This window comes from Pseudomonas sp. SW-3, from assembly GCF_016615645.1.
In the GTDB taxonomy this organism is placed as follows: Bacteria; Pseudomonadota; Gammaproteobacteria; order Pseudomonadales; family Pseudomonadaceae; genus Aquipseudomonas; species Aquipseudomonas mandelii.
The window spans coordinates 5580241-5809487 of sequence record NZ_CP067098.1; the positions used below are offsets into that span (position 1 = coordinate 5580241).

General features: G+C 59.7%; 218 protein-coding genes and 2 pseudogenes (2 of these 220 only partly in view). 92 read left to right on the forward strand and 128 right to left on the reverse strand.

The window, feature by feature from the left end:
• The 3 genes from JIO00_RS25260 to JIO00_RS25270 all read right to left on the reverse strand — a co-directional run.
• Positions 1-604, reverse strand: the 5' portion of a protein-coding gene (locus JIO00_RS25260) for an FKBP-type peptidyl-prolyl cis-trans isomerase (RefSeq protein ID WP_010467525.1). Its footprint begins 14 nt before the window's first position; the window shows 604 of its 618 coding nt (coding positions 1-604); its start codon is at positions 602-604; the stop codon falls past the left edge of the window.
• Between the two features lie 126 nt (positions 605-730).
• Positions 731-1036 carry a DUF6482 family protein gene (locus JIO00_RS25265; RefSeq protein WP_010467524.1) on the reverse strand — a complete coding sequence of 102 codons (306 nt, stop codon included), beginning with the start codon at positions 1034-1036 and terminating at the stop codon, positions 731-733.
• Positions 1037-1245: 209 nt separating this feature from the next.
• Entirely contained in the window at positions 1246-1734 is a 489-nt protein-coding gene (locus JIO00_RS25270) for a TIGR00645 family protein (RefSeq protein ID WP_007943976.1), read from the reverse strand.
• 171 nt (positions 1735-1905) lie between these two features.
• On the opposite strand from JIO00_RS25270, the gene JIO00_RS25275 reads away from it, so the two are divergent.
• Positions 1906-3735 carry a hypothetical protein gene (locus tag JIO00_RS25275; protein WP_200667049.1) on the forward strand — a complete coding sequence of 610 codons (1830 nt, stop codon included), beginning with the start codon at positions 1906-1908 and terminating at the stop codon, positions 3733-3735.
• Positions 3736-3759: 24 nt separating this feature from the next.
• Here the strand turns inward: JIO00_RS25275 and JIO00_RS25280 are convergent, their stop codons facing one another.
• Together JIO00_RS25280 and JIO00_RS25285 are read right to left on the reverse strand one after the other, a co-directional pair.
• Complete coding sequence (locus tag JIO00_RS25280) at positions 3760-4080, reverse strand: PA4575 family protein (RefSeq protein WP_010467520.1); 321 nt, start codon at positions 4078-4080, stop codon at positions 3760-3762.
• Positions 4081-4397: 317 nt separating this feature from the next.
• Positions 4398-6836, reverse strand: coding sequence for a Lon protease family protein (locus JIO00_RS25285; RefSeq protein ID WP_010467518.1), 2439 nt, complete (start codon positions 6834-6836; stop codon positions 4398-4400).
• 276 nt (positions 6837-7112) lie between these two features.
• On the opposite strand from JIO00_RS25285, the gene JIO00_RS25290 reads away from it, so the two are divergent.
• The 4 genes from JIO00_RS25290 (at position 7113) to JIO00_RS25305 (ending at position 10685) form a co-directional block, all read left to right on the forward strand.
• Entirely contained in the window at positions 7113-7601 is a 489-nt protein-coding gene (locus JIO00_RS25290) for a DUF3015 domain-containing protein (protein WP_010467516.1), read from the forward strand.
• A 93-nt stretch (positions 7602-7694) separates the two neighbouring features.
• Positions 7695-9548 (forward strand): Lnb N-terminal periplasmic domain-containing protein, encoded by a 1854-nt coding sequence (locus tag JIO00_RS25295; RefSeq protein ID WP_010467514.1) that lies wholly within the window; start codon positions 7695-7697, stop codon positions 9546-9548.
• Positions 9549-9763: 215 nt separating this feature from the next.
• A complete protein-coding gene (locus tag JIO00_RS25300; RefSeq protein ID WP_010467512.1) occupies positions 9764-10120 on the forward strand; it encodes a hypothetical protein in 357 nt (118 codons plus the stop codon).
• A 70-nt stretch (positions 10121-10190) separates the two neighbouring features.
• Positions 10191-10685, forward strand: coding sequence for a GreA/GreB family elongation factor (locus tag JIO00_RS25305; RefSeq protein WP_200667050.1), 495 nt, complete (start codon positions 10191-10193; stop codon positions 10683-10685).
• 167 nt (positions 10686-10852) lie between these two features.
• Here JIO00_RS25305 and ettA read toward each other — a convergent pair whose 3' ends face one another.
• Positions 10853-12517 (reverse strand): energy-dependent translational throttle protein EttA, encoded by a 1665-nt coding sequence (ettA, locus tag JIO00_RS25310; protein WP_077749399.1) that lies wholly within the window; start codon positions 12515-12517, stop codon positions 10853-10855.
• A gap of 286 nt (positions 12518-12803) precedes the next feature.
• Here ettA and JIO00_RS25315 point away from each other — a divergent pair, with 286 nt between their 5' ends.
• From JIO00_RS25315 to JIO00_RS25335, 5 genes are all read left to right on the forward strand, one after another.
• Positions 12804-16652, forward strand: coding sequence for a sensor domain-containing protein (locus tag JIO00_RS25315; RefSeq protein WP_200667051.1), 3849 nt, complete (start codon positions 12804-12806; stop codon positions 16650-16652).
• Between the two features lie 217 nt (positions 16653-16869).
• A complete protein-coding gene (glyA, locus tag JIO00_RS25320) occupies positions 16870-18123 on the forward strand; it encodes a serine hydroxymethyltransferase (RefSeq protein WP_102593912.1) in 1254 nt (417 codons plus the stop codon).
• Between the two features lie 254 nt (positions 18124-18377).
• Positions 18378-19691, forward strand: a complete 1314-nt coding sequence (locus tag JIO00_RS25325; protein WP_010467502.1) for a C4-dicarboxylate transporter DctA — start codon at positions 18378-18380, stop codon at positions 19689-19691.
• Positions 19692-19758: 67 nt separating this feature from the next.
• A complete protein-coding gene (locus JIO00_RS25330) occupies positions 19759-20463 on the forward strand; it encodes a FadR/GntR family transcriptional regulator (RefSeq protein ID WP_010467500.1) in 705 nt (234 codons plus the stop codon).
• A 25-nt stretch (positions 20464-20488) separates the two neighbouring features.
• Entirely contained in the window at positions 20489-21172 is a 684-nt protein-coding gene (locus tag JIO00_RS25335; protein WP_200667052.1) for a GntR family transcriptional regulator, read from the forward strand.
• A gap of 99 nt (positions 21173-21271) precedes the next feature.
• Here JIO00_RS25335 and yjiA read toward each other — a convergent pair whose 3' ends face one another.
• From yjiA to JIO00_RS25350, 3 genes are all read right to left on the reverse strand, one after another.
• On the reverse strand, positions 21272-22240 hold the full coding sequence (gene yjiA / locus JIO00_RS25340; RefSeq protein WP_083375716.1) for a GTPase: 969 nt from the start codon (positions 22238-22240) through the stop codon (positions 21272-21274).
• Positions 22241-22402: 162 nt separating this feature from the next.
• A complete protein-coding gene (locus JIO00_RS25345; RefSeq protein ID WP_010467494.1) occupies positions 22403-22600 on the reverse strand; it encodes a YbdD/YjiX family protein in 198 nt (65 codons plus the stop codon).
• Positions 22601-22614: 14 nt separating this feature from the next.
• On the reverse strand, positions 22615-24681 hold the full coding sequence (locus tag JIO00_RS25350; protein ID WP_145308794.1) for a carbon starvation CstA family protein: 2067 nt from the start codon (positions 24679-24681) through the stop codon (positions 22615-22617).
• 159 nt (positions 24682-24840) lie between these two features.
• Here JIO00_RS25350 and JIO00_RS25355 point away from each other — a divergent pair, with 159 nt between their 5' ends.
• Positions 24841-25209, forward strand: a complete 369-nt coding sequence (locus JIO00_RS25355) for a PilZ domain-containing protein (RefSeq protein ID WP_200667053.1) — start codon at positions 24841-24843, stop codon at positions 25207-25209.
• 128 nt (positions 25210-25337) lie between these two features.
• Here JIO00_RS25355 and radA read toward each other — a convergent pair whose 3' ends face one another.
• The 3 genes from radA to katB are packed head-to-tail and all read right to left on the reverse strand — an operon-like array spanning position 25338 to position 28895.
• Entirely contained in the window at positions 25338-26705 is a 1368-nt protein-coding gene (gene radA, locus JIO00_RS25360; RefSeq protein ID WP_010467488.1) for a DNA repair protein RadA, read from the reverse strand.
• Between the two features lie 45 nt (positions 26706-26750).
• Positions 26751-27293, reverse strand: a complete 543-nt coding sequence (locus tag JIO00_RS25365; RefSeq protein WP_200667054.1) for an ankyrin repeat domain-containing protein — start codon at positions 27291-27293, stop codon at positions 26751-26753.
• Between the two features lie 60 nt (positions 27294-27353).
• Positions 27354-28895 carry a catalase KatB gene (katB, locus tag JIO00_RS25370; RefSeq protein ID WP_200667055.1) on the reverse strand — a complete coding sequence of 514 codons (1542 nt, stop codon included), beginning with the start codon at positions 28893-28895 and terminating at the stop codon, positions 27354-27356.
• 285 nt (positions 28896-29180) lie between these two features.
• Here katB and mscL point away from each other — a divergent pair, with 285 nt between their 5' ends.
• Positions 29181-29594 (forward strand): large-conductance mechanosensitive channel protein MscL, encoded by a 414-nt coding sequence (mscL, locus tag JIO00_RS25375; protein ID WP_010467482.1) that lies wholly within the window; start codon positions 29181-29183, stop codon positions 29592-29594.
• A 47-nt stretch (positions 29595-29641) separates the two neighbouring features.
• Here the strand turns inward: mscL and JIO00_RS25380 are convergent, their stop codons facing one another.
• Positions 29642-30418 carry a ferredoxin--NADP reductase gene (locus JIO00_RS25380; RefSeq protein WP_010467481.1) on the reverse strand — a complete coding sequence of 259 codons (777 nt, stop codon included), beginning with the start codon at positions 30416-30418 and terminating at the stop codon, positions 29642-29644.
• 346 nt (positions 30419-30764) lie between these two features.
• Here JIO00_RS25380 and JIO00_RS25385 point away from each other — a divergent pair, with 346 nt between their 5' ends.
• Together JIO00_RS25385 and JIO00_RS25390 are read left to right on the forward strand one after the other, a co-directional pair.
• Positions 30765-31475: an autoinducer binding domain-containing protein gene (locus JIO00_RS25385; RefSeq protein ID WP_200667056.1), complete on the forward strand. Its 711-nt coding sequence runs from the start codon at positions 30765-30767 to the stop codon at positions 31473-31475.
• A 189-nt stretch (positions 31476-31664) separates the two neighbouring features.
• Positions 31665-32789 carry a methyltransferase gene (locus JIO00_RS25390; RefSeq protein ID WP_169858202.1) on the forward strand — a complete coding sequence of 375 codons (1125 nt, stop codon included), beginning with the start codon at positions 31665-31667 and terminating at the stop codon, positions 32787-32789.
• A gap of 80 nt (positions 32790-32869) precedes the next feature.
• Here JIO00_RS25390 and JIO00_RS25395 read toward each other — a convergent pair whose 3' ends face one another.
• From JIO00_RS25395 to JIO00_RS25405, 3 genes are read right to left on the reverse strand one after another with little or no spacing between them, the layout of a single operon-like run.
• On the reverse strand, positions 32870-33037 hold the full coding sequence (locus JIO00_RS25395) for a DUF2474 domain-containing protein (RefSeq protein WP_010467474.1): 168 nt from the start codon (positions 33035-33037) through the stop codon (positions 32870-32872).
• A 57-nt stretch (positions 33038-33094) separates the two neighbouring features.
• Positions 33095-34102, reverse strand: a complete 1008-nt coding sequence (cydB, locus tag JIO00_RS25400) for a cytochrome d ubiquinol oxidase subunit II (RefSeq protein WP_010467472.1) — start codon at positions 34100-34102, stop codon at positions 33095-33097.
• Positions 34103-34105: 3 nt separating this feature from the next.
• Positions 34106-35545 (reverse strand): cytochrome ubiquinol oxidase subunit I, encoded by a 1440-nt coding sequence (locus JIO00_RS25405; RefSeq protein ID WP_102599721.1) that lies wholly within the window; start codon positions 35543-35545, stop codon positions 34106-34108.
• A gap of 486 nt (positions 35546-36031) precedes the next feature.
• Here JIO00_RS25405 and JIO00_RS25410 point away from each other — a divergent pair, with 486 nt between their 5' ends.
• Positions 36032-37270, forward strand: coding sequence for an MFS transporter (locus tag JIO00_RS25410; protein ID WP_083375710.1), 1239 nt, complete (start codon positions 36032-36034; stop codon positions 37268-37270).
• On the opposite strand, the gene JIO00_RS25415 is transcribed toward JIO00_RS25410, so the two are convergent.
• The 5 genes from JIO00_RS25415 to JIO00_RS25435 all read right to left on the reverse strand — a co-directional run bounded on the left by JIO00_RS25415 (position 37267) and on the right by JIO00_RS25435 (position 42241).
• A complete protein-coding gene (locus tag JIO00_RS25415) occupies positions 37267-39468 on the reverse strand; it encodes a xanthine dehydrogenase family protein molybdopterin-binding subunit (RefSeq protein WP_200667057.1) in 2202 nt (733 codons plus the stop codon). The genes JIO00_RS25410 and JIO00_RS25415 overlap by 4 nt on opposite strands.
• The gene (locus JIO00_RS25420; protein WP_200667058.1) at positions 39465-40454 is read right to left on the reverse strand and encodes an FAD binding domain-containing protein; all 990 of its coding nucleotides are present in this window, start codon (positions 40452-40454) and stop codon (positions 39465-39467) included. Before JIO00_RS25420 ends, JIO00_RS25415 begins: the two co-directional genes overlap by 4 nt.
• Positions 40451-40981: a (2Fe-2S)-binding protein gene (locus JIO00_RS25425; protein WP_077749414.1), complete on the reverse strand. Its 531-nt coding sequence runs from the start codon at positions 40979-40981 to the stop codon at positions 40451-40453. The genes JIO00_RS25420 and JIO00_RS25425 overlap by 4 nt, the downstream gene beginning before the upstream one ends.
• 182 nt (positions 40982-41163) lie before the next feature.
• Complete coding sequence (locus JIO00_RS25430) at positions 41164-41715, reverse strand: DJ-1 family glyoxalase III (RefSeq protein WP_077749415.1); 552 nt, start codon at positions 41713-41715, stop codon at positions 41164-41166.
• A gap of 67 nt (positions 41716-41782) precedes the next feature.
• A complete protein-coding gene (locus JIO00_RS25435) occupies positions 41783-42241 on the reverse strand; it encodes a DUF4879 domain-containing protein (RefSeq protein ID WP_200667060.1) in 459 nt (152 codons plus the stop codon).
• Positions 42242-42456: 215 nt separating this feature from the next.
• On the opposite strand from JIO00_RS25435, the gene JIO00_RS25440 reads away from it, so the two are divergent.
• Positions 42457-43752 carry an NCS2 family permease gene (locus JIO00_RS25440; RefSeq protein ID WP_010467459.1) on the forward strand — a complete coding sequence of 432 codons (1296 nt, stop codon included), beginning with the start codon at positions 42457-42459 and terminating at the stop codon, positions 43750-43752.
• Entirely contained in the window at positions 43749-44828 is a 1080-nt protein-coding gene (trmA, locus tag JIO00_RS25445; protein ID WP_010467457.1) for a tRNA (uridine(54)-C5)-methyltransferase TrmA, read from the forward strand. The genes JIO00_RS25440 and trmA overlap by 4 nt, the downstream gene beginning before the upstream one ends.
• A 54-nt stretch (positions 44829-44882) precedes the next feature.
• On the opposite strand, the gene JIO00_RS25450 is transcribed toward trmA, so the two are convergent.
• The 3 genes from JIO00_RS25450 to JIO00_RS25460 form a co-directional block, all read right to left on the reverse strand.
• Positions 44883-45329, reverse strand: a complete 447-nt coding sequence (locus JIO00_RS25450; protein WP_200667062.1) for a DUF2442 domain-containing protein — start codon at positions 45327-45329, stop codon at positions 44883-44885.
• Positions 45326-45754, reverse strand: a complete 429-nt coding sequence (locus tag JIO00_RS25455; protein WP_154501805.1) for a DUF4160 domain-containing protein — start codon at positions 45752-45754, stop codon at positions 45326-45328. The genes JIO00_RS25450 and JIO00_RS25455 overlap by 4 nt, the downstream gene beginning before the upstream one ends.
• 211 nt (positions 45755-45965) lie before the next feature.
• Positions 45966-46172 carry a tautomerase family protein gene (locus JIO00_RS25460; RefSeq protein WP_010467451.1) on the reverse strand — a complete coding sequence of 69 codons (207 nt, stop codon included), beginning with the start codon at positions 46170-46172 and terminating at the stop codon, positions 45966-45968.
• A 115-nt stretch (positions 46173-46287) separates the two neighbouring features.
• On the opposite strand from JIO00_RS25460, the gene JIO00_RS25465 reads away from it, so the two are divergent.
• The 3 genes from JIO00_RS25465 (at position 46288) to JIO00_RS25475 (ending at position 48640) form a co-directional block, all read left to right on the forward strand.
• Positions 46288-47199, forward strand: coding sequence for a LysR family transcriptional regulator (locus JIO00_RS25465; RefSeq protein WP_010467449.1), 912 nt, complete (start codon positions 46288-46290; stop codon positions 47197-47199).
• Between the two features lie 140 nt (positions 47200-47339).
• The gene (aroQ, locus tag JIO00_RS25470; protein ID WP_200667064.1) at positions 47340-47780 is read left to right on the forward strand and encodes a type II 3-dehydroquinate dehydratase; all 441 of its coding nucleotides are present in this window, start codon (positions 47340-47342) and stop codon (positions 47778-47780) included.
• A 5-nt stretch (positions 47781-47785) separates the two neighbouring features.
• Positions 47786-48640, forward strand: coding sequence for a shikimate dehydrogenase (locus tag JIO00_RS25475; protein WP_200667066.1), 855 nt, complete (start codon positions 47786-47788; stop codon positions 48638-48640).
• 71 nt (positions 48641-48711) lie between these two features.
• On the opposite strand, the gene JIO00_RS25480 is transcribed toward JIO00_RS25475, so the two are convergent.
• Both JIO00_RS25480 and quiC read right to left on the reverse strand, forming a co-directional pair.
• Positions 48712-49389, reverse strand: a complete 678-nt coding sequence (locus JIO00_RS25480; protein ID WP_042932539.1) for a TetR/AcrR family transcriptional regulator — start codon at positions 49387-49389, stop codon at positions 48712-48714.
• A gap of 102 nt (positions 49390-49491) precedes the next feature.
• Positions 49492-51393: a 3-dehydroshikimate dehydratase QuiC gene (gene quiC / locus JIO00_RS25485; protein WP_200667068.1), complete on the reverse strand. Its 1902-nt coding sequence runs from the start codon at positions 51391-51393 to the stop codon at positions 49492-49494.
• A gap of 386 nt (positions 51394-51779) precedes the next feature.
• Here quiC and JIO00_RS25490 point away from each other — a divergent pair, with 386 nt between their 5' ends.
• Positions 51780-53081, forward strand: a complete 1302-nt coding sequence (locus tag JIO00_RS25490; RefSeq protein ID WP_010467439.1) for an MFS transporter — start codon at positions 51780-51782, stop codon at positions 53079-53081.
• A 49-nt stretch (positions 53082-53130) separates the two neighbouring features.
• Here the strand turns inward: JIO00_RS25490 and JIO00_RS25495 are convergent, their stop codons facing one another.
• Both JIO00_RS25495 and JIO00_RS25500 read right to left on the reverse strand, forming a co-directional pair.
• Positions 53131-54009: a DMT family transporter gene (locus tag JIO00_RS25495; protein ID WP_172791678.1), complete on the reverse strand. Its 879-nt coding sequence runs from the start codon at positions 54007-54009 to the stop codon at positions 53131-53133.
• 227 nt (positions 54010-54236) lie between these two features.
• Entirely contained in the window at positions 54237-55013 is a 777-nt protein-coding gene (locus tag JIO00_RS25500) for an IclR family transcriptional regulator (protein WP_200667070.1), read from the reverse strand.
• Positions 55014-55266: 253 nt separating this feature from the next.
• Between JIO00_RS25500 and ypfJ the strand changes: the two genes are divergently transcribed.
• Entirely contained in the window at positions 55267-56160 is an 894-nt protein-coding gene (ypfJ, locus tag JIO00_RS25505) for a KPN_02809 family neutral zinc metallopeptidase (protein ID WP_077749423.1), read from the forward strand.
• Complete coding sequence (locus tag JIO00_RS25510; protein ID WP_200667072.1) at positions 56161-57120, forward strand: alpha/beta fold hydrolase; 960 nt, start codon at positions 56161-56163, stop codon at positions 57118-57120. It begins immediately after the preceding gene.
• Positions 57121-57218: 98 nt separating this feature from the next.
• On the opposite strand, the gene JIO00_RS25515 is transcribed toward JIO00_RS25510, so the two are convergent.
• The 3 genes from JIO00_RS25515 to JIO00_RS25525 all read right to left on the reverse strand — a co-directional run bounded on the left by JIO00_RS25515 (position 57219) and on the right by JIO00_RS25525 (position 59351).
• A complete protein-coding gene (locus JIO00_RS25515; RefSeq protein WP_200667074.1) occupies positions 57219-57812 on the reverse strand; it encodes an HAD family hydrolase in 594 nt (197 codons plus the stop codon).
• Complete coding sequence (gene tesB, locus JIO00_RS25520) at positions 57809-58678, reverse strand: acyl-CoA thioesterase II (RefSeq protein WP_083375702.1); 870 nt, start codon at positions 58676-58678, stop codon at positions 57809-57811. Before tesB ends, JIO00_RS25515 begins: the two co-directional genes overlap by 4 nt.
• A gap of 103 nt (positions 58679-58781) precedes the next feature.
• Complete coding sequence (locus JIO00_RS25525) at positions 58782-59351, reverse strand: GNAT family N-acetyltransferase (RefSeq protein WP_200667076.1); 570 nt, start codon at positions 59349-59351, stop codon at positions 58782-58784.
• Between the two features lie 73 nt (positions 59352-59424).
• On the opposite strand from JIO00_RS25525, the gene JIO00_RS25530 reads away from it, so the two are divergent.
• Positions 59425-60345 carry a histone deacetylase family protein gene (locus tag JIO00_RS25530; RefSeq protein ID WP_200667078.1) on the forward strand — a complete coding sequence of 307 codons (921 nt, stop codon included), beginning with the start codon at positions 59425-59427 and terminating at the stop codon, positions 60343-60345.
• 282 nt (positions 60346-60627) lie between these two features.
• Positions 60628-61869, forward strand: a complete 1242-nt coding sequence (locus JIO00_RS25535; RefSeq protein ID WP_200667080.1) for a TIGR03862 family flavoprotein — start codon at positions 60628-60630, stop codon at positions 61867-61869.
• A 117-nt stretch (positions 61870-61986) separates the two neighbouring features.
• On the opposite strand, the gene JIO00_RS25540 is transcribed toward JIO00_RS25535, so the two are convergent.
• Positions 61987-63321: a DEAD/DEAH box helicase gene (locus JIO00_RS25540; protein WP_077749917.1), complete on the reverse strand. Its 1335-nt coding sequence runs from the start codon at positions 63319-63321 to the stop codon at positions 61987-61989.
• Positions 63322-63386: 65 nt separating this feature from the next.
• Entirely contained in the window at positions 63387-64313 is a 927-nt protein-coding gene (yedA, locus tag JIO00_RS25545) for a drug/metabolite exporter YedA (protein WP_077749916.1), read from the reverse strand.
• Positions 64314-64476: 163 nt separating this feature from the next.
• On the opposite strand from yedA, the gene JIO00_RS25550 reads away from it, so the two are divergent.
• On the forward strand, positions 64477-64932 hold the full coding sequence (locus JIO00_RS25550; RefSeq protein ID WP_010467415.1) for an Lrp/AsnC family transcriptional regulator: 456 nt from the start codon (positions 64477-64479) through the stop codon (positions 64930-64932).
• 288 nt (positions 64933-65220) lie between these two features.
• On the opposite strand, the gene JIO00_RS25555 is transcribed toward JIO00_RS25550, so the two are convergent.
• From JIO00_RS25555 to JIO00_RS25570, 4 genes are all read right to left on the reverse strand, one after another.
• Positions 65221-65751, reverse strand: coding sequence for a BRO-N domain-containing protein (locus tag JIO00_RS25555; protein WP_200667082.1), 531 nt, complete (start codon positions 65749-65751; stop codon positions 65221-65223).
• Positions 65752-66216: 465 nt separating this feature from the next.
• Complete coding sequence (locus JIO00_RS25560; RefSeq protein ID WP_077749914.1) at positions 66217-66828, reverse strand: 3'-5' exonuclease; 612 nt, start codon at positions 66826-66828, stop codon at positions 66217-66219.
• 22 nt (positions 66829-66850) lie between these two features.
• Positions 66851-67330: a LabA-like NYN domain-containing protein gene (locus JIO00_RS25565; RefSeq protein WP_010467410.1), complete on the reverse strand. Its 480-nt coding sequence runs from the start codon at positions 67328-67330 to the stop codon at positions 66851-66853.
• 257 nt (positions 67331-67587) lie between these two features.
• Positions 67588-68355, reverse strand: coding sequence for a DUF2076 domain-containing protein (locus JIO00_RS25570; RefSeq protein WP_083375696.1), 768 nt, complete (start codon positions 68353-68355; stop codon positions 67588-67590).
• Positions 68356-68533: 178 nt separating this feature from the next.
• Here JIO00_RS25570 and JIO00_RS25575 point away from each other — a divergent pair, with 178 nt between their 5' ends.
• On the forward strand, positions 68534-69208 hold the full coding sequence (locus JIO00_RS25575; RefSeq protein ID WP_042933001.1) for a YciC family protein: 675 nt from the start codon (positions 68534-68536) through the stop codon (positions 69206-69208).
• Between the two features lie 67 nt (positions 69209-69275).
• A complete protein-coding gene (locus JIO00_RS25580) occupies positions 69276-70355 on the forward strand; it encodes an endonuclease/exonuclease/phosphatase family protein (protein WP_200667084.1) in 1080 nt (359 codons plus the stop codon).
• A gap of 49 nt (positions 70356-70404) precedes the next feature.
• Here the strand turns inward: JIO00_RS25580 and JIO00_RS25585 are convergent, their stop codons facing one another.
• The 5 genes from JIO00_RS25585 to JIO00_RS25605 all read right to left on the reverse strand — a co-directional run bounded on the left by JIO00_RS25585 (position 70405) and on the right by JIO00_RS25605 (position 76317).
• Entirely contained in the window at positions 70405-71241 is an 837-nt protein-coding gene (locus JIO00_RS25585) for an ABC transporter ATP-binding protein (protein ID WP_077749911.1), read from the reverse strand.
• Complete coding sequence (locus JIO00_RS25590; RefSeq protein ID WP_010467403.1) at positions 71229-72032, reverse strand: ABC transporter permease; 804 nt, start codon at positions 72030-72032, stop codon at positions 71229-71231. The genes JIO00_RS25585 and JIO00_RS25590 overlap by 13 nt, the downstream gene beginning before the upstream one ends.
• 9 nt (positions 72033-72041) lie before the next feature.
• Entirely contained in the window at positions 72042-73028 is a 987-nt protein-coding gene (locus JIO00_RS25595) for an ABC transporter substrate-binding protein (RefSeq protein ID WP_010467401.1), read from the reverse strand.
• A gap of 393 nt (positions 73029-73421) precedes the next feature.
• A complete protein-coding gene (locus tag JIO00_RS25600; protein ID WP_200667086.1) occupies positions 73422-74792 on the reverse strand; it encodes an aspartate aminotransferase family protein in 1371 nt (456 codons plus the stop codon).
• A 31-nt stretch (positions 74793-74823) separates the two neighbouring features.
• The gene (locus JIO00_RS25605) at positions 74824-76317 is read right to left on the reverse strand and encodes an aldehyde dehydrogenase (protein WP_200668670.1); all 1494 of its coding nucleotides are present in this window, start codon (positions 76315-76317) and stop codon (positions 74824-74826) included.
• A 225-nt stretch (positions 76318-76542) separates the two neighbouring features.
• On the opposite strand from JIO00_RS25605, the gene JIO00_RS25610 reads away from it, so the two are divergent.
• Positions 76543-77463: a LysR substrate-binding domain-containing protein gene (locus tag JIO00_RS25610; protein ID WP_042932999.1), complete on the forward strand. Its 921-nt coding sequence runs from the start codon at positions 76543-76545 to the stop codon at positions 77461-77463.
• A gap of 170 nt (positions 77464-77633) precedes the next feature.
• Here the strand turns inward: JIO00_RS25610 and hrpB are convergent, their stop codons facing one another.
• Positions 77634-80150 (reverse strand): ATP-dependent helicase HrpB, encoded by a 2517-nt coding sequence (gene hrpB, locus JIO00_RS25615; protein WP_145308838.1) that lies wholly within the window; start codon positions 80148-80150, stop codon positions 77634-77636.
• Between the two features lie 109 nt (positions 80151-80259).
• Here hrpB and JIO00_RS25620 point away from each other — a divergent pair, with 109 nt between their 5' ends.
• Together JIO00_RS25620 and JIO00_RS25625 are read left to right on the forward strand one after the other, a co-directional pair.
• Complete coding sequence (locus tag JIO00_RS25620; protein ID WP_200667088.1) at positions 80260-80679, forward strand: polyribonucleotide nucleotidyltransferase; 420 nt, start codon at positions 80260-80262, stop codon at positions 80677-80679.
• Between the two features lie 29 nt (positions 80680-80708).
• Complete coding sequence (locus JIO00_RS25625; RefSeq protein WP_010467394.1) at positions 80709-81614, forward strand: cation diffusion facilitator family transporter; 906 nt, start codon at positions 80709-80711, stop codon at positions 81612-81614.
• Here the strand turns inward: JIO00_RS25625 and JIO00_RS25630 are convergent.
• Entirely contained in the window at positions 81599-82615 is a 1017-nt protein-coding gene (locus tag JIO00_RS25630) for a DUF6515 family protein (RefSeq protein WP_200667090.1), read from the reverse strand. The two genes, JIO00_RS25625 and JIO00_RS25630, sit on opposite strands and share 16 nt — an antisense overlap.
• Positions 82616-83050: 435 nt before the next feature.
• On the opposite strand from JIO00_RS25630, the gene JIO00_RS25635 reads away from it, so the two are divergent.
• Positions 83051-83530, forward strand: a complete 480-nt coding sequence (locus JIO00_RS25635) for an Lrp/AsnC family transcriptional regulator (protein WP_007894448.1) — start codon at positions 83051-83053, stop codon at positions 83528-83530.
• Between the two features lie 194 nt (positions 83531-83724).
• On the forward strand, positions 83725-83934 hold the full coding sequence (locus tag JIO00_RS25640) for a DUF2788 domain-containing protein (RefSeq protein ID WP_010467392.1): 210 nt from the start codon (positions 83725-83727) through the stop codon (positions 83932-83934).
• Here the strand turns inward: JIO00_RS25640 and JIO00_RS25645 are convergent.
• The 4 genes from JIO00_RS25645 to JIO00_RS25660 all read right to left on the reverse strand — a co-directional run bounded on the left by JIO00_RS25645 (position 83929) and on the right by JIO00_RS25660 (position 90428).
• Complete coding sequence (locus tag JIO00_RS25645) at positions 83929-84570, reverse strand: pseudouridine synthase (RefSeq protein ID WP_234452910.1); 642 nt, start codon at positions 84568-84570, stop codon at positions 83929-83931. The two genes, JIO00_RS25640 and JIO00_RS25645, sit on opposite strands and share 6 nt — an antisense overlap.
• 70 nt (positions 84571-84640) lie before the next feature.
• Positions 84641-86140 (reverse strand): AMP nucleosidase, encoded by a 1500-nt coding sequence (amn, locus tag JIO00_RS25650; RefSeq protein WP_169858286.1) that lies wholly within the window; start codon positions 86138-86140, stop codon positions 84641-84643.
• A gap of 180 nt (positions 86141-86320) precedes the next feature.
• The gene (locus JIO00_RS25655; RefSeq protein ID WP_200667092.1) at positions 86321-87970 is read right to left on the reverse strand and encodes an acyl-CoA dehydrogenase family protein; all 1650 of its coding nucleotides are present in this window, start codon (positions 87968-87970) and stop codon (positions 86321-86323) included.
• Between the two features lie 73 nt (positions 87971-88043).
• Positions 88044-90428: a hybrid sensor histidine kinase/response regulator gene (locus tag JIO00_RS25660; protein WP_200667094.1), complete on the reverse strand. Its 2385-nt coding sequence runs from the start codon at positions 90426-90428 to the stop codon at positions 88044-88046.
• Between the two features lie 417 nt (positions 90429-90845).
• On the opposite strand from JIO00_RS25660, the gene JIO00_RS25665 reads away from it, so the two are divergent.
• The 4 genes from JIO00_RS25665 to JIO00_RS25680 all read left to right on the forward strand — a co-directional run bounded on the left by JIO00_RS25665 (position 90846) and on the right by JIO00_RS25680 (position 94379).
• Positions 90846-91643 carry a hydroxymethylpyrimidine/phosphomethylpyrimidine kinase gene (locus JIO00_RS25665; protein WP_010467387.1) on the forward strand — a complete coding sequence of 266 codons (798 nt, stop codon included), beginning with the start codon at positions 90846-90848 and terminating at the stop codon, positions 91641-91643.
• Positions 91644-91675: 32 nt separating this feature from the next.
• Positions 91676-92299, forward strand: coding sequence for a thiamine phosphate synthase (gene thiE / locus JIO00_RS25670; RefSeq protein WP_010467386.1), 624 nt, complete (start codon positions 91676-91678; stop codon positions 92297-92299).
• A gap of 15 nt (positions 92300-92314) precedes the next feature.
• A complete protein-coding gene (hemL, locus tag JIO00_RS25675) occupies positions 92315-93598 on the forward strand; it encodes a glutamate-1-semialdehyde 2,1-aminomutase (protein ID WP_169858289.1) in 1284 nt (427 codons plus the stop codon).
• Positions 93599-93824: 226 nt separating this feature from the next.
• The gene (locus JIO00_RS25680) at positions 93825-94379 is read left to right on the forward strand and encodes a tetratricopeptide repeat protein (protein ID WP_010467384.1); all 555 of its coding nucleotides are present in this window, start codon (positions 93825-93827) and stop codon (positions 94377-94379) included.
• Between the two features lie 179 nt (positions 94380-94558).
• Here JIO00_RS25680 and JIO00_RS25685 read toward each other — a convergent pair whose 3' ends face one another.
• Positions 94559-94888 carry a DUF1820 family protein gene (locus JIO00_RS25685; protein ID WP_007894425.1) on the reverse strand — a complete coding sequence of 110 codons (330 nt, stop codon included), beginning with the start codon at positions 94886-94888 and terminating at the stop codon, positions 94559-94561.
• Between the two features lie 134 nt (positions 94889-95022).
• Here JIO00_RS25685 and miaB point away from each other — a divergent pair, with 134 nt between their 5' ends.
• The 5 genes from miaB (at position 95023) to lnt (ending at position 100432) form a co-directional block, all read left to right on the forward strand.
• On the forward strand, positions 95023-96351 hold the full coding sequence (gene miaB / locus JIO00_RS25690) for a tRNA (N6-isopentenyl adenosine(37)-C2)-methylthiotransferase MiaB (RefSeq protein WP_010467383.1): 1329 nt from the start codon (positions 95023-95025) through the stop codon (positions 96349-96351).
• 206 nt (positions 96352-96557) lie between these two features.
• Positions 96558-97562, forward strand: a complete 1005-nt coding sequence (locus JIO00_RS25695; protein ID WP_010467382.1) for a PhoH family protein — start codon at positions 96558-96560, stop codon at positions 97560-97562.
• The gene (gene ybeY / locus JIO00_RS25700; RefSeq protein WP_154913088.1) at positions 97555-98049 is read left to right on the forward strand and encodes an rRNA maturation RNase YbeY; all 495 of its coding nucleotides are present in this window, start codon (positions 97555-97557) and stop codon (positions 98047-98049) included. Before JIO00_RS25695 ends, ybeY begins: the two co-directional genes overlap by 8 nt.
• A 5-nt stretch (positions 98050-98054) precedes the next feature.
• Positions 98055-98894 (forward strand): HlyC/CorC family transporter, encoded by an 840-nt coding sequence (locus JIO00_RS25705; RefSeq protein ID WP_045062079.1) that lies wholly within the window; start codon positions 98055-98057, stop codon positions 98892-98894.
• Between the two features lie 14 nt (positions 98895-98908).
• Positions 98909-100432, forward strand: a complete 1524-nt coding sequence (lnt, locus tag JIO00_RS25710; RefSeq protein WP_010467379.1) for an apolipoprotein N-acyltransferase — start codon at positions 98909-98911, stop codon at positions 100430-100432.
• Between the two features lie 140 nt (positions 100433-100572).
• Here lnt and JIO00_RS25715 read toward each other — a convergent pair whose 3' ends face one another.
• Together JIO00_RS25715 and JIO00_RS25720 are read right to left on the reverse strand one after the other, a co-directional pair.
• Positions 100573-101331, reverse strand: coding sequence for a YdcF family protein (locus tag JIO00_RS25715; RefSeq protein WP_010467378.1), 759 nt, complete (start codon positions 101329-101331; stop codon positions 100573-100575).
• A 104-nt stretch (positions 101332-101435) separates the two neighbouring features.
• Positions 101436-101756: a hypothetical protein gene (locus JIO00_RS25720; RefSeq protein ID WP_010467377.1), complete on the reverse strand. Its 321-nt coding sequence runs from the start codon at positions 101754-101756 to the stop codon at positions 101436-101438.
• Between the two features lie 279 nt (positions 101757-102035).
• Between JIO00_RS25720 and leuS the strand changes: the two genes are divergently transcribed.
• The 5 genes from leuS to JIO00_RS25745 all read left to right on the forward strand — a co-directional run bounded on the left by leuS (position 102036) and on the right by JIO00_RS25745 (position 108174).
• On the forward strand, positions 102036-104642 hold the full coding sequence (gene leuS / locus JIO00_RS25725) for a leucine--tRNA ligase (RefSeq protein ID WP_010467376.1): 2607 nt from the start codon (positions 102036-102038) through the stop codon (positions 104640-104642).
• Positions 104643-104731: 89 nt separating this feature from the next.
• The gene (locus tag JIO00_RS25730; protein ID WP_077749947.1) at positions 104732-105337 is read left to right on the forward strand and encodes an LPS-assembly lipoprotein LptE; all 606 of its coding nucleotides are present in this window, start codon (positions 104732-104734) and stop codon (positions 105335-105337) included.
• A 39-nt stretch (positions 105338-105376) separates the two neighbouring features.
• Positions 105377-106414, forward strand: coding sequence for a DNA polymerase III subunit delta (holA, locus tag JIO00_RS25735; protein WP_010467374.1), 1038 nt, complete (start codon positions 105377-105379; stop codon positions 106412-106414).
• 210 nt (positions 106415-106624) lie between these two features.
• A complete protein-coding gene (gene arfA / locus JIO00_RS25740) occupies positions 106625-106789 on the forward strand; it encodes an alternative ribosome rescue factor ArfA (RefSeq protein ID WP_003176285.1) in 165 nt (54 codons plus the stop codon).
• Positions 106790-106851: 62 nt separating this feature from the next.
• Positions 106852-108174 (forward strand): lytic murein transglycosylase, encoded by a 1323-nt coding sequence (locus tag JIO00_RS25745; RefSeq protein ID WP_010467373.1) that lies wholly within the window; start codon positions 106852-106854, stop codon positions 108172-108174.
• A 93-nt stretch (positions 108175-108267) separates the two neighbouring features.
• On the opposite strand, the gene JIO00_RS25750 is transcribed toward JIO00_RS25745, so the two are convergent.
• The 13 genes from JIO00_RS25750 to JIO00_RS25810 form a co-directional block, all read right to left on the reverse strand.
• On the reverse strand, positions 108268-109218 hold the full coding sequence (locus tag JIO00_RS25750) for a S66 peptidase family protein (RefSeq protein WP_077749945.1): 951 nt from the start codon (positions 109216-109218) through the stop codon (positions 108268-108270).
• A 162-nt stretch (positions 109219-109380) separates the two neighbouring features.
• A complete protein-coding gene (lipA, locus tag JIO00_RS25755) occupies positions 109381-110406 on the reverse strand; it encodes a lipoyl synthase (RefSeq protein WP_010467371.1) in 1026 nt (341 codons plus the stop codon).
• Between the two features lies 1 nt (position 110407).
• Positions 110408-111055 (reverse strand): lipoyl(octanoyl) transferase LipB, encoded by a 648-nt coding sequence (lipB, locus tag JIO00_RS25760; protein ID WP_010467370.1) that lies wholly within the window; start codon positions 111053-111055, stop codon positions 110408-110410.
• Positions 111055-111330 carry a DUF493 domain-containing protein gene (locus JIO00_RS25765; RefSeq protein ID WP_010467369.1) on the reverse strand — a complete coding sequence of 92 codons (276 nt, stop codon included), beginning with the start codon at positions 111328-111330 and terminating at the stop codon, positions 111055-111057. The genes lipB and JIO00_RS25765 overlap by 1 nt, the downstream gene beginning before the upstream one ends.
• An 80-nt stretch (positions 111331-111410) precedes the next feature.
• Entirely contained in the window at positions 111411-112568 is a 1158-nt protein-coding gene (locus tag JIO00_RS25770; protein WP_010467368.1) for a D-alanyl-D-alanine carboxypeptidase family protein, read from the reverse strand.
• Positions 112569-112749: 181 nt separating this feature from the next.
• Positions 112750-113760, reverse strand: a complete 1011-nt coding sequence (locus JIO00_RS25775; RefSeq protein ID WP_077749943.1) for a septal ring lytic transglycosylase RlpA family protein — start codon at positions 113758-113760, stop codon at positions 112750-112752.
• Positions 113760-114770 carry a lytic murein transglycosylase B gene (gene mltB / locus JIO00_RS25780; RefSeq protein ID WP_010467366.1) on the reverse strand — a complete coding sequence of 337 codons (1011 nt, stop codon included), beginning with the start codon at positions 114768-114770 and terminating at the stop codon, positions 113760-113762. The genes JIO00_RS25775 and mltB overlap by 1 nt, the downstream gene beginning before the upstream one ends.
• A gap of 17 nt (positions 114771-114787) precedes the next feature.
• Positions 114788-115891, reverse strand: a complete 1104-nt coding sequence (rodA, locus tag JIO00_RS25785) for a rod shape-determining protein RodA (protein WP_049870746.1) — start codon at positions 115889-115891, stop codon at positions 114788-114790.
• 31 nt (positions 115892-115922) lie between these two features.
• Positions 115923-117818, reverse strand: a complete 1896-nt coding sequence (gene mrdA / locus JIO00_RS25790) for a penicillin-binding protein 2 (RefSeq protein ID WP_010467364.1) — start codon at positions 117816-117818, stop codon at positions 115923-115925.
• A 10-nt stretch (positions 117819-117828) separates the two neighbouring features.
• On the reverse strand, positions 117829-118296 hold the full coding sequence (gene rlmH / locus JIO00_RS25795; protein WP_007937439.1) for a 23S rRNA (pseudouridine(1915)-N(3))-methyltransferase RlmH: 468 nt from the start codon (positions 118294-118296) through the stop codon (positions 117829-117831).
• 9 nt (positions 118297-118305) lie between these two features.
• The gene (gene rsfS / locus JIO00_RS25800; RefSeq protein ID WP_010467363.1) at positions 118306-118800 is read right to left on the reverse strand and encodes a ribosome silencing factor; all 495 of its coding nucleotides are present in this window, start codon (positions 118798-118800) and stop codon (positions 118306-118308) included.
• Between the two features lie 73 nt (positions 118801-118873).
• Positions 118874-119563 (reverse strand): nicotinate-nucleotide adenylyltransferase, encoded by a 690-nt coding sequence (gene nadD / locus JIO00_RS25805; RefSeq protein WP_169858290.1) that lies wholly within the window; start codon positions 119561-119563, stop codon positions 118874-118876.
• A 1-nt stretch (position 119564) separates the two neighbouring features.
• Entirely contained in the window at positions 119565-120836 is a 1272-nt protein-coding gene (locus tag JIO00_RS25810) for a glutamate-5-semialdehyde dehydrogenase (protein ID WP_102594339.1), read from the reverse strand.
• Positions 120837-121025: 189 nt separating this feature from the next.
• Between JIO00_RS25810 and JIO00_RS25815 the strand changes: the two genes are divergently transcribed.
• Together JIO00_RS25815 and JIO00_RS25820 are read left to right on the forward strand one after the other, a co-directional pair.
• Positions 121026-121724 (forward strand): DNA-3-methyladenine glycosylase, encoded by a 699-nt coding sequence (locus tag JIO00_RS25815; RefSeq protein WP_083375682.1) that lies wholly within the window; start codon positions 121026-121028, stop codon positions 121722-121724.
• Between the two features lie 176 nt (positions 121725-121900).
• Positions 121901-123217, forward strand: coding sequence for a bifunctional DedA family/phosphatase PAP2 family protein (locus JIO00_RS25820; RefSeq protein ID WP_010467359.1), 1317 nt, complete (start codon positions 121901-121903; stop codon positions 123215-123217).
• 53 nt (positions 123218-123270) lie between these two features.
• Here the strand turns inward: JIO00_RS25820 and JIO00_RS25825 are convergent, their stop codons facing one another.
• The 5 genes from JIO00_RS25825 to JIO00_RS25845 form a co-directional block, all read right to left on the reverse strand.
• Entirely contained in the window at positions 123271-123849 is a 579-nt protein-coding gene (locus JIO00_RS25825) for a hypothetical protein (RefSeq protein ID WP_172791772.1), read from the reverse strand.
• An 87-nt stretch (positions 123850-123936) separates the two neighbouring features.
• The gene (locus tag JIO00_RS25830) at positions 123937-124152 is read right to left on the reverse strand and encodes a hypothetical protein (RefSeq protein ID WP_102594344.1); all 216 of its coding nucleotides are present in this window, start codon (positions 124150-124152) and stop codon (positions 123937-123939) included.
• Between the two features lie 112 nt (positions 124153-124264).
• Positions 124265-124855: an LON peptidase substrate-binding domain-containing protein gene (locus JIO00_RS25835; RefSeq protein ID WP_010467356.1), complete on the reverse strand. Its 591-nt coding sequence runs from the start codon at positions 124853-124855 to the stop codon at positions 124265-124267.
• A gap of 10 nt (positions 124856-124865) precedes the next feature.
• Complete coding sequence (locus tag JIO00_RS25840; protein ID WP_077749938.1) at positions 124866-125582, reverse strand: LrgB family protein; 717 nt, start codon at positions 125580-125582, stop codon at positions 124866-124868.
• Positions 125579-125941 (reverse strand): CidA/LrgA family protein, encoded by a 363-nt coding sequence (locus tag JIO00_RS25845; protein ID WP_010467354.1) that lies wholly within the window; start codon positions 125939-125941, stop codon positions 125579-125581. Before JIO00_RS25845 ends, JIO00_RS25840 begins: the two co-directional genes overlap by 4 nt.
• A gap of 197 nt (positions 125942-126138) precedes the next feature.
• On the opposite strand from JIO00_RS25845, the gene JIO00_RS25850 reads away from it, so the two are divergent.
• From JIO00_RS25850 to JIO00_RS25860, 3 genes are all read left to right on the forward strand, one after another.
• On the forward strand, positions 126139-126594 hold the full coding sequence (locus JIO00_RS25850) for a MaoC family dehydratase (protein ID WP_010467353.1): 456 nt from the start codon (positions 126139-126141) through the stop codon (positions 126592-126594).
• Between the two features lie 104 nt (positions 126595-126698).
• A complete protein-coding gene (locus JIO00_RS25855) occupies positions 126699-128417 on the forward strand; it encodes a C13 family peptidase (RefSeq protein ID WP_200667098.1) in 1719 nt (572 codons plus the stop codon).
• A gap of 27 nt (positions 128418-128444) precedes the next feature.
• Positions 128445-129086: an oxidoreductase gene (locus JIO00_RS25860; protein ID WP_010467351.1), complete on the forward strand. Its 642-nt coding sequence runs from the start codon at positions 128445-128447 to the stop codon at positions 129084-129086.
• A 116-nt stretch (positions 129087-129202) separates the two neighbouring features.
• On the opposite strand, the gene JIO00_RS25865 is transcribed toward JIO00_RS25860, so the two are convergent.
• From JIO00_RS25865 to JIO00_RS25880, 4 genes are all read right to left on the reverse strand, one after another.
• Complete coding sequence (locus JIO00_RS25865) at positions 129203-129487, reverse strand: YceK/YidQ family lipoprotein (RefSeq protein WP_083375680.1); 285 nt, start codon at positions 129485-129487, stop codon at positions 129203-129205.
• Complete coding sequence (gene ubiX, locus JIO00_RS25870) at positions 129480-130112, reverse strand: flavin prenyltransferase UbiX (protein WP_010467349.1); 633 nt, start codon at positions 130110-130112, stop codon at positions 129480-129482. Before ubiX ends, JIO00_RS25865 begins: the two co-directional genes overlap by 8 nt.
• Positions 130109-131458, reverse strand: coding sequence for a UDP-N-acetylmuramate:L-alanyl-gamma-D-glutamyl-meso-diaminopimelate ligase (gene mpl, locus JIO00_RS25875; RefSeq protein ID WP_083375679.1), 1350 nt, complete (start codon positions 131456-131458; stop codon positions 130109-130111). Before mpl ends, ubiX begins: the two co-directional genes overlap by 4 nt.
• 183 nt (positions 131459-131641) lie before the next feature.
• Positions 131642-133555, reverse strand: coding sequence for a sigma-54-dependent Fis family transcriptional regulator (locus JIO00_RS25880; protein ID WP_200667100.1), 1914 nt, complete (start codon positions 133553-133555; stop codon positions 131642-131644).
• Between the two features lie 316 nt (positions 133556-133871).
• Between JIO00_RS25880 and exaC the strand changes: the two genes are divergently transcribed.
• From exaC to JIO00_RS25935, 11 genes and pseudogenes are all read left to right on the forward strand, one after another.
• On the forward strand, positions 133872-135392 hold the full coding sequence (gene exaC / locus JIO00_RS25885) for an acetaldehyde dehydrogenase ExaC (protein ID WP_200667102.1): 1521 nt from the start codon (positions 133872-133874) through the stop codon (positions 135390-135392).
• A gap of 115 nt (positions 135393-135507) precedes the next feature.
• Entirely contained in the window at positions 135508-136956 is a 1449-nt protein-coding gene (gene eat, locus JIO00_RS25890) for an ethanolamine permease (protein WP_077749222.1), read from the forward strand.
• 51 nt (positions 136957-137007) lie between these two features.
• Complete coding sequence (locus JIO00_RS25895; RefSeq protein WP_083375677.1) at positions 137008-138402, forward strand: ethanolamine ammonia-lyase subunit EutB; 1395 nt, start codon at positions 137008-137010, stop codon at positions 138400-138402.
• 8 nt (positions 138403-138410) lie between these two features.
• A complete protein-coding gene (gene eutC, locus JIO00_RS25900) occupies positions 138411-139235 on the forward strand; it encodes an ethanolamine ammonia-lyase subunit EutC (RefSeq protein ID WP_177346247.1) in 825 nt (274 codons plus the stop codon).
• Between the two features lie 120 nt (positions 139236-139355).
• The gene (locus tag JIO00_RS25905) at positions 139356-139814 is read left to right on the forward strand and encodes a GNAT family N-acetyltransferase (RefSeq protein ID WP_010467342.1); all 459 of its coding nucleotides are present in this window, start codon (positions 139356-139358) and stop codon (positions 139812-139814) included.
• A 238-nt stretch (positions 139815-140052) separates the two neighbouring features.
• The gene (locus tag JIO00_RS25910) at positions 140053-140709 is read left to right on the forward strand and encodes a DedA family protein (RefSeq protein WP_010467341.1); all 657 of its coding nucleotides are present in this window, start codon (positions 140053-140055) and stop codon (positions 140707-140709) included.
• 6 nt (positions 140710-140715) lie between these two features.
• Positions 140716-141528 carry a zinc-dependent peptidase gene (locus JIO00_RS25915; protein WP_200667104.1) on the forward strand — a complete coding sequence of 271 codons (813 nt, stop codon included), beginning with the start codon at positions 140716-140718 and terminating at the stop codon, positions 141526-141528.
• A gap of 273 nt (positions 141529-141801) precedes the next feature.
• Entirely contained in the window at positions 141802-142329 is a 528-nt protein-coding gene (gene ppa / locus JIO00_RS25920; RefSeq protein ID WP_008052339.1) for an inorganic diphosphatase, read from the forward strand.
• Between the two features lie 230 nt (positions 142330-142559).
• Positions 142560-143306, forward strand: a complete 747-nt coding sequence (locus JIO00_RS25925) for a S24 family peptidase (protein ID WP_154914156.1) — start codon at positions 142560-142562, stop codon at positions 143304-143306.
• 468 nt (positions 143307-143774) lie between these two features.
• Positions 143775-144018: pseudogene (locus JIO00_RS25930) on the forward strand (IS3 family transposase); the annotation flags it as partial.
• Positions 143990-144145: pseudogene (locus tag JIO00_RS25935) on the forward strand (reverse transcriptase N-terminal domain-containing protein); the annotation flags it as partial. The pseudogenes JIO00_RS25930 and JIO00_RS25935, both read left to right, overlap by 29 nt.
• A gap of 593 nt (positions 144146-144738) precedes the next feature.
• On the opposite strand, the gene JIO00_RS25940 reads toward JIO00_RS25935, so the two are convergent.
• The 15 genes from JIO00_RS25940 to JIO00_RS26010 form a co-directional block, all read right to left on the reverse strand.
• Positions 144739-146382 carry a hypothetical protein gene (locus tag JIO00_RS25940; RefSeq protein WP_234452911.1) on the reverse strand — a complete coding sequence of 548 codons (1644 nt, stop codon included), beginning with the start codon at positions 146380-146382 and terminating at the stop codon, positions 144739-144741.
• A gap of 382 nt (positions 146383-146764) precedes the next feature.
• Entirely contained in the window at positions 146765-147904 is a 1140-nt protein-coding gene (gene rffA / locus JIO00_RS25945) for a dTDP-4-amino-4,6-dideoxygalactose transaminase (RefSeq protein WP_200667106.1), read from the reverse strand.
• A gap of 126 nt (positions 147905-148030) precedes the next feature.
• Positions 148031-148666, reverse strand: a complete 636-nt coding sequence (locus JIO00_RS25950) for a class I SAM-dependent methyltransferase (RefSeq protein WP_234452912.1) — start codon at positions 148664-148666, stop codon at positions 148031-148033.
• Between the two features lie 17 nt (positions 148667-148683).
• Positions 148684-149646, reverse strand: a complete 963-nt coding sequence (locus JIO00_RS25955; protein WP_200667108.1) for a lysylphosphatidylglycerol synthase transmembrane domain-containing protein — start codon at positions 149644-149646, stop codon at positions 148684-148686.
• A gap of 121 nt (positions 149647-149767) precedes the next feature.
• Positions 149768-150004 (reverse strand): acyl carrier protein, encoded by a 237-nt coding sequence (locus JIO00_RS25960; protein WP_200667110.1) that lies wholly within the window; start codon positions 150002-150004, stop codon positions 149768-149770.
• A gap of 295 nt (positions 150005-150299) precedes the next feature.
• Positions 150300-150929 (reverse strand): hypothetical protein, encoded by a 630-nt coding sequence (locus tag JIO00_RS25965; RefSeq protein ID WP_144443450.1) that lies wholly within the window; start codon positions 150927-150929, stop codon positions 150300-150302.
• Positions 150926-151822: a DapH/DapD/GlmU-related protein gene (locus JIO00_RS25970; RefSeq protein ID WP_159454570.1), complete on the reverse strand. Its 897-nt coding sequence runs from the start codon at positions 151820-151822 to the stop codon at positions 150926-150928. Before JIO00_RS25970 ends, JIO00_RS25965 begins: the two co-directional genes overlap by 4 nt.
• A gap of 2 nt (positions 151823-151824) precedes the next feature.
• Positions 151825-152775, reverse strand: a complete 951-nt coding sequence (locus tag JIO00_RS25975; RefSeq protein ID WP_200667112.1) for a glycosyltransferase family 2 protein — start codon at positions 152773-152775, stop codon at positions 151825-151827.
• A 1103-nt stretch (positions 152776-153878) separates the two neighbouring features.
• The gene (locus tag JIO00_RS25980) at positions 153879-154364 is read right to left on the reverse strand and encodes a hypothetical protein (protein ID WP_231990959.1); all 486 of its coding nucleotides are present in this window, start codon (positions 154362-154364) and stop codon (positions 153879-153881) included.
• Between the two features lie 343 nt (positions 154365-154707).
• Positions 154708-155523: a YfaP family protein gene (locus JIO00_RS25985; RefSeq protein WP_200667113.1), complete on the reverse strand. Its 816-nt coding sequence runs from the start codon at positions 155521-155523 to the stop codon at positions 154708-154710.
• A gap of 3 nt (positions 155524-155526) precedes the next feature.
• On the reverse strand, positions 155527-157146 hold the full coding sequence (locus JIO00_RS25990; protein WP_200667115.1) for a DUF2300 domain-containing protein: 1620 nt from the start codon (positions 157144-157146) through the stop codon (positions 155527-155529).
• A gap of 1 nt (position 157147) precedes the next feature.
• Positions 157148-161713, reverse strand: a complete 4566-nt coding sequence (locus JIO00_RS25995; RefSeq protein WP_200668672.1) for an alpha-2-macroglobulin family protein — start codon at positions 161711-161713, stop codon at positions 157148-157150.
• Positions 161710-162312: a DUF1175 domain-containing protein gene (locus tag JIO00_RS26000; protein WP_186353740.1), complete on the reverse strand. Its 603-nt coding sequence runs from the start codon at positions 162310-162312 to the stop codon at positions 161710-161712. Before JIO00_RS26000 ends, JIO00_RS25995 begins: the two co-directional genes overlap by 4 nt.
• Positions 162313-162344: 32 nt before the next feature.
• The gene (locus JIO00_RS26005; protein WP_010467334.1) at positions 162345-164057 is read right to left on the reverse strand and encodes a DUF2138 domain-containing protein; all 1713 of its coding nucleotides are present in this window, start codon (positions 164055-164057) and stop codon (positions 162345-162347) included.
• A gap of 37 nt (positions 164058-164094) precedes the next feature.
• Positions 164095-164886, reverse strand: coding sequence for a YfaP family protein (locus tag JIO00_RS26010; RefSeq protein WP_010467333.1), 792 nt, complete (start codon positions 164884-164886; stop codon positions 164095-164097).
• 506 nt (positions 164887-165392) lie between these two features.
• Here JIO00_RS26010 and JIO00_RS26015 point away from each other — a divergent pair.
• The 4 genes from JIO00_RS26015 (at position 165393) to JIO00_RS26030 (ending at position 170572) form a co-directional block, all read left to right on the forward strand.
• Positions 165393-165635 (forward strand): exodeoxyribonuclease VII small subunit, encoded by a 243-nt coding sequence (locus tag JIO00_RS26015; protein WP_007894317.1) that lies wholly within the window; start codon positions 165393-165395, stop codon positions 165633-165635.
• Entirely contained in the window at positions 165632-166534 is a 903-nt protein-coding gene (locus JIO00_RS26020) for a polyprenyl synthetase family protein (RefSeq protein WP_010467332.1), read from the forward strand. Before JIO00_RS26015 ends, JIO00_RS26020 begins: the two co-directional genes overlap by 4 nt.
• Before the next feature lie 92 nt (positions 166535-166626).
• Positions 166627-168525, forward strand: a complete 1899-nt coding sequence (gene dxs, locus JIO00_RS26025) for a 1-deoxy-D-xylulose-5-phosphate synthase (protein WP_010467331.1) — start codon at positions 166627-166629, stop codon at positions 168523-168525.
• 163 nt (positions 168526-168688) lie between these two features.
• On the forward strand, positions 168689-170572 hold the full coding sequence (locus tag JIO00_RS26030) for a TonB-dependent receptor domain-containing protein (protein ID WP_200667117.1): 1884 nt from the start codon (positions 168689-168691) through the stop codon (positions 170570-170572).
• Between the two features lie 105 nt (positions 170573-170677).
• Here JIO00_RS26030 and JIO00_RS26035 read toward each other — a convergent pair whose 3' ends face one another.
• From JIO00_RS26035 to nrdR, 12 genes are all read right to left on the reverse strand, one after another.
• Positions 170678-171478, reverse strand: a complete 801-nt coding sequence (locus JIO00_RS26035) for a cobalamin-binding protein (protein ID WP_145309999.1) — start codon at positions 171476-171478, stop codon at positions 170678-170680.
• A complete protein-coding gene (locus tag JIO00_RS26040) occupies positions 171478-171897 on the reverse strand; it encodes an MFS transporter (RefSeq protein ID WP_154913615.1) in 420 nt (139 codons plus the stop codon). Before JIO00_RS26040 ends, JIO00_RS26035 begins: the two co-directional genes overlap by 1 nt.
• Positions 171894-172511, reverse strand: a complete 618-nt coding sequence (gene ribA, locus JIO00_RS26045; protein ID WP_027924335.1) for a GTP cyclohydrolase II — start codon at positions 172509-172511, stop codon at positions 171894-171896. Before ribA ends, JIO00_RS26040 begins: the two co-directional genes overlap by 4 nt.
• Before the next feature lie 251 nt (positions 172512-172762).
• Positions 172763-173500, reverse strand: coding sequence for a substrate-binding periplasmic protein (locus JIO00_RS26050; protein ID WP_010467326.1), 738 nt, complete (start codon positions 173498-173500; stop codon positions 172763-172765).
• Between the two features lie 22 nt (positions 173501-173522).
• A complete protein-coding gene (locus tag JIO00_RS26055) occupies positions 173523-174026 on the reverse strand; it encodes a phosphatidylglycerophosphatase A family protein (RefSeq protein WP_008033735.1) in 504 nt (167 codons plus the stop codon).
• A complete protein-coding gene (gene thiL / locus JIO00_RS26060; protein WP_102593813.1) occupies positions 174023-174988 on the reverse strand; it encodes a thiamine-phosphate kinase in 966 nt (321 codons plus the stop codon). Before thiL ends, JIO00_RS26055 begins: the two co-directional genes overlap by 4 nt.
• Before the next feature lie 21 nt (positions 174989-175009).
• On the reverse strand, positions 175010-175510 hold the full coding sequence (nusB, locus tag JIO00_RS26065; RefSeq protein ID WP_154913617.1) for a transcription antitermination factor NusB: 501 nt from the start codon (positions 175508-175510) through the stop codon (positions 175010-175012).
• The gene (gene ribH / locus JIO00_RS26070) at positions 175507-175983 is read right to left on the reverse strand and encodes a 6,7-dimethyl-8-ribityllumazine synthase (RefSeq protein WP_003185938.1); all 477 of its coding nucleotides are present in this window, start codon (positions 175981-175983) and stop codon (positions 175507-175509) included. Before ribH ends, nusB begins: the two co-directional genes overlap by 4 nt.
• A 91-nt stretch (positions 175984-176074) precedes the next feature.
• Entirely contained in the window at positions 176075-177166 is a 1092-nt protein-coding gene (gene ribBA, locus JIO00_RS26075; protein WP_010467323.1) for a bifunctional 3,4-dihydroxy-2-butanone-4-phosphate synthase/GTP cyclohydrolase II, read from the reverse strand.
• A 16-nt stretch (positions 177167-177182) separates the two neighbouring features.
• Entirely contained in the window at positions 177183-177845 is a 663-nt protein-coding gene (locus JIO00_RS26080; RefSeq protein WP_010467322.1) for a riboflavin synthase, read from the reverse strand.
• Between the two features lie 46 nt (positions 177846-177891).
• Positions 177892-179025 (reverse strand): bifunctional diaminohydroxyphosphoribosylaminopyrimidine deaminase/5-amino-6-(5-phosphoribosylamino)uracil reductase RibD, encoded by a 1134-nt coding sequence (ribD, locus tag JIO00_RS26085; RefSeq protein WP_200667119.1) that lies wholly within the window; start codon positions 179023-179025, stop codon positions 177892-177894.
• Positions 179022-179486, reverse strand: a complete 465-nt coding sequence (gene nrdR, locus JIO00_RS26090) for a transcriptional regulator NrdR (protein WP_003228656.1) — start codon at positions 179484-179486, stop codon at positions 179022-179024. Before nrdR ends, ribD begins: the two co-directional genes overlap by 4 nt.
• A 128-nt stretch (positions 179487-179614) precedes the next feature.
• On the opposite strand from nrdR, the gene JIO00_RS26095 reads away from it, so the two are divergent.
• The 3 genes from JIO00_RS26095 (at position 179615) to trxA (ending at position 181791) form a co-directional block, all read left to right on the forward strand.
• Complete coding sequence (locus JIO00_RS26095; protein ID WP_042932997.1) at positions 179615-180079, forward strand: YbaY family lipoprotein; 465 nt, start codon at positions 179615-179617, stop codon at positions 180077-180079.
• Positions 180076-180732 (forward strand): class I SAM-dependent methyltransferase, encoded by a 657-nt coding sequence (locus JIO00_RS26100; protein ID WP_102593810.1) that lies wholly within the window; start codon positions 180076-180078, stop codon positions 180730-180732. Before JIO00_RS26095 ends, JIO00_RS26100 begins: the two co-directional genes overlap by 4 nt.
• 186 nt (positions 180733-180918) lie before the next feature.
• On the forward strand, positions 180919-181791 hold the full coding sequence (gene trxA, locus JIO00_RS26105; RefSeq protein WP_200667121.1) for a thioredoxin: 873 nt from the start codon (positions 180919-180921) through the stop codon (positions 181789-181791).
• Here trxA and JIO00_RS26110 read toward each other — a convergent pair.
• On the reverse strand, positions 181788-182135 hold the full coding sequence (locus JIO00_RS26110; protein WP_010467317.1) for a hypothetical protein: 348 nt from the start codon (positions 182133-182135) through the stop codon (positions 181788-181790). The two genes, trxA and JIO00_RS26110, sit on opposite strands and share 4 nt — an antisense overlap.
• A 134-nt stretch (positions 182136-182269) precedes the next feature.
• On the opposite strand from JIO00_RS26110, the gene JIO00_RS26115 reads away from it, so the two are divergent.
• The 5 genes from JIO00_RS26115 (at position 182270) to JIO00_RS26135 (ending at position 186433) form a co-directional block, all read left to right on the forward strand.
• Positions 182270-182848, forward strand: a complete 579-nt coding sequence (locus JIO00_RS26115; RefSeq protein ID WP_077749239.1) for a DUF2796 domain-containing protein — start codon at positions 182270-182272, stop codon at positions 182846-182848.
• A gap of 163 nt (positions 182849-183011) precedes the next feature.
• Complete coding sequence (locus JIO00_RS26120; protein ID WP_200667123.1) at positions 183012-183722, forward strand: ABC transporter ATP-binding protein; 711 nt, start codon at positions 183012-183014, stop codon at positions 183720-183722.
• A gap of 1 nt (position 183723) precedes the next feature.
• On the forward strand, positions 183724-184989 hold the full coding sequence (locus tag JIO00_RS26125) for an ABC transporter permease (protein ID WP_102593808.1): 1266 nt from the start codon (positions 183724-183726) through the stop codon (positions 184987-184989).
• A gap of 11 nt (positions 184990-185000) precedes the next feature.
• On the forward strand, positions 185001-185513 hold the full coding sequence (locus JIO00_RS26130) for a DUF3299 domain-containing protein (protein ID WP_042932995.1): 513 nt from the start codon (positions 185001-185003) through the stop codon (positions 185511-185513).
• A gap of 221 nt (positions 185514-185734) precedes the next feature.
• A complete protein-coding gene (locus tag JIO00_RS26135) occupies positions 185735-186433 on the forward strand; it encodes an OmpW/AlkL family protein (RefSeq protein ID WP_010467312.1) in 699 nt (232 codons plus the stop codon).
• A 75-nt stretch (positions 186434-186508) separates the two neighbouring features.
• Here JIO00_RS26135 and JIO00_RS26140 read toward each other — a convergent pair whose 3' ends face one another.
• The gene (locus JIO00_RS26140; RefSeq protein ID WP_010467311.1) at positions 186509-187438 is read right to left on the reverse strand and encodes an NAD-dependent epimerase/dehydratase family protein; all 930 of its coding nucleotides are present in this window, start codon (positions 187436-187438) and stop codon (positions 186509-186511) included.
• Positions 187431-188315 carry a sugar nucleotide-binding protein gene (locus JIO00_RS26145; protein ID WP_010467310.1) on the reverse strand — a complete coding sequence of 295 codons (885 nt, stop codon included), beginning with the start codon at positions 188313-188315 and terminating at the stop codon, positions 187431-187433. Before JIO00_RS26145 ends, JIO00_RS26140 begins: the two co-directional genes overlap by 8 nt.
• 308 nt (positions 188316-188623) lie before the next feature.
• Here JIO00_RS26145 and JIO00_RS26150 point away from each other — a divergent pair, with 308 nt between their 5' ends.
• Positions 188624-192949, forward strand: a complete 4326-nt coding sequence (locus JIO00_RS26150; RefSeq protein WP_200667125.1) for a DEAD/DEAH box helicase — start codon at positions 188624-188626, stop codon at positions 192947-192949.
• 97 nt (positions 192950-193046) lie between these two features.
• On the opposite strand, the gene JIO00_RS26155 is transcribed toward JIO00_RS26150, so the two are convergent.
• Complete coding sequence (locus JIO00_RS26155; RefSeq protein ID WP_200667127.1) at positions 193047-195164, reverse strand: mechanosensitive ion channel domain-containing protein; 2118 nt, start codon at positions 195162-195164, stop codon at positions 193047-193049.
• A gap of 357 nt (positions 195165-195521) precedes the next feature.
• On the opposite strand from JIO00_RS26155, the gene JIO00_RS26160 reads away from it, so the two are divergent.
• From JIO00_RS26160 to JIO00_RS26180, 5 genes are all read left to right on the forward strand, one after another.
• The gene (locus JIO00_RS26160) at positions 195522-196724 is read left to right on the forward strand and encodes an MFS transporter (RefSeq protein ID WP_010467307.1); all 1203 of its coding nucleotides are present in this window, start codon (positions 195522-195524) and stop codon (positions 196722-196724) included.
• A gap of 121 nt (positions 196725-196845) precedes the next feature.
• Positions 196846-197772 (forward strand): DUF72 domain-containing protein, encoded by a 927-nt coding sequence (locus JIO00_RS26165; RefSeq protein ID WP_010467306.1) that lies wholly within the window; start codon positions 196846-196848, stop codon positions 197770-197772.
• Positions 197769-198566, forward strand: a complete 798-nt coding sequence (locus JIO00_RS26170; RefSeq protein ID WP_200667129.1) for an endonuclease/exonuclease/phosphatase family protein — start codon at positions 197769-197771, stop codon at positions 198564-198566. The genes JIO00_RS26165 and JIO00_RS26170 overlap by 4 nt, the downstream gene beginning before the upstream one ends.
• A complete protein-coding gene (clsB, locus tag JIO00_RS26175; RefSeq protein ID WP_200667131.1) occupies positions 198563-199858 on the forward strand; it encodes a cardiolipin synthase ClsB in 1296 nt (431 codons plus the stop codon). The genes JIO00_RS26170 and clsB overlap by 4 nt, the downstream gene beginning before the upstream one ends.
• Positions 199845-200846 carry a lysylphosphatidylglycerol synthase domain-containing protein gene (locus JIO00_RS26180; protein ID WP_102593804.1) on the forward strand — a complete coding sequence of 334 codons (1002 nt, stop codon included), beginning with the start codon at positions 199845-199847 and terminating at the stop codon, positions 200844-200846. The genes clsB and JIO00_RS26180 overlap by 14 nt, the downstream gene beginning before the upstream one ends.
• 65 nt (positions 200847-200911) lie before the next feature.
• Here JIO00_RS26180 and JIO00_RS26185 read toward each other — a convergent pair whose 3' ends face one another.
• The 3 genes from JIO00_RS26185 to JIO00_RS26195 form a co-directional block, all read right to left on the reverse strand.
• On the reverse strand, positions 200912-201670 hold the full coding sequence (locus JIO00_RS26185) for an alpha/beta hydrolase family protein (RefSeq protein ID WP_200667133.1): 759 nt from the start codon (positions 201668-201670) through the stop codon (positions 200912-200914).
• Positions 201660-202769, reverse strand: coding sequence for a DUF3182 family protein (locus JIO00_RS26190; protein ID WP_200667135.1), 1110 nt, complete (start codon positions 202767-202769; stop codon positions 201660-201662). Before JIO00_RS26190 ends, JIO00_RS26185 begins: the two co-directional genes overlap by 11 nt.
• 305 nt (positions 202770-203074) lie before the next feature.
• Entirely contained in the window at positions 203075-204070 is a 996-nt protein-coding gene (locus JIO00_RS26195) for a GlxA family transcriptional regulator (protein ID WP_083375653.1), read from the reverse strand.
• 104 nt (positions 204071-204174) lie between these two features.
• Between JIO00_RS26195 and JIO00_RS26200 the strand changes: the two genes are divergently transcribed.
• The 10 genes from JIO00_RS26200 to JIO00_RS26245 all read left to right on the forward strand — a co-directional run bounded on the left by JIO00_RS26200 (position 204175) and on the right by JIO00_RS26245 (position 213483).
• Positions 204175-204729: a cysteine hydrolase family protein gene (locus JIO00_RS26200; protein WP_172791795.1), complete on the forward strand. Its 555-nt coding sequence runs from the start codon at positions 204175-204177 to the stop codon at positions 204727-204729.
• A 281-nt stretch (positions 204730-205010) separates the two neighbouring features.
• Positions 205011-205592 carry a YjfI family protein gene (locus JIO00_RS26205; RefSeq protein WP_010467297.1) on the forward strand — a complete coding sequence of 194 codons (582 nt, stop codon included), beginning with the start codon at positions 205011-205013 and terminating at the stop codon, positions 205590-205592.
• 24 nt (positions 205593-205616) lie between these two features.
• Positions 205617-206315, forward strand: coding sequence for a PspA/IM30 family protein (locus tag JIO00_RS26210; RefSeq protein WP_010467296.1), 699 nt, complete (start codon positions 205617-205619; stop codon positions 206313-206315).
• A 160-nt stretch (positions 206316-206475) separates the two neighbouring features.
• Positions 206476-207039, forward strand: coding sequence for a rhomboid family intramembrane serine protease (locus tag JIO00_RS26215; protein ID WP_077749252.1), 564 nt, complete (start codon positions 206476-206478; stop codon positions 207037-207039).
• A gap of 71 nt (positions 207040-207110) precedes the next feature.
• Positions 207111-208145, forward strand: a complete 1035-nt coding sequence (locus JIO00_RS26220) for an ion channel (protein WP_077749253.1) — start codon at positions 207111-207113, stop codon at positions 208143-208145.
• Positions 208132-208806, forward strand: a complete 675-nt coding sequence (locus JIO00_RS26225) for a DUF2491 family protein (protein ID WP_200667137.1) — start codon at positions 208132-208134, stop codon at positions 208804-208806. Before JIO00_RS26220 ends, JIO00_RS26225 begins: the two co-directional genes overlap by 14 nt.
• 15 nt (positions 208807-208821) lie before the next feature.
• Positions 208822-209250, forward strand: a complete 429-nt coding sequence (locus tag JIO00_RS26230) for a DUF350 domain-containing protein (protein ID WP_010467290.1) — start codon at positions 208822-208824, stop codon at positions 209248-209250.
• 18 nt (positions 209251-209268) lie between these two features.
• Positions 209269-209988 (forward strand): DUF1190 domain-containing protein, encoded by a 720-nt coding sequence (locus JIO00_RS26235; RefSeq protein ID WP_010467288.1) that lies wholly within the window; start codon positions 209269-209271, stop codon positions 209986-209988.
• Between the two features lie 12 nt (positions 209989-210000).
• Positions 210001-211158 carry a glutathionylspermidine synthase family protein gene (locus JIO00_RS26240; protein ID WP_200667139.1) on the forward strand — a complete coding sequence of 386 codons (1158 nt, stop codon included), beginning with the start codon at positions 210001-210003 and terminating at the stop codon, positions 211156-211158.
• 120 nt (positions 211159-211278) lie between these two features.
• Positions 211279-213483 (forward strand): OsmC domain/YcaO domain-containing protein, encoded by a 2205-nt coding sequence (locus JIO00_RS26245; RefSeq protein ID WP_200667141.1) that lies wholly within the window; start codon positions 211279-211281, stop codon positions 213481-213483.
• Positions 213484-213551: 68 nt separating this feature from the next.
• Here the strand turns inward: JIO00_RS26245 and JIO00_RS26250 are convergent, their stop codons facing one another.
• Both JIO00_RS26250 and JIO00_RS26255 read right to left on the reverse strand, forming a co-directional pair.
• Complete coding sequence (locus JIO00_RS26250; RefSeq protein ID WP_010467282.1) at positions 213552-214079, reverse strand: single-stranded DNA-binding protein; 528 nt, start codon at positions 214077-214079, stop codon at positions 213552-213554.
• Between the two features lie 9 nt (positions 214080-214088).
• Entirely contained in the window at positions 214089-215486 is a 1398-nt protein-coding gene (locus JIO00_RS26255) for an MFS transporter (protein WP_083375648.1), read from the reverse strand.
• A 191-nt stretch (positions 215487-215677) separates the two neighbouring features.
• Here JIO00_RS26255 and uvrA point away from each other — a divergent pair, with 191 nt between their 5' ends.
• Positions 215678-218512, forward strand: a complete 2835-nt coding sequence (uvrA, locus tag JIO00_RS26260) for an excinuclease ABC subunit UvrA (protein ID WP_010467278.1) — start codon at positions 215678-215680, stop codon at positions 218510-218512.
• Between the two features lie 65 nt (positions 218513-218577).
• On the opposite strand, the gene bfr is transcribed toward uvrA, so the two are convergent.
• From bfr to rplN, 19 genes are all read right to left on the reverse strand, one after another.
• Positions 218578-219042, reverse strand: coding sequence for a bacterioferritin (gene bfr, locus JIO00_RS26265; RefSeq protein ID WP_010467276.1), 465 nt, complete (start codon positions 219040-219042; stop codon positions 218578-218580).
• A gap of 149 nt (positions 219043-219191) precedes the next feature.
• Positions 219192-220646: a catalase gene (locus JIO00_RS26270; protein WP_010467275.1), complete on the reverse strand. Its 1455-nt coding sequence runs from the start codon at positions 220644-220646 to the stop codon at positions 219192-219194.
• Between the two features lie 208 nt (positions 220647-220854).
• Positions 220855-221241, reverse strand: coding sequence for a 50S ribosomal protein L17 (rplQ, locus tag JIO00_RS26275; protein ID WP_008145500.1), 387 nt, complete (start codon positions 221239-221241; stop codon positions 220855-220857).
• Between the two features lie 42 nt (positions 221242-221283).
• The gene (locus JIO00_RS26280) at positions 221284-222285 is read right to left on the reverse strand and encodes a DNA-directed RNA polymerase subunit alpha (protein WP_003176403.1); all 1002 of its coding nucleotides are present in this window, start codon (positions 222283-222285) and stop codon (positions 221284-221286) included.
• A gap of 22 nt (positions 222286-222307) precedes the next feature.
• On the reverse strand, positions 222308-222928 hold the full coding sequence (gene rpsD, locus JIO00_RS26285) for a 30S ribosomal protein S4 (RefSeq protein WP_003210056.1): 621 nt from the start codon (positions 222926-222928) through the stop codon (positions 222308-222310).
• Between the two features lie 18 nt (positions 222929-222946).
• Entirely contained in the window at positions 222947-223336 is a 390-nt protein-coding gene (rpsK, locus tag JIO00_RS26290; RefSeq protein WP_002555466.1) for a 30S ribosomal protein S11, read from the reverse strand.
• A gap of 30 nt (positions 223337-223366) precedes the next feature.
• Positions 223367-223723, reverse strand: a complete 357-nt coding sequence (gene rpsM / locus JIO00_RS26295) for a 30S ribosomal protein S13 (protein ID WP_003186020.1) — start codon at positions 223721-223723, stop codon at positions 223367-223369.
• Positions 223724-223853: 130 nt separating this feature from the next.
• A complete protein-coding gene (rpmJ, locus tag JIO00_RS26300) occupies positions 223854-223970 on the reverse strand; it encodes a 50S ribosomal protein L36 (RefSeq protein ID WP_002555468.1) in 117 nt (38 codons plus the stop codon).
• Positions 223971-223997: 27 nt separating this feature from the next.
• A complete protein-coding gene (secY, locus tag JIO00_RS26305) occupies positions 223998-225326 on the reverse strand; it encodes a preprotein translocase subunit SecY (protein ID WP_007896784.1) in 1329 nt (442 codons plus the stop codon).
• The gene (rplO, locus tag JIO00_RS26310; protein WP_010467269.1) at positions 225327-225764 is read right to left on the reverse strand and encodes a 50S ribosomal protein L15; all 438 of its coding nucleotides are present in this window, start codon (positions 225762-225764) and stop codon (positions 225327-225329) included. It lies immediately after the preceding gene.
• Between the two features lie 3 nt (positions 225765-225767).
• A complete protein-coding gene (gene rpmD / locus JIO00_RS26315; RefSeq protein WP_003186033.1) occupies positions 225768-225944 on the reverse strand; it encodes a 50S ribosomal protein L30 in 177 nt (58 codons plus the stop codon).
• Positions 225945-225946: 2 nt separating this feature from the next.
• Positions 225947-226447: a 30S ribosomal protein S5 gene (rpsE, locus tag JIO00_RS26320; RefSeq protein WP_007943782.1), complete on the reverse strand. Its 501-nt coding sequence runs from the start codon at positions 226445-226447 to the stop codon at positions 225947-225949.
• Positions 226448-226450: 3 nt separating this feature from the next.
• On the reverse strand, positions 226451-226801 hold the full coding sequence (gene rplR / locus JIO00_RS26325; RefSeq protein WP_003186037.1) for a 50S ribosomal protein L18: 351 nt from the start codon (positions 226799-226801) through the stop codon (positions 226451-226453).
• Positions 226802-226811: 10 nt separating this feature from the next.
• Complete coding sequence (rplF, locus tag JIO00_RS26330; RefSeq protein WP_003176412.1) at positions 226812-227345, reverse strand: 50S ribosomal protein L6; 534 nt, start codon at positions 227343-227345, stop codon at positions 226812-226814.
• A 12-nt stretch (positions 227346-227357) separates the two neighbouring features.
• The gene (gene rpsH, locus JIO00_RS26335) at positions 227358-227750 is read right to left on the reverse strand and encodes a 30S ribosomal protein S8 (protein WP_003186040.1); all 393 of its coding nucleotides are present in this window, start codon (positions 227748-227750) and stop codon (positions 227358-227360) included.
• Between the two features lie 209 nt (positions 227751-227959).
• Complete coding sequence (gene rpsN, locus JIO00_RS26340) at positions 227960-228265, reverse strand: 30S ribosomal protein S14 (protein ID WP_003176414.1); 306 nt, start codon at positions 228263-228265, stop codon at positions 227960-227962.
• Positions 228266-228278: 13 nt separating this feature from the next.
• Positions 228279-228818, reverse strand: coding sequence for a 50S ribosomal protein L5 (gene rplE / locus JIO00_RS26345; protein ID WP_003176415.1), 540 nt, complete (start codon positions 228816-228818; stop codon positions 228279-228281).
• Positions 228819-228838: 20 nt separating this feature from the next.
• Positions 228839-229153: a 50S ribosomal protein L24 gene (gene rplX / locus JIO00_RS26350; protein WP_003176416.1), complete on the reverse strand. Its 315-nt coding sequence runs from the start codon at positions 229151-229153 to the stop codon at positions 228839-228841.
• A gap of 11 nt (positions 229154-229164) precedes the next feature.
• Positions 229165-229247: the end of a 50S ribosomal protein L14 gene (gene rplN / locus JIO00_RS26355; protein ID WP_002555479.1), read on the reverse strand. The gene runs 286 nt beyond the window's last position; only the last 83 of its 369 coding nucleotides appear in the window; its start codon lies beyond the right edge, outside the window; the stop codon is at positions 229165-229167.

Genomic DNA, 229247 nt, shown 5'->3' on the forward strand with positions numbered 1-229247 from the left:
GCAGTTCGACGTCGAATACCAGAACGCTGTGCGGCGGAATGCTGCCAACGCCTTGAGCGCCGTAAGCCAGTTCGCTCGGCACGTACAGGCGCCATTTGCTACCGGCATTCATCAGTTGCAGGGCTTCGGTCCAGCCAGCGATCACGCCGCCAACCGGGAATTCTGCAGGCTGGCCACGATCGTAGGAGCTGTCGAACACAGTGCCGTCGATCAGGGTGCCGTGGTAGTGAGTGCGCACTTGATCTTCACGGGTTGGCTTGGCGCCTTCACCTTGAGTCAGCACTTCGAATTGCAGGCCCGAGGCCAGGGTGGTGATGCCGTCACGCTTGGCGTTTTCAGCCAGGAAAGCCAGGCCTTCGCCAGCGGCCGCTTCGGCTTTTGCAGCCGCTTCGGCCTGCATGATTTCGCGGATCACCTTGAAGCTGGCGGACATTTCTTCCTGACCGACACGGCTAGGCTTACCGGCGAACGCGTCGGTCAGGCCAGCCAGGATCGCGTCCAGGTTAACGCCCGGTGGCGGGTTGTCGCGCAGTTGGTCGCCCAGCTGACGGCCAATGCCGTAGCTGACGCGGGTTTCGTCGGTGGACAGATTTACTTCGGACATGACACTGCTCCGCTGTGCGGACGGCCCGGGAACTTGCCGTGCGTGCACAGCGCGTCCCGGAGCGCCCGGAACCAAAAGGGCCAGCAGACTAGCACAGATGCCGTTGCGCTGATCAGGGGGTCATTGCTACCAGCGAGAACTGAAGGCGATCGGCACCTTCAGGCCCTCTTCTGCATTGGCACCGAGTCCGCACATTTCATCATGGACCGACGTGTGCACAAGGTTGAAAGGCAAGGTGGGGAGGCGGTGCAGCACTTGACGCGCATGCTCCACCGAACGCAGGTGGAGCATATGGTCGTGGGCATCACTTAACGGATACGCCGCCCCATGCATGCGCGCCTCCAGCAGGTAGATCCCGCCTTCCATAGAAATCAGGTTCAGCTCATCGACTTTCCCTGCGATGGCATATGCACGTAATTCAACAAGGTTCATGAATGCACCTCATACGGTGTCAAGCCAATATCAATACATGCATAGGCTTCGGCACCTCAAAGTACAAGCCACAAACGACACCGCCCGTCTGTTTGCACCTGACTGTAGGAGCGAGGCTTGCCCGCGAAGGCGGTGTGACGGGCAACAACTGTATCGACTGACACGGCCCCTTCGCGGGCAAGCCTCGCTCCTACAGGGCTTTGTGAGCGTCAGTGCTTGGTCAGCTTATCCAGATAACCCATGGCAAACGCCGACACGACGAACGTCATGTGAATAATCACGTACCACTTCAAATGCTCGGGATCGACGTTCTTGGCGTCCATGAAAATCCGCAACAGGTGGATCGACGAAATCGCCACGATGGAGGCCGCCACTTTCATCTTCAGCGAAGACGAATCCATGGTGCCCAGCCAGTTGAGCTTTTCCTTGCTGTCGTCGATGTCCAGCTGGGAAACGAAGTTCTCGTAACCGGAGATCATCACCATCACCAGCAAGCCACCCACCAGTGCCATGTCGATCAGCGACAGCAGCACCAGGATCAGGTCCGACTCGGCCATCGAGAATACGTTGGGAATGACGTGGAAAACTTCCTGGAAGAATTTCAGCGCCAGCGCCAGTAGCCCAAGGGACAGACCGAAGTAGATCGGTGCCAGCAGCCAGCGGGAGGCATACATTGCATTTTCGATAAAGCGTTCCATTGAATCTCACACGTGATGTTGAAAATGGCCGCAAGTATACCAGCCCCCTGTCTATACCCTGAAGCAGCCAGAAACCTTCGGCAAATCCGCGACCTGCGCGTGTGCCACAAAGTTTTTCTGCTAGTGTCCAGACTATTGACAGCTCAGCGACATCGGACAGGAAGACTGGAAATGGATGTGCGATTGCCAATAACGAGTGCCGGCATTTGCCTGGCTCTGCTGCTGGGCGGCTGCTCACCCAGCGATGAGAAGCGCCAGACTAGCCTCGAGGAAAAGACCGCGCAGTTCGAGAAGTCTCTGGATGCGATTGAGGATCCAAAGCTCAGGGATGCCGTTGCCGAACTCGGCGGTTCACTGCTGTTGCTCGAGCGTGCGCAACTCAAGCTCGACAGCAAACCCGTGGAAACCGAATACGGCGAAGACGTTCTCGCCGTGCTCAAGCACTACCCCACGCCTCAGGCTTTGGTCGACACCTACATCAACGGCCTGTTCGTGCTGCACAAGGATTCCAGTTCCGACTACCTGACCGACCTGCAACCGGTGTTCCCTTTCAACTTCAACATTCCGGCAGCGTTTCTCTTTCCCCATGGCCTGGAATGGCAATCGGTGACCTTGAGCAACAAGCGCGTCATCGCGTTCCAGCCGGAATGGTCGGAAACCGATCCCGGCATTCAACTGAGCCCCTCGAGTTCCAACCTGACCAACCCGGATGATCTGACGGTGACCTATCCGTTCATCGACGGTCTGGACATGGACAACAAGAACCAGCCTCAACCGGTGAGCCTGCAAGGCAAGGTCGAGGTCATCGCCCCGCGCCGGCTCTACACCTTCGACCTGACGAAAAAAGACGTTGGCCAGACCCGCACCAACGACAACCTCAGCGTCACCTTGCTGAAACTGGGCAACAACTACGCCGAAATCGACTTCAACAACAGCGCACCACTGGCCCCTGAAGTCAGCGAAACACCGTTGAATCCGCTGATCGTCCAGGCCAGGGACACCACCGGGCAATTCCTCTCGCGATCGGGTTCGATCAACGAAACCGCTGCGCAAATTGCCTTCTATCAAAAACAACTGGCGAAAATTCAGCAGCAGAAAGCCTGGAGCGAGACTTTCGAAAAGCAGATCGACGAAGAACAGCGCACCTTCGAGGCGCAGCAGAAGAATCATTACACCAAAGTGTATTTCAACGGTCCGGTCGAAACCGTTGAAGTGAGCGTTCTGGATTTCTCGGCCGCCACGGTGACCCACAAGGACCTGAACCTGCCGGTGCGCCGCTTTGACTCACACACCACGGCAAAAACCATCCAGCCACTGACCCTACCGGTGGTGGTGTATGACGATCAGGCCCCGACCTGGCTCAAGGGCGCGACATTGAGTGAGGAACAGCTGAAGAAGGGCATCATCGTCAGTCAGTCGGTGGATGACCCCAGCGCCGCACGCATCGAGTTCGACCACCCCAGAAGCTTCAATGACGAGATGCTCGGTACATCGTTCAGCGCTGGCGATAGCCCGGTCACGTTCTTTACGGAGGATGGCAGTGGCAAGCGCGATGGGCCGATCGAGCTGCCGCTTGAGGCTTACGAGGTCGATCCGCTACGTGGCGCCATCACCTATGACTTGAACCTGTTTCCGGAAACACCGGCCTATGCAGTGGGCTCCATGCCGCTGTTTCTGGCGACGGTGGCCAAACAAACGCTCGACGCCCATAAGTTGCCCAAAGGCCTGGAACTCAAAGGCAATGCCTTGGTGGTTGATTTGAAGCTGTTTCCTGCCCAGGAGTGGCGTTTTTTCGCCAAGGACGACTCTGGAAACTATCTGAAAGAAATCCTTTCGGTCACTCACGACGCGAGCGCAGAAGGCCCGGCGCTATTTGCCGTGCATTACTTCTATGGCCAGCCAACACGTCTGGAAACCTATCAGCGAACCGACCTCACCACGGTGCAATATGGTTTCGAGGTCAAACTGGCCAAGGCGGATTTGAGCCACCTTGATCAATAACCGGTTTCAGTGGCCGCGCCGAACTCAGCCATTGAGGTTGCGGCAACGGCCCCCGTTGATTTCCCGCAGCTGGGCTTGCAGGTGCAGGCACCAGATTTGTGGGTCATCGGCCAGTTCGTAGCCATGCAGCGTCAGGCTTTCAACAATCGTGTCGAGGATGGACTCCGCCACGAAAGGCCCATGAAACGGTCCCTGCGCCTTGATGGCGGAAGGTTGTTCGCCGGCCATTCCGGCGGCGAAGAGCAAGGTCCACATGCCCGTATCCCCCGCCAACGGACGGATGGCACACTCGATACGGGTCACAAGGCCCAGGCATTGACGGGTGAGGCAGAGGTTGCGCGACATGGCGGCGACCCTCGGTAGATCCGGTGTTCAGCCCCCACGGGAAGGCTGTCTCGATCCAGTGATTACTGTCGATATCCTTGAGCTGAGAATAGAAGAAAAGTCTGACTAGCACGTCAAGTCAGACCAGAAGGCGCCGAATGGTCATTGTGTGAATATTGACGTCAGAGTGATGGCACTTTCTTGAAGTGGACACATCACAAATGTGGGAGTGAGCCTGCCCGCGATAGCGAACTTTCAGCCAACACATGTGTTGGATGAAAGTGCCACATCGCGAGCAGGCTCGCTCCCACTGTGGATCGGGGTGATCCTCAGATCGGTCAGGCCGGTTTGGCCTCCACCAGGGCCTCCAGCGCCGCTTCTTTCTCGGCTTCCTTGAGGTCTTCTTCGCTGATCATTTCCGCGATCACGCGCAAGCGTTCCACCACCCGTGCGTTAACGCTGCCTTCGGGGAACTGGCCATCGGCATCCGGCGCACCGGCCGGCTCTCCGACCAACAGGCTCAACGCCTCGTCAGCCTGGCGCACGGCGTAGACATGGAACTGCCCCGCACGCACCGCCGAGAGCACCTTCTCGTCGAGCATCAGCGTGGCGACGTTGGCGTGAGGAATGATCGCCCCCTGCTCACCGGTCAGCCCACGGGCTTCGCAGAGTCGGAAGAAGCCTTCGATCTTCTCGTTGACCCCGCCTACCGCCTGCACTTCACCGAACTGGTTGATCGAGCCGGTGATCGCAAAGCATTGCTTGAGCGGCGTTTTCGACAGGGCCGAAATCAGCGTGCACGCCTCGCCCAGCGACGCACTGTCGCCATCGACGTAACCGTAGGACTGCTCCAGCGCGATACTCGCGGAAATCGCCAGCGGGAATTCCTGAGCGTAACGACTGCCCAGATACCCGGTGAGGATCATCACACCCTTGGAGTGGATCGGCTGGCCGAGGTTGACCTCGCGCTCGATGTCGACGATGCCGCTGCCGCCCGGGTAGACCGTGGCGGAAATCCGCGCCGGCACACCGAACGCCGAGTCGCCGACTTCCAGCACGGTCAGCCCGTTGCACTTGCCGACGGCGGCGCCGTCCGTGTCGATCAGGATGATCCCGGCGAGCATGTCATCGAGAATCCGCGCAGAGACCCGCCCGGTACGGGTGGCCTTGGCCTTTAGCGCCCGTTCGATATGCCCGGCATCGGTCATCTCGTCCCCCGCCAGGTGACGAATGAAGTCCGCCTCGCTGACCAGCTGGAACAGATCACCGATGCGCGCCGACAAACGCCCCTGGTGTTCGGCCAGGCGCGCGCTGTAAGTCGCCAGGCGCGCCACGGCATCGGCCGTCAGCGGCGCCATGCCTTCTTCCGAGGTGCGGGTTTTGAGCAACTGGGCGAACTGCTCCAGGCTCTCGTCGACCATCGGGATGTCTTCGTCGAAATCCACCAGGACGCGGAACATCTCCTGGAAGTCCGGATCGAGGTCTTGCAGCGTGTAATACAGCTGACGCGCACCGATGATGACGACTTTGACCTGCAACGGGATGTGTTGCGGCGTCAGGGTCACGGTGGCCAGGCGGCCCAGCTCACCGAGCGGCGACTCCATTTTCAGCTTGCGCGATTGCAGAGCGCGCTTGAGCGCATCCCACACGAACGGCTCGCTGAGCATTTTTTCCGCTTCAAGGATCAGGAAACCGCCGTTGGCCCGGTGCAATGCGCCCGGCCGCAGTTGCCGATAGGTCGTGTACATCGCGCCCTGATCGGTGCTGTATTCAATGCGGCCAAACAGGTTTTCGTAAGTCGGGTGCGGCTCGAAGACCACCGGCGCACCGCCGCTGGACGAATGACCGACCACCAGGCTCGGGGCGTATTGCTCTTCCAGCAATTTGCGGGCGACGGCGTCGGTCTTGCTGTCGTCCACCAGTTGCTCGACCACGGTCTTGAGCAGGTAGACCTGCATGGCTTGCAGGTAACCGCAAACGGCGGCGTTCTCGGCGTATTTCTCCGACAACGGCGACAGCAACGGCTGCAAGGCCAACGTGATGGTTTCTTCGTTGAGGTGGCGCAGCTGATTGCTCGACTCGCGCTTCCATTGCGGCAGGCTGGCGAGCTCTTCGTTCAGTCGCTCCTCCAGACCGGAAATATCGTCGTGGAAACGCTCGCGATCGGCTTCCGGCAACTGGGCGAATTCCGCTTCGTCCAGGGCCTTGCCTTCGCTCATGGGCGTGAACGCGATGTTGCTGGCGTCGCGGTAAAGCGCGACCTCCTTCTCCAGCGCCAGGCGCTCGATCACGTCCAGTGCCTTGTCGTAGCGCTGGTTGAAGGCGCGGTCGATGGCGCTTTTTTTCTGCTGGTAGGACGGGTGCTCGAACACTGCCGGAAAAGTCGCCAGCAGGTTGTCGATCAAGCCGTTGATGTCACCGATGAAGGCGCCAGCAGTGCCCGATGGCAATTCCAGTGCACGAGGCTCGCGAGGCTCATCGAAATTATTGACGTAGACCCAGTCGGCCGGGGTCTGCAGGCGCTTGCCTTCGGCTTTCAGGTAGCGTTTGACGAACGAAAACCGGCCGGTGCCGGGCTCACCCATGACAAATACGTTGTAACCGGGGCGTGGCATGGCCACGCCGAACTGCAAGGCTTCGACCGCACGTTCCTGGCCAAGCACACCGCGAAAGGGCTCCAGATCATTGGTGGTAGAGAAGCTGAACTGTTCAGCGGAAAACGGACGGGTCAGCGCTTCAGGCGCTAGACGCAAGCTGGCAGCAACAGGATCAGGCATCGGGCTTCCTTACATCAGGCGGGGCAGATAGCGGCATTCTGGCGCTGCCCATACCTCACTTGCAAGGCGCGCCTCCAGCCAAAGCATAGACAAACCGTCATCTCCAAGCCGGCCGGGGACAAATCAATGATTTCAACGAATGTTTTGCAAAAAATCACGGAACCCCAGGAACGTGCCTAAACTCCAAACTGCGCGGCTGGATTAATAACTGGCCCACTGGCGCCGGATTGGGCCAGACCCCTTGTCCATTGGTATGCACATAAAGAGAACAAAGCTATGAAACGGATTCTTCTCGGTACTCTCTTCACCGCTGTATCCATCAACGCCATGGCCCAAGCGCCAGGCGGCCCGGATTGCGGTTGGGGCAACATGCTGTTCGAAGGTCAGCGTGGCACCCCGGCTCACTTCCTGGCATCCACCACCAACGGCACTTCCGGTAACGCAACGTTCGGTATGACTTCTGGTACCAACGGTTGCTCGACTAATGCGTCGCTGACTTATGGCGGCAAATCCTGGTTTGCCATGAATGGCATGATGAACGAGCTGTCCGAAGACATGGCCAAAGGTAACGGCGAAGCGCTGACGACCTATGCCGTGGTACTGGGCGTGGCGCCGGAAGACCGTGCGCACTTCGCCGCTGTGACTCACCAGCACTTCCAGCAGATCTTCAGCAAGGCTGACGTGACCGCTGACGACGTGCATACCAACACCCTGGCCGTTCTGAAGAACGATCCACGTCTGGCCAAGTACGCTACTCAAGCTTAAGCTCGACCCACCCGCTCCTTTCGGGGGGCGGGTTTTATTTTTTGGACCTGTCCCCCTTGGGTCTTTATTTTTTTTCGACTTAAGTTGCTCACTATGCTCAAACGCCTTGCCTGGCTGGCGCTCTGTGTCTGCGCCCCGCTGTCCGCCGCGCCACATGTCGACAATCAACGTTTGCAGCAACTGGCCAACGACCCTTTCTGGATTTCCCTGGGCCATTACGAAACCGCCAAGCTGGGCGGCTGGCGCAGCTATGTCAGCGACAAAAAGTTCTTTCTCGCACCCGACGGTAACGAACACCCCGACCGCGAACTGGCGGCCACCGTGCAGGCGCTGTACGCCCCGGCCAGTGCGGGCGAACAACATGCCCAATGTGTGTACCCGGCGCGCACCCGCTGGTTGAAAGCGCAGCTCAACCTGACTGATTTGCCGGCGCTCGATTGCACTGAGTTCAAGCAATGGTTCAAGGATGTCTCGCCCCATAGCGCGGTGATGATTTTCCCGGCGGCTTACCTGAACAGTCCGTCATCGATGTTCGGCCATACCTTGCTGCGCATCGACCAGGCCGATGTGCAGAGTGATCACACCGCGCTGCTCAGTTACGCGATCAACTTCGGCGCCTACATCGAAGGTTCGGATAACAGCATCCTCTACGCCTGGAAAGGCTTGATGGGCGGCTATCCGGGGCTGTTCGCGCTGGTGCCGTATCAGGAAAAACTCTCGGAATACCGCAGCCTCGAAAACCGGGACCTGTGGGAGTACCGGCTGAACCTGACGCAGGCAGAAACCGAGCGCATGGTCGAGCACGTCTGGGAGTTGAAGCAGATCCAGTTCGACTATTTCTTTTTCGACGAAAACTGCTCCTATCGCCTGCTTGAGCTGCTGCAGGTGGCGCGGCCAAGCCTGCGCCTGACCGAACAGTTCCCACTGACGGCCATTCCGACCGATACCGTCAAAGCGGTGAAAGAAGCCGGGCTGGTGGAATCCATTCAGTATCGTCCGTCCCGTGAACGGGAACTGCTGAGCCGCGCCGAGCCGTTGACTGACGAAGAACAGGAGTGGGTGCTGAAAGTCAGCGCCGACCAAAAGCAATTGCAGACACCGGCGTTCAAGGCTCAACCGCGCGACCGCCAGGCGCTGATCATCGATGCGTCTTACCGCCTCGAACGCTATCGCGCCAACGGTCAGGAGCGCGACCCTGAGAGGGCGCAACGCAGTTTCGAACTGCTGCGGGCGATCAACCAGAACCCCGCCCCTGAGCTGGACATCCCGAGGCCCGGCCTGCCCGAGGACGGTCATGAATCCCGCACCTGGCAAGCCGGCATCGGCACCCGGGGCGACAAGGCCTTTGGCGAATATGGCCTGCGCATGGCGTATCACGACCTCAACGATAACGCCGAGAGCTTCCCGCTCGGTGCGCAGATCGAAATCCTGCAGATGAAACTGCGCCAGTACGAAGGCAATGACTGGCAGTTCCAGCAACTGGACCTGGCGACCATTCGCTCCCTGACGCCGCGCAATGAGTTGTTGAAGCCATTATCGTGGCAAGTCACGGGCGGCCTGGAACGCGTGCCAGGCAAGCATGACGATGAAACGCTGGTCAGCCACGTCAACGGCGGTGGCGGCGGCACCTGGCAGTTGGGTGAAGACATGCTCGGCTTTGCACTGGGCACCGTGCGTGTCGAACACAACAACGACTTCGCGGGCTTTATCGCACCGGCGGCAGGTTTCAATAGCGGTCTGCTGTGGAAAAACCCACTGGGCAACTTCAGCCTGGAAACCAAGGGCGATTTCTTCACCAACGGCGAGGTGCGCCGCAGTGTGAGCCTCAACCAGCAGTGGGAACTGTCGCGCAACCTGGGCCTGCGCCTGAGTGCCCAGCGCGAATTCAGCCACCTCGCCTCGCCCGAGAACGAAGTGATGCTTGAGGTGAAGTGGTATCACTATTGACCTGACACCCCACCGTCCCCGTGGGATCGAGCCTGCTCGCGATGGCGGTGTATCAGTCGACATCAGTGTTGACTGATACACCGCCATCGCGAGCAGGCTCGATCCCACAGCGGATGTGTGGTGGCCAACAGATTAATCACACGCCTTTCACAACTGCCTCACGAATCCACTCCTAGACTTCACCCATAGGCCGTCCAACGGCACGGGAGTCGGAGATGTGGCGTTGCGCAGGTGTGCTGGGATTGTTGATGTTGATCGCGGGTTGCCAGACGACCCACGAGGATTTGATCGCCAAGGGTTATCCACCGGCGTTCGCCGATGGTTTCGATGACGGTTGCAGCAGTGGCCGGCAAGCTGCCGGGGCAATCACCGGGGAATTTCGCAAGAACGTTCCGCGTTATCTCAAGGACAAGCAGTACGCCGAAGGCTGGAGCGACGGTTTTCGCCAGTGCCAGGCCATGCGCGAAAGCGAGGATCGCGAGGACTATCGCAGCCACCACTGGGACGACCGCGACAAAGCCTGGCAGCAACAAAAGGACCAGGACGCCGCCCGTGCCTATCGCTCGCAATGAGTCGCGGACAGACATCCATCGAAACTAAAAGCCTGCAACCATGGCCCAAACCCTATAACGGGAGAAAACCATGAGTCGCGCTTTCGTCAATGAAGATAACGCCGCCGCGCAAGCCGATCAGCCGGTCGAACGGCAAGTCAGCACACAGCCCAATTACGTCACGCCCGCCGGGCTGGCGCAGCTTCAGGCGAAAGTCGCCGAAGTGCAAAACCTGCTCAATGGACAGAGTGCGAGAGGCGAACTCGCAGACAAACAGCGCCAGGCCGATCTGGAACGTGACTGGCGATATTTCAATCAACGCCTGCAAAGCGCTCAGTTAGTCGTACCGGCCTCCTCGACCGATAAAGTCCAGATTGGCGCGTGGGTAACGTTTGCCGATGAACAGGGCCACGAACAGCGTGTGCAGTTGGTGGGTGAGGATCAGGCGGATGCGGCGAGTGGGCTGATCAACTGGGGCTCGCCGCTGGGGCGGGCGTTGTTGGGCGCGCAGGTCGGGGATGAAGTGGTGTGGAAGCGGCCGGTGGGGGATTTGATCATTGAGGTATTGAGCATAGAGATCGAGTGATCGTCAGGCCGTCATCGCTAGCAGGCTAGCTCCCACAGTGGATTTGTGCCGCTCACATATCCCCTGTGGGAGCCAGCCTGCTGGCGATGGCCGCGCCGCGGTGTCACTGAAACCCATAAAAAAACGGAGCCCCGAAGGCTCCGTTTTTTCATGCAACCCGCCCGATATCAGGCCAGTTTCTTGTGCCGTACACGATGCGGCTGGGAAGCCGCTTCGCCGAGGCGTTTCTTGCGATCGGCTTCGTACTCGGTGTAGTTACCTTCGAAGAACACCGCTTGCGAGTCGTCTTCGTAAGCCAGGATGTGCGTCGCGACGCGGTCAAGGAACCACCGATCGTGAGAGATCACAATGGCGGCGCCCGGGAAGTCCAGCAGGGCTTCTTCCAGGGAACGCAAGGTTTCAACGTCGAGGTCGTTGGACGGTTCGTCGAGCAGCAGGACGTTGCCGCCCTCTTTCAAGGTCAGGGCCAGGTGCAAGCGACCGCGCTCACCACCGGACAGGTCCTTGACGAACTTCTGCTGGTCGCCGCCCTTGAAGTTGAAGCGACCGACGTAGGTGCGCGACGGGATCTCGTAGTTGCCGATGCGGATCTGATCGGAACCGTCGGAGATTTGCTGGAACACCGTCTTGCTGCCGTCCAGGTCTTCGCGGCTCTGATCGACGCACGCCAGTTGCACGGTTTCGCCGACTTCGATGCTGCCCGAATCCGGCGTTTCCTTGCCCATCAGCATGCGGAACAGGGTCGACTTACCGGCACCGTTACCGCCGATCACGCCAACGATGGCGCCTTTTGGCATGGAGAACGACAGGTTGTCGATCAACACGCGATCGCCGTAACCCTTGGAAACGTTCTTGAACTCGATGACCTTGTCACCCAGGCGTGGACCGGCCGGGATGTAGATCTCGTTGGTTTCGCTGCGCTTCTGGAATTCCTGCGACTGCATTTCTTCGAAGCGTTGCAGACGAGCCTTGGATTTGGACTGGCGGGCCTTGGCGCCTTTGCGCACCCACTCCAGTTCTTCCTTCATGGCTTTTTCGTGAGCCGACTGCTGCTTGGATTCGGCAGCCAGACGGTCGGACTTGGCTTCCAGCCAACCCGAATAGTTGCCCTCGTAAGGGATACCGGCGCCGCGGTCGAGCTCGAGGATCCAGCCGGCGACGTTGTCCAGGAAGTACCGGTCGTGCGTGATCGCGACTACGGTGCCCGGGAAGTCGTGCAGGAAGTGCTCCAGCCAGGCGACGGAATCGGCGTCCAGGTGGTTGGTCGGTTCGTCGAGCAGCAGCATGTCCGGAGCAGACAGCAGCAGGCGGCACAGGGCCACGCGACGCTTCTCACCACCGGAGAGGAATTCGATCTTGGCATCCCAGGCCGGCAGACGCAGCGCATCGGCGGCGACTTCCAGCTGGCGATCCAGGTTGTGACCGTCGCTGGCTTGCAGGATGGCTTCGAGCTTGGCCTGTTCGGCGGCCAGTTTGTCGAAGTCGGCATCTTCATCAGCGTAAGCGGCGTAGACCTCGTCCAGGCGAGCCTGGGCGTTCTTGATCACGCTGACCGCTTCCTCGACTACTTCACGCACGGTCTTGGTCGGGTCCAGGATCGGCTCTTGTGGCAGGTAGCCGATGTTCAGGTCCGGCATCGGACGCGCTTCGCCCTCGAACTCGGTGTCGACGCCCGCCATGATTTTCAACAGCGTGGACTTACCCGAACCGTTGAGGCCGAGCACGCCGATCTTGGCGCCGGGGAAGAAGGACAGCGAAATATTTTTCAGGATTTCCCGCTTCGGCGGAACAACTTTGCCCAGCCGATGCATGGTGAAGACGTATTGAGCCATGGAGAACCTTGGGTCAGTGACAGATGAATGATTGGAGCGCAGGCGATGCCTGGCCAGACTGTGCGCGTCGTCAGATTGATAATGTATCAATGCATGAGCGCTGAAAAAGTCTGAGTCTAGGAGCTGGAACGCTCCCGCGTAACCGGCAAAGCTACCTGAATGACAGATGGCAGTCCAGCCGGGAGGGGCTGGCACTTCGCCACAACACAAGGCATGCTAGCCGCCCTCCGGGCGTCCGGCTTATAGTGCACGTCGCGCCAGTCCAGCCAAACCGCAGGATTACAGTTTGTCCAATGTCTCTCCGCCTTCGTCCGTGAGCGCACCTCATCCTGCGACCGGCGCGCCCCTGCGCGGATCCTTGAAGGGTGCGCTGGCGACACTCGTGCTGTTGTTGCTCGCCTTGCTGTTCTGGCAGCTGCTGGATCAGCTGCGCGAAACACAGAAGCACCAGCGGCAATACACCATCGACTACACCGCCGATCTGGCCGCGCAAGTCAGCCTGAACATGGCGCTCAACGCCCAGATTGCACTGAACCTGCTACCGATCGTCGAACAACCGCAAAGTGCCGACGAACAGCAGGCGCTACTGCGCAAACTGCAACAATCGCTGCCTGACCTGCGCAGCCTGGCGCTACTCAGTCCTTCCGGCAAAGTCCTCAGTGACAGCGCCGCCGACGCCCAGGATGCCGATTACCTGGGTGAACTGGTCCGGCGCAGCCGCGCCCAGGCCCACTATTTCAGCAATGCCGACGACGGTTCAGTGGTGCATCTGCTGTTGCATCAAGCCAGCGGCAGCAGTCGTGGCTACTGGGCCCTGCGCCTGACACCGACGTTTTTCTCGTCACTGACCAAACAAAACGAAGCCGGCATCCGTCCGCTGTGGCTGGTGGAAAACCGGGTCAATCACCAGATCATCAGCCGCGATGAAGCGTCGCCTTCGGTCAAACCGAGCGCGTTATCCCCCGACGATCTGGCCAAAAGTGTGCTGACAGTGCCCCTGAGCAGCAGCGACTGGCAACTGCGCGGACTGTTCGATCGCCAGCAAGTGCTCGAACAACTGTTGCCGGCATTCATCGGAAAATGCCTGCTGGGCCTGGCCTTCTCCCTGCTGCCGTTCATCGTGTTACTGAACATTCGCCGCCGTCAGCGCCAGTTGCATGAAGGCCGCCGCCGCTATCACGATATTTTCGAAGGCACGGGCGTTGCTCTGTGCGTACTGGATGTCTCCGGGCTCAAGACCTTCCTCGACAAAGCCCAACTGCACAGCAGCGAGCAACTCAAGGCGTGGCTCGACATACCGGAGCAACGCCAGCAACTGCTCCAGGAACTGCGCATCACCGAGGTCAACCAGGTCGCCCTGCAACTGCTCAACGTCAACTCCTGCGCTCAGGCCTGGAAACTGTTGATTGACGGCTGCCCGCTGGACGGCACCGCCATCGGCCACCAAGTGATCGAAACGGTGTTCAACCAGCAGAGACAGCTCGAGCTGGAAATCAAACTCCAGGACCTCAATGGCCGCGACCAGCACCTGTGGCTGGTGCTGCGCCTGCCGGAAGATTACGCCGACTATAAAGCGGTGATCCTGAGCATCACCGACATTACCAGCCGTAAACTCATCGAGCTGTCGCTGCTGGAACGCGAAGGGTTCTGGTCCGATGTGGTGCGCACTGTGCCGGACCACCTGTACGTGCAGGACGTGATCAGCCAGCGGATGATTTTCAGTAACCACCACTTGGGCCAGACCCTCGGTTACAACCGTACCGAGTTGCACCAGATGGGCGAGTACTTCTGGGAAATCCTCCTGCACCCCGAAGATGCCGATGACTACCACCGCTCGCGCCAGGCCCAGCGCCACGGGGGTTACACCCAATTGCTGCAGTGCCAGTTGCGGTTCCGTCATCGCGACGGCAAGTGGCGGCGTTTCGACATTCGCGAACAGGCACTGGCGCGGGACAAACACGATCAAGTCACGCGGATCATCGGCGTGGCCAAGGACATCACCGAACAGATCGAAGCCAGTGAATCCCTGCGTGACAGCGAGCAGCGCTACCGGATGCTCGCCGAAAGCATCAGCGACGTGATTTTCTCCACCGACAGCAAAATGGCACTCAATTACGTCAGCCCGTCGGTGCATGCCGTGCTGGGCTACGACGCCGAGTGGATCTTCCAGAACGGCTGGCAATCGACCATCGCCAACCCGCAGCAACTGACCGGCATTTACGGCCTGATGGATCGGGTCAGCAAAGCGCTGGATAAACCCGAGCAACTGGCGCTGCTGCGCACTCAGGTGCAGACCCAACTGTTCCTGTTCGATTGCCTGCGGGCCGACGGGCGCAAGATTCCGATCGAACTACGGCTGGTGCTGGTCTGGGACGAACACGGGGCCTTCGAAGGCGTGCTCGGCGTCGGACGCGACATCAGCCAGCAACGCCGGGCCGAAAAAGACCTGCGCATGGCGGCCACGGTTTTCGAACATTCGACGTCGGCGATCCTGATCACCGACCCGGCCGGCTACATCGTCCAGGCCAACGAAGCGTTCAGTCGCGTCAGCGGTTATGCCGTGGAGCAGGTGCTGGACCAACTGCCAAACATGCTGACCGTCGACGAGCAGCAGGAAGCCCATCTGCGTTATGTGCTCAAACAACTGCATCAGAACAGCACCTGGGAAGGCGAAGTCTGGCTCAAGCGGCGCAACGGCGAGCATTACCCGGCCTGGGTCGGCATCACGGCGGTGCTCGACGATGAAGGTGACCTGGCCAGTTACGTGTGCTTCTTCAGCGACATCAGCGAGCGCAAGGCCAGCGAACAGCGGATTCACCGCCTCGCCTACTACGACGCCCTGACCCACCTGCCCAACCGCACGCTGTTCCAGGACCGCCTGCACACCGCGCTGCAATCGGCCGAGCGGCAGAAGTCCTGGGTCGTGCTGATGTTCCTCGACCTCGACCGTTTCAAGCCGATCAACGACTCCCTCGGTCACGCCGCCGGCGACCGCATGCTCAAGGAAATGGCCACGCGACTGCTCGGTTGCGTCGATGATGACGACACCGTGGCGCGCATGGGCGGCGATGAATTCACCTTGTTGCTGCAACCGCGGGCCAACCGTGAAGTCGCCTTGAACCGGGCGATCCATGTCGCCGAGCAGATCCTCGCCAGCCTGGTGAAACCGTTCGTGCTGGAAGGCCGCGAGTTCTTCGTCACCGCCAGTATCGGCATCGCGCTGAGCCCGCAGGATGGCAACGAACTCAGTCAGCTGATGAAAAACGCCGACACCGCGATGTACCACGCCAAAGAGCGCGGCAAGAACAACTTCCAGTTCTATCAGGCGGACATGAACGCCAGCGCCCTGGAGCGCCTGGAGCTGGAAAGCGACTTGCGCCATGCCCTGGAACAAGACGAATTCGTTCTGTACTACCAGCCGCAGTTCAGCGGCGACGGCAAACGCCTGACCGGCGCCGAAGCGCTGCTGCGCTGGCGTCATCCACGTCGCGGCCTGGTGCCGCCGGGGGATTTCATTCCGGTGCTCGAAGAGCTCGGGCTAGTGGTGGATGTCGGTGACTGGGTGATCAGCGAAGCCTGCCGTCAGCTCAAGACCTGGCATCAGGCCAAGGTGCGGGTGCCGAAGGTGTCGGTGAACATTTCGGCCCGGCAATTCTCCGACGGCCAACTCGGGACGCGGATTGCCACCATCCTAAAGGAGACCGGCCTGCCGCCGGCGTGCCTGGAGCTGGAGCTGACCGAGAGTATCCTGATGCGCGAAGTCAGCGAAGCGATGCAGATCCTCGCCGGATTGAAAAACCTCGGCCTGAGTATTGCGGTCGATGACTTCGGCACCGGGTATTCCTCGCTCAACTACCTCAAGCAATTCCCGATCGACGTGCTGAAAATCGACCGCACCTTCGTAGATGGCCTGCCGTCGGGTGAGCAGGATGCGCAGATTGCCCGGGCGATCATTGCGATGGCCCACAGCCTGAATCTGGCGGTGATCGCCGAAGGTGTGGAAACCCACGAGCAGCTCGATTTCCTGCGTGAGCATGGTTGCGATGAGGTTCAGGGGTATCTGTTCGGCCGGCCGATGCCGGCGAGCCGGTTTGAGGCGCAGTTCAGCAATGATGCGCTCTTCATGTTTGATTGATTGGAGCCAACAGCTCCAATCAATCAAACATGAAGAAAGCTGGAAGCTTCAAGTGGCAAGCTTCAAGCAGTGGCCGGTCCGCTTTTGACTTGCCGCTTGAGGCTTACAGCTAGAAGCTGAATTCCTTTCGTCTGCGACATGATGTCCTTTCATATGCCATCTAAAAGCGGTTGAGTTAGAATGCCCCCCTTTTCTGCCCCGATCCTTGAGGACCGCCATGTTCAGCCGTGATTTGACTATTGCCAAGTACGACGCCGATCTTTTTGCCGCCATGGAGCAAGAAGCTCAGCGCCAGGAAGAACACATCGAGCTGATCGCTTCGGAAAACTACACCAGCCCAGCGGTGATGGAAGCTCAAGGCTCGGTACTGACCAACAAGTATGCCGAAGGCTACCCGGGCAAGCGCTACTACGGTGGTTGCGAGTTCGTCGACGTGGTTGAGCAACTGGCCATCGACCGCGCCAAAGAACTGTTCGGCGCCGATTACGCCAACGTTCAGCCACACGCCGGTTCCCAAGCCAACAGCGCCGTGTACCTGGCACTGCTGCAAGCGGGCGACACCATCCTGGGCATGAGCCTGGCCCACGGCGGTCACCTGACCCACGGCGCCAGCGTTTCCTCCTCCGGCAAGCTGTACAACGCCGTTCAATACGGCATCGACGCCAACGGCCTGATCGACTACGACGAAGTCGAGCGTCTGGCGGTTGAGCACAAGCCGAAAATGATCGTGGCCGGTTTCTCTGCCTACTCGCAGATTCTGGACTTCCCGCGTTTCCGCGAAATCGCTGACAAGGTCGGTGCCTACCTGTTCGTCGACATGGCCCACGTGGCCGGTCTGGTCGCCGCTGGCGTCTACCCGAACCCGGTTCCGTTCGCTGACGTCGTGACCACCACCACGCACAAGACCCTGCGCGGTCCACGTGGCGGCCTGATCCTGGCTCGCGCCAACGCCGACATCGAGAAGAAGCTGAACTCCGCGGTATTCCCGGGCGCCCAGGGTGGCCCACTGGAGCACGTGATCGCCGCCAAAGCGATCTGCTTCAAGGAAGCGCTGCAGCCTGAGTTCAAGACCTACCAGCAACAAGTGGTGAAAAACGCCCAGGCCATGGCCGAAGTGTTCATCGAACGTGGTTTCGATGTGGTTTCCGGCGGGACCAAGAACCACCTGTTCCTGCTGTCGCTGATCAAGCAGGAAATCTCCGGTAAAGACGCCGACGCCGCTCTGGGCAAAGCGTTCATCACCGTGAACAAGAACTCCGTGCCAAACGACCCACGCTCCCCGTTCGTCACCTCCGGCCTGCGCTTCGGTACTCCGGCTGTGACCACTCGCGGCTTCAAGGAAGCAGAGTGCAAAGAACTGGCCGGCTGGATCTGCGACATCCTGGCTGACCTGAACAACGAAGCGGTGATCGACGCCGTTCGTGAGAAGGTCAAGGCCATCTGCAAGAAGCTGCCGGTGTACGGCGCTTAATTGCGGCGCTAAACCGCAGCCATAAAAAACCGGCCACGTGATGGCCGGTTTTTTTTCGCCCTGGATTTGTAGGAGCCTGCACCACTGGTCAGACCGGTCATGCCAATTATGCAATTTCCGCTTGCGATCACCCAAAAACAGCGCCTAGACTGCGCCTGCACTGGACATACCGGTAAGACCACAATAATTAAGTCCTGAATCTGATGCGCCCACTCAAGCGCACGGCAGCCAGGACACCGACCAGGATTCCTCCCATGCTCAGATGGTGCTCGCGTTCAATCTTCCTCCAAGTGGTTCTCGGACTGGTGCTCGGCATCGTCTGCGGGCTGACCCTTCCTGAATACTCCGCCCAGCTCAAACCGCTCGGCGATGGCTTCATCAAACTGATCAAGATGCTCATCGGCCTGATTGTGTTCTGCGTAGTGGTCAGCGGCATCAGCGGTGCCGGCGACTTGAAGAAGGTCGGGCGCATCGGCCTGAAATCGGTGATCTACTTCGAAATCCTGACCACCATCGCCCTGGTGATTGGTCTGGTGTTCGCATTCACCACCGGCATCGGCAGCGGCGCGAACATTCATCTGGATCAGCTTTCCGCTGCCGACATGGGCGACATCGCCCAGCGCGGCCAGCACATGCAAACCACCTCCCAGTTCTTGATGAACCTGATCCCCACCTCGGTCATCGGCGCCTTCGCGGAGAACAACATCCTGCAAGTCCTGCTGTTTTCAGTGCTGTTCGGCAGTGCGCTGAACCTGGTGGGCGAAGCAGCGTCGGGTATTTCCCGGCTGATCAATGAGCTGAGCCACGTGATCTTCCGCATCATGGGCATGATCGTGCGCCTGGCGCCGATCGGCGTGTTCGGCGCCATCGCCTTCACCACCAGCAAATATGGCCTGGATTCCCTGCAACACCTGGGCAGCCTGGTCGGCCTGTTTTACCTGACCTGCGTGGCGTTTGTGACATTGATTCTCGGCCTGGTGATGCGCCTTTCGGGCCTGAAGATGTGGCCGTTGCTCAAGTACCTGCGCGAAGAACTGCTGATCGTCATGGGCACCGCTTCGTCCGACGCCGTGCTGCCACAAATCATGCGCAAGCTTGAGCACCTGGGCATCGGCAGTTCGACAGTGGGGTTGGTGATTCCTACAGGTTACTCGTTCAACCTCGACGGATTCTCGATCTACCTGACCCTCGCCATCGTCTTCATCGCCAACGCCACCGGCACGCCGCTGGCCATGACCGACTTGCTGACGATTCTGCTGGTCTCGCTGATTACCTCAAAAGGGGCCCACGGGATTCCCGGTTCGGCGCTGGTGATTCTGGCAGCGACACTCACGGCGATCCCGGCGATTCCGGTGGTCGGCCTGGTATTGGTGCTGGCGGTGGACTGGTTCATGGGCATCGGCCGGGCGCTGACCAACCTGATCGGCAACTGCGTCGCCACCGTGGCCATCGCCCGCTGGGAGAAGGACATCGATATTCAACGGGCGAACAAAGTGCTTTCCGGCCAGGTGGGGTATACCTTCCAGCCGAGAAAACCCGTCGCCCCGGCACATCAGCAGGAATTCTGAATAAACGCCGTGCCTGTCTTCGGGCAGGCACGGTCAACAACCGTTTTGGATGCTCATGGAGCGAACAGTGATTACCTCGTCGACCGTTGTGAACTCAGTCGTAGAAAAACTCCGGGCCGCTTTGGCCCGTGGTCAGTGGCGCTCCGGCGAAATGCTGCCTGGGCAGCGTGAGCTGGCCGAACAACTGGGCATCAGCCGCCCGAGCCTGCGTGAAGCGGTGATCGTGCTGGAAACCCTTGGCCTGGTGCGCTCGATGCCCGGCAAAGGCGTGGTGGTGCTGGACGCCCATCTCAGCGACAGCCAAAGCCACGACAGCGCGGTCGCCGGCGCCAGCCTGGAAGATGTCTTGCAACTGCGCTACACCCTCGAGCCGTTCATCGTCGGCCTGGTCGCGCAGTCGATCAGCAGCAAGGAGGTCGGGCAACTGCGCCTGACCTTGATGGACATGCGCGAAGCGCTGGAGGCCAACGACAGCGAGGCCGGTGTGAACGCCTACATCGCGTTCCACGAAGAACTGTTCACGCTGACCTCGAACCCGATTTTCCAGAGCGTGGTGCAGCAGACCAGCAATGCCCTCAAGCAAAGCGCCGAGGTGCTGCGCAACTCCCCCGAGCATCTGGCTGAGCGCCTTGAGGAGAACGAAGCCGTGGTGCGCGCGATTCGCAGCAAAAACAGCGCCCAGGCCAGTGCCGAGATGCGCCGGCACATCCTTCGGGAAGGCCAGCGGATGGGCATTGAACTGAATATTCCAGACGACAACTTCGGCAGTTAAAACTTCTTCGAACCGGAGACAGGCCATGAACAGCTTCGCTTCACCGCAAACACTCACTGCCCTGCCCCTTCCACCGCGGGCGGAAGATCTCTATTCGCGGATCTTCGACGCCATTCTCGAACAGCGCCTAAATGCGTCCAGCCGCTTTACCGAGGAAAGCCTGGCGCGGATGTTCAGCGTTCGACGCAGTGACATTCGTGGCGTGCTGACGCGTCTGTCTCATCAGCAAATCATCGTCCTTCGGGCGAACCATCGGCCTCGCGTTGCCACGCTCGATGCAGAACAGACTCGGCAGACGCTGCATGCCCGACGACTGACCGAGACCACCTTGGTGCGGCTGGCCTGCCGACAACCTCGTGCGCAACCCTTGAACCGCCTGCATGCCCTGCTTGAACGCGAACGCCACTGTACAGAGCGCGGCCCGGCGATCCGGTTGTCTGGGGAGTTTCATTTGCTGTTGGCGGAAATGGCGGGAAATGCACCATTGGCGCATTTTCTTGGCAGCTTGGTGCCGCTGACTTCATTGGCGATTGCGCAGTTTGATGCGCAGATGGAGGCCCCTTGCGCGTGGCATAAGGACATTATCAATGCCCTGGAGCGTGGTGATGCGTTGACTGCCGAGGCTTTGCTAAACCGCCACCTCGATATTCTTGAACAGATGTTGCTGGATCCGGTACCCATCCCTGGCAAAAATCGTGTTGCCGGTTAGATCGCCTTCACGGGCAAGCCTCGCGCCTACAAGGGCTACGCAGAACCTGTAGGAACGAGGCTTGCCCGCGAAGGCGTCATCACCGATGAACACACTCTTTCAATCCGCCGCCACCCGCGCAAACCCCTCACGGATTTTCTCTTCCGGCAAATCATCGGCAATGAACACGATCACGCTTTCGCGCGCCTCGTCCTCTGCCCAATCCGTGTCCCAGTCGAATCCGTAAAGCTTCAACACGCCCTGAAACACCATGCGCCGCGGCTCGCCCACAATGCTCAATACACCTTTGTAGCGCAGCAATTGCTTGCCATGGTCTTCCAGCAGCTCGTTCATGAACTCGCTGAGCTTGTCGATATCCAGCGGCTTGTCGGTGCGCAGCACCAGGCTGGAGATCCGGTCGATGGAGGGCGCCTTGGTCACCGGACGCAGGCTGACGCCGCCGAGGTCGGCATTCAGGTTGAAACCGCGCACGTCGAGCAATTCGGCCAGGTCGATCTTGCCGTGTTCGACCACTCGAATCGGCGCGCGACGGTTGATGCGGGTCAGGCGCTCGCTCAACGCGGTAAACGTCGCTTCGTCCACCAGATCGCGCTTGCTCACCAGCAAGCGGTCGGCAAAACCGATTTGCGCCTGGGCGATGGTTTGCGTCAGGTGAGTGTCGGCGTGCGCCGCGTCTACCAGGGTGATGATGCCGTCGAGGATATAACGCTCGCGCAGCTCTTCATCGATGAAAAAGGTTTGCGCCACTGGCGCCGGGTCGGCCAGGCCGGTGCATTCGATCACCAGACGGTCAAAGGCGATTTCGCCGCTGTCCAGGCGTTCGAGCAGCAGGTACAAGGCCTTGGTCAGGTCGGTGTGGATGGTGCAGCAGACGCAGCCGTTGGACAGCGTCATCACTTGCACCGGTTCATCGCCCAACAACTGGGTGTCGATACCGGCGTCACTGAATTCGTTCTCGATGACCGCGATTTTCAGGCCGTGCTCGGCTTTGAGCAGGTGGCGCAGCAGCGTGGTTTTACCGGCGCCGAGGAAGCCGCTGAGGATGGTTACCGGGATGGGAGAGGACAACTGGAATCTCCTGTTTCACAAAATTAAAAAGCAACACAAAACAAATGTGGGAGCTAGCCTGCCAGCGATGGCGGACTGTCAATCAACAGTGATGTTGAATGTTCAGCCGCCATCGCTAGCAGGCTAGCTCCCACAAGGATTGCTGTTAACCCGACAACCGGGTCAACAGCACTTCGGCCCACCCTTGCCACCGTAACGAGCCTCTTGGCGTTCCCGGAAGAACATCTCGTAGCTCATCATCGGTTTGTCCGGGTGTTTGGTTTGCATATGCTCGACGTAGTTGTCGTAGTCGGGCATGCCGACCATCAGGCGCGCGGCCTGACCGAGGTATTTACCGAGGCGACTCAGGTCATTGAACATGGTGCAATCCTCGATTACGCATCCGGCACCGCCTGGAACGGTGCTTCTTTATCCGTGCGTCCTTTGCTGCCCCAGGCGGAAATACCGACCTTGAGCGCATAGAACAGGATGCTGAAGACCACGAACAGGAACAGTGCCGTCAGCGTTGCGTTGGTGTAAGCGTTGAAGATCACGTGCTGCATCTGAGTGATGTCCTTGGCCGGGGCGAGGATCTGACCGTTGGCCAGCGCATCGCTGTATTTTTTCGCCAGCGACAGGAAGCCGATCGCCGGGTTGGCGTCGAACAGCTTGATGAAACCGGCGGTGGTGGTGCAGATCAGCAGCCACACGGCTGGCAGCATGGTCACCCAGACGTAACGCTGGCGTTTCATTTTGATCAGCACAACGGTGCCGAGCATCAGCGCGATACCGGCCAGCATCTGGTTGGAGATACCGAACAACGGCCACAAGGTGTTGATGCCGCCCAGTGGATCGATGACGCCCTGGTACAACAACCAGCCCCACATCGCCACGCAACCAGCGGTCGCGATCAGGTTGGCGGTCCAGGATTCGGTGCGTTTCAGCGCCGGCACGAAGGAACCGAGCAAGTCCTGCAGCATGAAACGCCCGGCACGGGTGCCGGCATCAACAGCCGTCAGGATGAACAGCGCTTCAAACAGAATCGCGAAGTGATACCAGAACGCCATGGTGTTTTCACCCGGCAGGACACTGTGCAGGATCTGCGCGATACCGACCGCCAGGGTCGGCGCACCGCCGGCACGGGCCAGGATCGTGGTTTCACCGATGTCCTTGGCCACCGCTTGCAGCGCTTCCGGGGTGATTGCGAAGCCCCAGCTGCTGACGGTTTGGGCCACGGTCACCACATCGCCGCCGACGACTGCCGCCGGGCTGTTCATGGCGAAATACACACCTGGTTCGATCACCGAAGCCGCCACCATCGCCATGATGGCGACGAAGGATTCCATCAGCATGCCGCCGTAACCGATGTAACGGGCGTTGACTTCGTTATCCAGCAATTTCGGCGTGGTGCCGGAGGAGATCAGCGCGTGGAAACCCGAGACCGCGCCGCAGGCGATAGTGATGAACAGGAACGGGAACAACCCACCTTTCCACACCGGGCCAGTGCCGTCGATGAACTGGGTCAGTGCCGGCATTTTCAGCTCAGGCATGGTGACCAGGATGCCGATCGCCAAGGCCACGATGGTGCCGATTTTCAGGAAGGTCGAGAGGTAGTCGCGCGGCGCCAGAATCAGCCAGACCGGCAGCGAGGCGGCTACAAAACCGTAACCGACCAGCATCCACGTAATCTGTACGCCAGTGAAGGTAAAGGCTTTGGCCCAGACCGGATCGGCGGCAATCTGCCCACCGAGCCAGATCGAGCCCAGCAGCAACAGCACCCCGACCACGGAGATTTCGCCAATGCGGCCCGGGCGGATGTAGCGCATGTAAATGCCCATGAACATCGCGATCGGGATGGTCGCCATCACCGTGAATATGCCCCAAGGACTTTCGGCCAGAGCTTTCACGACAATCAATGCCAGCACCGCGAGGATGATGATCATGATCAGGAAGCAGCCAAACAGCGCAATGGTCCCGGGGATGCGGCCCATTTCTTCACGGACCATGTCGCCCAGGGAACGGCCGTTGCGGCGAGTGGACATGAACAGGACCATAAAGTCCTGAACCGCACCGGCCAGCACCACGCCGGCAATCAGCCACAGCGTACCGGGCAAATAGCCCATCTGTGCAGCCAATACCGGACCGACCAGCGGCCCCGCGCCAGCGATGGCAGCGAAGTGGTGACCAAAAAGAATGTGTTTGTTGGTGGGGACGTAGTCCAGACCATCATTGTTGAGCACGGCGGGGGTGGCCCGTCGCGGGTCGAGTTGCATCACATTGTTGGCGATGAACAGACTGTAGTAACGGTAGGCAACCAGATAAATGGCCACGGCTGCGACCACAATCCACAAGGCGTTGATCGCCTCGCCTCGACGCAATGCCACGACACCAAGGGCGCACGCTCCCACGATTGCCAGCAGCAGCCAGGGTAGATGGCGTAGCAGGCTATTATTATTTTTCATTTTATGATTCCAGCCAGGGTGGACAAGAAAGACAGCCACCCCGAGTTTAGCTCGCCTGACGGCAAAGGCCATACCCCGACATTGGTCTAGACGACTGTCCTCACTGGCAGGCTTTGACCGTGGCGGTCTATAGTCAGCGAACATCAAGAGGATTGCGCCATGAGTGAGCTCCCCGCCGATCGCCGCCGCTTCAAACGTATTGCGTTCGATGCCAGAACAGAGCTGCGCCAGGGAGAGTTCATCTGGCCGGTAAAGCTGATCGACCTGTCACTCAAAGGGCTGCTGATCGAGAAGCCCGAGCCGTGGCTAGGTAATCCGGACAAGCATTTCCTGGTCGATATTCATCTTAACGAAGACGTCGAGATCAAGATGGATGTGATGTTGACCCACGATGATCATGGTCAACTCGGGTTCGTCTGCAAACACATCAGCCTGGAATCGATTGAACGCCTGCGGCGGTTGATCGAGTTCAACCTGGGGGATCCCAAGGAACTGGAGCGCGAATTGGGCGCGCTCATAGAAGTCTGAAGACTCGACACTGATCCAATGTGAAGCGAGCCTGCTCGCGATAGCGGAATGCCAGTCGACATAAATGTTGAATGTCAGATAGCTATCGCGAGCAGGCTCGCCCCCACAGGATTGTGTGCTGCCTGCGACTACTCGAACAATGCGTCGAGGGCCTGCTCCAGACGGGTCACGGCAATAATCTGCAACCCCGGCGGCGCTTCCTTGGGCGCATTGCCCTTGGGCACGATGGCGCGTTTGAAGCCGTGCTTGGCGGCTTCCTTCAAGCGTTCCTGGCCACTCGGCACCGGGCGCACTTCGCCCGACAGCCCGACTTCACCGAACACCAGCAAATCATGGGGCAGCGGGCGGTTGCGCAAACTGGACATGACCGCCGCCATCAGCGCCAGGTCGGAGGCCGTTTCCAGCACCTTCACCCCACCGACCACGTTGAGGAAGACGTCCTGATCGTGGGTCGGAATCCCGCCGTGACGATGCAGCACCGCGAGCAACATCGCCAGACGATTCTGATCCAGCCCCAGCGTGACCCGACGCGGGTTCGCCAAATGGCTGTCATCCACCAGCGCCTGGACTTCCACCAGCATCGGTCGCGTTCCTTCCCACGTCGCCATGACCACGCTGCCGGGAACTTCTTCTTGCGCACGAGTGAGAAAAATCGCTGACGGGTTGGAGACTTCTTTCAGGCCCTTGTCGGTCATGCCGAAAACGCCCAACTCGTTGACAGCGCCGAAACGGTTTTTCACCGCGCGCAACAGACGCAGCCGTCCATCGGATTCGCCTTCGAAATACAGCACCGTATCGACCATGTGCTCCAGCACGCGCGGCCCGGCCAAGGCGCCTTCTTTTGTCACGTGGCCGACCAGGAAAATCGCCGTGCCGCTCTGCTTGGCATACCGCACCAGCAACGCGGCACTTTCCCTCACCTGCGACACGCCGCCCGGTGCCGATTGCAGTTGTTCGGTGAAGATGGTCTGAATGGAGTCGATCACCATGACCTTGGGCTTTTCGACCCGGGCGGTGGCAATGATGGTTTCGATGCAGGTTTCGGTCATCACCCGCAGCTGATCCTGCGGCAGGCCCAGACGTCGGGCGCGCATGGCCACCTGTTGCTGGGATTCTTCACCGGTGACGTACAGCGCCGGCATGACTTTGGCGAGGTTGCACAAGGTTTGCAGGAGAATGGTCGACTTGCCGATGCCCGGATCACCGCCGATCAGCACCACCGAACCATCCACCAGGCCACCGCCCAACACCCGATCGAGTTCACTGGACGCAGTGGAGAAGCGCGGAATCTCTTCGACGCTGACTTCGGCCAGGGTCTTGATCTGAGCCTGCTGGCCGGTCCAACCGGTGCGACCGCTGGGTGCTGCGGCGCCGCCGCTCTCGACCATGGTTTCGGTCAGCGTGTTCCAGGCCCCGCACTCGCCGCACTGGCCGGCCCACTTGGGGAAGGTTGAGCCGCACTCGGTGCAGCCGTACATGCGCTTGGCCTTGGCCATCTGAGCTCCCGGCAAAAACCGCGATGATAGCTCAGCTGACGCGGATCAGCGCGGCACCGCTGTGCGGATTTCACCGTTGGCCAGACGCGCGGCGCTGTTGCCCAACGGATCTTCGGCATTCAGGTCGGCGCCCTTGGCCTTGAGCTCATCCAGCAATTCGACTCGCTTGAACAGTCCCGCGTACATCGCGGCCGTCTGGCCAGCGCCGTTACGTTGGTCGGGGCTGCAATGGGCGGCCAACAGGGTTTTGGCGATCTGGATTTCGCCCTTGAAAATGGCCCCCATCAGCGCGGTGTTGCCGCGCTGATCCTGCGCGCAGGCATCGGCCCCGGCCGCGAGCAAACGGTCCACGGCGGCTGTCTGGCCATGATAGGCCGCAAGAATCAGCGCGGTGTAACCCTTGCTGTCGCGGGTATCGAGGGCGTAACCGGCCTCTATGAAGGTATCGAGCATCGGCACGTCGCCACGGCGGGCGGCATCGAAGTAATAATTTTTCAGTTGAGCCTTCAGCGCTACGGGATCTTCGGCCGGCGCGCCGAATACGCTGAACGACACGCACGCCAGAAACAGCGATAGACAAAAACGCATGGCAATCTCCTTGGTCTGACGGGACCTCGTCAGAGGCCCCGCTTTTTCAGGCAAACGCGATCAGTCCGCCAGCTTGGCCGCCAGTGCCTTGACCCGGCCCAGATCACCCTTGGCCACCTTGGTCACGCCGCTCCCGTATTCCGGGTCGGCCTTATAAAGGAAGGACAGGATGATGTGCTTGCTCTCGTCATCGGTGGTGGCCAGTGAGCCGCCGAAGCTCTCGATCAGGTCCTTGCGTTCTTTCTTGCTGAACGAGCGATACAGATCGCCGGCCTGCTTGAAGTTCTGCTCACGCTGGATCTTCGCCTGCTGCGTGCTGCCCGACAGGGCCGACTGGCTGTAACGTGCGGTTTGCGACTCGTCACGAGGCAGCAAACGGCTCGGCTGATAATTCACGCCGCTGCTGCTATGGCCGATGTTCATCGCGCCATCCTGATTACCGTTGTTCACGGCGACCTTGGGTGCATTGATTGGCAATTGCAGTGCATTGGCGCCCAGGCGATACAGTTGAGTATCGGCATAAGAGAACACCCGACCTTGTAATAAGCGATCTTCGGAAGGTTCGATGCCAGGAACAAGATTGGCCGGTGCCATGGCAACTTGTTCTGTTTCCTGGAAGACATTTGCCGGATTTCGGTTCAACACCATTTGTCCAACTTTTCGTTCAGGAACTCCGGGCCAGATTTTGGTTGCGTCCAATGGATCGAAATCAAACTTGTACAAGTCTTTAGGATTTAACACCTGAACGTACAAGTCCCATTTTGGAAAGTTGCCCTTGTTAATATGAGACACCAAGTCATTGGTCATATGACTGTAATCTTGACCTTGAACTTTGGTTACTGCTTTTGGATCGAGGTTATTAATCCCCTGCAGACTTTTCCAGTGAAACTTCACGTAGTGAACTTCACCCTTGGCATTAACTAACTTGTAAGCATGAACACCGTTACCGTCCATTTCCCGATAACTGGCGGGTGTACCGGAATTGGAATACAACTCCGTCAGCGTGCGAGTGGCTTCTGGAACATGGGAAAAGAAATCGAAGCGGCGGGCATCATCGTCCAGGTTGGTACGTGGGTCCGGCTTGAAGGCGTGGACCATGTCCGGGAATTTGATGGCATCACGAATGAAGAAGGTCGGAAAATTGTTGCCGACCAGGTCCCAGTTGCCGTCCGCCGTATAGAACTTGGTGGCAAAGCCACGGGGATCACGCAGGGTTTCTGGCGAATGGTTGCCGTGGACGACCGCCGAGAAACGCACAAACACCGGCGTGCTTTGACCGCCTGCGAATACCTTGGCCTTGGTCAAGTCACTCAGGTCGTCCGTCACGGTAAAGGTGCCGTGGGCACCGGTGCCGCGGGCATGCACGACGCGCTCGGGAATGCGCTCACGATCAAAGCGTTGGAGCTTCTGGATCAGTTGCACGTCCTGTAGCAGCACCGGGCCATTGGCACCGGCGGTTTGCGAGTTCTGGTTGTCGCCGACGGCAGCACCGTTATCGCGGGTCAGGGGGGCAGCGTGGACGGAGAAGGTCAGCAGGCTGGCGGTTAATACGCCAAGGGTACGCCGATGGGGGAAAGCCCCAAGGCCAAGGGTCGAAGTCATATCAGGTTCCTCTGTTTTCAAGGCGCACTCCAAGTGCGCTGCCCAGAGGCTAGAGGCCCGGAGCGCAGAACATAAATAGAAAGAACGTAATGCGATGATTCAGAGAATTGTGTGGCTAATCAGCCTGTTAGCGCGTAGTTCGCGCGCGATTGCTGGCACTTTGCAAACTAAATACCTGCAAATGTGTCGATAAACATGGGCATTGTAAGAAGGCGTTTCGAGCAGGACAGGATTTGCTGATTTACACTGCGTTCACCAACCTCATCTGTAACAAGGAAATAACCTATGGGCGTGATAAGTGAGTTCAAGGCCTTCGCGGTCAAAGGTAATGTGGTCGACATGGCCGTCGGTATCATCATCGGCGCCGCGTTCGGCAAGATCGTTTCATCGTTTGTCGGCGACGTGGTGATGCCGCCAATCGGCCTGCTGATCGGTGGGGTGGACTTCAGTGACCTGGCGGTTACCCTCAAGGCAGCCAACGGCGATATCCCGGCGGTGGTGCTGGCCTACGGCAAGTTCATCCAGAGCCTGATCGACTTCATCATCGTCGCCTTCGCGATCTTCATGGGCGTCAAAGCCATCAACCGTCTGAAACGCGAGGAGGCCGTGGCGCCCACCCTGCCGCCGGTTCCAACCAAGGAAGAAGAGCTGTTGAGCGAGATTCGTGACCTGCTCAAGGCCCAGAACAATCAGCCCTGAAGGCTGGTTGCGTGCAAAAGAACGGCGCCTTCGGGGCGCCGTTTTTTTTACCAGAAGTTCTCCACCGCCACTTGGCCGGGTCGTCGACTGAGGCTCAAGTGCATGTCCCGCTGCTTGAGCAGCTTGCGTGTGTCGTCGATCATCTGGGGGTTGCCGCAGAGCATGACCCGCGAGTGCTCGGGCGTCAGCGCCACCCCCGCCACCCGCTCCAGTTCTCCGTTGTCTATCAGCGTCGTGATTCGCCCGTTAAGGGCGCCGGGGTGCTCCTCGCGCGTGACGGTCGCGATGAACTGCAACTTGTGCGCGTATTCGGCCAGATAGTCGCGCTGCGCCAGCCCCGCGATCAGCGCCTGATAAGCCAGCTCGCGGGCTTCCCTTACGCTGTACACCAGGATGATCCGCTCGAATTTCTCCCACACCTCAAAGTCCTGCAGTATCGACAAAAATGGCGCCACGCCGGTGCCAGTGGATAGCAACCAGAGATCACGACCGTCGACGAAACGATCCAGCGTCAGGTAGCCGAAGGCCTGACGGTCCACCAACAGCGTATCGCCGACCTCCAGCCGACTCAGTTCGCTGGTGAACTCCCCGCCTGGCACCACGATGGAAAAGAACTCGAGAAATTCGTCATGGGGCGAGGAGACCATTGAATAGGCGCGCCATACCGTGCTGCCATCGGTCCGGGTAACGCCCAACCGGGCAAATTGCCCCGCCCGAAAACGAAAACCGGGGTCTCGGGTGGCCCGCAACGTGAACAGGTTGGGGGTCAACGGCTGAACGTCGGTCAGGGTCTGGCGAGTGAATTTTTCTGCGCTGGCGGTCATGGGGTGCTCCATTCAACAGATGCCCCAGTGTCCCGCAAAGCGAGTGATGTAAACACCGGTGATTTGTAGTGGCTTTAGACGAGGCACCCATGTCCTGGGGTTACTGATGCGATTGTAAGTGCCCCTCCTGTCACACTAACCAAAGGGTACAACACAAAATTCAATAGAAGCATTAGGTACCACATATAACGTTTGTTAATCCTGACTAAGAACCAGTTATTTACTTTTCAACCTTTTCAAGAGCAAAAAAATTGCAGCCTGTTCGTAGGAATACTCCTACACTCGTGACGTGCCGGATTTCGGATCCAATGTGCACCCCCCAGATACCCCGTATGGAGTTACGCCAATGGAAATGTGGAAGGAATCACGTTTAAGACAGATATCTGAAGCGAGAGACGTTGGAGATGCCTATGAGATATCACTGGATTTCGTCAAAAGCCTTGGCTTTAATTTTTGTGCATTTTCAATCACTTCTCACTTACGAGGCCCGCACTTCGATAGAGTGAATTTCAACAACTACCCAAGTGGCTGGAACGCGGAATATGAACAAAATCACTTCAGAGAAATAGACCCAGTAGTAGCTCATTGCAATCATTCAACAATGCCCATTTTATGGGAAGAGAAGGTTTATTCGAAGACACCAACGCTGTGGCAAGCACAGAAACAACTCGGTTTGCAGTATGGCTGGTCGCAATCGCTCCATAGCGACAACGGGCTGCGCAGCATGCTCAGCCTGGCAAGAAGCGACTGCCCCATCACCCCCTATGAATGGTATGAAAAACTGGGCTACACGATGTTCATCAGCAACCACCTGCATGGGCTCGTCGCTAAAAAATTGCCTGATCGCGTGAAGGATTGCTGCAAACCGCATTTATCGGCACGCGAGATCGAGATATTGAAACTGTCGGCCGATGGCAAAACCGCCTACGAGATAGGCATCATCCTGTGCATCACTGAACGCACCACAAATTTTCATATTCACCGAGTGATAATGAAACTGGGCGTCAACAACAAGCTTGCGGCAGTGGTCGCAGCCACCAGGGCGTGCTTGATCTGAGCAGTACACCCCTAATAACCAGGAGGAAAAACCTGCGGGTAATCCAAAAGAAAAAAACGTACCATTTGCGGCTCCTCCAGAGTGTTGACGAATGCACCATTACGTCGCAGTCCACTCGGACGGCCCCGCCCGCTACAACGCTTCAGGCAGCGGGACACCACACCCGTTGACTACCCAGAGCCCCGCCTCATGCCCCTGCTCGAAACGCCCTTCGCCCAACTCGATCTGATCCGTCAGCCAGAACAGCAGAACGAACCACTGCAAGCTTTCGATGCCGCAGACGAGTACATGCTCAATTATCTGGCCGAGCAGCAACCGGCCGCGGACACCCGAGTGCTGGTGCTCAACGATAGCTTCGGCGCGTTGGCCGCGAGCCTGGCGGGGCACGTTGTGGTGACCAGCAGCGGCGACTCGTTTCTGGCCTTCCAGGGCCTGGAAAAGAATCTGATCCGCAACGGCCAGGCCTTCGATGCCGTGCCGAGCGTACCGGCCAACGAAGCCTTTGCGGGGCCGTTTGACCGCGTGTTGATCCGGGTGCCGAAAACCCTGGCCTTGCTGGAAGAGCAACTGATTCGCCTGCAAAGCCAACTGGCCCCGGGTGCTCAGGTGATTGCAGCAGCGATGGTCAAGCATCTGCCCCGTGCCGCCGGTGATCTGCTGGAGCGTTACATCGGCCCGGTGCAAGCCTCGTTGGCGGTGAAAAAAGCCCGGCTGCTGATCGCAACGCCTGAAGCCAAAAGCCCAGCCGTGTCCCCCTACCCTTCACGCTATCAACTCGACACACCGGCGATCGAACTGCTGAACCACGCCAATGTGTTCTGCCGCGAAGGGCTGGACATCGGCACTCGAGCATTTCTTCCACACTTGCCACAGAACCTCGGGACAGCGCGCGTTGCCGATCTCGGTTGTGGTAACGGCGTACTGGCAATCGCCAGCGCTCTGCAAAACCCTGAGGCCCATTACACGCTGGTGGACGAGTCATTCATGGCGGTGCAATCGGCCGCCGAAAACTGGCGCGCAGCACTGGGTGATCGTGACGTGATCGTCCGCGCCGACGATGGCCTGGCCGGACAAGAACCGCAATCGCTGGACGTGGTGCTGTGCAATCCACCGTTTCACCAGCAACAAGTCGTAGGCGACTTTCTCGCCTGGCGGATGTTCCAGCAAGCGCGCGAAGCTCTGGTAACCGGCGGTGCGCTGTACATCGTCGGCAACCGTCACCTGGGTTACCACAGCAAGCTCGCGCGGCTGTTCCGTGGCGTCGAGCAAGTGGCGGCCACGCCGAAATTCGTCATTCTCAAAGCCCGCAAATAATCGCAGGTAAAAAAAACCCTCCGTGACAGGAGGGTTTGAATCCGTGCCGCAAGGCAACGGGGATGGGAATGTCGGGTGTTTCAGTGCGTGGACAGACCTGCGGCGTTCATGAACATGCGCATCAGGCTGGCCACGATAAACAGGGCCCCCACGCTACCGACCCAAATCAAGGCCAACCAACCGAGCCGCTGCCAAAGCGGTTTTTTCTCTGCCGCCTTGATTTCCTCCAGGGAATGTTTGCCAGCCATCATCTTGACCTCCTCTGAAACGGCGCAGGTTCAAGCCCTGCGCCATTGTCGTGTGCGCTAGTGATAACCGTCTTCGTGGGTCACCTTGCCGCGGAACACGTAGTAGCTCCAGAAGGTGTAACCCAGGATGAACGGGATGATGAACAGCGTACCGACCAGCATGAAGCCCTGGCTTTGCGGCGGTGCAGCAGCGTCCCAGATCGAGATCGAAGGCGGTACGATGTTGGGCCACAGGCTGATGCCCAGACCGCTGTAGCCGAGGAAGATCAGCACCAACGTCAGCAGGAATGGCGTGTAGTTCGCATTGCGGGCCACGGCGCGGATCAGACCGTACATGGTCACCAGCACCAGGATCGGTACCGGCAGGAACCAGAACAGGTTCGGCAGGGTAAACCAGCGAGCCGCGATCTCGGCATGGGCCAACGGGGTCCAGATACTGACGATACCGATCACCGCCAACACCACGAACGCCAACGGCCGCGCCAGATCATGCATCTGCTGCTGCAACTTGCCTTCGGTCTTCATGATCAGCCAGGTGCAACCCAGCAGCGCATAAGCCACCACCAGCGCGAGGCCGCAGAACAGGGTGAACGGTGTCAGCCAGTCCAGTGAACCACCGGCAAACTGGCGATTGACCACTGGCAACCCATCGATGAATGCCCCCAGGGCCACCCCCTGGAAGAAGGTTGCAGCAATCGAACCACCGATAAACGCCTTGTCCCACAGATGACGCTTGTGGTCCTTGGCCTTGAAGCGGAACTCAAACGCCACGCCCCGGAAAATCAGCCCGATCAGCATGAAAATCAGCGGCAGGTACAGCGCCGAGAGCACCACCGAATAGGCCAGCGGGAACGCGCCGAACAACGCCGCGCCACCCAGTACCAGCCAGGTTTCGTTGCCGTCCCAGACCGGGGCGACGGTGTTCATCATCACGTCACGGTCGGTCTTGCCCGGGATGAACGGGAAGAGAATCCCGATCCCCAGGTCGAAGCCGTCCATGACCACGTACATCATGATGCCGAAGATGATGATCACGGCCCAGATCAGCGGAAGATCAATACCCATGACTCAAATCTCCTTGGTCAGGCTGGGATCGTGGTCGTCGTCGGCGGAATCGTCGGCGGCGGACAGCGGACGAGCCGGCGTGCGCTTCTTGCCTGGACCACCTTCGGGCGTTTCCTTGCCTTCGTCGATCTTCGGCCCTTTGCGCACCAGGCGCATCATGTAGCCCAGACCGGCACCGAACAGCGCGAAATACACCACCACGAACAGGACCAGCGTGATGCTCATCTGCAGGAAGCTGTGATTGGAGGACGCGTCCGCCGTGCGCATCAGCCCATAGACCACCCACGGCTGACGGCCGATTTCAGTGGTGAACCAGCCCGCGAGGATTGCAATCAGGCCGGATGGGCCCATCCACAACGCCAGATATAGGAACGGACGCGAGGTGTACAACTTGTCACTCTTGCGCAGCCACAGGCTCCACAATCCTGTGAAGATCATCAGCATGCCCAGACCCACCATGATCCGGAACGACCAGAACACAATTGTGGAATTCGGCCGGTCTTCAGGCGGGAAGTCCTTGAGCGCCGGCACTTGCTTGTCCAGGGAATGGGTCAGGATCAGGCTGCCCAGGTAGGGAATTTCTACCGCGTATTTGGTCCGCTCTTCTTTCATGTCGGGCCAGCCGAACAGGATCAGCGGGGTCGGCTCATCGCCGTGATTTTCCCAGTGACCTTCGATCGCAGCGATTTTCGCCGGCTGGTGCTTGAGCGTGTTGAGCCCGTGAAAGTCACCGATGACCGCCTGAATCGGCGCCACGATCAATGCCATCCACATGGCCATCGAGAGCATGGTGCGGATCGCCGGGTTGTCCTTGCCGCGCAGCAAATGCCAGGCCGCGGAAGAGCCGACGAAGAAGGCAGTCGCGACGAACGCGGCCGTCGCCATGTGCATCAGACGGTAGGGGAATGAGGGGTTGAAGATCACGGCGAACCAGTCGGTGGGAATGACCTGGCCATTAATGATTTCGAATCCTTGCGGGGTCTGCATCCAACTGTTGGAGGCGAGAATCCAGAAGGTCGATATCAGCGTGCCGATGGCAACCATGACCGTGGCGAAGAAGTGCAGGTTGCGCCCGACCTTGTTCCAGCCGAACAGCATGACGCCGAGGAAACCGGCCTCAAGGAAGAACGCTGTGAGGACTTCGTACGTCAGCAACGGCCCGGTCACGGAACCGGCGAAATCCGAGAAGCGGCTCCAGTTGGTGCCGAACTGATACGCCATGACCAACCCGGACACCACCCCCATGCCGAAGTTGACGGCAAAGATCTTCGACCAGAAATGGTACAGATCGCGGTAAGTGTCGTTGTTCGTCTTCAGCCACAAACCTTCGAGTACCGCCAGGTAACTCGCCAGGCCAATGGTGATAGCCGGGAACAGGATGTGGAACGAGATGGTGAACGCAAACTGAATTCGGGCGAGATCAAGCGCCTCCAAACCGAACATAAGTCTTCCTCTGTCAGGTAATACCGGCTGAAGGCTTGCGGCCTGCACCCACTGCCCCCACGGATATGGAGTGTGGCGAATTAGAATTCGTTCTTTTTTTACAAACGTCACAACGTAGGGAGTCTGGCCATCTGGCCACCGGATCATTTCCACAAGGGTCTTGATCTGGATCAAGCAATGGTTAAAAGAGTAGTCCCATTTTTGACGATGGACGGTGTGGTCTTTTGCCGCGTGACAGGTTGCCTCATAGCTCTACTCATGAACTGAAACACATTACCGGTGAGAGCGAGCCGGCTCGCGAAGCAGTGTGTCAGGCAGCAGAGGTGTCGACTGATACTCCATCATCACGAGCAGGCTCGCTCCCAAAGGGGAATGTCGGTGTTTTTGGAGATCGGTGTCTAGCTAACTAAATTTTCCCAGCCTGCAACTTCTGGTTACAGCTTGGTGATAATCTCGACCCTCACCTCGCTCAAGACCTGCCCTCAGATGCCCAGCCAAGCGCCCTTGCTGTTACGCCATCACCGCCCTTTTATCGCGTTCTGGCTGGCTCGGGTGTTTACCGCCAGCGGTTTTCAGATGCTCACCGTAGCCATCGGCTGGAATCTGTATCAACTGACCGGCAATGTGCTCGACCTGGGCTTGGTGGGGCTGGTGGAATTTGCCCCTCGGGTGTTGTTCATGCTGCACACCGGGCACGTTGCGGACCGCTATGACCGGCGCAAGGTCGCGGCGATCTGCCAGTCTCTTCAAGCGTTGATTGCCCTGTCCCTGGCCATCGGCAGCGCAACCGACCATGTCACCCGCGAGATGATCTTCATCCTCGCCTTCCTGCTCGGCGCCGCACGCTCCTTCGAGATGCCGACCACTCAGGCCCTGCTGCCGAGCATCGTGCCCAGCGCGCTGTTCCCCCGTGCCGTCGCCGCCGCGCAGTCGGCTCAACAATCAGCCACCATCGTCGCCCCGGCCCTTGGCGGTTTGCTCTATGCCTTCGGCAGCGTCTGGGTGTATGGCCCGACCGTGATCCTCTACCTCATTGCCTGCTTGTTGATGCTCAACCTGCCCGCCCGGCAGACACCGTTGAACAAGGGCAAGGCGACGCTGGACTCATTGCTCGCAGGCATCCGCTTCATTCGCAGTCGGCCGGACATTCTCGGGGCGATTTCCCTGGACCTGTTTGCGGTATTGCTCGGCGGGGCAACGGCACTGCTGCCGGTGTTCGCCAAAGACATCCTGTTGACTGGCCCCTGGGGCCTGGGTCTGTTGCGCTCAGCCCCGGCCGTCGGTGCGCTGCTGATGTCGCTGTACCTGGCGCGATTTGCCGTGGAGCGCCAAGTCGGGCGGGTAATGTTCACGGCCGTCGGTGTGTTCGGCGTCGCGACCATCGCGTTCGGCCTCTCGACTTCGTTCTGGTTTTCCCTGGCCGTGCTGGTGGTGTTGGGCGCAGCGGACATGATCAGCATGGTGATCCGCGCCTCCTTCGTGCAACTGGAAACCCCGGACGAAATGCGCGGCCGGGTCAGCGCCGTGAACGGTTTGTTCATCGGTGCTTCGAACCAGTTGGGCGAGTTCGAATCCGGCCTCACCGCCCATTGGTTCGGCACCGTGCCGGCGGTGGTCATGGGCGGTATCGGCACGCTGGTGGTGACCGGGGCGTGGATCAAATTGTTCCCGACCCTGGCCAACCGCGACCGTATGCATGTGCCAATCGAAGAAGCCAAGGCCTAGAGCAGTTTGTCCAGGGTGATGGGGAAATCCCTCACCCGTTTGCCAGTCGCGTGATAGATCGCATTGGCCACCGCTGCCGCCACGCCGACGATGCCGATCTCGCCCACGCCCTTGGAACCCAGGGCATTGACGATCTCGTCGTGTTCTTCGACAAACAGCACGTCAATGTCGCCGATATCAGCGTTTACCGGAATGTGGTATTCGGCCAGGCTGTGATTCATGTGACGACCCAGCGCATGGTCGGTCTGCGTCTCCTCGTGCAAGGCCATGCCGATGCCCCACACCACGCCACCGAGAATCTGGCTGCGGGCCATTTTCGGATTGACCACTCGACCCGCCGCAATCGCACTGACCACCCGGTTCACCTTCACCGTGCCCAAGTCCTCATCCACCAGCACTTCGACGAACACCGCTGAATGGGTGGCGGTGGCGTAGGCTTCGCGCTTCTTGTCAGGCTCGGCATCAACCTGAACCTCGAGGGTGTCTTCTCCGCAGTCCCGGGCCAGGTCGGCCAGTTTTACCCGCGCATCGCCAAATGTCAGATATCCGTCTTCAAAAGCCGCTTGTTCCGAGGTCACACCACTGAACGCGGGTGAGGTTTGCCGCGCAACGGCGAGCAGCTTTTCCTTTAAGGCTTCGCAAGCCTGCTGAACGGCCGTGCCGACCGACGACACCGTGAACGATCCGCCCTGCAATGGCGCAGTTGGCAATGAAGAGTCGCCAAGGATAAAAGTGACATCCTCTACCGAAACGCCTGAAGCCTGCGCGGCAATTTGCGTCATGACCGTGTAGGTGCCCGTGCCGATATCGGTGGTGGCGCTACTGACGGTCAGCTTGCCGTTGTGATCAAGCGAAGCCTTGGCGCTGGCCTTCTGCTGCATCGCTTCCCAGACACCGCCGGCCATGCCCCAGCCCACTAACTGTCGACCCTGACGCATGCTGCGCGGTTCGGGATCGCGCTGATCCCAGCCAAAGCGTTTGGCACCTTGGGCGTAACATTCGCGCAAGGCTTTGCTGGAGTACGGTTTGTCTTCGTTCTGATTGCGCTCGGAATAATTGATCAACCGCAGCTGCACCGGATCGATGGCCAACGCACAGGCCAGTTCGTCCATCGCACATTCAAGGCCAATCAACCCCAGCGCCGCGCCTGGCGCTCGCATGTCGAGGGGCGTGAACACGTCCAGTGGCACAAGTTTGTAGGTCAACTGCACGTTGTCGCAGTGATAGAGCATGCCGCTCCACTCCACCACATGCTCGGTGAAATCCTCGAAACGCGAGGTCTGGCCGATGGCGGTATGAGCCACCGCCAACAAGCGTCCATTGGCCGCAGCGCCCAATTGCAAACGTTGCAAAGTGCGCGGACGGTAGCCGAAGGTGAACATCTGCTGCCGAGTCAATGTCACTCGCACCGAACGCTTGAGGTGCAGCGCAGCCATCACGGCCAGCGCCAACTGGTACTGCGGACGCAGGCCCGAGCCAAACGCACCGCCGACATACGCGGCGAAAATTCTGACCTGCTCTTTCTCAAGCCCGAACACCTTTTGCACGTATGACTGACAGTTCTGCGGACCCTGAGTCTTGTCATGGATATGCAGACTGCCATCCGCCTGATAAAGCACTGTGCTGGCGTGTGGTTCCATCGGGTTGTGGTGTTCGATCGGCGTGCTGTAGTTCAGATCCAGACTCAGGGCGGCACCGGCAAATTCGGCCTGGAAGTTCCCACGAGGTTCAGGCAGTTCGGCGGGTGCCGGTTTGGCTTCGCCTTGCAGGCTCAACAGATCGGTCTGATGAGACTCGGTGTCGTATTCAATCCTTACCAGCGAACCGGCATAACGCGCCAACTCAAGGTTATCCGCAACGACGAGCGCCAGCGGCTGGCCGCTGTACAGGACCTTATCGTTGTACAACGGACGAAACGGCGATCCCTCAGCCGAGTCGGCGTCTTCGTAATCCTTGTCATAACTGGCGATTGTCGGACGCTGGAGGTGATCGATCACCGCGACAACACCGGGCAATGCCAGCGCCTCTGAGGCGTCAATGCTGAGCACGCGACCGCAGGCGATAGAACTTGAGACAACGCTGCCGTGGAGCAGGCCTTCCTCAGGAAACTCACCGGCGTAGCGGGCCTGGCCGGTAACTTTGAGAGGACCGTCGACCCGGTCCAGTGGCTGGCCCATGGGTAAGGTAAATGTGTTCATCGGGCTTGCCCTCCTCGCGCGGCATCGCTCAAGGCGCGAACAATTGCCTCTCGCGCCAGTTTGACCTTAAAGGCGTTATGTTCGAGCGGTTCGGCCTTTTGCAGGAGCATGTCGGCAGCGGCGCCGAAGGTTTCATGGTTGGCCACCTTACCCACCAGCCATTGCTCGACGGCATTGTCACGCCACGGTTTGTGCGCCACGCCACCGAGGACCAAACGCGCTTCGCGAATGGCCGGCCCGGACAGGTCCAGCGCTGCGGCGACCGACACCAGGGCGAAGGCGTAAGAGGCGCGATCGCGAATCTTCAAATAATGGCTGTACTCGGCAAAACCGGCGGCGGGCAACTCGACCGCGGTAATGAGTTCATCGTCGGCCAGTTGGTTATCGCGCTCAGGGGCATCGCCCGGCAATCGGTGGAAGTCGGCAAACGCAATGGTTCTGGCACCGTCGCGCCCCTGGACGTGGACGATTGCCTCCAACGCCGCCAACGCCACACACATGTCGGAAGGATGGGTGGCGACACAGTGCGAACTGGCGCCGAGGATCGCGTGAATCCGGTTGAGACCGTCCCGTGCAGGGCAACCACTGCCGGGCTCCCGCTTATTGCACGGCACGCTGGCGTCGTAGAAGTAATAGCAGCGAGTGCGTTGCAGAAGATTGCCGCCGGTGCTGGCCATGTTGCGCAATTGCGGCGAAGCACCTGCCAGGATCGCCTGGGATAACAGCGGGTAACGCTGTTCAATCAGCGGATGCCAGGCCAGATCGGCATTGCTGACCAAGGCGCCAATCATCACGCCGCCGCTGGCCGTTTCCTTGACCTCGCGTAGTGGCAAACCGGTGATATCGATCAAATGTTCGGGGCGAGTGAGGTTCTCTTTCATCAAATCCAGCAGATTCGTACCGCCGGCGATGAAGCGCGACGCCGGACTGGCGAGGTGCACGGCGTCCTGCACCGAATCGGGTTTGCTGTAGTGGAAAGGATTCATTGACCACCTCCTTGCCCAGGCTGGCGGCAGGAGGGAAGTACCTCTTCGATGGCATCGCGAATATTGTTGTAGGCACCGCAACGGCAGAGGTTTCCGCTCATCAGCTCCTGAATGTCCGCGCGGGAGTGCGCCCGCCCTTCATTCGCCAGACCGACCGCCGAACAGATCTGCCCCGGCGTGCAATAACCGCACTGAAAGGCATCGTGCTTGATGAAGGCTTGCTGCATGGGGTGCAACTCATCGCCGGTTGCCAGCCCTTCAATGGTGACCAGCTCTGCGCCGTCGCACATCACCGCCAGCGTCAGGCAGGCGTTCACCCGCTTGCCGTTGAGCAACACCGTGCAGGCGCCACACTGGCCGTGATCGCAACCTTTTTTGGTGCCGATCAGGTCCAATTGCTCGCGCAGCAGGTCCAAAAGCGTGGTCCAGGGCAAGACCTCCAGTTGACGCTCCTGACCGTTGAGGGTCAGGCGTAACGGGTGACGAACGAAGGACGGCTGCGCCGCTTCGGGGGTGGTCGCACTCATAAACACCTCACGGTTAGTCGTAATAAGCGGCGTTTTGGCAAACCGCCGTCATAAGGGGTACGACTTCGGGGTGGCGAGAGTGTTCAAGGAAACTGATGGGCGCGGAAAGACCAGTATTGGAGCGGGCGAAGTGTTCGTTTGGCTGTTACTAAAAGGTTCGCGCAACTTGAAACCACGAACAGTCAGACCACCAACTCAACCGCCACCGCAGCCCGAGCAGCTTTACCGCACAGTTGCTCCACCAGCGCCAGCGCAAACGGCAGCGCCGCCCCCGATCCCTGGGCAGTGATGCAGTTGCCGTCGACCACCACGGGCTGGTCGACAAAATTGCAGCCCGACAATCGATGGCTGGCCGATGGGAGGCAGGTCATGCGCCGCTGACGCAAGACGCCAAAGGCTTGCAACGCCAGCGCCGGGGACTCACCAATGCCGGCGAACAGGCGCCCGGCGGCGGCCTGGTCCTTGATCAACTGTTGCAGGGGTTGATGCGCGGCGAGGTGCTGGGAGCCCACCTCGCCTCCAGGCAATACGAGAAGGTCGAACGGCTGGGCCAGCAAGTCCACCAGCATTGCATCGGCGGTCAGGCGGGTACCGCGGGCACAAGTGATCATGCGTCGCCCCTCGATGCTCGCCGCCACCACCTCAACCTTGGCGCGGCGCAATACATCGATCAGGGTGACGGTTTGCAGGTCGTCGATGCCCTCGGCGAGGGTAATCAAAGCTCTAAAGGTCATGGGCGCGGTCCACAGGATGATCTTTAAAGCGTAGTCAGCTTTCCTGACCCTTGTTCGAACGCAGCCGTTACTTGATGTAAAGCTGTGTCGACATCGTGTTGCGGGGCGCGTTGATGGACGTGTTGCTGAAGGTGAAGATGCCGTCCTGCTTGCCCTTCAGATCGAAGATGTACAGATAGCCGACGGTTGTTTCTCCGGATGCGCACTCCTTCAGGTTGCCGGTTTGATAGGCACACACCGCCTTCCGGGTGCCGTCTACGTTAAAACCATCCAGCGCGACGTGCGGACTAAGGCTGCCATATCCAATTTCCAGAACGTAGACCTTGATGTCCGGACCACTGTGGTCGCAGCTCGTCTGCTCCTGTTTCTCGACAATGTTTTCAAGACCACAGCCCGGCGATTGGACCTTGATCACTTTCACCTGGCTCAACGGAGCCGCCATCGCCGCCGAAGCAGTTTGCGCCCCCAGCCACAACGCCATCGCGACGCCCCCCACCGCAATCCCACGCTTTTTAATGCACCTCATAACGCCCCCCCAATACCAGCGCGCAGTATGGCTCACTTCGCTTTACGGCAAAACATCGACGACGATCGCAGCCATAAGCAGCCATAGCCCCACGCTGCTGGTATGATGCGCGGCTTTTTCCGGCCCACAGAAAATTACCAGGCGCTATCAGCGGTCTGTGCTTTGCTGTTGAGGTCGATACATTCACGGCGCCCGGCGCGCCACGGGGAGCAGACATGCTGGAAAGGCTGTTTCAACTCAAGGCACACAACACCAACGTGCGGACCGAGATTCTGGCGGGCGTCACGACCTTCTTGGCCATGGCCTACATTCTGTTCGTCAACCCGAGCATCCTCGGTGAGACCGGCATGGACAAGGGCGCGGTGTTTGTCGCGACCTGTCTGGCAGCAGCCATCGGCTCCACGGTGATGGGCCTGATCGCCAACTACCCGATCGCACTCGCGCCGGGCATGGGCCTGAACGCCTTCTTTACCTACACCGTGGTCCTGCACATGGGCCACACCTGGCAAGTGGCGCTGGGGGCGGTGTTCATCTCGGCGGTGCTGTTCTTCCTGTTGTCGATCTTCCGCATCCGCGAATGGATCATCAACAGCATACCGCTGCCGCTACGCTCAGCGATTGCCGCCGGTATCGGCCTGTTCCTGGCGCTGATCGCCCTGCATAACGCCGGCATCGTCGTCAGCAACCCGGCGACCATGGTTGGCCTCGGTGATTTGAAGCAACCCGCTCCGATCCTCGCGACCCTCGGTTTTGCCCTGATCGTTGCCCTCGAAGCGCTCGCCGTGCGCGGTGCGGTGCTGATCGGCATTCTGGTCGTGACCATCGCGTCCATCGCATTGGGCTTCACGCCGTTCGGCGGCGTGATGTCGATGCCGCCGTCCCTGGCGCCGACCTTCCTGCAACTGGACATCAAAGGTGCGCTCGACATCGGTCTGGTCAGCGTGATTTTCGCTTTCCTGTTCGTCGACCTGTTCGATAACTCCGGCACCCTGATCGGCGTCGCCAAGCGCGCCGGCCTGATGGGCAAGGACGGCCATATGCCGAAAATGGGCCGCGCCCTGATCGCCGACAGCACCGCGGCCATGGCCGGTTCGCTGCTGGGCACCTCGACCACCACCAGCTACATTGAATCCGCCGCTGGCGTGAGTGCCGGTGGCCGTACCGGCCTCACGGCCGTCGTGGTGGCGATCCTGTTCCTGCTGGCGCTGTTCTTCTCGCCGTTGGCCGCCAGCGTTCCGGCGTTCGCCACCGCACCGGCGCTGCTGTTCGTCGCGGTGTTGATGACATCCGGCCTGGCCGAAATAGACTGGGATGACATCACCGTCGCCGCACCGGTCGTGGTCACTACGCTGGCCATGCCGTTCACGTATTCCATCGCCAACGGCATCGCCTTCGGTTTCATCTCCTGGACCGCGATCAAGTTGCTGTCCGGCCGCGGCCGTGAGCTGAACCCGGCGCTGGTGATTCTTTCGATTCTGTTTGTGATCAAGTTGGGTTGGTTCAACGCATGACTTTTGATTCCCAGGCCTACGCCGTTCAGCTCGAAGAAAAGGTCACGCGCCTGCGCGATCTGCTGGCCCCGTTCGATGCACCGGAACCTGCGGTGTTTGACTCGCCGCTGAAAAATTTCCGCCTGCGCGCCGAATTCCGCCTGTGGCGCGAAGGCGGCGATCGGCATTACGCGATGTTTTCCCAGGAAGACAAACGCACGCCGATCCTGATCGAAGCGTTCCCGATCGCCAGCCTGCGCATCAATGAACTGATGCCGCAGCTCAAGGCGGCCTGGAAGGCAAGTGCGGCGCTGAGCCACAAGCTGTTTCAGGTGGAGTTTCTGACCACCCTGGCCGGCGATGCGATGATCACCTTGTGCTATCACCGTCCACTGGATGAACACTGGCACGCGGCGGCATCGAAACTGGCCACCGACCTGAACGTCAGCGTTATCGGTCGTTCGAAAGGCAAACGCGAAGTGATTGGCCATGATTACGTGGTCGAGAAACTCGACGTCGGTGGCCGCACGTTCAGCTACCGCCAGCCCGAAGGTGCATTCACCCAGCCCAACGGCACCGTGAACCAGAAGATGCTCAACTGGGCTTACGACGCCCTCGGCGATCGCCCGGACGATTTGCTGGAGCTGTATTGCGGCAACGGCAACTTCACCCTGCCGCTGGCGACCCGTGTGCGCAAAGTGCTGGCCACGGAAATCAGCAAGACTTCGGTCAACGCCGCACTGAGCAACCTCAGCGAAAACGCTGTGGATAACGTCACCCTGGTGCGGTTGTCCGCAGAAGAGCTGACCGAAGCCCTGAACGAAGTTCGCCCGTTCCGTCGCCTGCAGGGGATCGACCTGAAGAGCTACGAATTCGGTAGCGTCTTCGTCGACCCGCCTCGCGCCGGCATGGACCCGGACACCTGCGAGCTGACCCGGCGCTTCGACAACATCCTCTACATCTCCTGCAACCCGGAAACCCTGGCCGCCAACATCGCCCAGTTGCACGACACCCATCGCATCACCCAGTGCGCGATGTTCGACCAGTTTCCGTGGACACATCACATGGAATCCGGGGTGTTGCTGACCCGTCGTTGAAGGTCAGTCGCTTAGACAAATCAGCCGTCATCACGACGGCTTTTTTGTGGGTGCTCAGTCGGTGACATCTGTCCTGCGCGGACGCCCGCCTTTTCGGCCATTGGCCCGCGCGGCCTCGGCTTTGGCGGCGCTGCTTTGGCGACCATTGCGCGAGGCGATGACCGAGGCAGCCATGTCCATCAACGGCTTGCTCGCAGAAATCATCCCAGCGATGGACACGTGCAGATCCTTGCCCTCATGGCACAGGGCGGTTCCGGAAAAGCCGACTTTGAGGTCTGCGAAATCCTCGACGTCAAAATCATCAAATTCCGGATAGTGCTGCACGGGCAGCAGCACGCCACTGCCATCAATGAAACTGACCGCCAGACAAGGCTCCACAAACCTCACCAAAGTCGCCTGCAATCCGCTCTTCTGGCGCACTTGCCCGCGCTGGATGGCTTCATCCAGCACGACCTCGGTGACAGGCCGATCGACCAGCATGCCTGCCTGTATCGTTTTCATAGTTGGATCTCCACACCCTCAGGAGCGCCGATCAGCGCCAACAGGGTCTTGTTCGTCTCGGGTTCATAGCAAGCCGAGCCAATCATCCAGGTCGTACTCGCAATCCTTTTTATCACCACGACTTCGCTGGCCTGCCAGTCCCAAATCTGATGATCAAGACAGACCGTGTGCAACTCGCCCCACCAGATGGCACGGGCGCGGCGCAAGTGGGCGGGTTGGCCGAGTGCGTGACGCAATCCTTCCAGCACGGCCACTGGCGGCCGATTTGAATGAGGAACCACATCCCACAGCTCGACGCTGTTGTGCCAAAAGCAGAATTTGAAGCGTGCGCTCCAGCTTCCGGCGTCCACATGTGCGTGAGGTGGACAGTGCTCATCACGCAACATGATCACCATTGAAAACCCTTTGTAGCTGAATAACCGCATACCAACCCATCCGTTAGGTTAAGGAATCCGAAGACCCGACATTCCCTGGAAAACCGACAATTGGCGCGACGCCAAATCGCCTTTACGCCTCTGAGACTAGCGCCAAGCCTCGCCTTGGACCGGTGGATAACGGCGCAAAATAGTAAGCAATCCTTTCGCCGCGCCCACAAAAAAGCCGTCACGAGGACGGCTCTGCGGGCGTGTAACACCCTCATCCCGGCAGGTTTTTTCGATACTCGGTGGTGGTCATGCCGGCATAACCCCAGTTATCGGTGTCGACTTCTTCGATCACGATGTGGGTCAATTTCGGATCCTTGCCGAGGACTCGCTCCAAGGTGTCGGTAATCTCGGCGATGACTTGGGCTTTCTGCTCCCGGGTGACGCCGTCACGGGTAATACGCACGCTGACGAAAGGCATGATGCTGCTCCTGGCCGGTTATCAAAGAAGACGCCGGTCAAGTAAAGCACCGCCGGGCCGATTTCATCTACAGTGGCGAAATCCAGTCCCTCATTGACCCCCGGTGTCATCCATCATGCAGCGAGTATTCGACGATCTTCAGCTGGGCAGCATCGAACTGTTTTGCCTCGCCGCCGAGGCCGGCAGCTTTACGGCGGCCGCGTTGGTGGCGGGTGTCACACCGGCCGCCGTGAGTCGATCGGTGTCGCGCATGGAAGAACGTCTGGGCGTGCGGCTGTTTGCGCGCACCACCCGCAGCGTCAAGCTGACCGACAGTGGTCGGCGCTATTACGAAGAATGTCGTCAGGCCCTGGCGCAGTTGGTGGAGGCTCAGCGCGAGGTCATGGGCCAGCAACAGCAACCGTCCGGGACACTGCGCATCAGTATTCCCACGACGTATGCGCACCATCGGATCTTGCCGTTGTTGCCGGCATTCCGGGCGCGTTTTCCAGACGTGAAAGTCGAATCGCACATCAGCAATCGCAACATCGATTTTGTCGGCGAAGGCTATGACATGGCGATCCGCGTGCGGGCGATTCCGGATTCCGGCCTCATCGCCCGGCACCTTGAGGACGCCGCCCTGGTGATGATTGCCAGCCCCGATTACCTGAAGCGCGCGGGCACCCCGCAAAGCCTGGACGACCTTGCGCAGCACGAATGCATTCAATACGAATTGCCCAGCAGCGGTCGGCGCATTGCCTGGCTGTTCAACGACGACGGCGTCCCGCGGGAGATTCTTGCCGAGGGCAGCCTCAGTTGTTCTGACGACGTACTCGGCGGCGTGACCCTGGCCAAACACGGGGCGGGGCTTTTTCAAACCTACCGCTTCATCGTTGAAAACGAACTGGCCGATGGCTCATTGGTGGAAGTGCTCAAGCCGTATGGCGGACGCTCGCGCCCCTTCACCCTGCTCTATCCACAGACCCGTCATATGCCGCTTAGACTGCGGGCATTTATCGATTTCCTGGTCGAGCATCTGCCGCGATAAGTCGTGCGACTGTCCGATCACCGCACACAAAACCTCAAAGAAACCGCTCTTCAATTGACCGAACTAACCAGCTAGTACAATTTATCTCCACAGGCTGATCACCCCAGCCCATTCCAAAAATAATATGTGGAGAGACTTCGATGTCCCCTATCGTTCTGGTGCTCAACGGCCCGAATCTGAACCTGCTTGGCACCCGCGAACCGGCGACTTATGGTCACGAAACCCTGGCCGATATCTCTGCCCTGTGCGGGCGCGCCGCCGAAGAGTTCGGCCTGGTCGTGGAATTTCGCCAGACCAACCATGAAGGCGAATTGCTTGACTGGATTCACGCGGCCCGTGGCCGTTGCGCCGGGATTGTCATCAACCCGGCGGCCTGGACGCACACGTCAGTCGCGATCCGCGATGCCTTGGTCGCCAGCGAATTGCCGGTGGTTGAAGTTCACCTGTCCAATGTTCACGCCCGCGAACCCTTCCGGCATCACTCCTTCGTTTCCGCCATTGCCACAGCGGTGATGGCCGGTTTCGGCAGCCATGGTTATCGCCTGGCGCTGGATTACTTCAGCCAACGTTTGAAGGGGTAAGCACCGTGACTCAGAACAACGCGGTACTGGCCGGGCTGATCGGCGCCGGCATCCAGGCTTCCCGTACTCCGGCACTGCACGAGCATGAAGGTGATGCCCAGGGTTTGCGTTATCTGTATCGCTTGATCGACCTCGATCAGTTGAAACTCGACAGCAGCGCCCTGCCCGATCTGTTGATGGCCGCCGAACGCATGAACTTCACCGGCCTGAATATCACCTTCCCGTGCAAGCAGGCGATCATCCCGTTGCTCGACGAATTGTCGCCGGAAGCTCGCGGCATCGGGGCGGTGAACACGGTCGTGCTGAAGGACGGCAAGCGCATCGGCCACAACACCGATTGCCTCGGTTTTGCCGAGGGTTTTCGCCGGGGCTTGAAGGACGTTGCCCGCGAGCGTGTGGTCCAGATGGGCGCTGGCGGGGCCGGAGCGGCAGTGGCCCACGCGCTGTTGAGCGAAGGCGTACAGCTGCTGAGTATTTTCGATGTGGAGATCAGCCGTGCGCAGTCCTTGGCGGACAATCTCAATCAACACTTCGGCGCTGGCCGGGCCGTGGCGGGGCATGATTTGCCGAGCACGTTGGGCCAGGCGAATGGGTTAGTGAACACCACGCCCATGGGCATGAAAAAACTGCCGGGCATGCCGGTTCCGGTGGAGTTGCTTCGGGCTGAGTTGTGGGTGGCGGAGATTGTTTATTTTCCGCTGGAAACCGAGTTGCTACGCAATGCCCGCGCCTTGGGTTGCCGAACGCTGGATGGCAGCAACATGGCGGTGTTTCAGGCGGTGAAGGCGTTTGAGTTGTTCAGTGGCGTGGTGCCGGATGCGCAGCGGATGTTGGCGCATTTTCAGAGCATGAATGGCTAAGGTTGAAAGTATGAGGGCTGCATCGCAGCCCAACGGGGCGATGCGGCGTTCCGACGCCCCCTCGCCACAGGTCAGGCCTGCAGGTATCGCAAAACCGACTCGCAAATCATTTCCCGATGACGCTGCTTGATGCTTTCGTCCGGCAAGTCGATCTGAAAAATCTCACCGAAGGTATGGCGGTTGGACACGCGATAAAAGCAAAACGAGCTGATCAGCAGATGCACATCCAGCGGCTCAAGCCCTGAACGGAACACGCCCTCTTCAGCCCCGCGACGCAAAATCACGCCCAGGGAATCGAGGATGGTGTTGTTCATCGCCTTGATCGCATCGGAACGCTTCACGTACTCCGCGTTGTGAATGTTCTCGATGCTGACGATGCGCACGAAATCGACGTTGCGGTCATGGTGGTCGAAGGTGAATTCCACCAGTCGCCGAATCGCCTCCACCGGCGCCAGTTCGGCCAGGTGCAGATGGTTTTCCGTGTTGCGGATGTCGCCGTAGAGTTTCTCCAGCACCTCGACGTACAGCTGTTCCTTACTGCCGAAGTAGTAATAAATCATGCGTTTGGAAGTGTGGATGCGCTCGGCGATGGCATCGACGCGAGCACCGGAAAGCCCTTGCTGGACGAATTCGACAATCGCCTCTTGAAGGATGTTCTCGCGGGTCTTTTCCGGGTTGTTCTTGCGACTCTTGCGCGGCCCGGCAATCGGTTCGGCGGGCACTGCGGAGAGTTCTGAAGTTATCGTCATTGCGGGCTCACGGCCATCACTGCACAGGCTGGCGATTATGGGCCGCGCCGCACAGTGAAGGAAGCCGCGCGGCAGCGGTTTGTCGCCGTGTTTACGATTTTCCTACAACTTTGCCGGACGTACCGCACCACTTCGGGATTTGGCCATGGCCGCCAGGCGTACCGCCACATTGGCCGCACCGTAACCGGCGTAGCCATTTTTGCGCTGGATGATTTCAAAGAAGAAACGCCCTTCGAACGGCTCCGTGTACACATGGAACAGCTCGCCGCCCTGGGCATCGCGGTCATAAAGAACGTTGAAATACGCCAGTTCACTGAGGAATTCGTCGTCGAAATCGAACCGTGCAGCGAGGTCATCGTAATAGTTGAGCGGAATATCCAGCAGCGGCACGCCCGCCTCTTTGGCACGACTGACTTCGGCAAAGATGTCATCGCAATCAAACGCGATGTGATGCACGCCGGAGCCGCGATAACTCGACAGCGCGTGTGAGATCGCGGTGTTGCGGTTTTCGGAAATGTTCAGCGGCAGGCGAATCGAACTGTCACGACTGCGCAACGCTCGACTTTTCACCAAACCGTAAGGATCGGGCAGCACCACTTCGTCATCGGCTTCGAAATCCAGCAGGCTCTTATAGAACAGCACCCAACTGTCGAGACTGTCGGCCGGCAATGCCATCGCCATGTGGTCGATGCGTTTGAGGCCACCACTGGCCACGGCAGCCGGTTGCAGATGGAAATCAGTGCCGTAGACATCGGCGTCCTGATCCACCAGATAAATCAGGCTGCCATCCGGTGCGCGCACGGCAGCGAGCTCAAGTTCATTGGGGCCGACCAGTCCGCGATACGGTTGCCCCTTGTAGGCCACGGCCCGAGCGAGCGCACTGGCGCTGTCCTTGACCCGCACGGCGGTGGCGCACAGCGACGGACCGTGCGCTTCGAAAAAACTGTGGGCAAACGAGTAAGGCTCGGAATTGAGGATCAGGTTGATGTCACCTTGACGCAGCAGGCTCACGCTCTTGGAGCGATGTTGCCCGGCCTTGACGAAACCCAGTCGCTCCAGCCAATGGGAGAGCTTGGCGCCAAGGCTTTCGTCCACAGCGAATTCGAGAAACTCGATGCCGTTGTATTCGCTGGCCTTGGGCGTCTCGAACAGTATGTCGAGGCTGACCGCCGGTGTCGTTTCCTGTGCCAGACGCTGACGGGTTTTCTCCTCCAGATACAGCAACGAACGCAAACCGTCGGCGGCATTGGCCCGAGGCGGTGCGGCACGGAAACCGTCGTTGAAGATTTCCAGCGACAGCGGCCCGGTGTACCCACTCTTGATGATCGGAGCCAGGAAGCCCGGCAAATAGAATTCGCCCTGACCCGGGAAGCAGCGGAAATGCCGGCTCCACTCGAGCACGTCCATCGCCAGAATCGGTGCGTCGGCCATTTGTACGAAGAAGATTTTATCGCCAGGGATCTCGGCGATCGCACTCGGATCACCCTTGAGCGACAGCGTGTGAAAGCTGTCCAGCAGCACACCGAGGCTTGGGTGATCGGCCTGACGGACGATGTTCCACACCTGTTGCCAGGTGTTCACATGCCGGCCCCAGGCCAGCGCTTCGTAGCCGATCCGCAACCCGCGTGCGCCGGCGCGTTCGGCCAGCAGGCGCAAGTCGTCGATGAGGATATTTTCATCACCGATGGCATCGGCGGACGCGTTGCTGCACACCAGCACCAGGTCGGTGCCCAGTTCCTGCATCAGGTCGAACTTGCGCTCGGCCCGTTCCAGATTGCGATGCAAACGGTCGCGGCGGCAGCCTTCAAAGTCCCGAAAGGGTTGAAACAGTGTGATCGCGATCCCGAGATCGGCGCACATCTGCTTGATTTCCCGCGGGCTGCCGTCGTAGTAGAGAAGGTCGTTTTCGAAGATCTCCACCCCGTCGAACCCGGCGGCGGCAATGGCTTCGAGTTTTTCCGGCAGGGTACCGCTCAAGGAAACGGTGGCAATGGAACGCTGCATATTTCGGCTCCCGGTGGTGGAGACAATCTTATTAAAGGCGTCGCACCCTTTTTGCAGGAGCGAAGCTTGCTCGCGAAGGCGATCTTGAGGACGCCATCGCCGGCAAGCCTGACTCCTACAGGGATCGCGTTTCTCTCGGGGGAATTATTGGCTTGGCAGTCGAACACAGCAATTTAAAGTGTACTATCCAGTTAGTTTTGCGTGCGATTATCGAACACAATGACCCTTGGCGAATTGACGATTTTTCGTCCACTGCCCAACATCGACGACACATTGAGCCCGGTCACACACATCGGTCTCGATGACCAAAGACTCAGAACACCACATAAAAATAATCGGTGGCCTACATGACTCCTTCTCAAAGCTCTCCCGTGGAGCGTTCCTCCATGACTCCTGCCAGCGGCGGTATCGGCGACAAGATTCGCGGCGCCATGGCGGTCGGCAAGACCCGTTGGGGCATGCTGGCACTGGTGTTTTTTGCCACCACGCTCAACTACATCGACCGCGCTGCACTGGGCGTCATGCAGCCTATCCTCGCCAAGGAAATGAGCTGGACGGCGATGGACTACGCCAACATCAACTTCTGGTTCCAGGTCGGCTACGCCATCGGTTTCGTGCTGCAAGGCCGGTTGATCGATCGGGTCGGCGTGAAGCGCGTGTTCTTCTGCGCAGTGTTGCTCTGGAGCCTGGCGACCGGCGCCCACGGCCTGGCCACGTCGGCGGTCGGCTTCATGGTCTGCCGGTTCATCCTCGGTTTGACCGAAGCCGCCAACTACCCGGCTTGCGTGAAAACCACGCGCTTGTGGTTCCCGGCCGGCGAGCGCGCCGTGGCCACCGGCATCTTCAACGCCGGCACCAACGTCGGCGCAATGTTCACGCCGATGCTGCTGCCGCTGATCCTGCACGTGTGGGGCTGGCAAGCCGCGTTCCTGTGCATGGCGTCACTGGGCGGGATCTGGTTGCTGTTCTGGGGTTTGAAGTACTTCAACCCGGAAGACCATCCGAGCGTCAAACAATCGGAACTGGACTACATCCAGAAGGAAGTCGAGCCGGAGCAGACCCGTGTACCGTTCTCGAAAATCCTGCGCATGCGTGGCACCTGGGCCTTCGCCCTCGCCTACTCCATCACCGCACCGGTGTTCTGGTTCTACCTGTACTGGCTGCCGCCGTTTCTCAATCAGCAATACAACCTGGGGATCAACGTGACCCAGATGGGTATCCCGCTGATCATCATCTACCTGACTGCAGACTTCGGCAGCGTCGGCGGCGGGATCCTGTCCTCGCTCCTGATCGGCCGCGGCATGAATCCGATCAAGGCGCGCCTGTTGTCCATGTTCCTGTTCGCCTGCTGCATCGTCGGCGTAATCATGGCGGCGGGTTCGAGCAGTCTGTGGGTCGCGGTGTTCGCCATCTCCCTGGCCATCGGTGCGCACCAGGCGTGGACCGCCAACATCTGGAGCCTGGTGATGGACTACACGCCTAAACACATGATGAGTACGGTATTTGGCTTCGGCGGCATGTGCGCAGCCATCGGCGGTATGTTCATGACTCAGTTGGTCGGCCACATCCTGACGGTCACCAACAACAACTACACCGTGCTGTTCACCCTGATTCCGGCGATGTACTTCATTGCCCTGACCTGGATGTACTTCATGGCACCGCGCAAGATTCCTACTGTCACCGAGTAAAGTCCCCTCCCTTGGCAGGCCTGGTTCCAGGCCTGCCTGTTTGATTTTCCTACCGACGACTCTGTTGCCACGCCGCCGCCAACCCGCTGCAGCAAATCACCGCGATCCCGATCACTGTGGTCAGGGTCGGTGTGTGGGAGAACAGCAGCCAGCCCAGCAAACCGGCAAAGACGATCTGGCAGTAACCGAACGGCGCCAACAACGCGGGAGCGGCGTGGCGGAAAGCCTGAGTCAGAAACAAATGCGCGGTCATCCCGCAGGTCCCCAGCGCCACCATCATGAAACCATGCCCCAGTGTCGGCACTTGCCAGAAGAACGGCACCAGCGCGCTCATCACCAGGGTGTTGCACAAGCCGGCGAAGAAGTTGCTGGTGGTCGGGCTGTCGATGTTGCTGAGCTTGCGAGTGAGCAACTGATAAAAGCAGAAAAACAGCGCCGAACAGAGCGGCAGCAACACCGCCGGCGTGAACAGATCGCCACCGGGGTGGACGATGATCAACACGCCGATAAATCCGCAAATCACCGCGATCCATTGGCCACGTGTCACGCGCTCCCCCAGCAGCGGCACCGAGAGCGCAGTCACCAGAACCGGCGCAAGAAAGTTGACCGCCGTCGCTTCAGCCAACGGGATGTACTGCAGGCCGGTGGTAAAAAACAAACTGGTGCCCAACAGGCACAACGCCCTCACCAATTGCAGCATCGGTCGTTTGGTCCGTAGGACGCGCAACCCGGACTGCGGCAGAAAAATCCCGGCCATCAACAAGGTGTGCACCACATAACGAGCCCAGACCACCATCACGATCGGATAGAAGCCCGAGAGGTATTTCGAAAAAGCGTCATGGCTGGAAAACAGGAAAGTGGCAACGACAATCAGCAAAATCCCTTTGAAGGGCTGGTTAACGCCGGAGAGCGGAGTGCTGGCGGTCATGGGTTTCCCTTGAGAAGTGAAACGTGTCTCGGGCGGCGAGTTCCAATAATTTAGAACCTGGTTCCAGATTCCAACACAAGCTTCAGCCGAAAGTGTTCGAATACCGCACAGTTTCACGATCAATAAAAATCAACCGTGGGAGTGAGCCTGCTCGCGATGGCGGACTGACATTCAACATTTGAGCTATTTGAAAGTTCACTTTCGCGAGCAGGCTCGCTCCCCATAAATTAGCTGAACAACTCCGACGCCAGACTCGCCGCCGCCAATTCCTCGGTATACCTCAACAACAGCGGCGCCAATTCATGCAACCGCGCCCCCGGCATCCGCGCACTCGGTCCGGCGATGCTCAGCACAGCGATCACACGACCCTCGCTCGGATGCCGCACCACCGCCGCGATCGCCGAGGTGCCCACCGCCGAGCTTTCCTCGACCCAGGCATAGCCCTGTTCCCGCGCCAGACGCAGACGTTCGAGCAGTTCAATGTTGGAACGCGGAGCATTCGGCCCGAGGTCTTTTGGCTGCTCGCCGCCCTGGCGCTCAACCAGCGACAACGCTTCGGCATCGCTCATGCACGCCAGCCACGCATGGCCCGATGCGGTATAGAACAACGGCGCATCGCGGCCCATTTCCGGGTCGTAGCGCAGGCCGGAACGGGCCCCCTGGGACTTGGCAATCCAGATCTGCCGCTCGCCTTCAATCACCCCCAGACGCACCAACTCCCCGGTGTCCTGGGCCAGGCGATCCAGCACTGGCTGAACGATATCGGCGCCGCTGCCCGACAAATAACGAAACCCCATCGCCACCAGTTTGGTGGACAAGTGATACCGCAGGTTCTCCGGATTCTGCCGCACATAACCCAACCTGATCAGCTCCGCGAGCAGGCGGTGAGTTGCGCTTTTCGGGATGTCCAGTTGCTCCGCGAGCATCTGCATCGGCAAACCGCGAGGGTCACTGGTGAGGCTTTCGAGCACATTGAAGACACGTTCGATCTGACTGCCGGCCATGGGAGGTTCCACCTACAATTTGCCTGATTCTAGAAGATGAACCCTGTAATGCGAAATCTGGAACCCGATGCTCGACAGACCCGCGGGTCGCCCGTTCGATAAAAATCCGCGCCCTGACGGAATTCAATGGGTGATCCATGTTCCTACAGTCAGCGATTCTTCCGGCCAGTGAACGAAATGCCGGACAGCCGGACTGGCGCCGCCCCCCCACACCAGCAACACTCATCACCACGGACAATCAGAGGATTCCCACATGCTATGGAAAAAAGGCCGACGCAGCGACAACGTGGTCGACGCCCGTGGTGATGATGCCGGCAGCGGTGGCGGTGGGATGCGTTTTGGTGGCGGCAAAGGCCTGAGCCTGACCGCGATCATCCTGATTGTGGGGATCGGCTGGCTCACCGGCCAGGACCCGATGCAAATCCTCGGGCAACTGACCGGACAAATGACCGAGCAATCGGCACCGGCCACCAACCAGAGCCGCAAGGCGCCGCCGGCCAATGATGAAGGGGCCGAATTCGTGCGCTCGATCCTCGGCGATACCGAAGACACCTGGGGCCAGATTTTCCAGCAGGCCGGTCGGCAGTATAAAAACCCGACGCTGGTGCTGTTCAGCAACCGGGTTAATTCGGCCTGTGGTCTGGCGACATCGGCGACCGGACCGTTCTATTGCCCGGCCGACCAGAAGGTCTACCTGGACATGGCTTTTTTCCAGGAAATGTCGCAACGCTTTTCCGCGGCCGGTGACTTCGCCCAGGCCTACGTGATCGCTCATGAAGTCGGACACCACGTTCAGACATTGCTCGGCGTTTCCGCGAAAATTCAGACAGCTCGCCAGCAAGGCCGGCAGATGGAAGGTGATGGCGGCTTGTTGGTACGTCAGGAGTTGCAGGCCGATTGCCTGGCCGGTGTCTGGGCCAACAATGCGCAGCAGCGTCTGAACTGGCTGGAACCGGGTGACATCGAAGAAGCCTTGAACGCGGCCAACGCCATCGGCGATGACCGTTTGCAACAACAGGGGCAGGGTCGGGTGGTACCGGACTCGTTTACCCATGGCACATCGGCGCAAAGGGTGCGCTGGTTCAAAACCGGATTTGCGCAAGGCCAGGTGGGCCAGTGCGATACCTTTGCGGCGAAAAACCTTTAAATGAATAAGTGGTTGTTGATGTTGTTGTTCACCTGCGCGAGCACCCAGGCTGCGGAGCATGGCGTCAAAGAGCTCAGCCCCGGGCGGTTGTTGTTGAAAGAAGGTGAGATGGCAGTGAGCCTCGGCCCGGCGCCCGCGAAAATCGAACGCGTGCTGATCATCATCCATGGTCGTCTGCGCAACGCTGAAACCTATCGCCAGAGCGCCGAGCGCGCAGCGGAACTGGCCGGGCAAAGTGCAAGCACCCTGGTGATCGCGCCGCAATTCCTCAACGAAACCGACATCGCACTTCATCCTGTGGCAGACACGGTGTTGCGCTGGCAGGGCAATGACTGGATGGCAGGAGGTTTATCCACCGCTCCTTTTGCGCTGAGTTCCTTTGCAGCCCTCGATCAAATCATCGAGCGAGTCGGCGACCATCGACAGTTTCCGGACGTGAAGCAAATCATCCTCGCCGGCCACTCCGGTGGCGCTCAGGTGGTGCAGCGATATGCGTTGCTGGCCCGCGAGCAACCGGCCTTGACGGCCGCCGGCGTGAAGCTTCGCTACGTGGTCGCCAACCCTTCGTCCTATGCGTATTTCAATGAGCAGCGGCCAGTGGCGTTCAACCATGCGGCGTGCCCCGGTTTCAATCGCTGGAAATACGGGCTGACGGATTTACCGGTATATGCCAGTGGGCAAACGGCGCCACAGATTGAAGGAAATTACGTCAAACGGGACGTGACTTATCTGCTCGGGCAGCAAGACATCGACCCGCAGCATCCGGCGCTGGACAAAGGTTGCGAGGCCGAAGCCCAAGGAGCCTATCGGCTGGTTCGCGGGAAGAATTTTTTCAATTACCTGCTGCGTCGTAATCCGAAAGGGGTGAATCAGCGGCTGGTTGAAGTGCCGGGGGTCGGGCATAACGGGGATGGGATGCTGACGTCACCGGAGGGGCAGAAGGTATTGTTTGGTCAGTGAGTTTGTATGGCCTGATCTGACGTCTTCGCGGGCAAGCCTCGCTCCTACAAGGGCAGCGCGCCCCACTGTAGGAGCGAGGCTTGCCAGCGAAGGGGCCCTCAAGCCGAAAGCATCTCCCGCAACACCGCACAATCCGCCGCATGCCAATCCGTCAGCTCCGGCCAAGGGTTATCCGGCAGATTCACCAACACCGTCCGCGCCCCCGCCGCTCGGCCGCAATCCAGATCAAAGCGGTAATCACCGACCATCACCATCTCGCTCGCCGGCACGTGCCAGGCCTCGGCCAGTTTCAATAAACCACCGGGATGCGGTTTAGGCGGTGCTTCATCACGCCCCAGCACATCCTCCACGGCAAAACAGTCAGCCAGGCCGATCGCTTCCAGGGTTACGTGCGCCAGCTCCCGGGCATTGCGCGTGAGAATGCCAAGACGATAACCGCGCCCGGCCAACTCCCGCACCAGCTCCACCGCACCCGGCGCCGGTTTCGAACCCTGCGCCAAGTCCCGTTCGTGCTCCAGCAGCCAAGCATGCTTGGCGGCCGCTTCATCGGCCGGCAGCGCCGCGAGGTGGGTCAGGATGTCGTCTTCGGCGGGAATCGCCAACGCCACGCGGATCGCCGCGAAGTCATGCACGGCCACCGTCAGGGTGCCGTCCATGTCGAACACCCAGTGCCGCACCTCGGCCAGGCTCATGCCCAATCCTTGCGGTGACGGATCAAGCCTTCCTGAGTCACCGAAGCCACCAGTTGCCCGGCACGATTGAACACGCTGCCTCGGGTGAACCCGCGTGAGTTGCCGGCCCAGGGGCTGTCCATCGCGTACAGCAACCAGTCATCGGCGCGCAGGTCCGCATGGAACCACAGCGAGTGATCGAGGCTGGCGACTTGCATGTCTTTCTGCCAGACCGATTTGCCATGGGGCTGCATCGAGGTGGTCAGCAGACCGAAGTCCGAGGCGTAGGCCAGCAGGTATTTGTGCAACGCCGGAGAGTCGGCCAAAGCACCGTCGGCGCGAAACCAGACGTACTTGACCGGATCGGACGGTTGCGGGTTGTAAGGATCTTTCTCGGTGATCGGTCGGAATTCGATCGGCTTGGGGCACAGAAATTTCTCGCGCATGTGCTCAGGGATCAGGTGCGCACGCTGCTGGGTGAGTTCCAGTTCCGAGGGCAGGTTTTCCGGGCCGACCACGGTCGGCATCTCGGCCTGATGCTCGAAGCCTTTTTCGTCGTACTGGAACGAGGCGCTGCAGGTAAAGATCGGGTTGCCTTTCTGGATCGCCGTCACCCGACGCGTGCTGAAACTGCCGCCATCACGCACCCGGTCAACCTGATACACCACAGGCAACGCGGAATCGCCCGGGCGCAGGAAATAACCGTGCATCGAATGCACATGGCGCGCTTCTTCGACTGTCTGACTGGCCGCCGACAACGACTGACCGATCACCTGACCGCCGAACAACTGACGAAAACCCAGGTCCTGACTGCGGCCACGAAACAGGTTTTCTTCGATCGGTTCCAGGGTCAGCAAATCGACCAGATCATCCAACACTTGGCTCATTCAGACTCTCCTCACACAAAGCTTGCCGCGCAGTCTTGGCTGCGGCGGTCGATTCAGTTTATGGCCAGGGCCCATGGCAGCCATTGTAAACGTCCGTGACTGCTTATCCATGCAAGGTTTGCAGCCATTGTTCACGGGAGATGCGATACAGCACATGGTGACGCAGGGGATGATCGGCCGCGAGCTTGGGATGGTCAAAGTCATCGGCTGAATCATGGTGCATGCCGATCGCCTGCATGACTTTTTCCGAAGGCAGGTTGTCTTTGGCGGTGAACGACACGACTTCTTGCAGCGCCAACCGATCAAAGCCGCAGCGCAGAGCGGTCCACGCCGCCTCACTGGCATAACCCAAGCCCCAATGCTCGCGCGCCAGGCGCCAGCCGATTTCGGTCGCCGGGGTGAACGGCGCATCGAAACCAACCACACCGAGGCCGGTGAAACCGATGAATGCCCCGGCGTCCTTGCGCTCCAGCGCCCAGAGACCAAAGCCATGTTCGGCAAAATGCCCGCGAATCCGTCCGATCAGCGACGCACTTTCCAGACGACTTAAAGGCGCCGGAAAATATCGCATCACCTGTGGATCGGCGCACATCGCCGCAAACTCCGGCAAATCCTCATCGCGCCACTGCCGCAACAGCAGTCGTGCGCTCTCGAGTTCCAGTATCGGCTCCATCTTTGCTCCCCTTTCCATGCCGCAAGTCTACAACGCTGGTAGGATCCTTCACTCATTCCTACCTGAATTCGTTATGCCGCTGCCGCTGATCTACCACGAAGACTACAGCCCCGAATTCCCGGCGGATCACCGCTTCCCCATGGACAAATTTCGCCTGCTGCGCGATCACTTGGTGGACAGCGGCCTGACCCGGGACGCCGACCTGCTGCGCCCGGAGCTCTGCCCCCCGGAGATTCTCGCCCTCGCCCATGACGCTGCCTATATCGAACGCTACATGAGCGGCGAGTTGTCCCGCGAAGACCAGCGGCGCCTCGGCCTGCCCTGGAGCGAAGCACTGGCCCGACGCACCGTGCGGGCGGTCGGCGGATCGTTGCTTGCGGCAGAACAGGCGCTGGAACATGGGCTGGCCTGTCATTTGGCCGGAGGCACCCATCACGCGCATTACGACTATCCGGCGGGTTTCTGCATCTTCAATGACCTGGCGGTGATCAGCCATTTCCTGCTGGAAAGCGGCCGTGTGAATCGGGTGCTGATCTTCGATTGCGACGTGCACCAGGGCGACGGGACTGCACGGATTCTGCACAACACCCCGGAGGCGGTGACTGTTTCCCTGCACTGCGAAAAGAATTTTCCTGCACGCAAGGCTGAAAGCGACTGGGACATCCCTTTGCCCAAAGGCATGGGCGATGCCGATTACCTGAAGGTGGTGGATGACGCGCTGAATTATTTGCTACCGCTCTACCAACCGGATCTGGTGTTGTATGACGCTGGCGTCGACGTGCACAAGGACGACGCCCTCGGTTACCTGAAGCTGACCGACGAAGGCATGGCCGCTCGCGATGAAAGCGTGATGCGCCACTGCCTGGGGCGGGATATTCCGGTGGTAGGAGTGATTGGCGGCGGCTACAGCAAGGACCGCCAGGCCCTGGCGCGCCGCCACGGCATCCTGCATCACAGCGCGCAACGGGTCTGGCAGTCATCAGGGTGTCATTGAGGTGTGAGTCTTTACCCACAATGCCTGTGGAACTGCCTGTGGATAACCTGAGTGAAAGGGTCTGCAGGCCATGCTTCATATAGCATGCAGAGCACTGGTTGTTTTTTGATCACTATTTTATGAACACCCCGGAACCAATGTGGGAGCGAGCCTGCTCGCGATGAGTCCATCACATCCAACATCGATTTTGACTGACCCACCGCCATCGCAAGCAGGCTCACTCCCACGGGGATCTGTGCTGATAGAATGCCCGGCTTATTCCGCCGAACCGCAGCGCACTCCATGACCCAGCCCTCGACCTCCTCCCCTTCTCACGTCGCCATCATCGGCGGCGGCCCCGCCGGTCTGATGGCGGCCGAAGTGCTGAGCCAGGCCGGGATCAAGGTCGACCTGTACGACGGCATGCCGTCGGTGGGGCGAAAATTCCTGCTGGCCGGTGTCGGCGGCATGAACATCACCCATTCCGAAGCCTACCCGGCGTTTCTCTCGCGCTATGCCGAACGCGCGCCGCAGATTGCCCCGCTGCTTCGCTCATTCGGCGCTGATGCGTTGTGCCAGTGGATTCATGACCTGGGCATCGAAACCTTCGTCGGCAGCTCCGGCCGGGTGTTTCCGACCGACATGAAAGCGGCCCCCCTGTTGCGCGCCTGGCTCAAGCGTCTGCGCGAGGCCGGCGTCGTTATCCACACCCGCCACCGCTGGCTTGGCTGGGATGACCACGGTGGGTTACGCATCGACAGCCCCGACGGCGAAACCATCATCAAGCCCGACGCCACCTTGCTGGCCCTCGGCGGAGGCAGCTGGTCACGCCTTGGTTCGGACGGCGCGTGGATGCTGCCATTGGAGCAGCGAAGCGTAGGACTGATGCCGTTGCAACCGAGCAATTGCGGCTTCGAGGTGCAGGCCTGGAGCGAGTTGATGGTCAGCAAATTTGCTGGCGCGCCGCTGAAGAACATCGCCATCGGCCTCAATGACGACGTGCCGCGCTTGGGCGAATGCGTGATCACCGCGACCGGGATCGAAGGCAGCTTGATCTACGCCCTCTCGGCACCGATTCGCGAGGCCATCAATCAGCACGGCTCCGCCACCGTTCATCTTGACCTGTTGCCGGGCCGGCCTGTGGATAAAGTTCAGGCGGCGCTGAGCAAACCCCGTGGCTCCCGCTCCATGTCCAAACACCTGCACAGCCAGCTCGGGATCGATGGGGTGAAAGCGGCGTTGCTACGCGAACTCACACCGGCCGAAAGCTTTGCTGATCCGGCGTTGCTGGCCAGGGCGATCAAGGCGTTGCCCCTGATGCTGGTTAAAACCCGTCCACTGGACGAGGCCATCAGCAGCGCCGGAGGCGTGATGTTCGAGTCGATGGATGAACGGCTGATGCTCAAGCAATTGCCTGGGGTGTTCTGCGCGGGGGAAATGCTCGATTGGGAAGCACCGACCGGTGGCTATCTGCTGACCGCGTGTTTCGCCAGTGGGCGTGCGGCGGGGTTGGGGATGGTGGAGTGGTTGAAGCGCAAGGCTTGAAGACCGAGTCGTGCCCATCGCGAGCAGGCTCACTTCCACACTGGATCTGTGTCGTTCACAAATCCCCTGTGGGAGCGAGCCTGCTCGCGAAGGCGTCCTGACAGACGCCGAAGCTTTTTAAGGCTTCTTCTTACGCGGCCCAGTGTTAAACACCGGCACTTTGCGCACAGGCTTGATCGAAGGCTCCGGCGCCGAAGCATCCCCACTCTCGACCCACTTACCCAGATTGCGTTTACCGCCACCGGAGGTCTTCGGCTTCTTCGGTTTTTTCGGCTTCTTGACGACCTGACCGCTGGCGTCGGTATCCGGCACCCGGTGCTCAGGTTCGAAGTCATGTTCCATCTGCCGTGGCAATGTCTGACGGGTCAACGTCTCGATGGCCGACAGCAGATTCACTTCATCGGCACACACCAGCGAAATGGCCTGCCCGCTTGCACCCGCGCGACCGGTACGACCGATCCGGTGGATGTAGTCCTCCGCCACGATCGGCAGGTCGAAGTTGACCACCAATGGCAAATCTTCGATATCCAGACCACGGGCCGCAACGTCGGTGGCCACAAGAATCTGCACTTCACTGGCCTTGAACCGGTCCAGCGCACGCTGACGGGTTGCCTGCGGTTTGTCGCCGTGGATGCCGTCGGCATTGATGCCCAGGCCCTGGAGTTTTTCCACCAGCGCGTCCACACCATTGCGGGTCTTGGCGAACACCAGCACCTGCTTCCACTTGCCCTTGCGCATCAAGTGAACGAACAGTTCAGGCTTGCGCTTCTTGTCCACCACCACGACCCACTGCTTGACGGTGCTGGCAGCGACGTTGCGCGGGCTGACTTCGATGCTCAATGGATCGTTGAGCATTTGTCCGGCCAGCAAGCGGATCGCGTCGGAGAACGTTGCGGAGAACAGCAGCGTCTGACGTTGCTTGGGCAGCACGCGGTAGATATTCCCCAGCTCCTCGGAGAAACCAAGATCAAGCATGCGATCGGCTTCGTCCAGAATCAGGGTTTGCAGCTGATTGAACTTGAGGGCCTTCTGGCGATACAGATCGAGCAAACGACCCGGCGTCGCCACCAGCACGTCAACACCCTTGCGCAGCTTCATCATTTGCGGGTTGATGCTGACGCCGCCGTACACGGCATAAGTGCTCAACGGCAGGTTCTCGGCGTACTGGCGCACGGCTTCGTGAACCTGTTCGGCCAGTTCGCGGGTCGGCACCAGGATCAGTGCGCGCACCGAGTTAGACGCCACTTTCGGCCCTTCCATGGCCAACAATTGCAGGAGCGGCAGCGCGAAGCCGGCGGTCTTGCCAGTGCCGGTCTGGGCGGCGGCCATCAGGTCGCGACCGGCCAGCACCGCCGGAATGGCTTGCGCCTGAACCGGCGTCGGGGTCTGGTAGCCGAGCGTCTCGAGAGAGCGCAGCAAGGGTTCGATCAGGCCAAGGGTGGCGAAAGTCATGGGATTACCGTAGGAAAATTCAGCGCAGTTGTGCAAAACGAGTGTGCAATGGCGCGCAGTTTACCCTAATTCACACGGGATTCTGTCGGCACCGCTACGGCAGGTTGAACGGGAGTCCGACGCCACTGCGGCAATCCGATCAACACCACGGCACTGATAATCACCAACATGGCCAGCGCTTCTTCGATGCCAATGGTCTCGCCGGCAAATACGATCCCCAGCAACACCGCGACCGCAGGGTTGACGTAGGCATAACTGGTCGCCGCCGCCGGACGCACGTTTTTCAACAGGTACATGTAAGCGTTGAAGGCGATGATCGAACCGAAGAAGGTCAGGTAGGCCAGGGCTGCCCAGCCTTCGATCGGCGGCATCGCCTGCAGATGCTCGCCACTCAGCGCGCTGCCGATCAGCAATGCCACGCCGCCCACCAGCATTTCCACGGCACTGGCCATGGCGCCCTGGGGCAATGGCAATTGTTTGCTCCAGACCGAGCCGAACGCCCAGGACGCGGCCGCGAACACCAGCAACGCCGCACCCAGCGGGCTCGATTGCAGGTTTGAACCGAGGTTGAGCATGGCGATGCCGATCAGCCCGAGCACAATGCCGGCCCATTCGAGACGGGTATTGCGCGCGCCCCAGAAATAACCGCAGAGCAAGGTAAACAGCGGCACCGTCGCCACCGCCAGTGCCGCAACACCGGAAGCGACACCCGTGTGTTCGGCCACACTGACCGCGCCGTTACCGCACGTCAGCAGCAAAATTCCGATGATCCCGGCGGCTTTCCACTGCGCCCAAGTCGGGGCCGGTGCCCCGCGCCAGCGCAGGAAGGCGTACATCAAACTCCCGGCGATCACGAAACGGATGCCGGCGAGCAGCAACGGCGGCCAGTACTCCACGCCAATGCGAATCACCAGGTAAGTCGAGCCCCAAATCACGTACAACGCGAAAAAGGCGGCGATCAACGGTAAGGGGAAACGACGTAAGCCAGGCATGGGCAGCTCGATGACAGGACAATGTGAACGGCTATTCTAGAAAGGCCAGCGGCTTAAAATAAGTTACAAAACCTGTTTATAGCGCCGGTACACTTTTCAAAACACGGAGATTGACGCTATAAGCCGTGTTTTCGAAAGTCAGTCATTTTTCAGGTATACGACGATGGATAAATACGACCGCATGCTGCTCAGCGCCCTGCTGGAAAACGGCCGTGCGTCCTACGCCGACCTGGCGCGCAAGGTCAACCTGTCCGCCCCGGCCGTGGCCGAGCGCGTGGCCAAACTCGAAGCCAGCGGGGTGATTACCGGTTACCAGGCGAAAGTCGACATGGCCAAGCTTGGGCTGCCGATCCAGTGCGTGATCGAGTTGCGTTTGAACCAGCATGGAAATCAAAAAGCCTACGACGACCTGATCAAAATCCCACAGCTAACTGAATGCCACCGGGTCACGGGTGATCCGTGCGTGATCATGCAGGCTGCGGTGGGTTCGATGCCGGAGCTGGAGGAGCTAATCAACCGGATCGCAAAGTTCGGGTTCAGCAAGACCTCGATTGTGCTGTCGAGCGCGATAGAGAAGCGCGTGCCGCTGGGGCAATTGGAAGGCAACAGCAAAGTCTGAAAACGGCGCAGTCCCTGTAGGACCGAGCCTGCTCGCGATAGCGGAGTATCAGTCGACATCAACGTTGAATGATAAATCGCTATCGCGAGCAGGCTCACTCCCACAGGGGATTTGCAGCGTACTTAGAACCCGCGATGACGCTTAAGGCCAGGTGCGACGTCAGGTTGGCCGCCATTTCAGCATCGGCCATGGCCCGGTGAGCCTGTCCACAACCCCACCCCCACGGATGTCACCTGATTCCTGTGGGAGCGGCGGTGCGACGATTTGACTTGCCCGCGAAGCGATCTGTCAGATGCCGCAGTAACTTGCAGGCAACAAGCCCGGCATATCCCGCAGGCGCACCCAAGGTTCTTTGCGCCAATGCAGCAGCCGCAGCGTTCCTCCCGCCCATTCCATCGCCCGCATATGCGGCGCTTGATTCGAAATGGACCCGACTTCCTCCCGCAACATCGGCACCACGTCGTGGGTCAGCCAACGTCGTAAATGGCGGTTTTCCGGGCAGTAGTGGTAAACCAACATCGCGTATACGCCCGATTCACTCAGCATCAAGGTCTCTTCGAGGTCATCATTTCCGGACAGACACATCAGTTGCTTCTGATCCGCATCAAGCTTGAGCACTTGCCTTCCATTTATGTCCACACCCATCAATCGACCGATATCGCGGGCGCAAAACCAGGGCTCTGCGTGCATCAACAGTGCGCGCAGCTGGATGTGGTGACGGATGAATGTTTTGTGGGTGAAGTGAGCTGCGCATGCAGCTGTTTGCAGTATTAAGGACTGATCTAAATCTTCAGGGGGATTGGGGGTAACTTTGATCATGGCGAATATCCTAACGAACGTTGGGGATGCCAGCATCACTTGCAGATGATGGGTGGCAGCTGTGTGCGGGTCTGCAAGACCGAGTCGTTAGGCAACCTCGGCAGACCCGAAGGTCTCCCGCACACAGCCACCATAAATCGATGGTCGCTAGGTAAAGCGACGCGATTATAGGTGCGCCGGTAGGCGCCTAACAAATTATCGGCGGGCTTGCAGACCCGGTCGCTGAATTGGCAGCGACGTCCCAGAGGTTATCGATGCGACAGGTACGGGGCAAGACGGACAAATTCCTAATATTTGGTAGGAGCAATCGTCGATTTTGAGGCGTGGTTAAACACAAGGATTGAGATCGAACACCGACCTGTGGGAGCGAGCCTGCTCGCGATAGCGGTTCATCTTCAACAGTTATGTCGACTGACACTCCGTTATCGCGAGCAGGCTCGCTCCCACAGGGGATTTGCAGTGCTTTCAGAACCCGCGATGGCGCTTGAGGTGTTCGTTGATCTTCGCCGCCGGCACTTTCTGCAAGCTGACCAGCAAATCATGGGACAACTCGCGCAACCCGTGCTTGTGCCGCAGCTCTTGCGCCAAGTGCGCCGTGAGGTTGGCCGCCATTTCGGCATCGGCCATGGCCCGGTGGGCCTTGCCGGTGTTGGGCAGGCTGGCGAAGGTGGTGAGGGTGCCGAGTTTGTGGTTCGGCGCGGCGGGCATCAGGCGGCGGGCCAGTAGCAGCGAGCAGGCGAAGTTCTGCAAGCGGGTGCGCTTGATGCGGCTGAGTTCGAAGTCCCAGAACTTCTGGTCGAACGCGGCGTTGTGGGCCAGCAGCGGCGTGATCCCGACGAATTCGTTGACCTCGTTCATCACCTGCTCCGCCGAGGGCGCGGTGCGCAGCATGGCGTTGCTGATGCCGGTCAGTTGCTCGATGAACGCGGGCACGCGCACGCCGGCGTTCATCAGGCTCTGGTAACGCTCGACGATGCGCCCCTGTTCAAGGATCACCACGGCAATTTCCGTGGCCCGGCAGCTGCTGCTCGGGGAGATCCCGGTGGTTTCAAAGTCGATGACTGCTATGCGTTCCAAACCTGTTTCAACTCCGTAAAAATCAATTCTTGAGCAGCAACGCGCCTTCGATCGGCACGTAACGGCTGGCGGCGCGGATCAGCGAGTTGGCCGTCAGGCCCGGCACGCCGTAAGCCACGGCTTGCACCCCGTGCTTGGTGATGATGCGTTCCAGCAGCATGTCGAAATCACCGTCGCCGGAAGCCAGCACCACTTCGTCGACATGATCGGCGGCGTCCATGATGTCGAGGGTGATGCCCACGTCCCAGTCGCCTTTGGCCGAGCCGTCGCTGCGCTGGATGTAGGGCTTGAGCTTCACGATGAAGCCGAGGTTGCGCAGGATCTGCTGGAATTGCTGCTGTTTGCTGTCGCCGCGATCAATCGCGTAGGCATAGGCCTCGACGATCTCGCCCTGTTTGCTGATATCAGCCCACAGCGCGGCGTAGTTGAAGTGGCAACCATAGGCCTGACGCACGGTGTAATAGAGGTTTTGAACGTCGGCGAACACTGCGATTTTTTTCACCGTGCATCCTCTTTGGCGCAGTCGCGCGCAGGCTGGGTCAGGCACCAGGCCCGAAAAGTGGCCCAGTATGCCAGCCTGAAGGATTGTTCCGCGAATAATCGGCCCGAAGCCTCTTGGAGCCTCGGACGAATGGCAACCTGTGGCGAGGGCGCTTGCTCCCGCTGGGTCGCGCAGCGGCCCCAAAGAAGGACTGCTGCGCAGCCCAGCGGGAGCAAGCTCCCTCACCACGGGTTCAGTGTTACACCTGTAACGTTGAATCAGACGAAGGAATCGTCGTCGCCGCCAAAGAACGAAGAGCTGTCATCGCTGTAGTCGGCGTCGGTGAAGCCTCCCTGATCGTTGGCGTTGTTGTCAGCCACGCGCTCGTCGTTGCCCCAGCCGTTGCCGCTGTCGCTCTGATCATTGACCTGAGCCGGTTCTTCCTTGATGACTTCGACGACTTCCTGCGGTTGCTGATTGCTGTGGAACAGGCTGCTGATGCCTTGCGCCAGCATCACGCCACCGGCCACACCGGCGGCGGTTTTCAGTGCGCCGCCAAGGAAACCACTGCCAATCCCGGGGGCTTGCTGCTGCGGCGCGTAATTCTGCTGTGGCGGTGCAGCACCGAAGTTCTGTTGCTGTGGCGGCTGCGAATTGAACGACGGCCGCCCCTGCTCACGCCATCCACCATTGGAGGACGGCGCGCTTTGCGTCGGTGCAGGCTGCGGATCACGGGAACCGCCACCGAAAATGCTCGACAGGAAACCACCGCTGGCAGGCGCCGACGGCTGAGCCTTGGCCGATTGCAGTTCGGCCTGCAATTGCTGAACTTGCTGAGCGAGTTGCTTGTTCTGCGCGTCGAGGCTTTTGATGGCCGCTTCCTGAACCAGAATCGCCTGGGTCATGAAATAACCTGCCGCCGGTTGGCGAGTCAGGTGCTCCTTGATCCGCGCTTCAGCCTGGGCGTCACGCGGGGCTGAGTCCGTTTCGGCTTGTTGCAACCGGGAAAACAGTCCATCGATCAGGGTTTGTTCTTCGCTGTTCATGGCGACCTCGTAGATTGCCGGAGAAATCGTTGACCTTTACCAAAGAGGATAAGGTGCTCGACCTTAATGGAGGCTGAAACAAGTTGTTTCAATGACCTTTACCGAACGTTTACGTTTGCGCCCCAAAGGGCTTCATCGGTTAAAGTGGGCCACTGCTTTCAACCTGCGATACCGACTGATGAATTCGTTCGATGTACTGCGTGACTCTCTGTATTTCTTCAAGCGCAATCTGGGCCAGATCGTGCGCCTGTGCCTGCCGCTGGTGATTTTCGAGGCGCTGCTGCAACAAGTGGTGGATCGCTCCACCGAGCCGGACAGTTTCCCCGGCATCAGCGTGATGGTCGGCTTGCTGGTCTATCCGCTGTACACCGCCGCACTGATCCTGTTTCTCGATGCCCGCAGTCGTGGCGAATCACCGAGCACCCGCGAGTTGCTGTCGAGGTCGGCCTATCTGTGGCCGCGCTTCGCCCTGCTCACCGCCCTCAACACCTTGCTGATCCTGATCGGCCTGTCGCTGTATTTCCTGCCGGGCATCTGGCTGATGGTGACCCTGGCGTTCGGCGAGTATCTGCTGGTGCTGCGCGGCCTGGCCCCGTTGGCGGCGATGAAGGAAAGCCTGCGTCTGACCCGCGGCCATTTCCTGCGCATCCTGGTGTGCATTCTGTGTGTGATGGGCCCGTTGTGGGTGCTCAAGGGCGCGACCCTTTCGATTTACCCGGATCCGCAGAACCCGGTGATTTCGCTGCTGATCGACAGCGCGCACAGCTTTTTGCAACTGTTCACCAGCGTGGTGCTGTTCCGCCTGTTCATGCTGATTGCCGATGCGCCCGAGAAAATTGACGGGCCGCTATGACCCATGGGCTTAAGCCCGACGCTCGGTTATGCTCGGGCTCATCTTTTGTAACGCTATAAGCCGAGCCATGACCCGTCTACTGCGCTACACCCTGCTGGGCCTGCTGATCGCGGCGGGCCTGATTGCCTTGCTGATTTACAACCTGACCTGGCGTCCCGGTGCCAAAGAAGCAGCACCGGTCGGCTGCAGCGCTCAGGCGCCCACGCTGGTCCCCGGCCAGGCCCTGAAAGTCATGACCTGGAACGTCCAGTACCTGGCGGGCAAGCGCTACGTGTTCTGGAACGACCTGGCCAAAGGCGACGACGACCGCCCCACCGCCGAAGACATGGCCTTCAGCCTCGATGAGGTGGCACGGGTCATTCGTGACGAGCAACCGGACATTGTGCTGTTGCAGGAGCTGGATGACGGCGCCAAGGCCAGCGATTATCAAAACCAGTTCAAGTTGCTTCAGGAACGGGTCGCCGACCTTTATCCGTGCAGCGCTCATGCCTTCGACTGGAAAGCTGACTTTGTGCCGCTGCCGCACATCTTCGGCAGTGTCGGCCGACAACTGGCAACCCTCAGCCGATACCAGATCGAACACGCCGAACGCCTGCAATTGCCGGTCGCGTCGGCCAACTTCATCAGCCGTCAGTTCACACCGAAAAACGCCTTGCTGGCGACTTACCTGCCATTGGGCGGCGGTGGGCAGATTGCGGTGCTCAATACCCATCTGGACCGCGTCATCCAACCTGATGAAACCCTGCTGGCCCAAGTGACCGCCGTGGCCAAGGTGCTCGACAAATATGAAAGCCATGGCACCCCGTGGTTGATCGGTGGCGACTTCAACCTGTTGCCGCTGGGCCAGTATCGACGCCTGCCCGACGAACAACGCACGCCCTACTCCGTCGACAGTGCCTTGCATGTGCTGTGGGACAAATACCCGATGATCCCGACCAACAACGAAGCCAGCGGGATCGACCGGGCGCGGTGGCTGACCCACTACCCGAATGATCCAGGCTTGAATGGCCCGGACCGGACGGTTGATTACCTGTTCTACAGCCCGCGGATCAAACGGGTCGAGGCGATGGTGAGGCAGGACGATACCTTGCGGATCTCCGATCATTTGCCGGTGATTGCGCGGTTCCTCCTGCCTGCGGCCCCATAGAGCCGGATCAACGCTCCCAGAGGGGATTTGGGCATGACGGTAAATCGGCTCAATGAACCTCTTCCAGATCGTCATGCAACAGCCCGAAGATCTTGCGTTTCATGTCGATGAACGAGCGCTCCATGACCATGTCCAGGTTACGCGGGCGTTCGATCGGCACGTCCAGGATCTGCTTGATCCGCCCTGGCCTGGCGCCCATCACGTACACCCGATCCCCCAACAGAATCGCCTCGTCGATGTCATGGGTCACGAACAGCACGGTCTTCTTGCTGTTGCCCCAGACCCGCAATAACAGCTGCTGCATTTGCAGGCGCGTCTGGCTGTCGAGCGCGCCGAAGGGTTCGTCCATCAAGAGGATTTGCGGGTCATTGGCCAAGGCCCGGGCAATCGCCACACGCTGCATCATGCCGCCGGACAACTGCTTGGCGTAGTTATCGGCGAACCCGGTCAGCCCCACTTCATTGACGTAGTAATCGACGATCTCCTTGCGCTGAGCGGCCGCCATGCCGCGCCGCTTGAGGCCGAACTCGACGTTCTGCCGCACGGTCAGCCACGGGAACAGCGTGTAGCTCTGGAACACCATACCCCGATCCGCACCCGGCCCCTGCACTTGCTGGCCGCCGACATAAATCTCGCCTTCCGTGGGCTCGTTCAGGCCGGCCGTGAGGTACAGCAGACTCGACTTGCCACAGCCCGACGGTCCGACCAGCACGGCGAATTGTTGATCCGGCACTTCGAACGACACCTGCTCCAGCGCGGTGAACATGCCGCCGCCAGGTTTCTGATAACGCAGACTGACCTTGTCCACCTGCAGCCGTGGCGCGGCTTGCACCGGGGCGGCCGTGGGTGTGATGAAACGCGGGTTGACGGCGCTTACTGAGCCCATGCGGCAATCCTCAGACGGAGAAAACGGAACAGTTGATCGGTGACCAGGCCCAGCAGGCCGATGATTGCGATGGCGAGGAAAATCACGTCCACTTGAAAACCGCGCATGGCTTTCAGGCTCAAGTAACCCAGGCCACTGGACGCGGCGACCAGCTCGGCGACCACCAGATAGGTCCAGGCCCAGCCCATGGTCACGCGCAACGTGTCGAGCACACCCGGCAACGACGCCGGTGCAATCACATGCAGCACCGCATCGCGGCGGGTCGAACCCAAGGTGTACGACGCGTTGATCAGGTCCTTGGAGATGCCCTTGGACACGTCGGCGATCATCACCAGTTGCTGGAAAAACACGCCGAAGATGATCACCGACACCCGCTGTTCCAGACCGATGCCGATCCACAGAATGAACAGCGGCACGAACGAGGTCACCGGCAGGTAGCGGATGAAATTGACCATCGGCTCAAGGAACGCCTGGACGATGCGGAAGCTGCCCATCAGCAACCCCAACGGCACCGCCACCAGCGACGAGACAATGAAGCCGACCATCACCACTTCGAGGCTGGCCCACACATGCAGGCCAAGGGTGCCGTCGCGGCTCAGGCGCACGGCGGCTTCGGCCACCGCCCCCGGTGTCGGCAGGAACATGCCTGGCACCACGCCGCCGTAGGACAACCCGGCCCACAGGCCGATCAACAACACCCAGGCCAGGCCGCTCGCGCTCCAGATCACCTGCACCGGCAGGCCGGTCTTGGGCGTGATGCAGCGGCTCAGCCATGAATTGCGCTTGAACATGCGGACCTCCTACAGCGGGCTGACGAAGCGGTTGTCGATCAGGTCGTCATTGCTGACGTTGTAGGGCTTGCCCTGCAATTCGCTGGCGGTTTCGTTGGCCAGTTTGATCAGTGGCTCGCTGTCGCCCGGCTTGCCCGGAGACCCCAAGAGTTTTTCGCTCATGGCCTGATCGTAGAAGCGCACGCCTTGCGCGGCGGCTTCCAGTTCCTTCGGATCGGCGAGGTAACCGCCGACGCCTTTGGCCATGATTTTGTAAGCTTCCTTCGGATGGTCCTTGGTGTACTGCACCGCTTTGTAGAGACCGGCGACCAAGGCCTTGACGTCTTCCGGTTGCTTCTCGATGACCGTGCAGTTGAGCGCGACCACGTCGACAATCACTCCCGGCGTGCTGCTGCTGTCGATCAGCACTTTGCCTTGTTGCTTGTTGCGGACCATCGACAGGTGCGGCTCCCAGGTCACGGCGGCCGGCACACGGCCGGCGATGAACGCGGTGGCAGCGTCATCGGCCGTCATGTTCTGCACGGTGATGTCGCTCATGCTCATGCCGTGTTTTTTCAGCAGGTACGACAGCCAGAACTGCGAGGTCGACCCTTCGTTCACGGCCACTGCCTTGCCTTTGAGCTCCTGCAAACTCTTGACGTCCTTGCCCACCAGAACACCGTCGCCACCATGGCTGTCATCGAGTGCGGCGACGGCCTTGAAGCAGAATTGCGGACGGTACTTGAGCACTTCGTCGATGGTCGACGCCGAGCCCGACAACTCGCCCGAAGCCTGGGCGGCCATGTACATCGAAGCTTCTTCAACGACGGGCAATTCGACGGTCAGACCGCCTTCCTTGAAGTAGCCCAGGTCCTGGGCCAGGTAGAGCGTGCCGTAGCCGACCCACGTGGTGTGGCCGATGGACAGGGTGCCGGCCTGGGCGCTGGTGGCGACCGTGGCGGCGATGGCGGTGATCGCCAGTGGATGAGCGACGCGGTTAAGCAAGGACTTGATCATGGAGCACTCCCAAAGCTGTTGATTTAGTTTTGTCATGGGCAGTACGGCCAGTGGCCTTGGATCAGTTGCCACCGGTGGTCTCTGATGGACCTTTCGATGGTCAGCATTCGGCTGACTGGCGAAGTAGATGTTGGACCAGGGGCGGGATAAGGAAAATCAGGAAATATGTCGTTGGGAGTGATGAAAAAACTGGGTAGCGCGCGCCGTAAAAGGGCGGGGTTGGCGGGGATGCACGGGGGAGGTGCAAAACATGAAATGAGTGTTGAATCGACCACAGCATTCGCGGGCAAGCCTCGCTCCTGCAGGGTTTATGTCGGCCGCGGAATTGGGCACGACACATAACCTGTAGGAGCGAGGCTTGCCCGCGAAGAGGATCACAAGAGCGCTACAAGATCAAAGCCGGCCGTATTCCTGTGCAGTACGATCGACTGCTTTCAAGGTCTTGCCCACCAGCTCATCAATCTCCTCCCGGCTGGCAATCAACGCCGGCGCCATGATCATCCGCCCCAGCGTCGAACGAATAATCACCCCTTCCTCAAAGCCAATCGTGCGGCAACGCCAGGCAATGTCGTTCTCATTGGCAAAACGCTTGCGACTGCTTTTATCCTCGGCCAATTGCAACGCCGCGACCATGCCGACACCCTGAATATCGCCCACCAACGGGTGATTGCCGAACACCTCGCGCAGGCACTGTTGCAGGTACGGTCCGATGTCATCCTTGACCCGCGTCACCACGCCCTCATCGCGCAACGCCGTGAGGTTGGCAATCGCCACCGCCGCCGCCACCGGGTGCCCGGAGTAAGTCAAACCGTGGGCAAATACCCCGCCCTGCTCCACCAACACCCGGGCCATTTTCTTCGACAGAATCAACCCGCCCATGGGGATGTAACCGGAGGTCAAACCCTTGGCGATCGACAGCGTGTCCGGCTCGAAACCGAAGTGCTCGTGAGCGAACCATTCGCCGGTACGACCGAAGCCGCCGATCACTTCGTCGGCGCACAACAGCACGTCATACTTGCGGCAGATCCGCTGAATTTCCGGCCAGTAACTCTCAGGCGGGAAGATCATTCCGCCGGCGCCCTGGAACGGTTCGGCGATAAACCCGGCGACCTTATCGGCGCCCAGTTCGAGAATCTTCGCTTCCAGTTGCTGCGCCGCCCGCACGCCGAATTCGGCCGGGGTCAGATTGCCCTCGTGGGCGAAAAAGTACGGCTCGTCGATGTGTTCGATATCGGGGATCATGCCGCCCATTTCATGCATGAACTTCATGCCGCCGAGCGCCGTCGCCGCCAGGGTCGAGCCGTGGTAACCGTTCCAGCGACCGATCATGATTTTCTTCTCGGGCTTGCCGAGGATCGTCCAGTAACGCCGCACAGTGCGGATCAGCACCTCGTTGGCTTCGGAACCGGAGTTGGTGTAGATCGCGTGGCTGTAGTGCCCCGGCAACAGGCCGAACAGCAGCTCCGAGAGCTCGATCACCTGCGGGTGAGTGGTGTGGAAAAACATGTTGTAGTACGGCAACTGCTCAAGCTGCCGGGTCGCCGCAGCCGCCAGATCCTTGCGGCCGTAACCAAGGTTGGTGCACCACAACCCGGACATGCCGTCGAGGTAACGCCGACCATCGTTGTCCCACAGGTGCAGGCGCTCGCCGCGGACCATCACCCGCGGCCCTTCGTCATTGAGCGCTTTTTGATCGACGAATGCGTGGATGTGGTGCGCAGCGTCGGCGGCCTGGTAGTCGCGGGTTTCACGTGGTGTGGTCATCGCCAGTTCTCCGTTTTGTTATGAGCGGCTGTTATGCGCGCAGCTGAAACCAGGTGGTCTTCAACTGGGTGTATTTATCGAATGAGTGCAGCGACAGGTCGCGACCGAATCCGGACTGTTTGCCGCCGCCAAAAGGCACGGTCACGTCCAGTGCATCGACGCTGTTGACCGACACCGTGCCCGCTCGCAATTGCCGCGCCACACGGTGGGCGCGGTTGAGGTCGTCGGTCCACAGCGAAGCCGCCAGGCCGTAGACGCTGTCGTTGGCCAGTTGCAAGGCGTGGGCCTCGTCGTCGAACGCCGTGACCGCCAGCACCGGGCCGAACACTTCCTCGCGAAACAGCGGCATGTCCGGGCCCACGCCGGTAAAAATCGTCGGCTGAATGAAGTTGTCGGAGCCGTTGAAGATCGACTGCCTGCCCCCGCACACCCTGGTCGCGCCCAGGCGTTCGGCCTGTTGGATGAACTTCATGATGCGCGCGGTCTGACGGCTGTCGACGATTGCCCCGGCGCTGCTCGACGGGTCCAGCGGATCCCCCGGCTGCCAACGCTCGGCCTGCACTTTCAGGCGCTCGACGAACTCATCATGAATCGAACGCTGCACCAGCAACCGTGAGTTGGCCGAGCAGACTTCACCCTGATTGAAGAAGATGCCGAACGCGGCTTTCTCGGCGGCCAGGTCCAGGTCCTGGCAATCGGCGAACACCAGATTGGCGCTCTTGCCGCCGCACTCCAGCCACACCTGTTTCAGGTTCGATTGCGCCGAATACTGCATGAAATACTTGCCGACTTCAGTGGAGCCGGTGAACACCAGGCAATCGACATCCGGGTGCAGACCGAGGGCTTTGCCGGTCTGCTCGCCGAGGCCCGGCAGCACGTTCAGCACGCCCGGTGGTAGACCGGCTTCCAATGCAAGCTCAGCCAGACGCAGGGCGGAGAACGGTGATTGCTCGGCGGGCTTGAGGATCACCGAATTGCCTGCGGCCAAGGCTGGCGCGAGTTTCCACGCGGCCATGTCCAGCGGAAAATTCCACGGCACCACCGCAGCGACCACACCCAGTGCTTCGCGGGTGATGGTCGCCAGCACGTTTTGCGCACTGGGGGCGATCTGGTCGTAGAGTTTGTCGAGGCTTTCGGCGTACCAGCGAAACACCCCGGCGGCGCCCGGCACGTCGATGTTGTAGGCGTCCATCACCGGCTTGCCCATGTTCAGCGAGTCGAGCAGCGCCAGTTCTTCGCGGTGGGTCATGATCAGCTCCGCCAGACGCAGCAACACGTGCTTGCGCTCGCTCGGCGAACGCGCCGACCAGGTGCCGGCTTCGAATACCCCCCGCGCATTGCGTACCGCCGCGTCCACCTCTTCATCACCGCAAGCGCTCACGTTCGCCAGACGCTGGCCAGTGGCGGGGTCGATTGCTGTGAAGGTCTGACCCGACTGCGCCGAACGGGGTTTGCCGTCGATCAGGGCCTGGTCGGGAAACCGCAGCGCGGCGGCTTTGTTTTGCCAATATGCAAGCTCGAACACGTTCAGATGCTCCATGGGCTTTTCTTGTGTCTGAATGGTGGCCCAGGCCCGAGTCCAGTAAAAATAGTAAAAATGTCTTCGCAGACCATGAAAAAACTGGGCAGCCAATCTCCCCGGTGGCGCGGTATGTGGTTATTGTTCAGGCACAACAACACCGTCGTCAGAACGGATGCAGTCGGCGCGAAAATTGCCTGGATGTCGAGTCCATCCACCCCGAGGTTTGCCGTGGCTGCCTACAACCTGCGTCAATTGAAATACTTCATCACCACCGTCGAATGCGGCAGCGTCGCCGAGGCCTCGCGCAAGCTGTACATCGCCCAACCTGCGATCTCCACGGCGATCAAAGGCCTGGAAGACAGCTTCGGCGTGCAACTGCTGATCCGCCATCACGCTCAGGGCGTGTCCCTGACACCAAGCGGCGCACGCTTCTATCGCAAAGCCCAGGAACTGCTGCGCATGGCCAAGGAGTTCGAACAGAACGCCCTCGCCGACAACGACGTGGTGGCCGGGCAAATCGATATCGGCTGCTTCGAAACGGTCGCACCGCTGTACCTGCCGCAACTGATTGCCGGGTTTTCGGCGCTGTATCCGGGGGTGAAAATCCGCATCCGCGACGGCGAGCAGCAAGAGCTGGTGCAAGGCCTGACGTCGGGCACCTTCGACCTGGCGATCCTGTATGAGCACGAGCTCGACGCCACCATTCAGACTGAACCGCTGATGCCGGCGCAACGGCCATATGCGTTGCTGCCGGCGGACCATCGCTTCGCCCAGCTCAAGCAAGTGTCGCTACGTGATCTGTGCCTGGAACCGATGATTCTGCTGGACGTGCAACCGAGCCGGACCTACTTCGTCAGCCTGTTCGAAGAACTGAACCTGTCACCGAACATCGCCTTCAGCTCACCGTCGATCGAGATGGTGCGGGGGATGGTCGGGCAAGGGTTCGGCTTCTCGATCCTGGTGACGCGGCCGCATTCGGAATGCACTTACGACGGGAAGAAAGTGGTGTGCGTGGATATCGTCGAAGAGGTCACTGGTTCGGGATTGGTGGCGGCATGGTTGAAGCGCGGGCAACTGACCAAACCCGCGCAGTTGTTTGCCGACTATTGCCGGGAGCAACTCACTGCCAAGGCCGGGGAAAGCACATGAGCCAAGTGAAATCCTGTGGCGAGGGCGCTTGCTCCCGTTCGACTGCGCAGCAGTCGCATCTCCATTGCATGCGGTGTATCTGACACATTCAGGCGGCCGATTATGGGGCCGCTTCGTGACCCAACGGGAGCAAGCTCCCTCGCCACAGTTTTTGTGTTCTACCCCAAGAGTTACTTGCGCGGTTTGATCCGAGCGGTGGCTTCGGCCACCAACGGATCATCCGGCCAATAATGCTTCGGATACCGTCCCTTCAAATCCTTCTTCACCTCAGCGTAGGTACTGCGCCAGAAGTTCGCCAAGTCCTGAGTCACCTGCACCGGCCGCCGCGCCGGGGACAGCAGATGCAGCTTCACCACTTGCCGGCCCCCGGCAATGCGCGGGGTATCGGACAGGCCGAACAGCTCCTGTAAACGCACCGCCAGAATCGGCGGCTGTTCGCTGTAGTCCAGACGAATCGAAGAACCCGACGGCACACTCAGGTGATGCGGCGCCTGTTCATCCAGCCGTTGCGGCAGCGGCCAGGGCAGCAAGTTATGGACGATGCTCGACAGGTCCAGATTGGCGAAATGACTGAGGCGCGAGACTTTGCCCAGGTACGGCATCAGCCAGTGTTCAAGGTTTTTGAGCAGTGCGGCATCGCTGACATCCGGCCATTCACTTTCACCCTTACTGCCGAGGTCCAGCTGTCGCAGCAATGCCACGCGCGCCTGCCACTGACGCAGCTCCGGGGTCCACGGCAACAACTCCAGCCCCTTGCGGCGTACCAGATTGACCAGCGCCTGGCTGCGCGCTGTTTCGTCGAGACCGGTCAGCGGTTCGCGGCTGAGGATCAATTCACCAACCTTGCGCTGACGCTCGGCGCGCAACACACCTTCGCGCTCATCCCAATCCAGTTGATCGACCACGCGCACTTGCTCGGCCAGTACGGAATCGAACAGCGCCGGATCAAAATCCGCCGCCAGATAAATCCGTTCCTCGCGCTGCCCCTGACGACTGCCCAGATCCGCAATCACCAACCACGCTTGCTTCATCAGACTGTCTGCTTCAGCGAACAACGCCGCACGGCCGTTGGCCAGGCGATATTCAGCGCCACCGGCGCGGCGTTGCTGGGCGACACGGTCTGGATAGGCCAACGCCAACAGGGCGCCGAGCCAGCGTGGATGATCCGGATCGCTGACCGGCTCCGACGCTTTGCCGCGCAGGTAACCGCGATACTGCCGCGCCAGCTGCCGGGCACGTTGCACGCCACCCTGAGCACCGCGAGCCGCACGCTCTTCGCCGGACAACAGCACCAATCGGCTGTGCAGATCCGCTCCGGCGCCACGCAAGATGTCCCGCTCACCGAGCAGTGCCGCAACATCGCAGGCCATGTCGGCCAAACCGAGCGCCTGACCGCGCAACAACAAATGGGCGATGCGCGGATGCGCCGGCAATTCGGCCATGGCCTGACCGTGACGGGTCAGCGCGTCGCCGTCCAATGCGCCCAGACGATCAAGCAGATCCTGAGCCTGTGCATAAGCGGCGGCGGGCGGCACGTCGAGCCACACCAATTGCGTCGGTGTCACGCCCCAGCGCCCGAGCTGCAAGGCCAGACCGGCAAGGTCGGCCGAGAGAATCTCCGCGCTGGCATAGGCCGCCAATTGCTCGTGCTGATCCTGCGACCACAACCGATAACACACACCCGGCTCCAGGCGCCCTGCCCGGCCGGCGCGTTGAGTGGCACTGGCTTTTGAAATTCGTTGGGTATCGAGCCTGGTCATGCCGCTGCCGGGATCGAAACGCGGCACCCGCGCCAGCCCGGCATCAATCACCACACGCACGCCGTCGATGGTCAGGCTGGTCTCGGCGATGTTGGTCGCCAGCACCACTTTGCGCTTGCCCGCCGGTGCCGGATCGATTGCCGCTCGTTGGGCGGCGAGGTCCAGCTCACCGTGCAACGGGCAGAGCAACACCTGTGTGCTCTCGCCCAACGCATCCGCCAATTGTTGATGCACGCGACGGATTTCCGCCTGCCCCGGCAGGAACACCAGCACGCTGCCGGTCTCATCATTCAAGGCTTCGAGAATCGTCTGCACCAGGCGCGGCTCGATGAATTCGCCGGGCTGGAACGGCCGACCCCAGCGCATCGCCACCGGGTACATACGGCCTTCACTGCGCAGGATCGGCGCGTCATCGAGCAACCCGGCCAGGCGTTCGCCTTCAAGCGTTGCAGACATCAAAAGGATTTTCAGCGGCTGGTCGTCGCGAAACAGCTCCCGGCCATTCAGGCTCAGGGCCAATGCCAGGTCCGCGTCGAGGCTGCGCTCGTGGAATTCGTCGAAAATCAGCAGGCCAACGCCGTCGAGTGCCGGGTCATCCTGCAAACGTCGGGTGAGAATGCCTTCAGTGACCACTTCAATTCGGGTCTTGGGGCCGACTTTGCTGTCCAGCCGGATCCGGTAGCCAACGGTTTCACCGACCTTCTCGCCCAGCTCACTGGCCAGGCGCTCCGCCGCCGCCCGCGCTGCCAAACGGCGCGGCTCAAGCATCAGAATGGTCTGCCCGGCCAGCCACGGCTCGTTGAGCAAGGCCAGCGGAACACGGGTGGTTTTACCGGCGCCGGGCGGTGCTTCGAGCACGGCTTCGTGACGTGTAGCCAAGGCTTCACGCAGGGCGGGTAAAACTTCATCAATCGGCAAAGAAATCATGCTGGCTCCAAAACAGAGCGGCGAGTATAACGGCGAACTGCTCGGCGTTAATGACGGTCCTAATTCATACAGGCGTCCTTTCGTTTTGAAATTACCCAGGAGATTTCATATGCGTGTTCCCTTTCGCTTGATTGGCGGTGTATTGGTCGCGACGTTGCTGACCCAGGTGACGGCTTGCGGATCGATTTTCTACCCTGACCGTCGTGGTCAGATTGACGGCAAGATCGACCCGGCCATCGCCGCGCTCGATGCCGTGGGCCTGCTTTTCTACATCATCCCCGGCCTGATCGCGTTCGCCGTGGACTTCGCCACTGGCGCGATTTACTACGCGCCCGCTGAGACCGCACAGGTGGCCCCGGAAAAACTCAAGGAAGCGATCGGCGCCGACGGCAAAGTTGATAACCATAAGTTGCAGACTATTCTCGAAACCGAGTTGGGCCGCAGCTTCCCGCTGGATGACCCACGCCTGATTCAACACAAAGGCAGCACCCAGCAACTGGCCCTGTTAGGCCTGCAACCCGCCGCGTAATCCGTGCACGTAAAGGAATAGCCGCCCCTATGATTTCCAGCTCCGAACACGCCCGCCTGCTGCGGCTGGCGACTCGTGCCTCGGTGGCGGTGGCGTGTACGCTGATCGTCGCCAAAGCCATCGCCTGGTGGTTGAGCGGTTCGGTGAGCATGCTCGCCGGGTTGACCGACTCGGCGCTCGACGGCGTCACCTCCTTGCTCAATCTGCTGGCGGTGCATTACGCGTTGCGCCCGGCCGATGACGATCACCGTTACGGGCACGGCAAGGCCGAGTCGCTGGCGGGCATGGCTCAAGCGTTGTTCATTGGCGGCAGTGCGGTGCTGATTTCTTTGCAGGCGATCGAGCGGCTGAAACATCCGGAACCGGTGGGCGCGCCGTGGATCAGCATCGGCGTGATTGTGTTCTCCCTGGCGCTGACCGTGGCGTTGCTGATGTTGCAACATCGGGTGGTCAAGGCCACCGGCTCCAACGCGGTGCGCGCCGACTCCCTGCACTACCGCTCGGACTTGCTGCTCAATGGCAGCATTCTGCTGGCGCTGGTGTTGGCCGGGTTTGGCTGGCATCAGGTCGACCCCTGGTTCGGCCTGGCAATCGCTGCGTACATCTTCTGGAGCGCGATTCAGATCGCCAAGGAAAGTTTTACGGTGCTGATGGATGAGGAACTGCCGCCGGAGGTGAGCCAGCACATGCTTGAGCTGGCCTGCGGCGTTCCGGGGGTGCTGGGCGCGCATGACCTGCGCACGCGGATTTCCGGCAACCAGTGGTTCGTGCAGTTGCACCTGGAATTGCCGGGGGACCTGACCCTGTCAGTCGCCCACGGCATCAGCGATCAGGCCGCCGATGCGATTCACGCCGCTTACCCGCGAGCCGAAGTGCTGGTGCACGCCGACCCGCAGGAAGTGGTACTGGCGGCAAAGACTCAGAAAGAAACCTGATAGCCGCGACTGCTCAGGCAGTTACCTTGAGCCTGGCGGTAGGCTTGCACCACTGACGGGTCTGGCTGGTAGGTGGCCGTCCGCGGATTGAAGCCACTTTGCTGCACCGCGTATTGATAACACTCGTAACCGTCCTGGTTGACCTGCTCCGGCGACTGGCCGTTGGCCGGATAGGCCTCCACGTCGTAGCTGTTGCTGACCGGCTGCGGCTGCATTTGCACCGGCGGCTCGACCACCACGTAGTCCTGAGTGTTTTCCTGATAGGCGTAATACGAACCGGCCGCCAGGAACAGCAGCGCCCCGCCGATCCACACCTCACGCGCGTAATCGGGCAAGTAACTGACTCGAATCCCGCGAGGCGGTTGAACCACCACATAACGCGGGCCTTGTGGGCGATACCAGTAGCCACCGGAATAGAAATAATCCCGACCACCGTAAGGCACGCGGTAGTCACGGTCCGGGAAGCGGTCGATCACATGACCCGGGCGATATTGCGGGCCGGGGCCCCAGCCATTACCGTGCCCATCCGGACGACCCGCCCACCGACGATCATCGGGACGCGGACCGTAGTTCTGCCATTGCTGGTTGTAATTGTTGCGCTGTGGATTGTCCTGATAGTAACCACGCTGTGGCTGCTGGGTCTGGCGCACCGCGTCGGGGCGACCCTGGATCGGCAGGTCATTGGCCGGGAGCTGCGGTGGTGGTGGCGGTGAGCGAACAGGATTGTTGTAGTCGGGCTGCGGACGGTTCTGCCATTGGCCATTGTTCTGAGTCTGGCCGTTGTGCTCGAACTGACGGCTGTTGTCGCCACGAATGATGTCGTTGTCCTGCGGGCGCGGCTGATTATTGCCGCCATGCCCCTGATTGTTGCCCTGATGGCCGTCCGATCCACGTTGCCCGCCATCGGGACCACGGTTTTGCTGATCATCGGCCAGCGATTGCGCAGTGACACTCACACACAGCAAACCAACACCGGCCAAACGCCAGATGCGCGACTTCATGCTTTTCCTCACTGCGGGTTAGAGCCTGTACGTAAGACTGGGAAAGTACAGGGCGGTTCTGCAACAGGTTATCAGTCGCGCAACTTATTTATTGAGGGCCGCTCTCAAATTCCAGGCAAAAGAAAAGGGAGACCCGTCGGCCTCCCTTAGAGAACTTCGTCCGTGCTCGACGCTTATGACGTCGGCTCACCTCACGCCGTCTTCTGGACAGTGTGTAGCTCGGAGGCCGGCACATCCCCTGTGGGGGTGGCGGCCGCCGCCGGCCTGATTCGGCGAGCGGCTATGGACTGTTTGTCCGAGCAGTGATTCTGGTGATAAGAATAGGCCGCGAGTGCCGGCAGAGGATTGCGAAGATTGCTCAATTAAACATCACTTGCGCAATTTTTAACCCTGGATAGATAATCTGCCGCAATAGTTATGACAAAGGCCTGATTGATGAGCAAACTCGACCGATACGACTTGAGCATTTTGGCGGAATTGCAGCGTGACGCGCGCATCTCCAACCAGGAGCTGGCCGAACGCATCGGCCTGTCGCCTTCGCCTTGCTCGCGCCGGGTCAAGCAACTGGAAGACGACGGCTACATCACCCGCCAGGTGGCGCTGCTGGACCGCAAGATGCTCGGCTTGAGCCTCACGGCTTACGTGCTGATCGGCATGGACCGCCATACGCCGGAGCGTTTCGAGAACTTTGAAGCCGCGATTCGAACGTTGCCGCAGGTGCTGGAATGCAGCTTGGTGACGGGGATGGATGCGGATTATCAACTCAAGGTTGTGGTGCCGGACATGGATCACTACCAGAAACTGCTGCTGGGGCATTTGACCCGGATTGAAGGGGTGACCAGCGTTCGTTCGAGTTTTGTGTTGAATCAGGTGCTCAATAGTACCGAGCTGCCGTTGACTCATCTGCGCAGCTGATGTCCCCATCGCGAGCAGGCTCACTCCTACAGTGGATCTCCTGAACACCGAAGATCCCTTGTAGTAGCCTGCTCGCGATAAGGCCGGCACAGGCGACGAATGACTGCGACACACTGCCGCAGGTCAATCCTCCAGCCCGTCCCCATGCCGTATACTCCAGCGCCTTTTAGCCCCGCCCGCGCTGGAGATATTCAATGGATCCTGCCGTACTCGAAGAGTGGATGATGACCGGACTGGTCAGCGTCCTGATCATTTTCATGGGTTTCATCGTCTGGGATCTGGCGAAAAAATCCAAGGCCGGACGTTTTGGCTCGTTCATTCTGTTCTTCGTACTGGGTCTGGGCGTGGCTGCGTTCGTGATCAAAAGCGTGGTCATCGGCCTGATCGAAACCGGCACGTTATAAGCGCGCCGGCACTTCCTTCCACTGGCCCTGATCGAGTCCTTCGATTGTCCAGTCGCCGATTCTGACCCGTACCAGGCGCAACGTCGGCAAGCCGACGGCCGCTGTCATGCGCCGCACCTGACGGTTGCGCCCCTCGCGAATCACCAACTCCAGCCAACTGGTCGGCACGCTTTTGCGAAAGCGCACCGGCGGGTTGCGTGGCCACAGCTCGGGCTCCTCCAATTGCCGCGCCTCGGCCGGCAAGGTCATGCCGTCATTCAGTTCGACGCCGTCACGCAAACGCTGCAACTGCTCAGCGCTCGGCTCACCCTCCACCTGCACCCAATAGGTCTTGGCCAATTTGTGTTTCGGGTCGGCGATTCGCGCTTGCAGCTGGCCATCGTTGGTCAGCAGCAGTAATCCTTCGCTGTCGCGGTCCAGCCGTCCTGCGGGATAGATCCCCGGAATCTCGATGTAATCCTTGAGCGTCGCCCGCCCTCCTTCGTCACTGAACTGGGTCAGCACATCGAAGGGTTTGTTGAACAGGATCAGCTTCGGCTCGGCCGGCGGCGCTTTGGCGACACGGCGCGGGGCTGGGGAGGATGGCGCAGGCTTCGCGCCAGGGCGGCGAGAAACGGGACGTTGTGGACGGGGCATGGGAAAGAGGAGCATCTAACGGTCAGGGCTACCAATGCTAGTGCCCTGACCGTCAAATGACCATCACGAATCAGCGGAACGGCGGCTCGTCGAAGCTGCGCAGTTTGCGCGAGTGCAACGAGTTGAGTTCGGTGCGCAACAGATCCACCGCCTCGATGCCGATCTTCAAGTGCTGGCTGACCGCGCGCTCATAGAAGGCGTTGGCCGAACCCGGCAGCTTGATTTCGCTGTGCAGCGGTTTGTCCGACACACAGAGCAACGTGCCATAGGGCACCCGCAGGCGATAGCCTTGGGCGGCGATGGTGCCGCTTTCCATGTCCACCGCCACGGCGCGGGACAAGTTGATCAGCGGACGCTCCTGCGCCCAGCGCAATTCCCAGTTACGGTCGTCGTAGGTCAACACGGTTCCGGTGCGCAGGCGTTTTTTCAGCTCGTCGCCCTTTTCGCCGGTAATGTTGGCGGCCGCTTGCTGCAAGGCCATCTGCACTTCGGCCAGGGCCGGGATCGGAATGTTCGGCGGCACCACCCGGTCGAGAATCCCGTCGCGACGCATGTAAGCGTGCGCCAGCACGTAGTCGCCAATGGTCTGCGACTGACGCAAGCCGCCGCAGTGGCCGATCATCAACCAGCAATGTGGGCGCAGCACCGCCAAGTGGTCGGTGATGTTCTTGGCGTTGGACGGGCCGACGCCGATGTTCACCAGGGTCACGCCATGGCCATCGCTGGCAATCAGGTGATAGGCCGGCATCTGATAGCGGTGCCACACCACGCCCGCAGCAATCGCCGAGGCTTCGCCGTGGTCCATGCTCTTTTCGATGATCACGTTGCCGGGCAATACCATGCGCACGAAACGCGGGTCACTGCGCAACTGCTCCAAACCATGGACGATGAATTGGTCAACGTACCGGTGGTAGTTGGTCAGCAGAATCCACGGCTGCACATGACGCCAGTCGCTGCCGGTGTAATGCACCAGTCGACGCAGGGAGAAATCCACCCGCGCGGCATCGAACAGGGCCAGTGGCAGCGGATCGGTGTTCTCCCAGTCGTACAAGCCATCGGCAATGCCGTCGGTCGCGGCGGACAAGTCGGTGCTCGGGAACACCCGCGCCAGCACGGCGGCGGTAACGCCGGAGCCGGCCAGTTCATCGCCCTGCTCGACAACGTAAGGATAAGGAATGTTTTGCTGGCTGATGCCGACTTCGACGGTCACGGTGAAGTCGTGCATCAACGGCACGAGTTGTTCCAGCAGGTATTTACGGAACGCCGCCGGATGGGTGACGGTGACACTGTAGGTCCCAGGCAGCTGAACCTTGGCGTAAGCGCGGGTGGTCTGTGGGACTTCGCCCTGGCAGTGGTAGGTCAGACGCAGTTCGGGATAACGAAACATCGCACGCTGTTCAGCGTCCGGCTCGACTCGGTCCTTGAGATAACGCTTGAGCGCCTGGTTCAGCGCGGTGGTTGCACGATTGTGCAAGAGCGCAAGCCGGTCCACGGCTTGCTCGGCGGTTTGAACGACAATAAAAGCTTCGGTCACGATCAGCATCCTGTGTTCTGACTTGCAGAGCTTCATCTTGCCTGCATCGTCGCTTCACGGGAACAGTGGCGTGTTGGCTATATGTCACTGATAGCCCCTGTAGGAGTGTGCCTGCTCGCGATAACGGCTTGTCAGTCACATAGATGTTGGATGTGCCAACGCTATCGCGAGCAGGCTCACTCCTACAGGGGTTCTGTGTGGTTCATGCCATCGGAGTCAAAAACCCTGCGGAGTCGAGCGGGCGACGATCGCTTCCACTTCCAGCCCACGCGGCAACGCGCCATACACCCGACCGGCCGAGCCGAGGCGACTGGCGATGAACGCATCGCTGACTGCCGAGTTGCCGGCTTCCAGCAACAGTTTGGCCTGAAGCCCCAGCGCAATGTCTTCAGTGAGCTGCCGCGCACGGTATTGAATGTCGCTGGTGTCCTTGAACGCCGTCTGCAACTGGCTGATGTGCGCAGCCAGGCGCTTATCGCCCTGACCATCACCCAACTCGCTGAACAACACATCAAGCACACCTGGCTCCTTCGATAGCGCCCGCAGCACGTCCAGGCACTGCACGTTGCCGGAACCTTCCCACGTCGAATTGACCGGCGCCTCACGGTAGAGGCGCGGGAGGATGCTTTCCTCGACATAGCCCGCACCGCCCATGCATTCGGCGGCTTCGTTGATCATTGCCGGGGCGCGCTTGCAGATCCAGTACTTGCCCACCGCCGTCACCAACCGGGCGAATTTGGCTTCGTGGCTGTCATCCAGATGATCCAGCGCCTTGCCCATGCGCAGGCTCAAGGCCAGGGCCGCTTCGCTTTCCAGCGCCAGATCAGCGAGTACGTTTTGCATCAACGGCTGTTCGCTGAGCAACTTGCCGCCGACCATGCGATGTGCGCAGTGATGGCTGGCCTGGGTCAGCGCCTGACGCATCAGCGAGCTGGAACCGACCATGCAATCGAAGCGAGTCATCGCGACCATTTCAATGATGGTCGGAACACCGCGCCCTTCTTCACCGACCATCCACGCCAGCGCGCCACGAAACTCCACTTCGCTGGAGGCATTGGAGCAATTGCCGAGTTTGTTCTTCAGGCGCTGGATGTAGAACTGATTGCGCGTGTCGTCCGGGCGATGGCGCGGCAGAAGGAAACAGGTCAAGCCCTTGTCGGTCTGCGCCAACGTCAGGAAGGCATCGCACATCGGCGCGGAACAGAACCACTTGTGCCCGACCAATTCATAAGCCTGGCCCGGGCCACTGGCGCCGACCGGGTACGCCTTGGTGGTGTTGGCCCGCACGTCGGTGCCGCCCTGTTTCTCGGTCATCGCCATGCCGATGGTGACACCGGCCTTGTGGGCCATGCCGACATTGCGCGGGTCGTATTCGGTCGAGAGGATTTTCGGCAGCCACTGCTCGGCCAGGTCCGGTTGCAGGCGCATCGCCGGGACGCTGGCGAAGGTCATGGTCAACGGGCAACCGCTGCCGGCTTCGGCCTGGCTGTGCAGGTACGTCATCGACGCGCGAGCCACATGGGCGCCAGGTTGCGGATGTGCCCAGGGTAATGAGGTCAAGCCGTGCTCGACCGCCGTGCGCATCAACTGGTGATACGCCGGGTGAAATTCCACCAGGTCGATGCGATGCCCGTATCGGTCATGGCTGACGAACACCGGTTTGTTCTGATTGGCCAGGAACCCTGCTTCCATCAGCGGCCCGCCGGCCAATGCACCATAAGCGTCGATCCGCGACTCGGCCCAACCCGCCCCGAAACGCCGAGACCATTCTTGCAAAGGCAGGTCGATGCGATAGAGGTTGGCGCCGTCCAGCGACGGGGGCTGATTGGTGACTTCGTGGGTTTCGGCGAACTGATGCAGGTTCATGACGGGGCTCCTTTGGTCAGCCAAGGGATTCAGTTAAGCACCGCCTCTTGGCCGAACAAAGTGTCATACCCGCCTAAATGTCGGCGCTTTCGCCTTGCCCTGAACAGAGTACCCGGCGATAGAGCGCCGCTTGCAGATCCTCGAATTTCACCGGTTTGCTCAGGTGATCGATCAAGGCTCCCGTCGGGCAGCGCTCCCGGTCGGCGCTCACGGCAATCACGAACACCGGCAAGTCGGCACAGCCCGGCAAGCCGCGGATCTGGCAGCAAAAGGCGGTGCCATCCAGCGTCGGCAACTGACCATCGAGCAGGACAGCATCGAAGCTTTCACGCTGCAAGAGGTCGAGCGCGGCAGCGCCGCTGTCGGTGGCGCGCACCCGGAACCCGAGCTTGAGCAACATGCCACGCATCACCAATTGATTGATGCTGTTGTCATCCACCAGCAGCACCGTGCAGTCCTGTGGCAATCGAAGACGCGGAAACTCGCGGGTCATCAAGGGCACTGCCGGCCGCTCGACCACAGGCAGTTCGAACTCGACGTCCAACTGGAAACGGCTGCCGCTGCCGGGCTCGGATCGATGGGTGAGGCGTCCGCCGAGCAATTCGACCAGTTGCCGACAGATCGCCAGGCCTACGCCCAGGCCGCCGTATTCACGGGTCATCGAGCCGTCGAGCTGGAAGAAGCGCTGATACAGCGTCGCCTCTCCCAGATCGGTAAAACCGATACCGGTGTCGATCACCGCAAACGACATCGACACCCGGCCGTTTTCCACCGGTTTACCCGTCACGCGCAGGGCCAGCCCGCCGACCCGGGTGAATTTGATGGCGTTATCCAGCAGGCATTCCAGGCATTGCGCCAACTTGGCGCTGTCACCGTTCAAGCGATCCGGCAGGCCCGGCATCACTTCGACTTTGAAGTCCAGGGACTTGCCTGAAGCATTGCCCTCGAATTGGGTGCGCAAGGTGTCGACCACGCCACGCAGACTGAACGTTGCCGGGATGACTTTAAGCTTGCCGGCCTGCAACTCGGTGAGGGTCAGGATGCCGTTGACCATGCGCATCATGTCCCGTGCGGAGCCGGCGGCGGTTTGCTGGTATTGCTCCAGTTCCGGGTCCATCTCGACGGTTTGCATCAACTCCAGCGAACCGATCACACCGTTCATGGGCGTGCGCAATTCGTGGGTCAGGGTGGCGAGGAATTCATCCTTGAGCTTGTTACTGTGGGCCAGTTGCTGGTTCAGCACCTCGAGTTTCTGACCGGCATCGAACAGCGTCTGCGCTTGCTGCTCGCGCATGGCGTTGATGCGGTCGGCCAAGGCGAGGGACAGCAGCGCCACTTCGATGGCCGAACCGATCTGGCTGGAATACATGGTCAGGAACACGTTCGGCAGGTATCCCAACACCATGAGGGTGTTGACGATGCCGCCGAGCAGGAAGGCCGACCAGGCAATGATGAAATATCGGGCCACCCGCAAGCCACCGAGCCATGCGCATAGCCCGGCGATGAAAATCGCCACGGTGAAAACCAACGCCAAGGCTGTTGCCAGGCGCAAGGCCAGGGCGTAGCTGGTCATCAACGACAACCCGACCACGAGCGCACTGAACGCCACCAGCGCCAACAGTAAACGGTCGAGCCAGCGACTGTGGTTGGCCGTCTGCAAGAAGCTGCGGGCGAACTGGCTGCCGAACAGTCCAGCACAACCGATGAAGAATGGCGTCGCGGCGTTGGCCCACCACGGATTGTCCGGCCAGAAATACTCCACGGCTGCGCCGTTCACTGACAGTTGATACAGGCCGAAGGAAGCGATGTAGAAGATGTAATAGAGATAGCTGGTGTCGCGCACGCTGAGGTAGATGAACAGGTTGTAGACCAGCATCCCCAACAACACGCCATAAATCAGCCCCAGCACATAAAGGCGGACCGGCTGTTCTTCGAGGTAAGCGGTGCTCGACCACAAGGTGACGGGCGCCTGGATCGACCCTTCGCTTTGCAGGCGCAAGTACACGGTTTGCGCCTGGTCAGGCAGGAAATTGAGATCGAACAGGTAGTTGTTCTGGCGGAACTCGCGACTGGCAAACGGCAACGCATCGCCTGTTTGCCGGGCCAATCGAAAGTCACCTCCAGCATCGGGCAAGTAGAGATCGAGGTGATCGAGGGGCGGATAGGCCAGTTCCAGCAGCCAGGTCCGTTGCGCCGCCGGGTTCGACGGACGGTAATGCAGATCGATTTTCAGCCAGAACACCGAACGCGAGTAACCGGCGTTGAGGGTGGCTTTATCGTGGGGCTTGAAGTTACCGGCCGCGGCTTGCGCACGGACATCGGCGATGGTCGCCTGACCGCCCGCGTCTTCGTAGACCTGCAGGGTTCGGCCCAGGGGAAGGCTCTGGGTGAATTCATCGAATTCGACGGCGCTCGCCATGAGGGGCAAGCACAACAGCAACATCAGCAAATAGCGCATTTAAGCCCCAGCGTGGCCTGTCCGGTTATCTCAGGAAGCCCCTCATTCCCTTTGAGTAGACGTAAAACCGGTATTACCTGTTATTGGTTTGGATCCACTCTAGCATAGCCGCTGATGGCCATTGAGCACCATTGAAATTTTTCCTGCAATGGCTCTAGTACGGGCGTTCCAGCGACGAACTTCAGGAAAATCTGTTTACACGGTCAGCTTATGGCTATATGCAACACCTGAGGCAAGGGAGCTTGCTCACATGGAGGTGCGCAGCGCCCCACCCTTTGCATTCGGTCGGTAACATTGCGTCGCCAGATTCACCACGGCTTCGCAGCGGAACGGGGCAAGCCCCCTCACCACAATGTATCGGCAGACCTGGCGACCACTGCACCCGAAAATCGATGTTTGGTGGTAAGCTCGCGCACCATGAATATCTACAGCTCTCGCCCCGTTGTCCTCTGTCTCTCCGGCCACGACCCCAGTGGTGGCGCCGGCTTGCAGGCAGATATCGAAGCCCTGCTCGCCCAGGGTTGTCATGCGGCCCCGGCCGTCACCGCCCTGACCGTGCAAGACACGGTCAACGTCACTGACTTTCGCGTGCTCGACCGCGAGTGGGTGCTGGCCCAGGCCAACGCCGTGCTCAACGACTCCGAAGTCGCTGCCGTGAAACTGGGCATGCTCGGTTCCCTGGAGATGGTCGACACCGTGGTCGAACTGCTCTCGGCGCACCCGCACTTGCCGGTGGTCTGCGACCCGGTGCTGCGCGCCGGTGGCGGCGGACGCCTGGGCAAGGATGAAGTCGGCTACGCCATGCGCGAACGCCTGCTGCCCCTGTCCATCATCGCCACCCCTAACCTGCCCGAAGCCCGCATCCTCGCCGAACTGCCCGAAGGCACCGCGGACGAGTGCGCTGAAAAACTCCTGCCGTTCGTCAAGCACCTGCTGATCACCGGCGGCCATGGCGACGAACACGAAATCCACAATCGCCTGTACAGCCGCGATGGTCACCGCGAAACCTTTACTTGCCAACGCTTGCCCGGCAGTTATCACGGTTCCGGTTGCACCTTGGCCAGCGCCCTGGCCGGTCGTCTGGCCCAGGGTGAAAATCTCGTCAGTGCCGTGCAGACCGCGCTTAACTACACGTGGCGTACCCTGCGGGATGCCGAGCAGTTGGGCAAAGGCCAGTTCGTGCCGCGTCGCCTGCCGCTGGATTTCTGTTCGTAACTTTCTATTCGCACTGCGGTGAGGCTTGTCCGATGAAACTACGTGGCCTGTACGCCATTACCGACAGCCAGTTGCTGGCCGGTAAATTTCTTTCGTACGTGGAGGCGGCGCTGGAAGGCGGCGTCACCCTGCTGCAATACCGCGACAAAAGCAGCGACGAGGCCCGACGTTTGCGTGAGGCCGAAGCCCTGCGCAATCTGTGCGACCGCTACAAGACTCAGCTGATTATCAATGACGACGCCGAACTGGCCGCTCGCCTGAATGTCGGCGTACACCTGGGCCAGACCGATGGCCCGCTGTCGCCGACCCGTGCGCTGCTCGGTCGCCAGGCAATCATCGGTTCGACCTGTCACGCGCAACTCGAACTCGCCGAGCAAGCAGCCAAGGAAGGCGCCAGTTACGTCGCCTTCGGCCGCTTCTTCAATTCCAATACCAAACCCGGCGCACCGACCTGCAGCCTCGAACTGCTGGACCAGGCCCGCAGCAAACTGCACCTGCCGATCTGCGCGATCGGCGGCATCACCCTCGACAACGCCGCCCCGCTGGTGGCCCACGGGGTCGACTTGCTGGCGGTGGTGCATGGCCTGTTTGGCGCCGAGAGCACGGCTGAAGTGACACGCCGTGCCCGCGCCTTTAACGAATTACTGAAAATCTGATTTGAGAGCCCGATTATGTCTCGTTCCGAAACCCTGTTTGCCAACGCCCAGAAACACATCCCCGGTGGCGTGAACTCGCCTGTTCGCGCGTTCAAAAGTGTGGGCGGCACGCCGCTGTTCTTCAAACACGCCGAAGGCGCCTACGTCACCGACGAAGACGACAAGCGTTACGTTGACTACGTCGGTTCCTGGGGCCCGATGATTCTCGGTCACAGCCACCCGGACGTGCTGGACGCTGTGCGTAAACAACTGGAGCACGGCTTGTCCTACGGCGCCCCGACCGCGATGGAAACCGAGATGGCCGACCTGGTCTGCTCGATCGTGCCGTCGATGGAAATGGTGCGCATGGTCAGCTCCGGCACCGAAGCGACCATGAGTGCCATCCGTCTGGCCCGTGGTTTCACCGGTCGCGACAACATCATCAAGTTCGAAGGCTGCTATCACGGTCACTCCGACAGCCTGCTGGTCAAGGCCGGCTCCGGCGCGCTGACCCAAGGCGTGCCGAGCTCGGCCGGTGTGCCGGCGGATTTCGCCAAGCACACCCTGACTCTGCCGTTCAATGACATCGACGCGGTCGAAGCCATGCTCGCTGACGTCGGCCAGGACGTGGCCTGCATCATCGTCGAGCCGGTGGCCGGCAACATGAACTGCGTTCCGCCGGCGCCAGGTTTCCTCGAAGGCCTGCGGACCCTGTGCGACAAATACGGCGTAGTGCTGATTTTCGACGAAGTGATGACCGGTTTCCGAGTTGCCCTCGGCGGTGCACAAGCGCACTTCGGCGTGACGCCGGACCTGAGCACCTTTGGCAAGATCATCGGTGGCGGCATGCCGGTCGGCTGCTTCGGCGGCAAGCGCGAAATCATGTCGCACATCGCGCCACTGGGTCCGGTGTATCAGGCAGGCACCTTGTCGGGTAACCCATTGGCAATGGCGGCGGGCCTGACGACGTTGCGCCTGATCAGCCGTCCCGGTTTCCACGACGAGCTGACCGACTACACCAGCCGCTTGCTCGATGGCCTGCAACAGCGCGCCGATGCTGCTGGCATTCCGTTCGTGACCACGCAGGCTGGCGGTATGTTTGGCCTGTACTTCAGCGGTGCCGACGACATCGTGACTTTCGATGACGTGATGGCCAGCGACGCCAAGCTGTTCGGTCGTTTCTTCCACTTGATGCTCGAGGGCGGCGTGTACCTGGCACCAAGCGCTTTCGAAGCCGGCTTCACCTCGATCGCTCATGGCGAAGCCGAGTTGAAACTGACGCTGGATGCCGCCGAGCGTGCCTTCGCCGCATTGAAATAACGCTGTGCCCGCTGACGTTGGCGATTGCCAGCGTCAGCTTTCACCTGGATTTACACCTTTATTCCTACGCTTCTGCTAATAATCCCCCGTCAATCGGGCGATATATTCCCCGTGCAGCAGAAAAACGAGTAAAGACTTTGTAAGGTTGGCCCTGCTTATTTCATAATGCGCGCTTATTGGATCCCCTCGATGGGTCCGCGCGCCCTTCAGAGGTAAGTCGATTCCCATGAACCGCACCGGCCGCGCCCTTGCACTGGGCTGCCTGTTGCTCCTTCAGCCCCTGCTCGCGCTCGCACAAGCAGGCGGCAACTCGTTGTTAATCCCAGCGATGGGTCGCTGCACCCTCAATACTCAGCCGCAAGACCTGACGCAAGCGCTCGCTGCCTGCCAGAAAGCGTCGGATGAAGGGGATGCACAAGCGCAATACGAGTTAGGTGAGTTCTACTACGACGGCAAAAACACCCCGCGCGACCTCAATAAGGCCCTGGGCTATTTTGAAAAAGCTTCGTTGCAAGGCCACGCCCAGGCGCAATTCAAACTCGGCACCATGTTCTTTCACGGCGAAGGCGTACCGGCCAATAACGTTCAGGCGTATATCGTGCTGAAAATGGCCGCGGTCAACGGTGCTGAAGAGGCACTGGATACGGCCGACGAAGTGGCCGAGAAGATGCCCCGCGAAGACCTTGAAATGGCGACTCAGGTGCTTGGGCAAATCTTCCGTAAATACCTGATGGAATTGCAGAGCGCCGATGGGCGTACGCCGTTTTCGCCGCTGCCCTGATTGACGCAGGCCCCTGTGGCGAGGGAGCTTGCTCCCGCTCGGCTGCGCAGCAGTCGTAACGTCAAACAATGCGGTGAATCAGAAAAACGGTGTTTGCAGAGTTTAGGGCCGCTTCGCGCCCCAGCGGGAGCAAGCTCCCTCGCCACAAACAACCCAGTTCATTTCAAAAGCTTTCCTGCTTACTTCTCAGGCATCGGCATCGGAAACGGCATGACATTGCCGACCGCGCCGCGGGCTTCGCTGATTTTCGGTGTGCCGAGGCGTTCCACTTCGTCGATGCGCACAATCGAATGCATCGGCACAAAACTGCGCACCACGCCTTCGAACTGAGCTTTCAACTTCTCTTCGCTCGGGTCGACGACCACTTGCGTGCGCTCGCCAAAGACGAACTCTTCCACTTCCAGGAAGCCCCACAGATCACTTTGATAGATCTGCTTGGCATACATTTCGTACACCTGGCCCTGGTTGAGGAAAATCACCTTGTAGATTGGGGCTTCACGTTTGGTCATGGTGGGCGGGCAACACATAGGGGATAAAAATGAGGGCGCGAACTATAGCATAGCCGCCGGACGCACAGCGGTAGGAACCTTGGGACATGTTCCCTATAATGCGCGGTTCTTTGAATCACGTGATGACACTGTCCATGGCCAAGAAGCTTTACATCGAAACCCACGGTTGCCAGATGAACGAGTACGACAGCTCGCGCATGGTCGATCTGCTGGGTGAACATCAGGCCCTGGAAGTGACCGCTCGCGCTGAAGACGCCGACGTGATCCTGCTCAACACCTGCTCCATTCGTGAACGCGCCCAGGACCGGGTGTACTCCCAGCTCGGCCGCTGGCGCGAACTGAAACTGGCCAACCCGGACATGGTCATCGCCGTCGGCGGTTGCGTGGCCAGCCAGGAAGGCGCGGCCATTCGCGATCGCGCGCCGTATGTGGACGTGGTGTTCGGCCCGCAGACCCTGCACCGCCTGCCGGAAATGATCGACGCCGCGCGCGCCACCAAGCTGCCGCAAGTCGACGTCTCGTTCCCGGAAATCGAAAAATTCGACCACTTGCCCGAGCCGCGCATCGATGGCCCGAGCGCTTATGTGTCGGTCATGGAAGGCTGTAGCAAATACTGCACCTTCTGCGTGGTGCCTTATACCCGCGGTGAAGAAGTCAGTCGGCCGTTTGATGACGTCATTGCCGAGATCATGCACCTGGCCGAAAACGGCGTGCGCGAAGTGACGCTGCTGGGCCAGAACGTCAACGGCTATCGCGGGACCACGCACGACGGACGTTTGGCCGATCTGGCCGAGCTGATTCGTGTGGTGGCCGCCGTCGATGGCATCGACCGGATTCGCTACACCACCTCGCACCCGCTGGAGTTCTCCGACAGCCTGATCCAGGCCCACGCCGACGTGCCGGAACTGGTAAAACACCTGCACTTGCCGGTGCAATCGGGCTCGGACCGCATTCTCTCGGCGATGAAACGCAACCACACCGCGCTGGAATACAAATCCAAACTTCGCAAGCTGCGGGCAGCTGTCCCAGGGATCTGCATCAGTTCGGACTTCATCGTCGGCTTCCCGGGCGAGACCGAGAAAGACTTCGAACAGACCATGAAGCTGATCGAAGACGTCGGTTTCGACTTCTCCTACTCGTTCGTCTACAGCCAGCGCCCAGGCACCCCGGCTGCGGATCTGGCCGACGAGACGCCGGAAGAACTGAAGAAAGAACGGTTGAACGCGCTGCAACATCGCTTGAACCAGCAAGGTTTCGAGATCAGCCGACAAATGGTCGGTTCTATCCAGCGGATTCTGGTCACGGATTATTCGAAAAAAGACCCCGGCGAGCTGCAAGGCCGGACCGAGAATAACCGGATCGTCAACTTCCGCTGCGACAATCCGACCCTGATCGGCCAGTTCGCCGACGTGCACATCGACGCCGCACAGCCGCACTCGCTGCGGGGCTCGCTGATTTCGTAACACCGTAAAACCTGTAGGAACGAGGCTTGCCCGCGAAGGCGGACTGACACTCACCACATGAGTCGTCTGAAATACCGCCTTCGCGGGCAAGCTTCGCTCCTACAGGGCCGGTGTTTGGCGCTGGATTATTTAAGAGCTTTCGCACCCAGCCCACTGGCGTTATCCTTGATTTCATCTTAATTGCCCCAGGGCGGCTAAATACGACCTTGAACGCACCCATAGAACCACATCGTTTTATCCTCGAGCCCTTTGAGGCCCGTCGCTTCGCCAATCTGTGCGGGCAATTCGACGAGCATCTGCGCTTGATCGAACAGCGCCTGACCATCGAGATCCGCAACCGCGGAAACCAGTTCGAGCTGATCGGCGAGCCCAAACACACCACCTCCGCGGAAAATCTGATTCGTCGTCTGTATCGGGAAACCAAAGGTACAGAGCTGTCGCCGGACACGGTTCACCTGTTCCTGCAGGAATCGGCCGTCGAAGAGCTGGACAACGTCTCCCCGTCCGAACCCTCCGTCGCTCTGCGCACCAAAAAAGGCATGATTCGCCCTCGCGGCTTGAATCAGCTGCGCTACGTGAAGGAAATCCTCGGTAACGACATCAATTTCGGCATCGGCCCGGCCGGTACCGGCAAGACCTATCTGGCCGTTGCCTGCGCGGTAGACGCGCTGGAACGCGAGCAGATTCGCCGCATCCTGCTGGTGCGTCCGGCGGTTGAAGCGGGCGAGAAGCTTGGCTTCCTGCCCGGCGACCTGTCGCAAAAGATCGACCCATACCTGCGCCCGCTCTACGACGCACTCTACGAGATGCTCGGCTTCGAACACGTCGCCAAGCTCATCGAGCGCCAGGTGATCGAAGTTGCGCCACTGGCCTACATGCGCGGTCGCACGCTGAACAACAGTTTCATCATCCTCGACGAAAGCCAGAACACCACCGTCGAGCAGATGAAAATGTTCCTGACCCGGATCGGCTTCGGCTCCACGGCCGTCATCACCGGTGACATCACCCAGGTCGACCTGCCGAAAGGCACCAAGTCCGGGCTGCACCATGTGATTGAAGTACTCAAAGACGTGCCGGGTATCAGCTTCACCCATTTCATGCCCAAGGACGTTGTGCGCCATCCATTGGTGCAACGCATCGTCGAAGCCTACGAGCGCTTCGAGAATCGCGCGGCAGACGAAACACCAAAGGACAGTCGCCGCGATGCTTGAGCTTGATCTGCAACTGGCTACCGAGGCGCCTGCACCCAGCGAAGCCGAGTTCCGCCAATGGTGCGAACTGGCCCTGCGCCAGCGCACTGCCGACTCTGAAATGACCATTCGCCTAGTCGATGACGAAGAGGCCCGCGAGCTGAACCACACCTGGCGGCAAAAGAATTACGCCACCAACGTCCTGTCGTTTCCGGCCGATGTGCCTGACGAGTTTCTCGACATCCCGCTGCTGGGCGATCTGGTGATCTGCGTGGCCGTGGTCGAGCGCGAAGCCGCCGAACAGGGCAAGGAACTAAAGGCCCATTGGGCGCATCTGGTGGTTCATGGCTGCTTGCATCTGCTGGGTTACGACCATATAGATGATGACGAAGCCGAAGAAATGGAAGCACTGGAACGAACGTTGCTTGCCGAGTTGGGCTTTCCCGACCCTTATGCGGACGACGAAACAGACACAACCCCTATCGTTACAACAAAGGATTCAGAGTAATCGCTATGAGCGAAGATCGATCGAGCAACGGGCAAAAGTCTTGGCTGGGTAAGCTCACCCAGGCTTTTGCCCACGAGCCGAAGAACCGCCAGGAGCTGCTGGAGCTGCTGCGCGACGCACACCAGAACAAACTGTTGGACAGCGAAGCGCTGGCCATCGTCGAAGGCGCCATCCAGGTCGCTGACCTGCAAGTACGGGACATCATGGTCCCGCGCTCGCAGATGATCAGCATCAAGGCGACCCAGACACCTCGCGAGTTCCTGCCTGCCGTGGTCGACTCGGCCCACTCCCGCTACCCGGTCATCGGCGAAAGCCACGATGATGTGATGGGCGTGTTGCTGGCCAAGGACTTGCTGCCGCTGATCCTCAAGGAGAACGGTGACAGCTTCAACATCAAGGACCTGCTGCGCCCGGCGACCTTCGTACCCGAATCCAAGCGCCTGAATGTGCTGCTGCGCGAGTTCCGCGCCAACCACAATCACATGGCCATCGTCATTGACGAATACGGCGGTGTCGCAGGCCTGGTGACCATTGAAGATGTGCTGGAACAGATCGTCGGCGACATCGAAGACGAGCACGACGTCGAAGAAGACAGCTACATCAAGCCGCTGCCCAGCGGTGACTTCCTGATCAAGGCCCTGACGCCGATCGAGAACTTCAACGAGTTCTTCGACAGCGAATTCTCCGACGACGAATTCGACACCGTTGGCGGCCTGGTGATGAGCGCGTTCGGGCACTTGCCAAAACGCAACGAAATCACTGAAATCGGCCCTTATCGCTTCCGCATCCTGAACGCCGACAGCCGTCGGATCCACTTGCTGCGCCTGACCCCTATCGCCCGATAAATCCAAGGATTGAAATGCATCGTATGACCCGCCCCGGCTGGCCCGGTAACCTGCTGGCCGTGGCGGCCGGTGCACTCACCACCCTGGCCCTGGCGCCGTTCGATATCTGGCCGTTGGCGTTGCTGGCGGTCGGGTTCTTCTATGCCGGTTTGCGCGAACTGAGTCCCCGTCAGGCCCTGGGCCGTGGCTGGTGTTTCGGTTTTGGCTTGTTTGGCGCTGGTACCAGCTGGATCTATTACAGCATTCACCACTTCGGCGGCGCGTCAGTGCTGCTGGCCGGTTTCCTGATGCTGATCTTCACGGCCGCGATTGCCTGGTTCTTCGCCCTGCCCGCCTGGATCTGGGCGCGCTGGCTGCGTCGCAACGAAGCGCCGCTGGCAGATGCCTTGGCGTTTGCCGCGCTGTGGGTCGGCCAGGAAGCTTTTCGTGGCTGGTTTCTCACCGGTTTCCCATGGCTCTATTCCGGTTACAGCCAGCTCGACGGCCCATTGGCGGGGCTCGCACCCGTCGGCGGAATGTGGCTGATTTCCTTCACCCTGGCCCTGACGGCGGCGCTGATCTATAACGCCATGCGCCTGGTGCGCACGGGCCGTAAAGGTTTCATCGCCGCTGGCGTATTGCTGCTGGTCGGCCCCTGGGTGGCCGGCATGGCGCTCAAGGAACACGCCTGGACCAGCCCGGCGGGCCCGGCGCTGAGCGTTGCCGCCCTTCAGGGCAATATCGAACAAAGCATGAAGTGGGACCCGGCGCAGCTCAACGCGCAGCTGGCGCTGTACCGCGACATGAGTTTCAGCTCCAAACGGGTCGACCTGCTGATCTGGCCAGAAACAGCCGTCCCGGTGCTCAAGGAGTCCGCCGAGGGCTACCTGAACATGATGGGGAATTTCGCCGCCGAGCGTAAATCTGCGCTGATTACCGGCGTACCGATCCGTCAGGAAGTCCGACACGAGAAGCGCTTCTTCAACGGCATCACCGTCCTCGGTGAAGGCGACGGCACTTATCTCAAGCAGAAGCTGGTGCCGTTTGGCGAATATGTTCCGTTGCAGGAAGTACTGCGTGGGCTGATCGCGTTCTTCGACCTGCCGATGTCCGACTTTGCCCGTGGCCCGGCTGACCAGGCGATGCTGCAAGCCAAGGGTTATCAGATCGCGCCATTCATCTGCTACGAAGTGGTCTACCCGGAATTCGCCGCCAGCCTGGCGGCCCGCAGTGAATTGCTGCTGACCATCAGCAACGACACCTGGTTCGGCACCTCCATCGGCCCACTGCAACATTTGCAGATGGCGCAGATGCGCGCACTGGAGGCAGGCCGCTGGATGATCCGCGCCACCAACAACGGCGTCACCGGCCTGATCAACCCGTTCGGGCAGATCACGGTACAGATCCCGCAGTTCGAACGCGGCATCCTGTACGGCGAAGTCGTGCCGATGCACAACCTGACGCCTTACCTGCAATGGCGCTCGTGGCCGCTGATCATCGTTTGCGTGTTGTTGTTTGGCTGGGCACTGGTGGCGAACCGGATGGCCAAGACCGTCTGACTCTGGCGAGGGAGCATGCTCCCGCTCGGCTGCGCAGCAGCCGCAATACCGGTTAATGCGCTTTGTCAGCCAGAAATGGATTAGCCGGACTCAGGGCTGCTTCGCAGCCCGGCGGGAGCAAGCTCCCTCGCCACAGGTCATCAGTAAAACATTGAATATCCGATCTGCCCCACCGCCTCATTCAGCAATTGCCCGCTCTGCCAGATCGACTTGAACTCCGGCATCCAGCCGCCCAGTGGCCGGGCGTTGTCCACGCCTAAAAAGCCCACCGGTGCCGGCACCACTTCAAATCCCGCCTGCTGAAAGCTCCAGACTGATCGCGGCATGTGCCAGGCCTGCGTCACCACCACCACCCGTTTGATTCCCTGCGGCAGCAACACCTCGGCGCTGAACTGCGCGTTCTCCCACGTCGTGCGGCTGCGCCCTTCCTGCCAGCGCACGGTGACGCCAAAATCATCAAGCAATGAATCCGCCATCAACTTCGCTTCGGTCGGCGGCGTACCGTAATGCAGGCCACCGCTGGTAAGAATGGGCAACCCGGAGGCCTTGGCCAGGCGTGCCGCATACCGTTCGCGCTCAAGACCTACGCCCGTCGGCTGATCAGCCCCCCAGGCAATATCGCCCCGCTCACGCCCCGAACCCAACACCACAATCGCATCCGCACGCTGACTCAGGGTGGCCCATTCCTCGCGCGCCAGTGGCGGTTCACTTTCCAGGGCCTTGGCGCCCCACTGCACCACCACCGGCAAACTCATTAACAGGAAGCCGCCGAACCCCAAGGCAAAGCACACACCCGCAAGCCGCGGCCTTGAGCGGCGCAACCACCACGCGAGCATCAACAGCAGCAAAAGAATGCCGGGAGGCAACAGAAGTTGTTTCACGAAATAACGAAAAGGCATCGAGCATCTCCATAAGATGCCCGAAGCCTAAGTGGGTTGACGCAATGCGACAACAAATGCGGAAGGACTATGCTTTAAAAAACATGGGTAATGGCTTGCAGCCGTTATTTGAATTGCAGAGACCGGACCTTTTCCGCGTCCCTGCCAGGTGCCTTGTCCTTGAGCCAGATGATCTTGGCCGAACGTGGTGCGTCGAGTTGCTTCACTGCTGCAGACAAGCATCCGTGCGTCTCACGTTCACTGCGATCCAGATAGGCTTTGACCAGTGCAAACTCTGCGGGGCTCAAACCACGCAGTTCCAGCTCCAGGGGACGCTCATCGCGTAGCCGGTCAGCGGTTTTTGCAGCGTCCAAGGCCATCCCCAGACGATCGATCAGTCTTTCGTACAGCTGCGGTTTCGTGACTTTTTGCTGTGACTCAACCATCCCTCACCTCATTGAAGATAAGACTCGCTCCCCATTTAGAGCTTAGCTTCCATGAACAAACCGGCTGGATGCCGCGACCAACGGCCCTCGCGGCAGTTTTCGCAAGACGCGCGGCAGTAATCAGGGTTTCCCTCGGTAGAGTGCGGTCATGTATGCTACGGCGCTTCCTGTAACTCCACTTCCAGCTCGTTCGGGCACTGAAACGTCGATTTGGCGTCGTCACCGTCCAGCGTTGCATTGAAGAGGATTAGGCCACCCCTATTCAGTTCAAAAGTAGCCATGCACGAACAATATCAGCCCCGTGAAATCGAAGCCGCCGCCCAATCGTTCTGGGACGAGCAAAAGTCCTTTGAAGTCAGTGAACAGCCAGGCAAGGAGACGTTCTACTGCCTGTCGATGTTCCCTTACCCCAGCGGCAAGCTACACATGGGGCACGTGCGCAACTACACCATCGGCGACGTGATCTCCCGCTACCAGCGCATGCAAGGCAAAAACGTCCTGCAACCCATGGGTTGGGACGCCTTCGGCATGCCGGCGGAAAACGCCGCGATGAAGAACAACGTAGCGCCCGCCAAGTGGACCTACGAAAACATCGCCTACATGAAAACCCAGCTGCGCAGCCTGGGCCTGGCGGTGGACTGGTCCCGCGAAGTGACCACCTGCAAGCCTGATTATTACCGCTGGGAACAATGGCTGTTCACTCGCCTGTTCGAAAAAGGCGTGATCTACAAGAAAAGCGGCACCGTGAACTGGGACCCGGTCGACCAGACCGTCCTGGCCAACGAACAGGTGATCGACGGTCGCGGCTGGCGTTCCGGCGCGCTGATCGAGAAGCGCGAAATCCCGATGTACTACTTCAAGATCACCGCCTACGCGGATGAGCTGCTGGAGAGCCTCGACGAACTGACGGGCTGGCCTGAACAGGTCAAGACCATGCAGCGCAACTGGATCGGCAAATCCCGCGGCATGGAAGTGCAGTTCCCGTACCACGTCGATTCCATCGGCGAAACCGGCGCATTGAAAGTCTTCACCACCCGTCCAGACACCCTGATGGGCGCCACCTACGTCGCCGTGGCCGCCGAACACCCGCTGGCCACCCTGGCCGCGCAGAACAACCCTGAGCTGCAAGCGTTCATCGCTGAATGCAAGGGCGGCAGCGTTGCCGAAGCCGACGTCGCCACCCAAGAGAAAAAAGGCCTGCCGACCTCGCTGTTCGTCGAGCACCCGCTGACCGGTGAAAAACTCCCGGTGTGGGTCGCCAACTATGTGCTGATGCACTACGGCGATGGCGCGGTGATGGCGGTTCCGGCTCACGACGAACGTGATTTCGAGTTCGCCACCAAGTACAACCTGCCGATCAAGTCCGTGGTGCGCACCAGTGTAGGTGATACCAACCCGGCTCCATGGCAGGACGCCTACGGCGAGCACGGCACGCTGATCAACTCCGGCGAGTTCGACGGCCTCGACTTCGCTGGCGCGTTCGACGCCATTGAAGTGGCGCTGATCAAGAAAAACCTCGGTGCCTCGCGCACCCAGTTCCGCCTGCGCGACTGGGGCATCAGCCGTCAGCGTTACTGGGGCTGCCCGATTCCGATCATCCACTGCACCACCTGCGGTGATGTGCCGGTCCCGGAAGATCAACTGCCTGTGGTACTGCCGGAAGACGTGGTGCCGGACGGCGCGGGTTCGCCATTGGCGCGCATGCCTGAGTTCTACGAGTGTGCTTGCCCGAAATGTGGCGCACCGGCCAAGCGTGAAACCGACACCATGGACACCTTCGTCGAGTCCTCGTGGTACTACGCCCGTTACGCCTCGCCACACTATGAAGGCGGTCTGGTTGAAAAATCGGCGGCCGACCACTGGTTACCGGTGGATCAGTACATCGGCGGTATCGAACATGCCATTCTTCACCTGCTGTACGCGCGTTTCTTCCACAAGTTGATGCGCGACGAAGGCCTGGTGAGCTCCAACGAGCCGTTCAAGAACCTGCTGACCCAGGGCATGGTGATCGCCGAGACTTACTACCGTCGTGAAGCCAACGGTGCTTACACCTGGTTCAATCCGGCGGACGTCGAACTCGAACGCGACAGCAAGGCCAAGGTCATCAGCGCCAAGCTGATTGCAGACGGTCTGCCGGTGGAAATCGGCGGCACCGAGAAGATGGCCAAGTCGAAGAACAACGGCGTCGACCCACAGTCGATGATCGACCAGTTCGGCGCCGACACCTGCCGTCTGTTCATGATGTTTGCCTCGCCACCTGATATGAGCGCGGAATGGTCCGACTCTGGCGTCGAGGGTTCGCACCGTTTCCTCAAGCGCGTCTGGCGCCTGGCTCAAGCCCACGTCACTCAGGGTTTGCCGGGCAAACTGGACGTCGCCAGCCTGAACGACGAGCAGAAAGCCATTCGTCGTTCGATCCACCTGGCCATCAAGCAGGCCAGCCACGACGTCGGCCAGAACCACAAATTCAACACCGCCATCGCCCAGGTGATGACGCTGATGAACGTGCTGGAAAAAGCCGCGCAAGGCACCGAACAGGATCGCGCACTGGTTCACGAAGGTCTGGAAGCCGTGACGTTGCTGCTGGCTCCGATCACCCCGCACATCAGCCACGAGCTGTGGCATCAACTGGGTCACGCTGGCCCGGTGATCGATGCCGGTTGGCCGGTGGTGGACGAAACCGCGCTGGTGCAGGACAGCCTGACGCTGGTCATCCAGGTCAACGGCAAGCTGCGCGGCCAGATCGAAATGCCGGCGACCGCGACTCGCGAAGAAGTCGAAGCCGCTGCCCGGGTCAACGAGAACGTGCTGCGCTTCGTCGACGGCCTGACTATTCGTAAAGTGATTGTAGTGCCCGGGAAACTGGTCAATATCGTCGCCAGCTAAAATTGGATCAGGCGCCAGGTGAGCCTGGCGCCGAGTAAAACCTTTCGGGCCGCACGATCGGCCCACATGGTTTCAAGGGGAGCAACAAGATGATCAAACGCAATTTGCTGGTGATGGGCCTCGCGGTCCTGTTGAGCGCCTGCGGGTTCCAGCTGCGCGGCACCGGCACCAATGAAATGGCGATCAGGGAGCTCGATCTGAGCGCCCGCAACGCCTACGGCGAAACCGTGACGCAATTGCGTCAGGTATTGCAAAGCAGCGGCGTCAAGGTTTACGCCGGAGCGCCGTACAAGCTTGTGTTGACAGATGAGCAGGAAAGCCAGCGCATCCTCAGCTACGCCGGTGCCGGCCGTACTGGCGAGTATCAGGTGAGCACCGTGCTGAGCTACGACATCCGGGGTGCGCAAGGCCTGCCGCTGCTGAGCGACAAGCTCGAAGTGCAGAAGATCTTCATCCACGACGGCAACAACCTGGTGGGTTCCGACCAGGAAGCCAATACGGCTCGCACAGAAACCCGTCGCGAGTTGGTTCAACGCATGATGCTGCGCCTGTCACAACTCACGCCGACTCAGTTGGATCAGTTGCAACAGACCGCCGACGCCAAGGCAAAAGCCGAAGCCCAGGCACTGGAAGCGGCGCAGAAAGCTGAAGCGGAAACCCCGCGTCAGTCGCCTATCGAAATCCCGCAGCAATAAGACTTACGGGGCGCCCAGGCGCCCCGTTCGCCCTTTCTTATGAAACTCGCCCCCGCCCAACTCGCCAAACACCTGCAAGGTGCCCTCGCGCCGGTCTACGTCATCAGCGGCGATGACCCGCTGCTGTGCCAGGAAGCCGCCGACGCCATTCGTGCCGCTGCTCGCCAACAGGGTTTCGACGAACGCCAGGTCTTCGCCGCCGACGCCAGTTTCGACTGGGGGACGTTGCTGCAAGCCGGTGCAAGCATGTCGCTGTTCGCTGAAAAGCGCCTGCTGGAGCTGCGCTTGCCCTCCGGTAAACCCGGCGACAAAGGTGCCGCGGCCTTCATCGAGTACTGCTCGCGCCCGGCCGAAGACACGGTGCTGCTGATCAGCCTGCCCAAGCTGGATGGCAGTGCGCAGAAAACCAAGTGGGGCAAGGCGCTGGTCGAAGGGCAGCAGACGCAGTTCGTGCAGATCTGGCCGGTGGATGCCAACCAGTTGCCGAGCTGGATTCGTCAACGGTTGTCCCAGGCCGGGCTTTCCGCCAGCCAGGACGCCGTGGAACTGATTGCCGCGCGGGTCGAGGGCAACCTGCTGGCCGCCGCCCAGGAAATCGAAAAACTCAAGCTGATGGCCGAAGGTGGACAGATCACCGTCGAAACCGTGCAAGCAGCAGTGGCCGACAGTGCGCGCTTCGATGTGTTTGGCCTGACCGACGCGATTCTCAACGGTGAAGCCGCCCATGCCCTGCGCATCCTTGAAGGGTTGCGGGGTGAAGGCGTCGAGCCACCGGTGATTCTCTGGGCGCTGGCCCGGGAGCTGCGTCTGCTGGCCAACCTTTCGCTGCAATACAGCCAGGGTGTGCCGCTGGACAAAGCCTTCAGCCAGGCTCGACCGCCGGTCTGGGACAAGCGCAAACCGCTGATGAGCAAAGCCCTGCAACGCTATCCGGCGCAACGCTGGGCGCAGTTGTTGCTGGAAGCACAGCGGATTGATGCGCAGATCAAGGGTCAGGCTGCCGGGTCACCGTGGATGAGTTTGAGTCGGTTGTCGTTGCTGATGGCGGGCCAGAGATTGTCGCTACCCGCCGAGTGAGCTTTCCGAACGCATAACGGCCATTCGCGGGCAAGCCCCGCTCCTACAGGCCTCAGTCGACCCACCATTATGTGTACGACTCCAACCTGTAGGAGCGAGGCTTGCCCGCGAACGCATCCGAAAGGTCCTACGCAATGTGGGGACTAGACAGAACCCCAACTTCAGCAGATTATTTCCCCCGCAAAACCCACTCAATCGAGAGATCTGATCATGAGCAAAAAGCCATCCAAGCATGGCCCCAACAAGGCCAAATCCATCATCGCCCAGCCACTGTTCCGCAGCCGTCAGGAACGAGCCGGCAAGGGCAAAGGCAGCTACCGCCGCGAAGCCTTCCAGTCTAATAGCTGGGAGGCTTCTTACTTTCTGGCGGCCTGAAAGGCAAGCCATCGCTCAACATGTTAAGGTCTGCACCTGATTCGTATTCCCTGGACCTGTGCATGCCCCTTTGTATTTCCCGTCGTTGGCCCCTGCGCCAACTGATCGCTGCCTCCAGCCTCATTTTGCTTGTCGCCTGCGCGGAAAAACCGACCGCCGCCGACGCCCAGCCGCTTCAGACCCTTCCCGTATCGACAGCCCCTGCGGTCATTCCGCCCGTGGTGCCGACCGGTGAAAACCTCGACCTCCAGCCCACCCAGACCTTCGCCGAATGGCAGGCGGGTTTCCGCAAAGACGCGCTAACCGCCGGCATCCGCGCCGATCTGTTCGACCGCGCCTTCGCCAATGTCAGCCTCGACACCAGCGTGATCCGTGCCGATCGCAGCCAACCCGAGTTCTCCCGCCCGGTGTGGGAATACCTCGATGGCGCCCTGTCGCCGCTGCGGGTACGCAAAGGTCAGGCGCTGGTCGGCCAATACGCTGACATTCTGCAAAGCATCGAGCAGCGCTACGGCGTCGATCGCCAGGCCTTGGTGTCGGTGTGGGGCATGGAGAGTAATTTCGGGCAGTTCCAGGGCAACAAGTCAGTAATCAACTCCCTGGCGACCCTGGCCTACGAAGGCCGGCGTCCGGGCTTTGCTCATGCGCAACTGATCGCCGCCCTGCAAATCCTGCAACAAGGCGATATCGAACCGGAGAAAATGCTCGGTTCCTGGGCCGGCGCCATGGGTCAGACCCAGTTCATCCCGACCACCTACAACACCCACGCCGTGGATTTCGACGGTGACGGCCGCCGCGACATCTGGGGCAGCCCGGCCGATGCGCTGGCCTCGACGGCGCACTATCTGCAAAGCTCCGGCTGGCAGAAAGGCCAACCGTGGGGCTTTGAAGTGCAGCTACCAGGCAGTTTCAACTACGTCCTGGCCGACGGCACGATTCGCAAGAGCGTCGCCGAATGGCAACAGTTGGGGGTCTCGCTGCCTAATGGCGCCCAGGTTCCGGCAGGTTCCGAACACCTGTCCGCCGCCCTGCTGCTGCCGGCCGGTTATCGTGGCCCGGCGTTCCTGGTGCTCGACAACTTCCGCGCAATCCTCAAGTACAACAACTCGTCGTCTTATGCATTGGCGGTGAGCCTGTTGTCCGAGCGTTTCAGTGGCGGCGGCCTGATCAATGGCACGTGGCCAAAAGATGACTTGCCGTTAAGCCGCACCGAGCGAATCGAACTGCAAAGCCTGCTGAGTGCGCAGAATTACGATGCGGGCACGGCTGACGGGATCATCGGCGCGAACACTCGCAAAGCGATCCGCAGTGCCCAGCAGTCGTTTGGTTGGCCGGCGGATGGGTATCCGACGCACAAGTTGCTTGAAGGCCTGCGTAACCGCTAAAAAGCTTCGCGGGCAAGCCTCGCTCCTACGGGATCACACCATCCTGCAGGAGAGAGGTTTGCCCGCGAAGACTTACTGACAGGCGCTATCGCACTACCGCTTGACGACCACATCCTGTTCCAACACCAATTCCTTCTTCCCCGCATCCAGCCGAACCAGCGCGCCCATCGGCAACGTCAGGTTCGGATCGCAGTGCCCGCTGCGCCACCCGGCCAACACCGGTATCCGCAACGGCTCGAACGTCTGCTTGAGCAACCGCTCCAGCGCAACCGTATCAACCCCCGCCACATCGCCCACCAGCACGCCGCGCAACTTGCCCAGCGTGCCGGCCAGGCGCAAATGAGTCAGCAAGCGGTCGATGCGATACAGCGGTTCGTTGATGTCCTCAATGAAAAGAATGACGCCTTCAGCCTCCATCTCAAATGGCGTGCCCATGGTTGCGGCAATCATCGACAGATTGCCTCCCAGCAACCGGCCGTGAGCGATGCCGGGCTCGATCGTGGTCAGCGGCCAGGCCACCGGGTGCGAAAGCACACTGCCCGCCTTCACCTGCCCTCTGAGCATGTTGAAAAACGAAGACTCGGTCGGCTTTTGCTTCTCACCCAGCAAATCGGCATTAAGCAGCGGACCATGAAAGGTCACAAAACCGGCGTAACGGCTGATCGCCACGTGCAGCGCAGTGATGTCGCTGTAGCCGATAAACGGCTTGGCGTTGTTTTGCAGCAATTCGAAATCGATACGATCGAGCAAACGCGGCGTACCATAACCGCCCCGCAGGCAAATGATCGCGTCGACTTCCGTGTCGGCGAACGCGGCGTGCAAGTCATTGAGCCGCACGTCGTCGCTGCCGGCCAGGTAGCCATCCTGTTCGTACACCCCGGGAAATATCCGCAGCGCATAACCGCGAGCGCGCATCCAGGCAACGGCTTTATCGGTGTCCAGCCCGGCAGGCCCGGCGGGCGCAATCACGCCGATCAGCCCTTCCGAGGGCAAGGCCGGAACGGCTGAGTGAGGAAACAGCGTGTGGGTCGGTCGAACAGTCATCCATGAATCTCCCTGCGTGAAAAGCTTCAGCACACAGTAGTCAGGAACGGGGACAAACAGAAGAGGATCAATCGCCCCGCAGGTTGCAGGAAAAGACGGTTGCGGCCGTAGGCACGGCCAACAAAAACGCCCGCAAGGCTGAAAAGCCTTGCGGGCGCTTTATTACAGAGACGACATCAATTCAGCTTTGACCAGCTTCGCCTGCTCGTCGGCGTGGTACGAGGAACGCACCAACGGGCCGGAAGCGACGTTTTTGAAGCCCATTTTGTAGCCTTCCTCGGCGAACCAGGCGAAGGTATCCGGATGCACAAAACGCTCCACCGGCAAGTGACTGCGCGACGGTTGCAGGTATTGGCCCAGTGTCAGCATGTCGATGTCGTGTTCGCGCATGCGCTTCATGACTTCGATGACTTCTTCGTCGGTTTCGCCCAGGCCCAGCATCAAGCCGGACTTGGTCGGAATGTGCGGCATCATCTGCTTGAAGCGTTGCAGCAGGGTCAGCGACCACTGGTAATCCGAACCCGGACGCGCAGCCTTGTACAGGCGCGGCACGGTTTCCAGGTTGTGGTTGAACACATCCGGTGGCTCGGCGGCGGTGATTTCCAGCGCAACGTCCATGCGGCCACGGTAGTCCGGGACCAGAGTTTCGAGCTGCACGTTCGGCGACAGTTTGCGGATCTCGCGGATGCAGTCGGCAAAGTGCTGGGCACCGCCGTCACGCAGGTCGTCGCGGTCGACCGAGGTGATCACCACGTACTTGAGTTTCAGGTCGGCGATGGCGATGGCCAGGCTTTCCGGCTCATTGACGTCCAGAGGCTTCGGACGACCGTGGCCAACGTCGCAGAACGGGCAGCGACGGGTGCAGATGTCGCCCATGATCATGAAGGTCGCGGTGCCGCCGGAGAAGCACTCGCCGAGGTTCGGGCAGGACGCCTCTTCGCACACGCTGTGCAGCTTGTGTTTGCGCAGCAGGGCCTTGATGCGGTCGACTTCCGGCGAAACCGGGATGCGCACGCGGATCCAGTCAGGTTTTTTCGGCAGTTCGGTGGTCGGAATGATCTTTACCGGGATACGTGCAACCTTCTCGGCGCCGCGCAGCTTGACGCCGGCTTCAACCTTGGCACGCGGGGCCGGACGCTCGGTAACATCCAGCGTCGGGATCATGGTTTGCACTGCATCAGTAGTCATATCAGTCGATTCCGCCCGTTAGGGTCGTCTGCTCAGCATAGTCGAGGTGTTTGACGAGCTGCGCGCGCAGCCGGGCACTTACCTCGGCAAATTCAATCGATCCTGCGTGATCGCTCAGCTGGGTCATCGCCAGCCCGGCGTAGCCGCAGGGATTAATCCGTCGAAACGGTTCCAGGTTCATGTCCACGTTCAGGGCCAGGCCATGAAAGGAACAACCGTGGCGGATCCGCAGACCCAGGGAGGCGATTTTCGCCCCATTGACATAGACACCCGGCGCATCAGGCTTGGCCGCTGCGGTCACGCCATAGCTGGCCAGCAGCTCGATCAGGCAGTGTTCCATGCGGGTGACCAAGTCACGCACGCCGAAACCCAGTTTGCGCACGTCGAGCAACAGGTAGGCCACCAACTGGCCGGGACCGTGGTAAGTCACCTGACCACCGCGATCGACCTGCACCACCGGGATATCCCCCGGCAGCAGCAAGTGCTCGGCCTTGCCGGCCTGGCCCTGGGTGAACACCGGCGGGTGTTCGACCAGCCAGATCTCGTCCGCGGCATTGCTGCCGCGTTCGTTGGTGAAGCGTTGCATGGCATGCCAGACCGGCTCGTAAGCCATCTGGCCGAGCTCGCGAAAGCCCAGCGTGCCAGACATCACAGCACCATGTGCACGAAACCGGTAGCCCGCAGTTCGCTGTTGATGTCGTACAGCTGGTCTTGACCGGTGGCGATGATGTGCAACTGGATGGTGGTGTACTTGCCGTTGCTGCTCTGGCGTTCGTCCACCCTTTCATCGTTGATCGTTGCGTGCTTCTTAACGATATCGATGATCTTTTGCTTGATGTCCACAATGGTGTCGCCGATCACTTTGATCGGGTAATCATTGGAAGGAAATTCGATCTTTGGCGCCTTTACTTCGGTATCTGTCATGGCGTAACGGCCTCGTAAGCCGTGGCAACGGACATAGCCCCGCTCCGGATTGGAACGGGGCCATGCAAGTCCACACTAATTCAGTTGAACAAGCCGTAGAAGAATAGACGGATGCTATCCCACATGCGGCGGAAGATACCACCCTCCTCGACAGCGTCCAGGGCGATCAGGTCGGCGCTATGCACCACTTTGTCGTCCAGTTTCACTTCGACTTTACCGATTACGTCGCCCTTGGCGATAGGCGCAACCAGTTGCGGGTTCATGGTCATGCTGGCGGCGAGCTTTTTCAGCTGGCCTTTTGGCAGGGTCATGGTCAGGTCTTCAGCCAGGCCGGCCTTGACTTGATTGGTGCTGCCTTTCCAGACAGGGGCCTGAGCCAGCTCGGCGCCTTTCTGATAGAAGGTCTGGGTTTCGAAGAAGCGGAAACCGTAGGTCAGCAGCTTCTGGGTTTCAGAAGCACGGGCCACTTCGCTGTTGGTGCCGAACACCACGGCGATCAGGCGCATGCCATCACGTACAGCCGAAGACACCATGCAGTAGCCGGCTTCGTCGGTGTGACCGGTTTTCAGACCGTCGACAGTCTTGTCACGCCACAGCAGCAGGTTGCGGTTAGGCTGCTTGATGCCGTTCCAGAAGAACTCTTTCTGCGAGTAGATCGCATAGTGAGCCGGGTCTTCGTGGATGATCGCGCGAGCCAGCACCGCCATGTCGTGAGCCGACGAGTAGTGCTCAGGGTTCGGCAGACCGGTCGGGTTCATGAAGTGGCTGTTGGTCATGCCCAGATCGGCCACGGTTTTGTTCATCATGTCGGCGAACGCGTCTTCGCTGCCGGCGATGTGCTCGGCGAGCGCAACACTGGCGTCGTTACCCGACTGAATGATGATGCCATGCAGCAGGTCGCTGACAGTGACTTGCGAACCCACCTTGATGAACATCCGCGAACCGCCGGTACGCCAGGCGTTTTCGCTGACGGTCACCGGATCGTTTTCACCGATCTGGCCACGACGGATTTCCAGGGTCGCGATGTACGCGGTCATCAGCTTGGTCAGGCTGGCCGGTGGCAGACGCTGGTCACCGTTGTTCTCGACCAGCACGTTGCCGCTGCTGGCGTCCATGAGTACGTAGGATTTAGCGGCCAGTTGTGGTGGCGACGGCATCATCTCGACCGCGAACGCGGCAGGCGAGAGGAGCAGCGGGACTAGCAGACACAGGCGTTTGGCAAAGGTGGTGATGTTCATCCGTCTCTCGAAATCGCTAATGGAAACTGCCCGAAGGCAAAACTAATCAGATGGCCTTCTAACGGGCCATCGCGTGTTCAGTTGCTCACTCAGAACCCTTGCCGGGCTTTTGTTCTTCAACGAGCCAACAACCAGGTCCACCCCCCAAACCGCAAGCGAACCGTCAATCAAGTACTACGTATTATTCGGCGGTGACCACGCTCGGCGAACCGAGATTGGCCAGGCGCACACTGTTCTGCACTTGCTGGATTTCACCCGGCGAACCGATCGGCCCCAGGCGCACCCGATGCAGCGTCTGTTGATTACGCACGATCGAGCTGATGAACACCGGAGCGCTCACCATCCCGCTGAGCTTCGATCTCAGGAGTTCGGCAGCGTCCGGGTTGGCGAACGCGCCCACCTGCAGATACTGGCCAGAGGCTGGTACAGAAGCGTTTTTTTTTGCATCAATCTGCACGGGCACCACGGCTGCCGCGTGTTGCTGCGGCGGTGGCGTCCATTGCTCGACGGTGCCCGCCGAAGCGGTAATCGTCGGCGCGGCATTTTGCGCTACCTGCGGTTCGTTGAGCATCAAAGGCGCCGGACGGCCCTTTTGTGCCCACCACTGTTGCGGATCGATACCCTCGACCTTCACCCGTGCGGTGCCGGTTTCGGCGTAACCGAGTTTTTTCGCGGCGGCGTAGGACAAGTCGATGATGCGGTCCGAGTAGAACGGCCCGCGGTCGTTGACCCGCAGGATCACGCTCTTGTGGTTGTCCAGGTTGGTCACCCGGACGTAACTTGGCAGTGGCAATGTCTTGTGGGCGGCACTCATGCCGTACAGGTCGTACACCTCGCCATTGGCGGTGTTCTGACCGTGGAATTTGGTGCCGTACCAGGACGCCGTGCCCGAGGCGACGTAGGTCTTGGATTCTTGCAGCGGAAAGTAAGTCTTGCCCAGCACGGTGTAAGGATTGGCTTTGTAAGGACCGGAGTGCAGGGTCGGCGTGGCATCCGGGATGCGCGATACGTCGACGTCCCACCATGGCGCGCCGTCTTTGTGCGCCCGGTTGATGTCCAGGCCAGGCGTTGCGCGCACGGCCGTTGAAGGCTTTTGCGTCGGCGCGCGGCTGGTCGAACAACTGGCGACCAGCACCGCCAACGCGGCGAATGCCATCAGCTTCAGGGGTTTATTCATAGGCAATGCCCGCATTACTTGACGCCCCGTGCTTGGACCAGCTGTTCAGACAGTTGATGTACCGCCATGGCGTACATCACGCTGCGGTTATATCGCGTGATTGCGTAAAAATTCTTCAGGCCCATCCAGTACTCCGGGCCATTGTCACCTTCCAGGCGGAAAGCCGTGACCGGCATATCATCGCGCAGCGCATCATGACTCGACCAGCCCAAGGCTCGCAACTCCCCGACCGTTTTAGTCGGCTCGATGCCTGTCGTCAAACCTTCATCCACTTGCTCGCCACGCACATCGGCGCGACTGACCACCGGCTCGCCGGCGACCCAGCCGTGACGCTTGAAATAACTGGCGACGCTGCCGATGGCATCGTCCGGGTTGGTCCAGATATTAATGTGGCCGTCACCGTCGAAGTCCACCGCATAGGCGCGAAAGCTGCTCGGCATGAACTGCGGCAAACCCATGGCGCCGGCGTAAGAGCCTTTGAGGGTCAGCGGATCGACCTGCTCCTCACGGGCCAGCAACAGGAACTCACGCAACTCCTTGCGGAAGAATTCGGCACGGGGAGGATAGTCGAAACCCAGGGTCGATAAAGCGTCGATTACCCGGAAATTGCCGGTATTGCGGCCGAAAAAGGTCTCAACCCCGATGATCGAGACGATAACCTGAGCCGGCACGCCATATTCCTGCTCGGCACGGGCCAGTACCGCTTCGTGCTGACGCCAGAAGTCCACACCACGGGCGATGCGCGCGTCGGTGATGAACATCGGGCGATATTCGTTCCACTGCTTGACCCGCTCGGCGGGTTTCGAGATCGCGTCCAGAATCGACTGCTTGCGCTCGGCTTCGCGGAACACGCCCATCAGCTGTTCACCGGCAAAACCGTAGTCGCGGGTCATTTCACCGACGAATTCGGCCACCTGGGGTGAACCTTCGTAATCGCCGGCCAACGCGTCCTGCGTTGTGCCAAGGATGCTTACCAGGCCGACCCATGGCGCGTATCGAGTCGCCCAGCCGCGCATTACTTGCATTAACATCTTCACCTTATTCAAACCTGTGCGATCCACTTACGATGGGTATGGATCGACATCAAAACCCCAAACGCTGACAGCAGCGTCACCAGCGAAGTTCCTCCGTAGCTAATGAACGGCAACGGCACCCCCACGACCGGCAACAGGCCACTGACCATACCGATGTTGACGAAAACGTAAACAAAAAACGTCATGGTCAGGCTGCCCGCGAGCAATTTTCCGAACAATGTCTGGGCCTGGGCGGTTATCACCAGCCCACGACCGATCAACAACAGGTAAATCAACAGCAGTGCGCAGATGCCCACCAGGCCGAATTCTTCGCCCATCACCGCAATAATGAAGTCGGTGTGGCTTTCCGGCAGGAAGTCCAAGTGCGACTGAGTGCCGAGCAGCCAGCCTTTGCCGAACACGCCGCCGGAACCGATGGCGGCTTTCGACTGAATGATGTTCCAGCCTGTCCCGAGCGGATCGCTCTCGGGATCAAGGAACGTCAGGACGCGCTGCTTCTGGTAGTCGTGCATCACGAAGTACCACATGGCCACAGACACCGGCACGGCGGCAGCAATCACGCTGAGAATCCAGCGCCAGCGCAACCCGCCCATGAACAAGACGAAGGCGCCACCGGCGAGAATCAGCAGCGAAGTGCCGAGGTCCGGCTGACGCACGATCAGGATGAAGGGCAAGCCGATCAGGAACAGACTGACCCCCACATGCTTGAGCTGCGGCGGCAAGGTGCGCTTGGACAAGTACCAGGCGATGGTCGCCGGCATCAGAATCTTCATGAACTCCGAAGGCTGGAAACGGATCACCCCCGGGATGTTGATCCAGCGCGTGGCGCCCATGGCGTTGTGGCCCATGACGTCCACCACCACCAGCAACAGCACGCCGATCACGTAACCGACCGGCACCCAACGCGCCATGAATCGCGGCTCGAACTGGGCGATGACGATCATCGACACCAGGCCGATGCCGAACGAAGTGGCTTGCTTGGCCAGCAGGTCCCAGCTCTTGCCACTGGCCGAATACAGCACGAACAGACTGCCGGCGGCGAGGGTCAGCAACAGGATCAGCAACGGGCCGTCGATGTGCATGCGTTGCAACAGCGTCGCACGGCGACGCATCACATCCTCACTGGAGAGAATGCGATCGAAATTACTCTTCACGGGCCGTAGCCTCCGCACTGATAGGGCTGGCGTATTCGGCCTTCAACCGACCGTCCTGGTCCAGAAGCCAGGCGTCCATGATCTGACGCACCACAGGCGCTGCGACGCCGGAACCGGACTCGCCGTTCTCGACCATCACCGACACCACGATTTGCGGGTTGTCAGCCGGTGCGAAGCCGACGAACAAGGCGTGGTCACGATGGCGCTCCTGAACCTTGGAGCGGTCATACTTCTCACCCTGCTTGATCGCGACCACCTGGGCCGTACCACTTTTGCCCGCGATGCGGTATTGCGCACCGATCGCCGCTTTGCGCGCCGTACCCCGGGCGCCGTGCATCACCTGCTGCATGCCATGGTTGACCTTGGTCCAGTCGGACGGGTCGCGCAGGATGATGTCCGGCATCGGGTTGTCATCCTTCGGCCGCTCGCCTTCGACGGTCTTGGCCAGGTGCGGACGGTTCCAGACACCCTTGCTCGCGACCAGCGCTGTGGCTTGGGCCAATTGCAATGGCGTTGATTGCATGTAGCCCTGACCAATCCCGAGAATCAGCGTTTCGCCCGGGAACCAGGCCTGACGCCGGGTTGCACGCTTCCACTCACGTGTCGGCATCAGCCCCGGCGACTCCTCGAACATGTCCAGCGAAACCTTCTGGCCGATACCGAACTTGCTCATATACGCCGACAGCCGATCGATCCCCAGTTTGTGAGCCAGATCGTAGAAATAGGTGTCGTTGGACCGCATGATCGCCGTGTCGAGGTCCACGTAGCCGTCACCGGTACGGTTCCAGTTACGGTATTTGTGGTCATAGTTGGGCAGCTGGTAGTAGCCGGGGTCGTACACCCGACTTGATGCAGTCACGACACCGGCATCCAGGCCGGCAATCGCCACCGCCGGCTTGATGGTCGAACCCGGCGGGTACAAACCGCGCAGCACGCGGTTGAACAGCGGCCGGTCGATGGAATCGCGCAGTTCGGCATAGGCCTTGAAGCTGATGCCGGTGACGAACAGGTTCGGATCGAAACTCGGCGCACTGACCATAGCCAGCACTTCGCCGGTTTTCGGATCGAGCGCCACCACGGCGCCACGACGACCGCCAAGTGCGGCTTCGGCGGCTTCTTGCAATTTGATGTCCAGGCTCAGGACGATGTCCTTGCCGGGAATCGGATCGGTACGCTTGAGCACGCGCAATACGCGGCCGCGAGCGTTGGTTTCGACTTCTTCGTAGCCCACCTGACCGTGCAGCTCCGGCTCGTAGAAACGCTCGATGCCGGTTTTGCCGATGTGGTGCGTGCCGCTGTAATTGACCGGATCGAGAGACTTCAGCTCTTTCTCGTTGATCCGCCCCATGTAACCCACCGAGTGCGCAAAGTGCGGGCCCTGCGGGTAGTGACGCACCAACTGCGCGACCACTTCCACGCCCGGCAGACGGAACTGATTCACCGCGATACGGGCGATCTGCTCCTCTGACAGCTCGAACAGGATCGGCACCGGCTCGAACGGACGACGCCCTTGACGCATGCGCTTCTCGAAGATCACCCGGTCCTCGGGCGTCAGCTCCAGCACTTCGACGATCACGTCGAGCACTTGCTGCCAGTCACCGGACCGTTCGCGGGTCATGCTCAGGCTGAAGCTGGGTCGGTTATCGGCCACCACCACGCCATTGCGGTCGAAGATCAACCCGCGGGTCGGCGGAATCGGCTGTACGTGAACGCGGTTGTTTTCCGACAGGGTCGAGTGGTACTCGTACTGAATCACCTGGAGGAAATACAGCCGCGCGATCAGCACGCAGATCAGCAAGACCACCGCAATAGCCCCGAACACGACGCGGCCACGCACCAGACGGGCGTCTTTTTCGTGGTCCTTGATGCGGATCGGCTGGGGCATGAGGGCAGAACTACTTGTGGTAAGGGTGGCCGGACAGAACTGTCCAGGCACGATACAGCTGTTCACCGATCAGAATCCGCACCAGCGGGTGCGGCAACGTCAACGGCGACAACGACCAGCGCTGATCGGCCCGCGCACAGACTTCCGGCGCCAGCCCTTCGGGGCCGCCGACCATGAAGTTCACCGTGCGCGAGTCCAGCCGCCAGCGATCGAGCTCGACCGCCAACTGCTCGGTGCTCCAGGGCTTGCCGTGGACTTCCAGGGTCACAACACGCTCATTCGGCCCGACCTTGGCCAGCATGGCTTCGCCTTCCTGACGGATGAAGCGCGCCACGTCGGCGTTCTTGCCACGGGTGTTGAGCGGTATTTCCACCAGTTCCAGCGCCAGCTCGGACGGAAGACGCTTGGCATATTCATGCCAGCCTTCTTCCACCCACTTGGGCATGCGGGAGCCGACGGCGATCAGTCGCAGTCGCACAGCGGTCCCTTATTGCTGGTCTTTGTTGAGCTTGACGAAGTGCTCATGGGTGTTTTCCGGACTGTGGTGAGCCGCGTTCAGAGCACGGCTCTGCTCTGCACCGGACCACAGACGCTCGAGGTCGTAAAACTGACGAGCCGAGGCGGTCATCATGTGCACGATGACATCATCCATATCCAGCAGCACCCAGTCGCTGTCGCCCTTGCCTTCTTCACCCAGTGGCTTGACGCCCAGGGCTTTGACGGCTTCGCGAACCTTGTCCAGCATCGCGCCGATCTGGCGGTTGGAGGTACCGGTCGCGATGATCATGTAGTCAGTGATGCTCTGCTTTTCACGAACGTCGATGACCTGGATGTCCTGGCCCTTCACGTCTTCCAGGGCGGCTACGGCCACCTTGACCAGTTCGTCACCTTTAAGAGGTTCAGTGGTGAGAACCGGCTCAGGCAGCGGGGCGCTTTTGAACGTGCCTTTGCGCTTTACTTTAGTTACGTCTTTGTTCGTCATATAAAACTCGTTTTGCTCGTATGTTCGGGCGCTTCAATACACGTCATTACGTGCCTGGAAGCGTGCCCTCTTTTCAGTTCGACGCACGGTAGAGACCGTGCGCATCGATGTAGGCCAGGACCGCGTCGGGCACCAGGAAACGTACCGACTTACCGCTGGCCAGCAGTTGACGGATCTGGGTGGCGGATACCGCGAGCGGCGTCTGCCAGACGAATGCAATCTGTCCGCTCGGCCCTTTGAGGGCCAGCGGGTCGCTCACCGAGCGTGCCGCCAACAGATTGCGCAAGGCATCCGGCGGTTCGCTGTCGGCATCCGGGCGTTGCAGCACCAGGATGTGGCAATGCTGGAGCAACTCTTCCCAGCGGTGCCAAGTGGGCAGGCCGCAAAATGCGTCCCAGCCCAAAAGTAGAAAAACCTGGTCAGAGGCGGCCAGTTCGGCGCGCATCAGTTCCAGGGTGTCGATGGTGTAGGACGGTTTGTCCCGCTGCAATTCGCGGGCGTCCACCACCAACGGCGCCACACCGGCCACCGCGCACTCGACCATCGCCAGACGGTCCTTTGCCGACACCTGCGGCGTACCGCGATGCGGCGGCCTGGCACTGGGTGTCAGGCGTAACTCATCGAGCGACAGCGACTCGGCGACTTCCAGCGCACCGCGCAAATGGCCGATATGCACCGGGTCGAACGTCCCGCCCAGCACGCCAATGCGTCTTGGCGCAGGCTCGCTGGCAGTTTGCGGTGCTGACGGTTTGAGGTCGCCCAAGTCAGACCGACGCCTGGCCGCGCAACTGGCCATCACCGACCACGATGTACTTCTCGCAGGTCAGACCTTCGAGACCCACCGGGCCGCGGGCGTGCAGCTTATCAGTAGAAATGCCAATCTCGGCACCCAATCCGTATTCAAAGCCATCGGCGAAGCAGGTCGGCGTGTTGATCATCACCGATGACGAATCGACCTCCGCCACAAAACGCCGGGTGTCGGCGAGGTTTTCGCTGACGATCGAGTCGGTGTGATGCGAACCGTACTGATTGATGTGTTCGATCGCCTGGTCCAGCCCGTCAACGACGCGGATCGAAAGAATCGGCGCCAGGTATTCGGTGCTCCAGTCTTCTTCGCTGGCCGCCACGGCATCGATGATCGCCCGGGTACGTTCGCAACCGCGCAGTTCGACGCCTTTTTCGCGGAACTGTGCAGCCATCGACGGCAGGAAATCCTTGGCAACGGCTTGATCCACCAGCAGCGTCTCCATCGCACCGCAGATGCCGTAACGGTAAGTCTTGGCATTGAAGGCGATGCGCTGGGCTTTCGGCAGATCGGCGTGGGCGCTGACGTAGACGTGGCAGATGCCGTCCAGGTGTTTGATCACCGGCACGCGGGCATCGCGGCTGACGCGTTCGATCAGGCCACGGCCACCACGGGGCACGATGACGTCGACGTATTCCGGCATGGTGATCAACGCGCCAACGGCCGCACGATCGGTGGTTTCGACCACTTGCACCACGGCAGCCGGCAGCTCGGCTTCGGCCAGGCCGCGCTGGATGCAGGCGGCAATGGCGCGATTGGAATTGATTGCCTCGGAACCGCCACGCAGGATCGTCGCATTGCCCGACTTCAGGCAAAGGCTCGCGGCGTCGATGGTTACGTTCGGCCGGGATTCGTAGATGATCCCGATCACGCCCAACGGCACGCGCATCTTGCCGACCTGGATGCCCGACGGCCGGAAACTCATGTCGCGAATCGCGCCAACCGGGTCCGGAAGTGCCGCCACCTGACGCAAACCGACGATCATGCCGTCGATGCGCTCCGGGGTCAGCGCCAGACGCTCAAGCAATGCCGGTTCAAGACCATTGGCGCGGCCTGCGGCCAAATCCAGTTCATTGGCAGCCGTCAGCTCGGCGCGTGCAGCGTCCAGCGCATTGGCAGCCGCCTGCAACGCGCGGTTCTTCTGCGCAGTGCTGGCACGGCCAATGACGCGAGAAGCCTCGCGGGCGGCGCGACCCAGGCGGGTCATATAGTCAAGAACGGACTCAGTCATGGTCTGTGGGGGTCTTTGCTAAGGTCTTGGTAAAGAGTAAAGCGGCAGATTATAGCTGTCGCGTCCCGGGACTAACAGCGGTGACGGGCGGATGGTCGAAATGGAGGGCAATTTGCCGACGTTCAGCCGGGATTAAGCTGCACATTGTTATCATCACGACTCAATCAGCCTTGATAAACACCGTTCATCATGTCCAACCTGACTGTTCGAGCGTCCGCTGCACGCCTGCCCATGGGGCTCCCGGACGCATTTTTTGACCGCGATGCGCAAACCCTGGCCCGGGATTTACTGGGCAAGGTCATCCGTCACAGGGTCGGCGACCTGTGGCTGAGCGCCCGGATTATCGAAACCGAAGCCTATTACTGCGACGAAAAAGGCAGCCACGCGTCCCTCGGCTACACAGAAAAGCGTAAGGCTTTGTTTCTGGATGGCGGGCACATCTATATGTATTACGCCCGCGGCGGTGATTCCCTGAACTTCAGCGCCCAGGGGCCGGGCAACGCGGTGCTGATCAAATCTGCCTATCCGTGGGTCGACGAGCTAAGCGGGCCGGCGAGCCTGGCGCAGATGCTGTTGAACAATCCCGACGCCCAGGGTCGTCCTCGCCCGACGCAAAAGCTCTGCGCCGGGCAGACGTTGTTGTGCAAGTCGCTGGGGTTGAAGGTGCCCGTCTGGGATGCCAAGCGTTTTGACCATGATGTGTTGCTGGTCGAAGACGTCGGCCCGGCGCCTGCTCACATCATCCAGACCACGCGTCTGGGCATTCCCCACGGACGCGACGAACATTTGATGTATCGCTTCGTCGATGCGGCTTACGCGCCATATTGCACGCGGAACCCGCTGCGACGGGGGCAGGTCGAAGGTCGCGATTATTTTTTGCTGACTTGAAGATGGAAAATCCCTGTGGGAGCGAGCCTGATCGCGATAGCAAGTATCAGGCGACATCGGTTTCGAATGTCCGTCCGCTATCGCGAGCAGGCTCGCTCCTACAGGGGACTTGTGGTGCCTGGAAGGTTGCGTGCGCGCCTTTCGAGCCCAATTGAACATCAGAGGGAGTTGTTTTTATGGGCCCATGGCTCGATAGCGTGACCGGTTGGCTGGCGGCTAACCCGCAATGGCTGGCCGCGGCGGTGTTCATCGTGGCATTCGTGGAGTGCCTGGCGATTGCCGGGCTGATTGTGCCCGGCACGGTGTTGCTGTTCGCCGTGGCGGTACTGGCCGGCAGCGGGGCGCTGTCATTGAGCGAAACGCTATTGCTGGGATTTACCGCTGGCGTTCTGGGCGACATCGTTTCGTACTTCATCGGTCGACATTTCCACCAGAATATCCGGCGCCTGCCGGGGTTACGCCACCATCCGGAATGGATCGCCGGCGCCGAGGCGTATTTCCAGCGATACGGTATTGCCAGCCTGTTGGTCGGACGTTTTATCGGCCCGCTACGCCCGATGCTGCCGATGGTTGCCGGGATGTTCGACATGCCGTTCCCGCGTTTCGCCGCTGTCAGTTTGCTGGCCGCCGCGGGCTGGAGCGTCGCTTACTTACTGCCTGGCTGGGCCACGGGCGCAGCGATTCGCTTGCCATTGCCCGACGGGTTCTGGCCTGAGGCAGGAATCGTCGCCGGCAGCATTGCGGTAATGATCGGCTTGAGCGTGACCAGCAGCCTGCGCCGCCATCGCCACGCCACCGCCTATATAGCCGGCCTCGGCCTGTTAATTCTGGCAGGGCTGTTTATCGGCTACCCGCACCTCACCGCGCTCGACCAAGGCGTGATGACCCTGGTGCAGGAACATCGCAGCCCGATGCTCGATGAACTGGCCGTCACCTTCACGCTGATCGGCGAATTCCGCAACATGCTGGTGTTCAGCGCCCTTCTGACCGGCTTGCTGTTGCTCACCCGGCAGTGGCGCCAGGCGATTTTCGCCGGTGGCACCCTGCTCTTCACCGCGCTCGGCAACACGTTCACCAAACAATTTTTCGCCCGCGTGCGCCCGGAAGTACTGAGCGATCCGCTGACCAGCTACAGCATGCCCAGCGGCCATGCATCGGGCGCCTTCGCGTTGTTCCTGACCCTCGCCGTGCTGGCCGGTCGCGGTCAGCCGCCGCGGATGCGCCTGACCTGGTTGCTGCTGGGTTGTTTGCCGGCCCTGACAATCGCCCTGTCCCGGGTGTACCTGGGCGCGCATTGGCCAACGGATATATTGGCCGGCGCGATGCTGGCGGCGTGCGTGTGTGCCGCCAGCTTGTGGCTGAGCCAGCGCCAGACACCGCTCAATGCCATGCCGCCGAAGATCTGGTGGCTGGTATTGCCGGCGATGGTGGCGTTGTTCGGGTTCTTTGCATTGCGACATTTGCCGAATGCAATGTTGAGATATGCGTATTAGGCTGTTGCCTGATGAGGTACACGCCATCAGCTTGCAAAACTGATGGCGTTTTTTTATTTGCGCTCCTCACCCGGCTTATCAACAATCTTGATCACGAAGTTGACGGGATCATTGTTGAACGCATCATGCTTGGAGACATTAGGATCAACATCTTTAAAATGCACTTTCCCCTTGTCGTTTGCCAGATAGAGCGGCCGACCATTAAGCTCACTCACGAGCTGCACATACCCTGGACCGGCAGCAAAATCATCAAAACTCGCTTGGTCCACCCCATGCTTACGTATCGAAAACCTGGCACCTTCCGAACCGCTATTCATATATAGATGACGGGTTCCGACATTAACCGTCAAATGACCACCTTCATAGGCGCCTCGAATAACGGCCAGCACTTCATACTTGCCAGCCTTGGGCACAAACTTCAACAATAGAGGCTTGTCATCCTCATGATCGGCGAGCGTCAGAATACTTGTGCTGTCGTCACTCGCCAATGCCACCTCCACGTCCAGGCGTTCGCGCCGGGTGATTCGCGGGTCACGCAGCCTAAGCTTCAGGCGCTGCTGGTTGAGCACCACCGGCGTGCCGTTGACGTAAAGATTAGCGGTAAATGCACTGCTTTGATTTTCCAGGGACATCAATCACCTCAAGATGCTGTTCACTCAATTTTTTTCAGCAAGACGCGCAAAACCCAGTCCGTTGCCGAATAGTTTATAAGTCGTGTACTAAAGAGCCGTCGGAGCGTTTGAAGTATCGACGGCAGTACCGGAGACTGGAAGTTTTACGCGCTTGCGCTTACGTCGAGCGACAACCATTGAATCGGCATAGTAAGCAGCGGCATCAATAATATTAGCCGTATTCGGATCGTTGCTCGCGTGCTTTAAAATATAGCGCCCGGCAATATCATCCCAGAACATCCATTCATCTTCATATAGCGTCATAACCACATCCATATAGTTAACCCTTATCCGCTCCATGCGAATAACTGCAAACTACTGACTGAGCTTTACGAAGACAATAGTGGCGAACCGAAGAACTTAATACAAAGTACAACTAGGCAAACAACTCACCCTGCAACTCGTCCAGCAGCGCCTGGATCGCATCCAGCCGCTGCTGGGGATCATCGAGTTGCAGCAGGTCGATCTTGTCCACTTCGGCAAACGGCAGCAGATAGGCCAGCTGATTGGCCAGTGACTGTTGCCCGGTCGCTTCGGTGCCCATGTTCAAGGCTTCGACCATCGGGTGTTCGGCCAATGCCTTGAGCAGGGCGACCAGGTCCGCATCCTCATCCTGCAGCGGCTGTTCAGGTTCGTCTTCCAGCCACTCGACCTCAGCGACGGTCAATTGATCGCGCTGTACCTCGGTGCGCAACACATGAAAACGCCGCCCGCCCTGCACGCGAATGCCCAGCAGGCCATTGTCCTGTTGTTTGAAATCAGTGATCAACGCTTCGCAGCCGACCAGCGCATAGCCCGCAGGTGCGATGCCCACTTCTTCGCCGTCGAGAATGCACACAACGCCGAAGCCGACGCCCTTTTTCATGCAACTGCCGATCATGTCCAGGTAGCGCGCCTCGAAGATCTGCAAGTCGAGGATGCAGCCAGGAAACAGCACAGTGTTCAGCGGAAAAAGCGGCAAGCTCATAGACATATCCTTAAACCACCATCGACACCGCCAACGGCAGGAACACCGCCGTGGCCACGCCCATCAGACTCATCGCCAGCGCCGCGAAAGCGCCGCATTCTTCACTTTCCTGCAAGGCCACCGAGGTGCCGACCGCATGGGCGGTCATGCCCAGAGCCATGCCCCGGGCTTCAGGGCTGTGCACGCCCAGCCGGGTCAGCATACCCGGACCGAAGATCGCACCGATCACGCCGGTGATCAACACGAACACCGCGGCCAACGCCGCGACACCACCGATCTGCTCAGCCACCAACATGGCAATCGGCGACGTCACTGACTTCGGCGCCATGGTCATCAGGATCATGTGTTCGGCACCAAACCACCACCCCAGCAACACGCCCATGCCCGTGGCAACCACGCCGCCTATCACCAGCGTAGTAAAAATCGGCCAGAACAACTGCCGAATGCGTCGCAGATTGAGATACAGCGGCACTGCCAGCGCAACGGTCGCAGGTCCGAGCAAGATGCTGAGGATCTCGGTGCTCTTGCGGTACTCGACAAACGTGATCCCACAGACCGTCAGCACACCGATCACCAACAGCATGGAGACCAGCACCGGTTGCAGAAAGATCCAGCGGGTTTTTTCAAAGGCTGCCAGCACCAGTTGATAAGCGCCCAACGTAATGCCGAGGCCGAACAACGGGTGATGAATCACCGAGTCCAGCGCACCCTGCCAATCGAGGATCATGAGCGATCTCCGCGATGGGCATGACGCTTGACCATGCGCTGCATCAGCACCCCGACAAACGCCATGGACAGCACCAGCGACAACACCAGCGCGCCGGCAATGGCCCAGAAGTCTGCGGCGATGTCCTTGGCGTAAACCATCACGCCCACGGCTGGCGGCACCAACAGCAAAGGCAAATAGCGCAGCAGGCTGCTGGCGGCCAGGTTCAACGGCTCGCCGACTTGCCCGCGCGAAATCAGGTACACCAGCAACAGCAGCAGGCCGACAATCGGCCCGGGCAGTACCGGTAAAAACAAATGGTTGATGGCTGTGCCCAGCAATTGGAACAGCACCAGCCAGGTCAGGCCACGTAACAACATCCAGCATCTCCCGCACGCGCGCCCCACCAAAAAGGGGCCGGGCATTATAAGCACGTCAACGCTATGGATCGGCATTCGCCAAAAGCATGGTCAGTTGACCGGAGCAATTTGCCATGTTGATCTAAAGTGGTTCACAGGGAGGCCAAATCCCCCCACTCGAAAAACTATAAATCCGATGAAACCCAAGGAGAGTCTCAATGCCCTATGTTCCCGTTGCAGAGCTCAAAGATTATGTCGGCAAGGAACTCGGACGTTCCGAATGGCTCACCATCGATCAGGAGCGCATCAACCTGTTCGCAGAAGCCACAGGCGATTATCAGTTTATTCACGTCGACCCGGTCAAAGCCGCGCAAACGCCATTTGGCAGCACCATTGCACACGGATTCCTGTCACTGTCGCTGATCCCGAAACTGATGGAAGACATCCTGATCCTCCCTCAAGGGGCGAAGATGGTGGTCAACTATGGCCTGGACAGCGTGCGCTTCATCCAGCCAGTAAAGGTCAACTCCAGGGTTCGGCTCAAGGTCGACATGAACGAAGTCATCGAGAAAAAACCCGGCCAATGGCTGCTCAAAGCCACCGCCACGCTTGAAATCGAAGGCTCGGACAAACCGGCGTATATCGCCGAGCCGCTGTCCCTCTGTTTCGTCTGACACAGGTCTGATTGCGAAACAGCTCACGCTGTTTCGCGCCGTATCTCTATATATACGACACATAGCTGCGGCATACTCCGTCGCATAATTGCCCGGATCCCGCTATGCGCTCACTTGCACTCCTCGCCCTGACCCTGTTGCTCACCGCTTGCGGCGACGGCGAATCGCTGCTGCCCCCGGATGCCCGCTTGCCGGACGGCGGGCGCTATCGCGGTGATCTGGTCAACGGCTTGTTGCAAGGCCAGGGCCGCATCGACTACCCCAACGGCAGTTGGTACGCCGGCGAGTTCGACAAGGGGCAATGGCATGGCCAGGGCGAGTGGCATGGCAGCAACGGCGAAGTCTATCGGGGCCAATTCAATCAAGGCCTGTTTGACGGCAAGGGCACACTGACCACCAGCGGCAGCAGCTACACCGGCGGATTCAAACTCGGCCGCCGTGACGGTGAAGGCACGCTAAAAGAAAACGCGATGACCTATCGCGGTGAATTCAAGGCCGATCAATATTCAGGGCTCGGGCGTCTCGAACTCGACGACGGCAGTTCCTACCAGGGCCAGTTCGCCAATGGCAAACCCAACGGTGAAGGGCAGCGCGGCGACGCCAGTGGCAATCAGTTCACCGGGCACTTCAAGGACGGTCAGCTGGAAGGCAACGGAACCTTCAACAGCGCCGACGGCGACATCTATGTCGGCGGCTTCAAGAACAATCAACTGCACGGCAAGGGCCGCTACGAAAACGCCGACGGCGATGTCTGGCTGGGCCAGTTCAAGGAAGGCTCGCTGAACGGCAAGGGCGAGTTGATCGGCGCTGACGGCAGTCATTACATCGGCCAGTTCAGCGACTGGCGCTTTACCGGCCAGGGTCGATTGAACCTGCCCGACGGCAGCTTCTACATCGGCCAGTTCGACAGTGACAGCTACTCGGGGCTCGGCACCCTGGTGCTCACCGACGGCACAGTGCAAAGCGGAACGTGGGTCAATGGCCAGCGTGTTCGCGATGCCGACGGCAAGTTGCTGCCCGACACCCTGGAGCTCGGCTTGCTGGCCCAGGGCCGGTTACTCGATGACGCTCTGTCCAACGTGCCAGCCTCGACCCCGATGGTCGAGCTGTACACCTTGACCCTGGGCGGCGACGGCAAGCAGAGCGTGTTCCTGCGCGAGTCCGATTACGTCAGCAACATGCTCAGCAGCCGCTTCGGCGCCTTCGGCCAGATCCGCCTGGTGAACCATCGCGATCACCTCGTAGACCGGCCGATGGCCACCCGGGAAAACCTGCGCCGCGCCGCAATGACCCTGGCCGAACGCAGTGGCCCGGAAGACTTGATCTTCATCTACCTGACCAGCCATGGCAGCAGCGAACATGAACTGGTGCTCGACCAGCCGCGCATGGAACTGGCCGACCTGCCGGCCGACGAACTCGCCGCCGTGCTCACGCCCTTGAAGAACCGCGACAAGATTGTGGTGATTTCGTCCTGCTATTCCGGCGGCTTCATCCCCGCGCTCAAGGATGAACGCACGCTGATCATGACCGCCTCGCGCGCTGATCGGGTGTCCTTCGGTTGCTCGGAAGAAGCCAATTTCACCTACTTCGGCGACGCGCTGTTCGCCCAGGCGCTGAACCAGACCGACGACCTGGAACATGCCTTCAAGCTGGCCAAGGCCACGGTGGCAGAGCGTGAACTCGCTGACGGCTTCGAGGCCTCTGAACCGCAGCTCTGGGCGCCGAAAACGGTCCTCTCGCACTGGCAACTCTTGCGCAAACAGCAGGCACGAAAAGCGCTACAAAGTGTCTCTATCAGCAGCAAGGATGCAAAGAGCAACTAAGCTGAACAGTATCAAGGGGGAAACACTATGTACTTGACGCCTCAGCATGTACTGCTTGCCGGAGCTACCGGGTTGACCGGCGAACATCTGCTTGATCGCCTGCTCAATGAGCCAACGATTTCAAGGGTACTGGCCCCCTCACGCCGGCCACTGGCCGAGCATCCCCATCTGGAAAACCCGGTCGGCGACGCGGCGGCGTTTCTGCCGCAACTGAACGGTCGCGTCGACATCGCCTACTGCTGCCTCGGCACCACAATCAAGCAGGCTGGCTCCGAACAAGCCTTTCGTGCGGTCGACCTGGACATGGTGGTGGCGTTCGCCAAACGTGCACGTGAAATGGGTGCCCGGCACCTGATCGTGATCAGTGCCCTGGGGGCCGATCGCAGATCCTCGATTTTCTACAACCGGGTCAAAGGCGAGATGGAGTACGCATTGCGCGCGCAGGACTGGCCGCAGCTGACCATTTGCCGACCTTCGTTGTTGCTGGGCGATCGACTGGAACCGCGCACGGCCGAGCAACTCGTCGGGCCGTTGTCGCGCTTGATCCCTGGCAAGTACCGCGGCATCGAAGCCTGCCAACTGGCTCGCGCCATGTGGAGACTGGCGCTGGAAGAGCAGGATGGGGTACGGATTGTCGAATCGGATGAACTGCGCAAGCTAGGCAAATAATTCTTTGGTGTCTGAGAGGGCGCCTTCGCGGGCAAGCCTCGCTCCTACACAGGCAACGGAGAACCTGTAGGGCGAGGCTTGCCCGCGAAGGGCGCACACCGATTCAAAGCCGAACGCTACAACCCGCCCGTCGCCTGGAAACTCACCCCGATCACCGTCAGCAATGACAACGGCAATAACAGCGTGTCGAGCAACGCGCTGGCCGGCAGGTCGACGCCGGGGTAGCTCGGCGCTTCGGCGCCGAACCGGTCCATCGCGCAACAACCGCCATTCATGGCATACAAATCCAGGCGCGTCCCCGCGTACACCACTGGCGCCCCAGGCTTGGCCGCGTCCAGCGTACGCGCCGTGGCGCAGCCCCCCAATTGCAGGGCCAGCAGAACAATCAGCAGCTTATTCATCGCTGCTCAAATGGTGTTCGCCCCAGCGCGGCAGCATGTCTTGCGGGATGTTCAGCAGATTGAGAATCCGCGCCACGACAAAGTCGATCAAGTCATCGATCGTCTGCGGCTGATGATAAAAGCCCGGCGACGCCGGCAATATCGTCACGCCCATGTTCGACAGCTTGAGCATGTGTTCCAGATGAATGCTCGAATACGGCGCTTCACGCGGCACCAGAATCAGCTGGCGACGCTCTTTCAACGTCACGTCGGCAGCCCGCTCGATCAGGTTGTTGCAGGCACCGGTCGCGATCGCCGACAACGTCCCGGTGGAACACGGCACCACCACCATCGCCGCGGGCGCACCGGAACCCGAGGCCACTGGCGACATCCAGTCTTCCTTGCCGTACACCTTGATCTGCCCGGCGGCCGCACCGGTGTATTCAGTGAGGAAAGCCTGCATCGTCTGCGGTTTGGCCGGCAGCGTGACGTCAGTCTCGGTGGCCATCACCAGTTGCGCCGCCTTGGAGATCAGGAAATGCACCTCGCGGTCTTCGCGGATCAGGCAGTCGAGCAGACGTAAACCGTACTGGGCGCCCGAAGCGCCCGTCATCGCGAGGGTGATGCGTTCCGGGCCGTTGTTCATTGCAGCGCCTCGGCGAGTTTGCCGTGCAGGCCGCCGAAGCCGCCGTTGCTCATGATCACCACGTGGGTGCCGGGCTGGGCCTGGCTCTTCACGCGCTCGATGATGCCTTCCAGAGAGTCGCTGACGATCGACGGCACCGTGCACAACGCGGCGGTCGCGCCCAGGTCCCAACCGAGGTTGGCGGGGGCATACCAGATCACTTGATCGGCATCGACCACGCTTTCCGGCAAGCCGTCGCGGTGAGCGCCGAGCTTCATGGAGTTGGAGCGCGGCTCGATGATCGCAATCAACGGCGCATCACCGATGCGTTTGCGCAGGCCGTCGAGGGTCGTCGCAATGGCCGTCGGGTGGTGAGCGAAGTCGTCGTAGATGGTAATGCCGCGAACCTCGGCGACTTTCTCCATCCGGCGTTTCACGCTTTTAAAGGCGCTCAATGCAGCGATGCCCATCGACGGTACAACGCCGACGTGGCGAGCAGCCGCCAGGGTGGCCAGGGCGTTGGCGACGTTGTGCTGGCCGGTCATGTCCCAATCGACGACGCCTTGGGCGACGCCTTCGAACATCACTTCGAACCTGGAGCCGTCTTCGCTCAGCAGCTTGACCTGCCACTGACCGCCGGCACCGGTGGTTTGCACCGGAGTCCAGCAGCCCATCTCGATGACGCGCTGCAACGCTGGCTCGGTGGTCGGGTGAATCACCAGGCCTTCGCTCGGGATGGTTCGCACCAAGTGGTGGAACTGCCGCTCAATGGCGGGCAAATCCGGGAAGATGTCGGCGTGATCGTATTCCAGGTTGTTCAGAATGGCCGTGCGCGGGCGGTAGTGAACGAACTTGGAGCGCTTGTCGAAGAACGCGCTGTCGTACTCGTCGGCTTCGATGACGAAGAACGGTGTGTCACCCAGACGCGCCGACACCGAGAAGTTCTGCGGCACGCCGCCGATCAGGAAGCCCGGGCTCATGCCCGCGTGCTCCAGGACCCAGGCAAGCATGCTGCTGGTGGTGGTTTTACCATGGGTGCCGGCGACGGCCAGGACCCAGCGACCTTGCAGCACGTGGTCGGCCAGCCATTGCGGGCCGGAGACGTAGGGCAGGCCTTTGTTCAACACGTATTCGACGGCCGGGTTGCCGCGCGACATGGCGTTGCCGATCACCACCAGATCCGGCGCCGGATCGAGTTGGGCGGGGTCGTAGCCTTGGGTCAACTCAATGCCCTGCGCTTCAAGCTGAGTGCTCATCGGCGGATAGACGTTGGCATCGGAGCCCGTCACGTGATGGCCCAGCTCTTTGGCCAGAACCGCCATCGAACCCATGAAAGTGCCGCAGATACCAAGAATATGAATATGCATAGTCGACCTCGTAAAACATGGCCGCAGGTTAGCGTAGGGTGGGAAAATTCGCACCTTTGTTTCGGGTCAACGCAAAACCCGCAGGAGCGAGGCTTGCCCGCGAAGGCCATAACACGATTCCGCTAGTACACCGCGTAATCGTTCTTCGCGGGCAAGCCTCGCTCCTACAGTGTGACGACGTGCCTAGCGGGCGATGCCGTGTTTGCGCAGTTTTCGATAGAGGGTGTTACGGCTGACGCCGAGCTGCTCGGCGGTATGGGTCATGTGCCAACGGGTCTGTTCCAGCGCATTGAGCAACGCCAGCCGCTCGGCATCGTCCAGCGGATGTTCGGAAGTCTCTTCAACGGCCACAACCGGCACCGGTCGAACCTGACGAATCATCACCGGCAAATCCTCCAGCCCGATCCGCCCGTCGTCACACAACGCCGCCAAGGTGCGCAGCACATTGCGCAACTGCCGCACGTTCCCCGGCCAGGCGAAACCCAGCAAGGCTTGCCGGGCCGGCTTATCGATCAGCACCGTCTCCGCGCCCGCTTCCTCGGCCAGCAGAAAATCAAGCAACTGCGATTTATCACTTCGCTCACGCAACGCCGGCAATGCGATCTCCAGCCCATTGAGCCGGTAATACAAATCCTCGCGGAAGCTGCCGTCCTGCACCCGCTCCAGTAAATGGCGGTGAGTGGCGCTGATGATCCGCACATTGACCGACTCCGGCTCGCCGCCAATCGGCACCACCTGACGATCTTCCAGCACCCTTAATAGCCGGGTTTGCAACGCCAACGGCATGTCGCCGATTTCATCGAGGAACAGTGTGCCGCCGTCCGCCTGCTGCAACTTGCCGCGCATGCCTTCCTTGCGCGCGCCGGTAAAGCTGCCGCCGCGATAACCAAACAGTTCGCTCTCGATCAGGCTTTCAGGGATCGCCGCGCAGTTAAGGGCGACGAAGGCCTTGTCGGCCCGCTGGCTGGCCTGATGCACGGCTTTGGCAAAGGCTTCTTTGCCGGAACCGGTTTCGCCATTGATCAACAGCGGCACGTCTCGCTCGAAAACTCTCAAGGATTTGCGGAAATCTTCCTGCAACGCGGCATCGCCCAGGCAGATGCCCGACAGGCGCGGACGCTCGGCAATTGTCGGACCTGGCACCACCGGCACCGGAATGCTGCGCGGCTGCCCGCGCAACACGGCAAACAGACTCCGCCCATCACGGGTGCGCAACGGCCAACTGGCGCTGGCGTTGACACTGGCGCGGCCGAGCAAGTCATCCAGCGAGCAATCGAAAAACGCCTCCACCGGCTTGCCCAGCAATCCACCGCGAATATGCCCCAGCAAGTTCAGCGCACTCTGGTTGACCGCGCTGATCCGCCCTTCCACGTCGAACGCCAGCAAGCCTTCGCTGAACAGCCCGACGGATTCGGCTTGCAGGTGAAAGCGCAGCAACCATTGATTGTCGAAGTAGCGCAGGAAATAGCAGCTCTCGATCATCTTCGCCGAGAGATTGACCAGGGCCATGGTGTGGAACTGGCTTTGACGTGAGACTTCGTGACGCGCCGAGGACACATCGAGAACCGCCAGCAGCTCGCCGTGAGGGTCGAATACCGGGCTCGCCGAGCACGTCAGGCCGGTGTGGCGGCCGCGAAAGTGTTCATCCTGGTGAATGGTCAGCGACTGGCGCTCCACCAGGCAGGTGCCGATGCCGTTGGTGCCTTCGCAGGCTTCGCTCCAGTCGGCGCCAAGCCACAGGCCGGCGCGCTCGAAGATTTTCCGTTCGGCCGGTGCGGTGACGCAGTTGAGGATCACCCCACGGGCGTCGGTGAGCAGCACGGCGTGGCCGGCGCCGGAAAGTTGCTGATGCAGACTGGTCATTTCGCTGCCGGCGATGTGCAGCACTTGCTGCAAGCGTTCGCGGCTTTCCAGCACCCGGCCGTGTTCCAGCACCGTCGGCGCCATCGTCAGGGCCGGGTCGAGGTGATAATCCTCAAGGCAGCGCAGCCATGAACGGGCGATGGACGGGTCGCTGCCAGGACCGTGCAGGTGGGATTTGCCCTGGGTGACGGTCAAGACTTGTTGGGCATGGCGACTCAAATGGTTGTCGTGCATTTCTTATTGTTCTCTCCGAGAGCTGTGCTGAACCCCATCAAGGGCTGACACACATCTTGTGGCCCAGCATCCTCCAGCCATCGGCGCATTGCAATGCTGGCAAGACCGCCCGGTCACAAGCTGTGCCACAAGCGGTACAAAGTGTCACGAGGGCTGTACCGGAATCGTCACAGGCGCCGCCCGCCCGTCCGACAAAAAACGCGCAAGACCTTGATTTGCCTGACCTGCAGGGCAGTGGCCCGACCTTTGCTCTACGCTTATAGCAAGCGCACATGCGCTCTCCCTTATAAGCACAAAAAGCCAAGGAGAAATCACCATGCGTTACGCTCACCCCGGTACTGAAGGCGCTATCGTTTCGTTCAAGAGCAAATACGGTAACTACATCGGCGGCGAGTTCGTCGCGCCTGTCAAAGATCAGTACTTCACCAATACCTCGCCCGTGAATGGCCAACCGATTGCCGAATTCCCGCGCTCCACGGCCGAAGACATCGACAAAGCCCTGGACGCCGCCCACGCCGCCGCCGATGCCTGGGGCGCCACGTCCGCCCAGGCGCGCTCGCTGGTGCTGCTGAAAATCGCCGACCGCATTGAACAGAACCTGGAAGTCCTGGCAATCACCGAATCCTGGGACAACGGCAAAGCCGTGCGTGAAACCCTCAACGCCGACATCCCGCTGGCCGCCGACCATTTCCGCTACTTCGCCGGTTGCATCCGCGCCCAGGAAGGCAGCGCCGCCGAGATCGATGGCAACACCGTGGCCTATCACATCCACGAACCGCTGGGCGTGGTCGGGCAGATCATCCCGTGGAACTTCCCGATCCTGATGGCCGCCTGGAAACTCGCCCCGGCCCTGGCCGCCGGTAACTGCGTGGTGCTCAAGCCTGCCGAGCAAACGCCGCTGGGCATTACTGTGCTGATGGAGCTGATCGGCGACCTGCTGCCGCCGGGCGTGCTGAACGTCGTGCAAGGTTTCGGCAAAGAAGCCGGGGAAGCCCTGGCCACCAGCAAACGCATCGCCAAGATCGCCTTCACCGGCTCGACCCCGGTCGGCTCGCACATCATGAAATGCGCCGCCGAAAACATCATTCCGTCCACCGTGGAGCTGGGTGGCAAGTCGCCGAACATCTTCTTCGAAGACATCATGAAGGCCGAACCTTCCTTCATCGAAAAAGCCGCTGAAGGCCTGGTGCTGGCGTTCTTCAACCAGGGCGAAGTCTGCACCTGCCCTTCCCGCGCGCTGGTGCAGGAGTCGATCTACGACGACTTCATGAAAGTGGTGATGAAGAAAGTGCTGTCGATCAAACGTGGCGACCCGCTGGACACCGACACCATGGTTGGCGCCCAGGCGTCCGAGCAGCAATTCGACAAAATCCTGTCGTACCTGGAAATCGCCAAGGGCGAAGGCGCCGAGCTGCTGACCGGCGGCAAGGTGGAAAAACTCGAGGGCAACCTGGCGACCGGGTATTACATCCAGCCCACCCTGCTCAAGGGCACCAACAAAATGCGCGTGTTCCAGGAAGAAATCTTTGGCCCGGTGGTGAGCATCACCACCTTCAAGGACGAAGCCGAAGCCCTGGCCATCGCCAACGACACCGAGTTCGGCCTGGGTGCCGGCCTCTGGACCCGCGACATCAACCGCGCCTACCGCATGGGCCGCGCCATCAAGGCCGGTCGTGTGTGGACCAACTGCTACCACCTGTACCCGGCGCATGCCGCGTTCGGTGGTTACAAGAAGTCCGGCGTCGGCCGTGAAACCCACAAGATGATGCTCGATCACTATCAGCAGACCAAAAACCTGCTGGTGAGCTACGACATCAATCCGTTGGGCTTCTTCTAAACCGACTGTCGCAGGCAAGCCACTCTCCTTGTGGGAGTGGGCTTGCCTGCACATTGGGCCTTCGCTCCCACCCGGCAACCACGCCGGTCAAAAACAATAAGAACAGGTGAAACCTATGCCTAGCGATCAAGCCAGCGTGCAGCCGGCTACCTCCTCGGTCGACTTTGAAAAAGTCGGCTCCGACTATTTCCAACAACGGGAACTGAAAAAAGGTGCAGCAGGCTGGGTCCTGCTGGTGGGTCTGGGCGTGGCCTACGTCATCTCCGGCGATTACGCGGGTTGGAACTTCGGCCTAGCCCAGGGTGGCTGGGGCGGCATGTTTCTCGCCACGTTACTGATGGCGACCATGTACCTGTGCATGTGCTTCTCCTTGGCGGAACTGTCGTCGATGATCCCTACCGCGGGTGGCGGCTATGGTTTTGCCCGTAGCGCATTCGGACCGTGGGGCGGTTTTCTGACCGGCACCGCGATCCTGATCGAATACGCCATCGCTCCGGCGGCGATCGCGGTGTTTATCGGCGCCTATTGCGAGTCACTGTTCGGCATTGGTGGCTGGATGATTTACCTGGCGTTCTACATCATCTTTATCGCCATTCACATTTTCGGGGTCGGCGAAGCCCTGAAACTGATGTTCGTTATCACCGCCATCGCCGCGCTGGCATTGGGCGTGTTCCTGGTGTCGATGGTGCCGCACTTCGACGTCGCCAATCTCCTCGACATCCCGGTGACTGACGCCAAGGGCGCCAGCAGCTTCCTGCCTTTCGGCTACGTCGGCGTGTGGGCGGCAATTCCTTACGCGATCTGGTTCTTCCTCGCTGTCGAAGGCGTGCCGTTGGCAGCAGAAGAAACCAAAAACCCGAAACGCGACCTGCCCCGCGGCTTGATCGGCGCCATGCTGGTGCTGGTGAGCTTTGCCCTGCTGATTCTGGTCATCGGCCCGGGCGGTGCGGGCGCCAATGCACTGCTGACCTCGGGCAATCCGTTGGTCGAAGCATTGAGCAAGGCCTATGGCGGGTCGACCTGGATGGGCCACTTCGTCAATCTGGTGGGCCTGGCCGGGCTGATTGCCAGTTTCTTCTCGATCATCTACGCCTATTCGCGACAGATCTTCGCGCTGTCCCGCGCCGGCTACCTGCCGCGCAAACTGTCAGAAACCAACAAGAGCAAGGCGCCCGTACTGGCTCTGATTATCCCCGGCATCATCGGATTCGGCTTGTCACTGACCGGTCAGGGTGACTTGCTGATTCTGGTAGCGGTGTTCGGTGCGACCATTTCCTACGTCCTGATGATGGCGGCGCACATCACACTGCGCATTCGACGCCCCAAAATGGATCGGCCCTATCGCACGCCCGGCGGTATTTTCACCTCCGGTGTAGCGTTGGTGCTGGCTTGCATCGCCGTAGTAGCGGGTTTTCTGGTAGACCCACGCGTAGTGATTGGCGCTGCGATCATCTATGGAGTGTTAATTGCTTACTTTGCTTTCTACAGTCGGCATCACTTGGTAGCAGGCACGCCCGAAGAAGAATTCGCGGCCATTCAGAACGCTGAAAAAGCCCTGCACTAACGGCCAGAAATTACGGCGCAGGCCCTGTCTGCGCCGTCACGGAGAATCTGTATGGCAAGTTTTGCTCACACGGTCGGCGCCCTGACCTTCCGTTTCGACAGCCTCAAGGACGTCATGGCCAAGGCCAGTCCGGCGCGCTCCGGGGATTTTCTGGCCGGCGTCGCCGCCCTCAACGATGGCGAGCGCGTAGCGGCGCAAATGGCCCTGGCTGACATTCCGCTGACTCACTTCCTGCAGGAAGTACTGATTCCCTATGAGGCTGATGAGGTCACCCGACTGATCATCGACACTCACGACAAACATGCGTTCATGGCCGTCAGCCACCTCACCGTCGGCGGCTTCCGCGACTGGCTGCTGAGCGACGCGGCCGACGAACAGAGCCTGCGCGCCCTGGCGCCCGGGCTGACCCCGGAGATGGTCGCCGCTGTCTCGAAGATCATGCGTGTGCAGGATCTGGTGCTGGTGGCGCAAAAGATTCGCGTGGTCACGAAATTCCGCGGCACGATGGGCTTGCGCGGGCGTTTATCCACGCGCCTGCAACCCAACCATCCCACCGACGAACCGGCCGGCATTGCGGCGAGCATTCTCGACGGCCTGCTGTATGGAAACGGGGACGCGATGATCGGCATCAATCCGGCCACCGACAGCATCGCGTCGATCTGCGCCATGCTGGAAATGCTCGACGCAATCATTCAGCGCTACGAAATCCCGACCCAGGCCTGTGTGCTGACCCACGTCACCACCTCCATCGAGGCGATCAATCGCGGGGTTCCGCTGGACCTGGTGTTCCAGTCGATCGCCGGCACCGAAGCGGCCAACGCCAGTTTCGGCATCAACCTGAATGTCCTGCAGGAAGGTTACGACGCCGGGCTGAGCCTGAATCGCGGCACCCTGGGCCAGAACCTGATGTATTTCGAGACCGGCCAGGGCAGTGCCCTGTCAGCCAACGCCCACCACGGCATCGATCAACAGACTTGCGAGACCCGTGCCTACGCTGTGGCGCGTCATTTCAAGCCGTTTTTGGTCAACACCGTCGTAGGATTCATCGGCCCGGAATACCTCTACAACGGTAAACAGATCATCCGCGCCGGCCTTGAAGATCACTTCTGCGGCAAGCTGCTCGGCGTACCGATGGGCTGCGACATCTGCTACACCAACCACGCCGAAGCCGATCAGGACGACATGGACACGTTGCTGACCCTGCTGGGCGTCGCCGGGATCAACTTCATCATGGGCATCCCCGGCTCCGATGACATCATGCTCAACTACCAGACCACCTCGTTCCACGACGCCCTTTACGCCCGCCAGACCCTGGGCCTGAAACCGGCGCCGGAGTTCGAACAATGGCTGGCGAGAATGGGCATCCTGACCCAGGCGGATGGCAAGATTCACTTCGGCGACAGCCTGCCGCCGGCCTTCCGTCAAGCCATGGCGCAATTGGGATGAGCGTTGAAATGGATAAACCACCTGTTGACCCAGAGAATCCGTTGCTGGAGCTGCGTCGCCTGACCCCGGCGCGGATTGCCCTGGGCCGCACCGGCACCAGCATGCCGACCAGCGCGCAACTGGATTTCCAGTACGCCCACGCACAAGCCCGGGACGCGGTGCACTTGCCGTTCGATCATGCCGGGCTCAGCTCGCAACTGGCCGAGGCTGGACGCGAGAGTTTGCTGCTGCACAGCGCCGCCACGAACCGGGACACTTACTTGCAGCGCCCTGATCTGGGGCGAAAGTTGAGCGATGAATCGGCGCAGACCCTGCGCGAATACGCGCAGGCGAACCCGGGTGGCGTGGATCTGGTGATCGTGGTCGCCGATGGCTTGTCGGCGCTGGCCGTTCATCGCCATACCTTGCCGTTTCTGGCGCGGATGCAGGAGCAAATCGAGGCTGAAGGCTGGTCCGTTTCACCGGTGGTGCTGGTGGAACAAGGGCGGGTCGCGGTGGCCGACGAGATTGGCGAACTGCTCGGCGCAAAAATGGTGGTGATCCTGATCGGTGAACGCCCGGGTCTCAGTTCGCCGGACAGCCTGGGTTTATATTTCACCTACAATCCAAAGGTCGGGCTGACGGACGCCTACCGCAATTGCATCTCCAATGTCCGGCTCGAGGGCCTGAGCTACGCAATGGCGGCACACCGCTTGCTGTACCTGATGCGCGAGGCTTGCCGCCGCCAGCTGTCGGGGGTCAATCTGAAGGACGAAGCCCAGGTTCAGACGCTGGAGTCGGACGCAGGTGCGGACATGAAAGGTAATTTCCTACTGAGCCCGCCGAATGCCTGAACCGTTTCCGCATTGCGTTTCTGTTCCGGTTTCAGGCAGGATCGATGCACGGCTGCCCGAGTGAAGAACCGTTCGCCGTCAGAGCACGTGAAGACAGCCACTTGAAGACGAGACCTATCGATGCGGATTATTCAAGCGACCCTCGAACACCTGGACCTGCTGACCCCGTTGTTCGTCAAATATCGCGAGTTTTATGGCTCCTTGGCTTATCCAGACTCCTCCCGGGCATTCCTTGAGAAACGTCTGCGCCGCAAGGAATCGGTGATCTATCTGGCGCTGGCCGATGACAAAGACAAGCTGATGGGTTTCTGTCAGTTGTACCCGAGCTTTTCCTCCCTTTCGCTCAAGCGCGTGTGGATCCTCAACGACATCTATGTCGCCGAAGACGCCCGCCGTCAGCTGGTGGCCGACAACCTGATTCGCACCGCGAAGAAAATGGCCAAGGAAACCAATGCCGTGCGCATGCGCGTTTCCACCAGCAGCAACAACGAAGTGGCGCAGAAAACCTACGAATCCATCGGGTTCAAGGAAGACACCGAGTTCAAGAACTACGTATTGCCGATCAGCGACGAGCTCTGATCCTGACTTCTGTGATGAGGGAGCGCGCTCGTTCATCACAGAAAGGGTTATTTATTGTCACCAGACTTCCGGCCGCGCCATAGACATCCCCCGCTACAATCTCGACGCGCGTTTCACCACTCAGCCCGTATAATGCCGGCCTTTTCGGCTTGTAAGAAAAACTACACTCGTCTGTAGGCTTTCGCGAAGTCATCCGCACAGGCCTGCTGAGTCCGGCCGTCACCACAGGTGCCCCTCCATGGATTTCAACCCGATCGACCTTATCCTGCATCTCGATGTTTACCTCGATTTGCTGGTGAACAACTACGGGCCATGGATCTACGCCATCCTGTTTCTGGTGATCTTCTGCGAAACCGGTCTGGTGGTGATGCCCTTCCTGCCGGGCGATTCCCTGCTGTTCATCGCGGGCGCCGTTGCGGCTGGCGGCGGCATGGACCCGGTGTTGCTGGGCGGTTTGCTGATGCTCGCAGCGATCCTCGGTGACAGCACCAACTATGTCATCGGCCGAACAGCGGGCGAACGCCTGTTCAGCAACCCGAACTCGAAAATCTTCCGTCGCGACTACCTGCAACAGACCCACGATTTCTATGACAAGCACGGTGGCAAGACCGTGACCTTGGCGCGCTTCCTGCCGATCATCCGCACCTTTGCGCCGTTCGTCGCCGGCGTCGCCAAAATGCCTTACCCGCGTTTCTTTGCCTTCAGTGTCCTCGGCACCATTCTGTGGGTCGGCGGTCTGGTGACCTTGGGTTACTTCTTCGGCAACGTGCCGTTCATCAAGAAAAACCTATCGCTGCTGGTGGTGGCCATCATCCTGCTGTCGCTGGTACCGATGATCATCGGCGTGGTCCGCAGCCGTTTCGGCAACGCCGCGTCCAAAACCCAATCGCGCTGACCCGCGATGTGGTCCCTGAGCGCCTGGCGTCGCCGGCGCATCCTGGCCAGACACCCGATTGCCGACGACGTGTGGCAGCGGGTGCGCCATCACTTGAGTTTTCTTGACGGCATCAGCGCCGCCGAAGACCAATGGCTGCGTGAAGCCTGCGTGCTGTTCCTGGAAGATAAACACCTGACCGCCCTGCCCGGCGTCGAACTCCATCAGGAACAACGCCTGTTGCTCGCCGCTCAAGCGCAACTGCCACTGCTGCACCTGGGCGATCTGAACTGGTATCAGGGTTTCCACGAAATCGTCCTCTACCCCGACGACTTCCTCAGCCCCCAACGGCATCGCGATGCCAGCGGTGTCGAACACGAGTGGGACGGCGAACACAGCGGCGAAGCCTGGCAGCAAGGCCCGATCATCCTTGCCTGGCCCGGTGTGATGGCCAGCGGCGGCTGGGAAGGCTACAACCTGGTGATCCACGAGCTCGCGCACAAACTCGACATGCTCAACGGCGACGCCAACGGCTTGCCGCCGCTGCACCCCGACATGCGGGTCAGCGAGTGGGCCAAGGTCATGCAACACGCCTACGACGACCTCAATCGGCACCTTGACCGCAATCCGGACGCCGAAACGGCCATCGATCCCTATGCGGCGGAAAACCCCGCCGAATTCTTCGCCGTCACCAGCGAATACTTCTTCAGCGCCCCGGATTTGCTGCACGAGGCGTATCCTCAGGTCTATGAGCAACTGAAGCTGTTTTACCGCCAGGACCCAATGGCCCGGCTACGGCAACTTCTGGCCGAGAACCCGGTCTATCAGGCACACGACTAGTGTCCAGCCTCACCGATACGTTGCTCTTTTGACGAGTGGTCGTTGTGGTCAGGCAAGGCGCCGCGACGAGTCATAGCTGGCTATGGCGAGGAGCGGCAACGCAGCATGACCGCAACGGACGCCGTCAAAAAGCAACAGTATCGGTGAGGCTGGGCACTCGGGTCTACACGACCTCTGGCACATAGCAACGGTGGCGGAATATGCCTATAATCGCCGCCACTTTTTGGTCAATCCGGCCAAGTGTTTTTGGTCAACTAACGGGGGCACCGCCCAATGAGCTACAGCAAGATTCCGGCTGGCAAAGACCTGCCGAACGACATCTACGTCGCGATCGAGATCCCGGCCAACCACGCGCCGATCAAGTACGAAATCGACAAAGACAGCGATTGCCTGTTCGTTGACCGTTTCATGGCCACCCCGATGTTCTACCCGGCCAACTACGGTTACATCCCGAACACCCTGGCCGACGACGGTGACCCCCTCGACGTGCTGGTCGTTACCCCTTACCCGGTAGCGCCAGGCTCGGTGATCCGCGCTCGTCCGGTCGGCATCCTGAACATGACCGACGACGGCGGCGGCGATGCCAAAGTCATCGCAGTCCCACACGACAAGCTGTCCCAGCTGTACGTCGACGTGAAGGAATACACCGACCTGCCACCCCTGCTGATTCAGCAGATCGAGCACTTCTTCGCGAACTACAAAGATCTCGAAAAAGGCAAATGGGTGAAGATCGAAGGCTGGGCCGGTGCAGATGCCGCTCGCGACGCTATCACCAAGTCGGTTGCTGCCTACAAAGGCTGAGACGCCACTGGCCTCGCGCCTGTGACGACTTGAAAAAAACCCCGGTTGATCCGGGGTTTTTTGTGGGCGTCTATCAAGGGCCTTTTAAACGCAGCGTTTAATTTCAGAACGCTACGTTTTTTCTTGTTTAATTTGTTCCAAATACGTCTTACATCCGGTCGTAAATTTCCCTCGAAATTTGAACGGCTCGTTTATTCAAAGCCCGGCGCAGCAGCCGTAGACTCGTGTTTATGAAAAAGAACACTAGCGGCCCACGGTTTAAAGCGCTCCTCGAAAAAGCGAAAATAACGACGACAGGTTTTGCCGCTTTCTTCGACACGGAGCCGCAAAATATCCATAACTGGTACACCCGCGGTGTGCCCGCCTACCGCATGGAAGAGGTCTCCAGATTACTCTCGGTAAACAGTGACTGGCTCAAAACAGGTGAAGGCCCACAAGACTCCAAACACCTGCGCCTTCTCGACGAGGCCGGCAACACCTTCGACGCCCAGGCCATTCGCGGCATCTACACGGTGGTCGAGCCCTCCGACGTCAAACTGCCCCTCTTCAAGGAACTCCCCATCGCCCCGGGGTCCTGTAAAACCCACGTCGCCGAAGACCCCGGCCAATTCATCCGTCTGCCCAAAAGCCACCTCGACTCCCTGGAAATCAAATACACGGATGTCTTCTGCGTCCACATGATCGGCAACGGCATGGGCGAGCGCATTGAGGACGGCTCGACCCTCGCCATCGACCGCGGACTGACCAAAGTGATTGACGGGGAAATCTATGCCATCGAGCACGACGGGATGCTGCGAATCAAATACCTGCACCGGATGCCGGGCAACGCCCTGCGGCTGCGCAGCTACAACAAAGCTGAACACCCGGATGAAATCTTCAATGCCGAGCAGATTGATAAGCAGAACATCAGGGTGTTGGGGTGGGTGTTCTGGTGGTCGACCCTGAACAAACGGCGGCCGGCGGTGCCATTTTTGTAGCTCCGCGCCGTACTCATCGAGAGCGTTCCCACAGGTACTACGCAATCCATGTGGGAGCGAGCCTGCTCGCGATGAGGGCGGAACATTCACGCTAAAATTCCGGCTGGGTCACTTAATCCCGAGCTCCGATAGCTCTAAGGCGCACACCGCACTGGGAATTCCCCAAAAAAATCAGTATGCTGCGCCCCACATTTGCGCATCAACCCGCCCCGCGGCTCTGATCGCACCGACAAGGCAGATGACTTTCTCGCCGAGTCCCACAGCCGGACGCAAGATCCGGGTGTACGTTTTGAAGGCTGGTGAGGTTTACCAAAAATGAACCAAGCCAGTCCCCGAGAAGCCGGCCACAAGCCGGCTTTTTAATGCCTGAAAGCCACGCAGAATGCGGGCTGAATATGAAACGACATCTTTGACCCACACCTAAGCGTTGGGTACGCCGCTGCTCCATCGACTCGATTTCGATGGCACAAGAGATCTGTGTTGATTCACTCATGCCAAGGAAGTCCGTTCAGTAGCTCGACTGGCAAAGCTTCCTGAAGGCTAACAACGTGGTCAGCAGTATCAGCCGTCGTGGGATCAGCCACGTCAACGCCGCTGCAGAGAGCTTTTTCCAGCATTGAAGCGGGAGCGAATCCGAAAAAAAATCTATGGACCGCGCGAAGAAGAAGCCCGGAACGATATTTTCGATTATATCGAGATGCTCTATAACCCTAGTTGTGCGGCGAGTCACGGAGAACCGGGGTCGCAGGACGCCGGGGGTCGATGGCGAAACGTGGGAGACGCCCGAAGCCAAACTTCGAGGCGTGATGTGTCTATCGATCAAGCGGGGTTACTGTTCTTAACCGTTGAAGCGGGTATGGAAATACGTGACTACGCTACGTACTGGAGCGCTTTCCGCTGGTAGCTGCGATTGAAGACTTCGAAGCCTTGCTGCCATGGAACGGCTCCCCGCCTATCTCGCGCTAAATACACACATCGTTTTTTGCCATGTGTGGTTTATGGGGCGCTTACCCCTTTTCTACACTCTGCCACCACGAGTAATAACAATAGAGGCAATAGAGTGGACATAAAGCAAGAGGTGAAATGATTGACGTGCGGTGCGCTGAGGACAATGTGCTTGGATTTGAAAAGGCATGAAGACGCATGGAGTTTTCACCATGCGTTGGAAGCTCGACTTACCCAATTCAACCTGACCCAACACCCAGAGAAAGCACGGTTACTGCGCTTTGGTAGATATGCAGGCGAAGATTGTAAGAAACGTGGCGAGGAGAAACCGGAAACATTCGATTTTCTGGGGTTCACACATTTTTGCAGTCTAGCCAAGAACGGCATGTTCGAAGTTGGGGCGGTTGGTCGCGCAATTGCCTCATGCATCGAAACTTCTCGGCCCCCCGATTCCGGGGTGCCGATAGCACTAAAGCCGGTACGCAAGTCAGAGCTTGCCGAAATTGACACAACAGTAACCCATATCGTCCTTCTCCTGCGCCTGCCGGAATTCAGACGGCACCCATTCGCAACGCGTGACCAGGCCTGGGCTTTTCAGTCCTTTGAGAAATGGCAGCAGCCTTCCGTTGCTCAAGTCGCCACCGTAGCCGATTTCAGACACGTAGAGCACGTGGATCGGTTGCTTGTCGCGCAAAAAGGCAAAATATGTCATGTGGTCCACTACGACATTTTCTGCCGACTCCGCAGGAATACCACATGACACCCCCAGCTTACTGATTGAATCCAAGTGAAGCTGAGATCCCAGCACCGGAATCGAAAGCGGCTGCCCGGGCAAACTCGATTGCGCGAAGGAGGAGTTACGTGTGATGGCAGGGGTCACGAGGGTTAACAGTGTCACCATCGACGCCATGGAAAGCAGCAATAACAGTGAATAGGCTATTAGTGTGGGTGTGTTGCTCAGCTTCACTGCGCGCCGGGAGTGCATCAACAGGACTGCGATGATGATCGATACAGGCATGAATTGATTAGCTGCATAAAAATTCTGTATGTTGTAAAAAAACGCATTGATTAAATCTGCGCCGACCAATAACAGCGCCAGCACGACAGACGCAGACACTTGGCGGCGAACCAGTTGCAACAGAAATACCGCGATACTTACAACGTGGACTCCGATAATAAACGCGTACAGAGAGTAATAAATGGCAAGATTGAGGTACGGCAACGCTTCAAAGCTACCGACCATAGGAGGCAGCCAGCCCGATTGAAAAGTTTCATTAAAGGTCAGATGTATCAACAACCGGTCAGGGAAGCTCATTAAATTATTGAAAGCTGCGCTGACAAACTCAGCTGGTGCAGAGAACAGCATACCCGGTAACAATGTGTTGAACGCCAGCATTTTTTGAATGTTCGGCGCATCCTGGCAGCCCGCCAGAGCGCTGAAATAGTGAAAGTTCTGAATGCACAGAACCACGACGAACAGCCACAAGCCATAGCGAATCGCTTTGTGGTACGTTGCCGTCGCGAACCACACGGCCGCTAGCGCGAATGGCGCATAGAACATGCTCTTCGGGTGAGCATAGAAAAATAATGTCAGCAACAATGCAAGCCCAACAGTCATTGCCACCTGCGCGTGCGCAGACTTCTGCTCCTTGAAGAACAGTGCCAACAAGCAAAGCACAAGGATCGGCAGCATCAGAAGTTGTTCAGGACGCGACAAGGCCCACAGATAGGGTAGGATACCCAAAGAAGCCACCGCCACCAATCCAGCGAAGCGCTGAAGAGCCCCTCCAGTATCACGTGCCTGCGTCAAGCACCAATAAGCGAGTAAGGCAAACCAGATCAGCGATAAAGAAATCCCGCTCACTCTCAAGCCAAGAGGACCCAAGTGGGCATAGATCGCCGACAGTAATATGCCGGCCGGATAAAATACCCATGAAACTGTCCGCCCGGCAGTTGTTGTGCATTGTGGATAAAGGGTAACCGCATTTCCGTCCTCCAGAAATAGCCGCGCAACCCTGAATTTTGTCATGACTTCATCGGAGTAAACCGGAAGAAATACCCCGCTCAGTAATACAGCAAAAAACAATACCAGAACAATTATTGGAATTTTATTTGTTAAAACAGCTCTCATTCTTCAACACCCAGTCGATTTAAAAAACGATTATTCTATCTTCGTCAGTAAAGGCTTATTAATCGGCGCCAATGGTAGCCCAATCCCAGCATTGAACCTGCATTGTATCCATCGAACCTGAAAGCTCTCTGGAAACTCCGGGTAAGCCCTCAGATGTGCTGAAATGCGCTCTGACTACCTGAAGCGAGCCTATAAAATCACTTCGTTACGCCAGTTCGCCCGGTAAACCCCCATTTTTAGTACTCGCCAAAAGTAGAGGTCGGGCCACTAGTGTGCTGAGCGGTTAGTTCATTTATCTACTGGTCAGGATATACCGTGCGTCCAATGTCATGGGTGCAGCTACGCAGTGTGCAGATCAGCAATTGCACGCTGCGTGTCCTCTTCAGGATACGGCGCGCTGTAGCGAGTCGACGATACCTGCCTGTTGTTCCGTTGTCAGCCCCACCCACAGTGGCAAGCGAATCAAGCACTCCGACAGGGTGTCTGTATTTGTCATCGCGCCATGTTGTCGGCCATAGCGCAGTCCTGCCGGAGAGGAATGCAGCGGTACGTAATGGAACACAGGGTGGATATTGTCGTGTTTAAGTTTCTCTAGCGTGCGTTGGCGATCGATGCCGGGAGCAAGCAAGACATAGTACATGTGTGCATTGTGTGTGCAATCTGCCGGAATGATCGGGCGGCGTACTGCGCCTGTCGATTCAAGCCCTTCGAGCGCTTGGTGATAGTGGTTCCAGCTGTCCAGGCGATTTTGTGTAATCGACTGTGCCTCTTCCAGCTGGGCCCAAAGAAAAGCGGCGGTCAATTCACCTGGCAGGTAGGAAGAACCGACTTCCTGCCAAGTGTACTTGTCCACTTCACCTCTGAAGAAACGGCTGCGGTCCGTACCTTTCTCCCGAATAACCTCGGCGCGTAATGACAGTGTCGGGTCGTTAACCAATAGCGCACCCCCTTCGCCGGATATCACGTTCTTGGTTTCATGGAAGCTATATGCACCCAGATCACCAATACTGCCCAAGGCTCTTCCTTTATAGGAGGCCATGACCCCCTGCGCAGCATCCTCAACCACGCGGAGACCGTACCGGCGGGCGATCTCCATAATCGTGTCCATTTCGCATGCGACGCCAGCGTAGTGAACCGGAACGATTGCCTTGGTGCGAGGTGTAATCGCAGCCTCAATCAAGCGTTCGTCCAGGTTCAGTGTGTCTTCTCTGATATCGACAAACACCGGTATTCCACCGCGCAATACAAAAGCGTTGGCAGTGGAAACGAAGGTGTAAGAGGGCATGATGATCTCATCCCCAGGTTCAATATTGAGCAATAGGGCTGACATTTCCAGGGCAGCAGTACAAGAGTGCGTCAACAGTGCCTTTTCGGTGGCGGTGTACTGTTCAAGCCACTGATGGCAACGTCGAGTGAAGGGGCCGTCACCAGCAAGCTTATTAAGGAACTTCGCTTCTGCAATATAGTAAAGTTCCTTTCCCGTCATGAAAGGGCGATTGAAGGGGATTTTAACGTCGCTCACTGTAGGTCTCCAGATTATTGTTTTTTGGCTAACAGCAAGAGTGAGCCGCCGAGAGGAAAGGTGATACCTACCTTCAAAAGGTCAAACTGTATCTTCATAACGAATTCAAGGAGCCGATTGGTCCGGTCAGAAATATCGAACTCGCTGTTTACTTCCGCATTTTTTTGACCGCTGTCGTGCCAGCCACATCAAGGAGACGAGCAGGGCGACAAAGGATGTGACGTATTGAACCTCAAGGCCGGCGCGGCCAGCCTTGTCGAAAAGCTCGCGTTGAGTGTAGCGGCGCACATGACAGGCACGTTCATCCGCAGCGGACCACCGCCAGCGGTGCTGGGGAGCGGTCAGCAATAGATGACCATCCTTATGCGGTGCGCGGGAAAGGTTCGCCAGTACCTGTTCATCTTCATTGATATGTTCGATGACATCAAAAGCGCCAATTACATCAAATCGCTCTGCATCGTTCATGGCGCGCGCGTCCAGCTTTTCAAAGCTTGCGCCGGGCACGCGTCGACGTGCATGTATTAGGCCTTCATCGAAAAACTCGGTGCCGGTGAGTGTCGTTTCGGAAAATTCCTGGTGAGTCCCTTCCAGCACAAAGCCGGTACCACAACCAATCTCCAGGAAATTCCGGATTTTGCCGATGCGAGATTTCAGCACCCAAATGATCACGCGGTTACGGGCGCGAAACCACCAGTGGCGTGCCTCTGCCAGGGCAAGCACCTCAAAGGCGGACTTGGGGAGCGGGGTGCGATCTGGGGGCATCAATCTGGCTCTCTGTTTTAGTCTCTGTCCTTCTGGCGATTTTCCCGAATAGTATCCCACATGTAAATAAAGCCACCGCAAGTGGCAGGGATCAGGGCCATTAGAGTGTAGTTTGCCAGGGAGGCGCCTACAGCTATATTGGCTGGTACGTCTAGTAGACCATAAAAATAAACAAAAAAACCTTCGCGCACCCCAAGCCCGCCCACTGTTATTGGAACCATGGTCAGGATGGCGATGACTGGATAGAGAGCAAAGTGCTGAATGAAGGGGATGTCATAACCATAGGCACGAAATACTAGATAAACTACCGATATCAGAGATATTTGATAACAGCAGATAAAAAGCAGGGATGACGTGAGCGCCTGCCGGTAGGGGAAGTTTATCGTGCTGGCATGAAGCTTTTGAATATACCCCAGCAATAGAGAAAGTAACGAATTTTTGACGGTGCGGCGGCTATAAAGTGCATAGGTTTTTTTGCTGGTCAATATAATTTGGGTCACTACTGCTATGCTGCTGACGGCACCGATGGTTATGATGAGCAGCGTGTAGTTGTCTGATGCAGGTAAGAAGGGCAGGGCAAAAAGCGTAAAGGTACATAACACCAATAGTCCAATCATGCGCTCAATAATTACCGTACTGCCTGCGGTACCCCGCTTTTTCGGGTGGCGTCGTTCGATGTGAAGCATACGAAAGGCATCCGCTCCCTGTGTTGAGGGTAAAATCAAACCTTGAAATTGAGAGATCAGATTTATTTTCCAGAGGTTTGTTAACGCTTCGTCAATCGAATTGAGCCGCAGGAACACTTGCCAGCGGTTGGCAGAAAAAAAAGAACTCAAAGTGATTGGGATAACAGCAGCCAGCGCAAGGTAGTGCCATGCTGTAATGTCGCTGATTAATGCCGTTAGCTTAAGGTCAAATGTGTGTATGAGAAATGCACAGAAAAAAAACGCGATCAACAATTTCAAAAACGTCAAAGGCATGCAGGGTGCTCAACGTAGGAAGGTTAGGCTAACGCTATGTAGAAAACCCTGTCACGGTCAAGAACGGCATGAGGGAGAGTGTACATATTGTCTGCCTCCCCTACATGACAAGGGATGTCGGTTATTGCAGTTTTGATTTTATGTAATCGGCCAGATCATTGATGGTTTTAAGGCCTTCAATATCCTCGTCAGGTATCTCGATGACGTAGTGATCCTGGATAGACAGAATGATATTGAACATGCCGAGAGAGTCAACACCCTGGTCGCTGAGGCTAATATTGTCGCGTAGCGTTGAGGCATCTGCTACAACATCAGCCTGGGAAATAATGTTGATAAGTTGTTCTTTTGTCTGGGGCATGGTTAGTAATTCATCGTATAGGTGTTGAAGTTACCCCGACCGGTACGTTTGTACTGCGGGAGGGAAGCTTGGTGGCATTGCTGGCAGTTGACGAGGTTGTCTGCAGGCTACTGAGCTGAACGGTGGTCATGTTGCCACACTCCATGCAACAGAGGGGGGCTGCTCTGTTGCCAGCTTCAAAAAGATGTCGCACATTAGCAGTTGTCGAGAGAGGCGTGTAGTGTTGATCGTCGAGCCACAAGCCTCGCTGAACTGTCGCCTCGCCTTGCTGCAAGGTTCGTATGCCAGCGGTAGGCTACTCGACTTTGAGGGCACTGAAGTAAAGCATGCCGATATGTTCTGCACTGAGCTCAATGCGACTACGGGTCAATCGAGTGCCCAGCGTCTGCTCAAGTGTCAGCCCTACCCCGCTCAAGTCAGAACACGGCGGCCACTTCGGGCTTTCCCAGCGACAAAAAACCCACTGGCTGCCACTGGGTATGCTCAATTCCTTGAGATGCAGTGCCTTGTTCATGGATACCAGCACTTCGATCGGAGAGAAGTCATCTGGCATGGTGGTCAGGCTCACTGACCGATGGGCGGGTGTGAAAACACATTGTTTTTCAACCAGCGACTCGTCGTAAGCACATCGTGTATCGGCGCAACCTTCGGCTTGGATCAATTTGCCTTCATGATCAATACAATCGAGTTGAAAGGTGAACGTAGCGACAGCCTCACCCGGCAATGATCGAGGGGTTGATCTAGGCCACCAGTGACAGGTGAGTAGGTGGTTGGTCATTCTACTGATTCTGAAGTCCAGCTTTTCGATCCGTGCGTGCGGTGCGTGGCGAGTGATGGCCTGCATCGTGGCATTGAGCATGTCGGCCCCTTGTATGTAGGTTCGTTCGCCTTTGAATCCCAGTGATAGCTCGATGAAGTGCATCACTTTTGTTTCCTGAGGTGGGCTGTCATGTTAGCCCTGTGATTGATTGCGAAGTTTCCAGAAATGACGCTGTTTGGCGCGATGTCGCCGATGACAACCGAGCCCATTTTTATTTGTACCGCGTCGCCAATCTCAAGGCCCTGTGCGATGGAGCAAGAGGCGCCAACCCATGCGCCGGTCCCCAGGCGTGTGCGTCCTGCAATAACGGTATTGCCAGAAATCACAGAGTTCTTGCCAATCACGGCGCCATGACCAATGTTGGTCATGATGCCGATCTGGCAGTTTTCTCTGATGGTTGTCGGCTGCTGGAACAAGGACCTCGCGATTACTGCGCCAGCAAGTATCTGGCAACCCGATTCAATGCGTACACCGCCCTGATGTTTGACCACCATCAGCGTGCCGTTGTCGTTGCGTAGCGTGATCAAGCCCTCGGCGCCTACAACGGCATTTGAACCGATGTAGACATCGTCTCCGATCTCGACGAGACCTTCGATCACCACGTTTGCTGAAATTTCCACATTGTTACCCAGTGTGGCCAGTGGCGAGATAACGGCGCTGGGGTGCAGCGTGCAATTTTCGCCGATGCTCGGTGCTTGCGCAGTTGCGTACTCAGTATCTTCACTCAAACGGTTGTAGAGGCGGAAAAAAGAGGTGCGTGGGTCGGCGCAGAATACAATTGATTTTTCAGTCGCAAACTCTTCATTTTTTAAATTTTCGGGGCATAAGACACACGCGACATTGGGTGTAGCCAAAGCTTTTTGCAAATAGTGCAAGTTCTGACAGTACACCAGTGCGCCTGGCGTTTGCGCATCGATTTCGTCGAGGTGTGCAAATACCCCATTGTTTAAAATGTGTTCAGCAGGGAAATAATCCACGACGCGATAAGCGGATGCCATCATTACTCCACATGCTCTTCAATAATGGGGAATTGACTGAGGTGGGTTGCATTTTCGACCAGTCTTCCGAGGTACTCGCCTTGCACACCTAGAGCCAGAAGGATGTTGCCGGCGAGGAATGACAGCAAAATCGCCAGCGACGCCCAGCCGGGCACTATATGATCGGTCAGGAGGGTGCGCAGCAGAATATACATAGCGAAAAAAATGCTCGACGCGCTGACCAAAAAGCCCCAGATCGACACGTAGCGAAGTGGTAACAGGGAGTAATTGACGATAAGGAACGAAAGCGTTTTGAACATCTTGCCAAGAGTGTAAGTGCTCGGGCCGCCATCGGCGCGCGGCGCGTGGCGAATGCTCACGTTCGCCATCATGCTGACGGGCACCGAATTAAAAAGCATCGCGGCGATATGTGGGTGCGAACCCTGATACCTGACGAGCTGTCTTGCCACCTGTTGACTCATGGCCCTGTAGCTTGAGAGGCTGAAACCGGTCGGTTTGCCCATGATCTTGCTAACCAGTTTTTGGTTAATGCGCGAAGCCATGTTGCGCCAGGCGCTATGCTGTTTTTCAGCCATCGGGATCTTTCCGATGACGACATGCTTGCCGGCTTGAAGTTGATCAATAAACAGTGGGAGGTCTTCCGGGAAGCACTGCAGGTCATCGTCGATTGTCACGACAAATCGTTTGCAGGCATAGCCGATGCCGCACAGCGTAGCGTGTTGTTGTCCCTTGTTCTTCGCGAAGCGAACGACTTTGACTCTGTGGTCTTGTTCGTGAAGTGCCAGAGCGGCAAGCCACGTCTGGTCTGGGCTCGCGTCATCCACAAGAATAACCTCCCAGTCTTCGCAGATCTGATCAAGAGTCGCGCGTGCACGCTCGTAAAATTGCGGGAGCGTACTGGCGCTTTTATAAACGGGTACCACCAAGCTTACTGAGACGGTTTTACTAATCACCTTGAGCCTCATCCTGATCATTCGATTGTGCAATGACGCATCATGCTGCTAACGCGTCCTGCCTGGATTTACTGGCTTGTAGAGTTGCTGGTTGGCATCGCACGTAGAGGGGGGGGGGGGATGCCATATGCCCATCGTTTGGTAATACTCAGGGAACCGAGCACATGAACTACATTACTCATGTAGGGTGGACCATCTGACTCTATCAGCAACCAAGCGTCGGACAACTGTGTATAAGGGCACCGAACGAAGCATGTTGATAGATCCATTAAAGGCACGGATTTTAAGCTATGCGAGGAAAGGTGTCACGGCGCGGGAAACTTGACCTCTCGCTTTCAATCTTTGAGGGGAGTGGCAGGCTTTGTCATGGTTGAAGCCTTGCAGGTCAAGCCAGTTCTTGACCTCAAGATCGAGGGCCTCTTTGGTGTCAATCAACAGGCTGGCTAGACGTTCACGAGATATGATCATTGGGGCGCATCCTGGGGAGGTCCAGAGAGGTTGGACGCAATAGGACCAGAGGCGTCTGTATGTGACCGCCTCCCTGCCGGTCACCTCTTCGGCGTGCAATGATCACCCCGCGTGTAAACAGTGGTCAGCACCAATCCAAATGTTTGGTACTAGCCCGCCCCCCCCCAGCGGGCAATGCCTTAGACGGGCGGCCTTGTGATGATCCTCGCGCGTACGGTTTAAGAAACTATCAAATATCCTCGCCCTTTAGGGCTCCAGGAATCATCAATCATCAATCATCTTTGTGATGACTGCTGAAAACAGTTCACCGATTCTGAATTCGAACCGTCATGCTCCAGTTTCTCCGCAACTGGAGTTTCATCAATGTTCTTGCACGTGCCCAGTACGGCGGCGCTCAGGCACTCGCGAGTGGTGTTTCTCTCAGTTCAAGATCTCGCGACGAATCTTGTCCTGCTCTCGCAGCTCTTCGGCCAGGTCTCGCAGCAACGGCCTCATCCCGCCATCCCATGCATTGCGCGATGCAACAGCCTTACCCTCGGAGCTTCGCGGTCCGGTGCTTTGTTCCCAAGGTCGCCATTGCCGGATCAGCTTCGCCTGCCGTGCCCGTCGCTCGGGTGTCCAGCCGTTCGCCATGCTCAACCTTCCAATAGTTCGTTCTGCGCTTTTTTGGTTTTCCGCGTGCGCGCGGGCTCCTCTTGAATACCGTTGTTGACCTGAACCTGATTGCCGATGTTCGCCTGCTTCACGAAAGCGACCTGCTTGGGGGTTTTGAGTTCGCCCAAGGTCTGCAAGGTAGTAGCCCGGGCCTGGTTTTGGGCCTTGAGCGCCAGGCGCATGTAGGACTCCAGTCCATCTATATGTTTGGCCGATAGTGCCCAACTCGCGAGCTGCGTGAAAAGAGCATCCAAAGTGTGCGCCTGCGCCACCAGCAGGTCTTTTGCTCGGGTCATGTCGCCACAGTTGATTGCAGCCGTCTGCCGACTCAGTTCGAGGACAACCTCGATAAACGGCGTCTTGCCGATCAGGTTATTACTGACCAGCAATGCGGCGCTAAGGCATTCCGGTGTCAGGTAATTGCGGGCGTTGGCCTGGTCCTCATTTTCCTCAATGGCTAACTTCACTGTCGGGGCCGGAAAAGACGACACTTAAAACCGACGCTTACCGGAATCTAACTTATCAATCCGGCACGCCCGTGATTACCAATACGGTCAAGTCCTCGCCAACCCGCGAGTGGTGCGGTATCACGCTGTGGGCTGTGATAATTCCAGTGCCATTGAAACTGCCAGTTTGCGAGTCGTACTACGAACAATCATTCGGCAACGATGTATTTGGAAATACCGTAGTGTTGCTCAATTCCGAGCAAAAGGTACGCGAACCCTTTTATGCCTGTGGCCCGCTTATGATGCTTGGGCCAATCAGTCATGGCTATGAAGGTAACGCTCTGTGTGGGACGTTCCCCTAAATTCACGGATAACTAAACCCCTTAACCAACGTCAACTCCCCCACCGCCCGCATCGGCACCAGAAAAGTCTCCATCTTCTCGTTCGGCGTCCCTTCCTCCGTAATCACCGTCACCTGCGCCGTGGTCAGCGCTTGAACCGCCTCCTCCTGCCCGTCCTCATCACTCCGATACCCACCCCCGAAGTAATTCACATAGACGAGGTATTGGCCTTTGATTGGCGCCGGCATGGCGAAGATTTCCGGGCCGTATCCCGTCGTCACGTCAACATCCAGCGCCGCACCATTAGGCACAACGCGGTCGCCGTACCAGATGTGGGCGCCATCAGGCGTGATGAGGTGCAGGTCCAGATCCGTCCCATCGCTGTCCCACGCCAGCAGCACGCGCAACTTGGCCGGCGTAGCCCCACCACTGACATTAAGAAACTGCGTCCGAGACCGTTGCAGCCCATCAGGGCTGCGAACTTCAACGCTGTTGCTGCCATTGGGAAACGAGAACGGTCGATCAAAACGCCCAGACGGATCAATCTTCAGCGGCATGCTGACGCCGTTGACGATCAACCGCCCAGGTTCACTGGACTTTGGCGTGGCTTTGATCTGCCCGGTGATACGGGCGGTATTGGCTTGGCCGACCGGCGTGTTCACCGAGGAGGCTGGATAGTTAACGGTTTGACGAAAGTTTTCACCTTCACCTTCGGAAGCGCCAGTGCGCCAACCACCAACGGGCGTATTGAGTTTCACGCCACTCTCAGCCGCAAAAACTGCGGGCAATACACAAAAAGAACAAAGGAACAGGAAGACCTGTGGATAACGGAGTTTCATGGCCTATTCCAGCAAGAGGTGGCGGGCGAGCCCTTCGATGTAGGTTTCATCCTGGCCGTTGGGGTGTGCTTCGAAGGCCAGGTGCAGGTATTCGTGGGTCAGGTCGAGACGGTCTTGCAGTGACAGCACGCCGCGCACGTAGATGCGCTGGCGTTCGCGGTCGACGTAGGGGCGGCCGAAGGCCAGGCGGCAGACGGCGAAAGTGTTGACGTCGTTGTAGCCGACCTCGCTTTCCAACTGCGCACGCCAGCCGCGGCGTTGCTTTAGTAGCCAGTCTTGCGCGGCGGGCAACGCTTCGCAGGAGGCGACGGGGTTGTCCCAGCGGCTGAGGCTGGCGCGCGGGTAGGCGTGCAGCAGGATGGCGTCGTAGCGCTGGCCGGCGTTGGCTTGTTCGATGGCGTGCTGCCAGGAGAGTTTGTCCGGGCCGGGTTGGTCGGAGTGATAGGTGACGCTGGTGCCGGCGAGGACGAGGTCGCTGGTCCAGGCGGCGATGTGGCGTGACTCGGCGGTGGCCGGGCGTGGGGCGACGCGTTGGCGGTTGCTGCTGTCGTCGATGCTCAGGCAGTCGCCGTGGCGGGTGGCGTTTTGCAGCAGATAGGTTCTGATCGCGACAGCCAGGGCTTTGGCGGCTTCAATGGGTTCGGGTTTGGCTTCCCTTTGCAGGACGCGGGCGACGTATTCTTCACGGTCGAGTCGAGCGACGAGTTTGCCCTTCAGCAAAAACAGTTCGCCGTCGCTGTGGATATCGAGTTGATTGCCGTTGGCGAATTCGACGCGATAGTCGCCCAGCAGAGGCCCGGAAGAAACAACCCGATCCCCCGCAAGAACACGCTCGATCGGATAACGAGAAAACAGACCGACTTCGACGCAACGTCCCGCATCCAAAGGCCACTCAACCGGCAACACAGAAGCCAACACCCCACCGTAGTGACGCAAGACCATTTGACTGGTCCCCCGGCCACCCGCCCAGATCGGCGTACCGTCCGCCGTCCATCCGGCAAACCCGCCCTGACGCGACGCAGGGTCCTGATCGCCCAACCAGCTCCAGGTTTTCACCCGCAACCGGCCACCGAGTTCGCCGACAACATTGCCGTCAGCGGCGCTTAGCACCACATCGAGCAACACCCGCCGCGCCTGATCCTGCGCCGGCATCACGGCCAGCACTTTCAGCAATTCAGCCACGGAAACTCGCGTAGAAGGCTGCAACGAAGGAAGGTTCAGCAACCATTCCGGCGCCTGCCGTGCTTGCCAATATTCCCGCCAGCCAGCCTCAGAAATACCCAATCGCGCAGGCTCAAAGTACAAGCCACATGACTTCACCAACGCCTGATCGCGCTCGATCTTGCCGCCAGCAGCGCAGCAATACACTTCCTCTTTCGACTGCCCGCGACACTCGTAAGCGGGCTCACGAGCGCCGGTGTCCACCAGCCAGCCGTACACAAACAACTTCCACAAACTGCCGAGCGGTGCCTGCACATCAGCAGGCAATGGCTCACGTGAAATCACTTGAGTCTGGCTTAACGAAATCAACTCGCCCTTGAAGCCCAGACGCAGCGGCTCCTCCTGCGCTGTCGCCAGCGCAGGGATCAAACACAGCAGCCACCAGACCAGCGGTCGGGTCATGTCAGTTGACCGTGGCCTGGCCGAGGGCCGGTTTCTGTTCCTGGGCTTGATGCTGCGGCGCGTAGACCTGAGTGAAACGCACCGGCGGCAGATTGAATTGGCCTTTCTGCGAGAAGCGCACCAGATGACGCAGGCGCAGCTCGCCGCTCAAGGCATCGACCGGAATCGCATAAGCCATCTGGCCCGGCTCGAAACGCGCTTTCTCCAGCGCGGTCGGCTCGGTGCCGGCCTTGCCCATGAGCTTGATGCCCCACGTCGTGCGCTCGACATCGGCGCCCGGTGGCAGCGGCACTTCCAGCATGCCGTAGCGCAGCGGTTTCGCGGCTTTGCTGGTGATGATCACTTCGTCCAGGTACAGGCTGTCGCTGGACAACGGCTGGGTGCCGACGGCTTCCAGTTTGAAGGTGAAGGCTTCGTCGCCCGGCACCAGGCGCGACAGGCGACGGGTGATGGTCACGGCCATCGGATCGACCGGTGGTTGTTTGGTCTGGAAGCTCAATGCCGCTCGCAACGGCCGTTCTTGCGTCCCGGTCAGCGACAACACCGCCGGTACGGGTGAAGCGCCCTGCCACGTCCAGTACATTTCACCGGTAGCACCGTGTTGTTTTTTCCAGCCTTCACCCGGCGCCAGTGCGATGGTGGGCGAGGCCTGCTCGATGCTGCGTTGCAACCAGGTCAGCGCCAGAGCGCGCTCCAGGGTCGATTGCTGCGGCAGCAAACGCTGCAACAACGCTTGCGCACGAGCCTGATCGAAGGGTTGTAGCGACAGGTTCAAGGCTTCGGCAAATGGCTGAGAACTGACCGCCAAACGCTGCTGGGCATCCGGCAGTTGACGATTGAATGCGTCCGGCAGAGTCACCTTCGATTGCTTCGCCAACGAGGCAGTCAGCGCACGAGCAGCCGCCAAGCCAAGCGCCGAATCAGGATCGCTCATGACAAGGCTGTCCTCGCCATCTTCCATCAGATTCGCCGCGCTGCCCTCGCCTGCTTTCGCCAGGTCATCCATCAACCCACTGAGCAAGGTGTTGACCGGCAATTGCATCTGCTTGGCGAACGAAAGAATCAGCGCCCGCTGCAGCAACGGCGTGTTTTTCGCCTGCTTGGAATACACCTCCAGCACCCGCTGCCAATGCTCCGGCGGCAGGCTCAGTTCCAGCGCTTTGCTGGCGTGCCAGTCGGCGTAATAGGCGTAGGCAGTGAGGAACGCATCCGGCTCGCCGGCCATGCCCCACCAGGTGAAACTCGCCGAAGGCCCGGCCATTTGCACCAGGCGCAGACGGCTGTTTTGCATGATCAGGCGCAAGCGATCGCGGATCTGCGGGTTCGACGACAAGGTCGGGTACGCAATGCTCAATGGCAGCAAACGACTCGCGGTTTGTTCGACGCCACCGTATGGATAGCTCAGGAGATCATCGAGCGCCGAGCGGAACAGCGCTTGCGGACTGTCATCCAGACGCAAGCGAATATCCGTCGCGTCCACCGGCAAGGTCAACGGCGTGTCACCGCTGGCCACGTCCAGGCTTTGGCTTTGCGTGACCTGCCAGCCTTCGCCGGTCGCGGTCAGGCGCACGGCGAGGGCGTCGGCGGTTTTGCCGTCCTGCACCAGTTCGGCGGTCCACTCGCCGGAGGTCAACGCGAACGCCGGCAGTGCGATGTAGTTGATGCCATTGTTCAGGGTCACCGGCACGCGCTGATCGGCGCCGCCGTAATGGATCACCAACTCGGCCTTGACCGTTTTTTCCGCCTGACTGAAGGCGAACACACCGAGATCCGGTTTGTCGCCATTGCGGAATTGGGTCGGGCCGCTCCATTTCAGGTACAGCGGTTTCTCCGAGCGCAGGAATTGCTTCTTCTGCCCGACCTGCCCGTCATCGGCGATGGCGCGGGCAGTGATGCGCCAGCGGGTCAGCGAGTCCGGCATCTTGAAGGTGAAGCGGGTTTTGCCGTTGGCGTCGGTGATCAACTCAGGTTCCCACGCGGCGGTGTCGACGTCTTCCCGGCGCGGCCGCTCCAGCACTTTCACCCCGCGCTCGCTGCGGTTGGCTTTACCCGGTGCGCCAGGGCTGCCCGGCAACGCAACGTCGTAGCTGATGAACGACAGGCTGGCGCTGGTGCGCACGTTGTTGCGGCGTGGGTGATAGAAGAATTGGTCGATGGTCGGCGCGACTTCCGGTTGCAGCGCGTAGACCATTTCATCGACCACGCTGACCGTCAGGTGTGCCGGAATCGGCTTGCCGGCGAACTGGGTGGTCAGGTCCACCGACACGGTATCGCCCGGCTGATATGCCTCTTTATCAGTGGCAATGGCCACGTCGATCTGCGGCGCGATCACCTTGATGCCGGCGTTCTGGAAGCTGTACTGACCGCCCTTGGTGTACAGCACCGAGAAGGTCAGGTTCGGCGCGAAAGTGTCCTTCACCGGGATGCGCGCGCGGTATTGGGTGTCGCTGAGTTTTTCCATCTTCAGCCAGTCGCCGCCCTTGGACAGCAACGCCGTGGACTCGACCTTGTCACGCTCCAGCGACAGCAATGCATCGCTGACTGGCTCAGGGAAAGTGATCAGCGCCAAGGCTTCGTCGCCCGCCTTGTACTCGGGCTTGTCGAGGACGATTTCCACAGTGCCAGGCACGGCTTTGACGCCATCGCCGGTAACCGAATGGCCGGTGGCGCCGACGACCCGGCCATGGTCATCCTTCAACGTCAGGTTGTAGGTGCCTGGACGGTCGAAGGCCAAGGTGAAGCTTTTATCCGTCGCGGCGAGTTTGCCTTCGCCAGTGCTCTGGTCTTCAAGGCGCACCCAACTGTAGCTGCCCGGCATGACGGCTTTGGCCTGCTCGCTGCCACCCTCATTCAAATAGCTGAACGCAACCTTGTCACCCACTGCGCTGAAGCGCTGCGGTGCACTCAAGCGGAAACTCGCGGCGCCACGGTCGATGAGGATTTCCTTGGTGGTCTTGACCCGATACGCCGCGCCATCGCTGGCAAACACGGTGAGCATGTAACGGCTCGGTTTCTCGGCGGCCGGCAGGTCGAGGGTCGCGTTGCCTTTGCTGTCGGTGGTCAGTTCGGTGCTGGTCAGCTCCACCGGGAACTGACCGAGGTATTGCAGTTCGTTGTCGACCATCGACAGTTGCTGGGCGCGCAGGCTCAGGCTCAATTTTGCGTTCGCCACCGGTTTGCCGTCCGGGTACAGCAGCACCAGGCTGCCCTTGACCGGTTCGCCGGTGCGGTAATCCTGCTTGGCCAGGTTCAGCGAGATTTCGAAATGCGGCTTGATGTATTCGGCTACGCGGAAAGCGCTGCTGTAGGCCTGGTCCTTGTAGCTGAAACGCAGTTCATAACCGCCGGCCACGGCGTTATCCGGCAACTGGAATCGGCCTTGGGTGCCAGCCTTGGAATCAAGCTTCAGCGCCAGCGATTGCAGCGCCGTGCCGGTGGCATCGAGTACCGTCACGTTGACGTCGGCAGCGGTCGGTGCCACGGAATCCCGGGCGTTCTTGAACTCGCGACCGACGATTTTCAGCGACACCCAATCCCCCGGCCGATACAGCGGCCGGTCGGTGAAGGCGTAGAGTTTGGTGTCGTAGATTTCACTGTCGTAATAGAAGTTCTCGGAGACAAACACCCCACCCTCTTCGTCCTCGCCAATCACGAACGAACGCTCGGGGCTGACGTGTTTCAGGCGCAGCAAACCATCGGCATCGGTGGCGCCGCTGCTCATCACGCCGAGGCCATCGGTCCACAGCACATTGACCTTCGGCACCGAACTGCCTTCGTGCTTGCGAGCAGCCCAGACCACCAGTTCATCACCGGCAATCTTGCTCACGGCCACAGTGTTGGAAACGAACACCATGGTGGTCGCACGGTACTTGCCGATCAGCGCTTCCACCAGGTACAGACCGGGTTTCAAATTGCCCAGCGGAATGTAAACGTTGCCCGGCGCGACGCTGACGAACTCACTGGAAGAACCGGCCAGATTCACACCGGTTGGCGGCTGGATCGGTTTGGCTTGCCACAGCGGATAACGGAACTGGCTGACCACCGGCAAACCCGGAATCAGCGCGAATTGCGGCTGAGCGTCGTAAGGCGTGGGCGCGGCAATCGCGCTGCCCATCTTCAGCTCCGGCACTTCCTCGGTGACTTGTTTGCGTGACTCGTAGGAAAACGCCCGCTGCATCACCCGACGGGATTTTCGATACCAGTTGTCCCACAGGTACGCGAGCGTATTCGACAGGCCTTCACCCTTGAACTGACCGTCGCTGACCACGCGGTGCAGGTTCTTCTGGCGCTTGAGGAAATCCAGCGGTTTGTCGATGCGGTACACGCGAATGTCGGCGCCGCCATAGGGCTCCATGCGGAAACGACGGTAATCGCGACCCGGCGCTTCGAGACGCACCATCGCCTGTTCGTCACTGGCGAAACTGCTGTCCGCCAGCAGGAAAAAGCTTTCACCGGCCACCGGCGTGTAGCCGCTCGGCTCGACGGTGTCTTCGGCGTTGACCGCCGAAAACGGCAGCACCAAAACCAACAGCAGAGGCAGGAAACGCAACATGCGGGCACCGATCATTGGGAGAGAAAGTTCAGTCGATAGACGCCGATGAAGTTGGGGTTGGCTGCGTCGGGTATCCATCGGGTGTCCTTCCATGTCATGAGTTGCTGCAGGCTCGCGGAACGCATGCCGTTGTCAGTGGGGGTGGTGGTGCCGGTGTGATAGGCAATGAAGCGGCCCATCCAGATCATCAGGTGCTGGTCGTCGCCCTGATCGAAAAACATCAGGTCGCCGGGTCGGGCTTGCGCCAGATCGCGACCGACCAGATGGCTGTTGAACTGAATCAACTTGATCGCGTTGACGTACGGCCCGACCTTGCCGCCGCCCTGCTGCCACTGCTGGGCGAGGCTGCGTTGGGCCTCGCTCAATTGCAGCTCCGGCGGCAGGTAGCGGTTGCTCAGGCCATTGCTGCGCAGCCATTTGTCGTCATGGACTTTCAGCGCTTCGTTGGCGGCGAAGCGCACCAGTCCGGCGCAGTCCTGCTGATACCAGCGCGGGCTGGGGCCTTGGGTCAGCTGCTCCTGGGCGATGCGCACGAACCAAGCGCGAAACACCTGGGACTGCTGCGGATCCAGCGCTGCGGCTTCTCCAGCAAACGCGCGACTGCCCAGCAACATCGCCAGCAGGCCGAGGCCTCGGATAAGTGCGGTCACAGCGCTTTCCACTCCAGCGGCAGCCACTGCCAATGGCCGTCAGGCTCGCTGCCTTCGGGCAAAGTCAGGGCGTACTTGCCATAGCCGCCAAGCTTGCGCAGTTTCGGGATCAAGTAGGTTTGCGCGGCGTTGTAGAACACCGGCTCCATGTCCTGCGGCAGGCTGTCGAGGGTTTCCTGCTGCATCAGTTGCGCCATGGATTCCGGGCCGAAGTAGACCGGCATCAGCAGGTCTTTCGGCACCACATCAGCCATCGGCGGGAAACGTTTGTCGAGGGTGCCGAGGGCCTTGTCCACGAGCTTGTCATCGAGGGAGAACAGCAACGTCGAACCGTGACGCGCCAGGCTGACTTTCATGAACGCCTTGCCGGTGATCGCGTCAGGGTTCTCGGCGTCCTTGGCTTTGTAGGGACCGAAGTTGGAGCTGACCTGGCGCTGCCACTGATGGCTTTGGCCTTCCTGTTTCTCGACCACCGGGAACGCGTGTTCTTCGACGTTGCCTTCATAGGCGCCAACCATCGAGCCGAACAGGTTGCCCAAGTCACCGTCGAGTTTGGCGCTGTCGTCGTCATTCAGGCTGGCCACCAGCAACGGCGTGTACAACCGCGAATCGGCGTACCAGCACAGCCCGGCGGCCCCGGCCATGTGTTCGGTCAGCGCCTGGGCGACGGATTCTTCGGCGCCGAGTTTCACCAGCAGCGGTTTCTGCTGTTCGGCGGCGAGCGGCAGGGCCACGCACGCGCTGGCGCCCATTGGCATGGCTTGCCAGATCGGTTTGAAATCGAAGTCCGGCTGGTTGTCCAGTTCGTCCATGGCGAGGAAGCTGTGCCAGCCCTTGTCGTCCATGTCGAAGCGCAGGCCGGCGAAATTCGGGATGAAACGCTGGTAACCCATGGCCAGGACGCTCGCGTTGACCGACAGGCGTTGTTTCACCTCGGGCGCGCGCGGTGGCAGGCCGAAGGCTTCGGGGAACAGTTTGTCACCGTTGAGCAACGCGGCGATGGACTGGGTCGAGACGCTGCCCGGTTCTTCCGAAGCTCCGCCTTCTGAATCGTAGAGTTTGGTCGGGTTGGACAGCACCACCAGTTTGTCGCCATGGGAGGCGAACAGCAGCGCCTTGCTGGCGTTGTAAGTGAGTTGATAAAGCGTCACATCGTCGGTGCCGACTTTCACTGTGGCGACGGTGGTCAGCTGCGAATCATCCAGCGCCACTTTCGCCAGCGGCTCCAGCACCTTGGCCAGCCCACCGCGATCCATCACCAACAAAAAGTCTTTCAGCCGGCCGTCCGCCCCACGCCACAACGCCACATCCGCCGGTTGATCGAAGAGCTGCTCGATCAAACTGTCCTGCAATTTCAGGTCATGCTCATAAATGATCCGCCGCAGACTGCCGATCAGGCCGAGGCGATCCGCATGCGCTTCGTAATAGAAGACGAAATCCTCGGTCAGGGTTTCCTTGAGGAACGGCACCGCCAGCAAGTCTTTGGGCAATTGGCTCAGGGAATGGGTTTCGAGCAGACCGTCCGGGCGGCTCATGCCCAGCTTGTCGCTGGCCAGTTCGGCCGGTGGCGCCTTGGGTTTGTGCATGAACCAGCCTAAGCCGGCCGCGACGCCAGCCACCAGGATCAGCCCGACCAGTAGCGCCGGCCAGCGGCGAGGAGTTTTGGCAGCTGGCGTTTCGGCGGCCGGAGAAACAGTGTTATCGCTCATGTTCACAAAACCCGATGTCATCCGTGGAGCGGGATGCTTAATAGTTGAAAGTCTTGACCAGCAGCAGGTCACCGATGGCCCGCAGGGGCACGATGAAGGTCTCGCGTTTTTCGTCGACGGTATTTTCGTTGAGCACCAGGTTGATCTGCGAGGTGATCACCTCGTTCTGGTTGCTGGTCTCCTCGAAGTTATAGCCGCCGCTGCCGAAGTTGCCCCAATAGTTCACGTAAACCAGATAGGTGCCATGCATCGGCGCGCTCATGGTGAACATTTCCGGGCCGGGGCCATCGACGCCGTCCGGATCCAACCCGCCGCCATTGCTCATCGCTGGGCGAGCCCAGAACGCGTGTTGGCCGTCGGGGGTAATGATGTGCAGATCGAGTTCGGCTTTCGGGTCATCCCAACCCAGCACCACGCGAATCCGCGCCGGGGTGCGCAGGTTGTTGGCTTCATAGAATTGAACGCGCTTGAGGGACTTGCCTTCAGAGCTGCGCACTTCAACGCTGTTGGAACCGGCGCCGAACGCATACGGCCGGGCGAATCGCCCCTGGTCGTCGGTGTACAGATTCAGGGGATTGCCGTTGACGGCCAGCGTATGAGGCCCGCGTTGCGTGCCGATGGCCTTGAGCTGGCCCTGGATCATCGTGCGATTGCGCTGCACGCCCCGGTCGATGGGCGGCGTCGGATAGGCGACTTGAGGATATTCGCTGCGGTCCAGCAGGCCGTTGAAGCGCCAGCCGCCGACCGGCTCCGACAACTCAGCCGTCGGCTCGGCCCAGGCAGCGGTCGCGCAGACCAACGCCATCAGCACCAGAAGAAATGAACGCATGTGACGCCTCCTGCCATGCATAACGAAACCTTGCACCCGATCCTCGGCGCGTTACAGATCCTAAAACTGCGTTTCGTCAGAAAGACCCGTGACTATCGGGTCGTAGAAGGCGCGAAGGTTAGCCATTTGGCGGTTTTTTAACAATCGGATACATCTATATTTGCGGTAGGAATCACGCTCATTTGGGGCCGTGAGCCGAATAGCGCGTTTATTCGGCTCACGAAATGAGCCGAATAATCCCCATCACTCACGGAAGCGACATTCCTTTGTGGCGAGGGGCTTGCCCCCGCTCGGCTGCGCAGCAGTCGTAAATGGCTGAATGCGGTATTCCTGAAACCCTGGGCAAATGGTTTTTGGGCTGCTGCGCGACCCAGCGGGAGCAAGCTCCCTCGCCACAAGGGGTGTTTTCAACTTGCGATCAAGGCTCAAAAACCCGCCCTCATTTGCCCATACCCCCCATGTCTGCTAGTGTCGCGCCGGTTTAACGTCAACCGGAAATAGCCGCCATGGCCCGCAAAAAAGCTGCACTGGATTTCGAACAATCCCTCGCTGACCTGCAAACGCTGGTGGAGCGACTGGAGAACGGCGAATTGTCGCTGGAAGACTCGCTGACGGCTTTCGAGCAAGGCATCGGTCTGACCCGCGATTGCCAGGCGGCGCTGGCCCAGGCCGAGCAAAAGGTTCAAGTGCTGCTCGAGCGTGATGGCGAGCTGGCCGAGGAACCCTTCGACGCGGATCAGCCGGAATGATTGCTGCGTATTCGGCGACCAGCCAGGCCCGCGTCAACGCTGCACTGGAAACCCTGTTCAACGCGCCGAGCCCTGAGCTCGCGCGGTTGTACGAAGCCATGCGCTACAGCGTGATGAATGGTGGCAAACGGGTTCGCCCGCTCCTGGCCTACGCCGCGTGCGAAGCGCTCGGTGGCAAGGCTGAGCAAGCCAACGGCGCGGCCTGCGCGGTGGAGCTGATTCACGCGTATTCCCTGGTACACGACGACCTGCCAGCCATGGACGACGACGATCTGCGTCGCGGCCAGCCGACCACTCACAAAAAATTCGATGAAGCCTGCGCGATCCTTGCCGGTGACGGCCTTCAGAGCCTGGCGTTCAGCGCCCTGCTCGACCCGCGCCTGAGCACGTCGGACGCTGCTCTCACCTCCGACCACCTCCGCCTGCAGATGGTAAGCGCCCTGGCATTGGCGGCAGGCCCGGCCGGCATGGTCGGCGGTCAGGCCATCGACCTTGGTTCGGTCGGTCTGAAACTTGACCAAAAAGCCCTCGAAACCATGCACCGGCACAAGACCGGCGCGCTGATCGAGGTCAGCGTCAAACTCGGCGCCCTGGCCAGCGGCCGTGCCGAGAAGGACGAACTGAAGTCCTTGCAGACTTATGCACAGGCCATCGGCCTGGCGTTCCAGGTGCAGGACGACATTCTCGACGTCGAAAGCGATACCGAAACCCTCGGCAAACGCCAGGGTGCCGACATCGCGCGCGACAAACCGACCTACCCGGCCCTGCTCGGCCTCGACGCGGCCAAGGCCTACGCCCTGGAACTGCGCGATCAGGCCCTGCACGCACTGCGACCGTTTGACGCGGCAGCCGAGCCATTGCGCGATCTGGCCCGCTACATCGTCGAGCGACGCAGCTGACGGCGTATCCGCCAAGTTAAAAGCAACGCGTGGGCGGGGGGCGATGCATCAGGTAAACTGCCGCATCTTTTATACCTATAACGATTCGCCTGATGCCCACGACGTTTCATGAGATTCCCCGCAAGCGCCCGACCACGCCCCTGCTCGACCGTGCCAACACGCCGGACGGCCTGCGCCGGTTAGGCGAAGCCGAGCTGGAAACCCTGGCCGATGAGTTGCGCCTGGAATTGCTCTACACGGTCGGTCAGACCGGCGGGCATTTCGGTGCCGGCCTGGGCGTCATCGAGCTGACCATCGCGTTGCATTACGTCTTCGACACCCCGGACGACCGGCTGGTGTGGGACGTGGGTCATCAGGCCTATCCGCACAAAATCCTCACCGGCCGTCGCGAGCGCATGGGCACCCTGCGCCAAAAGGACGGCGTCGCTGCCTTCCCGCGTCGCTCCGAGAGCGAGTACGACACCTTTGGCGTCGGCCACTCCAGCACTTCGATCAGCGCAGCGCTGGGCATGGCCATTGCCGCCCGCCTGCAGAACAGTGATCGCAAGGCCATTGCCGTGATCGGCGACGGCGCACTGACCGCGGGCATGGCCTTCGAGGCGCTGAACCATGCGCCGGAAGTGAACGCCAACATGCTGGTGATCCTCAACGACAACGACATGTCGATCTCGCGCAACGTCGGCGGGCTGTCGAACTACCTGGCGAAGATCCTTTCCAGCCGCACTTACGCCAGCATGCGTGAAGGCAGCAAAAAGGTCCTGTCGCGCCTGCCCGGTGCCTGGGAAATCGCCCGTCGCACCGAAGAATATGCCAAAGGCATGCTGGTTCCCGGCACGCTGTTCGAAGAGCTGGGCTGGAACTACATCGGCCCGATCGATGGCCACGACCTGCCGACCCTGATCGCCACCCTGCGCAACATGCGCGATCTGAAAGGCCCGCAGTTTCTGCACGTCGTCACCAAGAAAGGCAAAGGCTTCGCCCCGGCGGAAATCGACCCGATCGGTTACCACGCCATCACCAAGCTTGAGCCCGTTGATGCGCCGGCCGCTGCACCGAAGAAATCCGGTGGGCCGAAGTATTCCGGTGTGTTCGGCGAATGGCTATGCGACATGGCTGCCTCTGATCCGCGCTTGGTGGGCATCACCCCGGCGATGAAAGAAGGCTCCGACCTGGTGGCGTTCAGCGAGCGTTTCCCGCTGCGTTACTTCGACGTGGCGATTGCCGAGCAACACGCCGTGACCCTCGCAGCCGGCATGGCCTGCGAAGGCGCGAAACCTGTTGTGGCGATTTATTCGACCTTCCTGCAACGCGGTTACGATCAACTGATCCATGACGTCGCGGTACAAAACCTCGACGTGCTGTTCGCCATCGACCGCGCAGGGCTGGTGGGTGAAGACGGCCCGACCCATGCGGGCAGCTTCGACCTGTCGTTCCTGCGTTGCATCCCCGGCATGCTGGTGATGACCCCGAGCGACGAAAACGAATTGCGCAAAATGCTCACCACAGGTCACCTGTTCAACGGCCCGGCGGCGGTGCGTTATCCGCGCGGCACCGGCCCGAATGCAACGATCGAGAAAGACTTGCAACCGATTGAAATCGGCAAAGGCGTGGTTCGTCGCCAGGGCAGCAAAGTCGCCCTGCTGGTGTTCGGCGTGCAACTGGCCGAGGCGCTGAAAGTCGCCGAGACGCTGGATGCAACCGTGGTCGACATGCGTTTCGTCAAACCGCTGGATGAAGACCTGGTTCGCGACATTGCCGGCAGCCATGAGTTACTGGTGACGATCGAAGAGAACGCGATCATGGGCGGCGCCGGTGGCGCGGTCAGCGAGTTCCTGGCGCGTGAAAACATCCTCAAGTCGATGCTGCATCTGGGCTTGCCGGACAGTTACGTCGAGCACGCGAAGCCTGCGCAGATGCTGGCCGAGTGCGGGCTGGATGAGGCCGGGATCGAGGCTTCGGTTCGCCAGCGCCTGCAACTACTCAACATCTGAACAAATGCAAAACCCCTTGTGGGAGCGAGCCTGCTCGCGATAGCGGTCTGCCAGTCACCTCTTCTTTGACTGACACACCCTCATCGCGAGCAGGCTCGCTCCCACATTGGTTTTCTGTGCCTTTCAAAATTTGTGTTCGCTTTAAAGCGCCAACGGATTACCGATGAAACTCTCCCCCCTCGCCCTGACGCTGACCCTGCTGCCGGCCGGCCAACTCCTGGCCGACACCTTCGAACGCGATCAAGCCCTGAAACTCCCTGAAGTGCTGATCAGCGCCAACCGTCAGGTCGAAGCGCGTAACGACAGCAGCGCCGCCAACACCGTTTTCACCCGCGACGACATCGACCGCCTGCAACCGGGCAACGTCACGGACTTGCTGAGTCGTGTACCCGGCGTGCAAGTCGTGCAAACCGGCGGGCGCGGCAGTCTGCCGGGGATCTACATTCGCGGCACCCAGTCAGCGCAGAGCCTGGTGCTGGTGGACGGCCAACGCATCGGCAACTCAACCTCCGGCGACAGCAACCTGCAACACATCAACATCGACCAGGTCGAGCGCGTGGAAGTGCTACGCGGCTCCCGTTCGGTGATTTATGGCAGTGATGCGATTGGCGGCGTGATCCAGATTTTCACTCGCCGTGGTGGCGAACAAGGCCTGCAACCACGTATGCACATGGGGTTTGGCAGCCATCAGACCTGGGAGCGCAGCCTCGGATTATCCGGTGGCGATGAGAAAACCCGCTTCAACCTCGGCGCCAGCCTCGATGAAACCGCCGGGATCAACCGCACCCACGAGTCCTATCCCAGCGACGGAGATCATGACGAATACCGCAACAAATCGGTCAGTCTGAGCCTGAGCCATGCCCTCACCGACGACATCGAAATCGGCGCCAACCTGCTGGATAACCGCGGCAAAAGCGAGTTCGACAATCCATTCGGGCGCTTTGACACGACGACCTTCGAATCGCTCCAGCAGCAGCCTTACAGCGACTTTGCCGTGAGCAGCATCAGCAGCTATGTCGATGCCCGGGTCAACGACATCTGGAAAACCCGCGTCGAATTCGGTCACAGCGAAAACCGCGAGAAGACCCTCGACAAACTCAGCGATGAACGCAGCGTGTTCAACACGTACCGTGATTCGGTGAACTGGCAGAACGACCTGACGCTCAATGAGCGCAACAGCCTGATTCTCGGCGGCGACTGGTACGAAGACCGGATCAACAGCAGCACCCCGTTCGACGAGGACAGCCGTTGGAACCGCGCAGCGTTTATCCAGCATCGCTACCAGGCGGACAGTTTCTCCACGGAACTGGGTCTGCGCCGGGACCAGAACCAGCAGTTTGGCGGCCAGAACAGCTGGAGCGGCACCTTCACCCTGCCGCTGAACCCGGACAACGACGTATTACTGACCTACAGCGAAGGTTTCCGCGCACCGACCTTCAATGACTTGTACTACCCGGATTTCAGCAACCCGGACCTCAAGCCTGAAACCTCGAAAAGCTACGAGCTGCAATGGCGCAGTCAGTTGACCGAGACCAGTCGTCTCGAAACGTCGCTTTATCGCACGGACCTTGAAGACGCGATTATTTTTGGCAGCAACTCACGGCCACAGAACGTGGCTTCGGCTCGGATCAACGGGTTCGAAGCGGCTCTGAAACAAGAACTGTTCGGCTGGCAGAGCAACCTCGGCGTGGCGATCATCGACCCAAGGGATCGCGACAGCGGCCATACCCTGGCCCGTCGTGCGCGGCGCACCTTGAGCCTGGACCTGGATCGTCAGTTCGACCGGTTCGGCCTCGGCGCCAGCTGGCAAGCGGTGAGCAGCAGCTATGACGACTTGAACAATCAACAGCCGTTGGGTGGCTATGCCCTGCTGGGGTTGCGCAGCAGCTGGGAATTGAATCGCGAGGTCAAGCTTGAGCTGAAAGTCGATAACCTGCTGGACAAGGGCTATAGCCGGGCGTTGTACACCCATGATGGCAGTCAGTATGGGTATCGCGAGGAAGGTCGGGCGTGGATGTTTGGGGTGACCTGGACGCCTGGACTCTGAATGTATGGTGTTCGGGCGGGCCTCTTCGCGGGCAAGCCTCGCTCCTACAAGGATCACCCCGGACCTGTAGGAGCGAGGCTTGCCCGCGAAGGACGCACCTTGGTCTTAGCGGTCGGGCGCGATGACCTGGCAAAGTTTGGACGTCGCCTCGATCATCTGCCCACTCGGCCGCTCCAACCCCTTGTCCGTCACCAACAGCAACCGCCCCTGCGCCACCGCCGCCACCTGCGGCCAGGCTTTCCACGCCTCCAGCTGCGCCTGATCACTGGCCAGAATCACGTCGGGATTACGCTGCAACACCGCCTCGACGCTGACCTGCGGCGCCGGCAATGTCAGGTCGGCGAATACATTGCGCGCCCCGCACACCTCCAGCGCATCACTGATGATCTGCCCGCCGCCAACGGTGTACAGCGGCCGATCCCACACCTGATAAAACACCCGCAACGGTTGATCCCGGCGATATCGCTGGCGCAGCAGATCCAGGCGCTGGCGTAATTGCGCGGCCAATGAAACGCCACGCTCAGGCCGACCGAGTTGCGTGGCAATCGCTTCGATCTGCGCAGTCAGTTGTTCGAGGTTGTGGGGTTCGGCGACATACGTAGGGATGTTCAGGCGCTTGAGTTGTTCACGCTGGGCCGGGCCAACGCTGCCGGGCCAGAGCAGAAGTAAATCGGGTTTCAGGCTGAGCAACTGCTCCATATCCAACTGGCCATAGCGGCCAACCGATGGAAGCCCGTTGAGTTCGGCAGGACGTTCACCGGCATCCAGCACGCCGACCAGAAGGTCCGCGGAGCCCAGTTCGACAACGATTTCAGACAGAGACGGCGCGAGGCTGACAACGCGCTCAACAGCGCAGGCCATGCCGCTGCCGGCCAGCAGCATCAGCGCCAGCCAGAAGCGATACATCAGCCGAGTTGACGCGGGATACGGTAGAGGTAGAACAGCACGGTGGTCGACAGCGCCAGCAGCACCAACGGCACCGCTTCAAGGCCGACGAACACCGCCAACGCGCCGATCCAGGCCGGCAGGCTCGCAACCAGCAACGCCGTGCGGCGCTTGGCGGCCAGGACAATCCAGGCGGCGGGTTCTTCCGGGGTGTCGAGGGCTTTCTGGGTGGAGATCAATGCGTGCTTGTAGCCACCAAAAAACTTCAGGCTGACAAACATCGAGGCGACACCAGCGATGAAAAACGGCATCGCCAGCACCGGCAGGAGCGCCTCGCCCTGGCCGAACACGCCATTGATCACGAACAGGGGCAGCAGGGCCAGAGCCAGGTATTGCCACCAGTTGAAGGACAATCGCCGCCGTACTTGACCGCGCGTCACGCCCGGTCTGCCTCGCCCTGATGCTCATTGCCCATCATATGGTCGAGCTTGCTGGCCTTGGTGGCCAGGTAGAGTTTGTTGTGCGGATTGTGACCGGTGTGCAACGGCACACGCTCGGCGACCACGATGCCCATGTCGGTCAAGGCTTTGACCTTGCGCGGATTGTTGGTCATCAAGCGCAGGGATTTCACGCCCAGGTGCTCCAGCATCGGCAGGCACATGGCGTAGTCACGCTGGTCGGCGGCGAAGCCCAGACGCTCGTTGGCTTCAACGGTGTCGGCACCGCCATCCTGCAACTCATAGGCGCGGATCTTGTTCAGCAAGCCGATGCCACGGCCTTCCTGGCGCAGGTAAAGCAACACGCCACGACCTTCACGGGCGATGGCCTGCAAGGCGGCCTCAAGCTGCGAGCCGCAGTCGCAACGCTGGCTGAACAAGGCGTCGCCGGTCAGGCATTCGGAGTGCAACCGACCCAGTACCGGGGCACCGTCGGCGAACTCACCCAGGCTCAGCACCACGTGCTCGCGTCCGTTCTCTTCGTCGAGAAAGCCGTGCATGGTGAATTGCGCAAAAGGCGTTGGCAGCTTGGAAGCGGCGACAAAAACGACAGGCACCGGTGTGCTCCTGATCAATGAGTACTGGAGTTTCGCAGAGGCGGCATTGTAACAGCAGGTTCCTACAGACGCTTAGGCTGAATTATGGGGCATAACGATCAAAAAGTTAGATCTCAGGTCCGTCCAAGCACCCTGTGGGAGTGAGCCTGCTCGCGATAGCAGTGTGTCGGAACACCGATCTTTAACAGATAGTCGCCATCGCGAGCAGGCTCACGCCCACAGGAAATTATCAGTGCCACAGGGACTTGTGTTCATTTCGAATCGAACGGATAGGGTTGTTTCCAGCGTTCGAAGATCGGTTTCAACCGGCCGCTTTTCACCAGCAACTCCATGCGCTCATCGAACAGCGCCATCAACGTCCGAGCCTTGGGCGTATCGGCGAAGCACAGGTACAGCGGCAATTCCGCGATGTGGGTGCGACGAAACTGCGAAGGATCCTTGGCCCACTTGAGGACATAGTCGACTTCGGTCAGCGCATCGATGTAGTAGTCGGCGCGGTTGTGGGTCAGCATCGACAGAATCCCGGTGCGCCGGATGACTTCGTTATAGCGCTGCACGTTGGGCAGGTAATCCTGGTAGTCGTAGCCGCGGACCCAGGCCAGTCGATAGTTGCCCAGCGTCTCCAGGGTCGGTGCCGGATTGCTTGCCAGGCCCAGGGCGTAGATGTGATCGGTATCGAAGTTCCAGCGCGGATAAAGCAGATCGCTGTTTTCGTCGCGGTAGGAGCCGACACAGGCATCCACTTCGCGGAGTTGCGCCAGGCCTACGGAGCGGGTGTAAGGCTCGGTGCGGATGTCCAGTTTGACACCGGCCGGCTCGAACACTTCCCGCAGCACGTCCCAACCCAGGCCATGACCGTCAGCGGCGGTGTAGTCTTCCCAGTCTTCGCTGGCCAGATGAATCACGGACGGCGTCGTCGTGGCATCGCCCGCTCGGACGATCGAGCAAAACATGGCGAACACCATCACAACCCACCAGCGCCGAGCCATCCCTAGTCCCCTGTCTCGCCCGTCAGGCGAAAATCCACACCAGCCCTTGCATGGCCAACCACGCAAACACGCCTGCCAATACGTCATCGAGCATGATCCCGACGCCACCGTGCACATGCCGGTCGATCCAGTGAATCGGCCAGGGCTTGAGAATGTCGAAGAAGCGGAACACCAGGAACCCCGCCAGCAACCAGTACCAGCCTTCCGGTACCAGCCACAGGGTGATCCACATCCCGACCATTTCGTCCCAGACGATGCCTTCGTGATCGTGTACACGCAAATCGTCGGCGACCTTGCCGCACAGCCAGAAGCCGAACAGCATGGTGATGCCGAGCATCAGCCAGTAACCCCAGTCGGGCAGCATCTGCCACAACGGGATAAAGGGTAGCGCAACTAACGAACCCCAGGTGCCCGGTGCCTTTGGCAAGGTGCCCGAGCCGAAGCCGAACGCCAGGAAATGCCAGGGATTGCGCCAGACCGAAGGCGGTACGAATTCCGCCGGGACCTGTTTGGGATGATCTGTCACGGTGTCTCCCGAAAATGTTGATAGCCCCGGGTTTGCGGGGTGATGTCCTGTCCATCGGCGTCCAGCAGTACCACGCCCTGCCCGGCCTCTACCCTGCCGATCACATGGATCGGCCAGCCGGCGGCCAGCAACGCGGGCAACTCGACGGACGGTAGGGTGAAGGCCAGCACGTAATCGTCCCCGCCGCTCAACGCTGCCGCTTCGGCGCCCGATTGGCCGAGGAAGGCCACTAAAGCGTTCGACAGCGGCAATCGGTCCCGTTCAACTTGAATGCCGACCTTCGACGCCAGAGCAATATGCCCGCAGTCAGCGAGCAGGCCGTCGGAGATATCCAGCGCCGACGTGGCTTTGCCGCGTAGCGCCTGGCCCAACGCCAGCTGCGGCCGCGGCGACCAGTAATGGGCCAGCAATGGATCAGCGATGGCGGCGTCAGCCGTCCGCTGCCCCAGCACCAGCGGCAAGGCACCCGCTGCATTGCCCAACTCACCGCCCACGCAGAGCAAATCGCCGGGCTGCGCACCGCTGCGGGTCAACGCCTTGCCGGCCGGCACACGACCAAACACGGTCATGGTCAGGCTCAGCGGCCCGCGCGTGGTATCACCGCCCACCAGCGCCACGCCACAGTGCTGCGCCATGACGTTCAAACCACGGGCGTAAGCGTCCAGCCAATCGGCGGTCACCGTCGGCAAGGTCAGGGCAAGGGTAAAGGCGACGGGGGTGGCGCCCATGGCGGCCAGATCACTGACGGCCACAGCCAGCGAACGCTGACCGAGCAGAAAAGGGTCGCAAGGCTCTGCGAAATGCACGCCGGTAACCAGCGTGTCGGTGGAAATGGCCAACTGCTCCCCGGGGGGAAAAGCGAGCAAGGCGCAGTCATCACCGATCCCGAGGGCAACGCCTTCGCCGCCTTGCGCACAAGGCGCGGCGGCGAAGAAATTGCGGATCAGCTCAAACTCGCCCATGTGGCAGCTATCAAGCGCCGATTAGCGCTTGAACGCCTTCACTTCAGCTTCACGCAGACGCGGGGCCAGCTTGTCGAGTACGCCGTTGACGAATTTGTGGCCATCGGTGGAACCGAAGACTTTCGCCAGCTCGATACCTTCGTTGATCACAACGCGGTACGGCACGTCGACGCGCTTGAGCAGTTCCCAGGTCGACAGGCGCAGAACAGCCAGTTCAACCGGGTCCAGCTCTTCGATGGTGATGTCCAGGCACGGCGTCAGTGCAGCGTCGATTTCAGGCTTGTTGGCCGGAACGCCGTGCAGGATGTCGTGGAAGTACGCGGCATCGACATCGCTGAAATCGTTATCGACCCGAAACTGCGCTTCGATCTCGTTCAGCGACTGCCTGGCCATGTGCCATTGGTACAGCGCTTGGGTCGCGAGCTGACGGGCTTCGCGACGCTTGACGCTTTTCGATGGCTTGCCGGCATCCGCAGGCTTTGGATCGCGCGGGTTGAACTGATCGCTGTCGTCGCTAATCACTTGGCCTCCAACTGCGCCAGCAGGCTGACCATTTCCAGAGCGGACAGGGCAGCTTCGGCGCCTTTGTTACCGGCCTTGGTGCCGGAACGTTCGATGGCTTGCTCGATGGAATCAACGGTCAGCACGCCAAATGCGACCGGAACGCCGAACTCCATGGACACCTGGGCCAGGCCCTTGGTGCATTCGCCCGCCACGTATTCGAAGTGCGGAGTACCGCCACGAATGACCGCGCCCAGGGCGATGATTGCCGCGTACTCGCCCTTCTGAGCGACTTTCTGCGCAACCAGCGGGATTTCGAAGGCGCCAGGCGCGCGGATGATGGTGATGTCGCTTTCGCTCACGCCGTGGCGAACCAGGGCATCAACTGCACCGCTGACCAGGCTTTCAACGACGAAGCTGTTGAAGCGGCCCACTACCAGAGCGTAGCGGCCTTTAGGGGCGATGAAGGTACCTTCGATGGTCTTCAGGGTCATTCGTTAGATCTCTTAAAGAGCCGGGACGCGTTTTCTACGCATCCCTCGGTGATGTGTTAGCCGCGAATCAAGGACTGGAAACAACCGGTCATTATTCGGAGGGCACGTATTCTACAACTTCCAGATCGAAACCGGATATCGCATTAAATTTCATTGGCGCAGACATCAAGCGCATTTTGCGCACGCCCAGGTCCCGGAGGATCTGCGAACCGGCACCGACGATGCTGTACGTGGTCGGTTTTTTCACGATGGCCTGATCCGCGGTTTCACGGATGTGCGCCAGCAATACGTCGCCATCGAGCGGGTGACCGAGCAACAGCACCACGCCGCTGCCGGCCTCGGCCACCGCGGCCATGGCGGCGCGCAGGCTCCAGCGGCCCGGTTGCTTGACCATCAACAGGTCGCGCAACGGGTCCATGTTGTGTACGCGAACCAGGGTCGGTTCTTCGGCGCACACGGTGCCCAGGGTCAGGGCCATGTGCACGTCACCTTCCACGGAATCACGATAGGTCACCAGGTTGAACTGGCCCAGTTCGCTGTCCAAAGGCTGCTCGGCAATCCGCTGAACGGTACGTTCGTGGATCATCCGGTAGTGAATCAGGTCGGCAATGGTGCCGATCTTGATGTTGTGTTCGGCCGCGAAGGCTTCGAGCTCGGTGCGACGGGACATGGTGCCGTCGTCGTTCATCACTTCGCAGATCACGCCGCTTGGCTCGAAACCGGCCATGCGCGCCAGGTCGCACGCCGCTTCGGTGTGGCCAGCGCGGGCCAGGGTACCGCCGGCCTGGGCCATCAGCGGGAAAATGTGGCCGGGGCTGACGATGTCTTCAGCCTTGGCGTCTTTCGCCGCAGCCGCTTGCACGGTGCGTGCGCGGTCGGCAGCGGAAATACCGGTGGTCACGCCTTCGGCCGCTTCGATGGACACGGTGAACTTGGTGCCGAAGCCGGAACCGTTGCGCGGCGCCATCAAGGGCAGCTTGAGCAGCTCGCAACGCTCGCGGCTCATCGGCATGCAGATCAGGCCACGGGCGTGCTTGGCCATGAAGTTGATGTGTTCGGCCTTGCAGCACTCGGCGGCCATGATCAGGTCGCCTTCGTTCTCGCGGTCTTCGTCATCCATGAGGATGACCATCTTGCCTTGGCGGATGTCTTCAACCAGTTCTTCGATGCTATTGAGCGCCACAAGGCACCCCCTTGGGTCAGGATTTGAGGTAGCCGTTGGCGGCCAGAAAGCTTTCGGTGATGTTTCCGGAGGTTGGCTCTGCGGCCTTGTCGCCCAGCAACAGGCGCTCCAGATAACGTGCCAGCAAGTCAACTTCAAGGTTTACCCGGCGACCTGGCTGGTATGACGCCATGATGGTTTCGCTCAGGGTGTGCGGAATGATCGTCAGCATGAACTCGGCGCCATCGACCGCGTTCACGGTCAGGCTGGTGCCGTCGACGGTGATCGAACCTTTATGGGCAATGTACTTGGCCAGGTCCTTCGGCGCACGGATGCGGAATTCCACAGCGCGCGCATTCTCGGTACGGGAAACCACTTCACCCACGCCATCGACGTGACCGCTGACCAGGTGCCCGCCGAGGCGAGTGGTCGGGGTCAGGGCTTTTTCCAGGTTCACCGGGCTGCCGCTTTTCAGGTCGTTCATGGCGGTGCAGTCGAGGGTTTCGCGACTGACGTCCGCCGCAAAGCCGTTGCCCGGCAGCTCAACCGCCGTCAGGCACACGCCGTTGACCGCGATGCTGTCGCCCAGTTTGACGTCGCTCAAATCGAGCTTGCCGGTTTCTACGTGGACCCGCACATCACCGCCTTTTGGGGTCAATGCACGAATACTGCCGATGGATTCGATGATGCCGGTAAACATGGAGTTCTCCTCGAGAACAAGGCCGTCGCGTGGCGCAGGCCGGGAATTATACGCTCGCCGCTGGCGCAGGAATGGCGATGACTCGCCAGTCATCGCCAACCGCGCGAATTTCGGTGATTTTGAGCTCAGGCGCATCCTTCATTTGCGCGATCGGCCAGTCCAGCAGCGGCCGTGCCGAGGAGCCGAGGAACTTGCCGGCGATGAAAATCTGGAACTCATCCACCAGACCTTGCTGGGCAAAAGCCCCGGCCAGACGCGGGCCTGCCTCAACCAACACTTCGTTGACCCCGCGATTGGCCAGTTCGACCAGCAATTTTCGCAGGTCAACCAAACCATCGTCGCCCGCCACGATCAGGCATTCCGGGCCGTTCGCGTACTGCTCTTCAATCGCCATGCAGGTGGCGACCAATGCCGGCCCGGCCTTGAAAAACGGTGCATCCAGCGGCACTCGCAGACGGCCGTCGATCAGCACGCGCAGCGGCGGACGGCTCATGGCCTGGGCCGTTTGCTCGGCGTCCAGGCCCAGCTCATCGGCACGCACGGTCAAGCGGGCGTTGTCCGCCAGCACCGTGTCGGCGCCGGTCAGCACCACGCTGGCCTGCGCCCGCAGGCGTTGCACCGCCGAACGTGCGGCCGGGCCGGTGATCCATTGGCTCTCGCCGCTTTCCATCGCCGTGCGACCGTCCAGGCTCATGGCCAACTTGACCCGCACGAACGGCAAGCCGTGTTCCATGCGTTTGAGGAAGCCTTGATTAAGCTTGCGCGCCTCGCCTTCCAGCACGCCACTTTCGATGGCGATGCCGGCCTGGGCCAGGCGCTGCAGGCCGCGACCGGCCACCGACGGGTTCGGGTCTTGCATCGCTGCGACAACCCGGGCGAGGCCGGCATTCACCAGCGCATCGGCGCAAGGCGGCGTATGGCCGTGGTGGCTGCACGGTTCGAGGGTCACGTAAGCGGTGGCACCTCGGGCCTTGTCGCCTGCGGCATGCAGGGCGTGGACTTCAGCGTGGGGCTCACCGGTGCGCACATGCCAGCCTTCGCCGACAATCTGCCCGTCACGCACGATCACGCAGCCAACGCGAGGATTGGGGTGTGTCGTGTAATGGCCTTTGCGCGCCAGTTCCAGGGCGCGGGCCATGTAATGGGCGTCGAGGATGGCTTGTTCGGGGGACGTGGTCATTCTTTCACCGGCTCACGGGCCAGGCGATCGATCTCTTCCCGGAACTCGTTGAGGTCCTGGAAGCGCCGATACACGGAGGCGAAACGAATGTAGGCGACTTCGTCGAGCTTTTGCAGCTCGGCCATCACCAGTTCACCGACCACGAGGGATTTGACCTCGCGCTCGCCGGTGGCGCGCAGTTTGTGTTTGATATGCACCAGCGACGATTCGAGGCGCTCGACACTCACCGGGCGCTTCTCCAGCGCACGCTGCATGCCCGCGCGAAGTTTTTCTTCATCGAAGGGCTGACGGCTACCGTCGGTTTTGATCAGGCGCGGCAACACCAGTTCGGCGGTCTCGAACGTCGTGAAACGCTCGCCGCAGGCCAGGCATTCACGCCGGCGGCGCACCTGTTCGCCCTCGGCGACCAGACGCGAGTCGATGACCTTGGTGTCGTTGGCACCGCAGAAGGGACAGTGCATGGTGGCAGGCAACAAAAAAAGGGAGGGCCATGGTAGCGCATCCCCGTGGCAAGACAAGACATAGGGTTTACGGTATACAGACTGGCTATAGAGCTTGATCCATGGATTTCACCTTGCTGGAGCCGCAAATGTCCCTAAGACCACTCGTATTGCTCAGTGTTTTCAGCCTGCTGGTGGCCTGCAGCAGCGATGCGCCCAAGCCCCAGCCGCCAACACCAGGGCCCGCCCCACAGGCCGCGCAGAAAAAAGCCAAGGAGTCCGCCAACCTCGGCCCGTTGCCCGCCTATCAGCGTGAACTGAGCGGCACCCTGCAAGGCATACCGGCCGGCGCCGAAGTTGAACTGGCGCTGCTGGTGATCGATGCCCAGGACCGCCCGCAACAATTGCTCGCCAGTTCGAGCCTGATCGGCACCAATCAGCTTCTGCCGTTTCACCTGCGCTTCAACCCGGAATCGTTCCCTGCCGGCGTTCGCGTTGAATTGCGCGGTCGCGCCAGCCAGTCCGGCCAGTTGATTTTGCACCTGCCTTCGCAGGTCATTACCCAGCCGACGACCCAGGCCTTGGGTCAGCTGCAATTCGTCAAAGCCCCATGATTGCACCGCTCGACCTGCAACGGGCGTTGGGTGAATTGCTCGGTGATGCGCAGCTTGTGCCTGTTGCGTTGCCCGATACCGAGCTGAAACTCTGGCTGATCGACGGCGATAACATGGACCGCGCGTTCAGCCCGGAAGAAACCCGGCGGATTCTGCATGAACCGCCCTACTGGAGTTTCTGCTGGGCCAGCGGCCTGGCGGTTGCCCGCTATCTCGCCGCATTCCCTGAATGGGTCGAAGGCAAGCGGGTGCTGGATTTCGGTGCTGGCTCCGGGGTGGCGGGGATTGCGGCAGTAAAGGCCGGCGCGCTGGAAGTGGTGGCCTGTGACCTCGACCCGCTGGCGATTGCCGCGTGTCGGGCGAATGCCGAACTCAATGGCGTACACCTCAACTACTCGACGGATTTTTTCGCCGAAGCGGATCGGTTTGATCTGATTCTGGTGGCCGACGTTTTGTATGACCGGGCGAACCTGCCGTTGCTCGATGAGTTTTTGAGCCGGGGCCAGGAGGCGTTGGTGGCGGATTCGCGGGTAAGGGATTTCAGGCATCCGCTCTATCAACGTATCGAAATGCTGGAGGCGATGACCCTGCCTGATCTGGCCGAGCCTGAAGAGTTTCGGCATGTGAGCCTCTACCACGCGCGGCGCCGCTAAAAGCTTCGCGAGCAAGCTTCGCGCCTACAGGTTCGGCGTCGGTCTTCAAATCGGCGTGGGCCTGTAGGAGCGAGCGGTGCGGCGATCCGACTTGCCCGCGAAAGCGCCCTGTCAGACCGCCCACACTTTCAGCGATACCCTGCCAAGCCTTATAGTTGCCCCATTCACGCTTTTACGAGATCCCTCATGAGTCAGGAAACGCCGTACATCTTCGACGCCACGACCGCCGATTTCGACCAGTCGGTGATCGAGAACTCTTTCCACAACCCGGTGCTGGTGGATTTCTGGGCCGAATGGTGTGCGCCGTGCAAATCGCTGATGCCGCTGCTGCAAACCATCGCCGAGAGCTACCAGGGCGAATTGCTGCTGGCCAAGGTCAACTGCGATCTCGAACAGGACATCGTCGCCCGCTTCGGCATTCGCAGCCTGCCGACCGTGGTGTTGTTCAAGGACGGTCAGCCAGTGGACGGTTTTGCCGGTGCGCAGCCCGAGTCTGCCGTGCGGGCGATGCTTGAGCCTCATGTGCAAATGCCGCCACCCGCAGCGGCCGATCCATTCGACCACGCCCAGGCCCTGTTCGACGACAGCCGTTTCGCCGATGCCGAAGCCGCGCTCAAAGTGCTGCTGGGCGAAGACAACACCAACGCTGCCGCCTTGATCCTCTACGCCCGTTGCCTGACGGAACGGGGCGAACTGGGCGAAGCGCAAACCGTGCTCGACGCAGTGAAAAGCGACGAGCACAAAGCGGCACTGGCCGGCGCCAAGGCGCAAATCCAGTTCCTTGGCCAAGCCAAGGATTTGCCGGATGCCGCAGACCTGAAAGCGCGCCTGGCGAAAAACCCGCAGGACGATGAAGCGGTGTATCAACTGGCGATCCAGCAACTGGCCCGCCAGCAGTACGACGCCGCGCTGGATGCGCTGCTGAAGCTGTTCGTCCGCAATCGCAGCTACAGCGAAGGCTTGCCGCACAAGACCTTGCTGCAGGTGTTCGAACTGCTGGGCAATGATCACCCGTTGGTGACCACCTACCGCCGCAAGTTGTTTGCTGCGCTTTATTAACCTGCGTTGATCCAGCTATAGAGCGGCGTATCCCCGCCGCTCGACACCTTCACATCCGCGCAATGACGCAAACGCACCAGCAAGCGCTTGCCCGACGCCGCGCTGCCGGTCAGTCCTTCCAACTGATCCAGCAGATCCGGCCCGCTCAATTGCCCGGCCTTGCGCAGCAAATCCTTGGCGATTTGCCACAGCGCATCATCCTGATTCACCGGCTTGGCCGGGGCGTCACTGGCCTCAGGCTTGACCACCTGCAACTGCGCACCAAGCCGCGCCCAATCGCCGTCGTCCATCTCCAGCGTCAAATCCACCGGCCAGTCGCCGATGCTTCCGCGTATACGCAACATAAGTCTGCTCCTGCACATTTCTGACGAGCATGCTCCCATGTGACTTGCGCAACGCCAAGCAGACGGTCAAACTCCCCGCACTTTCGTTATAAGATTACATAACAAACTCTTCATTTTACTTTCGGAGACCCGCCATGCGCCGTCTGCTGCTCGCTCTGCCGTTCGCCCTGTTGCCGCTGACCGTCGCCCACGCGGCTGAAGAACATGATCATGACCATGAACACGGCAGCCTCAGCGCCCACGAACATGGCGTCGCTCGCCTGAATGCAGCGCTGGACGGTCAGACCCTGGAGCTGGAGCTGGAAAGCCCGGCGATGAACCTGGTGGGCTTCGAACACGCTGCCACCACTGACGCCGACAAGGCCAAAGTGGCCGCCGCTCGTGCGCAGCTTGAGAAACCGTTGGCACTGTTCAACCTGCCGAAAGCCGCCGGTTGCGTAGTGGCGACCCAGGAACTGGAAAGCCCGTTGTTCGGCGACAAGCCGGATGCTGACGACGATCACGATGCCAAAGACGAACATCACCACGACCACAGCGAAATCCACGCCCATTACCAATTCACCTGCTCAGCCCCAGGCGCGCTGAAAACCCTGGACCTGGCCAATATCTTCAACACTTTCCCAGCCACTCAGAAGATTCAGGTACAGCTGATCAGCCCGAGCGGGCAGCAAGGGGTTGAAGTGACGGCCAAGGCTGCCGCTCTCAAGTTCTGAATTCACCGCCGCCCCTGTAGGAGCGAGGCTTGCCCGCGAAGGCATCTAATAGTCAACATCTCGTTGAATGAGATGGCCTCTTCGCGGGCAAGCCTCGCGCCTACAGGGATCGGTGTTGGATGTGACATTGAGACAAGTACCCAAAACCCATGAAATCGGCGCTATGACCCAAGCACTCATCGAACTGTCCGACCTGAGCTTCAGCTGGCCCGGTCACCCGCCGCTGCTGGACATCCCGGCGTTTCGCCTGGAGCCCGGCGAAACCCTGTTCCTCAAAGGCCCCAGCGGTAGTGGCAAGACCACCCTGCTTGGCCTGCTTGGGGGCGTTCAGAAACCCGATCGCGGCAGCATCCGCCTGCTGGGCCAGGAGCTGACCGAACTCGGCGCCGGCGCGCGTGACCGCTTTCGCGTCGATCACACCGGCTATATCTTCCAGCAGTTCAACCTGCTGCCGTTTCTCTCGGTGCGCGAGAACGTCGAGCTGCCCTGCCACTTTTCCAAACTGCGCGCCGAGCGGGCGAAACAGCGCCACGGCAGCGTCGACCAGGCCGCCGCCACTTTGCTGGCTCACTTGGGCCTGAAGGATGAAAGCCTCCTCAGCCGCCGCGCCGATTCGCTGTCCATCGGCCAGCAGCAACGGGTCGCCGCCGCGCGCGCGTTGATTGGTCAGCCGGAGCTGGTGATCGCCGACGAACCGACCTCGGCCCTGGACTACGACGCTCGCGAAAACTTCATTCGCCTGCTGTTCGCCGAATGCCGTGAAGCCGGCTCGAGCCTGTTGTTTGTCAGCCACGATCAAAGCCTCGCGCCGCTGTTCGATCGCCACCTGTCGCTGGCCGAACTCAATCGCGCCGCCACCCCGTTCGAGGTCTGAGATGTATTTGTTTCGTCTAGCCCTGGCCAGCCTGGCTAACCGCCGCTTTACCGCGATCCTCACCGCGTTCGCCATTGCCCTGTCGGTCTGCCTGCTGTTGGCCGTGGAACGGGTGCGCACCGAAGCCAAGGCCAGTTTCGCCAGCACCATCAGCGGCACCGACCTGATCGTCGGCGCGCGTTCCGGTTCGGTGAACCTGTTGCTGTACTCGGTGTTCCGCATCGGCAACGCCACCAACAACATTCGTTGGGACAGCTTCGAACACTTCGCCAACAACCCGAAAGTGAAGTGGGCGATCCCGATGTCCCTCGGCGATTCCCATCGCGGTTATCGCGTGATGGGCACCACCGAGGCGTACTTCGAGCACTACCAATACGGCCATCAACAGCACCTCGAAGTGGCCGATGGCCGCGCCTTCGCCAGCGATCCGTTCGAAGTGGTGCTCGGGGCCGAAGTGGCCGATGCGCTGCATTACAAACTCGGCGACAAACTGGTTCTGGCCCACGGCGTGGCAGTGATCAGCCTGGTCAAGCACGACGACAAACCGTTCACCGTAGTCGGCATTCTCAAACGCACCGGCACCCCGGTGGACCGCACGCTGCACATCAGCCTCGGCGGCATGGAAGCGATTCACGTCGACTGGCACAACGGCGTGCCGGCCCAGGGCAAAGGCCGGATCAGCGCCGATCAGGCACGCAACATGGACCTGACGCCACAAGCGATCACCGCCTTCATGCTCGGCCTCAACAGCAAGATTTCGACGTTCGCCGTGCAGCGCGAGATCAACGAATTCCGTGGCGAGCCGATGTTGGCGATCCTCCCCGGTGTGGCGCTGCAAGAGCTGTGGAGTTTGATGAGCACGGCGGAAAAAGCCTTGTTCGTGGTGTCGCTGTTTGTGGTGCTGACCGGTTTGATCGGCATGCTCACGGCGATTCTCACCAGCCTCAACGAACGACGGCGCGAGATGGCGATTCTGCGCTCGGTCGGCGCCCGGCCCTGGCACATTGCGACGTTGCTGGTGCTGGAGGCGTTTGCCTTGGCGCTGGCCGGCGTAATGGCCGGGCTGGGGCTTTTGTATGTGGGCATCGCCCTGGCCCAAGGCTATGTGCAAGCCAATTACGGTTTGTACCTGCCACTCGCCTGGCCCAGCGAGTATGAATGGACGCTGCTCGGTGGCATCCTGATCGCCGCGTTGCTGATGGGCAGCGTGCCGGCGTGGCGCGCGTATCGCCAATCCCTGGCCGATGGCCTGTCGATCCGACTATGAGGACGTTAATGATGCCCCGCGCTCTGCTTGCGCTGTTGATGCTGGTCGCCCTGCCGCTGTGGGCGGCCGAGCCGAAAGAGCTGACCTGGTCGGAAATGATCCCGCCGGACGCCGCACCGGAAGTGCCGAACATGACACCGCTGCACGACCTGTCGCAGATGAGCAGCGCGCTGGAATCGGCGCCCGCCGCCAGACAAGACATGCCCAATGCACCTGTGGTGAAAAACCTCGACGGGCAGAACATTCGCTTGCCGGGTTACATCGTGCCGCTGGAAGTGAGCGAGGAAGGTCGCACCACGGAGTTTTTGCTGGTGCCGTATTTCGGCGCCTGCATCCATGTGCCGCCACCGCCGTCGAACCAGATCGTGCACGTGAAAAGCGAAGTGGGCGTGAAGCTGGATGAGCTGTATCAGCCGTACTGGATCGAGGGCGCGTTGCAGGTCAAAGCGTCGACCAGCGAGTTGGCGGACGCGGGGTATCAAATGGAGGCGGACAAGATTTACGTGTATGAATTGCCGGAGTGAATCCGGCGATTCTGTATTGCTTGATCGATAGCTATCGCGAGCAGGCTTGCTACCACAGGGGATCACCTAATCTCTGTGGGAGCAAGCCTGCTCGCGATGAGGCCATCTGCCGCACAACAAAAACAAGGCCATCACTGTTTCATTGAGCTGAGTCAAAAGACCGTATCAGACGCCTCCGTACCATTGGACATCGAATATTTTTAACGTCCTTTGGAGCTCCTATGCACAAGTCCTTGCTCAGCGCTTCGCTGTTTGCCGTCGCGCTCGCAGCCCCGCTCGCTTACGCCCACGAAGCCGGTGACATCCTGGTTCGTGCCGGTGCAATCACCGTCAACCCGAAAGCCGACAGCTCCAGCGTCAAGGTCGATCAAGGCCCTCTGGCCGGCGCCGACCTGGGTGGCAAGGCGACCATGAGCAGCGACACGCAACTGGGTCTGAACTTCGCTTACATGATCGACAGCCACTGGGGGATCGAACTGCTCGCCGCCTCGCCATTCGAGCATGACGTGAAGATCAAAGGCACCGCCCTGGGCGCAGCCAACGGCAAACTCGGCACCCTGAAACACCTGCCGCCAACCCTGAGCGTTGTGTACTACCCACTGGACGCGAAGTCTGTATTCCAGCCATATGTCGGCGCCGGCATCAACTACACCTGGATCTACGACGAGCACGTCGGCAGCGAAGCACAAGCCAACGGCTTCAGCAATTTCAAGGCGGATAACTCTTGGGGCATGGCGTTTCAGGTTGGTGCTGACTACATGATCACCGACAACATCATGCTCAACGCCCAGGTGCGCTACATCGACATCGACACCACGGCGACCGTGGAAAACAACGCCGTGGCGCCGGGTACTCGTGCCAAGGTCGATGTGGACGTCGACCCGTTCATCTACATGGTTGGCCTGGGTTACAAGTTCTAAACCCACGCACAAAAAAAAGGCGCCTCGAAAGGCGCCTTTTTCATGATCGTTCCCACGCTCCGTGATGGGAACGATCTATCGTCCCAACAACCGCGCCAAGCCAACATTCATCGGCGTCTGCTCAGGGTAGGTAAACCGCTCCAGCAACCGCCGATTGTTCGCTCGCGAGTGGCGGATGTCACCGGAACGTGCCGGGCCGTAACTCACCGGGGGTAATTGACCGACCACCACCTCCAGCGCCTCAAGCATTTGCTTGAGAGAAGTTGCCTGGTTCCAGCCAACATTGACCGCGCCGACTTCGACCTGCGGTTGCTCGATGGCTTGCACCAACAAATCCACCAAATCTTCAACGTAGACGAAATCGCGTGTCTGCTCGCCATCGCCAAACACGGTGATCGGCAGGCCTTTCTGCGCGCGCTCGCTGAAAATACTGATCACGCCGGAATACGGCGAGGATGGATCCTGACGCGGTCCGAAAATGTTGAAGAAGCGGAAAATCACCGGCTCCAGACCATGCTGGCGACGGTAGAAATCGAAGTAATACTCGCTGGCCAGTTTGTCCGACGCATACGGTGTCAATGGCGCCTTGGGCGTGTCTTCATCGATCGACTCGCCTTCGCCATTGTTGCCGTAGACCGCCGCGCTGGAGGCGTACAGCACTCGCTTGACGCCAGCCTGACGCATGGCTTCGCAGACATTCAGCGAGCCGATGAAATTGCTGCGGTGAGTCTTCACCGGATCGTCCACCGAGGCCTGCACTGACGCCACCGCGGCCAGATGCGCCACGGCGCTGCAACCGAGCATGGCCTGGGCCACCAGCGCAGCATCGGCGACGTCACCCACAACGAGTTCGACCTTGGGATTGTCCAGCGGCAGGTTGCTGCGTTTGCCGGTGGACAAGTCATCAAGAATTCGCACCGAATGGCCTTTGGCAAGCAAGGCATCGGTCAGGTGCGAGCCGATAAAACCGGCGCCGCCGGTGATTAAAACAGGGCCGTCAGCCATGGCGATAGAACCTATCCAGTAAGCCCGGGAGTGCCGCGCGCCAGGCGCGGGGCTTGATTCCGAAGGTGTGCAGTATTTTCTTGCAGGCCAGCACCGCGTGTTGCGGCTCTTCGGCGGCGTCCGGGCGCGCGGCGTGAGCCTGGGCGGTCGGCGCTTCGATGGCCAGCGGATGCAGGCTGCGGGCTTCGGTCAGGATCGCCTGCCCCAGCGCCAGCGGCGTGGTCGCCTCATGCCCGGCGTAATGATAGGTGCCCCACAGCGGCGCCGCACAATCGAGCTGCTTGAGTACCGAAATGATCACCCGCGCCGCGTCGTCGACCGGAGTCGGGTTGCCCCGGCGGTCGTCGGCCATCAGCAATTCTTCAGGCTGTTCGGCGCGACCGAGGAAGCGCCCGAGTGTGCCGTCGGGGCTGTCATCGAGCAGCCAGCCGAAACGCAACAGCACGTGTTGCGGGCAGGTAGCGCGCACGCTTTGTTCGATCCGCCACAAGGCCTGACCGCGCAAGCCCAATGGCACCGGTTCGTCTTTTTCGCTGTAGGCGGTCGCCCGGGAGCCGTCGAACACGCGATAGCTCGACGGTTGCAGCAGCACGATGTTGTGATGCTGGCACAGTTCGGCCAGACGCTCGATCGCCCGCTCCTGCCCGGCCAGACGCTGTTCGCTGACCGTCTCCGCCTGAAACCAGTCGAAGTAGTAGGCGAGATTGATCAACGCGTCCGGGCGGGTGTCGTCGAGCAGTTGCGTCAGGCTCGCGGCATCCCAGCCGTCTTGCGGTGGGCGGGGGGCGAGGAAACCGATGTCTTCCTCCGCACCGAGGCGAATCAGCGCCTGCCCAAGGGCATTTCCGCCGCCCAGTAACATAAGGCGCATTCGCATAGAGTCAGCAGGCCCAGTCTGATTGGAACGATGGCTTTATCGACAGCGCCCGTGGGCGATGTCGTTGATAGTTGCCGGAATCGTTGCATTTTGCGGGTTTAGTGCGCAACCGTCATCCGTAAAGTGTAGATCCCCGGGATTTGTGGTGCCTGTCCCGACCCCATCGCGAGCAGGCTCGCTCCCACAGGGGGCTGCGGCGCACACAAATCCAATGTGGGAGCGAGCCTGCTCGCGATGAGGCCATTGGAAACAATGAAGGTCTTGAGCGGTACTTGCATCTTCAGTCCCCCACCCGCATAAATTACCCAATGAATCTGCCCATCCCCACGGACGCGGCCCTGGCAGGCTTCCACCCCGCCGTCAGCGCCTGGTTCAGCAATACCTTCCCGACGGTCACCGCCGCCCAGGCCCGGGCGTGGCCGTTGATCCGCCAGCACCGCTCGACCCTGATCGCCGCGCCCACCGGGTCCGGCAAAACCCTCACGGCCTTCCTCGCGGTCATTGACGACCTGGTCCATCGCGGCCTGGAAAATGAAGGCGGGTTGCCCGACGAAACCCTGGTGGTCTACGTCTCACCGCTCAAAGCCCTGTCCAACGACATCCAGATCAACCTGCAAAACCCGCTGGCCGGCATCACCGAGCAATTGCGCGTCATGGGCCTGCCCGAATTGCAGATCAACACCGCCGTGCGCACCGGCGATACGCCGCAAAAAGACCGCTCGGCCATGCGCCGAACAGCGCCGCACATTCTGGTGACCACCCCGGAGTCCCTCTACGTGCTGCTTGGTTCCGATTCCGGCCGGCAGATGCTCGGTACCACGCGCACGGTGATCGTCGACGAAATCCACGCCATCGCCGCCAGCAAACGCGGCAGCCATCTGGCCTTGAGCCTCGAACGACTGCAGGCGCTGTGCGCGGTCCCGCTGATGCGGATAGGCCTGTCTGCCACGCAAAAACCCATCGAAGCGGTCTCGCGCTTCCTTGTGGGCCGTGACCGCGAGTGCGAAATCATCGACATCGGCCACGCCCGCCCACGGGATCTGGACATCGAAGTGCCGCCAGTGCCGCTCTCGGCAGTGATGGCCAACGATGTCTGGGAACGGGTCTACGACCGCCTCGCCGCCCTTGCCCGCGAACACCGCACCACGCTGATTTTCGTCAACACCCGACGCCTGGCCGAGCGCTTGAGCCGGCACTTGAGCGAACGCCTCGGCAAGGAGGCCGTCGCCGCGCACCACGGCAGCCTGGCCAAGGAGTTTCGCCTCGACGCAGAACAGCGGCTCAAGCGCGGCGAGCTGCAAGTGCTGATCGCCACGGCCTCGCTGGAGCTGGGGATCGACATAGGCGACGTCGACCTGGTGTGCCAGATCGCCTCGCCGCGCTCGATTGCCGGTTTTCTGCAACGGGTAGGCCGCTCCGGGCACCAGGTCGGCGGCACGCCCAAGGGCCGTTTGTTCGCCACCACCCGCGATGACTTGATCGAATGCGCCGCCCTGCTCGACTGCGTGCTCCGTGGCGAACTCGACACCCTGCAGATTCCCAAGGCGCCGCTGGATGTCTTGGCGCAGCAGATCATCGCCGAAGTCAGCTGCCAGGAATGGCAGGAGCAGGCCTTACTGGAGATGTTCCGCAAAGCCTCGCCCTACGCCGACCTCGACGAAAAGCATTACCAGGCGCTGCTGAATATGCTCGCCGAGGGCTACAACGGTCGCCAGGGGATTCGCAGCGCCTACCTGCACCGCGACGCCGTGACCCGCACGTTGCGCGGTCGTAGGGGCAGCAAACTGACGGCGGTGACCAGCGGCGGAACGATTCCGGACAATGCCGATTACAGCGTGCTGCTGGAGCCTCAGGGGCTGAACATCGGCAGCGTCAACGAAGACTTTGCCGTGGAAAGCATCGCCGGGGATATCTTCCAGTTGGGCAATACGTCGTACCGGATCCTGCGCGTCGAAACCGGCAAGGTCCGGGTCGAAGATGCTCAGGGCCAGCCGCCGACCATTCCGTTCTGGCTTGGGGAAGCACCGGGACGCAGCGCTGAATTGTCATTCGCCGTCGCGCGCCTGCAAGCGCAGCTCGATGACCTGCTCGGCGCCACACCGGGTAACTTGCAACCGGCCATCGACTGGCTGACCGACACCCTCGGCCTGAACCTCGCCAGCGCCGAGCAACTGGTGGATTACCTGGCCCGCGCACGCCTGACATTGGGCGCCCTGCCCTCGCAAGACACGCTGCTGATGGAACGGTTTTTCGACGAATCCGGCGGCACGCAACTGATCATCCACTCGCCGTTCGGCAGTCGCATCAACCGCGCCTGGGGCCTGGCCTTGCGCAAGCGGTTCTGCCGCACCTTCAACTTCGAATTGCAGGCCGCCGCCAGCGAAGACGCAATCGTGCTGTCGCTGTCCACCAGCCACAGCTTCGAACTCGACGACGTCTGGCGCTATGTTCACAGCAACACCGCCGAGCACCTGTTGATCCAGGCGATACTCGATGCGCCGCTGTTCGGCGTGCGCTGGCGCTGGAACGCCGGGGTCGCACTGGCGCTGCCGCGCTATACCGGAGGGCGCAAAGTCGCGCCGCAGATCCAGCGCATGAAAAGCGAAGACCTGATCGCCAGCGTGTTTCCCGATCAGATTGCCTGCGTGGAAAACCTCGCCGGTGAACGCGAAGTGCCCGAGCATCCGTTGGTGGAGCAAACCCTCGACGATTGCCTGCACGAGGCCATGGACAGCGAAGGCTGGCTGGCACTTTTGCGGCGTATGGAAAGCGGCGACGTCCGGCTGATCAGCCGCGATTTGCCGGCGCCCTCGCCGCTGGCAGCAGAAATCCTCAGCGCCCGCCCCTATACCTTTCTCGACGATGCGCCGCTGGAAGAACGCCGCACCCAAGCGGTGCTCAACCGACGCTGGACCGACCCGCAGTCCACCGACGACCTCGGTGCGCTGGATGCCGAAGCGATTCAAGCGGTGCGCGACGAAGCCTGGCCAGCCCCGACGGGCGTCGATGAAATGCACGAAGCCTTGATGAGCCTGGCGTGCATCACCGATGCCGAGGCACAGGCCAATGCGCATTGGCTCGACTGGCTCAACGTCCTCGCTGCAAGCGGTCGCACCAGCCGTTTGCAGCTCAATGCCGGGCAATCGCTGTGGTTGGCGTTGGAGCGTCTGACCTGCCTGCGGGCGATTTATCCACAGGCAGATTGGCTGCCTCCGCTGGAGGCGCTACCGGGATTTGATGAGGTCTGGGAAACGGACGAAGCCGTGCTGGAAGTGATTCGCGCGCGGCTCAGTGCGTTTGGCCCACTGCCGTTGCAAGCGATTGCCGAACCTTTGGGATTGCCGGCCATTGAAGTCACCCAAGCGCTGGCGCAACTGGAGCGCGAAGGTTATGTGCTGCGTGGTCAATTCACCCCTGGCGCCACTGAGGACGAATGGTGTGAGCGGCACCTGCTGGCGCGGATTCATCGCTACACGGTCAAGCGTCTGCGACGGGAAATCGAACCGGTGGCGTTGCAGGATTTCATGCGCTTTCTGTTCGACTGGCAGCACTTGTCCGGCGCGACTCAGGGCCAGGGCAACGCGGTGCTGCCGGCCATCGTCGCGCAGTTCGAAGGCTATCCCGCTGCCGCTTCAGCCTGGGACAGCGACATTCTGCCGATGCGGATCAAAGGCTATTCGGCAAGTTGGCTGGACGACCTGTGCCGCAGCGGCAAGCTAGTCTGGACCCGCCTGACCGCGCGCAACAAGACGGCCGGCACGGCGTTGCGCAGTACACCGATTCTGCTGCTACCGCGCAGCCAGGTCGGGTTGTGGAGCAGCCTGACCGAGCAGACCCCGGTCAGCGAACTGTCGCCCAAGACGCAAAAGGTCTACGAAGCACTCAGCCAACATGGCGCGCTGTTTTTCGATGAGCTGATTCACGAGGCGCACCTGCTGCGCACCGAGCTAGAAATCGCCTTGCAGGAACTGGTCGGCGCCGGACTGGTGAACGCCGACAGTTTCGCCGGCCTGCGAGCGCTGATCACCCCGGCCAGCAAGCGACAGAACCGCAGCAGCCGACGTGGGCGTGGGGCGTTTGTCGGCGGGATGGACGATGCCGGGCGCTGGGCCTTGCTGCGACGTGGTCCTGCCGCGCCGGTTGTGGATAACAAGCGCCCGACGCCGACGCCGAGCGACACCCTGGAACACATCGCCATGACGTTGCTGAGACGCTACGGCGTGGTGTTCTGGCGCTTGCTGGAACGGGAAGCGGATTGGTTGCCGAGTTGGCGGGAATTGCTGCGCACGTTCCATCGGCTGGAGGCTAGGGGGGAGATTCGCGGTGGACGGTTTGTCAGCGGTTTGGCTGGCGAGCAATTTGCGTTGCCTGAGGCCATTCCATTGCTGCGCGAAGTCCGGCGCCGGCCGCATGACGGGAGTTTGATCGCGGTGTGCGGGGTTGATCCGCTGAACCTTGCCGGGACGTTACTGCCCGGAGCGAAGGTGCCGGCGTTGGCGAGTAATCGGCTGGTGTATCGAGATGGGTTGCCGGCGGCGGCCGAGATTGCTGGCAAGCAGGTTTTCTGGGTCGAGCTGGATCAGCAATCGGCTGCTGAATTACACAGCAAGCTGATCCGCCACAATCCCCTGTAGGAGCGAGGCTTGCCCGCGAAGAACGAAGACACTGTTCTACTGATACACCGCGGTGCGCCCTTCGCGGGCAAGCCTCGCTCCTGCAAGGTTTGCGGTGTTATTGAGTACGCGGCTGATCCGGTAACAACACCGGCGAATTCTCCGGCGCCGGCCCGTCGTCTTCCTGCCCGGCCATCGCCTGCCTCGGCATCAAAACCTGCTGTGGATAAGTCTGCGCGAAATGCACGCACGGGCTGTTATCCACAAGCTTCTTCAACCGTTGGTTAAATGCCCGGCTCACCGCATATTGCCCCCCCGACACCGTGCGGAACTGCGCCGTCAGCACCACGCCGTTGAGGTCCATTTTGTCGACGCCAAACACATCCAGCGGCCCTTGCAGGTTGTACTTGAGAAACGCGTCCTCGCGGATCGAATCCCCCGCCTCACGGATCAGTTCGATCGCTTTGTCGACATCGGTGTCGTAGGTGAACTGCACCGAGAAAAACGCATAGGCAAACTGCCGCGATTGGTTGGTCACGGCCTTGATCTGCCCGAACGGCACCGAGTGCACGAAACCCTTGCCGTCCCGCAGGCGCAAGGTGCGGATGGTCAGGCCTTCGACCGTCCCGGCATGGCCGGAGTCGAGCACCACCCAGTCGCCGATCGACAGCGTGTCTTCGATGATGATGAACAACCCGGTGATCACGTCCTGCACCAATTGCTGCGAACCAAAACCGATGGCCAGGCCGACCACCCCGGCACCCGCCAGCAACGGCGCAACGTTGATCCCAAGGTTGGCCATGGTGGTAATTGCGCAGATCACCACCAGGATGATTTTGATCGCGTTGCGCAGCAGCGGCAGAATGGTTTTGACCCGCGTACTCGGCTGCGTCGTGCGTTTGTTGACCGGCGGTTTCAGCGCTTCCTGGATCGCCGTATCGAGCACCACCCACAGCAACCAGGTCACCAGAAAGATCAGCCCCATGCTGCTCAACGAATCACTGATTGCCCGCCCTACCTTGTTTTGTTCGGCGAATTCGAACAGCGACACGCCCCAGATCCGCCCAAGGATTTCGATGAAAGCCACGGCCATGATGATTCGTAGCAGCGCATGCAGCAGACTGAGAAAACGCTCCTTGTAAGCGCTGCTGCGCTGGATCGCTTCAACCTGGCGCGACTTGAACATGTGCTGGAAAATTGTGCTGAGAAACACCGTGGCGATCAGCAGGATAGTGGTGAACAACGCACAGCGCAGCGCCTTCTGATTGTCATCGCCGACGCCGAGCAGGTTGATCGCCGAAACCATCACCATCAGCAGGATCGGCCAGTACCAGAGCCCGGAAAAGATCCGCAGGGATTCCTGCAGCGACGGCTGTTTGAGGCGCTGGGCCAAGGGCCGGTTACGGATCAGATGCGCCACCGGGCGCCTCAATCGAATCACCAATAAGCCGAAGATGATCGAGACGAAAAAACCGGTGAGCACGGCAGCGCTGCTGGTGATGTTACCGCCCAGTTGCCGGGCGATCTGCGGGCTGGTCAGCGCATCGCTGAGCGCGGCAAGGAAACCGATCAGGAACAGCGGTCGTGGGCAGAAATCGCGGATGATCTGCACTGCCGTGCGCTTGTGGCCGGTGTTGAACATGACAATCACGCAGAGCAGCATCGAGGTCGAAAAAATGCCGCTGCTGGTGGCGTAGGCGAAACACAGCGCCAGCGCACGGCCCACCGAGGCAGGCAGGAAATGGCTGACGTAAAGGGTCAACGGCAAGCAGATCAGGGCCGGTAGCGTGTAAGGCAACACATAATTGAGCAGATCCTGACTGCGCTGGCGGGTTCGCGGAAAGCGGCCCTGGTTCAAGCGTTTGGCGAGTATCCCACCGAGCACGGTGAGCAAGGCAAAGCTGCCGAGCCAGACGCCGGACAACATCAGGAAGTCGCCAATCACGCTCCAGCCGGAACGGTTAGAAGGTCGATTGACCAGTTTGTCCACCTCATTCGCCGCCCGGTCCGCCCGCAGGCGCCAGGCATCGACCAGGTCTTCGTTGAGGTCGAGCTTGTCCTGAACGTCGTCGATGCTGGAGCTGATGGCCCCGAGCAGGCCGCCCTGGACCAACGGTTCAGGCGTAGCAGGCTCCTCGGCAGCGGCGGGAACACCCGGCAGCGTGACGGCTTCCAACTCGTTGCTGCCCAGAAACAGCAACGCCCCCAGCAGTATCGCGGTCTTGAACTTGAGCAAAACGGGAAGCTCCTTGGGAAGGGTCTGTAAGGAACTGATCGGGAAATGGCGGGCAAGTTCGGTTTTCACCCCGAGATAACGGCCAGCAAGTTCCCCTATGGCGAGGGAGCTTGTTCCCGCTGGGGTGCGAAGCGCCCCCCAAAAACCTGCAAACCTGGCTCCTCAGATACAGCATGCGATATGGCATTTGCGACTGCTGCGCAGCCGAGCGGGAGCAAGCTCCCTCGCCACAGGGTTTCATTTGCCCGCGAGATATTTGACCTGCACGCAAATATCAAATGCCCACCCCTCTATTTTTCCGCACAACCCAAACCCCGACACTGCGCTCCATCAATCAAACCCACCGGAGTTGCAGTCATGCCCATTGCCTTGCTCGCGCTGACCCTCAGCGCCTTCGCCATCGGGACGACCGAGTTCGTCATCGTTGGCCTGTTACCCACCATCGGCGCCGACCTCGGCGTCAGCCTGCCGTCCGCCGGCCTGCTGGTCAGTCTCTACGCCCTGGGCGTCGCCATTGGCGCCCCGGTGCTGACCGCCCTCACCGGCAAAGTCCCGCGCAAATTGCTGCTGTTGTCGCTGATGGTGCTGTTCACCCTTGGCAACCTGCTGGCCTGGAAAGCCCCCGGCTACGAATCACTGATCCTGGCGCGGATCGTCACCGGCCTCGCCCACGGGGTGTTTTTCTCGATTGGCTCGACCATCGCCACCAGCCTGGTGCCAAAGGAAAAAGCCGCCAGTGCGATCGCTATCATGTTCACCGGCCTGACCGTGGCGCTGGTCACCGGCGTACCGCTGGGAACCTTCATCGGTCAGCATTTCGGCTGGCGTGAAACCTTCCTCGCCGTGTCCGCCTTGGGCGTGATCGCCTTTATCGGCAGCCTGCTCTACGTGCCGAAAAACATCGCCCACAGCAAACCGGCTTCGCTGTTGCAGCAATTGCAGGTGCTCAAGCAGCCACGTCTGCTGCTGGTGTACGCCATGACCGCGGTCGGTTACGGCGGCTCGTTCATCGCTTTTACCTTCCTGGCGCCGATTCTCCAGGACATCTCCGGCTTCAGCGCCAGCACGGTCAGCCTGGTGTTGCTGGTCTACGGCATCTCGGTGGCGGTCGGCAACATCTGGGGCGGCAAACTGGCGGACAAGCGCGGCCCGATCAGCGCCCTGAAAATCATCTTCGCCTTGCTCGCGGCGGTGCTGTTCGTGTTGACCTTTACCGCTGGCAACCCATGGCTGGCGCTGGCTACCGTGCTGGTCTGGGGCGCAGTCGCGTTCGGTAACGTGCCGGGGCTGCAAGTCTATGTGGTGCGTCAAGCCGAACATCACACCCCGCATGCGGTGGACGTGGCGTCGGGGCTGAACATCGCGGCCTTCAACCTTGGCATTGCCGGTGGCGCGTGGGGTGGCGGCTTGATCGTGGCTCACATGGGCCTGATCCATACCGCCTGGATTGGCGGGCTGGTGGTGTTGGTGGCGTTGGCGCTGACAGCGTGGAGTGGACGTCTTGACCGACTCGGCCCGGTCTACGCCGAAAGCACGACCCGCATCGTCGCCGGACACTAACCCCACAGAAGGTCGGTATGGTTTTCCGGAACCACCGTCCGTAGCCCCGTCGAAACTTTCTCGGTTGCCCCACGGTCATCAAAAGACAGAGGCAACCGAGGACCATTAGACGGGAGGCGACATGGCGGCGATTCACATTGGCATTTCAGGCTGGCGCTACACACCCTGGCGGGGAGGTTTCTACCCGAAGGGGCTGACCCAGAAGCGCGAATTGCAATTTGCGTCTCGGGCGGTCAACAGCATCGAAATCAATGGATCGTTTTACGCCCTGCAACGGCCTGAGCGTTACGCCCAGTGGTACGCCGAAACCCCGGCGGACTTCGTGTTCAGCGTCAAAGCCCCACGTTTCATCACCCACATCAAGCGTCTGCGGGACATTCATACACCGCTGGCGAATTTCTTTGCCTCCGGGATCCTGGAGCTGAAAGAGAAACTCGGCCCGATCCTCTGGCAGTTTCCGCCCAACTTCAAATTCGATGTCGAGTTGTTCGAAAGCTTCCTCAAGCAATTACCCCACGACACCCAGCAAGCAGCCGCCCTTGCCCGCCAGCACGATTCGCACCTGCACGGCCCCGCCAGCATGAAGGCGTACAAGAAAAAGCCGCTGCGCCACGCCGTTGAAATCAGAAACGAGAGCTTTATTGATCCAGCATTCGTGCGCCTGCTCAAGCGCTACAACGTGGCCTTGGTTATCGCCGATACCGCCGGGAAATGGCCGTACCGCGAAGACGTCACCAGTGATTTCGTCTATCTGCGCCTGCACGGTGCCGAAGAACTCTATGCCAGCGGCTACACCCCTGAGGCGCTGGAACGCTGGGGCGAACGGATCGACGCCTGGAACCATGGCCAGCAACCGGCCGATCCGCAGCTGATTGCACCTGGGCAAAAGCCGAAAGCACGCAAGTCCCGGGAAGTGTTCTGCTATTTCGACAACGACATCAAAGTCCGCGCGCCTTTCGATGCGCGGCGTTTGCTTGAGCACTTCCACCTCGACAAAGACCTCGCCACCCGTCCAGGTGAACCGGTCGCAGAAGGAGTGCTGTCATGAGTATTTCCGAACCGGTCGGCAGTACCGACGAACAGCAACCCGTCATCACCGCCGTGCGCCGTTTCACCGTACTGACGGTCAACACCCACAAGGGGTTCACCGCGCTCAATCGGCGTTTCATCCTGCCGGAATTGCGCGAAGCGGTACGCAGTGTGTCTGCCGATGTGGTGTTTTTGCAGGAAGTCCACGGCACCCACGAAGACCATCCGCAGCGGTACGACAACTGGCCGACGATGCCGCAGTACGAATTCCTCGCCGACACCCTGTGGCCACAATTTGCCTATGGCCGCAACGCGGTGTACCCGGCGGGTGATCACGGCAATGCGCTGCTGTCGAAATTCCAGATCATTCGCCATGACAACCTCGACGTCTCGATCAGCGGCCATGAGAACCGCGGCATCCTGCATTGCGTGCTGCGCCTGCCGGGCGATGGCCTGGAAGTGCACGCCATTTGCGTGCATCTGGGGCTGCGTGAGAGCCACCGCACGGAACAACTGAAGTTGCTGGCGCGACGCCTCGAAGACCTTCCGGTCGACGCCCCGGTGATTGTCGCCGGCGACTTCAACGACTGGCGCCAGCGTGCCGATGCGTTGCTCAAGCCCTGTGGCCTGCGCGAGGTATTCGCCGAGCACCACGGCAAACCGGCGCGCAGTTTTCCAGCGCGACTCCCAGCGCTACGCCTGGACCGCATCTATGTGCGCAACCTCAAGGCCTGCCGGCCGCAAGTGTTGGCCGCGCGCCCCTGGTCACACCTTTCCGACCACGCACCGCTGTCGGTGGAGATCGAGCTATGAGCAGCGCCCCGATGGAAAAAGCCACCGTTGAACACGTGCCGACTACCCCGCCGGTGCGTGAGCCCGGCGTGGTCGACGTCGAATACGGCTGGCAGGGCAACAACCTCGTGGAAATGCTGGAAAACGGCGAAGCCTATTTCCCGCGAGTGTTCGAAGCCATGCGCCAGGCCAAGACTGAAATACTCCTGGAAACCTTCATTGTGTTCGAGGACAAGGTCGGCAACGAGCTGCAGCAAGTGCTGGTCGAAGCCGCGCAACGCGGTGTACGGGTCACCGTCAGCCTCGACGGGTTTGGCTGTGGCGAGTTGAGCAACGGCTATCTCGCAACGTTGAGCGAGGCCGGCGTTCGCCTGCAAATATTCGATCCGGCGCCCAAGCTTCTGGGGATCCGCACCAACTGGTTCCGACGTCTGCACCGCAAGATCGTGGTGGTGGACGGCACGATCGCGTTCATCGGCGGGATCAACTTTTCCGCCGACCATCTGGCCGATTTCGGCCCCGAGGCCAAGCAGGATTACTCGGTTGAAGTGCAAGGCCCGGCGGTGGCCGATATCCATCACTTCGCGCTGCTGCAATGTGGCCGCCCGGCCCGCGCCAAATACTGGTGGCAACGCCGCCGGCAGCGACGCTCGGAACTGGCCTTCAGCGACCACGACGGCCAGGTTCGCCTGGTGTACCGCGACAACGGTGACCACCGGACGGATATCGAAGAGGTTTACCTTCAGGTGCTGCGAAGCGCCCAACGCCGGGTCGTGATCGCCAACGCCTATTTCTTTCCGGGTTACCGCTTGCTGCGCGAAATCCGCAACGCCGCTCGTCGTGGCGTCGACGTGCGCCTGATTCTGCAGGGGCAACCGGACATGATGGTGGCCAAACTGGCTGCGCGCATGACCTACGACTATTTGCTCAAGTCGGGCGTGCAGATCTTCGAATATTGCGAACGCCCGCTGCACGGCAAAGTCGCGCTGGTGGATGAGGACTGGAGCACCGTCGGCTCAAGCAATCTCGACCCGTTAAGCCTGTCGATGAACCTGGAAGCCAACGTGTTGATCCGCGACCGAGCCTTCAACCAAGATCTGTTCGAACGGCTTGAGATGCTGAGCAATAACCACTGCAAAGCCATGTCAGCGGACACGTCGCCGCGCGGAAGGATCTGGCACATGACCGTCGGCTTTCTGGTGTTTCACTTCCTGCGTCACTTCCCGGCATGGGCCGGTTGGCTGCCTGCGCATAAACCACGCCTGAAACCCTTCACCCATTCGGCCGGGAGTGACCACCATGAACCGCGTTGAAGCGCACTCGGCACCTCAAGACGGCAGCACAACACCTGTCCCGGAAAAGAAGACGCGCTGGAGCCGCTGGAAAAAACCGCTGACGATGCTGTTTTTCCTGGCGCTGATCGTGCTGTTGACGATGCTTGCCCAGCGCATCGAATGGGACGAAGTGTTCCACACCCTGGCCAATTTCAAGGTGCGCACGCTGATCATTGCGTCCGGCCTGACGCTGGTGAGTTTTCTGGTGTATGCCTGTTTTGATCTGATCGGCCGCACCTACATCCGCCAGGACCTGACCTGGAAACAGATCCTGCCGGTGGGGATCATCAGCTACGCCTTCAACCTGAACCTGAGCGCCTGGGTCGGCGGGATTGCCATGCGTTATCGCCTGTATTCGCGGCTAGGGGTGAGCAAAAGCAACATCGCGAAAATCCTCGGGCTGAGCCTGGCGACCAACTGGTTCGGCTACATGGTGATTGCGGGCGCCGTGTTCAGCAGCGGACTGGTCAGAATGCCGCCGGGCTGGAAGTTGAGCAGTGGTGCCTTGCAGGTTGTGGGTGTGTTGTTACTCCTGGTGAGCGCGGGATATCTGGCGGCGTGCCAGTTCTCCAAACGTCGGGAATGGGCGATACGCGGGGTGGAAATCAACCTGCCGTCCTTGCGCATGGCGATGCTGCAACTGGCCCTCGGAGCGCTGAACTGGTCGCTGATGGCGGCGGTGATCTTCACGTTGCTGCCGAGCAAGCTGGATTACCCATTGGTGCTGGGCGTGTTGCTGATCAGTGCGATTGCCGGGGTGATCACGCACATTCCGGCCGGGTTGGGTGTGTTGGAGGCGGTGTTTGTTGCACTGCTGCAACATGAAGCGTCGCGGGGGAGCCTGGTGGCGGGTTTGCTGGCTTATCGGGCGATCTATTTCATCTTGCCGTTGCTGATTACGTTGGTGATGTATCTGGTGGTGGAGGCCAAGGCGAAGTCGCTGCGGATTGCCAAGAAACCTTCCTGAGATTGTTGGGGAGGCGGATGACGCTTTCGCGGGCAAGCCTTCGAAAGCGTCCGCAAACCCACCACTCATTTCGACTGAATAATGCTCAACCGCTCACCCACGACCATCTCGGTAATCCAGTCCACCAGGATGGAGGTGTAGGCCTGTTGCGACACCGGCTCGCTCAACGCATGGTCGGCGCCGTCAATGATCCGGTGCGTCAGCGAATGCGTCTGCTGACACGCAGCGCGGTAGCTCATGATCGTCGAGTGAGGCACATAGTCGTCGGTCTCGGACTCCACGAGCAGCACATCCCCGGTGAATTGCGAGCACGCATGCAGCGCACGATTGCTGTCGGCGCGTACCAGCGTGTTGCGGTAATCGCGCAAATCAGCCTTGTCCAGTTCACGCTTGGGCGTATGCCATTGATCGTCGCGATACAGCGCCGGCACCCGCAGCGCCAGCCAGCGCACCGGGCGCAATGAAGTCAGTATCGAGGCCAGATAACCGCCATAACTGGTGCCGACCACCGCAATGGCGGAGGTGTCGAGCGCCGGGTGGGCGAGCAAGCGGTCGTATGCCGCCAGCAGGTCGCGCAGGTTGTCTTCGCGCGTTACGCGAGTAAGCGGGATGCCGGAGCCGCCGGTGTGCCCGCGCAAGTCGAACGTCAGGCACACGCATCCCAGACCGGCGATGCCTTTGGCCCGCTCCAGGTCCCGCTCCTGGCTGCCGCCCCAACCGTGCACAAACAACACGCCGGGGACTTTCGATTTGGGGCTCAGAAAGGTCCCGCTCATCTGTTCATCGTCGATGTCGATCTGAATGGTTTCGCTTCTAGCCGTCATAGGATTTGACCGTCACGTACTTGAGAAGAAAGTCACTGTTTTCCGCGGGCCCGCGATACACCTCAATGGCGTCCGGCGGCAGCGGTTGGTCGATGTAGGTTTCCACTGAAGACACGCGAATCGCGCGCATCCCCGGGTTGTTGACGAAGCTCTGCAACGCGGCCACTTCGGCGCTGCTGGCACCGCCCATGCGCCAGGACTGTTCGAGCACGCCGCTGCGCTGTTTGCCACTGCTGTCCAGGCCTTGGGCGATGTCATAGTTGCGGCGCGAGGCGTAAAAACCGGGATAGGCCTCGTCCGCGGCGCTGTCGAACACTTGCGCTTGCCGGATCGCCAGTTGCACATCGTCAGGCAGGTCCAGTTTCAGCAGGTCTTCGTAATACCCCTGCACCACCAGCAGATTGGAACCTCCATAAACCTGCTCGCCCTGACCGTCTTCGGTCAAGTATTGATCACCGCAATAACTCAGCACCTTATCGCCGATAAAACTCTGGCCAACACTGTGGGTGACGACGTTGTCGAGATCCTGTTCAAGCACCACGCCTTCGCTGAACAGTGCCCTGGCATCGGGGCGAGCCAGAACGGCGTCGAACTGGTCGAGGCTTTTGATCACTTCCTGCCCACGTCCGGCGCAGGCATGAATCGGCTTGATGCGGATCGGGCCGGTGTAAAGCAAATGCTCTGCGGCCGGCCGCGCATCGTCGAGCGAGAACACGCTGAGGCCATCGAGCACGACGTTGCGCACACGTTCGGAAAACAACGGAGACCAGCCTTGCGGGGCGTGCGCATGTTTATTGCGCAACCCGTGGCTGATGGCTTTGGTGCAGATGAAATCGTGGTCGACATAACCGCCCCACAGATCTTCCGGCCCGGTGACGCCCAATGCCCGGGCGGCAGCGACGCCGACCAGGGTCTGGGTCGGCAAGAGATAAAGATCTCGGGCCTTGTGAAGTCCGGGGTCGTAGCTGCCACCGAACTTGAGCCCCAGGATGTGCGCCAGCCAACGGGCCAGCGCGTGATTGGTTTCGACTTCGTGCTTGGGCGCCTCGGGGCGGACTGAGTGGGCGACTACCAGTTTCTTGCGGTTTGTTGGGGTCATGCGTCCCCCTTCAATCGGCTTTTGATGAATGTAGTTGAAGGGGTGCAGAGATCAAGCCATCGAGGGTTGGATAGAAACGGGTTTCAAATCAGGCAGTTGCTACGAAGGTGATGGCACTGAGCCTGTTTTATTCTGCACGAAGGGTTTCTCCACCCCTGCATTTTGCACGATCCAAGCCTTGCACTGAGCCAATGCGGGAGAGAGCCTGCTCGAGAATTCGGCGTGGGTCAGCCTGCATCTAAGTCACTGACATTGCGCCTTCGCGAGCAGGCTCGCTCCCACATTTTGGCTTGGCGGTGATCTGGCTACCGCGCGACAGCTGCACCCGGCGTCACGCCAAACCTCGCCCGGTAATCACTTGGCGCCAGCCCGGTGATTTTCTTGAAGGTCGCGCGAAACGCACTGGGGTCTTGATAACCCACGGTCCACGCAATGTGATCGATGGTGCCGTTGGTGAATTCAAGCATTTCCCGCGCCTTGCCGACCCGCAGATGCTGGCAGTACTCGGTGGGTTTCAACCCGGTCGCTGCACGGAAACGGCGCAGGAACGTGCGCTCTTCCAGCCCCGCCCGCTCGGCCATCGCCGTCAGCGATACATCGGTGGCCCCGGTGCTTTGCAGCCAGTGCTGAACCTTGAGAATCGCCGCATCGCCGTGGCTGAGAATCGGTGAAAAATTGCTGCCGCACTCACTCGCGCTGTCGCTGTGTTCCACCACCAGAAAACGCGCGGTGCCGGTGGCAATGCTCGGGCCGAGCAGGCGGTCGACCAGCCGCAACCCCAACTCGGACCAGGCCATCAACCCGGCGGTGGTGATCAGGTCGCCGTCGTCGACTATAGGGGTATCGGCCTTGAGCTTGATGGCCGGGTAACGCTCGGCGAAGGTTTTGGCCGAGGTCCAGTGGGTAGTGGCGCTGCGGCCGTCGAGCAAGCCGCTTTCCGCCAGTAGAATCGAGCCCACGCAGACGCCGCCGAGGGTCGCGCCCCGGGCGTGTTGCTGACGCATCCAGTGGATCAACGCCTGCGGTGCCTGACCTTCGGAAAATCCGGCAATCGATGGCGGAATCAACACCGCCACCAAGGCGCGGTCGGGCCCGGGATGACTGTCGTACACCCGCTCGGGCGCCTGCTCGCCATCAACTTGCCAATGGCTGACCCGCAGCAGCGGCAATTGCGCAGCCTGATGCTCGGCGGCAATCCGGTTCGCCACCCCGAACAGGTCCGTCAACCCGTGCACCGCCGCCATCTGCGCGCCGGGATAAATCAGCACGCCGAGTTCGACGATTGCCCTTTCTGCGTCCATTGTCAGTTTTCCCCCTTCTATTGTCGGTGCGGCCAATCCTCGGAAGGCCTGCCACAGACAATACTTCTTTCCACGCCCAACCCACACATTTCGAGGAATCAGGCATGGCCAAGCAAGCACTCATCGTAGTTGATATCCAAAACGACTACTTTCCTCAAGGCAAGTGGCCGCTGGTCGGCGCCGACGCTGCCGCCGACAACGCCGCCCGTCTGCTCAAAGCGTTTCGCGACGCGGGTGATTCGGTGGTGCACATCCGCCACGAATTCACCTCCGAAGAAGCCCCCTTCTTCACCCCGGGTTCCGAAGGCGCGAAGCTGCACCCCAAAGTTCTGAACCGTGCCGAAGAGCCGGTGGTGCTCAAGCACTTCGTCAACTCGTTTCGTGAAACCGAACTGAAATCGATCCTCGACGAGCAAGGCATCAAGGAATTGGTGGTCGTTGGCAGCATGAGCCACATGTGTGTGGACGGCATCACCCGCGCCGCCGCGGACTTTGGCTACACCGTCACGGTGATCCACGACGCCTGCGCCTCACGCGATCTGGAATTCAACGGCGTTACGGTGCCCGCCTCCCACGTTCACGCCGCGTTCATGTCGGCCCTGGGTTTCGCCTATGCGAGCGTGATTTCCACTGATGAATTCCTGGCGGCTAACCACTAACCACATAACGTATTGATCAAATTCCAAAAAGGGCCCGCCGCGTTTTAGCGCTGCGGGCCTTTTTCATGGAGCGGAAAATGTATGACAAAAAATCTCACGCGTGAGCTATTGAGCGTGGCAAAAATTGCCTGTAGTGTTTCTCACGCGTGAGTTTTTCACAACGAGGTCAGCCCATGAAAAGCAGCTCTCCATCGAGTCCTCCCACAGGACCCGATACCGATTCGGCAAGCCGCAAGGGAGAGCGCTCCAAACCGTCCGCGAAAAAACCATCGAGCTTTTACATGAAGCAGATGCGCGCGGGCCTGGGTGCCGCCGGTTATGTGAAACACGAGACTTGGGTGCTTCCCGAAAACCGAAGCCTGCTCAAGCAGATGGAGAAACAGCTTCGCCAACCGATTCTGGCTGGCTCATTCATGTCGGAGAATTACATGAGCGCAGGTACAAACTGGAACATCGACCGCCTCTTCAGCGCCCTTCAAGCCCTGGACGAAGTGGTTTCAAACGACATCACGCTTTCTCTCGTTCAAGGCTCCGAGTCCAGCATCAAGCTGGAAATGAACGACTTCGGTGGCTTGCCGATTTACATCGCGGTGGTGGGCGAACAGATCATCGTCGACACCGTTCTGGTCGACATCGAGTCCATCAATGACGTACCGGCCTTCAATGACGCCGTGCTGCGCAGCCGGGAGATGTTCCCGCTGTCCTCGATCGGTATCGAGTCCATGCCGAACGGGCAGATTGTCTACAACATGTTCGGCGCTCTGAGCTCCGACTCCAGCCTGACGAACATCGTGACCGAGGTCAAAACCCTGGTCGACAACGTCCAGCGCGCCAGCGAAGCCTTCGAACGTTTCTTCAATTAATTATTCGGGAACAGGAAATATCCAATGACTCAGTCCATCTGGAGCAAATTGTTCACCGCGCTGCGTGGCGGTGCCAACGAAGTCGGCGAATCGATCGTCGACCAACAGGCCCTGCGCATCCTCGACCAGGAAATTCGCGATGCGGACAGCGCCCTGGCCAACGCCAAGCGTGAGCTCGTCACCATCATGGCCAAGCACAAACTGTCGGCTGACCGCGTCAGCGAGTACAACGCCAAGATCAAGGACCTGGAATCCAAGGCTCTGGCCGCCATCCAGGCCAACCGTGAAGACCTGGCCCTGGAAGTGGCCGAAGCCATTTCGACCCTGACCAACGAGCTGGACGTCGAGCAAAAGCAGGCCACCGAGTTTGGTGGTTACGCTGAAAACATGCGCAAAGACATCACCAAGGCTGAAAGCCGCATCAAAAGCCTGCGCCAGCAAGTGGACATGGCCAAGGCGCGCGAAAGCGTACAGAAAGCCCAGGTCAGCGCTTCGATTGCCAGTGGCGGCGCCAACGGCAAGCTGGAAACCGCCGTCGGTACGCTGAACCGTTTGCAGGCCAAGCAGCAGCAACGCGCCGCTGAACTGGAAGCCCAGGACCAATTGGCCGATGCGTCGACGGGCACTGACCTGGAACGCAAACTGCGCGATGCCGGCATCACCCCGGACGCAGGCAGCGCCAATGCGATCCTGGAGCGCCTGAAGCAAAAATCGGCCGAATAACCGACTCTCGAGTCGAACGCATAACCTATGGGAGCTAGCCTGCTAGCGATTGCGGTTTGTCAGAAAACATTGATGTCGACTGACTCTCCCCCTTCGCGAGCAGGCTCGCTTCTACATGGAATGTGCTGAACTGACAGACATTCAACTGTCGAGGTCAAGGATGGATGCCCTGAAGGGTTTCAAGACAATCGCAGGCCTGGCGCTCTTCATGGTCGCGTTGCAACTGTTCAACGTCGCGACCGGCTACAGCCTCATGGCCTTCGGTTTGATCCCGAGAACCGTGCACGGTCTGCTCGGCATCATCACCTCGCCTTTCCTGCACGCTTCCTTTGCGCACCTGAGCGCGAACCTGATTGCCTTTTTGATTCTGGGTACCCTGGTCATCATCGAAGGACTCAACCGGTTCATTGCGGTCAGCGCGATCATTATTCTGCTGGGCGGCGCGCTGGTCTGGCTGTTCGGCTTTGCAGGCGTACACATCGGCGCCAGCGGCTGGGTGTTCGGACTGTGGGCATACCTCTTGTCCCGCGCCTGGTTCCACAGGAGCTGGGGCAACCTGATAACGGCCGGCGTCGTGGCCTTGCTCTACGGCGGTCTGATTTTTGGCTTCCTGCCTCGCCAGGGTGTTTCCTTCGAAGGCCATCTGTTTGGTGCACTCGCCGGATTTATTGCAGCCAAGGTACTTTTCTCGGCGCCGCGCAACAGGTTTAATGCCGCCGGCTGAACGCACTTGCGCAGTCAGACGCCGAGGCGATGACGTCGCCAGGAACAAGTACCCACGGAGTCAGGGACGAAATGTCGATTTTCCTTTTATTGCGCATGTATGCCTCGTCCCTCTTCCACCGTTTCGGCTGGGCAGGCCTGGTCATTGCCTTGGGCGTACACCTGACCACGGCGTATCTGGGCCTGGTGTTACTGGGCGAACAACACCTCACCGCGCCCGCCACGTTTACTTACTTCTATCTGACCACCACACTCACCGTCGGTTATGGCGATCTCGCGCCGCAGACAGCGGCGGGACGGATATTCGTGGCCACCTGGGTCATGCTCGGGGGCATTGCGCTGCTGACGGCAGCCATCGGCAAAACCACCAGCAGCGTCATCGATGCATGGAGAAAAGGCATGAAGGGCAAAGGCGATTTCACCGGCAAGGTCGGCCATACGGTTCTCATCGGCTGGGAAGGCGCGTCCAGCGAACGGGTCATTGAGTTGTTGCTCCAGGACGAAACCTCGAACGACAACCTGATCGTCATTTGCGATTGCACCCTTGAAGAAAACCCGATGCCGGGTAAAGCGAGCTTCATCAAAGGTGAAAGCCTGTCCTCCGTGGCCTTGTTGCTGCGCGCGGGCGTTCCCGGTGCCGAGCGCGTTCTGGTGCGAACCCATTCAGACGACCTGACCCTGGCCACCGTGCTGGCGGTCAATCAACTGCAGCCTGTCGGGCATGTGGTCGCCCACTTCAATGACAGTGAAATCGCTGCGCTCGCCAGCGCCTACGCGCCCAGCCTGGAATGCACTTCCAGCATGGCCATCGAGATGTTGGTGCGCGCCTCGCAGGATCCGGGCTCGTCAGTGGTCATCAATGAACTGCTGTGCGTGGGCCAGGGCGCCACTCAATACCTGATGAAACTGCCCGAGGCCTTTGAAGCGACGTTTGGCGATCTGTACACACGGATGAAAGAACATCACAACGCCACGCTCATCGGCTATCGCGCCAAAGGCGCCCGACAACCGTCGATCAACCCGCCCGGCGCCACACGCGTTGAGGGCGGCGAGCTCTTCTACATCGCCTCCACTCGCCTCAAGGAAATCTCCAATGGGATGGTTTAAACAGTTGATGGGGCTTGAGGCCCCGAACGCGACGACAGAGTCGAAATGGACCGCCAGCGAATCCCTGCCCGTCACCGGTCCGCTGGACCTGGCACTGGGCAAAGGCGTGATGTTCGACACCACCCTGAAATTGTTGCTCGACGGCAACACCACGGTGACCATCCCGGGCTCGCAGCAGATCTGGAGCAACGGCACCGTCGATCTCGGGCAGTCGACCTGGCTGTCACGCTACTACATGAACGAGGAAGACTACTGGCTGCAGGTGCATACCACCGGCGAAATCGCCGGGCAGGTTGAGTCGGTGATCCTGTTCAATTACCTCAGCTACATCACCATCAGCAGTGAAGCGGAGTTGCGCCGATTGGCCGGTCCGCAAAGCCTGATCGGGCTGCCGACCTACACCCACAACGGCGTCGAATACACCCGCGAATGGGGCACCGAGGATGGCCAGACAGAATTGGTGGCGTTGAGCGAGCAGCTGAAAAACCCGAAGGAGTCCTACGGCATCGAGCACCGTTCGATGCTGTACGCCCGCGAAACCGGCCTGACCGACCGCCGGGAATTCCTGCTGTTTTCAGTTGAGGAAGACGCCGAAGGCACCATCAGCTTGAGCACGTCGCTGGGCATTTCGCTGTACACAACCGACCTGAATACTTTCTAAAAAAGGAAGCAGTCCATGCTAGAAGCACTCTCTATCTCCTTGAACAAAGCCGCCGTGTTCGGGTTTGTTTCGTACATCCTCGGCGCCGCGGTATTGTTCGCACTGTTCCAGTTCATCTACACCCGCATCACCCCGCACAAGGAATTCGAACTGATCCGTTCCGGCAACGTAGCCGCTGCGATCGCCCTCGGCGGGGCCATCATCGGTTTCGCCATTCCGGCGAGCAACGTGATTGCGTACTCGATCAGCATCCTCGACTTCGTGGTCTGGGCAGTCATCGCAGCCCTCGTTCAATTGCTGGCATTTCTGGTCACCAGCCTGGTGCTCAAAGGCACCTCCGAGCGCATCAAGAAAGGTGAAATCGCGGCGGGCATCTACGTGGCAGCCGTGGCCATCAGCGTCGGCATGTTGAACGCCGCGTGCATGACTCCTTCCCAGAACTGATTGCGCCCGGAGATCCCGATGAAACGAAGCAAGTACGTTCAGCTTTCGCTGGCAGCGTCGGTCGCCATGGCGATATCAGGCTGCGGGCCGACGGAAAAAACCTACGCGGTGCAGAAGAAGTACAACTTCCAGTCCGTTCAGCAGTGTGCCGATGAAAAGCTCCCGGTGGACGTGTGCTCGGACGCCTACATGACGGCCATGGCCGAGCATCGCCGCATTGCGCCGGTGTACGACAGCCAGGCCGATTGCGATGCCGACTTCGTCGCCGACTGGTGCCAACAGGATTCCGCCGGCAAGTTCATCCCCAAGCTTGGCGGCTTCGAACTGACCGCTGATGGCCAGGTGACGCAATCCCAGGTGGACGCGGCCAAGGCTCAATTACCCGCCTCGGAAGCGGCAAACACGGGTGGCTCGGGCTTCTCCACCAGCAGCCTGCTGACCGGCCTGCTGATCGGCAACATGCTGAGCAGCAACCGCAACAGTTACTACTCCGAGCCGGTGTACCGCTATCGCGATGACCGCGGCAGCTACTCGAACTCGACGCTCAGCCAGCGGATTGCCAAGGGCTCGACGTTCACCAAGTCCAATCAGGCAAGGTACGGCAGCAGCAACTACGCCGACTCGGTTCGCTCTTCTACCAGCAAGCCGGTCTCCGTTGCCTCGTCCACCTCCCGTGGCGGCTTCGGCAGCAAGGCCAGCGCACGCAGCGGCTGGGGCGGCGGCGGATCGAGCAGTTAAGGAAACCGGGCCATGAAGAAGATCCATTGCGCAGAGCGTCCTGACTGGAAACAGACCGCCGAGAATCTCGGCTTTCTGTTCCACACCATCGACAACGAACCCTACTGGGATGAGAGCGCGTATTACCAGTTCTCGCTCAAGCAGATCGAGAACGATCTCGAAGACCCGACCACCGAGATCCATGGGATGTGCATGGACCTGGTGGCCCGCGTGGTTCAGAGCGAGGAGTTGCTGGAGCGCCTGAGCATTCCCGCGCCATTCTTCGACATGGTGCGCACCTCATGGCTCGAAGGTCACCCGCACCTGTACGGGCGCATGGATTTCTCCTACAACGGCACCGGGCCCGCCAAGTTGCTGGAACTCAATTACGACACGCCGACCAGTCTGTATGAGGCGGCGGCGTTTCAGTGGGGCTGGCTGGAGCAATGCATCGAACGCGGCTTGCTGCCCAAGCATGCCGACCAGTTCAACAGCATCGACACAAAACTGCATCAGGCCTTCGCTCAATTGCAGCTCAAGCAACCCTTCTATTTTGCCTCGATGAAAGACTCGGTCGAAGACAAGGGCACCACCGACTACCTGCGGCTGGTGGCGGAAAAGGTCGGCATCGAATCACGCCACATCGATATCGAAGACATCGGCCTGACCAGTGACGGACGTTTCGTCGACCTCGAAGATCGCTGGATCCCTCACCTGTTCAAGCTGCACGCCTGGGAGTTCATCTTCCACGAGCCCTTCGGTGCAGCGATTGCCCAGAGTGATACGCAATTTTTCGAACCGGCCTGGAAATCCATCATCTCCAACAAAGGCATCCTGCCGCTGTTGTGGGAATTCAACAAAGGTCACCCGAACCTGCTCGCGGCGCACCTGGATACCGAGCCGGGCAAAGCCGTACCAAAAGGCTGGGTGCGCAAGCCGTTCTTCTCCCGGGAAGGTGCCAATATCGAGCTGCAAACTGCTGACGGCCTGATCGTGAAAGAGGACGGCCCCTACACCGATGCGCCGTTTATCCTTCAGGAGTTCGCGCCGCTTCCGCAGTTCGGCGACAGCTTTACGTTGATTGGCTCCTGGGTAGTCGGCGATCAGGCGGCGGGGATCGGTGTACGTGAGGACAACAGCTTGATCACCAAGGATTCGAGCCGGTTCTTGCCGCATCTGATACTCGACTGACCGCTCCATCGCCCACTAAAAAGGCCCGGTGAGGACATATCGACAGACGCCCGCAAGACTTATGGCTGAAATGCCGGATAATGGCGGCCATTCGTTTAGCCGTTATTCTGGTAATCCCCCATGGAAATCAAGGTCAACTTTCTCGACAACCTTCGACTTGAAGCCAAGTTCGACGACTTCACGGTGGTGGCCGATCAACCTATCCGCTACAAGGGCGATGGCTCGGCGCCGGGTCCGTTCGACTACTTCCTGGCGTCGTCGGCGTTATGTGCGGCGTATTTCGTGAAGTTGTACTGCGACACTCGCAGTATTCCCACCGAAAACATCCGCCTGTCGCAGAACAACATTGTTGACCCGGAAAACCGCTACAACCAGATTTTCAAGATCCAGGTCGAGTTGCCTGCGGACATCTCCGACAAGGACCGCCAGGGCATCCTGCGTTCCATCGACCGTTGCACCGTGAAAAAAGTGGTGCAAGCCGGGCCTGAGTTTGTGATCGAAGAGGTGGAAAACCTCGACGCCGATGCCCAGGCGTTGCTGATGCCTGCTTCTACCTCAGAGGCGAGCACCTATATCGCGGGCAAGGATCTGCCACTGGAGCAGACCATCGCCAATATGTCGGCCATTCTGGCGGACCTGCGCATGAAGATTGAAATCGCCTCGTGGCGCAATATCGTGCCCAACGTATGGTCGCTGCATATCCGCGATGCACACTCGCCGATGTGTTTTACCAACGGCAAGGGCGCAACCAAGGAAGGCGCACTGGCGTCGGCGTTGGGCGAGTTTATCGAGCGACTCAACTGCAACTTCTTCTACAACGACCAGTTCTGGGGCGAAGAGATCGCCAACGCGCCGTTTGTGCATTACCCGGACGAACGTTGGTTCAAGCCTGGCCGTAAAGATGAACTGCCGAGCGAAATACTCGACGCGCACTGCCTGAAGATTTACAACCGCGACGGCGAGTTGCGCGGTTCCCACCTGATCGACACCAACTCGGGCAATGAAGAACGCGGCATCTGCGCGCTGCCCTACGTGCGCCAGTCGGACGGCGAAGTGGTGTATTTCCCGTCCAACCTGATTGAAAACCTGTTCCTGAGCAACGGCATGAGTGCCGGTAACACGCTGGCCGAAGCCCAGGTGCAGTGCCTGTCGGAGATCTTCGAGCGCGCGGTAAAACGCGAAATCATCGAAGGTGAATTTGCCCTGCCGGATGTGCCCGCCGATGTGCTGGCGAAGTACCCGGGAATACAGGCCGGTATACAGGCGCTGGAAGAGCAAGGGTTCCCCGTATTGGTGAAGGATGCGTCCCTGGGGGGGGAATTCCCGGTGATGTGCGTCACGTTGATGAACCCGCGTACCGGCGGCGTGTTCGCCTCGTTCGGCGCGCACCCGAGCCTGGAAGTGGCGCTGGAACGCAGCCTGACCGAATTGCTCCAGGGCCGAAGCTTCGAAGGCCTCAACGACTTGCCCCAGCCGACGTTTGAAGGTCATGCGGTGACCGAGCCGAATAACTTCGTCGAGCACTTCATCGATTCCAGCGGCGTGGTGTCGTGGCGCTTCTTCAGTTCCAAGTCGGACTACGAATTCGTAGAGTGGGACTTCTCCGGCCAGGGTGAAAACTCGAATGCCGAGGAAGCCGCGACCTTGTTCGGTATTCTCGAAGGCATGGGCAAGGAAGTGTACATGGCGGTCTACGAGCATATCGGCGCGACGGCATGCCGCATCCTGGTCCCGGACTATTCGGAAATCTATCCCGTGGACGACCTGATTTGGGATAACACCAACAAAGCGCTGTTCTTCCGCGCCGATATCCTGAACCTGCATCGCCTGGACGACGAAGAACTGCAAGCGCTGGCTGAGCGCCTGGTGGAAAGTGAGCTGGACGACTACACCGACATCACCTCCCTGATCGGCATCGAGTTTGACGACAATACCGTTTGGGGTCAGCTGACAATCCTGGAGTTGAAACTGCTGATTTATCTCGCCTTGCAGCAATTTGAAGAGGCCAAAGAGGCGGTGGAGATGTTTCTGCAGTACAACGACAACACGGTCGAGCGCGGCTTGTTCTACCAAGCTGTCAACGCGGTGCTGGAGATGAAGCTGGACGAAGATCTGGAGTTGGAAGACTACGAGGCCAATTTCCGTCGGATGTTTGGTAACGAACGGATGGATGCAGTGATCGGCTCGGTGGACGGCAGTGTACGCTTCCATGGTTTGACGCCGACCAGCACCAAACTGGAGGGGCTCGACAGACACCTGCGGTTGATCGAAAGCTACAAGAAGCTGCACTCGGCACGGGCCAATGTGACCACGTTGGCCGGTTAACAGCGGCAACAAAAAAGCGAAGCCATATGGCTTCGCTTTTTTTGTCTACGGTTCTGAAAAACTGCGGATCAGAACGGGATATCGTCATCAAAGCTGTCGAAATCCGGAGCCGGTTGTGGCGCTGCCTGCTGTGGAGGCGGAGCCTGACGCGACTGCTGCGGTGCTGACTGCTGCGGGCGCGGAGCCTGCTGGCGTGGAGCCGGGGCGGACTGCTGGTAGTTATTGCCCCCGCCTTGTTGGTCGCCCTGCTGTGGACGGCCGCCGAGCAGTTGCATGGTGCCTTGCATGTCGACCACGATTTCGGTGGTGTAACGCTTGATACCGTCTTTTTCCCACTCGCGGGTCTGCAGCTTGCCTTCGATGTAGACCTGCGAACCTTTACGCAGGTATTCACCGGCGATCTCGGCCACCTTGCCGAACATCGAAACACGGTGCCATTCAGTCTTCTCGACCTTCTGACCGGTTTGCTTGTCGGTCCACTGTTCGCTGGTCGCCAGACTCAGGTTGGTCACGGCGTTACCGTTAGGCAAGTAGCGAACTTCGGGATCCTGGCCGCAAGTGCCGACCAATATGACTTTGTTAACCCCACGGGCCATAACGTTCTCCTAGGCTACGCACGCTGCCCCGGCCGGGTTGTTCACCAGGCGCTCAAGGGTGGTGCGATCCAATAGTTCTGTGTCCAATTTGATGTAAATCGCCGCTTCATCAGCAACGATTACCGCATCTGTTACCCCTACGACGGCCTTCAGGCGGTCAACCAACCCCGCTTCGCGGATCGCCTCGGGCGACAGCGGCAAGCGCAGACTCGTCACGTAGGGAGGTTCACGCATGGTAACAGCAAAGGCCAGCCAAAGTGCAGCCAGGCCGGCGCATCCGAGGAATACGACCGACAAACCGCCGTGCTGGAACATCCAGCCGCCGAGGATCCCCCCCAGCGCCGAACCGAGGAACTGGCTGGTGGAATAAACCCCCATCGCCGTACCTTTGCCGCCCGCCGGTGAAACCTTGCTGATCAGCGATGGCAACGAAGCTTCCAGCAAATTGAAAGCGGTAAAGAACACCACCGTCCCGATCACCAGAGCCCGCAGGCTGTCGCCGAACTGCCAGAAGAATAGCTCAGTGAGCATCAGCGTCAGCACTGCGCCCAATAAAACTCGTTTCATTTTGCGTTTCTTCTCGCCGTAGATAATGAACGGGATCATGGCGAAGAAGGAGATCAGCAGCGCGGTGAGGTAGACCCACCAGTGCTGCTCTTTGGGCAGCCCGGCTTTTTCCACCAGGGCCAGGGGCAATGCAACGAAGCTCGACATCAACATCGCGTGCAACACAAAAATGCCAAGGTCCAGGCGCAGCAGGTCCGGGTGCTTTAGCGTCGGCATCAGCGCCGAACGGGCGACGCCGGACTCACGGTGCTGCAACGGTCCGGTGGAACGCGGCACCATGAACATGACGATCACGATGCCGAACAGCGCCATGCCGCCCGTGGCGAGGAACAACCCCGACAGGCCGAAGGCGCGGGTCAACAGCGGCCCGACAACCATGGCCACTGCGAAGGACAGACCAATCGTCATGCCGATCATGGCCATGGCTTTGGTCCGGTGCTGCTCGCGGGTCAGGTCTGAAAGCAACGCCATCACTGCGGCGGAAATAGCCCCGGCGCCTTGCAGGATGCGTCCGGCGATGACGCCCCAGATCGAATCGGCATTGGCTGCCAGCACGCTACCGAGGGCGAAGATGATCAGCCCGAGGTAAATCACCGGACGACGGCCGATGCGGTCGGAAATGAAGCCGAAAGGAATCTGAAAGATTGCCTGGGTCAGGCCGTAAGCGCCAATCGCCAGTCCGATGAGGGCCGGGGTCGCTCCTGCCAGATCCATCCCATAGGTCGCCAGTACCGGCAACACCATGAACATGCCAAGCATACGGAAGGCGAACACCAGGGCCAGCCCGCTTGCTGCGCGGGTCTCACTGCCACTCATGCGTTCGCTGTGGGGATCGTGCATGGAAAAACCTCATGTGAACCGGCGGCGATTCTACCAGTCCCATCGATTGACGGGGTATATCGCGACGCTTTGACGCGCTCCGCTGACAGACTCTTCATGTAAGACACAACTCCGCTCGTTTGATAGTGTGCATCCATCCAGTATTTGGCCGTATACTCCTACGTTTTCGACGCCCGCCAAGCGAGGCCACTTTGGACAAGATCCTGATTCGTGGGGCCCGAACCCACAACCTGAAGAACATCGACCTGACCCTGCCACGGGACAAACTGATCGTCATCACCGGCCTTTCCGGATCCGGCAAATCGTCCCTGGCGTTTGACACGCTGTATGCCGAAGGCCAACGCCGCTATGTCGAATCACTGTCGGCCTATGCCCGGCAGTTTTTGTCGATGATGGAAAAGCCTGACGTCGACACCATCGAAGGTTTGTCGCCAGCCATTTCCATCGAACAGAAATCGACCTCGCATAACCCGCGCTCGACGGTCGGCACCATCACCGAAATCTACGACTACCTGCGCCTGCTGTACGCACGTGTGGGTATTCCACGTTGCCCGGATCACGACATTCCGCTGGAAGCGCAAACCGTCAGCCAGATGGTCGACCTGGTCCTCGCGCAACCGGAGGGCAGCAAGCTGATGCTGCTGGCCCCGGTGATTCGCGAGCGCAAAGGCGAACACCTTTCGGTCTTCGAAGAACTGCGCGCCCAGGGCTTTGTCCGGGCCCGGGTCAACGGCAGGATCTGCGAACTGGATGAGCTGCCGAAGCTGGATAAGCAAAAGAAGCACTCGATTGATGTAATAGTCGACCGCTTCAAGGTCCGCGCCGATCTGCAGCAGCGCCTGGCCGAGTCGTTCGAAACCGCGCTGAAACTGGCGGACGGGATCGCACTGGTCGCGCCGATGGACGACGAGCCCGGCGAAGAGATCATCTTCTCCGCGCGCTTCGCCTGCCCGATTTGCGGCCATGCGATCAGCGAGCTGGAACCCAAGCTGTTCTCCTTCAACAACCCCGCCGGCGCTTGCCCGACCTGCGATGGCCTGGGGGTCAAGCAGTTCTTCGACATCAAGCGTCTGGTGAACGGCGAGTTGACGCTGGCCGAGGGCGCTATTCGCGGCTGGGACAGGCGCAACGTCTATTACTTCCAGATGCTCGGGTCGCTGGCTTCGCACTACAAGTTCAGCCTGGAAGTGCCGTTCAACGACCTTTCGGCGGATCAGCAGAAATTCATTCTGCATGGCAGCGGTTCGCAAAACGTCGACTTCAAATACCTGAACGACCGCGGCGATATCGTCAAACGCTCGCACCCGTTCGAAGGCATCGTGCCGAACCTGGAACGCCGCTATCGCGAAACCGAGTCGGCTTCAGTGCGTGAAGAGCTGGCCAAGTTCCTCAGCACCCAGCCCTGCCCGGACTGCCGTGGCACGCGCTTGCGTCGTGAGGCGCGGCACGTCTGGGTGGGCGAGAAGACGCTGCCGGCGGTGACCAATCTGCCGATTGGCGATGCTTGCGAGTATTTCGGCATACTGAAGCTCACGGGCCGTCGCGGTGAAATCGCCGACAAGATTCTCAAGGAGATCCGCGAGCGCCTGCAGTTCCTGGTCAACGTAGGCCTCGACTATCTTTCGCTGGATCGCAGTGCCGACACGTTGTCCGGCGGTGAAGCTCAGCGGATTCGCCTGGCCAGCCAGATTGGCGCCGGCCTGGTGGGGGTTCTGTACATCCTCGATGAGCCGTCGATCGGTCTGCATCAACGTGATAACGATCGGTTGCTCGGCACACTCAAGCACCTGCGCGACATCGGCAACACGGTGATCGTGGTCGAGCATGACGAAGACGCTATTCGCCTGGCCGACTACGTGGTGGACATCGGGCCGGGCGCGGGGGTCCACGGTGGGCATATTGTTGCCGAAGGGACGCCGGCCGAAGTGATGGCGCATCCTGATTCGTTGACCGGCAAGTACCTGTCGGGCCGAGTAAAGATTGCCGTTCCAGCCAAACGCACACCGCGCAACAAGAAGTTGTCACTGTCGCTCAAGGGCGCTCGCGGTAACAACTTGCGCAATGTCGACCTGGACATTCCGATAGGTCTGTTGACGTGCGTGACCGGTGTGTCCGGCTCGGGCAAATCGACGCTGATCAACAATACGCTGTTTCCCTTGAGCGCTACGGCACTCAACGGTGCAACGACGCTTGAGGCGGCCGCCCACGACAGCATCAAGGGACTGGAGCATCTGGATAAGGTCGTCGATATCGACCAGAGCCCTATCGGCCGAACGCCGCGCTCCAATCCGGCGACCTACACCGGGCTGTTCACGCCGATTCGCGAACTGTTCGCCGGCGTACCAGAATCACGCTCACGCGGTTATGGTCCGGGACGCTTCTCCTTCAACGTGAAGGGCGGACGCTGCGAAGCGTGTCAGGGCGATGGCCTGATCAAGGTGGAAATGCACTTCCTGCCGGACATCTATGTCCCGTGCGACGTCTGCAAGAGCAAGCGTTACAACCGCGAGACTCTGGAAATCAAGTACAAGGGCAAGAGCATCCACGAAACCCTCGAGATGACCATCGAGGAAGCGCGGGTGTTCTTTGACGCGGTTCCTGCGCTAGCGCGCAAGCTTCAGACATTGATGGACGTAGGTCTGTCCTACATCAAGCTGGGGCAATCGGCGACGACGTTGTCGGGCGGGGAAGCCCAAAGGGTGAAGCTCTCCCGTGAACTGTCCAAGCGCGATACCGGCAAGACGCTGTACATCCTCGACGAACCAACCACTGGCTTGCACTTCGCGGATATTCAGCAATTGCTCGACGTACTGCATCGACTGCGCGACCACGGCAACACTGTGGTGGTGATCGAGCACAACCTGGACGTGATCAAGACCGCCGACTGGTTGGTGGACCTGGGGCCGGAAGGCGGCTCCAAGGGCGGCCAGATCATTGCGGTTGGTACCCCGGAGGAAGTGTCCGAGATGAAGCAATCTCACACCGGCTTCTACCTCAAGCCGCTGCTGGCTCGCGACAAGGCCTGAATCGGGCCCACGAAAAAGCCCCTGTCACTTCATCGGTGACAGGGGCTTTTTTGTATAGGGAGCAATCAGGCGTGAGATTGCAGGTAGTTCTCAAGACCGATCAACTTGATCAGACCCATCTGCTTTTCAAGCCAGTAGGTGTGGTCTTCTTCAGTGTCATGCAATTGAACCCGCAGCATCTCGCGGCTGACATAGTCCTGGTGTTGCTCGCAGAGTTTGATGCCCTTGCAGAGCGCGGCGCGGACTTTATATTCAAGTCGCAGGTCAGCGGCGAGCATGTCCGGCACAGTGGTGCCAACATCAAGGTCGTCCGGACGCATGCGCGGCGTGCCTTCGAGCATCAGAATCCGACGCATCAGGGCATCAGCGTGCCCAGCCTCTTCTTCCATCTCGTGGTTGATGCGTTCGTAGAGCTTGGTGAAACCCCAGTCCTCATACATCCGCGAATGGACGAAATACTGATCACGCGCCGCCAGTTCGCCGGTCAGCAACGTGTTGAGGTAATCGATTACGTCTGGGTGCCCTTGCATCGCCCTACATCTCCCTGCATGAAAGTCTGTAGTTTGAACCAAGGCGACTGTTTGGTCACTCCGTTTACGCGATAAAAGCGAAGATATTCTGAGAAAAGTGGTTCAAATAACGCAAAAACCGCCCAAATGAGGGCGGTTCTGCTTCTCGTTTAGACTTCGTTAAGCTGTACACCCAACGCCCTTGCAATTGCTTCTCCATACGCCGGATCGGCCTTGAAGAAGTGCTGCAATTGACGATCAATCACATCACCGGAAACGCCGGCCATGGCTCCGGCAATGTTGTTGGTCAGCAGCGCTTTCTGCTCGTCACTCATGAGTCGGAACAGAGCACCGGCATGGCTGTAGTAGTCGGAGTCTTCACGATGATCGTAACGATCAGCGGCACCGCTCAATGCCAACGGTGGCTCAGCGTAGCGAGGCGCTTGTTTCGGCGAATCGACGTAGCTGTTCGGCTCATAGTTAGGTGCTGCACCGCCATTGCTGCCGAATGCCATCGAACCATCACGCTGATAGCTATTCACCGGGCTGCGGGGCGCATTCACCGGTAGTTGCTGATGATTGGTGCCAATGCGGTAGCGGTGCGCGTCGGCATAAGCGAACACGCGGCCCTGGAGCATGCGGTCCGGAGAAAGACCAACGCCCGGGACCATGTTGCTCGGGCCGAATGCCGCTTGCTCGACTTCGGCAAAGTAGTTTTGCGGATTGCGATTGAGCTCCAGCTCGCCGACTTCGATCAACGGAAACTCTTTCTGCGACCAGGTTTTGGTCACATCGAACGGGTTCTCATAGTGCGCCGCGGCCTGAGCCTCGGTCATGATCTGAATGCACACACGCCATTTCGGGAAGTCACCGCGCTCAATCGCCCCGAACAGGTCACGCTGCGCGTAATCCGGATCGGTACCGGCCAAACGTGCCGCTTCTGCAGGCGCCAGGTTTTTGATGCCTTGCTGAGTCTTGTAGTGCCACTTCACCCAGTGCCGCTCGCCATTGGCGTTGATCAAGCTGTAGGTGTGGCTACCAAAGCCGTGCATGTGACGATAGCCGTCAGGAATGCCACGGTCGGAGAACAGAATAGTGACCTGGTGCAGCGCCTCAGGCGAGTGCGACCAGAAGTCCCACATCATCTGCGCGCTTTTCAGATTGCTCTGCGGCAGACGCTTTTGGGTGTGGATAAAGTCCGGAAATTTCAACGGATCACGGATGAAGAACACGGGCGTGTTGTTGCCGACGATGTCCCAGTTACCTTCCTCGGTGTAGAACTTCAGGGCAAAGCCACGCGGATCGCGCTCGGTATCGGCCGAACCCCGTTCGCCGCCAACCGTAGAAAAGCGCAGGAACGTCGGAGTTTGTTTGCCGACCGATTCAAACAGTTTGGCGCTGGTGTACGGGGTGATGTCGCGAGTGACAGTAAACGTGCCGTAAGCACCCGAGCCCTTGGCGTGTACACGGCGCTCAGGGATGTTCTCGCGATTGAAGTGGGCAAGCTTTTCGATCAGGTGAAAGTCGTCGAGCAGCAGCGGGCCACGAGGGCCGGCGGAACGGGAATTCTGGTTGTCGGCGACAGGAGCGCCACTGGCGGTGGTCAGCGTTTTATTTTGACTCATGCGATCTCTTCCTCTGTCAGTCTTTAACTGCCGGCTATCGGCTGAGGGGGAGTATTGATCAGGAACGTTACAGCTACAAATTCATTGCGTTGCGACTATCGATAGAAAATTACTAATTACCTTTCTATTCATGCATTGATGGCAATGCTTTTCGAGCGCGCACAAAAAACCGGGCACTAGGCCCGGTTCTTCGTTTCAGACTGACGTCTTACTCAGCGGATACAGCTTCACCACCGGCAGGACGATCAACCAACTCGACATACGCCATAGGCGCGTTGTCGCCAGTGCGGAAACCGCACTTGAGGATGCGCAGGTAGCCACCCTCACGGGTAGCGTAACGCTTGCCCAGGTCGTTGAAGAGCTTACCAACGATAGCTTTCGAACGAGTACGGTCGAAAGCCAGACGGCGGTTAGCCAGGCTGTCTGTCTTGGCCAAAGTGATCAGCGGCTCAGCAACGCGACGCAGTTCTTTAGCTTTTGGCAGTGTAGTTTTGATCAGCTCGTGCTCGAACAGCGACACCGCCATGTTTTGAAACATGGCCTTGCGGTGCGAGCTGGTGCGGCTCAGGTGACGACCACTTTTACGATGACGCATGGTTCATTCCTTACCAAACACAACGTTCGGTGATTACGACGATCAGGCAGTCGCCTTGTCGTCCTTCTTAAGACTTGCAGGCGGCCAGTTGTCGAGGCGCATGCCGAGGGACAGACCGCGGGAGGCCAGAACGTCCTTGATTTCAGTCAAGGATTTCTTGCCAAGGTTCGGAGTCTTCAACAGCTCTACTTCGGTACGCTGAATCAGGTCACCGATGTAGTAGATGTTTTCCGCCTTAAGGCAGTTAGCCGAACGTACAGTCAGTTCCAGATCGTCAACCGGGCGAAGCAGGATCGGATCGATCTCGTCTTCCTGCTCGATAACCACTGGCTCACTGTCACCTTTGAGGTCGACGAACGCAGCCAGCTGCTGTTGCAGAATGGTTGCAGCGCGGCGGATAGCCTCTTCAGGATCCAGGGTACCGTTGGTTTCCAGATCAATAACCAGCTTGTCCAGGTTAGTACGCTGCTCGACACGGGCGTTTTCCACCACGTATGCGATACGGCGAACCGGGCTGAACGAAGAGTCAAGCTGCAAGCGACCGATGCTGCGGCTTTCGTCTTCATCGCTCTGACGCGAGTCTGCCGGTTCATAACCACGACCACGAGCTACGGTGAGCTTCATGTTCAGGGCGCCGTTAGACGCCAGGTTAGCGATTACGTGATCGGGGTTAACGATCTCGACATCATGATCCAGCTGAATATCGGCAGCGGTAACCACCCCCGAACCCTTCTTCGACAAGGTCAGCGTAACTTCGTCACGACCGTGCAGCTTGATAGCCAGACCTTTAAGGTTCAACAGGATTTCAATTACGTCTTCCTGTACGCCTTCGATGGCGCTGTACTCATGGAGCACACCGTCAATCTCGGCCTCGACTACTGCACAGCCGGGCATTGAGGACAACAGGATGCGTCGCAGCGCGTTGCCCAGGGTGTGGCCGAAACCACGCTCGAGAGGCTCGAGAGTGATCTTGGCGCGGGTTGGACTGACAACCTGCACATCAATATGGCGGGGTGTCAGGAACTCATTTACCGAAATCTGCATGGATGCACCTATTTTCTAGCCCTTACTTGGAGTAGAGCTCGACAATCAGGCTTTCGTTGATGTCGGCGGACAGATCACTGCGAGCAGGAACGTTCTTGAAAACGCCCGACTTCTTCTCAGTGTCTACTTCTACCCATTCTACGCGGCCACGTTGGGCACACAGATCGAGAGCTTGGACAATGCGAAGTTGGTTCTTTGCTTTCTCGCGAATCGCGACCACGTCACCAGCACGAACCTGGTAGGACGGTACGTTTACGGTCTGACCGTTAACGCTGACGGATTTGTGCGATACCAGCTGACGGGATTCGGCACGAGTAGAGCCAAAACCCATACGGTATACAACGTTGTCCAGACGGCATTCGAGCAGTTGCAGCAGGTTTTCACCGGTTGCACCTTTCTTGCCAGCAGCTTCTTTGTAGTAGCCGCTGAATTGACGCTCGAGAACGCCGTAGATACGACGGACCTTCTGCTTTTCACGCAGTTGGGTGCCGTAATCGGACTGGCGGCCGCGGCGTTGGCCGTGGATACCAGGTGCTGCTTCGATGTTGCACTTCGATTCGATCGCGCGCACGCCGCTCTTCAGAAAGAGATCGGTGCCTTCGCGACGAGCGAGTTTGCATTTTGGACCAATGTAACGAGCCATTCTTTACAATCTCCTGGATTACACGCGGCGCTTCTTCGGCGGACGGCACCCGTTGTGCGGGATTGGCGTCACGTCGGTGATGCTGGCGATCTTGTAGCCACAGCCGTTCAAAGCGCGGACTGCAGATTCACGACCTGGGCCTGGACCTTTGACGTTAACGTCGAGGTTTTTCAGACCGTATTCCAGCGCAGCTTGACCAGCACGTTCAGCAGCTACTTGAGCAGCAAACGGGGTGGACTTGCGGGAACCGCGGAAACCCGAACCACCGGAGGTAGCCCAGGAAAGAGCGTTGCCTTGACGGTCGGTGATGGTCACGATTGTGTTGTTAAAAGATGCATGGATGTGGGCGATGCCATCAACCACTGTCTTTTTAACTTTTTTACGAGGACGAGCAGCAGGTTTAGCCATGATTAATTTCCTGTCGATTCGCTGGGGCGATTACTTGCGGATCGGCTTACGCGGACCTTTACGGGTACGCGCGTTAGTCTTGGTACGCTGACCGCGCACTGGAAGACCACGACGATGACGCAGACCGCGATAGCAACCGAGGTCCATCAAACGCTTGATTTTCATGTTGATTTCGCGACGCAGGTCACCTTCAGTGGTGAACTTCGCCACTTCGCCACGCAGCTGTTCAATCTGCTCGTCGCTCAGATCCTTGATCTTTGCGGCTGGGTTTACCCCAGTCACTGCACAGATCTTCTGCGCAGTAGTGCGACCAACACCATAGATGTAGGTCAGCGAGATAACAGTATGCTTGTTATCTGGAATGTTAACGCCTGCAATACGGGCCATTCAGTGGGACTCCAATTGACAGCTACCTACGCCCCGGAAGCCAAGAAATAGGGCGCGAGATAATATCGCTGTAATAACAAATAATCAACCCGGTAGCGCACTAGCTACCGGGCTTGAAGCACAATCACACTCAGCCTTGGCGCTGTTTGTGACGCGGTTCCGCGCTGCAAATTACTCGAACAACACCTTCGCGGCGAATAATCTTGCAGTTGCGGCACAGCTTTTTCACCGATGCACGAACTTTCATCACCAACTCCTCGAACCTTATGGGTACTCAGCGCAACATGCCGCTGCCGTAACCCTTCAGGTTGGCTTTCTTCATCAGGGATTCGTACTGGTGCGAAACGAGGTGCGATTGTACTTGGGACATGAAGTCCATCACAACCACGACGACGATCAGCAACGAGGTCCCGCCAAGGTAGAACGGAACGTTTGCTGCAACCACCAGGAACTGGGGCAACAGGCATACGGCCGTCATATATAGAGCACCGAACAGGGTCAAACGAGTCAGAACGCCATCAATGTAGCGCGCAGACTGCTCACCTGGACGGATGCCCGGAATAAAGGCACCGGACTTCTTCAGGTTTTCCGCTACGTCTTTCGGATTGAACATCAACGCCGTATAGAAGAAGCAGAAGAAAATAATCCCTGCACTAAACAGCAGAATATTCAACGGCTGACCAGGAGCGATCGACTGCGAGATGTCCTGCAGCCAGCCCATACCTTCAGACTGACCGAACCAGGTACCCAACGAAGCCGGGAACAGCAAAATGCTGCTCGCGAAAATGGCCGGAATAACACCGGCCATGTTCACCTTCAACGGCAAGTGGCTAGTCTGCGCAGCAAAGACCTTACGACCCTGCTGACGCTTGGCGTAATGAACAGCAATACGACGCTGACCACGCTCAATGAACACCACAAAACCGATAATCGCTACTGCCAGCAAACCGATGGCAACCAAGGCAAAAATGTTGATATCACCCTGACGCGCAGACTCGAAAGACTGCCCGATCGCTCTCGGAAGACCGGCGACGATACCTGCGAAAATCAACATCGAGATACCGTTGCCAACACCACGCTCAGTAATCTGCTCACCCAGCCACATCATGAACATCGCACCAGCCACAAACGTGGATACCGCGACGAAATGGAAGCCAAAGTCACCAGTGAACGCAACGCCCTGCCCCGCCAGACCAATGGACATGCCAATTGCCTGAACGAGAGCGAGGACGACAGTGCCGTAGCGGGTGTACTGGGCAATCTTACGACGCCCAGCTTCACCTTCCTTCTTCAACTGCTCCAGCTGCGGGCTGACGGCTGTCATCAGTTGCATGATGATCGATGCCGAAATGTACGGCATGATCCCCAGTGCAAAGATACTCATCCGCTCCAGCGCGCCGCCGGAAAACATGTTGAACAAGCTAAGAATGGTCCCCTCATTCTGTCGAAACAGGTCCGCGAGTCGGTCCGGGTTGATACCTGGAACCGGGATGTGTGCGCCTATTCGGTAGACGATAATCGCCAGGAACAGAAAACGCAGACGAGCCCAGAGTTCAGACATACCGCCTTTGCCGAGCGCAGAGAGAGCACCTTGCTTAGCCATTTATTCCTCGAACTTGCCGCCAGCTGCTTCGATAGCCGAACGCGCACCTTTGGTGGCGCCGATTCCCTTTCCGATGGTAACAGCGCGAGTAACTTCGCCGGACAGCATGATTTTCACACGCTGTACGTTGACGTTGATCACGTTGGCATCTTTCAGGGACTGCACAGTGACGATGTCGCCTTCCACTTTAGCCAGCTCGGACAGACGCACTTCTGCGCGGTCCATGGCCTTCAGGGAAACGAAACCGAACTTTGGCAGGCGACGATGCAGCGGCTGTTGACCGCCTTCAAAGCCTGGAGCAATGGTGCCACCGGAGCGGGAGGACTGACCTTTGTGGCCACGGCCACCGGTCTTGCCCAAACCACTACCGATACCACGGCCCGGACGATGCTTTTCGCGACGGGAACCCGGCGCTGGACTCAGATCATTGAGTTTCATCGATTAACCCTCGACACGCAGCATGTAGTAAGCCTTGTTGATCATCCCGCGATTCTCGGGAGTATCAAGTACTTCTACAGTGTGACCGATGCGACGCAGACCCAGACCCTTAACGCACAGTTTGTGGTTAGGGATGCGGCCGGTCATGCTTTTGATCAGCGTAACTTTAACGGTAGCCATGATCAGAAGATCTCCTTGACGCTTTTGCCACGCTTGGCGGCAATGGATTCAGGAGACTGCATAGCTTTCAAACCTTTGAAAGTGGCGTGAACCACGTTTACCGGGTTAGTCGAGCCGTAGCACTTGGCCAGAACGTTCTGAACGCCAGCAACTTCGAGGACAGCACGCATAGCGCCGCCAGCGATGATACCGGTACCTTCAGAAGCAGGCTGCATGTACACCTTCGAAGCGCCGTGACCGGACTTCATTGCGTACTGCAGAGTGGTGCCGTTCAGATCAACTTGGATCATGTTGCGACGAGCAGCTTCCATTGCCTTCTGGATCGCAGCAGGCACTTCACGTGACTTGCCACGGCCGAAGCCAACACGCCCTTTACCATCACCTACCACGGTCAACGCGGTGAAAGTGAAGATACGGCCGCCTTTAACGGTTTTGGCTACGCGGTTAACTTGAACCAGCTTCTCAATGTAGCCTTCGTCGCGCTTTTGGTCGTTATTTGACATAACTTAGAACTCCAGCCCAGCTTCACGAGCAGCATCAGCCAGCGCCTTGACGCGGCCGTGGTACTTGAAGCCAGAGCGGTCGAAAGCCACCTGCGAGACGCCAGCGGCTTTTGCACGCGTAGCGACCAGCTGGCCAACCTTAGTGGCCGCGTCGATGTTGCCAGTGGCGCCATCACGCAGTTCTTTATCCAAAGTCGAGGCAGATGCCAGGACTTTGTTGCCGTCGGCCGAAATGACCTGGGCGTAGATGTGCTGCGACGAGCGGAACACGCAGAGACGCACGACTTCGAGTTCGTGCATTTTCAGGCGTGCTTTGCGAGCGCGACGCAGTCGAGTAACTTTTTTGTCGGTCATTTGCTATGCCCTACTTCTTCTTGGCTTCTTTACGACGGACGACTTCGTCCGCGTAGCGCACACCTTTGCCTTTGTACGGCTCTGGTGGACGGAAGTCGCGGATCTCGGCGGCCACTTGACCTACCAGCTGCTTATCGATGCCCTTGATCAGGATATCGGTCTGGCTAGGAGTCTCAGCGGTGATGCCTTCCGGCAGTTCATAATCCACTGGGTGCGAGAAGCCAAGAGCCAGGTTCAGCACTGTGCCTTTTGCTTGCGCTTTGTAACCAACACCGACCAGCTGGAGCTTACGCTCGAAGCCTTGGCTTACGCCTTGGACCATGTTGTTTACCAACGCACGAGTGGTACCAGCCATTGCGCGAGTTTGTTGATCGCCATTGCGAGCAGCGAAACGCAGCTCACCAGCTTCTTCAACGATCTCAACGGACGAATGGATGTTCAGTTCGAGAGTGCCCTTGGCACCCTTCACCGAAAGCTGTTGGCCTGCGAATTTTACTTCGACACCGGCTGGCAGCTTAACGGGGTTCTTAGCGACGCGTGACATGCTTATCCCCCCTTAGAACACAGTGCAAAGAACTTCGCCGCCGACACCGGCAGCGCGCGCAGCACGATCCGTCATCACACCTTTGTTGGTGGAGACGATAGACACACCGAGACCGCCACGAACTTTTGGCAGATCATCGACGGACTTGTACTGACGCAGGCCTGGACGGCTAACGCGCTTCACTTCCTCGATGACCGGACGGCCTTCGAAGTACTTCAGCTCGATGGACAGCAGTGGCTTGATTTCGCTGCTGATCTGATAACCCGCAATGTAACCTTCGTCCTTCAGGACTTTGGCAACAGCTACCTTCAAAGTAGAAGATGGCATGCTTACGACGGACTTTTCAGCCATCTGGGCATTACGGATTCGAGTTAGCATGTCCGCTAACGGGTCCTGCATACTCATGGGCTAGACGCTCCTAATACAAAAAAATTAGCCTTGCGGCTACTACTTGTCGCCGAGCTCATCCATGCGAAAAAAGCACGGGCTCAGGCGAGCCGGGTATTCTAGACACACCCCACAAATGAATCAAGCCCCAAAAGGGGCTTGATTCAAGTTCAAGGTCACCGGTGGTCAGGATCTTGCGATCCCGAACACCGAGACTTTGATAGTGCTTACCAGCTGGCTTTAACCAGACCAGGTACGTCACCACGCATTGCAGCTTCACGCAGTTTGTTACGGCCGAGGCCGAACTTGCGGTAAACGCCGTGTGGACGACCGGTCAGGCGGCAGCGGTTACGCATGCGCGAGGCGCTTGCGTCACGTGGCTGCTTCTGCAGAGCTACTGTAGCTTCCCAACGTGCTTCTGGACTTGCGTTCAGATCAACGATGATAGCTTTCAGTGCTGCACGCTTTTTGGCGTACTTGGCAACCGTGAGCTGACGCTTCAGCTCGCGGTTTTTCATGCTCATCTTGGCCATTTTCCTACTCCAATCAGTTGCGGAACGGGAATTTGAAAGCACGCAGCAGCGCGCGACCTTCATCATCGTTCTTGGCAGTGGTGGTCAGGGTAATGTCCAGACCGCGGAGAGCATCGATCTTGTCGTAGTCGATTTCCGGGAAGATGATCTGCTCTTTTACGCCCATGCTGTAGTTACCACGACCATCGAAGGACTTGGCATTCAGGCCGCGGAAGTCGCGAACCCGAGGCAGGGAGATCGACAGCAGACGATCCAGGAATTCGTACATACGCTCACGGCGCAGAGTCACTTTGACGCCGATCGGCCAACCTTCACGGACTTTAAAGCCAGCGATGGATTTCCGAGCGTAAGTCACAACGACTTTCTGACCGGTGATCTTTTCCAGGTCGGCAACAGCGTGCTCGATGACTTTTTTGTCACCGACAGCTTCGCCCAGACCCATGTTCAGGGTGATTTTGGTAACGCGTGGAACTTCCATCACGTTCGAAAGCTTAAGTTCTTCCTTAAGCTTCGGTGCGATTTCCTTCCAGTAAATCTCTTTTAGTCGTGCCATGGTCTTCTACCTAGCAGTGTTCAAGCATCAACCGCTTTTTGGGTCGACTTGAAGACACGAATTTTCTTGCCGTCTTCTACTTTGAAACCAACGCGGTCAGCCTTGTTGGTTTCGCCGTTGAAAATGGCGACGTTAGAAGCGTCCAGTGGAGCTTCTTTTTCGACGATACCGCCTTGTACGCCCGACATCGGGTTAGGCTTGGTATGACGCTTAACCAGGTTCAGACCACCAATTACCAGACGGTTATTAGCGAGAACCTTAAGCACCTTACCGCGCTTACCTTTGTCTTTGCCGGCGATCACGATGATCTCGTCGTCACGACGAATCTTTTGCATGTCGGATCTCCTTACAGCACTTCTGGGGCGAGCGAGACGATCTTCATGAACTTCTCAGTACGAAGTTCACGGGTCACTGGCCCAAAGATACGGG

Coding starts and splice junctions, on each gene's coding strand:
- JIO00_RS25265 (WP_010467524.1), bottom strand. CDS start 1,036: ATGAACCTTGTTGAATTACGTGCATATGCCATCGCAGGGAAAGTCGAT.
- JIO00_RS25270 (WP_007943976.1), bottom strand. CDS start 1,734: ATGGAACGCTTTATCGAAAATGCAATGTATGCCTCCCGCTGGCTGCTG.
- JIO00_RS25275 (WP_200667049.1), top strand. CDS start 1,906: ATGGATGTGCGATTGCCAATAACGAGTGCCGGCATTTGCCTGGCTCTG.
- JIO00_RS25280 (WP_010467520.1), bottom strand. CDS start 4,080: ATGTCGCGCAACCTCTGCCTCACCCGTCAATGCCTGGGCCTTGTGACC.
- JIO00_RS25285 (WP_010467518.1), bottom strand. CDS start 6,836: ATGCCTGATCCTGTTGCTGCCAGCTTGCGTCTAGCGCCTGAAGCGCTG.
- JIO00_RS25290 (WP_010467516.1), top strand. CDS start 7,113: ATGAAACGGATTCTTCTCGGTACTCTCTTCACCGCTGTATCCATCAAC.
- JIO00_RS25295 (WP_010467514.1), top strand. CDS start 7,695: ATGCTCAAACGCCTTGCCTGGCTGGCGCTCTGTGTCTGCGCCCCGCTG.
- JIO00_RS25300 (WP_010467512.1), top strand. CDS start 9,764: ATGTGGCGTTGCGCAGGTGTGCTGGGATTGTTGATGTTGATCGCGGGT.
- JIO00_RS25305 (WP_200667050.1), top strand. CDS start 10,191: ATGAGTCGCGCTTTCGTCAATGAAGATAACGCCGCCGCGCAAGCCGAT.
- ettA (WP_077749399.1), bottom strand. CDS start 12,517: ATGGCTCAATACGTCTTCACCATGCATCGGCTGGGCAAAGTTGTTCCG.
- glyA (WP_102593912.1), top strand. CDS start 16,870: ATGTTCAGCCGTGATTTGACTATTGCCAAGTACGACGCCGATCTTTTT.
- JIO00_RS25325 (WP_010467502.1), top strand. CDS start 18,378: ATGCTCAGATGGTGCTCGCGTTCAATCTTCCTCCAAGTGGTTCTCGGA.
- JIO00_RS25335 (WP_200667052.1), top strand. CDS start 20,489: ATGAACAGCTTCGCTTCACCGCAAACACTCACTGCCCTGCCCCTTCCA.
- JIO00_RS25345 (WP_010467494.1), bottom strand. CDS start 22,600: ATGTTCAATGACCTGAGTCGCCTCGGTAAATACCTCGGTCAGGCCGCG.
- JIO00_RS25350 (WP_145308794.1), bottom strand. CDS start 24,681: ATGAAAAATAATAATAGCCTGCTACGCCATCTACCCTGGCTGCTGCTG.
- JIO00_RS25355 (WP_200667053.1), top strand. CDS start 24,841: ATGAGTGAGCTCCCCGCCGATCGCCGCCGCTTCAAACGTATTGCGTTC.
- radA (WP_010467488.1), bottom strand. CDS start 26,705: ATGGCCAAGGCCAAGCGCATGTACGGCTGCACCGAGTGCGGCTCAACC.
- JIO00_RS25365 (WP_200667054.1), bottom strand. CDS start 27,293: ATGCGTTTTTGTCTATCGCTGTTTCTGGCGTGCGTGTCGTTCAGCGTA.
- katB (WP_200667055.1), bottom strand. CDS start 28,895: ATGACTTCGACCCTTGGCCTTGGGGCTTTCCCCCATCGGCGTACCCTT.
- mscL (WP_010467482.1), top strand. CDS start 29,181: ATGGGCGTGATAAGTGAGTTCAAGGCCTTCGCGGTCAAAGGTAATGTG.
- JIO00_RS25380 (WP_010467481.1), bottom strand. CDS start 30,418: ATGACCGCCAGCGCAGAAAAATTCACTCGCCAGACCCTGACCGACGTT.
- JIO00_RS25385 (WP_200667056.1), top strand. CDS start 30,765: ATGGAAATGTGGAAGGAATCACGTTTAAGACAGATATCTGAAGCGAGA.
- JIO00_RS25390 (WP_169858202.1), top strand. CDS start 31,665: ATGCCCCTGCTCGAAACGCCCTTCGCCCAACTCGATCTGATCCGTCAG.
- JIO00_RS25395 (WP_010467474.1), bottom strand. CDS start 33,037: ATGGCTGGCAAACATTCCCTGGAGGAAATCAAGGCGGCAGAGAAAAAA.
- cydB (WP_010467472.1), bottom strand. CDS start 34,102: ATGGGTATTGATCTTCCGCTGATCTGGGCCGTGATCATCATCTTCGGC.
- JIO00_RS25405 (WP_102599721.1), bottom strand. CDS start 35,545: ATGTTCGGTTTGGAGGCGCTTGATCTCGCCCGAATTCAGTTTGCGTTC.
- JIO00_RS25410 (WP_083375710.1), top strand. CDS start 36,032: ATGCCCAGCCAAGCGCCCTTGCTGTTACGCCATCACCGCCCTTTTATC.
- JIO00_RS25415 (WP_200667057.1), bottom strand. CDS start 39,468: ATGAACACATTTACCTTACCCATGGGCCAGCCACTGGACCGGGTCGAC.
- JIO00_RS25420 (WP_200667058.1), bottom strand. CDS start 40,454: ATGAATCCTTTCCACTACAGCAAACCCGATTCGGTGCAGGACGCCGTG.
- JIO00_RS25425 (WP_077749414.1), bottom strand. CDS start 40,981: ATGAGTGCGACCACCCCCGAAGCGGCGCAGCCGTCCTTCGTTCGTCAC.
- JIO00_RS25430 (WP_077749415.1), bottom strand. CDS start 41,715: ATGACCTTTAGAGCTTTGATTACCCTCGCCGAGGGCATCGACGACCTG.
- JIO00_RS25435 (WP_200667060.1), bottom strand. CDS start 42,241: ATGAGGTGCATTAAAAAGCGTGGGATTGCGGTGGGGGGCGTCGCGATG.
- JIO00_RS25440 (WP_010467459.1), top strand. CDS start 42,457: ATGCTGGAAAGGCTGTTTCAACTCAAGGCACACAACACCAACGTGCGG.
- trmA (WP_010467457.1), top strand. CDS start 43,749: ATGACTTTTGATTCCCAGGCCTACGCCGTTCAGCTCGAAGAAAAGGTC.
- JIO00_RS25450 (WP_200667062.1), bottom strand. CDS start 45,329: ATGAAAACGATACAGGCAGGCATGCTGGTCGATCGGCCTGTCACCGAG.
- JIO00_RS25455 (WP_154501805.1), bottom strand. CDS start 45,754: ATGCGGTTATTCAGCTACAAAGGGTTTTCAATGGTGATCATGTTGCGT.
- JIO00_RS25460 (WP_010467451.1), bottom strand. CDS start 46,172: ATGCCTTTCGTCAGCGTGCGTATTACCCGTGACGGCGTCACCCGGGAG.
- JIO00_RS25465 (WP_010467449.1), top strand. CDS start 46,288: ATGCAGCGAGTATTCGACGATCTTCAGCTGGGCAGCATCGAACTGTTT.
- aroQ (WP_200667064.1), top strand. CDS start 47,340: ATGTCCCCTATCGTTCTGGTGCTCAACGGCCCGAATCTGAACCTGCTT.
- JIO00_RS25480 (WP_042932539.1), bottom strand. CDS start 49,389: ATGACGATAACTTCAGAACTCTCCGCAGTGCCCGCCGAACCGATTGCC.
- quiC (WP_200667068.1), bottom strand. CDS start 51,393: ATGCAGCGTTCCATTGCCACCGTTTCCTTGAGCGGTACCCTGCCGGAA.
- JIO00_RS25490 (WP_010467439.1), top strand. CDS start 51,780: ATGACTCCTGCCAGCGGCGGTATCGGCGACAAGATTCGCGGCGCCATG.
- JIO00_RS25495 (WP_172791678.1), bottom strand. CDS start 54,009: ATGACCGCCAGCACTCCGCTCTCCGGCGTTAACCAGCCCTTCAAAGGG.
- JIO00_RS25500 (WP_200667070.1), bottom strand. CDS start 55,013: ATGGCCGGCAGTCAGATCGAACGTGTCTTCAATGTGCTCGAAAGCCTC.
- ypfJ (WP_077749423.1), top strand. CDS start 55,267: ATGCTATGGAAAAAAGGCCGACGCAGCGACAACGTGGTCGACGCCCGT.
- JIO00_RS25510 (WP_200667072.1), top strand. CDS start 56,161: ATGAATAAGTGGTTGTTGATGTTGTTGTTCACCTGCGCGAGCACCCAG.
- JIO00_RS25515 (WP_200667074.1), bottom strand. CDS start 57,812: ATGAGCCTGGCCGAGGTGCGGCACTGGGTGTTCGACATGGACGGCACC.
- tesB (WP_083375702.1), bottom strand. CDS start 58,678: ATGAGCCAAGTGTTGGATGATCTGGTCGATTTGCTGACCCTGGAACCG.
- JIO00_RS25525 (WP_200667076.1), bottom strand. CDS start 59,351: ATGGAGCCGATACTGGAACTCGAGAGCGCACGACTGCTGTTGCGGCAG.
- JIO00_RS25530 (WP_200667078.1), top strand. CDS start 59,425: ATGCCGCTGCCGCTGATCTACCACGAAGACTACAGCCCCGAATTCCCG.
- JIO00_RS25535 (WP_200667080.1), top strand. CDS start 60,628: ATGACCCAGCCCTCGACCTCCTCCCCTTCTCACGTCGCCATCATCGGC.
- JIO00_RS25540 (WP_077749917.1), bottom strand. CDS start 63,321: ATGACTTTCGCCACCCTTGGCCTGATCGAACCCTTGCTGCGCTCTCTC.
- yedA (WP_077749916.1), bottom strand. CDS start 64,313: ATGCCTGGCTTACGTCGTTTCCCCTTACCGTTGATCGCCGCCTTTTTC.
- JIO00_RS25550 (WP_010467415.1), top strand. CDS start 64,477: ATGGATAAATACGACCGCATGCTGCTCAGCGCCCTGCTGGAAAACGGC.
- JIO00_RS25555 (WP_200667082.1), bottom strand. CDS start 65,751: ATGATCAAAGTTACCCCCAATCCCCCTGAAGATTTAGATCAGTCCTTA.
- JIO00_RS25570 (WP_083375696.1), bottom strand. CDS start 68,355: ATGAACAGCGAAGAACAAACCCTGATCGATGGACTGTTTTCCCGGTTG.
- JIO00_RS25575 (WP_042933001.1), top strand. CDS start 68,534: ATGAATTCGTTCGATGTACTGCGTGACTCTCTGTATTTCTTCAAGCGC.
- JIO00_RS25580 (WP_200667084.1), top strand. CDS start 69,276: ATGACCCGTCTACTGCGCTACACCCTGCTGGGCCTGCTGATCGCGGCG.
- JIO00_RS25585 (WP_077749911.1), bottom strand. CDS start 71,241: ATGGGCTCAGTAAGCGCCGTCAACCCGCGTTTCATCACACCCACGGCC.
- JIO00_RS25590 (WP_010467403.1), bottom strand. CDS start 72,032: ATGTTCAAGCGCAATTCATGGCTGAGCCGCTGCATCACGCCCAAGACC.
- JIO00_RS25595 (WP_010467401.1), bottom strand. CDS start 73,028: ATGATCAAGTCCTTGCTTAACCGCGTCGCTCATCCACTGGCGATCACC.
- JIO00_RS25600 (WP_200667086.1), bottom strand. CDS start 74,792: ATGACCACACCACGTGAAACCCGCGACTACCAGGCCGCCGACGCTGCG.
- hrpB (WP_145308838.1), bottom strand. CDS start 80,150: ATGATTTCTTTGCCGATTGATGAAGTTTTACCCGCCCTGCGTGAAGCC.
- JIO00_RS25620 (WP_200667088.1), top strand. CDS start 80,260: ATGCGTGTTCCCTTTCGCTTGATTGGCGGTGTATTGGTCGCGACGTTG.
- JIO00_RS25625 (WP_010467394.1), top strand. CDS start 80,709: ATGATTTCCAGCTCCGAACACGCCCGCCTGCTGCGGCTGGCGACTCGT.
- JIO00_RS25630 (WP_200667090.1), bottom strand. CDS start 82,615: ATGAAGTCGCGCATCTGGCGTTTGGCCGGTGTTGGTTTGCTGTGTGTG.
- JIO00_RS25635 (WP_007894448.1), top strand. CDS start 83,051: ATGAGCAAACTCGACCGATACGACTTGAGCATTTTGGCGGAATTGCAG.
- JIO00_RS25640 (WP_010467392.1), top strand. CDS start 83,725: ATGGATCCTGCCGTACTCGAAGAGTGGATGATGACCGGACTGGTCAGC.
- JIO00_RS25645 (WP_234452910.1), bottom strand. CDS start 84,570: ATGCCCCGTCCACAACGTCCCGTTTCTCGCCGCCCTGGCGCGAAGCCT.
- amn (WP_169858286.1), bottom strand. CDS start 86,140: ATGAAGCTCTGCAAGTCAGAACACAGGATGCTGATCGTGACCGAAGCT.
- JIO00_RS25655 (WP_200667092.1), bottom strand. CDS start 87,970: ATGAACCTGCATCAGTTCGCCGAAACCCACGAAGTCACCAATCAGCCC.
- JIO00_RS25660 (WP_200667094.1), bottom strand. CDS start 90,428: ATGCGCTATTTGCTGATGTTGCTGTTGTGCTTGCCCCTCATGGCGAGC.
- JIO00_RS25665 (WP_010467387.1), top strand. CDS start 90,846: ATGAATATCTACAGCTCTCGCCCCGTTGTCCTCTGTCTCTCCGGCCAC.
- thiE (WP_010467386.1), top strand. CDS start 91,676: ATGAAACTACGTGGCCTGTACGCCATTACCGACAGCCAGTTGCTGGCC.
- hemL (WP_169858289.1), top strand. CDS start 92,315: ATGTCTCGTTCCGAAACCCTGTTTGCCAACGCCCAGAAACACATCCCC.
- JIO00_RS25680 (WP_010467384.1), top strand. CDS start 93,825: ATGAACCGCACCGGCCGCGCCCTTGCACTGGGCTGCCTGTTGCTCCTT.
- JIO00_RS25685 (WP_007894425.1), bottom strand. CDS start 94,888: ATGACCAAACGTGAAGCCCCAATCTACAAGGTGATTTTCCTCAACCAG.
- miaB (WP_010467383.1), top strand. CDS start 95,023: ATGGCCAAGAAGCTTTACATCGAAACCCACGGTTGCCAGATGAACGAG.
- ybeY (WP_154913088.1), top strand. CDS start 97,555: ATGCTTGAGCTTGATCTGCAACTGGCTACCGAGGCGCCTGCACCCAGC.
- JIO00_RS25705 (WP_045062079.1), top strand. CDS start 98,055: ATGAGCGAAGATCGATCGAGCAACGGGCAAAAGTCTTGGCTGGGTAAG.
- lnt (WP_010467379.1), top strand. CDS start 98,909: ATGCATCGTATGACCCGCCCCGGCTGGCCCGGTAACCTGCTGGCCGTG.
- JIO00_RS25715 (WP_010467378.1), bottom strand. CDS start 101,331: ATGCCTTTTCGTTATTTCGTGAAACAACTTCTGTTGCCTCCCGGCATT.
- JIO00_RS25720 (WP_010467377.1), bottom strand. CDS start 101,756: ATGGTTGAGTCACAGCAAAAAGTCACGAAACCGCAGCTGTACGAAAGA.
- leuS (WP_010467376.1), top strand. CDS start 102,036: ATGCACGAACAATATCAGCCCCGTGAAATCGAAGCCGCCGCCCAATCG.
- JIO00_RS25730 (WP_077749947.1), top strand. CDS start 104,732: ATGATCAAACGCAATTTGCTGGTGATGGGCCTCGCGGTCCTGTTGAGC.
- holA (WP_010467374.1), top strand. CDS start 105,377: ATGAAACTCGCCCCCGCCCAACTCGCCAAACACCTGCAAGGTGCCCTC.
- arfA (WP_003176285.1), top strand. CDS start 106,625: ATGAGCAAAAAGCCATCCAAGCATGGCCCCAACAAGGCCAAATCCATC.
- JIO00_RS25745 (WP_010467373.1), top strand. CDS start 106,852: ATGCCCCTTTGTATTTCCCGTCGTTGGCCCCTGCGCCAACTGATCGCT.
- JIO00_RS25750 (WP_077749945.1), bottom strand. CDS start 109,218: ATGACTGTTCGACCGACCCACACGCTGTTTCCTCACTCAGCCGTTCCG.
- lipA (WP_010467371.1), bottom strand. CDS start 110,406: ATGACTACTGATGCAGTGCAAACCATGATCCCGACGCTGGATGTTACC.
- lipB (WP_010467370.1), bottom strand. CDS start 111,055: ATGTCTGGCACGCTGGGCTTTCGCGAGCTCGGCCAGATGGCTTACGAG.
- JIO00_RS25765 (WP_010467369.1), bottom strand. CDS start 111,330: ATGACAGATACCGAAGTAAAGGCGCCAAAGATCGAATTTCCTTCCAAT.
- JIO00_RS25770 (WP_010467368.1), bottom strand. CDS start 112,568: ATGAACATCACCACCTTTGCCAAACGCCTGTGTCTGCTAGTCCCGCTG.
- JIO00_RS25775 (WP_077749943.1), bottom strand. CDS start 113,760: ATGCGGGCATTGCCTATGAATAAACCCCTGAAGCTGATGGCATTCGCC.
- mltB (WP_010467366.1), bottom strand. CDS start 114,770: ATGCAAGTAATGCGCGGCTGGGCGACTCGATACGCGCCATGGGTCGGC.
- rodA (WP_049870746.1), bottom strand. CDS start 115,891: ATGCGTCGCCGTGCGACGCTGTTGCAACGCATGCACATCGACGGCCCG.
- mrdA (WP_010467364.1), bottom strand. CDS start 117,818: ATGCCCCAGCCGATCCGCATCAAGGACCACGAAAAAGACGCCCGTCTG.
- rsfS (WP_010467363.1), bottom strand. CDS start 118,800: ATGACGAACAAAGACGTAACTAAAGTAAAGCGCAAAGGCACGTTCAAA.
- JIO00_RS25810 (WP_102594339.1), bottom strand. CDS start 120,836: ATGACTGAGTCCGTTCTTGACTATATGACCCGCCTGGGTCGCGCCGCC.
- JIO00_RS25815 (WP_083375682.1), top strand. CDS start 121,026: ATGTCCAACCTGACTGTTCGAGCGTCCGCTGCACGCCTGCCCATGGGG.
- JIO00_RS25820 (WP_010467359.1), top strand. CDS start 121,901: ATGGGCCCATGGCTCGATAGCGTGACCGGTTGGCTGGCGGCTAACCCG.
- JIO00_RS25825 (WP_172791772.1), bottom strand. CDS start 123,849: ATGTCCCTGGAAAATCAAAGCAGTGCATTTACCGCTAATCTTTACGTC.
- JIO00_RS25830 (WP_102594344.1), bottom strand. CDS start 124,152: ATGACGCTATATGAAGATGAATGGATGTTCTGGGATGATATTGCCGGG.
- JIO00_RS25835 (WP_010467356.1), bottom strand. CDS start 124,855: ATGAGCTTGCCGCTTTTTCCGCTGAACACTGTGCTGTTTCCTGGCTGC.
- JIO00_RS25840 (WP_077749938.1), bottom strand. CDS start 125,582: ATGATCCTCGATTGGCAGGGTGCGCTGGACTCGGTGATTCATCACCCG.
- JIO00_RS25845 (WP_010467354.1), bottom strand. CDS start 125,941: ATGTTGTTACGTGGCCTGACCTGGCTGGTGCTGTTCCAATTGCTGGGC.
- JIO00_RS25850 (WP_010467353.1), top strand. CDS start 126,139: ATGCCCTATGTTCCCGTTGCAGAGCTCAAAGATTATGTCGGCAAGGAA.
- JIO00_RS25855 (WP_200667098.1), top strand. CDS start 126,699: ATGCGCTCACTTGCACTCCTCGCCCTGACCCTGTTGCTCACCGCTTGC.
- JIO00_RS25860 (WP_010467351.1), top strand. CDS start 128,445: ATGTACTTGACGCCTCAGCATGTACTGCTTGCCGGAGCTACCGGGTTG.
- JIO00_RS25865 (WP_083375680.1), bottom strand. CDS start 129,487: ATGAATAAGCTGCTGATTGTTCTGCTGGCCCTGCAATTGGGGGGCTGC.
- ubiX (WP_010467349.1), bottom strand. CDS start 130,112: ATGAACAACGGCCCGGAACGCATCACCCTCGCGATGACGGGCGCTTCG.
- mpl (WP_083375679.1), bottom strand. CDS start 131,458: ATGCATATTCATATTCTTGGTATCTGCGGCACTTTCATGGGTTCGATG.
- JIO00_RS25880 (WP_200667100.1), bottom strand. CDS start 133,555: ATGCACGACAACCATTTGAGTCGCCATGCCCAACAAGTCTTGACCGTC.
- exaC (WP_200667102.1), top strand. CDS start 133,872: ATGCGTTACGCTCACCCCGGTACTGAAGGCGCTATCGTTTCGTTCAAG.
- eat (WP_077749222.1), top strand. CDS start 135,508: ATGCCTAGCGATCAAGCCAGCGTGCAGCCGGCTACCTCCTCGGTCGAC.
- JIO00_RS25895 (WP_083375677.1), top strand. CDS start 137,008: ATGGCAAGTTTTGCTCACACGGTCGGCGCCCTGACCTTCCGTTTCGAC.
- eutC (WP_177346247.1), top strand. CDS start 138,411: ATGGATAAACCACCTGTTGACCCAGAGAATCCGTTGCTGGAGCTGCGT.
- JIO00_RS25905 (WP_010467342.1), top strand. CDS start 139,356: ATGCGGATTATTCAAGCGACCCTCGAACACCTGGACCTGCTGACCCCG.
- JIO00_RS25910 (WP_010467341.1), top strand. CDS start 140,053: ATGGATTTCAACCCGATCGACCTTATCCTGCATCTCGATGTTTACCTC.
- JIO00_RS25915 (WP_200667104.1), top strand. CDS start 140,716: ATGTGGTCCCTGAGCGCCTGGCGTCGCCGGCGCATCCTGGCCAGACAC.
- ppa (WP_008052339.1), top strand. CDS start 141,802: ATGAGCTACAGCAAGATTCCGGCTGGCAAAGACCTGCCGAACGACATC.
- JIO00_RS25925 (WP_154914156.1), top strand. CDS start 142,560: ATGAAAAAGAACACTAGCGGCCCACGGTTTAAAGCGCTCCTCGAAAAA.
- JIO00_RS25940 (WP_234452911.1), bottom strand. CDS start 146,382: ATGAGAGCTGTTTTAACAAATAAAATTCCAATAATTGTTCTGGTATTG.
- JIO00_RS25950 (WP_234452912.1), bottom strand. CDS start 148,666: ATGCCCCCAGATCGCACCCCGCTCCCCAAGTCCGCCTTTGAGGTGCTT.
- JIO00_RS25955 (WP_200667108.1), bottom strand. CDS start 149,646: ATGCCTTTGACGTTTTTGAAATTGTTGATCGCGTTTTTTTTCTGTGCA.
- JIO00_RS25960 (WP_200667110.1), bottom strand. CDS start 150,004: ATGCCCCAGACAAAAGAACAACTTATCAACATTATTTCCCAGGCTGAT.
- JIO00_RS25970 (WP_159454570.1), bottom strand. CDS start 151,822: ATGGCATCCGCTTATCGCGTCGTGGATTATTTCCCTGCTGAACACATT.
- JIO00_RS25985 (WP_200667113.1), bottom strand. CDS start 155,523: ATGAAACTCCGTTATCCACAGGTCTTCCTGTTCCTTTGTTCTTTTTGT.
- JIO00_RS25990 (WP_200667115.1), bottom strand. CDS start 157,146: ATGACCCGACCGCTGGTCTGGTGGCTGCTGTGTTTGATCCCTGCGCTG.
- JIO00_RS25995 (WP_200668672.1), bottom strand. CDS start 161,713: ATGATCGGTGCCCGCATGTTGCGTTTCCTGCCTCTGCTGTTGGTTTTG.
- JIO00_RS26000 (WP_186353740.1), bottom strand. CDS start 162,312: ATGTTGCTGGGCAGTCGCGCGTTTGCTGGAGAAGCCGCAGCGCTGGAT.
- JIO00_RS26005 (WP_010467334.1), bottom strand. CDS start 164,057: ATGAGCGATAACACTGTTTCTCCGGCCGCCGAAACGCCAGCTGCCAAA.
- JIO00_RS26010 (WP_010467333.1), bottom strand. CDS start 164,886: ATGCGTTCATTTCTTCTGGTGCTGATGGCGTTGGTCTGCGCGACCGCT.
- JIO00_RS26015 (WP_007894317.1), top strand. CDS start 165,393: ATGGCCCGCAAAAAAGCTGCACTGGATTTCGAACAATCCCTCGCTGAC.
- JIO00_RS26020 (WP_010467332.1), top strand. CDS start 165,632: ATGATTGCTGCGTATTCGGCGACCAGCCAGGCCCGCGTCAACGCTGCA.
- dxs (WP_010467331.1), top strand. CDS start 166,627: ATGCCCACGACGTTTCATGAGATTCCCCGCAAGCGCCCGACCACGCCC.
- JIO00_RS26030 (WP_200667117.1), top strand. CDS start 168,689: ATGAAACTCTCCCCCCTCGCCCTGACGCTGACCCTGCTGCCGGCCGGC.
- JIO00_RS26035 (WP_145309999.1), bottom strand. CDS start 171,478: ATGTATCGCTTCTGGCTGGCGCTGATGCTGCTGGCCGGCAGCGGCATG.
- JIO00_RS26050 (WP_010467326.1), bottom strand. CDS start 173,500: ATGGCTCGGCGCTGGTGGGTTGTGATGGTGTTCGCCATGTTTTGCTCG.
- thiL (WP_102593813.1), bottom strand. CDS start 174,988: ATGGGCGAGTTTGAGCTGATCCGCAATTTCTTCGCCGCCGCGCCTTGT.
- ribH (WP_003185938.1), bottom strand. CDS start 175,983: ATGACCCTGAAGACCATCGAAGGTACCTTCATCGCCCCTAAAGGCCGC.
- JIO00_RS26080 (WP_010467322.1), bottom strand. CDS start 177,845: ATGTTTACCGGCATCATCGAATCCATCGGCAGTATTCGTGCATTGACC.
- ribD (WP_200667119.1), bottom strand. CDS start 179,025: ATGACCACGTCCCCCGAACAAGCCATCCTCGACGCCCATTACATGGCC.
- nrdR (WP_003228656.1), bottom strand. CDS start 179,486: ATGCACTGTCCCTTCTGCGGTGCCAACGACACCAAGGTCATCGACTCG.
- JIO00_RS26095 (WP_042932997.1), top strand. CDS start 179,615: ATGTCCCTAAGACCACTCGTATTGCTCAGTGTTTTCAGCCTGCTGGTG.
- JIO00_RS26100 (WP_102593810.1), top strand. CDS start 180,076: ATGATTGCACCGCTCGACCTGCAACGGGCGTTGGGTGAATTGCTCGGT.
- trxA (WP_200667121.1), top strand. CDS start 180,919: ATGAGTCAGGAAACGCCGTACATCTTCGACGCCACGACCGCCGATTTC.
- JIO00_RS26110 (WP_010467317.1), bottom strand. CDS start 182,135: ATGTTGCGTATACGCGGAAGCATCGGCGACTGGCCGGTGGATTTGACG.
- JIO00_RS26115 (WP_077749239.1), top strand. CDS start 182,270: ATGCGCCGTCTGCTGCTCGCTCTGCCGTTCGCCCTGTTGCCGCTGACC.
- JIO00_RS26120 (WP_200667123.1), top strand. CDS start 183,012: ATGACCCAAGCACTCATCGAACTGTCCGACCTGAGCTTCAGCTGGCCC.
- JIO00_RS26125 (WP_102593808.1), top strand. CDS start 183,724: ATGTATTTGTTTCGTCTAGCCCTGGCCAGCCTGGCTAACCGCCGCTTT.
- JIO00_RS26130 (WP_042932995.1), top strand. CDS start 185,001: ATGCCCCGCGCTCTGCTTGCGCTGTTGATGCTGGTCGCCCTGCCGCTG.
- JIO00_RS26135 (WP_010467312.1), top strand. CDS start 185,735: ATGCACAAGTCCTTGCTCAGCGCTTCGCTGTTTGCCGTCGCGCTCGCA.
- JIO00_RS26140 (WP_010467311.1), bottom strand. CDS start 187,438: ATGGCTGACGGCCCTGTTTTAATCACCGGCGGCGCCGGTTTTATCGGC.
- JIO00_RS26145 (WP_010467310.1), bottom strand. CDS start 188,315: ATGCGAATGCGCCTTATGTTACTGGGCGGCGGAAATGCCCTTGGGCAG.
- JIO00_RS26150 (WP_200667125.1), top strand. CDS start 188,624: ATGAATCTGCCCATCCCCACGGACGCGGCCCTGGCAGGCTTCCACCCC.
- JIO00_RS26160 (WP_010467307.1), top strand. CDS start 195,522: ATGCCCATTGCCTTGCTCGCGCTGACCCTCAGCGCCTTCGCCATCGGG.
- JIO00_RS26165 (WP_010467306.1), top strand. CDS start 196,846: ATGGCGGCGATTCACATTGGCATTTCAGGCTGGCGCTACACACCCTGG.
- JIO00_RS26170 (WP_200667129.1), top strand. CDS start 197,769: ATGAGTATTTCCGAACCGGTCGGCAGTACCGACGAACAGCAACCCGTC.
- clsB (WP_200667131.1), top strand. CDS start 198,563: ATGAGCAGCGCCCCGATGGAAAAAGCCACCGTTGAACACGTGCCGACT.
- JIO00_RS26180 (WP_102593804.1), top strand. CDS start 199,845: ATGAACCGCGTTGAAGCGCACTCGGCACCTCAAGACGGCAGCACAACA.
- JIO00_RS26185 (WP_200667133.1), bottom strand. CDS start 201,670: ATGACGGCTAGAAGCGAAACCATTCAGATCGACATCGACGATGAACAG.
- JIO00_RS26190 (WP_200667135.1), bottom strand. CDS start 202,769: ATGACCCCAACAAACCGCAAGAAACTGGTAGTCGCCCACTCAGTCCGC.
- JIO00_RS26195 (WP_083375653.1), bottom strand. CDS start 204,070: ATGGACGCAGAAAGGGCAATCGTCGAACTCGGCGTGCTGATTTATCCC.
- JIO00_RS26200 (WP_172791795.1), top strand. CDS start 204,175: ATGGCCAAGCAAGCACTCATCGTAGTTGATATCCAAAACGACTACTTT.
- JIO00_RS26205 (WP_010467297.1), top strand. CDS start 205,011: ATGAAGCAGATGCGCGCGGGCCTGGGTGCCGCCGGTTATGTGAAACAC.
- JIO00_RS26210 (WP_010467296.1), top strand. CDS start 205,617: ATGACTCAGTCCATCTGGAGCAAATTGTTCACCGCGCTGCGTGGCGGT.
- JIO00_RS26215 (WP_077749252.1), top strand. CDS start 206,476: ATGGATGCCCTGAAGGGTTTCAAGACAATCGCAGGCCTGGCGCTCTTC.
- JIO00_RS26220 (WP_077749253.1), top strand. CDS start 207,111: ATGTCGATTTTCCTTTTATTGCGCATGTATGCCTCGTCCCTCTTCCAC.
- JIO00_RS26225 (WP_200667137.1), top strand. CDS start 208,132: ATGGGATGGTTTAAACAGTTGATGGGGCTTGAGGCCCCGAACGCGACG.
- JIO00_RS26230 (WP_010467290.1), top strand. CDS start 208,822: ATGCTAGAAGCACTCTCTATCTCCTTGAACAAAGCCGCCGTGTTCGGG.
- JIO00_RS26235 (WP_010467288.1), top strand. CDS start 209,269: ATGAAACGAAGCAAGTACGTTCAGCTTTCGCTGGCAGCGTCGGTCGCC.
- JIO00_RS26240 (WP_200667139.1), top strand. CDS start 210,001: ATGAAGAAGATCCATTGCGCAGAGCGTCCTGACTGGAAACAGACCGCC.
- JIO00_RS26245 (WP_200667141.1), top strand. CDS start 211,279: ATGGAAATCAAGGTCAACTTTCTCGACAACCTTCGACTTGAAGCCAAG.
- JIO00_RS26250 (WP_010467282.1), bottom strand. CDS start 214,079: ATGGCCCGTGGGGTTAACAAAGTCATATTGGTCGGCACTTGCGGCCAG.
- JIO00_RS26255 (WP_083375648.1), bottom strand. CDS start 215,486: ATGCACGATCCCCACAGCGAACGCATGAGTGGCAGTGAGACCCGCGCA.
- bfr (WP_010467276.1), bottom strand. CDS start 219,042: ATGCAAGGGCACCCAGACGTAATCGATTACCTCAACACGTTGCTGACC.
- JIO00_RS26270 (WP_010467275.1), bottom strand. CDS start 220,646: ATGAGTCAAAATAAAACGCTGACCACCGCCAGTGGCGCTCCTGTCGCC.
- rplQ (WP_008145500.1), bottom strand. CDS start 221,241: ATGCGTCATCGTAAAAGTGGTCGTCACCTGAGCCGCACCAGCTCGCAC.
- JIO00_RS26280 (WP_003176403.1), bottom strand. CDS start 222,285: ATGCAGATTTCGGTAAATGAGTTCCTGACACCCCGCCATATTGATGTG.
- rpsD (WP_003210056.1), bottom strand. CDS start 222,928: ATGGCTCGTTACATTGGTCCAAAATGCAAACTCGCTCGTCGCGAAGGC.
- rpsK (WP_002555466.1), bottom strand. CDS start 223,336: ATGGCTAAACCTGCTGCTCGTCCTCGTAAAAAAGTTAAAAAGACAGTG.
- rpsM (WP_003186020.1), bottom strand. CDS start 223,723: ATGGCCCGTATTGCAGGCGTTAACATTCCAGATAACAAGCATACTGTT.
- rpmJ (WP_002555468.1), bottom strand. CDS start 223,970: ATGAAAGTTCGTGCATCGGTGAAAAAGCTGTGCCGCAACTGCAAGATT.
- secY (WP_007896784.1), bottom strand. CDS start 225,326: ATGGCTAAGCAAGGTGCTCTCTCTGCGCTCGGCAAAGGCGGTATGTCT.
- rplO (WP_010467269.1), bottom strand. CDS start 225,764: ATGAAACTCAATGATCTGAGTCCAGCGCCGGGTTCCCGTCGCGAAAAG.
- rpmD (WP_003186033.1), bottom strand. CDS start 225,944: ATGGCTACCGTTAAAGTTACGCTGATCAAAAGCATGACCGGCCGCATC.
- rpsE (WP_007943782.1), bottom strand. CDS start 226,447: ATGTCAAATAACGACCAAAAGCGCGACGAAGGCTACATTGAGAAGCTG.
- rplR (WP_003186037.1), bottom strand. CDS start 226,801: ATGACCGACAAAAAAGTTACTCGACTGCGTCGCGCTCGCAAAGCACGC.
- rplF (WP_003176412.1), bottom strand. CDS start 227,345: ATGTCACGCGTCGCTAAGAACCCCGTTAAGCTGCCAGCCGGTGTCGAA.
- rpsH (WP_003186040.1), bottom strand. CDS start 227,750: ATGAGTATGCAGGACCCGTTAGCGGACATGCTAACTCGAATCCGTAAT.
- rpsN (WP_003176414.1), bottom strand. CDS start 228,265: ATGGCCAAGATGAGCATGAAAAACCGCGAGCTGAAGCGTCAGCTCACG.
- rplE (WP_003176415.1), bottom strand. CDS start 228,818: ATGGCACGACTAAAAGAGATTTACTGGAAGGAAATCGCACCGAAGCTT.
- rplX (WP_003176416.1), bottom strand. CDS start 229,153: ATGCAAAAGATTCGTCGTGACGACGAGATCATCGTGATCGCCGGCAAA.